The organism is Pantoea brenneri (assembly GCF_038594305.1).
GTDB classification, from domain to species: Bacteria; Pseudomonadota; Gammaproteobacteria; order Enterobacterales; family Enterobacteriaceae; genus Pantoea; species Pantoea brenneri.
This window is the reverse complement of sequence record NZ_JBCGBG010000001.1, coordinates 755565-986250: the sequence shown is the minus strand read 5'-3', so window position 1 is coordinate 986250 and position 230686 is coordinate 755565. Positions and strand designations below refer to the sequence as shown.

Here is a 230686-nt window from a genome sequence, read left to right as displayed (position 1 = left end):
TAGTATGTTGTAACTATTAAACAGGTTGGCAGCGCACTGTAAGGCGCGGTAATTACTGGCCGTCAAGGCCCCGAATCGGCTTAACCGATGACCAGGTGCGGCACGATGGGCAATGCCAGTAGAGTGCATGGGCAGTAAAGCCACACTTCTGGCAGCGATAGCGCGGTTTAGTACGAATCTGTTCGCCGACCATGTCGCGCAGTACCATCAGACTCTCTTTGGCGCGGCCATCTTCCGCTTCGTGCAGGTGGAAATCCATCAGGCGATGGAATACCCGCATGGTCGGGTGGCGCTGGAGTTGGCGGTTAATGTAGTTCTGCGCCGCTTCCGGCCCCTGCTGCTGTTCAAGAATATCTGACAGATAGAGTTCGGCTGCGGCACCGGTATTCTCTTCGACGCAGCGTTGCAGGAACTCTGCCCAGGCTTCAGGTTGATTGAGCCGCTGGAAGCAGGTTTCGAGCATCGACAGCGTCTCACTCACCAGCTCTTTGTCCTGATCCAGTACCCGCTGCAGGTGACCGACGGCTTTGGCGTAGTCGCCTTTCTCCATCAGAATACGGCCCATCATAATCGAGACGCGCGCGCTCTGACGGTCGGCCGCCTCCCCTTTCTTCAGCAGGCTCATGGCGCGATCCAGGTCGTCGCTGCTCATCGCCTGAAGCGCCAGTTCGCAATAAAAATGAGCGATTTCGCCTTTCTGCTTATCTTTGCCCAGCTTGACCAGCCGCTCTGCCACTTCAATCGCCTGCTGCCAGTCGCTGGTCGCCTGATGGATCAGCAACAGCTGCTGCAGCGCGCCGATGCGGAAATCGGTTTCATCCGTCAGCTGCTTAAACATATCCTCTGCGCGGTCATACAGCCCGGCCGCCATGTAGTCGCGTCCCAGCTGCTGGATCGCCAGCAGTCGCTGTTCATAACTGAGGGAGGCACTTTCCATTAACGCCTGATGGATGCGGATGGCGCGATCGACTTCACCACGCGAGCGAAACAGGTTGCCCAGCGTCAGGTGCGCCTCGACGGTGCCGCTGTCCTCTTTCAGCATATCGAGAAACAGGTCGACCGCTTTATCCTGCTGATTGGAGAGCAGGAAGTTTACGCCAGCGACATATTCGCGTGACAGACGGTTAGCTTCCTGTTGCTTGTCCTGTTGCGCACTGCGGCGGCCCATATACCAGCCATACGCAGCCGCAACCGGCAGTAACAGAAACAGCAGCTCAAGCATCGATGTTTATTCCCGGCCAGCCGGTGAAGATGGCGTTGTCGCTACCACGGTGCTCTGCTCAAGCTGCGTCTGCATACGCTTAATTTTTCGATTGGCATTGGCCAGCGAAACGCGGGTGCGTAACCAGAACAGACCGCAGATCACCCAGCCGAGCACGAAACCTGCACCAAACAGGGTTGCCAGTAAGGTCGAAATGCTGAACTCACCCTGCGCCAGCAGGTAGTTGAAGGTAATAACCTGGTCGTTATGCGCGCCTAGCGTGACGGAGATGATGAAAATGACCAATACCACTAAAAAAATCAGCAAATATTTCACAGTGCATCCTGTTGTGAGGTTGTCAGGTAGAATTATGCCAAAACTCCAGCAAAAATGCTGCTCCCAGCAGCATCGGACGGCCCGCTTTTACGCCAGCCCGATCAATAATATGGGGACTTTATGGCGAATTACAATCAGGGTTCCCGCTGCGCCACCTCTTTTTGCTCCGCCGGCGGCAGGCTGAGTGGACCACAGACGCGCTGGGCCAGCCAGGTCGCGACGGTAACCAGCAGCCACGACAGCACGGTAGCCATCGCCAGATCGCGCGGCCAGTGCATGCCAAGCAGCAGACGACTGGCCATAACGCCCATCGCCCAGAGAAAAACAATCACTACCGTTTTGTAATGGCGACGCGGCCACAGCAACCCGATCGCCAGCAAGGCCCAGCTGGCGGCAAACATGGTATGACCCGAAGGAAAGGCGAAACCGGTTTCGAAGGCCCAGTGGCGCTTCAGCCAGCCGGGTATCCGGGTCTCATCCGCAATTAACGCGGTGACCATTTCGCCGCGCTGCTTGCGCTTCAGTTGATAAAACGCTTTGTCGTCAAGACCGTGGTGCTGTTCCAGCCAGATCACATACGGACGCGGCTCCTGCACCTGTTCTTTAATGAAAGATTTGGTGTACTGTCCGGCCAGGATGGTGGCGTTCATGATCAACAACAACAGGATGGCCGGTTTGAGGCGAAAACGCAGGCACCATAACACCCATGCGCTCAACAGCACGCTGGTCACAATTCCCCACGGATTGGTCACCGTTTCGGTCATCCAGAACAGGCCTTTCAACATCGCGTTGCTTTCACCCGGTTGCCATTGCCAGCCTGATAACCAGACACCGATCGGCATAATTAACAGCAGTAACATCCCGAAGGTGGTACGACGCGAAATTTTATACATCCTTTTCCCTTATATCGACGACAAACAGCGAAACCAGCATAACTTTAGCTTAAAAAAGAATAACATAACCGCTTTTGATTAGATAATTGTGCTTTATCACACCAATTGTTCTGACAGATTACCAGCGCGCCGCTGGGTTGTGGCACAATATTGCACGTTTGTCAGGCCACACTGGCCTGTGCGCTATCATGATGATAGTGCATCCTCTGAAGGTTCTGGAGAGTCACATGCAGCTTAAACGGGTGGCAGAAGCCAAACTGCCCACGCCATGGGGAGATTTCCTGATGGTCGGTTTCGAAGAATTGGCAACCGGACATGACCACGTTGCTCTGGTCTTTGGCGATATTAATGACAACGAGCCGGTGCTGGCGCGCGTTCATTCCGAATGCCTGACCGGTGATGCGCTATTCAGCCTGCGCTGCGACTGTGGCTTCCAGCTGGAAGCGGCGTTGAATGCCATCGCTGAAGAGGGTCGCGGCGCGTTGCTCTATCACCGCCAGGAAGGACGCAACATCGGCCTGCTGAATAAGATCCGCGCCTATGCGTTGCAGGATAAGGGCTACGACACGGTTGAAGCCAACCATCAACTCGGTTTTGCCGCCGATGAACGCGACTTCACGCTGTGCGCTGATATGTTTAAATTGCTCGGCGTAAATGAAGTGCGTCTGCTGACGAATAATCCACGTAAAGTGGAGATCCTCAGCGAGGCGGGGATTAACATTGTTGAGCGGGTGCCGCTGGTAGTGGGTCGCAATCCCAAGAACGCGCACTATCTGGACACTAAAGCGGAAAAGATGGGGCATATACTGCCGAAGTCTTAAATTAAAAAGCCGGGTTTCCCCGGCTTTTTTGTTAGTCCAGCATGTTACGGATCACGTAGTGCAGGATGCCGTCGTTACGGTAATAGGTCAGCTCGTTGCCGGTATCGATGCGGCAGCGGGTATCCAGCTCCTCTTTACTGCCATCAGCGCGGGTTAGCGTCACTTTCACCGTACAGCCTGGCGTCAGCGCGCTCAGGTTCTCTACGTCAATGCGCTCTTCCCCGGTCAGCCCCAGCGTTTTACGGCTTACGCCCTGCGGGAACTCCAGTGGCAGTATCCCCATGCCAATCAGATTCGAACGGTGAATACGTTCAAATGATTCGGCAACCACCACCCGCACGCCCTGCAGGCGTGGTCCCTTCGCCGCCCAGTCGCGACTCGATCCCGATCCATACTCTTTACCGGCGATGACCGCCAGCGGCACGCCTTCCGCCTGATACTTCATCGCCGCGTCGTAAATAGCCAGTTGCTCGCCGCTCGGATAGTGACGGGTATACCCGCCTTCTACGCCGGGTACCATCTCATTGCGAATACGGATATTGGCAAAGGTACCGCGCATCATCACTTCATGGTTACCGCGACGGGAACCGTAAGAGTTGAAGTCGTTGCGCTCTACCCCGTGCGCCAGCAGATAACGCCCCGCCGGGCTTTCAGCCTTGATACTGCCGGCCGGGGAGATGTGGTCGGTGGTGACCGAGTCGCCCAGCATCGCCAGCACCCGCGCGCCACGAATATCCTGCACCGGCTTAGGTTCTTTCTCCATGTCATCAAAGAACGGCGACAGCCGGATGTAGGTTGAGCCTTCGTCCCAGTCGTAGGTCGCGGCTTCACTCACCTTGATCTGCTGCCATTCTGGCGTGCCGTCAAACACCTCGGCGTACTCTTTGTGGAACATGTCGCTGGTGACCTGCTGCACCGCAGTGGAGATCTCTTCTGGCGATGGCCAGATATCCTTCAGATAGACCGGCTGGCCGCTACGATCGTGCCCAAGTGGATCGGTCTGGAGGTTGATCTTCATATTACCCGCCAGCGCATAAGCGACCACCAGCGGCGGCGATGCCAGCCAGTTGGTTTTGATCAGCGGATGGATACGGCCTTCAAAATTTCGGTTACCTGAAAGCACGGCGCCGACCGTCAGATCGCCCTGCTTAATCGCCGATTCAATCTCATCTTTCAGCGGCCCGGAGTTGCCGATACAGGTGGTGCAGCCGTAGCCGACCAGATTAAAGCCCAATTGGTCGAGATATGAGGTCAGCTGCGCCACGGCCAGATAATCAGACACCACCTTTGATCCCGGTGCCAGCGAAGCTTTCACCCAGGGCTGTCGTTTCAGGCCCCGCTCAACTGCTTTTTTCGCCAGTAACCCGGCGGCCATCAGTACGCTGGGGTTGGAGGTATTAGTACAAGAGGTAATGGCGCTGATCACCACTGCGCCATCGGTCAGCGTGTGGGTCAGTCCGGTATTGCTGTCGGTATAGTCGACCGCTTTATGGGGTTTCTGAGCGTGGTTGACCTCCAGTTCATTACTGGCGTCAAAGGCGGCGGGGACGTCACCGAGTGATACCCGGTCCTGCGGACGTTTAGGCCCGGCCAGGCTCGACTCCACATCGTTCATATCCAGCGCCAGAGTACTGGTAAAACGTGGCTCATCGCCCGGATTGCGCCACAGGCCTTGCGCTTTGGCGTAGGCCTCAACCAGCGCCACCTGTTCAGCTTCACGCCCGGTGAGCGTCATATAACTCAGGGTCACTTCATCAACCGGGAAGAAGCCACAGGTTGCGCCATATTCAGGCGCCATATTCGCAATGGTTGCCCGGTCAGCCAGCGGGAGATCGGCCAGTCCGTCGCCATAGAACTCCACGAATTTCCCTACCACGCCGTGCTTACGCAGCATCTGGGTAACCGTCAGCACCAGATCGGTGGCGGTGATGCCCGGGCGTAATTTGCCGGTGAGTTTAAAGCCCACGACATCCGGAATCAGCATTGATACCGGCTGGCCGAGCATCGCCGCTTCCGCTTCAATGCCGCCCACGCCCCACCCCAACACGCCGAGCGCATTAATCATGGTGGTATGTGAATCGGTGCCGACCAGCGTGTCGGGCCAGGCATACTCTTCCCCGTTCAGGGTTTCGTGCCAGATCGCTTTGCCAAGATACTCCAGGTTGACCTGGTGGCAGATACCGGTGCCAGGCGGAACCACGCGGAATTTATCGAAGGCTTTCTGGCCCCAGCGCAAAAAGACGTAACGTTCGTGGTTACGTTCCATCTCCAGCCGGACGTTCTCTTCAAACGCGTCATCATCACCGAAATGGTCAACGGTGACCGAGTGGTCAATCACCAGATCAACCGGCGACAAGGGATTTACCTTCGCGACATCGCCGCCCAGCCGGTTGACGGCTTCACGCATTGCCGCCAGATCGACCACCGCCGGCACACCGGTAAAGTCCTGCATTAATACTCGTGCAGGACGGTAGGCGATTTCCCGATCGGCATGCGCATCTTTTTGCCAGTCAACCAGCGCCTGGATATCTTCCGCGGTCACGGAATCGCCATCCTGCCAGCGCAGCAGATTTTCCAGCAAAACTTTCAGGGATTTGGGTAAGCGATCAATGTTACCGAGGTGTTGAGCAGCGTGGGGAAGACTGAAGATGTGATAATTTTTATTGTCGACCTGCAGTATTTCCTGACTCTGCTCGCGTAGGGTAGACGACATAGCTCCTCCTTTATAATCGTGGTCTTTAAACCTCAGAGAGTTAAAGGTTTATGTTAAAGATAGACCACAAATTCGTTAACGTTTTGATTACAACACAAATTGCTACAATCGGCCGAAACGAAAATGCCCCGTCCGGAGACGAGGCATCAGAAAGAGGTGATTTAATTCAAATCAGAGCGTGATCCACACCGCCGCAGACCAGAACGCAAAGCAAAAGGCATATGCGCTAAGCCAGGACATTTTTATGATATTCATTTTAGTTCACTCCTTCGCCTGAATTTGGCGTACAAAGGCCTGCGATCATCCACTAAGGATGAAACCCGTTTGTGTTACTGAGTGTGGAGTTGGGCTTTTAACGTGCCCGCCGGAGAAACCGGAAAGAAGAGCAAAGAGCAGTAAGAATAATAAACGGTACAGCAAACAGCGTTATTTAGTTTTAGGGTCCAGGAACGACTCGATAAAGTGTCGCTGGTTATCACTCAAATCCCAGGAATCGGGGATAGACACTTTTTCGTCCTTTGCAAGCGGCTCTTTTCCTTTACAGGAAGCGGGCTTGTGCTGACGCGCAGTCAAAGAACGTTTATGGCTGAGTGTGTTTGCCCACATGGCTTTAGCCCCAGATACGCCAGATCATTAATGCAACAACTACCCAGAACAGCGCTGAGGCAGCGAATACGGTCAGCCAGGCTTTGCGGCGGGTGTTGCCAGTGCGCTCAACCTTGGTGCTTTTTGCCGGGAAGCCCGGTTGTACAGTCAGTCGTGTATTCATAGTTTTTGATAATCACTCTCAACAAAATGATTGATAACAACGATTAAGATTTAGGACGAATCCTAAACGCGTTAAGGCCAAAAATCCAGTTATTTTTATTGAGTAAAACGATTAACGCTATTAATCAATAAGGCCTAATCACGTAAGAAATCATTAACCGCGGAACAAACTTTTAATTAAACGATCACATTGTAAATTTGAGTTAATTTACGTTTAGGACCATTCAAAACTAAAGAGCGGATTAAAGAACCTGATATCAGCGGGCTTTTCATCAGGTCTTAACTGGAGTATGGGAATATTCCTGGCGTCCCGCAAAGCGGCAAGGTAAAAAATGTGTAGTAATTCGCATTTAAGAAAGACCAAACCGAAAACATGTGATCGATGTTTCATTTACAAAAAAATAATAAAAACTTTTGAGTCTCATCTGGCGCTAACATCTGGCAATAAAAAAGGCCGCCAGCGGCAGCCTTTAAAATCATTAATGAGTATCAGACTCATTTAAACGGCAGTTTGATGTCCTTAAACATTGCCTCAATATCTTCGTTCGAACGCAATGCCACGGCGGTATCAACCACATCACGCGTCAGGTGCGGCGCAAAACGTTGGATAAAATCATACATATAGCTGCGCAGGAAGGTGCTGCGACGGAAGCCGATCTTGGTGGTACTGTTGGTGAAAATGTCCGCCGCTTCGATACGAATCAGGTCAGGATCTGAGACCGGATCGACCGCCATGCTGGCAATAACCCCGACGCCAAGACCTAATCTTACGTAAGTTTTGATAACGTCAGCGTCGGTGGCGGTGAAAACAATGCGTGGCGTTAAGCCGGCACGGTTAAATGCGGTATCAAGCTCTGACCGCCCGGTAAAGCCAAAGGTGTAGGTCACCAGCGGGTATTCAGCCAGCTCTTCTATCGTCACCTGCCCTTTTCCGGCCAGCGGATGGTCAGCCGTCACTACAATCGCCCGGTTCCAGTGGTAGCACGGCAACATGATCAAATCGTCGTACAGATGCAGTGCTTCGGTTGCAATCGCGAAGTCCGCATTGCCTTTGGATACCGCTTCGGCAATCTGCGTCGGCGATCCCTGATGCATATGCAGCGATACCCGCGGATAGCGCTCAATGAAGCCTTTAATTACGCCTGGCAGTGCATAGCGCGCCTGAGTATGGGTGGTTGCCACATACAGCGACCCTTTGTCCGGCCAGGTGTGTTCACCGGCGACGGATTTAATCGCATCTACTTTGGAAAGCACTTCACGCGCAATGCGGATAATCTCTTCACCGGCTGGCGTCACCTGAGTCAGGTGTTTACCGCTGCGGGCAAAAATCTGTACCCCCAGCTCATCTTCCAGCATCCGGACCTGTTTACTGATGCCAGGCTGCGAGGTGTAAAGTCCTTCCGCCGTCGAAGAGACATTAAGGTTGTGATTAACCACTTCGACGATATAGCGCAACTGCTGTAATTTCATATCTATTCCATCCCGGTAAGTTACAGAGTCGCATCCCCGGTTGACGTATTGTCGCCTTAACAGGGTGAAGAAAAGCCATGCATCAGGAAAGGTCGGAAATGCTATAACCACTATATCATTTTAAGTGTGATTGTAGAACGGATTGATATAAGGCTCAGAAAAAGGCCAGCGAGTGCTGGCCTGATAGGATTACTTCTTCGCTTCCTGCCATTTGCCATCAATGTAGAAGGCGGACCAGCCGGTCGCTTTGCCCTCTTTTTCAGAGGAGACGTACTGCTGTTTGGTTTTGCGGCTGAAACGGACCAGCGTCTTATTGCCTTCCGGATCGGTAGCCGGTGCCTCGGCCAGGTACTTCAGCTTCTCTGGCAGACGGTCACTGAAGCGCTGTAACTCTTCCACCAGCGGCGCACGGGTTTCGCGCGATTTCGGGAAGGTATTAGCCGCCAGGAAGACCCCGGCAGCGCCGTCGCGCAGCACGAAATAGGCATCCGACTTCTCGCACGCCAGTTCAGGCAGCGGGACCGGATCTTCTTTCGGCGGTGCCACTTCACCGTTACGCAGAATCTTACGGGTGTTTTTACACTCTTCGTTGGTACAGGCCATGTACTTGCCGAAGCGACCCATTTTCAGGTGCATCTCGGAACCACATTTCTCGCACTCAACCACCGGGCCGTCATAGCCTTTGATGCGGAACTCACCCTGTTCGATTTCGTAGCCGTCGCATTCCGGGTTGTTACCACAGACGTGCAGCTTACGTTCGTTATCGATCAGATAGCTGTCCATCGCGGTGCCACACTTCTGGCAACGACGACGGGCGCGCAGAGCGTTGGTTTCAGCATCATCCCCTTCCAGAATATTCAGAACTTCATTTTCCGGAATCAGGTTGATGGTCTGTTTGCAACGCTCTTTTGGCGGTAACGCATAGCCAGAACAACCGAGGAAAACCCCGGTACTGGCGGTACGAATCCCCATTTTGCGGCCACAGGTCGGGCAGTCAATCGAGGTCAGCACCATCTGGTTAGGCTGCATGCCGCCCTCTTCAGGATCTTTCTCTGCCCGCTCAAGCTGCTGAGTAAAGTCACTGAAGAAGTTATCCAGCACCGCTTTCCACTGCGCCTGGTTGTTAGCCACCTGATCGAGGCTGTTTTCCATATGCGCGGTAAAATCGTAGTTCATCAGCTCACGGAAGTTCTCTTCCAGCCGATCGGTAACAATTTCACCCATTTTTTCCGCATAGAAACGGCGGTTCTCAACCCGCACATAACCGCGATCCTGAATGGTCGAGGTAATAGCAGCGTAGGTCGATGGACGGCCAATACCGCGTTTTTCCAGCTCACGCACCAGTGAAGCTTCGCTGAAGCGCGCCGGTGGCTTGGTGAAGTGCTGGCCGGGCAGCAGCTGTTGCAGATCCAGCACATCACCTACGCTGACCGCAGGTAAGGTACGATCTTCATCATTCTTACGCAGCGCCGGCATCACTTTAGTCCAGCCGTCGAAGCGCAGCGTACGGCCTTTCGCCTTGAGCTTAAATTCACCTGCAGTGGCGGTAATGGTGCTGGAGTCGTACTGCGCTGGCATCATCTGACAGGCGACAAACTGGCGCCAGATCAGCTGATAAAGTTTCTGCGCATCCGCTTCCATATCTTTTAACTGTTCCGCCACCACTTCCACATCAGAAGGACGAATCGCTTCGTGCGCTTCCTGCGAATTTTCTTTGCTGGCGTAAGTGTTGGCCGATTCAGGCAGGTATTTTTTACCGAATTGACTTTCGATATAGCCACGTGCCATGGCGACCGCATCCTGACTCAGGTTGGTCGAGTCGGTACGCATATAGGTAATGTGGCCGGCTTCGTACAAGCGCTGCGCCATCATCATGGTTTTCTTCACGCCAAAGCCGAGACGGGTACTGGCGGCCTGCTGCAACGTCGAGGTGATATAAGGCGCGCCCGGCTTGCTGCTGGTCGGCTTATCTTCGCGATCGACAATCTCGTAGCGCGCTTTTTCCAGCAGTGCAACGGCGGCATAGGTCTCGTCACGATTGACCGGCCGGAACGCCTTATCCCCTTTGTGGGTGACGTCCATCGACAGTTCGTCGCCTTTCGGCGTGGTCAGCGCGGCGTTAACTTCCCAGTATTCTTCCGGCACGAACGCTTTAATCTCGCGCTCACGCTCCACCACCAGCCGCACGGCAACCGACTGCACGCGTCCGGCGGAAAGGCCACGGGCGATTTTTTTCCACAGCAGCGGTGACACCATGTAGCCCACCACGCGGTCCATAAAGCGGCGCGCCTGCTGAGCATTAACCCGATCGATATTCAGTTCGCCCGGCTTTTCAAACGCCTGACGAATCGCATTTTTGGTGATTTCGTTAAACACCACCCGGCTGAAACGCTTATCGTCGCCACCGATCACTTCCCGCAGGTGCCAGGCAATGGCTTCCCCTTCGCGGTCAAGGTCGGTTGCGAGATAGATGTGGTCAGCGCTGGCGGCTAACGCCTTAAGTTCGGCAACCACTTTTTCTTTGCCAGGCAGAATTTGATAGTCCGCTTCCCAGCCGTGATAAGGGTCAACGCCCATCCGGCTGACAAGTGCTGCTTTCTCATCTTTTTTGACTTTTTTGACTTTTTTATCTGTCGAGGCGTCAGCACTTTTCTTGGCGGTTGAACCACTGGTCGGCAGATCCCGGATATGACCGACGCTGGATTTAACCACGTAGTCACTGCCGAGGTATTTATTGATTGTTTTGGCCTTTGCCGGGGACTCAACAATAACGAGTGCTTTACCCATATTTACCTTTACCTAATGAAAACATCCTGCTTAACGGGAGAGGATTGGATGCCCAAAAACCCATCGGGTTCAATATTGCTGCGCCTGTTTAACATTTCAAGGCGGAGGGGTCAATCTCAGATCAGACGACGTGGCGATATGCAACTGCATGATAAAAAGCGCTTTTTCCATCTGAAATAATCACACATCCCGGTGCAAAATCCCTGAAATCGGAATCGCCCACACTCTACCTGATAAAATCTGTTACGCAACTTAATTAGCACTCAGGTTAAATTTCCGCCAATTTTTCCGCCGTTACGCCGATTTGTCACACAATGCGACACGCAAGTAATATAGAAAGGATTATGGTGCTGTCAAAAAAGGAGCAAACAATGAAGACATTAACCCAACCTATTTCACGCCAGGAATTGCTGGAAAAAGCCAATGCGTTAATCAAACAACATGACGATTATTTTGCCGGTATGCAGGCGGATGAGGTGATTCAGCAAGGTGACGTGCTGGTGTTTCGCGGACCGTTTTTCCTTGATGCAGATGAGTTGCCCACCGCCAGAACCACCACGGTGTTCAACGTGTTCAAACATCTTGCCGTGGTGTTGTCACCGCTTTACCACCTGGAATAAAAAAACCCGGCACAGGGCCGGGTCGGGTCATGTTGTGTCAGCGATTAAAGCAGCGGCTTTTCGCCGCGCTGCCAGAGCTTAAGCAGCAGGCGCTCGGCAACCGACCCGGCACTGTGTGTCATACGGTCAATCATCTTACGACGACGGGCGTAATGCACGCCCAGCACGTTGAACCGATCCATCTGACGGATAATCAGATCGTCGCTGGTGCCGACTTCATCAATCAGTCCGAGATCCAGCGCCTGGCGACCATACCAGTGTTCGCCAGTCGCCACTTTATCAATGTCGAGAGAAGGACGCATCTGATGAACGAACTGCTTAAACAGCAGATGGGTTTCATTCAGATCTTCCTGAAACTTTTCCCGTCCCTCATCGGTGTTTTCGCCAAACAGGGTCAGGGTACGCTTGTACTGGCCGGCAGTATGTAATTCCACGTCGATATCGTTGCGCTTCAGCAGGCGATTAAAGTTGGGGATCTGCGCCACCACCCCAATCGAGCCGATAATCGAAAACGGTGCCGCCACGATACGATCGGCCACGCACGCCATCATATAGCCGCCGCTGGCCGCCACTTTATCCACCGCAGCGGTGATCTGCAGACCGTGATCGCGCAGGCGCTGCAACTGCGATGCGGCCAGGCCGTAGCCATGTACCACGCCGCCAGGACTTTCAAGCCGTAACAGCACTTCATCGCCCGGCTGGGTTACGGCCAGCACCGCCGACACTTCTTCACGCAGCGAGGTGACTTCACTGGCATCCATGCTGCCTTTAAAGTCCAGCACGTAAAGCGTCGGTTTATTCACTTCGCTTTCGCCCTGCTTCGCGGCCCGCTTTTCCGCCTTCGCTTTGAGCTTCTCCGATTTTTTATGATTCTTCAGCCACACTTTTTGCGCCTGCGGTTTCATCTTCGCCAGCTGCAGGTCCTCTTTCATCTGTTGATAGTCATCACCCAGATGCGTCAGTCGCAGCTGACCGCTCTGACCTCGTTTGCGCAACGCGGCATTCATCACAATCAGCACAATTGCAGCAATCGCCACCACCAGCGTCACCACTTTTGCTAAAAACAGTCCATAACTCGAAAGAAGATCCATTGTGTCGCCTTAGTAAACAGAGAATTAGAGACAATGGGCTAGTTTAGCCGTTTTGCCCCCATGCGTCGCCTGAAATGCCAGCAGCTGGCACAGAATGCGCCGGTTGACGATTGCGCCGATTCGCAATTTCAGGCATAAAGCGGAATCATGCTGTTTTCGCTGGAGGATCCCACCGTGCATTATCAACCGAAAAGCGATCTGCTTAATCATCGCATCATCCTGGTCACCGGCGCGTCAGAGGGGATTGGGCGTGAAGCGGCGCTGACCTACGCCCGCTATGGCGCCGAAGTGATCCTGCTGGGACGGAATGCTGACAAGCTGCAACAGGTCGGACAGACCATTAATCAACTTAACAAACGCCCTGCCCACCCGCTGGTGTTTGACCTGGCCGAGGCCACGCCTGAACGCTGTCAACAGCTGGCACACCAACTGGCGCAGCAGTTTTCTCACCTGGATGGTGTGCTGCACAACGCCGGCATTCTCGGTGAGATTGTGCCGCTGGCGGAACTGGATCCGCAGATCTGGCAGCAGGTGATGAAAATCAATCTCGATGCCACTTTTTATCTGACGCAGGCGCTGTTACCGCTGCTGCTGAAGTCGGAATCGGGTTCGCTGGTGTTTACCACCTCGAGCGTCGGCCGCACGGGCCGTGCCGGCTGGGGAGCTTATGCGGTCTCCAAGTTTGCCACTGAAGGCATGATGCAGGTGCTGGCTGACGAGTACAAAAATCATGCGCTGCGGGTTAACTGCATCAACCCTGGCGGCACCCGCACTAAAATGCGTGCCAGCGCGTTTCCGCAGGAAGATGCGAATAAACTGAAAACCCCCGCTGATTTGATGCCGCTCTACCTCTATTTAATGGGCGACGACAGCCGACGTAAAACCGGTATCAGTTTCGATGCTCAGCCAGGCAGGAAACCGGGAGCGGCAGAATAATGGCCGACGATCGCCATCAACAACGCCAGCAACGGTTAAAAGAGCAGGTCGATGCGCGCATCGCCGCGGCCAACGAGGTACGCGGCATCCTGATGGTGTTTACCGGCAACGGCAAAGGCAAAACAACCGCCGCCTTTGGCACCGCCCTGCGCGCCTGTGGTCACGGTAAACGTGCGGGCGCTATTCAGTTTATTAAAGGCGACTGGCCGAACGGCGAGCGTAACCTGCTCGAACAACACGGCGTTGAGTTTCAGGTGATGGCCACCGGTTTCACCTGGGAGACGCAGAACCGGGAAACGGATACCGCGGCCTGTCTGGCGGTCTGGCAGCACGCCAGACGGATGCTGGCTGATGAGACGCTGGATTTGGTGGTGCTGGATGAGATCACTTACATGATCAGCATGGATTATCTGCCGCTGGAGGAGCTGGTTGACGCTCTGCGTCAGCGTCCGGCCCGGCAAAGCGTGATCGTCACCGGTCGTGGTTGTCACCGCAGCTTGCTGGAGATGGCTGATACTGTTACCGAGATGCGGCCGGTGAAGCATGCGTTTGATGCCGGCATTCAGGCACAGCAGGGAATTGACTGGTAGGCAAAAAAAAACGCAGCCCGGGGCTGCGTTTTTAGCGAGGGTAGCGTGATTAGCCGGAGTTGCGTTTGCTGCCCGGATTACGACGTGGGGTGCTGCTCACTTTACTGTGGCGCTTCACCGCACGACGGATCTGGTTCGCTTTGGTACGGCGGCGATCTTTCTCCACCACCAGTTTGGTCACCGTCTCGTCATCCATGCCGACCAGGTTGCGCAGGTAGTTAACCGCCGGCAGATCCAGTTCGGTCCAGCCACCGCGAGGCAGCCCTTTCGGCAGGGTAATATCACCGTAGCGCACGCGCATCAGACGACTCACCTGTACACCGACAGCTTCCCATAAACGACGCACTTCACGGTTACGGCCTTCGGTCAGGGTCACGTTGTACCACTGGTTGATCCCTTCACCGCCGCCGAAACGCAGGGTTTTAAAGGCGGCCGGGCCATCCTCCAGCTGCACGCCCTTGCTCAGTTGACGAATTTTGTCATCGTCAACCTGACCAAATACGCGCACTGCATATTCACGTTCTACTTCACGGCTCGGATGCATTAAACGGTTCGCCAGTTCACCGTCGGTGGTGAACAGCATCAGGCCGCAGGTATTTACATCCAGACGACCCACCGCAATCCAGCGCGATCCACGCAGGCGTGGCAGTCGGTCAAATACCGTTGGGCGTCCTTCCGGGTCGCTACGCGTACACAGCTCGCCTTCCGGTTTGTAATAGGCCAGCACCCGGCAGACCTCCGCCGCTGACTCAGCGATGGAGACCAGATGGCCATCAATACGGATTTTCAGGGATTTGCTGCTTTCGACGCGGTCGCCGAGGGTGGCAATTTTGCCATCGACGCTGACACGACCGGCGGCAATCATAGATTCGATTTCACGACGCGAGCCATGACCGGCACGCGCTAAGACTTTCTGTAACTTCTCGCTCATTGAGCTTCCTCTTTGTCGCCTTCCCAGGCGTCACGGTAGGGTGGGAAATCTTTTTAAATCAATAGGTTAACTTAAAAAGTTTGGCCCATTATACAGACATTTACCCCTGATGTAACGCGCTTTGTGGTTAACAGAGTCAATTTAAGGATAGCCGGTCTGGCTGACTTTTTCCGCCGTTAAGTCGGGCAAACTGGCGAGTGCATCGTGGGCGATATAATTAATAAAGATGCTGAATAAAACGCGATTTCCAAAAACTTTATAGTCAGCGGAATTTAAATTTTCTGAACTGTGCCCTCCGCCGAAGCAATCTGTCAGCCGGAAAAATATTCACGGTATCTTACACTTCCGCTGCTTTCATCCTGCCGTATTTCATCTACCTTTACGTTCCAGCCCAGAATAAAGTTCTGATGAGTTGATTTTATCCACCATAAGCCATGTGTTAAATAAAAATTTGTAGCGTAACCCCATCGCAGATTTGTTTATCACCTTATTTTTCAGGATATTTTCTTAATATTAGTTTTAATTAATTGTGCATAACAATGATGGGTGTAAACTCTGACGCTGAAGTACCAATAAACGCAGTGCCCGCAGTTAAAATGGGCGCGCGTAGAAAAATAAAACTTTAAAGATTCATTAACAAAAATAGTGTTTTTACATTAATCCAATAAACCGGCGCATCCGGAGTTGTTGCGTTAATACGGTTCAGTGATGAACCTTGATTGCATGTCAGAAGTCTTCACCAGGGATTTTCACGACATGCCTGAAAAAGAATACCAACATGAGAAACCGCTTTCTGTGCCCAGCGCTTGCCGCGCTGGCGTTGACCGGGTGTTCCGTGGGCCATACCGAGTACAGTCGTACCGCAATGCAGCACGTTGATATGAGCGTGACCGGCATTCCGACGATCCTCGGTCTCGGTACCCTCGGCACCAGTATCCCTCTGACGCCTGAATACAGTCTGACCGCCGCCCACGTCGCGAAAACCGCCGTGCAACGTGTGAAGTCTTATCATCCTTATTGCGATCTGGCGATTATCTACCATAAGAATGATGCCAAAACATTAGCCCAATTCCGCAGTAGCGATATTGGCGATCCGGTTAAAATGTACGGCTACAGTTTTATTTCCGCGCTGCCGGTTGAATCCTCTGGGGTTAATTTAGCCCGCACCACTATTCGTAATGGCTGGAATAAAAGTCCCTGCATGGCAATGGCATCTAATGCTGGCGTAGTGCAGGGAATGTCGGGCGGCGGAGTGTATAACAGCGATGAAACGCTGGGTGGCGTTATTGTTGGCTATTCTGACGCAATTAAAAATGGCCGTAATGGAAAAGTGATTCTGAAAGACGTTTCACTTTATATTCCCTACGGCCAGTTTAAGAACTGGTTGCAGGCAAATCTGGCGCAGACACCGACACGCGGTGCCTGATCCGCTCTGGTTACAGGAACGGGCGGGTATCGCCCACGCCTTCGCGCACAATTTCCGGCGAATCGGTGGTCAAATCGACCACCGTGGTCGGCTGTTGCCCCAGCGTCCCGCCGTCAATAATCAGATCAACCAGCTTACCAATGCTGTGCTGGATCTCTTCCGGATCGGACTCGGTGAAGTCGTTACCCGGCAGGATCAGCGAGGTCGACATCATCGGCTGATTCAGCGCCTCCAGCAGTGCCAGCGCCACCGGATTAGACGGCACGCGCAGCCCGATGGTTTTCCGCTTGTCATTCATCAGACGACGCGGAACCTCTTTGGTCGCCTTGAGAATAAAAGTGTAGTTACCCGGGGTGTTATTTTTCAGCAAACGAAAGGCTGAATTTCCTACCTGAGAATAGACGGATAGCTCAGAGAGATCCCGACACATCAGGGTGAAGTTATGGTGCCCATCCAGCTGACGAATGCGGCAGATACGCTCCATCGCGCCCTTCTCTTCCAGCCGGCAGCCCAGCGCATAGCCGGAATCGGTCGGATAGACGATCACGCTGCCTTTATTAAGGTAATCCACCGCCTGGTTAATCAGACGGGGTTGCGGGTTATCCGGGTGGATGTGAAACAATTGACTCATAGAAACCTCGTGTCACCTTTCCGTGCCTGAATCGCCGGGAGCCAGTTCCGGGAAGCGTTCCCATACCGGCTCAACCGCCGCGGGCAGCCACAGTTTGCGGCCCAGTTCAATCCACGGGCAGGGTTGATGAAAATCAGAACCTTGTGATGCGGCCAGCGCATTGTCTCTGGCGTATTGCGCCAGCTGCGTGCGCTCATTCGGCGCCTGCTGGCACTGTGCAACCTCCATGGCATCACCGCCGACTTCGCGGAAATGGGCCACCAGCCGCTTTAGCCACTTCGCTGATAAGCCGTAGCGTCCGGGATGCGCCAGCACCGCGCAACCGCCAGAATGATGAATCGCATCAATAGCTTGTTCAATTGTACACCATTGTGGCGGGACGTAGCCGGTTTTGCCACGCGCCAGATAATTTTTGAATACCTGCGCCATATTATCCGCCTTGCCCTGCTCCATCAGGAAGCGGGCAAAGTGGCCCCGGGTGATCACTCCGCCATCGGCCAGCCGCATCGCACCCGCCAGCGCACCCGGGATACGGGCTTTCTCCAGCCGCTCGGCGATCTGTTCCGCCCGCGCCTGCCGACAGGCATGCTGTCCGGCGAGAAAACTGACCAGGGTCGGATGGCGGATATCGATATTTAATCCCACGATATGAATTTCATGGTTTTCCCACAGGGTGGAAACCTCAACGCCCGCCAGCACTTTGATCGGCAAAGCCTGATCGATAGCCGTTTGCCGGGCTTCATCCACGCCAGCGACGCTATCGTGATCGGTAATCGCCAGTACGCCTACGCGCATCTCAACCGCACGCTGTACCAGCGCGGCCGGCGTCAGAAAGCCATCCGAGGCCCGCGTGTGGCTGTGTAAATCATAAACCGGGAAACGGGCGATATCGCTCAAGAGAACTCCTGCTGGAAACTAAACCGGCCAGCATGATAACGATTTTAGCCGCCGGTGAAAAAGTGTATTGACATTTCCGCCCTGAACCCGTTAACTAGTACACAAGTTCACACGTAACGGGTATTCAATCATGGCTGTTGTAATCACGCATTTTAACGGTTGGTGGCGCGATGTTCCCGAACACGGGCGACGTGGTCGTGCACATCTTGCGTAAACGCTGTGCAGATACCTGAGCCCGCCACCGAGCGGGCTTTTTTTTGAGCGAAATTCAGAGAAATCATCATGCCAAATGCGAAACCTACAGTGAAGTTGATTACCGGCAACGCACCTTATCGCGAAGATCCGGCCGCAGTGTTTCATCAGTTATGCGGCGCACGCCCGGCAACCCTGCTGCTTGAATCTGCCGATATCGACAGCAAAAAGAACCTCAAAAGCCTGCTGATTGTCGACAGCGCACTGCGTATCAGCGCGCTGGATAATCGGGTGACCATTCAGGCGCTGTCAGAAAATGGCCGCGCGCTGCTGCCGCTGCTGGACGCGGCTTTGCCCGGCTCCGTCGATAATCAGGTGCGTCCCGATGGCCGCGAGCTGACTTTCCCGCAGAGCAGCGGCCCGCAGGATGAAGATTCACGTCTGCAGGCGCTGTCGGTGTTTGACGCGCTGCGTCTGATTCCCCAGTTGGTCAATTCGCCAGCCGATGAGCGTGAAGCCGTGCTGTTAGGCGGCCTGTTTGCTTACGATCTGGTGGCGGGCTTCGAAACCCTGCCGCCGCTGGAGAATCAGCAGCGCTGCCCGGACTACTGTTTTTATCTGGCGGAAACGCTGCTGGTGATCGATCACCAGACCCGCAGCGCGCGGCTGCAGGCCAGCCTGTTCTGCCCGTCGACCAATGAATTCCAGCGTCTGCAACGCCGGATTGAGCAACTGCATGGCCAGATGCTGCAGCCGGCTCCGGCGCTGCCGGTTCAGACGGTTGAGCAGATGACGCTGACCACCAGCCAGAGCGATGAAGAATATTGCGAGGTGGTGCGCACCATGCAGCAGGCGATTCGCATCGGCGAAATCTTCCAGGTGGTGCCTTCACGGCGTTTTTCACTGCCATGCCCTTCGCCGCTGGCCGCCTACGACACGCTGAAAAACAGCAATCCCAGCCCGTATATGTTTTTTATGCAGGACCAGGATTTCGCGCTGTTTGGTGCCTCACCAGAAAGTTCGCTGAAGTATGACGCCAGCTCACGTCAGATTGAGATCTACCCGATTGCTGGCACCCGTCCACGCGGTCGTAAAGCGGACGGTTCGCTGGACCGCGATCTGGACAGCCGGATCGAACTGGAGATGCGCACTGATCATAAAGAGCTGGCGGAGCATCTGATGCTGGTCGATCTGGCGCGTAACGATCTGGCACGTATCTGCGTGCCGGGCAGCCGCTACGTCGCCGATCTGACCAAGGTTGATCGCTACTCGTTTGTGATGCATCTGGTGTCTCGCGTAGTCGGCACCCTGCGCGCCGATCTTGATGTGCTGCACGCCTATCGCGCCTGCATGAACATGGGCACCCTGAGCGGAGCACCGAAAGTACGCGCCATGCAGCTAATCGCCGGAGCGGAAGGTACCCGCCGCGGCAGCTACGGCGGTGCGGTCGGCTATTTCACCGCCAATGGCGATCTGGATACCTGCATCGTCATCCGCTCTGCTTATGTTGAAGACGGGGTAGCAACCGTTCAGGCGGGTGCCGGTGTGGTACTGGACTCGAATCCGCAGGCGGAAGCCGATGAGAGCCGCAATAAAGCCCGCGCCGTGCTGCGCGCCATTGCAACCGCACATCACTGCAAGGAGATCTTCTGATGGCCGATATTCTGCTGCTCGATAACATCGACTCATTTACCTATAACCTGGTCGACCAACTGCGGACCTTTGGTCACAACGTGGTGATCTACCGCAACAACCTGCCGGCGGCGCTGTTAATTGAACACCTGCAGCAGATGGAAAATCCGGTGCTGATGCTGTCGCCAGGTCCGGGCGCGCCGAAAGAGGCTGGCTGCATGCCTGAACTGCTGCGGACGCTGCGCGGCCGTTTACCGATTATCGGGATCTGCCTCGGCCATCAGGCAATTGTTGAAGAATATGGCGGTCATGTCGGTCAGGCTGGCGAGATCCTGCACGGGAAAGCCTCCGCGGTGGTTCACGATGGCGAGGCGATGTTTGCCGGCCTGAGCAACCCGCTGCCGGTGGCACGCTATCACTCACTGGTCGGCAGTAATACGCCGGATGAACTCACCGTCAATGCCAGCTACAACGGCATGGTGATGGCGGTTCGCCACGAAACTGACCGGGTATGCGGATTCCAGTTCCATCCTGAATCCATCCTGACTACTCAGGGCGCGCGACTGCTTGAGCAGACGCTGGCCTGGGCGCTGGCGAAGTAACAGGGAGAATGACTATGCAACAGACACTGGAAAAACTTTACCAGGCGCAGACGCTGAATCAGGCTGAGAGTCATCAGCTGTTCAGCGCGATTATTACCGGTCAGCTGGAGCCGACTCAACTGGCGGCAGCCCTGATTGCGATGAAAGTCCGGGGCGAAACGCCAGAAGAGATCGCCGGTGCGGCAACCGCGCTGCTGGAAGATGCCAAACCCTTCCCGCGCCCCGACTACGCTTTTGCCGATATCGTCGGAACCGGCGGTGACGGCAGCAACAGCATTAATATTTCAACCGCCAGTGCGTTTGTCGCGGCGACCTGCGGCCTGAAAGTGGCGAAGCACGGCAACCGCAGCGTCTCCAGCAAGTCCGGTTCATCCGATCTGCTGGCGGCGTTTGGCATCAATCTGGATATGCCGGCTCAGCAAGCACGCCAGGCGCTGGACGATCTCAACGTCTGCTTCCTGTTTGCACCGCAGTATCACACCGGATTTCGCCACGCGATGCCGGTGCGCCAGCAGCTCAAAACGCGGACGCTGTTTAACGTCCTGGGCCCGCTGATTAACCCGGCACGTCCACCGCTGGCGGTGATTGGCGTTTACAGCCCGGAGCTGGTGATGCCGATTGCGCAGACCCTGAAAGTGCTGGGCTATCAGCGTGCAGCGGTGGTGCATGGCGGCGGGATGGATGAAGTGGCGCTGCACGACGTGACCCATGTGGCGGAGCTGCGTGACGGGGAAATCACCCGCTATCAGCTGTCGCCGGAAGACTTCGGTTTTGGCTTCCATCCTAAGGAAGCGCTGGCTGGCGGCACGCCGGAAGAAAATCGTGACATTCTCACGGCTTTACTCCAGGGTAATGGCCAGCAGGCCCATGAGGAAGCGGTCGCCGTCAATGTGGCGATGCTGCTTAAAGTATTCGGTCATGAAGATCTGCGTGAAAATGCACAGCGTGCGCTCAACGCTATCCGCAGTGGACAGGCTTACGAGCGCGTGGTCGCTCTGGCAGCAAGAGGATAACCATGCAAGGTACCGTGTTAGAAAAAATTGTGCAGGACAAAGCGATTTGGGTTGAAGCGCGTCAGCAGCAGCAGCCTCTTTCTACCTTTCAGAACAGCATTGAGCCTGCCAGCCGTCATTTTTATGATGCGCTCCAGGGTGCGCGAACCGCGTTTATCCTCGAGTGTAAAAAAGCGTCGCCCTCTAAAGGGATTATCCGCGCCGATTTTGATCCGGCCGCGATTGCCGGTGTTTACCGGCACTACGCTTCGGCAGTGTCGGTGCTGACCGATGAAAAATACTTTCAGGGCGACTTCGCTTTTCTGCCGATCGTCAGCGCCGCTATCACCCAGCCGGTGCTGTGCAAAGACTTTATCATCGACCCGTATCAGATCTATCTGGCGCGTTACTATCAGGCAGACGCCATTCTGCTGATGCTGTCAGTGCTGGATGATGAGCAGTATCGTCAGCTGGCCGCCGTCGCCCACAGCCTGAAAATGGGCATCCTGACCGAAGTCAGTAATGAGCAGGAGCTGGAGCGCGCCATTGCGCTGCAGGCCAAAGTGGTCGGGATTAATAACCGCGATCTGCGCGATCTGTCGATCGATCTTAACCGCACCCGCCAGTTGGCCCCGCGCCTGTCGCACGGCGTCACGGTAATCAGCGAATCGGGCATCAACAGCTACGCAGATATTCGTGAGCTCAGCCACTTTGCCAATGGCTTCCTGATCGGTTCCGCCCTGATGGAAGAACCCGACCTGACCGCGGCGGTGCGCCGGGTGACGCTGGGTGCCAATAAAGTCTGTGGCCTGACCCGCGCGGAAGACGCGCGTGCCGCCTATGAAGCCGGTGCCCTCTACGGCGGCCTGATTTTTGCTGAAGGTTCGCCGCGTCACATCGAAACTGAGGCCGCCCGTACGGTGATCAACGCCGCGCCATTGCGCTACGTTGGCGTGTTCCGCAATAACGCCATTAGTGACGTTGTCACCAAAGCCACCGCGCTTTCGCTGGCCGCCGTCCAGCTGCACGGCAATGAAGACCCGGATTTCGTCAGCGAACTGCGCGCGGCCCTGCCCGCCAGCATTGAGATCTGGAAAGCGCTGCGCGTTGAAGGTGCCTTACCGGCGCGCAACTGGCCGCACATTGATCGTTACGTGTTTGATAATGGCGACGGCGGAACCGGTCAGCGCTTTGACTGGTCACTGTTACAGGGCCAGACGCTGAACGACGTGTTGCTGGCCGGTGGCCTGAGCGCGGATAACTGTGTTGAAGCGGCGCAGCTGGGCTGTGCCGGTCTCGATTTCAACTCAGGGGTGGAAAGCGCGCCCGGTATCAAAGATGCCCGTAAAATCGCGGCGGTGTTCCAGACACTGCGCGCCTACTGATTTGCCTGGCCTGCTCTACGGCGGGCCCGAAAAAGGAAGCTAAAAATGACGTTACTCAACCCCTACTTTGGCGAATTTGGCGGAATGTATGTTCCGCAGATCCTGATGCCAGCGCTGCGCCAGCTGGAAGAGGCGTTTGTCGACGCGCAGAAAGATCCTGAGTTTCAGGCGGAATTCATGGACCTGCTGAAGAACTATGCCGGCCGTCCTACCGCCCTGACGCTGTGTAAGAACCTGACGAAAGGCAGCAAAACCCGGCTCTACCTGAAGCGCGAAGATCTGCTGCACGGCGGCGCGCACAAAACGAACCAGGTGCTGGGCCAGGCGCTGCTTGCCAAACGTATGGGCAAGAATGAAATCATCGCAGAAACCGGTGCCGGCCAGCACGGTGTCGCCTCCGCGCTGGCCTGCGCGCTGCTGGGAATGAAGTGCCGCATCTATATGGGGGCTAAAGACGTTGAGCGTCAGTCTCCTAACGTATTCCGTATGCGTCTGATGGGTGCTGAAGTGATCCCGGTACACAGTGGTTCAGCCACGCTGAAGGATGCCTGTAATGAGGCGCTGCGCGACTGGTCAGGCAGCTATGAAACCGCTCACTATATGCTGGGTACCGCCGCTGGCCCGCATCCATTCCCGACCATCGTACGTGAGTTCCAGCGGATGATCGGTGAAGAGACCAAAAAGCAGATTCTGGAAAAAGAGGGTCGCCTGCCGGACGCCATTATCGCCTGCGTCGGCGGAGGATCTAACGCCATCGGCATGTTCGCGGACTTTATTGATGAAAGCAGCGTTAAGCTGATTGGCGTTGAGCCAGCGGGACACGGCATTGAAACCGGTGAGCATGGCGCGCCGCTGAAGCATGGCCGCGTTGGTATCTACTTCGGTATGAAAGCCCCGATGATGCAGACCGAAGAGGGTCAGATTGAAGAGTCTTACTCGATCTCTGCTGGCCTCGATTTCCCGTCAGTCGGACCGCAGCATGCGCATCTGAACAGCATTGGCCGCGCCGAGTATGTTTCGATTACTGATAACGAAGCACTGGCAGCCTTCAAACAACTGTGCCGCGCTGAAGGTATTATTCCGGCACTGGAATCATCACATGCACTGGCGTACGCCCTGAAGATGATTCAGGCCGAGCCGGACAAAGAGCAACTGGTGGTGGTTAACCTTTCTGGCCGGGGCGATAAAGATATTTTCACCGTTCACGACATTCTGACTGCGCAGGGAGAAATCTGATGGAACGTTACGATCAACTGTTTAAACGTCTCTCTGCCCGTAACGAAGGCGCTTTTGTCCCTTTTGTGACGCTGGGTGATCCATCGCCGGAACTTTCATTACAGGTGATTGACGCTCTGGTGGAAGGCGGCGCCGATGCGCTGGAGTTAGGTATCCCCTTCTCCGATCCGCTGGCCGACGGCCCGACCATTCAGAACGCGACGCTGCGCGCCTTTGCGGCGGGCACCAACATCAGCCAGTGCTTTGAGATGCTGGCGACCATCCGGCGTAAATACCCGGATTTGCCGATCGGTTTACTGATGTATGCCAATCTGGTGTTCACCAACGGCGTGGATGCGTTTTACGCGCGTTGCGCCGAAGCCGGTGTCGATTCAGTGCTGGTGGCAGATGTGCCGGTGGAAGAGTCAGCACCGTTCCGTCAGGCGGCGCTGCGTCACGGTATCGCGCCGATTTTCATCTGCCCGCCAAATGCCAGTGATACCCTGCTGCGGGAGATTGCCTCACACGGACGCGGTTATACCTACCTGCTCTCCCGTGCCGGCGTTACCGGCGCTGAAAACCGTGCCAGCCTGCCGCTGCAGCATCTGATTGAAAAGCTACGTGAATACAACGCAGCCCCGCCGCTGCAGGGATTCGGTATTTCTGAAGCGTCGCAGGTGAAGGAAGCAATCGCCGCCGGTGCCGCCGGCGCTATCTCTGGCTCCGCCATTGTGCGAATCATTGAAAAAAATCACGCCGAACCGGACGTGATGCTGCGCGAACTGAAAAACTTCGTCAGCAGCCTCAAAGCCGCCAGCCGTTAATTCTGTCAGCATGCCTTATCAGGTGATAAGGCATGATTTCTTTCCATTTTTTACATCCCGCCATTTGCCCTTTTTGCAAAATCTGCACCACAATGTCAGAGCGCCGTTACGGTAACGTCGCATCTAATTTGTGACAGGGAGAGAAAGCAATGAAATTATTTAAACTGCTGGCGGGTGCGTTGATGGCGGGTGTGGTTGCGCTGACACTGAGCGCCTGTGCGCCAACCGCGACTAAAGAAGGAACCGGTGGCTATATCGACGACACAGTGGTGACCACCAAAGTGAAAGGTGAACTGCTGAAAGATGACTCGCTGAAATCGACTGAAATCAACGTAGAAACCTTTAAAGGTAAAGTTCAGCTGAGCGGTTTTGTCTCATCACCACAGATGGCTAATCGCGCGGTGCAGGTTACGCGCAGCGTGCCAGGCGTGAAATCCGTTGTGAACAATATGCAGATCAAGTAATCGCTGCTCTGCTTAGCAAAAAGGCCGCTTAAACAGCGGCCTTTTTCTCATCAGAAGCGGTAACCCGCGCCGAAGAAGAAAACCCAGGGATCGATGCGCATATTGATGTTCTGCTGCTCGCCTGCTGCCTTGAACTTCACTTCAGTATCAATATCCATGTACCACACTGACGCATTCAGCATCCAGTCGCGGTTAATCTGGTAATCCAGACCGACCTGTCCCGCTACGCCCCAGGAATCTTTTACGCTCAGATCGCTGAGACCTGCATCACGGCCGGTCTGGTTGAAGTCAGCGTCGTAAAAGGTGGTGTAGTTGATACCGACCCCGATATACGGGCGCGCTTTGCTTTTGCTGTCAAAGAAATAGTATTGCGCCATCAGCGTTGGCGGCAGCTGACGTACCGTTGCCAGCGTGCCGGTTGGACCCAGCCCCACTTTGTGCCGGAACGGCGTGGCGGCCAGCAGTTCAACCCCGATATTATCCGTCGCCATATAGGTAAAGGTCAGGCCAAGCTGGGTATCGTTACTGGCGCTGAACTCGCCCATGCCGAGCACGTTGTCGGAACCTTCCGTCGGCCGTACCGTGGCGCTGCCTGCGCGCATAAAAAAATCGCCCGCCTCATGAGCCATCGCCAGTTGGGGTAAAGCCAGAGCCAGTAACATTGCGCATTTTGCCAGTTTCATCGTCACTCCTTTGCTAAAGGGAAAAACACTCAGGTCATCAATTTTTTGTTAGCAAAGATTTAACGTGATTTACATAAAATTGCACTCCGGCCGGCTGAAATAATTTAATTAAAAAACAATGGGTTGATGTAGATCAATTTTGGCCGGTGCTGGCGCTAAGAAATACCCCTTGCCGAAATATTTTGCCCGGCTTATTTTGCTGATCCAGATTGTTGATTTTGGTTCGATGCCTCAGGAGTGGCGGGTGATCAAATGAGCGAAACTTCAAATCCTTGTGTCAGCTGTGGCGCCTGCTGCGCCCATTTCCGTGTCTCTTTCTACTGGGCTGAAGCCGATGATGCTGGCGGTCCGGTGCCGACTGAATTAACCGAGCCGCTAAGCCTGCTGATGCGCAATATGCGCGGCACTAACGATCGCGCACCCCGCTGTGTTGCCCTGCAGGGCGAGATTGGCGGCTGTGTCTCGTGTGGAATTTATGAACAACGCCCGACGCCCTGTCGGGAGTTTGCGATGTCGGGTGAAGAAGGCATCGCCAATGAAGCCTGCGATCGCGCCCGCGCCCGTTACGGTCTTCCCGCCCTTTTTCACCCATCTTTACCTGTAATGACAGAAAGTTATGCCGCGGCGGGTGCCCGCGAGCTGCCAGAACATGTACAATCGCCGGGTTAATTAACCCGGTTCCTCCAAGGAGTGTACATGTCTATCACGGCAAGCTCGTTATACCGTGACACTGGAAATTTTGCCCGCCATCAGCTGGTTACTTTACTGTTGATGTCGCTGTTGACCGCTTTCATCACCGTAATGCTGGTACATGTGCTGACCCCAGGCGCCGATCAGATGGCGATCCTGCAGCAGGGCGACGACAGTGCCAGTTCATTATTTGAGATGGTGCAGAATATGTCACCTGAACAGCAGCAGGTGTTGCTGCGCGCCTCTGCGGCGGGCACCTTCGCGGCGCTGGTGGGCAATACGCTGTTGCTCGGCGGGATGTTGTGTCTGATACCGATGGTCTCTTCTGGCCAGCGGGTCAGTGCGCTGCGTGCCATTGGTACGGCAGCACCGTTACTGCCGAAGCTGTTACTGCTGACCTTCCTGATTACGCTGGTAGCGCAGCTCGGCTTTATGATTCTGGTGGTGCCCGGTATTCTGCTGACTATTCTGCTGTCACTGGCGCCGGTGATGCTGGCTAGCGAGAAGATCGGCGTGTTCGCTGCGATGCGCGCCAGCATGCGGATGGCCTGGAAGAACGTGAAACTGATCGCGCCAGCCATTATTCTCTGGCTGCTGGCGAAAGTAGTGGTGATGCTGTTTTTCTCCTCGCTAACCGTCCTGCCGATGAATGTCTCCTCGGTGATTTTTACCGCTGCAGGTAATCTGGTTTCGGCCATGTTAATTATCTATCTGTACCGGCTGTATATGCTGTTACGTTGATGGCTGATGCGCCTTCGGGCGCATCCGTCCCCCACTTCAGCTCTGACTGGAATGACTATGAAGCAGTTACTCGACTTTCTCCCTTTGGTGGTGTTTTTCATCTTCTACAAGCTGTACGACATCTTTGTTGCCTCTGGCGCGTTGATTGTCGCAACCGGTCTGGCCTTAGTCGTCAGCTGGGTGCTCTACCGTAAACTGGAAAAGATGACGATTTTCACCTTTGTGCTGGTGGCGGTATTTGGCACGCTGACGCTGGTATTCCACAACGATGAGTTCATTAAGTGGAAAGTGACGGTGATTTACAGCCTGTTTGCCGTGGCGCTGCTCTACAGCCAGTGGTTTATGAAACAAACGCTGATCCAGAGCATGCTGGGCAAAGAGTTACAGCTGCCGGACCCGGTCTGGCGTCGGCTGAACACCGCATGGGCGATCTTTTTCCTGATCTGCGGCCTGGTAAATATCTATGTTGCCTTTTGGTTATCCCAGGCATTCTGGGTTAACTTTAAGGTGTTTGGTCTGACTGGTCTCACCTTACTGTTTACCCTGATCAGCGGGCTCTATATCTGGCGACAGATGCCGCAACAACAACAAAAATAATCACTCTGCCCGCTATGCCGGGCATTTTTTTAGCGATCACCTGCAGAAGAATGAAAGCAATGGGCGAAAAACATAAGTTGCCGCAAGGCGAAATGGTGTTACGTACGTTAGCCATGCCAGCAGACACCAACGCCAACGGCGATATTTTTGGCGGCTGGCTGATGTCTCAGATGGATATGGGCGGTGCGATCCTGGCCAAAGAAATTGCCGAAGGCCGGGTGGTTACGGTGCGGGTTGATGGCATGTCATTTATGAAACCGGTGGCGGTGGGCGATGTGGTCAGTTGTCATGCACGCTGCATCCGTACCGGCAACAGTTCGATGACCATCAATGTCGAAGTGTGGATCAAGAAGGTGTCGTCAGAGCCGATTGGGCAGACGTACTGTGCCACCGAAGCGGTATTTATCTACGTCGCGGTCGACAATGACGGTAATTCACGTCCGCTGCCTGCCGGACGGGCCAATCAGCAACCCAGCGATTAACCGGTCGCCTGGCGGTCAGGCAAGCTTGTTACCTGACCGCCAGCTTTCTATTCGATACTGGCTCCGCCACTGATCTTAAACACAATGTTCATGGTCAGGCCCTGCCCCGGACGCCCACTCTGGTAACGCCACTGCTTCATCGCCTGTTTAACTGAGCGTTCAAACATATTACGCGGCTCAGCGGAAAGTATCTGGATGTTATCCACCCGCCCTTCGCTGTCGACATCAAATTTGACTCTCACCCGGCCTTCTACACGTAGCGCCAGTGCACGCGGTGGATAGCCTGGCTTGCTGACGCTCAGTGCTTTCGGCCCATTAGAGACCGTCTGACTCGGTGCTGGCGTCGACTTCGGCGCGGCGGTCGGCTTGTTCTGAGTAGCGGGCGCCTCCTGCTTAAACGGATTAGCCTGCGGCTTGCTCTCCTGACGCGGTTTGACTTCGCGTTTAGGCTGCTCACGCTTATGTTCCGGCTTCGGTTTAGGTTTGGGCTTCGGTTCCGGCTTAGGAATCGGCACCGGCTCGGCCTTTGGGGGTTCCGGGGCCGGCTGAGGTTCTGGTACTGGTTCAGGTTCCGGCTGCGGTTCAGGCTGTGGGGCAGGCGGCTCAACCACTGCCGGCGCCGGCTCAGGCTGAATTTCAGGGGCGACCATGGTTACGCTGATAGGCTGCGACGCTTTAGGGACTTCGAGCACCTGATGGAATGAGGCATAAAGAATGCCGGCAATTACGGCACCATGTAAAGCAACAGACAATAACATGGAGACAGGCGTGCGTTTTGGTAATGGCATAGTCAGCGTGGTCATAACAGTCGCAGTCATTGAATGAAGAGCCGATTTTAAATGCAAATAGCAATCAGTTTCAATAACTCCCGCCATCCGGCCGAAAGAAAAGCGCTTTTTAGCCCTTTATGCTGAGCATTGCAGTGGTCAGAGGTTTCATTTGCACTCTGATCGGCAATCCCTTAACGTGTTGCGAAATTCTGAAGAGTTAATGGGAGCTCCCAAGTGCTTTACGTCATTTATGCAGAAGACAACGCAGATTCACTGGAAAAACGTAACGCGGTGCGCCCTGCTCATCTGGCTCGCCTGAAACTACTGCATGAAGAAGGACGCCTGATCATTGCGGGTCCGATGCCTGCTGTCGACAGCAACGATCCGGGCGTGGCGGGCTTCACCGGTTCTACCGTGATTGCCGAGTTCCCGTCATTAGAAGCAGCGCAGTCGTGGGCAGAAGATGACCCCTATATTGCCGCTGGCGTCTATAAACAGGTCGCCGTGAAACCGTTTAAACGCGTTTTCTGATCGCGCGGACCAGGTAAAAAAATGGCTTCGGTGCGGCGCACAGAAGCCATTTTTGTTTTTCGGATGAAGCAACAATGCAAATGATGATTCTGGCGCTGCTGGTGCCGATCGTGGCGCTGATTGGGACCGCGCTCTATTTATGGCGGGTCCACGGCTGGCGTAAGAATAAACCGCTGATTGTGATGTGCGTTGTGCTGGCAGCGGCGCTGCAGTTGGTGAACGTAACCCTGCTGCTGACTGCGCAGGCGCGACTGGCCGGTTAAACCCTTTGCCGGCCGAATTCAAAATAAATAACTGCACCCTGCCCGGTTGGGTGTCCAGCTTTTGGGGCGCAGTTCAGTCCGGCAGTTTTTTTCGATTCGTGTCGCCCGCTTAGCTTAATCGAAGACGTTATTGATGATCGCCGTCACCACCGCAGTACTGAGCGCAATCAGCACCAGGTTATCCCCGACAATTTTCCATTGATAACCAGGATAATCCGGCAGGTTGTCCAGCATTGAAGGCGGCACCGATCGTTTGGCGATCCCGGGCGGCAAAGGTTTACCCCGCGCAAGATTTTTCGCAATACCCGGTGGCAGCGATGAATAACCGGTCAGCCCATACTGTCTGGCCAGATCGCGTGCGAACGCATAGCTGATCTCTGACTCGGCCCGGTGAGGATCGCCGCCCTTGTTCTTTTTGCTCTTAGACGAATGATCTTTGCCGTTTTTGCCTTCGCCTTTGCCACCATGATCGGCGGAATGTCCATGACCATTGCCGTTACCATTGCCGTTACCCGGATTGGCCAGTAACGCGGGCGAGGTGAACAGTAGACAGCAGGCTAAGGCGATAACGCCACGGTTTGATTTCTTCTTCATCGACTGACTCCCAAAGGTATTTCTTATCAATTTATCGCCGGATCTGAAAAACAGCAATCCGAGGTGCTGTTAAAAACTGCATGCACCGCTCCCCGATCCGCAGTGATTCTTACCGGTTTAGCGCAGCGTAAATTTTCACGCCTGCTGACAGGCGTCTGAACAATCCGCTGGCGTAGTGTGTCCCACCCAGCAACACTTAGCATCGCTAAACAATAACCGCAGCGACAAGTGTCAGGAAGAGTTAATTTTCAGCGGATTAATTAAGAAAGCTGGCATCACCACCGCATACTGGTCGGTAAAAATGTAAATTTTTTTGACCAATCAGCCAGCCTGTTCTTGACTGAAAGGACCGTTAAACACAACAGGAGAGGCCGTCATGACCGAATTGCTGCATATCATGTCTGTCAGCGCGATTGTTGCGGGCATCTATTTACTGGATTGATCATGAGCGGATTGACGTGGGGAAAAACAAAAGCCCTGCCGGTCTGGCAGGGCTTCGATCTTCCGTGAGAGATGAATGATTGGACAACGAAAAACGATCACGAAAGATGGCTAATTTCTACAAAAACGCTGACGCCTTGTCAATATGTTCCACCCGCTTGCGCGGTATCTGAAGCCTGGCTTGCTCGCCAGACATCAGAAGGTGGCAGGCTGCATTTTCCCTGGCAATTGCTGCGATGCAGAGTGCGGTAGCGCGCGGGCAACGCCAGCTATAGCGCACATGCACTCACCAGCGAATTAATTACGATCCAGCAGTAAGCCAATCAGCGCATGGTAATGCTGTTCTTCTTCCGCACTGGTGACATCCTGCAAGCGGCTAATCAATCGGGTACAGATCGCCTTACGATTGAGACTGCGTCCGGAACGCATAATCTCGGTTACCACTGAACCCAGAATCGCCTGCTGCGACGGCAGAGCGGCACTGTTGAGATAGGCAGAAATATCAGCAATGGAGGCCGGAATTCGTACGTTGGTTTGCATGGTTAACCCTCATAGAGTTCGTTTAATTTTTACAACCGATGCAGTAAAGCTATACAACCCAAGGATGGTTGTACAGGTATTTACGCTGTTATTTGCATTGAAACAGCAATCAAAGAAATAAATGGCCATCAAACAGTCACTTGCGTGATTGTAAAGTTGTACAGAATTAACCGTAATCGCCGCGAGAGGCTTCGCCAGCCCGCCATTAGCGCCTGACGGGACTCGCGTGAGACGTCGCCGACAGTGATAAAAGCGCGTGCTGAAAGATTTTTTTTTAGCCTGAACAGGAATTATTGCGCATCGCTGTCTACATTTATGACTTCTTTATTACACTCTGACACGCAGAATGGACGCTACAGCACAGTCGCAGGCTCAATATGCATAAAACTTATAATATTCAGGGCGCCTCAACTTTCTTCGATCAGCTGTTATACCGGGTGCAGGGAATTGCCGATCCGAAAACAGAAGTGCTGAGCGGCTACCCGGCAAACTGCTCTGCCTGGTTAACCATTTATTACCATCGCAAAACAGATAAGTGGTCTTTTGAATGGTATGACCGCGCCGGTTACCGACGTCCGATGGGCGTGGGCAGCCCAACCGATTGCCTGATGTGTGAAGTGAAGGATCGCGGCGCGTCGCAACAGGAGCATCTGCAGGCGCGCCACTTTCTGGCGGAGATGGGCTTTTTCGAAGCCTGAGCCGGCATCGGACTGGCGGGAAGGTGCCGGGGATTCTCCCCAGCCGGCTGCCCGGTTGCCCGCCTGAACCGTCAGCACCGGCGACGGCGATTACAACTGTTGCGTAATAAACAGAATGGAGCGACGCTGCTGCTGCGCCAGCTGATGGCGAATACTGTGGATACGCTTATAACGGCGTGACTGCCCTTCCAGCCAGCGTGAACGGCGGCGGTGCACCTGACGTAACATTCTCCAGCGCGCCACTTCATTTCTGCTTCGTCTCATCACTTCCTCTCTGACATCGAATTCACGCGCACGTATTATAAAGATCTTATCGCCAATGCCAAATCGGATCTGAACAGATGGCTCAGGTCAGGGGGTTTCGCTGACCCGCAACAGCACGTAAACTTGCCAGACGAAAGCGCGAACGGGATGTCCACTTAATGACCACTTTTTACACCCTGATCAGTTGGATGCTGCTGTTTGGCTACTGGCTGCTGATCGCCGGTGTCACCCTGCGAATACTGATGAAGCGCCGCGCCGTCACCTCGGCGATGGCCTGGCTACTGATTATCTATATTCTGCCGCTGGTGGGTATTATCGCCTACCTCTCCTTTGGCGAACTGCACCTGGGTAAACGGCGTGCCGAACGCGCTCGCACCATGTGGCCCTCGACGGCCCGCTGGCTGAACGATCTGAAGCAGTGCCGTGAAATCTTTGCCACCGAACACAGCGACGTTGCGCGCTCGCTGTTCGAGCTTTGTCATCACCGTCAGGGCATTGCTGGCGTCAAAGGCAACCAGCTGCAACTGCTCACCAGCTCGGATGATGTGATGCAGGCGCTGATCCGTGACATCCAGCTGGCGCGTCACAATATCGAAATGGTGTTCTATATCTGGCACCCTGGCGGTCTGGCAGATGAAGTGGCGGAGTCGCTGATGGCGGCGTCACGTCGCGGCGTACATTGCCGTTTGCTGCTCGACTCGGCTGGCAGCGTCACCTTTTTCCGCAGTCCGTGGGTGGGCATGATGCGCAATGCCGGCATCGATGTGGTGGAAGCTTTACAGGTCAGCCTGCTGCGCGTATTCCTGCGCCGGATGGATCTGCGTCAGCACCGCAAAATTGTGTTAATCGATAACTATATTGCCTACACCGGCAGCATGAATCTGGTGGATCCGCGCTTCTTCAAGCAGAACGCGGGCGTCGGGCAGTGGATCGATCTGATGGCGCGGATGGAAGGCCCGGTGGCCACCGCAATGGGGATTGTCTTCAGCTGCGACTGGGAGATTGAAACCGGTAAACGGATCCTGCCGCCACCGCCCGACCGCAATATCATGCCGTTTGAGCAGGAGAGCGGGCACACGGTGCAGGTTATCGCCTCAGGTCCCGGCTTCCCGGAGGATATGATCCATCAGGCGCTGCTGACGGCGGTCTATTCCGCTCGCGAACAGCTGATCATGACCACGCCCTACTTCGTGCCAAGCGACGATCTGCTGCATGCCATCTGCACCGCGGCGCAGCGCGGCGTGAATGTCAGCATTATTGTCCCTCGGCATAACGATTCCCTGCTGGTGGGCTGGGCCAGCCGGGCGTTCTTCAGTGAACTACTGGAGGCGGGCGTTAAAATTTATCAGTTTGAAGATGGTCTGCTGCATACCAAAAGCGTTCTGGTTGATGGACAGCTCAGCCTGGTCGGCACGGTAAATCTTGATATGCGCAGCCTGTGGCTCAATTTTGAGATTACACTGGTGGTAGACGATGCCGGATTTGGCAGCGATCTGTCCTGCGTGCAGGATGACTATATTGCCCGCTCACGCCTGCTGGACGGTAAGCGCTGGTCAAAACGTGCCTGGTGGCAACGCATCGTCGAACGACTGTTTTACTTCTTTAGCCCTTTACTGTAAAACGAGCCAAATTGTGTAAACGCCCGCAGGGCAGACAGGACAGACCATGGATTTAAATAATCGCCTTACTGAAGACGAAACGCTGGAACAGGCTTACGATATTTTTCTTGAGCTGGCAGGCGATAATCTCGATCCGGCAGACATCATCCTTTTTAATCTGCAGTTCGAAGAACGTGGCGGCGCTGAGCTGTTCGATCCTTCTGATGACTGGCAGGAACATGTTGATTTCGATCTGAATCCTGACTTTTTCGCGGAAGTGGTGATTGGACTGGGTGAAGCGGATGGTGAACCGATTACCGACGTCTTTGCACGCGTACTGCTGTGCCGTGAAAAAGACCACAAGCTGTGTCATATCCTGTGGCGTGAATAGCCGTCGCAGCGATATAAAACGCCGGGCCACTGCCCGGCGTTTTGCATTATAACGGGTCGACCTTGAGGCAGGAGACCGCGTGGCGGAAACTGCCTTCCAGCAGCGGCCGGGTTTTAGCGCACTCCGGTCCGGCAATCGGGCAGCGGGTGCGAAACACGCAGCCTGACGGCGGATTGATCGGAGACGGCAACTCCCCTTCCAGCAGCTGAATCTGCTTGTTCTTTTCCAGATCCGGATCGGGAATCGGCACCGCTGACATCAGCGCTTTGGTGTAAGGATGCTGCGGATTGCTGTAGACCTCGCTGTAGGTGCCGAGTTCGACCGCATGACCGAGATACATCACCAGCACCCGATCGGAGATGTGTTTCACTACCGCCAGATCGTGCGCGATAAAGATCAGCGACAGCCCCATTTCGCGCTGCAACTGCTGCAGCAGATTCACCACCTGCGCCTGGATCGATACGTCGAGAGCTGATACCGGCTCATCACAGATAATCAGCTTAGGCTCGAGGATCAGCGCACGCGCGATACCGATACGCTGGCACTGGCCGCCGGAAAACTCATGCGGATAGCGGTTGATCAGGTTCGGTAGCAGACCGACCTTCATCATCATATTTTTGACGCGATCTTTGACTTCCTGACGCGCCATTTTCGGATGATAGGTGCGCAACGGCTCTGCAATGATATCGCCGATGGTCATACGCGGATTGAGCGAAGCCAGCGGGTCCTGGAAGATCATCTGGATGTCACTGCGCGCCTTGCGCCACTCCTCTTCGCTCTGCCCCAGCAGATCGCGTCCCAGCCACGCCACCCGACCGTCGGTGGCTTTAACCAGGCCGATAATCGCCCGCGCCAGCGTCGATTTACCGCAGCCCGATTCACCGACCACGCCCAGCGTCTCCCCTTCGTACAGGCGCAGGCTGACGCCATCCACCGCTTTCAGGGTCTTTGACGGCTGCCAGAACCACTGCTTGCCATCTTTGATATCAAAATGCACCTTGAGGTCGGCGATTTCCAGTAACACTCTTTTTTCGACTATGGCGCTCATATTAATTCCTCCACCGGCTTAAAGCAGGCACGTAAACGCCCATCCCCGAACGGTTCCAGCGGCGGCGCTTTGGCACAGATATCCATCGCATGTGGACAACGCGGCTGGAACGGGCAGCCCGGCGGCAGACGCAGCAGGTTAGGCGGATTGCCGGGAATGGTGGTCAGACTCTCGCCTTCAGCATCCAGACGCGGCACCGCATTCAGCAGGCCGATTGAATACGGGTGCGCCGGCTGATAGAAAACGTCACGAGCGCGGCCATATTCCATGGTACGTCCGGCGTACATCACCAGCACTTTGTCGCAGATCCCGGCGACGACGCCGAGATCGTGAGTGATCATGATAATGGCGGTGTTGAACTCGCGTTTGAGATCGTTGAGCAGCGTCATAATCTGCGCCTGCACCGTCACGTCGAGCGCCGTGGTCGGCTCATCAGCAATCAGCAGTTTTGGCCGGCACAGCAGCGCCATGGCAATCATCACACGCTGACGCATCCCGCCGGAGAACTCATGCGGATACATTCTCATCCGCTTGCGTGCCTCTGGCATTTTCACCGCGTCCAGCATTCTGACCGACTCTTCGAAGGCCTGGGCGCTGTTCATGCCCTTGTGCAGCTTCAGCACTTCCATTAACTGCTCACCGACCCGCATGTAGGGGTTGAGCGAGGTCATCGGGTCCTGGAAGATCATGGCAATCTGCTCGGCGCGCAGCCGGTTAAGCTGGTGCTCGGGCAGGTTGAGGATCTCCTTGCCGTTGAACAGCGCCGAGCCGCCGATACGGCCGTTTTTAGCCAGCAGCCCCATCAGGGCGAAGGCGGTCTGTGATTTGCCGGAACCGGATTCGCCGACAATACCCAGCGTCTCACCGGCGCGCAGCGAAAAGTTAAGATCGTTGACGGCGGTCACATCGCCGTCGTGAGTGCCGAAGGTGACGCGCAAATCCTTCACCTGCAGTAACTGTTCGCTTCCCGCGCGGGCCGCCATTGCTGGCTGGAATTCATGAATGGTCATCGGGAAACTCCTTAACGATCTTTCGGGTCGAGGGCATCACGCAGGCCATCGCCGATAAAGTTGAAACAGAACAGCGTTACCACCAGAAAGCCCGCCGGATAGAGCAGCAACCACGGCGACACTTCCATTGAGTTAGCCCCATCGCTGAGCAACGCGCCCCAGCTGCTGAGCGGTTCCTGCGTTCCCAGCCCAAGGAAGCTCAGGAAGGATTCAAACAGAATCATGCTGGGTACCAGCAACGAGGCGTAAACCACCACCACGCCCAGCACGTTCGGCACGATGTGGCGCACCACGATTTTCCAGGTGGAGACGCCGCCAACGTGGGCGGCTTCAATAAACTCTTTGCGCTTCAGGCTCAGGGTTTGTCCACGCACGATACGCGCCATATCCAGCCACGACACCATGCCGATGGCGGCAAAGATCAGCAGGATATTACGGCCAAAGAAGGTCACCAGCAGAATGACGAAGAACATAAACGGAAAAGAGTTGAGGATTTCCAGAATACGCATCATCACCGAGTCGGTTTTGCCGCCGAGGTAACCGGCAACGGAACCGTACAGGGTCCCCACGATTACCGCGATCAAGGCGGATGCCACACCCACCATCAGTGAAATCCGGCCGCCAATTGCCACCCTCACCAGCAGATCGCGTCCCGACGAGTCGGTACCAAACCAGTGGCCGGAGGTGGTATCCGGTGGAGAGGACATCATGCCCCAGTCGGTATCGTCATAGGTGAACTGCGACAGCATCGGCGCAACGATCACAAACAGCGTAATCAGCAGCAGTACCAGCAGGCTGATTGAAGCCGCGCGGTTATGAATAAAACGACGGCGGGCGTCCTGCCACAGACTGCGCCCTTCCACTTCCAGCTTCTCACTGAACGCATCCAGAGCTTCGCTGTTTTTCTTACTTAACATCATGGCGAACTCCGCAATCAGTAACGAATTTTCGGATCGATAACGGCATACAGCACGTCAACAATCGCGTTAAACAGAATGGTTAACAAACCCACCAGAATGGTCAGGCTCATTACCAGCGAGTAGTCACGGTTCAGTGCGCCGTTAACAAACAGCTGACCGATGCCCGGCAGGCCGTAGATCGACTCAATCACCATTGAGCCGGTGATGATGCCGACAAAGGCCGGCCCCATATAGGAGATTACCGGCAGCAGCGCCGGCTTCAGCGCGTGGCGCAGCACGATGCGGCGCAGCGGCAGCCCTTTGGCACGGGCGGTACGGATAAAGTTGGAGTGCATTACTTCAATCATCGATCCGCGGGTGATACGTGCGATGCTGGCGATATAGGCCAGCGAGAGCGCCACCATCGGCAGCAGCATGTAGTTCCACTGTCCGCCATTCCAGCCACCGCCGGGTAGCCATTTCAGCGTGATGGCAAACACCAGAACCAGCAACGGTGCCACCACGAAACTCGGAATCACCACGCCGGTCATTGCCACCCCCATCACCGCGAAATCCCACAGACTGTTCTGTTTAAGCGCGGCGATGACCCCGGCAGCAACGCCCAGTACCACCGCCAGCACGAAGGCAGCCAGACCGAGTTTGGCTGAAACCGGGAACGCATGGCCAACCAGATAGTTAACCGAATAATCTTTATATTTAAATGAGGGGCCGAAATCGCCGTGCGCCAGCTGCACCAGGTAATCGACATACTGCTTACCAATCGGATCGTTGAGGTGATATTTCGCCTCAATGTTGGCCATGACTTCCGGCGCCAGGGTGCGCTCACCGGTAAAGGGACTGCCGGGTGCCAGTCGCATCATAAAGAAGGAGATGGTAATCAGGACGAACAGCGTCGGGAGCGCTTCAAGCAAGCGACGCAGGATGAATTTTAACATTGCCGTACCTACCAGGCTGTTGCTTCACAACAAATAAATAAAACGTAAAGGCGGCGCAGACGCGCCGCCGCTGTCGATAGCCTGTGTGCTATTAGTGTTTAATGATGTAGAAGTTCTTATCCTGCGATTTATCCAGCGGATCTTTGCCGGTGTAACCGCCGACGTACGGTTTCACCAGACGCGCGTTAACGTAGTAGTAGACCGGAACGATGGTGCTGTCTTTATCCAGAATCTGCTCGGCACGCTGGTAGTCGGCGGCACGGGCTTTGTCATCCGGCGCTTTGATTGCATCACGCAGTACCTGATCGAATGCCTCGCTCTTATAGTGCGAGGTGTTACTGCTGCTGTTCGACAGCATGATGTTCAGGAAAGACGTCGGTTCGTTATAGTCAGCACACCAGGCGGCACGCGAAACGTCGAAGTTGCCCTGATGACGCGTATCAAGGAAGGTTTTCCACTCCTGGTTTTCCAGCTTGATGTTCACCCCGATATTTTTCTTCCAGATCGATGAGGCGGCAATAGCCAGCTTCTTGTGCAGGTCGGAAGTGTTATACAGCAGGTTAAAAGTCAGCGGTTTATCGGCGGTATAACCGGCTTCAGCCAGCAATTTCTTCGCCTCTTCATTACGTTTTTCCTGCGTCCATTTGAACCAGTCTGGCGGCAGAATCTCCATACCGTCGGTTGATGGCGGCGTGAAGCTGTAGGCTGGCATCTGACCCTGGGCCAGCACTTTGTTTACCATAATGTCGCGATCCAGGCCGAGCTTCAGCGCGGCGCGCACGCGGGGATCGGTGAATGGCGCTTTCTGGTTATTGATTTCGTAGTAATAGGTGCAGAGATAGGGATCAACGTGCAGTTCTTTGCCGTTATCGCGCTGCAGCTTTTTGAACAGCTCAATCGGCATGTTGTTGTAGGTCATGTCGCTGCCGTTCTCAGAGAAATAACGGTTAACGTCACTGACTTCTGAATTGATCGGCAGGAAGGTCACTTTGTTCAGGATGGTGTTGGCGTTATCCCAGTACTGCGGGTTACGCACCAGCGTGATACGTTCGTTGATCACGTGCGCATCCAGTTTAAACGCGCCGTTACCGACCCAGTTCTGTGGCTGAGTCCACTGATCGCCGAACTTCTCAATCGCAGGCTTATATACCGGCGACATCACGGAGTTGATCATCAGCTTGTCGAAATAAGGAACCGGCTCGCTCAGCGTCACTTCCAGCGTATGGTCATCAATCGCCTTCACGCCCAGATCGCTGGTCGGTCTTTTGCCCGCGATGATCTCATCAACATTCAGGATATGGCCATACTGCGGATAGCTGGCGTAAGGTGAAGCGGTTTTCGGATCCACCAGACGCTGCCAGCTGTAGACGAAGTCCTGTGCGGTGACCGGCTCGCCGTTCGACCATTTGGCATTCTTACGTAAGTGGAAAGTCCACACTTTGAAATCTTTGTTTTCGTAACTTTCCGCTACGCCCGGCACCGGGTGGCCATTGCTGTCACTGACCAGCAGACCTTCGTAGAGATCGCGCGCCACGTTATCTTCCGGCACGCCTTCAATTTTGTGCGGATCGAGCGACTGTACTTCATCGCCATTACCGCGTACCAGTTCCTGTTTTGCTGCCAGCTCAACGCCAGCTGGCACTGTAGCCGCCAGAACTGCATTCCCTGCCAGGGCACTGACTGCAGCAAACACGCCCGCTGCAATCAGGCTTTTCTTCGTGATGTTGTTCATTATTACACTCCAGTTTTATTATCGTCGCCGGGGCGATTGACTGCCCCGGCGTCCCCCGTCTCGGGATCCCCGGCTGGTTAACCTGAGGATAGTGACCACATACTGTGGTCTGCACGGACGCGCGCTCCCCGACTGTCTCGCCAGGTAAGCGCGCGGCTCAGTGTTGTTTGATGAAATAGTATTTCAGGTCTGTCATGTCCTGCGGGTCTTTGCCCGTAAAGCCGCCAACCCAGGGCTTCACCAGGCGCACACTCACGCGGTAGTAAACTGGCACAATTGGTGAGTCTTTGTCGAGTTGTGTTTCAGCCTGCTGATAGAGGCTGGCGCGTTGTGCTTCACTGCTGGCGGTCAGGGTCTCCGACATCAGGCGATCAAACGTCGGGCTGCGGTAAAAGGCGGTATTGATTGAGGCGTTACCGATCAGCATGTTGAGAAAGGTCGACGGCTCGTTGTAATCCGCGCACCAGGTGGCGCGAACCACGTCATACTGCGCCTGATGACGGGTCTCCAGCAGAGTTTTCCACTCCTGATTCTGTAACGTCACCTTCGCGCCAAGGTTTTTCTGCCACATTGAGGCAGCAGCGATCGCCTGGCGTTTATTCTGATCGGAGGTGTTGTAGAGCAGCGTGAAGGTCAGCGGATGGCTGTCATCAAACCCGGCCTCTGCCAGTAACTTTTTCGCCGCCTGATTGCGCTGCGCCTGTGTCTGTCTGAACCACGCCGGTGGGGTTAAATTGATCCCGGCGGTAAACGGTGGCGTCAGGCTGTAGGCCGGAATCTGACCCTGCCCCATGATCTTGTTAGCAATGACTTCACGGTCGAGGGTCATCTTGATCGCAGCACGAACGCGCGCATCGGTAAATGGCGGCTTTTTATTATTAATTTCATAATAGAAAGTGCAAAGCAGCGGACTGACTTTGACCTGCTCGCCCAACTCCTGACGCAGTTTGCCGAACATTTCTGGCGGGATTGCGCTGTTGGTAATGTCCGTACCGCCGCTGCGATAGCGATTAATATCGCTGTTTTCCGAGGCGATCGGCAGGAAAGTGCCCTGCTCAATCACCGTATGGCTGTTATCCCAGTAGTGTGGATTGCGCTGCAGTACGATTTTTTCATTGACCACCCAGTCGCTCAGCGTATACGCGCCGTTGCCCACATAGTGACCCGGCCGGGTCCAGGCCTCGCCCCACTGCTTGATCGCCGGGGCATAGACCGGCTTCATCGCGGTATGCGCCAGCATGGCGACCAGATAAGGCACCGGTTCACTCAGGGTAATTTGCAGATGATGGGCATCCAGCGCCTTCACACCGAGCTGATCGGGTGACATTTTACCGGCCAGAATGGCATCAATGTTGGCGAAATGCGCCGCCTGCAGATAGCTGGAATAAGGAGAAGCCGTCGTGGGATCGGCCAGTCGACGCCAGCTATAGACGAAATCATCGGCGGTTACCGGTTCGCCGTTGCTCCATTTTGCGTCATTCCGCAGGGTAAAGGTCCACTGAGTCCCTTGCTGGTTTTGCCAGCTCTCCGCCACGCCAGGCACCACCCTGCCGCTGTTATCGGTGTTAACCAGCCCATCAAGCAGATTAAGAATAATATTCGATTCTGGCACGCCTTCGACTTTATGTGGGTCGAGCGACGCCACCTCTGAGCCGTTATTAATAACAATTTGCTGCTGCGGCGCCAGCGTCGTCCCGGCTGGCACCGTGGCACCATAGGCCGGTGAAAAAGCGATTAACAGACATAACGCAATTTTACACCGTTGTTGCTGCAAGTTTTTCATCCCAGTCATGCGAAAGCGCCAACCTTTTATTAAGTATCCCGATAGGCTTAAGCAAAAAGCGTTCTCACTTTGGGCTGTCGGAGAAAAAATTTTACGTTGCGCCAAAAATTATCAGAAGCAGCGGAAGGGTGCCAAAGCAAAATAGCTAAAATGTTAACTAATTCTCTTTTATCATGAGAAGTCAGGCAGCGGAAGTGTTAATTTTTGTCCTGAAAATATCTTATCGATATGAAAAATAGAGATTTTAGATAAAAACAGACTTTCTGCAGCTCTGCCGAAGGGATAAAAACGCTTTTTTGGCAATTATACCGGGGATACGCCATCAGACGCGATGAATGCGCGCCGGCTGGGAGCAGAGGCGCGATTTGTCAGGCTAAGCGAGAATTAGAAAGCAGATTATCATGTGAAAATTGTGACATTGCTGCGGCCAACAAGCGGCAAATTCCGGCCAGCAGTAATGAAAGTGATAATCTGCTGAATCTATTAAGCGGGATGAATAATTGCATGTTTATGGTGCAGGTTTTTCGGGCTTTGCACCATAATGATTCACGACTTCGCTTCGACCCCTGAATTAAGTGGGGAATTTAATTGAGTAAACCGGGGAAAATAGATTTCATTCCGGTCACCACGAACTCAATGCCCAGCGCCATCAGCAACAGCCCCATAATACGGGTGATCACGTTAATACCGGTCTGGCCTAACACCCGCACCATTAAAGGTGCAGCCCGAAACAACAGCCAGCAGCAGAAGGCAAAAAGCGCAATCGCCAGGCTGAATCCCAGCAGATTGACCCAGCTGTGATAGCGCGTGCTCCAGACAATGGTCGAACTGATGGCACCGGGTCCGGCCATCAGCGGCAGTGCCAGCGGTACCACCCCGACACTTTCACGAATCGCGGTCTCTGATTTTTCCTGTTTGTTCTGCTTATCTTCGCCCAGCTTACCGCTGATCATCGACATGGCGATGGTCACTACCAGAATTCCCCCGGCAATGCGGAAGGAGTCGATAGAGATACCGAAAATATGCAGAATCGCATCACCGAGAAACAGTGAGGTCCACAGAATGATGGCGACCGCGAGGTTGGCCGTCAGGTTGGTTTTATTACGCTCAGCAGCCCCCTGATAGCGGGTCATGCTGATAAACACCGGAATAATGCCTACCGGATTGACCAGCGCAAAAAGCCCGACAAAAAATTTTATATAACCTGATAAATCTAACAGCGCAGGGTTCACGACAGACTCCGTACCACAGGGGAGGAAAACGCGCCTAATGTAAGGGAAAAAGCGCCCTGACGCCAGATGCGCGGACAGCTATTTATTCTGCCGATCAGCGCCCGATTTAGCGCATTTCGCCAGACATTAAAATGCAGCTGGTTTTAGCCGCTATGAGCCTGGCCTTAAGAGGCGTAAGCGGTTTCGACAAGCGGGTGCCGAAAAGTGCGGCTGAAAGGAGTCAGCTTGCGTTCAAATTGATCTGTATCAAAATTGCCCTACCTCAAACCAGGTAATCTTTTCGCAACGGAAGTATTAGCAGCATCAGGGTACATAACGCTGATGCCAGAACAGACTAGTTTAGTAAACATTTGAAAATCCGGGCGTTCTGGCCCAATCCAACGCGCCAGCCAGGCGGGACTATACTCAGGACGCAGGATTGTTTACTAAAAAAGTTTAACTTCCTTCAGGAGAACACCATGGCCGTTACTAATGTCGCTGAACTTAATGCACTGGTCGAACGTGTAAAAAAAGCCCAGCGTGAATACGCCAACTTTTCCCAACAACAGGTTGACGCTATTTTCCGTGCTGCCGCGCTTGCCGCCGCAGATGCCCGAATTCCTCTCGCTAAGATGGCCGTTGCTGAATCCGGCATGGGCATCGTCGAAGATAAAGTGATCAAAAATCATTTTGCTTCTGAATATATCTACAACGCTTACAAAGATGAAAAGACCTGCGGTGTGCTGGCAACCGACGACACCTTCGGTACTATCACTATCGCTGAACCGATTGGCCTGATTTGCGGCATCGTGCCGACCACCAACCCAACCTCTACCGCCATCTTCAAAGCTCTGATCAGTCTTAAAACCCGTAACGGAATTATCTTCTCTCCACACCCACGTGCTAAAGACGCCACCAACAAAGCGGCAGATATCGTGCTGCAGGCAGCGATTGCAGCCGGTGCGCCGAAAGATATTATCGGCTGGATTGACGCGCCTTCGGTTGAGCTGTCTAACCAGTTAATGCATCACCCTGACATCAACCTGATTCTGGCAACCGGCGGACCAGGCATGGTGAAAGCCGCTTACAGCTCAGGTAAACCTGCTATCGGTGTGGGTGCCGGTAATACGCCGGTAGTGATTGATGAAACGGCTGACGTTAAACGCGCCGTAGCGTCTATCCTGATGTCAAAAACCTTCGATAACGGCGTGATTTGTGCCTCTGAGCAGTCAGTGATTGTGGTGGATTCTGCTTATGACGCAGTGCGCGAACGCTTTGCCAGCCATGGCGGTTATATGCTGCAGGGCGCTGAGCTGAACGCGGTACAGAATATCATTCTGAAAAATGGTGGCCTGAATGCGGCGATTGTTGGTCAGCCAGCGTTTAAAATTGCTGAGATGGCGGGCATCACCGTTCCTCCGAGCACCAAAATTCTGATTGGTGAAGTGCAGCTGGTGGATGAGTCTGAGCCGTTCGCTCACGAAAAACTCTCCCCGACTCTCGCGATGTATCGGGCAAAAGATTTCCAGGATGCCGTCGATAAAGCGGAAAAACTGGTGGCGATGGGCGGTATCGGACACACCTCCTGCCTGTATACCGACCAGGATAACCAGACCGAGCGCGTTCACTACTTCGGCGACAAAATGAAAACCGCGCGTATTCTGATCAATACCCCGGCTTCACAGGGCGGTATCGGTGACCTCTACAACTTTAAACTGGCGCCTTCTCTGACGCTGGGTTGTGGTTCATGGGGGGGTAACTCCATCTCTGAAAACGTTGGCCCGAAACACCTGATCAATACCAAAACTGTCGCCAAGCGAGCTGAAAATATGTTGTGGCATAAACTTCCTAAATCCATCTACTTCCGTCGCGGTTCTCTGCCAATTGCACTGGAAGAAGTGGCTTCGGATGGCGCCAAACGTGCGTTCATCGTCACTGACCGCTTCCTGTTTAACAACGGTTATGCTGACCAGGTGACCCGCGTGCTGAAAGCACACGGCGTTGAAACAGAGGTGTTCTTTGAAGTTGAAGCTGACCCTACGCTGAGCATCGTGCGTAAAGGCGCTGAGCAGATGAACAGCTTCAAACCTGACGTGATTATCGCCCTCGGCGGTGGTTCACCGATGGATGCCGCGAAAATCATGTGGGTGATGTACGAACATCCTGAAACCCATTTTGAAGAGCTGGCGTTACGCTTTATGGATATCCGTAAACGTATCTACAAATTCCCGAAAATGGGCGTCAAAGCTCGCATGGTGGCAATCACCACCACTTCCGGTACCGGTTCAGAAGTGACGCCGTTTGCGGTGGTTACTGACGATGCCACCGGCCAGAAATACCCACTGGCAGACTATGCGTTAACCCCGGATATGGCGATTGTCGATGCTAACCTGGTGATGGATATGCCGCGCTCCCTGTGCGCCTTTGGCGGCCTGGATGCGGTGACCCATGCGCTGGAAGCTTATGTGTCAGTGCTGGCTAACGAATACTCTGACGGTCAGGCGCTGCAGGCACTTAAACTGCTGAAAGAGAACCTGCCAGCCAGCTACGCGGAAGGTGCGAAAAATCCGGTGGCGCGTGAACGCGTGCACAATGCGGCAACCATCGCCGGTATCGCCTTTGCCAACGCCTTCCTTGGGGTTTGTCACTCAATGGCGCACAAACTGGGTTCGGAATTCCATATCCCACACGGCCTGGCTAACTCACTGTTAATCGCCAACGTCATTCGTTATAACGCGAACGACAACCCGACTAAACAGACCGCGTTCAGCCAGTATGACCGTCCACAGGCACGTCGTCGCTACGCAGAAGTCGCAGACCACTTAGGCCTGACGGCGCCGGGCGACCGCACCGCGCAGAAAATTGAAAAACTGCTGGCGTGGCTGGAAGAGATTAAAACTCAACTGGGTATCCCAACCTCTATCCGCGAAGCGGGTGTGGCAGAAGCTGACTTCCTGGCGAAAGTCGATAAGCTGGCAGATGATGCATTTGATGACCAGTGTACCGGCGCTAACCCACGTTATCCGCTGATTGCTGAGCTGAAACAAATCATGCTGGACACCTACTATGGCCGCGAATTTGTTGAACCCTTCTCCAGCGTCGCTGAAGCCGTGGCTGAACAACCGGTAAAAGGTGTTAAGGTCGAGAAGAAAGCGAAAAACGTCTAATCGGCTGACAAACAAAAAACCCGCCTCGGCGGGTTTTTTTATTTCTGTTACAGCACTGTCAGTTCAGCGGCGTTTGCGCGCCGTAAATCGCCTGCAGCGATCCCTGCTCTATTGCCTGCTTGTAATGCTTGCGGCACACGGAGATATAGCGTTCATTGCCACCGATCACCACCTGCTCACCTTCACTGAACGGTTTTCCCTCGCTGTCGAGACGCAGCACCATACTGGCTTTGCGGCCACAGTGGCAGATGGTCTTCAGCTCTACCAGCTTGTCAGCCCACGCCAGCAGATACTGACTGCCGGTAAACAGCTCACCACGGAAGTCGGTTCTCAGGCCATAGCAAAGCACCGGGATATCAAGATTGTCCACCACGTCTGACAGGGCCTTCACCTGCTCACGGGTCAGGAACTGACTCTCATCGACCAGCACGCAGTGAATCGGCTGAGCCGCGTGCTCTGCGGCGATATCGCGGTAAAGCGCAGTCTCAGCGTTATACAGTAAGGCGGGCGAAGAGAGGCCAATACGCGAGCTGACGGTGCCTGCGCCAAAGCGATCGTCAATTTCAGCGGTGTAGACCAGGGTTCGCATTCCCCGTTCCTGGTAGTTATAGGAGGACTGCAGTAAGGCGGTGGATTTACCCGCATTCATCGCAGAGTAGTAAAAATAGAGTTGGGCCATAGCAGCGGGTTCTTCATCAGGACTTAACGGAATGGCGCGCATATTAGCACAAAGCGCTGCTAAAACTGAGCGGGTAGCCGCGGAATAATGATCGCCATGGGCCGCTCTGGGTGAGCTAAAATTCAGGCCGATCCTTTGCCTGCCTGAGCGGGTAGCCGGGATATTACCCCCAACAACATCCTGCCTTTTTCACTGCTGTAATTAATGTATTAAATTTACGTCTTTTAAAGCTGACATAAAAATAGCCCTTAAACGGCGAAAAAGTAAATCTTTCTGAAGAATGATTTTTACTCTCTTTTATTTTGCCGTCGCGCTTTAATATTAATTTGTGTTGAAGTTATTTATTACCACCTCTACTATTGTCGGGCAAAACAACTTTTTTATTATTCAGAGACCAGGACAATGAGCGAAGCACTAAAAGTTCTTAATAATATCCGTACGCTGCGTGCTCAGGCCAGAGAGTATCCGATTGACTCGCTGGAAGAGATGCTGGAAAAACTTGAAGTGGTGGTAAAAGAACGCCGCGAAGAGGAGTCACTGACCCAGGCAGAGAATGCCGAGCGTGCACGTAAACTGGAACAGTATCGTGAAATGCTGCTGGCGGACGGCATCGATCCGAATGAATTGCTGAGCTCCCTGTCAGACACCAAAGTCGCCGGGAAAGGTAACCGTTCAGTTCGTCCGGCAAAATATAAGTATGTCGATGAAAAAGGCGAAACCAGAACCTGGACTGGTCAGGGTCGCACACCGGCAGTGATTAAAAAAGCACTGGAAGAGCAAGGTAAGCAGTTAGACGACTTTCTACTCTGATAACGGGTCGGGTTTCGCTACTGAATACTGATTGCCCTTAGAGATAACAAAAAAAAGGAAGCCTGCGCTTCCTTTTTTATTTTATTAATCAGACCTGATAGAAGTCCCGATACCAGTCAACAAAGCGCTTAACGCCCTCTTCCACACTGGTTTGCGGTTTAAAACCGATCGCCTTAAACAGGGCTTCGGTGTCAGCGCTGGTTTCCAGCACGTCACCCGGTTGCATTGGCATCAGATTCTTAACCGCCGTAATACCCAGTGCTTTCTCGATGGCTTCGATATAGTTGATCAGCGTGACCGGCTGACTGTTACCAATATTATAAATCCGATAAGGCGCAGAACTGGTGGCTGGCGATCCCGCCTCTACCGTCCAGTTTTCATCCGCCTGCGGAATAACATCCTGCAAACGAACAATCGCTTCCGCAATGTCATCAATATAGGTGAAGTCGCGTTTCATCTGGCCCTGGTTATAAACATCAATCGCTTCACCTGCAATCATCGCACGGGTGAATTTGAATAATGCCATATCCGGCCGGCCCCACGGACCATAAACGGTAAAGAACCGCAGTCCGGTGGTCGGCAGCTGGTAAAGATGCGAGTAAGTATGTGACATTAACTCGTTAGCTTTCTTGGTCGCCGCATATAACGAAACCGGATGGTCAACGCTATCTTCGGTGGAGAAAGGCATTTTACGATTCAGGCCATAAACCGAACTGGAAGATGCATAAAGCAGATGTTCGATTTTATGATGACGGCAGCCCTCAAGAATGTTGAGGTGACCAATCAGATTAGCGTCGGCGTAGGCGTGGGGATTCTCTATTGAATAGCGAACACCCGCCTGGGCGCCTAAATGAATCACGCGCTGGAACTGCTGTTGCTTAAACAGTGACGCGATTGCGTCACGGTCAGCCAGATCCATCTCAATAAAGGTAAAAGCCGGATCGGGTTTAATCAGGTTCAGACGGGCATGCTTAAGATTTACGTCATAATAATCATTCAGGTTGTCGATACCGACAACCTGGTGACCGGCGGCCAGCAGACGTTGGCTAACATGAAAACCAATAAAGCCTGCGGCGCCGGTGACCAGAAAGTTCATAAATCCCTCGTTAATTATGCAATTTGAATAGACGCTCCGCGGCCGATTGCATAATAAACGAATCCGCGTTTGCTGGTACGCTCTGGATCATACAGGTTACGACCATCAAAAATCACGGGTTCTTTCAGTGCATTTTTGATGACGTCAAAGTCAGGTGCACGGAAGTTTTGCCATTCCGTACAAATGACCAGGCCATCAGCGCCCTGCAGTGCCGCCTCTTTGGTTCCCATCAGCTTGAGATCGCTGCGGTGACCATAGATGCGCTGCGCTTCATCCATCGCTTCAGGGTCAAACGCCTGGACAGTAGCACCGGCTTCCCACAACGTTTCCATCAGCACGCGGCTGGAGGCTTCACGCATATCGTCGGTATTCGGCTTGAATGACAGACCCCAAAGGGCAAAGGTCTTACCGCTCAGATCGTCGCCGAAATGACGCTTAATGAAGGTCGGCAGCTTGGTCTTCTGGCTGTCATTGACATCTTCCACTGCCTGTAACAGGCGAGGCTTATAGCCAATAGACTCCGCGGTACGGATCAGCGCCTGCACATCTTTCGGGAAGCAGGAACCACCATAGCCACAGCCTGGATAGATGAAGTGGTAGCCAATGCGGGGATCGGAGCCGATACCCTGGCGTACTTTTTCAATATCCGCGCCTAAGCGCTCAGCCAGATTGGAGATCTCGTTCATAAAGCTGATTTTGGTCGCCAGCATGCAGTTTGCGGCATACTTGGTCAGCTCTGCGCTGCGGATATCCATCATGATCATACGATCGTGGTTACGGTTAAACGGCTCATAGAGCTCGCGTAACAGTTCAACCACTTCGTCGTTATCGGTGCCGACAACGATGCGCTCTGGACGCATGCAGTCGTTAACCGCCGCGCCTTCCTTGAGGAATTCAGGGTTAGAGACCACATCGAAAGTGATGTTAGCGTCACGCGCTTTAAGCGCTTCCGTCATCACTGCACGCACTTTGTCTGCTGTGCCAACCGGAACGGTTGATTTGTCGATAACCACTTTGTGATCGTTCATGTATTGCGCAATGGTGCGCGCTACAGCGGTCACATATTTCAGATCGGCAGAGCCGTCTTCATCCGGGGGGGTACCGACTGCAATAAACTGCATAACACCATGGTTTACGCCCAGCTCAGCATCGGTGCTGAACTTCAGACGACCCGCTTCGTAATTAGACATTACCAGCGGCGTTAAACCTGGTTCGAAAATAGGAATGATGCCTTTTTTCAGATTTTCGACTTTCTTTTCGTCGACATCAATGCAGAGAACGTCATGTCCGACTTCGGCCAACACCGCAGCCTGAACCAGACCGACATAGCCGATACCAAATACAGTGACTTTCATCGAGTTATCCTGTGTTTATGAATTACTTTTTGTTGCCAACTGCGCCATCGAGCCATTCAGAAAAATCTTTGCCCAATACCGGATGACGAACACCGTACTCAACGAAAGCCTGCATGTAGCCCAGTTTGTTACCGCAGTCATGGCTCACACCTTTCAGGTGATAAGCTTCAACGGTCTCTTTTTCCATCAGCATAGCGATAGAGTCAGTTAACTGAACTTCGCCGCCTGCACCTGGAGGCGTTTTCGCCAGCAGTGGCCAGATATCAGCAGAAAGAACATAACGACCAACAACGGCCAGGTTAGATGGCGCTTCTGCCGCTTTTGGCTTCTCAACCACACCAACCATTGGTGCGCTGTCGCCTGGGTTCAGTTCTGCGCCCTGGCAATCTACAACACCGTACGCAGTCACATCAGCAACCGGCTCAACCATGATCTGGCTGCGGCCAGACTCTTCGTAACGGCTCAGCATTTCTGCCAGGTTATCTTTGGTTGGGTTAGATTCGTATTCGTCGATGATCACGTCTGGCAGGATCACGGCAACTGGCTCATCACCCACTAATGGATGTGCACACATAACCGCGTGGCCCAGGCCTTTAGCGATGCCCTGACGAACCTGCATGATGGTGACGTGTGGCGGGCAGATTGACTGGATTTCATCCAGCAGCTGACGCTTAACACGTTTTTCCAGCATAGATTCCAGTTCGAAGCTGGTATCGAAGTGGTTTTCGATGGCGTTTTTAGAAGAGTGAGTCACCAGCACAATTTCGTTGATGCCGGCAGCAATACACTCGTTAACGACATACTGGATTAACGGCTTATCAACCAGCGGTAACATCTCTTTCGGAATCGCTTTAGTGGCTGGGAGCATGCGCGTACCCAGACCCGCTACCGGGATTACCGCTTTTTTTACTTTGGACTTATAGGCAGACATTAAGATACCTCTCTTATAGGCCGTTCAAGTTAATACTTGATATGTCGGTTTAAATTCGGAAATGAGTATATCAGTTAGTATCGAACGGATTTATCCTGGAAGAACTGAAACCGTCGAAATTAAGACTATTACCCAAGTGTAAAGCTAACTTCTGGCCCTGTCTCCAGCGCCAGATCAAATTAATTTTTGCTGTTTATTCTTCAGCCGATAGCATCAGACGAATGCGTCCGCCTGCGCCCCAGACGTGGCATTGCCAGTTTTCGGCACGCTGACTGATCTGATTAAGATGGGTGCTTCCCATGGTGCCCAGAGGCACGCCGTTGCTGAGTTGAATCTGATTGGCATGAACGTGAAGCGTGGCGTTTAAACCGGCTGAAACCAGGATGAGATTTTTTAAACCGCGGTGATAATAACCAACCAGTAACGGGAACTGACCGCTCAGGTTGGCCTGCCGTAACAGCAAATTGACCTGTCTGAGCAGGCCATTGAGTTCCGGCAGGCGCTGTTTCTGTCCCGACAACTGCTCCTGCAGCAAGCCGTTGAACAGCGCACGCAGCAGCAACGCGGCCAGTACTCCGTTGTCGCCCGCCCGGGTGACGTCCAGACAGTAGAAAGCCAGGTCTTTATCTGAGAGGGCTGCAATATCCAGAACCAGGCCAGGCTGCTCGGCCATGGTGAGCTGGCGGTAGTTGACCCGACAGTTGGCGATGGTTTGTTGCACTGGCGGCTGAAGCTGCTTAAGCAACTTGGCGGCCGCTTTCGGATCGCGCACCAGCGCATCCCAGTCCTGGAACAGCTGTTCATCCTCCTCCACTTTAGAGGTGAACATTGAGGGATAGAGACACTCATAGACCGCTTCACGGAAGCGCTCAAAGTTCTTCAGCGGTTTCAGCAGCACATCCTGCACCCCGAGGCGCAGCACGTGGGCGATATCCGACATGTTTTCGGTTGCCGAGATGATCAAAATCGGCACCGCATTGCCACGGGTACGAATATGTTCAACGAACTGGATACCGCTCATGCGCGGCATCTCCAGATCGCAAATTATCAGGTCGACAGTATGCTGTTGTAATTGTGCAATTGCTTCCAGACCATCTTCCGCTTGTAACGTCACAGCACCCATCGATAACAAAAATTGGTCCAGCAACGAACGGAAAACAGCCTCATCTTCGACAATGAGTATCTTTTTGCCGATTAGTGGTTTTTCCATTCTTTCCCCCTGCGTACCAGATATTTCAATAGTGGTTCATAAAACGCAGTTGCGCCTTTCAGAATTGCCCGAAGTAACATCTGTGAATGAACAACCTGATTATCTGCCACGGACCAGTGGTAACAGTTCATCCATTTTCTTCTCAACGGCGGCCTTGCCTGCCTCGATAGCCTCTTCAGCGCGGTGAAAGTCCAGCGTCGAAATTTGCGGACAAACGGGCTGAATCAGGACATCGGGCGGATCGCCTGCCATACGATTTCGCTTCAGGCGATTTTCCAGCACCTGGATAGAGGTGGTCATGATCTCCATCGCTCCCGGTGTCTGGGACGCACGACGCTGGCTAAAATTCACCAGTCGCTGTCGCAGCTTCCCGCTCCAGCTCAATGCCACCGCGGCGGCTTCTTCTTCACTGTTCTGGGGTGTCACGGAAAACAGGTCCTGCTGCATCAGATGTGCGTCGTGCTGCAGGTCTACGGCGATAACAATGTCAGCGCCCAGGGCACGCGTTAATGAAATCGGCACCGGATTGACCACGGCACCATCCACCAGCCAATACCCATTGTAGCCCACGGGCGGTAATAAACCTGGCATACTGCAGGATGCCCGCACCGCCTGATGCAAATCGCCCTCGGTCAGCCACAGTTCACGGCCGGTACTGAGGTTGGTCGCGACCACGCCAAAGGGTTTACCGCAGGTCTCAATGGTGTCATTGGGGATTAACTGCCGGACGTGATTGAATACCCGCTCGCCGCGCAATAACCCCCCGCGCTGCCACGAAACATCCATCAGGCGAATCACATCCCAGTAACGAAACGCGCTGACCCACTTTTCCATCAGCGGCAGGCGGTTATTAACATAGGCCGAGCCGACCAGCGCGCCGACTGAACATCCCGCCACCACATCGACTTCAATTCCGGCGTGCTCAAGCGCCTTAATTACGCCGATATGCGCCCATCCTTTGGCCGCTCCAGAACCCAGAGCCAATCCAATTTTTACCTTTCTCATCTGTGTCTGGTCCTGCCGTCAATACATAGCGTCACAACGTAGGGTCAGCTAACATAGCGCGCTGGTTTATATCGACTCATCACCTTCAGGAGATCACGTGTCAGACATCTGCCCATGTTGTAGCGGAGAGCAGTATAGCGTATGTTGCGAGCCCTTTCTTAAGGGTACCCAAATTCCTGTTACAGCTGAACAACTTATGCGTTCACGTTATTGCGCCTATGTTCAGCAGAACGCAGATTATCTGGTTTCTACCTGGCATCCTGCCAAACGTCAGCCCGCGCTGGCAGGGCTTTTATCTGAAAGTTTTCAGGGCACTGAATGGCTAAGCCTGAATGTAACTCGTTGTAATCATGGAAGCCATGAGAATGAAGCTTTCGTCACCTTTTTTGCGCGATACCGCGAGAAAATGACCATTCAGGCCATTCATGAGTGTTCACGCTTTCTTCGTGAGGATCAACGCTGGTACTATGTCGACGGAACGGCGCCCCAGATTGGCCGTAACGATCGGTGCCCCTGCGGCTCCGACAAAAAATACAAAAAATGTTGTGGCTAAGCCAAAGGCAACCGCAACGGTTCTACCCCTAATGCTTTGACAGGACTCTGATTGAGATGCAAGCGCAAACCATGCAAAGAAAAGTTTTACGTACCATTTGTCCCGATGCAAAAGGTCTGATCGCCAAAATCACCAATATTTGCTACAAGCACGAGCTGAATATTGTGCAAAACAATGAGTTTGTTGATCATCGCACCGGGCGTTTTTTTATGCGCACAGAGCTGGAAGGGATCTTTAACGACAACACCCTGCTTGCAGATCTCGATAGCGCCCTGCCTCAGGGTTCAGTCCGTGAACTGCACAGCGCCGGCCGCCGCCGCGTGGTTATCCTGGTGACCAAAGAGGCACACTGCCTCGGCGATCTGCTGATGAAGAGCGCCTTTGGCGGTCTGGATATGGAAATTGCCGCGGTGATCGGCAACCATGACACGCTGCGTTCGCTGGTTGAGCGTTTCGATATTCCTTTCGTGCTGGTCAGCCATGAAGGCCTGACGCGCGAAGAACACGATAGCCGGATGGTTGAAGAGATCGATCGTTACCAGCCTGACTATGTGGTGCTGGCGAAATATATGCGCGTGCTGACCCCGGCGTTCGTGCAGCGCTACCCTAACCAGATCATCAATATCCACCACTCGTTCCTGCCAGCCTTTATTGGCGCCCGTCCTTATCATCAGGCGTATGAACGCGGCGTGAAAATTATCGGCGCAACTGCGCACTACGTAAACGACAACCTCGACGAAGGTCCAATCATTATGCAGGACGTCATCAATGTCGATCACAGCTACACCGCTGAAGAGATGATGCGTGCCGGTCGTGACGTTGAAAAGAACGTGTTAAGCCGCGCACTGTACAAAGTGCTGGGCCAGCGCGTGTTTGTTTACGGTAACCGAACGATTATTCTTTAATCACGCCAGTGGCTGAATTGCCTGAGGATTCAGCGCTACGGGCAAAAAGTGGGCAAACAGATGCTGTTTTGCCGATGGGCGCTTTACACCCTTATCGCATTTGGTATGATGCGCCCCGCTTTAAGACATAAAGATTCAGGCCATGGTGGGATTCCCGAGCGGCCAAAGGGAGCAGACTGTAAATCTGCCGTCACAGACTTCGAAGGTTCGAATCCTTCTCCCACCACCATCTGAATCGTCTTTTTGCCAGCATACCGTAATCCCTGGTGGGATTCCCGAGCGGCCAAAGGGAGCAGACTGTAAATCTGCCGTCACAGACTTCGAAGGTTCGAATCCTTCTCCCACCACCATCTTGCATATCGCACACAATCCCAAACTAATATCCAGGCTTCCTGTTCTGCGGGGAGAGGGATGAGAACCTTCGATTAAGGTTCGGGTCGAGCTTTGCGAGACAACGCGCTTCAGCGCGGCCCGAAGGGTGAGGCGCAACGCGCCGAATAATCCTTCTCCCGCCGCCCTCTCCTGTTTTAACCTGCTGTTACTGCTTATCTCCCCCTACTCTGTTGGTCTGTCCCTGCCCTCTCGTATCATCTTCCACGCTTCGGTCATGACTTTTTCAGCAAAAATCGCTACCATCCCAGCCTATTACTCGCTGAACAATGGTCGATTCCATGAAATTTGTTTCATTTAACATCAATGGGTTGCGTGCCCGTCCGCATCAGCTCCAGGCACTGGTCGAACAACATAGTCCGGACGTCATCGGCCTGCAGGAAACCAAAGTCCATGACGACATGTTCCCGCTGGAAGACGTGGCGAAGCTCGGTTACAACGTCTTTTATCATGGTCAGAAAGGCCATTACGGCGTTGCGCTACTGACGAAGGTACAGCCGGTAGCAGTACGCCGTGGCTTTCCCGGTGATGATGACGATGCACAACGCCGCCTGATTATGGCCGAAATCCCCAGCCCGATTGGCGACATCACGGTGATTAACGGCTATTTTCCGCAGGGCGAAAGCCGTGACCATCCGACCAAGTTTCCGGCCAAAGAGAAATTTTATCGCGATCTGCAACGTTTTCTGACCGACGATCTGCCCGCCGACAAACCGGTGCTGATCATGGGCGACATGAATATCAGCAGCACCGATCTGGATATTGGGATTGGTGAAGAGAGCCGCAAGCGCTGGCTGCGTACCGGCAAATGTTCATTCCTGCCGGAAGAGCGTGAGTGGATGGATCGGCTGCTGGGCTGGGGACTGGTGGACACCTGGCGTGAACATAATCCTGAAACCGCCGATCGTTTTTCGTGGTTCGACTACCGCTCAAAGGGTTTCGATGATAACCGCGGTTTACGCATTGATCTGGTTCTGGCGAGTAAAAACCTGGCGGCCCACTGCGTAGAGAGCGGCATTGATTATGGTATCCGCAGCATGGAAAAGCCGTCGGATCACGCGCCAATCTGGTCCACCTTCCGCTTCTGATCGACGCGCTTTAACTGAAGGTCGCGTGGCCGACTGCCACGCGACGACTATTTGACTATTTTCCAGATCAGATTATTGGTGCCCAGCGAGTGTTCATCACGCGCGCACTGCAGTAACACTCCTTCCGATTTCACCACCGCCCCTTCGCTGTAGTTACGATTATCAAAAATACAGCAGCGCAGACAGTCCGGCTGACGCCGTTGTCCCTGGGTCCAGACTTCCGGCGGCAGGTCGACTACCACGTCAGTGTTGACACCATTGTCGCTGTCCGGCGGCGGCTGATGTCGGCTGTTGGCCTCTGCGGCACCGCCAGCCAGCGACAGGGCCAGCACCATTAATAATGAAAAACGTCTCATTCCGTCTCCTTGACTTTACGCTTTGTTTTGCGCACCGGACGTTTTTGTCCGGTGGACGGTAAGCCCCGAAAGGCATGCACCGCAGGCTGTTGCCGCGCCTGATGAATCAGTCCGGTCAGGGTCTGCACCAGCGGCTGCATGAACTCATCATAGCGGCAGGCCTTTTCACTGATCCGGGTCAGGGTGGATTCCCACTGCGCGGTCATATCCGGGCGTGCAGCCAGATCGGGTAACGAGTGGATCAGGGCACGTCCGGCCTCAGTTGAGTGGATATAGCGGCCCTTTTTCACCAGGAAGCCACGACGAAACAGCAGTTCGATAATGCCGGCGCGGGTCGCTTCCGTTCCTAAACCATCGGTCGCACGCAGCACTTTCTTTAATTCTTTATCCTGAACGAAGCGGGCAATTCCGGTCATCGCCGAAAGGATGGTGGCGTCCGTAAACGGACGCGGTGGCTGAGTCTGCTTCGCCAGCACCTCACCGCGCTCACACAACAGCTCATCGCCTTTGGCGACCACCGGCAGCGGCATACCATCATTCTCTTCATCCCGCTCTTTGTTACCGAGCAGTGCCCGCCAGCCCGCTTCTGCCAGGAAACGCGCTTTGGCGACGAATTTGCCGCCGGCGATCGCCAGTTCTATCACGCATTTGCGGAACACCGCATCCGGACAGAACTGCATCAGATACTGGCGCGCCACCAGCGCATAGATATTTTGCTCGTTCTCACTCAGTTTCACCGAACCGGCGCGGGCAGTCGGAATGATCGCATGGTGCGCATCGACCTTTTTGTCATCCCAGCAGCGGTTACGGCGATCGCCGTCAAAATCAGCCGGCGGCGTCAGCTGCGGCTGATGGGCCTGAATGGCATTGAGTACCGCATGGCGGCCGGCGAAATGCTCTTCCGGCAGATAACGGCTATCGGAACGTGGATAGGTGATCAGCTTATGGGTTTCATACAGCCGCTGGCAGGTATCCAGCACCGTTTGTGCACTCAGGCCGTAACGCTTCGCCGCCTCAATCTGCAGGCTGGATAAAGAGAACGGTAACGGTGCACCTTCGTTTTCCCGTTTATCGCTGTAGGCGGTAACCGCCGCTGGCTGGCCGGTGATACGCGCCACCACATGATCAGCCAGCGCCCGCTTCAGCAGACGCCCCTCCTCATCCTGCCACGGCTCACAGGCTTCGCTCGGCACCCAGCTGGCGACGAAGCGCACCTCATCCGGCGTAACGATGTGGGCTTTTACCTCGAAGTAATCTTTCGGCAGGAAATTCTCTATCTCTTCATCGCGCCGCACCACCAGCCCGAGCACCGGCGTCTGCACCCGACCCACTGACAGCACGCCATCGTAGCCGGCACTGCGCCCCAGCAGCGTCCAGGCACGGGTCATATTGATGCCGTACAGCCAGTCGGCACGGGCGCGAGCCAGCGCTGAAACACAGAGCGGAATAAATTCCCGGTTCTCCCGCAGGCGGTTCACCGCGCGATCCACCGCCTGTGGATTGAGATCGTTGATCAGGCAGCGCTGTACCCGACTGCGCTTTTCCGCTGGCAGGTTGAGATAGTCCAGCACCTCATCGACCAGCAACTGTCCTTCGCGATCGGGGTCACCGGCATGCACGATCTCACTGGCCTGGGCCAGCAATCCTTCTACCACTTTCAGCTGTTTGGCGACTGACGGGCGCGGCTTAAGCTGCCACTTTTGCGGAACGATCGGCAGGTCGGCTAACGACCAGCGCGCGTAACGGCTGTCGTAACTATCGGGTTGCGCCTGCTCCAGCAAATGCCCGACACACCAGGTCACCACCTGATCGTTGCCGCAGGCGATAAATCCATCGCCGCGTCGATGAGGTTTTGGCAGCACATCGGCAATGGCCCGCCCAAGACTGGGTTTTTCCGCAATAAACAAACGCATTGAATCAGGTAATCCTTAACATCAGGGAATAACAGTGATAACCGGTTGTTCGCTGTTGGCTGCAAATATGGCGGCTATGTTAGCCTGGCAAGGCGTCTGGCGTAAGCGTCACGGACCGGGATAGCGATCATTCGCACAGGAAGCGTTCAATAAGCAGGGCCAGAGGATGCCCTGCCGGCAGGTTCAGAATAAGGGTCAGAAGTAACTGACGAAAGGCGCGGTGTCGGGCGGCAACACGGTGGTGCTGGACTTCAGCTGCGGCGTGCCTAAATAGAGGAAGCCGACAATTGCATCCTGTTCCCGGCAGCCGAATGCCTGGCGCACCGTCTGATCGTCGGTCCACGGGCCGCTGCGCCAGATACCATTATAGCCCTGCGCTGCTGCCGCCATCTGCATCGCCATCACTGCGCAGCTGGCGGAAGCAATCTGCTCCCAGCGCGGCACTTTCGGGTGGGGTTCACAATATGCCACCACGGTAATGATCATTGGTGCGCGAAACGGCGACTGACTGGCCTTGTTGATCGCCTTCTCATCCAGTTGCTTATCACGTGCTGCCTGCTCCAGCAGCTGACTCAGCCGATCGCGGCCCTCATTTTCCACAATAATAAAGCGCCAGGGTTGCAGCGTGCCGTGATCCGGTGCGCGCATACCGGCACGCAGTATATTTTCCAGCGCCTCGCCGGCGGGCGCCGGGTCGGTCAGACGTGATGCCGAACGACGGTTAACCAGTAACTCCAGTGCATCCATGTTTTTTCTCCCGATCGCATTGATGTTGCAGTAATCCTGGCACAGTCAGATTTTTTGTAACAGTCGGCGGTGAATTCCTGCTGACTTTTAGCACGCTGCTCTTTAGGATGAGCTCGTCGGGGAAGCCTGGTACGCGCGGCGGCCACTTCCGGCTACATGAATATGGAGAGTCTGATGCGCACATTGTGGCGAATTATTGCAGGTCTGTTTCGCTGGACCTGGCGGGTATTAAATTTTATCAGGGAATTCATTCTGAATATTTTCCTGATTTTGTTGATTGTGGTAGGTGTCGGGATCTGGCTGCAGGTGAGCGGATCGGGCGGCAGTTCAGCGCCGATGCAGCAAGGTGCGCTGCGGGTCGATCTCAGCGGTGTGCTGGTCGATAAGCCTTCGGTCAGTAATCGGCTGAGCAAAATTGGCCGGCAGTTGCTGGGGGCCAGCAGCGATCGGCTGCAGGAAAATTCGTTGTTTGACGTAGTTGATGCGATTCGTCAGGCCAAAACGGACAATAACATTAAAGGCATGGTGCTGGATTTACGCGACTTTGCCGGCGGCGATCAGCCTTCGCTGCAGTACGTTGGTAAAGCACTGCGCGAATTCCGCGACAGCGGCAAGCCGATCTATGCGCTGGGCGACAGCTACAGCCAGGCGCAATATTATCTCGCCAGCTACGCCAGCAAAATCTACCTGTCGCCGCAGGGCACGGTCGATCTGCACGGGTTTGCCACCAACGGCCTGTATTACAAAACCCTGCTGGAAAAACTGAAAGTCACTTCCCATGTGTTCCGGGTCGGGACCTATAAATCTGCGGTAGAGCCGTTCCTGCGTGACGATATGTCACCTGCCGCCCGCGACGCCGATAGCCGCTGGGTGGGTCAGCTGTGGCAGAACTACCTGAATACCGTGTCAGCGAACCGTCAGATTACGCCAGAGCAGCTATTCCCGGGTGCAGCGGCGGTGATTGCCGGGCTGAATGCGGTTAAAGGCGATACTGCGCAGTACGCGCTGGATAACAAGCTGGTGGATGCGCTGGGTTCCCGTGCCGCCGCCGATCAGGAGCTGGTGAAAACCTTTGGCCTTGATAAGCAGAGTAATGATTATCGCAGCGTCAGCATCTACGACTACGCGGTTAAACCGGCCTCGGCGCAGGATGGCAACATTGCTGTGGTGCTCGCCAGCGGCGCGATCATGGACGGTGAAGAGACGCCAGGCAACGTCGGTGGCGATACCACCGCCGCACAGATTCGCGATGCGCGTCTCGATCCGAAAATTAAAGCCATTATCCTGCGGGTTAACAGCCCAGGCGGCAGCGTGACCGCCTCTGAAGCGATTCGCGAAGAGCTGGCGGCGGCGCATGCTGCCGGTAAGCCGATTGTGGTATCGATGGGCGGCATGGCGGCATCCGGCGGCTACTGGATTTCGACCCCAGCCAACTACATCGTGGCTAACCCAAGCACCCTGACCGGCTCTATCGGTATTTTTGGCGTGATCAATACGCTGGAAAACAGTCTGGATGCGATTGGTGTGCACACCGACGGTGTAGCCACCTCGCCGCTGGCTGATATCTCCACCACCAAAGCGCTGCCAACCGAAGTTCAGCAGCTGATGCAGCTGACCATCGAAAATGGTTATCACAACTTTGTGGGTCTGGTGGCGAAGTCACGCAACAAGACGCCGGAGCAGATTGACGCCATCGCGCAGGGCCACGTCTGGACCGGTAGCGATGCCAAAGCCAATGGGCTGGTCGATGCACTGGGTGACTTTGACGATGCGGTTAAGAAAGCCGGTGAGCTGGCAAAAGTCAACAAACCGCAGCTGAGCTGGTATCAGGATGACCCGAGCTTCCTCGATATGATGCTGAACCAGGTCAACGCCTCGGTACGCGCGGTGCTGCCGAATCCGCTCAAGGCCTGGCTGCCTGCGCCGATGCTGGATGTGATGAGCGCGATGAAAGCCCAACCCGGTCTGTTTGATCATCTTAACGATCCGCAAAACCGTTACGCCTTCTGCCTGAACTGCGGCGACGTGCGTTAAACTATGCGATAAACCTCGCAGCCCGGCCGATGGTCGGGCTGCTTTTCCCCGCCTTTCCCCTTATACTGCGCGTTTTACGGCAAGTCTGAGTTCTCTAATGCAAAAGAAAAACATCTACGTAGCCTACACTGGCGGTACCATTGGTATGCAGCGATCGGCACAGGGATACATTCCGGTTTCCGGCCATCTGCAGCAGCAGCTGGCTAACATGCCTGAATTCCACCGTCCCGAGATGCCCGATTTCACCATTCATGAGTATCAGCCGCTGATCGACTCGTCCGATATGACGCCGCAGGACTGGCAGTCAATCGCAGAGGATATCCGGCAGAATTATGATCACTATGATGGTTTTGTGATTCTGCATGGCACCGATACCATGGCGTTTACCGCGTCGGCCCTCTCCTTCATGCTGGAGAATCTGGCTAAACCGGTTATCGTCACCGGGTCGCAGATTCCGCTGGCGGAGCTACGTTCAGATGGGCAGCAAAACTTATTGAACTCGCTGTATGTCGCAGCCAATTATCCGATCAGCGAAGTGTCGCTGTTCTTCAACAATACGCTCTACCGCGGCAACCGGACCACCAAAGCGCATGCCGATGGCTTTAATGCTTTCGCTTCGCCTAACCTCTCCGCGCTGCTGGAAGCCGGTATTCATATTCGCCGCCTGAATACCCCGCCTGCACCGCAAGGCCAGGGTGCACTGATTGTGCACACTATTACGCCCCAGCCGATTGGCGTGGTGACCATCTATCCAGGCATCTCGGCCGATGTGGTACGCAACTTCCTGCGTCAGCCGGTAAAAGCGCTGATCCTGCGCTCTTACGGTGTCGGCAACGCGCCGCAGAATGCGGAGTTCCTGGCAGAACTCCAGCAGGCGAGCGAGCGCGGTATCGTGGTGGTCAATCTGACCCAATGCATTTCGGGCAAGGTCAATATGGGCGGCTACGCCACCGGCAACGCGCTGGAACATGCTGGCGTCATCAGCGGTTTTGATCTGACCGTTGAGGCAGCGCTGACTAAGCTGCACTTCTTACTCAGCCAGAACCTCTCCGCCGATGAAATACGCAGCAAAATGCAGCAAAATTTGCGCGGTGAACTGACAGAAGATTGAGACGGAGCGACTTGTAATGAAACGCGCACTGATCATTATTGATATCCAGAATGATTTTTGTCCGGGCGGCCCAATGGCCGTCCATGAAGGCGACCAGACTGTTGAGGTCGCCAACCGCTATGCGCGCACCTTCATCCAGAACGGTGAACCGGTGGTCGCGCTGCAGGACTGGCATCCGGCTGACCATGGCAGTTTCGCCTCGGTCTCCGGCGAACCGGTGTACACCCTCGGCGAATTAAACGGTCTGGCGCAGATCTGGTGGCCGGATCACGGCATTCAGGGAAGCCAGGGGGCCGATTTCCATCCTGGCCTCGAGCGTTCGCTGTTTGATGCGGTGTTCCATAAGGGTCAGGACCAGGATGTTGACAGCTACAGCGCCTTCTTCGATAACGGCCATCGCCGCAAAACCGAACTCGACAGCTGGTTACGCGAACGCGAGATCACGCATCTGGTGGTGCTGGGACTGGCGACCGACTACTGCGTGAAATACAGCGTGCTGGACGCGCTCGAGCTGGGCTATCACGTTGAGGTGGTCAAAGAAGGCTGTCGCGGCGTGAACCTGAATCCCGAGGACAGCGAGATCGCTTTCGCGCAAATGACCGCCCAGGGCGCGGTGCTGATATGAAAAAAGCTGGCGCTAAGCCAGCTTTTTTTTGCCGGTAAAGGCGGGTCAACCGTTGACGGTGAAGGTGGCTCACTCAGTGCAGGTTGAGGCGGGTCACGTCTGAGTCGATGCCGAACTCTTCTTTAAGCTGCTTTTTCGACTTCGTGACCATCTCACCGTCTTTGCCAATCGTCATGTGCTGCGGGCTGTCGTTATGCCGCGCCTGCCACAGCATCACCAACTGCAGGCAGTTGTCGCGCTGTTCCTGCGTTAGCGCTACGCCATCCGGCCATTTCCCAATCTCTACCGCCGTCGCCAGTCGCTGATAGACTTCCGGCGTCATTGCGGCGAGCATCGCTTCAAGTTGCTGCTTCATCGCCATTATCCTTTGGTCTGTTCGCCCTGCTCGTCAGTAAAATTCAGTGAGGCGGAGTTGACGCAATAGCGTTCTCCGGTCGGCTGCGGGCCATCAGGGAAGACGTGTCCCAGATGTGCGTCACATTGACCACAGCGAATCTCAATGCGCTGCATGCCGTGTGAATCATCTTCAATATAACGAATCGCGTCGTCGCTCACCGGCTGGTAAAAGCTCGGCCAGCCACAACCTGAATCATACTTGGTCTCAGACAGAAACAGCGGCGCGTTACAGACCAGACAGTGGTAAATGCCTTCCTGTTTGTTGTGCAGCAGTGCGCCACTGTAAGGCGGCTCCGTTCCGCGATGCTGGGTCACATAACGCTGCATTTCTGTCAGCTGCGCAATTTTTGCTTCGGGTGCGGTGTCTTTAGCCATTTTTAAGATTCCGGAAGGTGCCATTCTGAAAATTTCGACTACTATTCTAACAAATGATCAACATAAGGCGGGTCTTTTTTCGTGCTCACCCTTTCAGTCCGACGTCTGCAACCCGGATTTGTGACTTCGATCACCTTTTATCCGGGGCATCCCTATATATTCGGCGATTGATTAAACGAAGCGCGATATCATTGGCGGTCCGCAAGCGATTGCGCATCGAATAATTCCTTTCAGGCAAATTGACCTGTCGCAACAATTGACACGATTCCGCTTGACGCCTGGTAAGGTTTTTGTAATTTTACAGGCAACCTTTTATTCACTAACAAATAGCTGGTGGAATATATGACTATCAAAGTAGGTATCAACGGTTTTGGCCGTATCGGTCGCATCGTTTTCCGTGCTGCTCAACAGCGTTCTGACATCGAAATCGTTGCAATCAACGACCTGCTGGACGCCGATTACATGGCGTACATGCTGAAGTATGACTCTACTCACGGTCGTTTCGACGGCACCGTAGAAGTTCAGGACGGCGCGCTGGTTGTTAACGGCAAGAAAATCCGTGTTACCTCTGAGAAAGATCCGGCTAACCTGAAGTGGGACGAAGTCGGCGTTGACGTTGTTGCTGAAGCAACCGGTATTTTCCTGACCGATGAAACTGCACGTAAACACATCACTGCAGGCGCGAAGAAAGTTGTTCTGACTGGTCCATCGAAAGATGACACCCCAATGTTTGTTCGTGGTGCAAACTTCGACAAATACCAGGGTCAGGATATCGTTTCTAACGCATCGTGCACCACTAACTGCCTGGCTCCACTGGCAAAAGTGATCAACGACAAGTTTGGTATCGTTGAAGGTCTGATGACCACTGTTCACGCAACTACCGCTACCCAGAAAACCGTTGATGGCCCGTCTCACAAAGACTGGCGCGGCGGCCGCGGCGCATCTCAGAACATCATCCCTTCATCAACTGGCGCAGCGAAAGCAGTGGGTAAAGTTCTGCCAGAGCTGAACGGCAAACTGACCGGTATGGCTTTCCGCGTACCAACCCCTAACGTCTCCGTCGTTGACCTGACTGTACGTCTGGAAAAAGCGGCTTCTTACAAAGAAATCTGTGCTGCTATCAAAGCCGCTGCAGAAGGCGAGATGAAAGACGTGCTGGGCTATGTTGAAGATGACGTGGTTTCTACTGACTTCAACGGCGAAATCCTGACTTCAGTGTTTGACGCTAAAGCCGGTATCGCGCTGAACGACAACTTTGTGAAACTGGTTTCCTGGTATGACAACGAAACTGGCTACTCAAACAAAGTTCTCGACCTGATTGCGCTGGTTTCTGCTAAATAAGGCAGCCAGACATCATTGAGAATAAGGGCGACTTCGGTCGCCCTTTTTTTGATCCGCTCAGGAAGGAATCGAACATGCAAGATAAACTGTTTTCTCTGCCGGTGGTGACGCAGATCTCCCCTTACCTCTCGCAGCGTCAGGTCGGAGAACTGCCGGCGATTATCGTCAGTCATCCCAAAGTACGTGCGGCTCTGACACTGCAGGGCGCCCATCTGATTGCCTGGCAGCCCAGCGGTGAGCAACCGGTACTGTGGCTCAGTGACAAGAGCCAGTTTGCGGCCGGTAAAGCGATTCGCGGCGGCGTGCCGATCTGCTGGCCCTGGTTTGGCCCGGCAGGCGAACCGGCGCACGGCTTTGCTCGCAATCAGCCGTGGACGCTGTCAGCGCATGATGAAAATGAAGATGGCGTGATGCTGACGCTGGTGCTGGAAAGCAATGCTCAGACGCTGAAGCTGTGGCCGCATGAGTTCACCTTAATTGCCCGCTTCCGGCTCGGCCAGCATTGCGAGATCGAACTGGAAGCGCACGGTGACTTTGAAGCAACCGCCGCGCTGCACAGTTATTTCACCGTCAGCGATATCAGCAGCGTTGAAGTGTCAGGGCTGGGAAACAGCTATATCGACAAGGTAAATCAGGGTGAGATCGGCAGCAGTGACGGTAAGCAGCGCTATCCGGGCCGGATTGACCGCATCTTTACCGCAGCCGAAGACTGCTCAGTGATCAACGATCCGGCTGCTCAGCGGCAGATTGAAGTCTATCATCACCATCACAGTGACGTTGTTACGTGGAATCCAGGGGTTGAGCTCTCCTGCAGCATGGCCGATATGCCGAATGAGGGCTACAAGACCATGGTTTGCGTCGAGACGGCCCGTATCAACAAGCCACTGCGCAGTGCAGGCGAAAAGCCGGCCCGTCTGGCCACCACCTTCCGCCTGAAGAAAAAAGTCAGCGGCGAGGCGGTTAAGGCTTAAACCACGTCGAGCGGCAACTTGTGCTGCGGTGCCGGATAGCGCTGGTTGATCAGGCTGAGATCGTCCTCTGACAGAACCACCTCCAGCGCCGCAGCATTTTCCTGCACATGGGCAACAGAACTGGCTTTGGGAATGGCGATAACCCCCGGCTGACGGATTACCCACGCCAGCAGTAGCTGCGCCACGCTGATGCCCTTTTGCTGTGCAAGCCGGGTCAGTTGTGGATCGCTGAACAGGCTATCGCGTAGTCGTCCGGCCTGTGCCAGCGGACAATAAGCCATGATCGGCAGGTTTCGCTGCTGGCAGGCTGGCAACAGATCATATTCAATGCCGCGTGAGCCAAGATGGTACAGTACCTGATTGGTCGCGCACTGCGTCCCGCCCGCTTCATCCCACAGCTCAGCCATATCATCGGTATCGAAATTAGAGACGCCCCAGTAGCGGATTTTACCCTGCTGCTGCAGACGTTCCATCGCCCGTATCGTCTCTTCCAGCGGAACGTTACCGCGCCAGTGCAGCAGGTAAAGATCGAGGTAATCGGTTCTCAGGCGGCGCAGGCTGCGCTCGCAGGCCCCGATAGCATCCTGCTCACCGGCATTCCACGGATAGACTTTAGACACCACCAGCGCCTGGTCACGACGCCCCTGCAGCGCTTCACCCACTACCTGTTCGGCAGCGCCGTCAGCGTACATTTCCGCCGTGTCGATCAGGCGCAGACCGCATGCCAGTCCGGCCTGCAGCGCAGCGACTTCGGTTGCACGCTGCGCCGGATTTTCGCCCATATACCAGCTGCCCTGGCCGATCACCGGCAGAGAGTGATGGCCGGCAAAATTGATGAGGTTACGCATTCCGCTCTCCCGCCCCATTATGAGGCCCCATAAAAGAACAGAGGGCATAAAATGCCCTCGTTTAGTGCGTTATCAGAAGGTGTAACTGACGCCGGTCCAGAGTGTCGCCTGGCCGCTTTTATCAATCATCGGGCTGTCTTTGATTTCGCTGTCGAAGCGGGTATAGCGACCGACGACGCCAACGTTCCACTCCGGCGAAATCTGATAGCTGGCGCTCAGCTCGACATAAGGTGACCAGCTGTCATCCGGATTGTAGCGGCTGATGCCGGTACGGGCGCTTTCATGGCCGGAAACACCGTAGTAATAACGGTTTTGATTGGCACTGTTCCACATCGCACCAATACCCGGCGTCAGGCTGAAATCACCCATTTCGAAACGGTAAAGGTAGGTTAAGTCCCAGATCATACCGTTGCTGTTGTTCAGCACGTCACCCAGTAAGGCGGTGCGGACAATACCCCAGTCGGCAGTATGACGGTAGGTGGCACCCGCCATCAGGGTCATGCGACGTTTATCCAGCCCTTTCATATCGCCCAGATCGTTGTCGCTGGGTTTGTACTCCTGCGGGGAACCGAGCACCGTCAGTGACAGCTGGTTCTGCGGATCTTTCCACAGGTAGTAACCGCCCTGCAGGCTGCGGAACCAGAAGTCTTCACCTTCGTAATTGATCACCGGAACCGGCAGATAACGGTCCTGACCACCACGATAAGGGGACTCGGCATAAATCACTGAAGCACCAACAGAAAGCGGTGCGGCGTTAACGCCGCCAGAGAGCAAATAACAAGGTAAAAGTGCGACAAGCGCCTTAAATTTGAATTGGTTCACAATTTATTCATTCCATAAATATAACAATCAAACATGAAGTCTAACGTTTTTTTGCGACTGGATTAACTTATATCGAATTCCTTTAAGCGACCAGCCGCTGAAAGTGGCATTAAAGGTTAAAATCACGTTAAGTTAAGTCAACAGAGGCGCATACCGGCCTTACATCAAACCGATTATGTTGTTGATCTCACCCTCACCTATCCACAGCCATGGAGGAAATTTCTTAGAAGCCATCTACAGTTAGAAGTAAGACCAGACATATTGTACGAGCAGAGTAACCATAAAAGTTGTGTATCCCGATAAAAACGATCAGGTTGGCATAAGGGTTGCTGTACTCAATAGAGAATATCTTCCGGGAGCTGCATGAGCCTCTAATTACGCTCCTTACCTGTGCTAAAAACGAAAGGACGGGCATCGCTATGAATATATTCGATCACTATCGTCAGCGTTATGAAGCTGCCAAGGACGAAGAGTTCACACTGCAGGAATTTCTTGCTATCTGTAAGCAGGATCGCAGTGCATACGCCAACGCTGCAGAGCGACTGTTAATGGCTATTGGTGAGCCAGTAATGGTTGACACTGCTCAGGAGCCACGCCTTTCCAGAATATTCTCCAACCGTGTGATGGGACGCTATCCGGCGTTCGAGGAGTTTTACGGCATGGAGGAAGCGATTGAACAAATCGTCTCCTACCTGAAACATGCCGCTCAGGGACTTGAAGAGAAGAAACAGATCCTCTATCTGCTGGGTCCGGTCGGCGGTGGTAAATCCTCGCTGGCTGAGCGGCTTAAATCGCTGATGCAGCGCGTACCGATCTACGTGCTGAGCGCCGATGGCGAACGCAGCCCGGTCAATGACCATCCGCTCTGCCTGTTCAACCCGCAGGAAGATGCCCATATCCTTGAAAAAGAGTACGGCGTGCCGCGTCGCTACCTCGGTACCATTATGTCGCCGTGGGCGGCCAAACGTCTGCACGATTTCGGTGGCGATATCTCACGCTTTAAAGTGGTTAAGGTCTGGCCATCGATTCTTGAACAACTGGCGATTGCCAAAACCGAACCTGGCGATGAGAACAACCAGGATATCTCGGCGCTGGTGGGTAAAGTGGACATCCGTAAACTGGAAAATCACGCGCAAAACGATCCTGATGCCTACGGCTACTCCGGCGCATTGTGCCGCGCTAACCAGGGCATCATGGAATTCGTCGAGATGTTTAAGGCGCCGATTAAGGTACTGCATCCCTTACTGACCGCTACCCAGGAAGGTAACTATAACGGTACCGAGGGTATTTCGGCCCTGCCGTTTAACGGCATCATTCTGGCGCACTCTAACGAATCAGAATGGGTCACCTTCCGTAATAACAAAAACAATGAGGCGTTCCTTGACCGTGTTTACATCGTCAAAGTGCCTTATTGCCTGCGGGTCTCGGAAGAGATCAAAATTTATGAAAAACTGCTGAATCACAGTGAGCTGGCCACCTCGCCTTGTGCACCCGGCACGCTGGAAACCCTGGCTCGCTTCTCAATTCTGTCGCGGCTGAAAGATCCGGAAAACTCAAGCATCTACTCCAAAATGCGGGTTTATGACGGCGAAAGCCTGAAAGATACCGATCCTAAAGCCAAATCGTGGCAGGAGTATCATGACTACGCTGGCGTGGATGAAGGGATGAACGGTCTGTCGACCCGTTTTGCCTTTAAGATCCTGTCGCGCGTCTTCAACTTTGACCATGCCGAAGTGGCGGCCAACCCGGTGCACCTGTTTTACGTGCTGGAGCAGCAGATTGAACGTGAGCAGTTCCCGCAGGACCAGGCGGAAAAATACCTGGAGCACCTGAAAGGTTATCTGATCCCGAAATACGCCGAGTTCATTGGCAAAGAGATTCAGACCGCTTACCTGGAATCCTATTCCGAGTATGGTCAGAACATCTTCGATCGCTACGTGACCTACGCCGACTTCTGGATTCAGGATCAGGAGTATCGCGATCCCGATACCGGTCAGCTGTTCGATCGTGAATCGCTGAATGCGGAGCTGGAGAAGATTGAGAAACCTGCTGGTATCAGTAACCCGAAAGATTTCCGTAACGAGATTGTCAACTTTGTGCTGCGCGCCCGGGCACACAATAACGGTCGCAATCCGAACTGGACCAGTTACGAGAAATTACGCACCGTGATCGAGAAGAAAATGTTCTCGAATACGGAAGAGTTGCTGCCGGTGATCTCCTTCAATACCAAGACCTCTACCGATGAGCAGAAGAAACATGATGATTTCGTCGATCGCATGATGGAAAAAGGCTATACCCGCAAACAGGTCCGCCTGCTGTGTGAATGGTATTTGCGTGTGCGTAAATCGTCCTGATTAAAGTAAGCAAACCGGTATTTCGATACCGGTCGTCTAAAGGTCGGGCTAGCCCGACCTGCTTGCAATGTAGTTTGGGGGAACACTATGGCCTATTTCATCGATCGCCGGCTGAACGGTAAAAACAAGAGCGCGGTTAACCGCCAGCGCTTCTTGCGCCGTTACAAGTCGCAAATCAAGCAGTCGATCTCCGAGGCCATCAATAAACGCTCGGTTACCGACGTCAGCAGCGGTGAATCTGTTTCGATACCTATTGATGACATCAATGAGCCGATTTTCCACCAGGGACGCGGCGGCAATCGCCATCGCGTGCATCCCGGAAACGACCATTTTGTGCAGAATGATCGCATTGAGCGACCGCAGGGCGGCGGTGGCGGCGGCAGTGGTCAGGGCAACGCCAGTCAGGATGGCGAAGGACAGGATGAATTCGTCTTTCAGATTTCCAAGGATGAATATCTCGATCTGCTGTTTGAAGATCTGGCGCTGCCCAACCTGCGTCGTAACCAGCATCGTCAGCTGAATGAATACAAAACGCACCGCGCCGGCTACACCTCTAACGGGGTGCCCGCCAACATCAGTGTGGTGCGCTCGTTGCAAAATTCACTGGCGCGCCGTACGGCGATGACCGCAGGGAAACGGCGGATGCTGCACGAGCTGGAAGAGACGCTCAGCATCGTTGAGAAATCGGAACCGGCCCAGCTGCTGGAAGAGGAGCGCCTGCGCAAGGATATCGCTGAACTGCGCGCACGCATCGAGCGGGTGCCGTTTATCGACACCTTTGACCTGCGCTACAAAAACTTTGAGAAGCGTCCGGAGCCCTCCAGCCAGGCGGTGATGTTCTGCTTAATGGATGTTTCGGGTTCAATGGATCAGGCCACTAAAGATATGGCCAAGCGTTTCTACATTTTGCTCTATCTGTTCCTGAGCCGGACCTACAAGAATGTCGATGTGGTCTATATCCGTCACCACACTCAGGCTAAAGAGGTTGATGAACAGGAGTTCTTCTACTCGCAGGAGACCGGTGGCACCATCGTTTCCAGCGCGCTGAAGCTGATGGATGAGGTGGTCAAGGATCGCTATGACCCGGCGCAGTGGAATATCTACGCTGCGCAGGCGTCCGATGGCGATAACTGGGCCGATGATTCACCGCTTTGTCACGAAATTCTGGCGAAGAATATCCTGCCCGTGGTGCGTTACTACAGTTATATCGAAATCACCCGTCGCGCCCACCAGACCTTGTGGCGCGAGTATGAGCATCTGCAGGCGATGTTCGACAACTTCGCGATAGAGCATATTCGCGAACCGGAAGATATCTATCCGGTGTTCCGTTCTCTGTTTCATAAACAGGCGGCCGAAGCCTGATCATCCAAGCCGGCTTATCACCGGCTTGTTTTTTATCTGCTGAATAACCTGATAAAACAGTCGTTTTTCTCCCCCTTGCCTGCCAACTCCCTCATTCTTCACATTAATCTGATTCCATAAGCCAATAAGCAATTCGTATAATTTTCATTTTGACCATGACAACTCCTTGATAAAACATTATCTTTTAGACATAGCATGGACATTTGTCATGATTTGATGCAACTCAACGCCATATCTCAGGAGCCCGGGTTTGAACCACACCATAGTTTACAGTCTGTTTATCATCGGTTCCGTGCTGGTCGCCTCGAGCATTTTGCTCAGCTCTTTCTCCTCGCGCCTCGGCATTCCTATCCTGGTTATCTTCCTGGCACTCGGCATGCTGACCGGGATTGATGGCATCGGCGGTATCGCCTTTGATAACTATCCCGCCGCTTATCTGATCTCCAACCTGGCGCTGGCTATCATCCTGCTGGATGGTGGCATGCGAACCAAAGCCAGCTCGTTTAAGGTGGCGCTGGGGCCCGCCCTGTCGCTGGCGACCATCGGCGTAATGATTACCGCCGGCTTAACCGGCGTGGTGGCGGCCTGGCTGTTTAATCTGGATATGATGCAGGGTTTTCTGATTGGCGCGATTATCGGTTCAACCGATGCGGCGGCGGTGTTCTCGCTGCTGGGCGATAAGGGGCTCAATGAGCGCGTCAGCTCCACCCTTGAGATTGAGTCCGGCAGTAACGACCCGATGGCGGTGTTTCTGACCATTACCCTGATTGAGATGATTGAGCAGGGTCAGACCGGGCTCGACTGGATGTTCCTGGTGCATCTGGTGCAGCAGTTCGGGCTGGGTATTGTACTAGGTTTGGGCGGCGGCTGGGCGCTGCAACAGTTGATCAACCGCATCAGCCTGGCTGGCGGGCTCTATCCGCTGCTGGCGTTGAGTGGCGGCATTCTGGTTTTCGCCCTGACCACGGTATTAGAAGGCAGCGGCATTCTCGCGGTCTACCTGTGCGGCTTTCTACTGGGCAACAGCCCAATCCGTAACCGTCACGGTATTTTGCAGACCTTCGACGGCATGGCCTGGCTGAGTCAGATCGGGATGTTCATCGTGCTTGGTCTGCTGGTTACCCCGTCTGACCTGTGGCATATCGCCGTGCCGGCGATGATCCTGTCGCTGTGGCTGATTCTGGTGGCACGTCCGTTGTCGGTGTTTATTGGCCTGCTGCCGTTCCGCAGTTTCACTACCCGCGAACGTTTCTTTATCAGCTGGGTGGGCTTACGCGGTGCGGTGCCGATTATCCTGGCGGTATTCCCGATGATGGCGGGATTGGAAAACGCCTCGCTCTATTTCAATATTGCCTTCTTCGTGGTGCTGGTGTCGCTGATGCTACAGGGCACCTCGCTGGGCTTTGCCGCCAAAAAAGCCAAAGTGGTGGTGCCGCCGACCGCCTCGCCGATCAGCCGGGTGGGTCTGGATATTCACCCGGAGAATCCGTGGGAGCAGTTTGTTTATCAGCTCAGCGCCGATAAATGGTGTGTCGGTGCCGCGCTGCGTGATTTGCAGATGCCGCGTGAGACCCGGATTGCGGCGCTGTTCCGCGACAATGTGCTGATGCACCCCAATGGCGGGACGCGCCTGAAAGAGAACGATGTAATCTGCGTGATTGGCCGCGAACGCGATCTGCCGGCGCTCGGCAAGATGTTCAGTCAGTCGCCGCCGGTCTCTCTCGATCAGCGCTTCTTTGGTGACTTCATCCTCGATGCAGAAGCCCGTCTGCGGGATGTGGCGCAAATCTACGGCCTCGAACTGGACGAGGCGACCAATGACCAGCAATCGCTGGGACAACTGATGCTCAGCATGCTGGGTGGCGCGCCGGTGGTGGGCGACCAGGTGGAATGGAATCAGCTGACCTGGACCGTCGCCGAGAAAGAAGATAACCGGATCGTGAAGATTGGTGTGCGTCCAGCTGAAGAGAAGGAATAATCTTAATCATTCAGCCACGTTAATTTCTGCTGATGCACTAAGCTAATAGTTCAAGCCAGCATAAACGGGAGAAATGAATGGGACACGTGGTTAAAATTGGACGTTATGAGATTGTGGATGCCGATCTTGACAGTGAGAACTCCGACACCGTCAGTATCCCCTGTGACACTAATCCCGGCTTAATTACGCAACTGGATGGCTGGGATCGTGATACCAGCGTTCCGGCCTGGATCGACGGCGAACCGGTTAATCTGCAAATCGGGCATTACGATAAACAGCAGGACCGCTGGATTTTGAAGAAGCCAGCCTGAGTTGCCTGCCTTACCGCCAGTCGGACAATCTGGCGGTAATTCCTAAAAATAGTCTTAAACAGTTTGGTTATAACCGCCCCTTCTCTTATTTTATCCTGCCAGAACAATCAGTTACCCTTTTAAAACTTTAATCAATTTTGATGTTTTCAGATTTTTTCCGTATTAACTCTGTCAAATAACTCCTGCATACTCTTTCTCAACGCTGCAATATTTCGTGAGTGACATCACGCTTTGTCAGTCACTCTTTTCGCAGCTTCGTTTGGCTGTACTGACTGCAACAGACTGAAAATTATTTTTTAATTTTATCAGTAGCCCACTCCTGAACGCGTACTTGATTCTGGTCAGGCCATCTTTTACTTAAGAAAGAGAGCAGGTTTTATGGCAAGTACATTGATAATGAATAACCCGAGCCGCTCGTGGAGCGGAACGCGTAAAAATATCATCGTAAAGTTCGCCCTGAGTTTTTCTGATTTGATTGCACTTAATCTGGCGTTGTTTTTATCGGCCGCCACTATTCAGGGTATTTGGGGAGAGCTGGATACTTTTATTCCCCCGCAACAAATTGAATACCGTTTTGTCGCGCAGTTTATTATGTCCGTCATGTGTACCGGCTGGTTCTGGGTACGCCTGCGTCACTACACCTATCGCAAACCCTTTTGGTTCGAGCTGAAAGAAATCGTTAAGACGCTTTTCGTTTTCTCCCTGCTCGATCTCGCCCTGATTGCTTTCTCTAAGTGGGATTTTTCCCGCATGGTGTGGGTGTTCAGCTGGACGTACGCACTGCTGCTGCTGCCGTTAATGCGCGCGTTGGTTAAGCGCGCCATTAATAAAGCCGGTCAGTGGCAGAAAGAGACCATTATTATTGGTTCCGGCCGTAACGCCACCGAAGCCTACGCCGCGCTGCAGAGCGAGGAGATCCTCGGCTATAACGTGCAGGCATTTATCTCGGTAGATGACGTACCGGCGCAGCAAACGGTTAATGGCGTGCCGGTGATCACCTGGAAAGATATCAACTGGCAAACTATCGACCGCGACAACGTGCAGTTTATTGTGGCGATGGAATATGAGCAGCAACCGATGCGCGACCGCTGGCTGAAGTTCCTGTCGAAGATGAACTGTCGCTCTGTCTCAGTGATCCCGACCCTGCGCGGTGTGCCGCTCTACGGTACCGACATGTCGTTTATCTTCAGCCATGAAGTGATGATCCTGCGGGTCAGCAACAACCTGGCCAAATACTCGTCGCGGTTCCTGAAGCGCGCCTTTGACCTGATTGTCGCTTCGATGCTGCTGCTGTTTCTCGGTCCGATTTTCGCCCTGCTCTGCTACATGGTGAAACGCGACGGCGGCAACGCGATTTACGGCCATGAGCGCGTCGGCCAGGATGGTAAGAAGTTTAAATGCCTTAAGTTCCGTTCAATGGTCACCAACTCGAAGGAAGTGCTGGAGAATCTGCTGGCCACCAGCGAAGCGGCGCGCATTGAGTGGGATAAGGACTTTAAACTGAAGAACGATCCGCGCATTACAAAGATCGGTGGCTTCCTGCGTAAAACCAGTCTGGATGAGCTGCCGCAGCTGTGGAACGTGATCCGTGGCGAGATGAGTCTGGTCGGGCCGCGTCCGGTGATTGAAGCGGAGCTGGAACGTTATGCTGGCGATGTCGATTACTATCTGATGGCGAAGCCCGGAATGACCGGCTTGTGGCAGGTCAGCGGACGTAATGACATTGATTATGATACCCGCGTCTACTTTGACTCCTGGTATGTCAAAAACTGGGCGCTGTGGACCGATATCGCCATTCTGTTCAAAACCGCCGGGGTGGTACTGCGCCGTGACGGTGCTTACTAAACCTGTTATGCGATGCCTGTTTACAGCAGGCATCGCAACTTCCGCACGTTCCCCTCTATCTTTTTTCGCCCTGAATCATTACCCTCTGCGGCTCGTTTTTTAACAGAACGTTTACCCTCTGGTCGTTATGCAAAAATTTACTCTACTGTTATTGAGCCTGGTGCTGCTGGCACCTTTAGGCATCGATCTCTATTTGCCCACACTGCCGCAGATTGCGGAAGGGCTGAATACCCCGGTCAATCTGGTGCAGACCACCATTCCCCTGTTTCTGCTGGTGATGGGACTGGGACAACTGGTGACCGGTCCGCTGGTGGATAACTACGGTCGCAAGCCGATCGCCCTGCTGGGGCTGGCGCTTTACATCGCAGGCAGCGTCATCGCCGCCACGGCCACCTCGTTTCCGCTGTTCCTGATTGCCCGTCTGGTGCAGGGCTGTGGCGTCTGTTGTAGTGCGGTGGTCGCCTTCAGCGGCGTACGTGACCGTCTGAGCGGTGATGATGCGGCACGCGCCTACGGCTTTCTGAATGGCGCGTTAAACATCGTGCCGGCCCTGGCACCGCTGCTGGGTGGCCTGCTGGCCAGCGCCTTTGACTGGCGCGCGCCCTTCTGGTTCCTGTGCGGCTACGGCGCGCTGATCATGCTGCTGGTGATTATCTGGCTGCCGGAAACGCGTCCGGCCGATACTCTGCGGGTCAAAGGCCTGCCGATTGCGCAGTATGCCGCCATTCTGCGTCAGCCACGCTTCCTCGCCTTTGCCTTTGCCAATGCGGGCGCTCTGGGCATGGTGCTGACCTATGTCTCGCTGGCTCCGCAGGTTTTGATGACCGAGGGTGGCTTATCGCCGATTCAGTTCTCCTTTGCCTTTGGCGCTAACGGCTTCTGGATTATGTTCGTCAGTGTGTTCGTCAATAAAACCATCCGCAAAGCGGGACGGCCTTTCTGTCTGGCGATGGGGTTTGTCACTATGCTGCTGGGCGCGCTGCTTTTGCTGGCAGGAATGATGCTGTTCCCGGCGTCAATGCAGACTCACTGGGCGCTGTATATGTTCCCGGTGGCGGTATCAGTCGCGGGACTGGCGTTTACCGTCGGTCCGGCCACCAGCTATGCACTGGAGCCGTATCAGCAACAGGCTGGGGTGGCATCCGCCTTACAGGGATTTATTCAGATGGCGGGCGGTGCGGCAGGCAGCCTGGTTATCGTGGCGCTGCCGGTGGCTGAGAAGCTGTCACTGAGCCTGATGATGTTGCTGGGTGCCATACTGGCGTTGATCGCCTGGCGCTGCAGCAGGAAGATGCGCGGCCGGGTGACCGCGCTGACCTGAATTTAACTTAGCTGAACCGGAACGCGGGGAGCCAGTGCGCACATCAGTTCGTACCCTACCGTTCCGGCCGCTTTTGCCACCTGATCGATTTTCACCTGTTCGCCCCACAATTCCACCCGCGAGCCGATTCCGGCCTGCGGACAGGGAGTCAGATCGACGGTGATCATGTCCATTGATACCGCACCCACTACCTGAGTCATGATCCCATCAACGCTGACCGGCGTTCCGGTAGGCGCATGGCGCGGATAGCCATCCGCATAGCCACAGGCCACTACGCCAATCCGCTGCGCCTGGGTGGCATGATAACGGTAGCCATAGCCGACGCCATCACCCGCCTGCAGCTGCTGAATGCCGATAATCTCACTGCTCAGCGTCATCACCGGTTCCAGACCGCTGCTGGCAATATCCTGCCAGTCGCCGCTCGGTGACGCGCCATACAAAATAATGCCGGGCCGCACCCAGTCATAATGCGCTTCAGGGTGCCACAGGGTACAGGCAGAGTTGGACAGCGATCGCGGGCAGTTAAGCCCCTCGGCCGCTTGTTCAATCCGCTGCAGCGGAACGATAATGCCGTCGGGATTCTCCGCATCCGCGAAGTGGGCCATCAGCGTCATTTCAGCGACGTTGTTAAGTGCGCGCAGTTTCTGCCACGCTGCATTCACCTGTTCGGGCCGGAAACCGAGCCGGTTCATCCCGCTGTTGACCTTAAGATAGATATCAACCGGTGCCGACAGCGTCGCGTTAGCCAGCGCTTTAATCTGCCAGTTACTGTGCACGCTGGTGGTCAGGCGATAGCGATCGATCAGCTGCAGATCCTCTGGCTGAAAAAATCCCTCCAGCAGCAGGATCGGTTTTTTCCAGCCCTGCTCGCGCAGCAGAATCGCCTCTTCCAGATTAAGCAGGGCAAAACCGTCGGTGGTGGCCAGACTTTCCCAGACGCGGGCAAGACCATGACCGTAAGCGTTAGCCTTAACCACCGACCAGACGCGGGACGCAGGCGCGGCCTGGCGAACCACCGCCAGGTTATGCCGCAATGCCTGCTGATTGATGGTAGCGACAATCGGACGTGACATCCTTCCTCTCCCTGAGAGCTTAACGAGTAGCGTTGGCGTTACGCAGTGGCGAAGCACTCGCCACGAAACCGGGTAAATAGCGAAACACCGATAAGTCATCCGCGGCGATCGACGGTTTTTTGCCGGAAATCAGATCGGCCAGCAGCTGACCTGAACCGCAGGCCATCGTCCAGCCCAGTGTCCCGTGACCGGTGTTGAGCCAGAGGTTAGCCACCGGGGTCGCACCGACAATTGGCGTACCGTCAGGCGTCATGGGACGCAATCCGGTCCAGAAGCTGGCCTGCGCCAGATGACCGCCTTCAGGATAGAGATCACTGACCACCATCTCCAGCGTTTCCCGCCGTGCTTCGGTCAGTCTGGTGTTAAAACCAACGATTTCCGCCATGCCGCCAACCCGGATACGATCGTCAAAGCGGGTTACCGCGACTTTGTAGGTTTCGTCGAGAATGGTGGAGACCGGGGCGGCATCCGGATTTTTAATCGGGATGGTGAGCGAATAGCCTTTCAGCGGATAGACCGGGATGTCGACCACGTTGCGCAGCAGCGCGGTGGAGTAGGAACCCAGCGCTACCACATACTGATCCGCTTTGATGATCTCCTCGCCGCACTTCACGCCGTAGATGCGGTTACCGTCGCGCAGCAGGTGATCGATGGGGGTATTGAAGCGGAACACCACGCCGGCCTGTTCTGCCATCTTTGCCAGCCGCTGGGTAAACAGCTGGCAGTCGCCAGTTTCATCATTCGGCAGGCGTAAACCGCCGGTCAGTTTATGCTGGGTGGCCGCCAGCGCCGGTTCAACCCGCGCCAGCTGATGCGCTTCCAGCAATTCGTAGGGCACGCCCGCTTCGCGTAGCACCGCGATATCTTTGCTGGCGCTGTCGTACTGCTGTTGGGTGCGGAACAGTTGCAGGGTGCCGCCCTGCCGACCTTCATAGGCGATACCGGTTTCGGCGCGCAGCGCTTTCAGGCAATCGCGGCTGTATTCCGCAATCCGCACCATCCGGCTTTTATTCTGCTGATAGTGGTTGATATCGCAGTTACGTAACATCTGCCACATCCATTCCAGCTGGAAGCTGCTGCCATCCAGCCGCACCGCCAGCGGTGCATGCCGCTGAAACATCCATTTAACCGCTTTCAGCGGCACGCCCGGCGCCGCCCAGGGCGCCGCATAGCCTGGCGAAATCTGCCCGGCATTGCCCGCGCTGGTCTCCAGCGCCGCGGCAGGCTGACGATCAATCACCGTCACCTGATGTCCGGCCCGCGCCAGATACCACGCGCTGGCTACACCTACCACACCACTTCCCAGAATCACAACGTGCATATGTCCCCCACCCGGCATGTAAAAGCATAATTCACTGTTCATCAGGCGACATTCAGCGGATTCACTCAGCAGATATCACCCCGAAATTTCAGCAACTATTTCACATCTTTTTTACTTAACAGGTAACTAAAATCATATCGCCGCGCAAAATACAGAGATTTATCCGCCTTATCGGGCCAATTCAGAAATAAATGACAACGAAGCCAGTTAAATCTGCTTTTGGCAGGAGAATCATTCAACCCCATACAAACCGCTTATAAACAGGATTATATTCCAGATTTTAAATTTATGGTCGAGTTAAAGGCTATTAAATTCCACATCAATCCACTCTGAATGATTTTCTGCCAAAGAATTCATTTGAGTTCGCATTTCGGATAAGCGACAGTGGGCTATCATTGTTGTGTTCGCTCAGTTTTTTTCGGGTTCCCTTTCTCAGGATGAAGCCTTAAATAACCGGAACGGGTTGCCTTTCGGGTCAGCCAGTTTGCAAAAAAAGAGGTGCGCTATGACGACAATCTTTGACGATCCCATCAAGGACAGCAAACGACTCAATGACGGACCAGACTGGACATTTGAACTCCTCGATGTCTACTTAGCCGAGATCGACCGCGTGGCGAAACTCTACCGGCTCGATACCTATCCGCACCAAATCGAAGTGATCACCTCTGAGCAGATGATGGACGCTTATTCCAGCGTCGGTATGCCGATCAATTATTCACACTGGTCATTCGGTAAGAAGTTCATTGAAACCGAACAGCGCTACAAGCATGGTCAGCAGGGTCTGGCCTACGAGATTGTAATCAACTCCAATCCCTGCATCGCTTATCTGATGGAAGAGAACACCATGACCATGCAGGCGCTGGTGATGGCGCACGCCTGTTACGGTCATAACTCTTTCTTCAAAAATAACTACCTGTTCCGCAGCTGGACCGACGCTGGTTCGATAGTTGATTACCTGCTATTTGCCAAAAATTACATCAGTGATTGCGAGGAGCGCTACGGCGTTGAGGAAGTCGAACGACTGCTCGACTCCTGTCACGCGCTGATGAACTACGGCGTTGACCGTTATAAACGGCCGCAGAAGATCTCGCTGCAGGAGGAGAAAGCGCGACAGAAGAGCCGCGAAGAGTATCTGCAAAGCCAGGTAAATACCCTGTGGCGTACTCTGCCACGGCGTGAAAAAGAGACGGTGCAGGTTGAAGCAGCGCGTTATCCGTCTGAACCGCAGGAGAACCTGCTCTACTTTATGGAAAAGAACGCGCCGTTGCTGGAGCCGTGGCAGCGTGAAATCCTGCGCATCGTGCGTAAGGTGAGCCAGTATTTCTATCCGCAAAAGCAGACGCAGGTGATGAACGAAGGCTGGGCCACCTTCTGGCACTACACCATCCTTAACCATCTGTATGACGAAGGCAAAGTGTCGGAACGCTTCATGATGGAGTTCCTGCACAGCCACACTAACGTGGTGTTTCAGCCGCCGTACAATAGCCAGTGGTACAACGGCATCAACCCTTACGCCTTAGGGTTTGCGATGTTCCAGGACATCAAACGTATCTGTCAGTCACCGACCGAAGAGGATCGCTACTGGTTCCCGGATATCGCCGGTTCGGACTGGCTGGAAACCCTGCACTTCGCGATGCGTGAATTCAAGGATGAGAGCTTCATCAGCCAGTTCCTGTCGCCGAAAGTGATGCGTGACTTCCGGCTGTTTACCGTGCTGGATGATGACCGCAATAATTACCTTGAGATTGCGGCTATCCACGATGAAGCGGGCTACCGGGCGATTCGCCAGCAGCTGTCGGCCCAGTACAACCTGAGCAATCTGGAGCCTAACATTCAGGTTTATAACGTGGACTTACGTGGCGATCGATCGCTGACGTTGCGCTATGTGCCGCAGAGTCGCACCCCGCTGGATAAAAGCCGGCGCGAAGTGCTGAAGCATGTCCATCGTCTGTGGGGATTTGATGTGATTCTGGAGCAGCAGAATGAAGATGGCAGCGTTGAGCTGCTGGATCGCAATCCCCCACGCGGTTCACCACTGTAACCTGAGAATAAAAACCGGACGTGATGTCCGGTTTTTTTTAGCGTTTACTGCCGAGGTCATCCGGCATGCTTTTTTGCATGCTGTGCCAGATTTCACCGCTGCGACGGCCGTAGTTGCGCACCGCATCCACGATCTCATCCTGGCTCGGTTCTTTATCGCACAGCGCCAGCAGCGAGAGGTAGAAATCACGCGCCACCTGACGCGCTTCCGGGTTGGAGAAGTAGTGACGTCCTACCCGGGTATAGAGCCCTTTCAGCCCATTCAGGATCAAGCCGTAGATGGGGTTGCCGGAGGCAAACGCCAGACCGCGGAATATCCGGTAGTCGAGTTCGGTATAGGCATCCGCCTGGTCGTCGGCACTGGCGACGGTTTCCAGCACTTCACGCGCTTTTTCCGGATGATGACGCAGGGCACGACTGATAAAAATTGACGATATATTGGTGCGAACCGACAGCAGGTTATCGATCAACACCGGCACGCTGTCGTGATCGAGACGCGCCAGGGTTTCCAGAATATTCAGTCCGGAGGTTTCCCAGAAGTCATTGACCCGGGTCGGTTTACCGTGCTGAATGGTCAGCCAGCCATCACGCGCCAGGCGCTGTAGCACTTCACGCAGGGTGGTACGTGTTACCCCAATCAATTCAGAAAGCTCACGTTCAGCAGGAAGAATCGACCCTGGCGGAAAGCGGCTGTTCCAGATGCTTTCAATAATATACTCTTCAGCAAATCCCGCTGGGCTCTGAGCCTTAATTACCATAGCAGTGTGTTCTCGTTGCTTTCTTAATTGTGATGGGCACTCATCATACCAGACGCCCTATAGCGGATATAGCCTGCGCAACTATTTAAACCGGACGCAGAGCCAATTTTCAGGGCTGACTCACGGTGGAACCGTGCTAATTTGCGCCAGGCCCCGCTAAGGATTATTCTTTGCGGCAGAAATCCATACACAACAACAGGATACTTATTCCGATGGATATGACATATGGGCAGGCGTTAAAACGGAATTTTCTCGGCCAGTCGCCCGACTGGTATAAAGCATTAATGCTGGTTTTCCTGATCGTGAATCCGTTGATTTATGCGTTTGTCAGCCCGTTTGCCGCCGGCTGGTTGCTGGTAGCGGAATTTATTTTTACCCTCGGCATGGCGCTTAAATGCCATCCGCTGTTGCCAGGCGGCCTGCTGGCGGTTGAGGCGATAATTATCGGCATGGCCAGCGCTGATCAGGTCAAAACCGAGCTGGCAAATAATCTGGAAGTGCTGTTGCTGCTGATCTTTATGGTGGCGGGCATCTTCTTTATGAAGCAGCTGCTGCTGTTTGTCTTTACCCACCTGCTGCTGTCCATCCGCTCAAAAGTGCTGCTCGGCGTGACGTTCTGTCTGGCCGCCGCCTTTCTTTCCGCCTTCCTTGACGCACTGACGGTACTGGCCGTGGTGATCAGCGTGGCCGTCAGCTTTTATGAGATCTATCACCGTGTCGCCTCGGATCCGCAATATCAGCATCATCCGCTGGCGCAGCGTGAGACGCTGGAACAGTTCCGGGCCTTTCTGCGCAGCCTGATGATGCAGGCGGGCGTCGGTACCGCACTGGGTGGCGTGATGACCATGGTGGGAGAACCGCAAAACCTGATTATTGCCCATGCCGCCAGCTGGGACTTCGTCCAGTTCTTTCTGCGGATGGCGCCGGTAACGGTCCCGGTACTGATCTTCGGCATCGTCACCAGCGTGCTGGTCGAAAAATTCCGCTGGTTTGGCTATGGTGCCACCCTGCCCGCCAGCGTGCGTCAACTGCTGGAAGAGAGTGAACAGCAGAACGCTGCACAGCGTACCCGCCAGGAGAAGCTGAAACTGTGGATTCAGGCGGTGATTGGCATCTGGTTAATTGTCGCGCTGGCGTTTCATCTGGCAGAGGTCGGTCTGATTGGGCTATCGGTGATTATTATGGCGACGGCGCTGTGCGGCATCACCGATGAGCATGCGATTGGTCAGGCGTTCACCGAAGCGCTGCCCTTTACCGCATTGCTGACGGTGTTTTTTGCTATCGTGGCGGTGATCATTGAGCAGCAACTGTTTGCACCGCTGGTCACCTTTGTGCTCAGCACGGAGCCCGACGCCCAGCTTAAGTGGTTCTACGTCTTCAACGGCCTGCTCTCGTCCATTTCAGATAACGTCTTCGTCGGATCGGTTTATATCAATGAGGCGCGTCATGCCTTTGATCGTGGCGCGATTGACGCCCGGCAGTTTGAGTTGCTGGCGGTGGCGATCAACACCGGTACCAATCTGCCGTCAGTCGCCACACCGAATGGCCAGGCGGCGTTCCTGTTCCTGCTGACCTCGGCCCTGGCACCACTGATTCGTCTCTCATACGGACGGATGGTTTGGATGGCACTGCCGTTTACCGTGGTACTGTCGCTGATCGGCTATCTGGCAATCCACTTTCTGCTGGTGCCGTATACCGACAGCCTGCTCAGTCTGGGATGGCTTTTACCGCCGCACCTGTAAACCTTTTAGCCGGTCTGGATCAGGTTCAGGTCATATTTGAACATGATTTTTCCCTGCGCCAGGCTGGTTTGGCGGCGCTTTTGGTTTACACTGCGAGGCATTAACGTTTACAGGGAATGCAATATGTTACGATATCTGAATCAATGTTCTCGTGGTCGCGGAGCCTGGTTATTACTGGCCCTGACAGCGCTGGCGCTGGAACTTACGGCGTTATGGTTCCAGCATGTCATGGGTCTCAAGCCCTGCGTAATGTGTATCTATGAACGCAATGCCTTATTCGGCGTAATGGGTGCGGGTCTGATCGGTGCCATTGCGCCAAAAACGCCGTTACGGCTGGTGGCGCTGGCGTTGTGGTTATATAGCGCCTGGCAAGGTTTGCGCCTCTCCTATGAACACACCATGATTCAGCTGCATCCCAATCCTTTTACCACCTGTGACTTTGCGGCACGTTTCCCCAGTGGCTTACCGCTGGATAAATGGCTGCCGTCGGTGTTTCTCGCCAGCGGCGATTGTGCAGAGCGCAGCTGGACCTTCCTGACCTTCAGCATGCCGCAGTGGATGATCGTGGTGTTCGCTGCTTACCTGCTGGTCGCGCTGCTGGTACTGATTGCCCAGCCGTTTAAAGCGAAACGCCGCGATCTGTTTAGTCGCTGATAACAAACTGGTTAGTCGCAGATAGCAAAAAGGCTGCCACTGGCAGCCTTTTTTAATGATGATCCCGGCAGTTAGCCGTTGCGGTCAGGTCGATCGATAATGTGATCTTCCCAGTCGCGCACTTCACTCTCCCGCACCGCAATGTAACGTACTGAAATCCGCTGGGCGTGCATCTCTTTTTTTGAGCCAGCACGCAGCGGATGCCAGGCTGGCAGCGGCTTGCCCTCACCCAACAGGCGATAGGCGCAGGTGCGCGGCAGCCAGTCGAAGGTGGTGAGGTTCTCGCGCGTCAGCTTGATGCAATCCTCTTCAAGTTCGAAGCGACGTTCATAATTGCGGCACTGGCAGGTTTTGATATTCAGCTGATTACAGGCGACGTTGGTGAAGTAGATCTCATCGGTGTCGGCATCCTGCAGCTTATTCAGACAACACTGCCCACAACCATCACACAAGGATTCCCATTCCTCATCGCTCATTTGTGCCAGGCGTTTGTGTTGCCAGAAAGGGGTGTCAGTCATGATGATTGTCCGGGTTTAGCGTAAACCGCACCTTATAAAGCCTCTGGTGCGGCGATGCAAGTTTTACAGTACGCGCGTGCTGATGCCGTGTCCGGCCAGTGACACTTCCAGCGTGTCGCCAGAGCGCATCGGGCCGACCCCTTCCGGGGTTCCGGTCAGGATCACATCACCGGCGCGCAGGGTGAAATACTGGCTCATGTGGGCAATCAGCGGCAGGATTTTATGGATCATATCCGCGGTGGAACCGTGCTGACGCACCTCACCATTCACCCGCAGCTTAAGTTCGGTATTCTGCGGGTCATCACTGAATTCAGCGGCCGGGATAAAACCGGAAATCGGACAGGAATTATCGAAACCTTTCGATTTTTCCCACGGCTGGCCCGCTTTCTTCAGCCCTGCCTGCAGGTCACGCAGCGTTAAATCAAGCGCCACGCCGTAGCCGGCAATCGCCTGCGCCACATGCGCTTCTGTCGCCTGCTTAAGGGTTGCGCCAATCAGGACAGCCAGCTCAACCTCGTGATGAACTTCGCCAAACGCATCCGGAATCGACAGCGGCTGACGCAAATCACACAGTGAAGTTTCCGGCTTGATAAAAATGACCGGTTCGGTGGGTTTGGCGCTGCCCATTTCCTTAATGTGTTTCGCATAGTTGCTGCCAACGCAAACCACTTTGCTGACCGGAAAATCCAACAGAGCGCCTTGCCAGTTACGATGCTGATACATGCTTATCCCCTGCGTAGGTTAGGTGTGATGCCAGCGTGGCTGGCGGGTCGATGTTTGCGGCTGTGTTGATCGAAATGCCAACCTCATCGCCTGATAATAAGACGCTTTTACCGGTCCGGGGTGGAGAATTTGTCAAAAAGCGTGAATCAGCACGCTGAAGTGATGAATAAACGTACAAATGACGTTAAATATCAGGCAGGCGATTTAAAAATGACTGGATAGATAAGCAGTACAGTTAATTTTAGCGGGGCCAGAAAAATATTAATCCTGACGGCATCAGAGCGACAGGATTAATATTTACAGATGAATCTGAATTAAACTTTTTTATCTGTCTGCAGATGAACGGTAAGCAGACTTTCTATCGGCGGCGGGAGTTGTAAATAATAGCCCTGCTCACTCAATCCCTGCTTTACTTTATTGATATCCGCATTAGCCAGCCTGTCACGGCCCGCCAGCTTTAGCACCATCGCCAGTTGCGGCTTGCCAAACCCTTTCAGCAACTCTGGCGGAACGCGAGAGAAATCGTCTTTTTTTTCAACATAGAGATAAGTCTGGTCGCGCAACGGGCTTCTGTAGATCACACAAAACATATTTTTTACTCGAATTAACCAGCGTTGAGGCTTGTCTGAATATAGCTGTAACTATAACATGCTTGCAGAACTTCGAATATTCACCGTTGGCGCTTTAATGATGATTTTATCATCGCTTAGCCAGCGGTAGTGAAAACAGGACTGAGTCGGGACAGATGTCGCAAACGCCAATCGAATTCAAAGGTAGCAGTTTCACCCTATCTGTCGTCCATCTGCATCACCACGATCCCGCGGTGATTCGTAAGGCACTTCAGGACAAGATTGACCAGGCTCCGGATTTTCTGAAAAACGCCCCGGTGGTGCTGAACGTTGCGGCTTTAAGTGCCGATATTAACTGGAAGCAGCTACAGCAGGCGATTATCGCCACCGGTTTGCGGATTGTCGGCGTCAGCGGCTGCAAAGATGACGCGCTGAAACGCATGATCGCCCGCGCTGGCTTGCCGGTTCTGGCGGAAGGTAAAGAGGCGAAAACGCGCAGTGACGTCCCGGCCGCCGTGCCGGAACCTCAGCCGGTCGCCGCTGAGCCGGTGATGGCAGCAAAAACCCGCATCGTGAATACCCCGGTGCGTTCGGGTCAGCAAATTTATGCCCGTGACGCTGATTTAATCATCACCAGCAGCGTCAGTGCCGGCGCCGAACTGGTTGCCGACGGCAACATTCATATTTACGGCATGATGCGCGGTCGCGCGCTCGCCGGTGCCAGCGGAGACCGCAACTGTCAGATTTTCTGTACCAATCTGGCAGCAGAGCTGGTCTCGATAGCGGGCGAATACTGGATCATGGATCAGATCCCCGAAGCGTATTTTGGTAAAGCGGCGCGCCTTTGCCTGCAGGATGGCGCGCTCACCATCCAGACACTTAATTAGGCCCCTTTTCTTTTGTTAAGGAAATCAACATTTATGGCACGCATTATTGTAGTTACATCCGGTAAAGGGGGCGTTGGTAAGACCACGTCAAGCGCGGCCATCGCCACCGGTTTAGCGCAGAAAGGCAAAAAAACGGTCGTTATCGATTTCGATATCGGCCTGCGTAACCTCGATTTGATCATGGGTTGTGAACGACGCGTGGTCTACGACTTCGTCAACGTGATTCAGGGCGATGCGTCGCTGAATCAGGCGTTGATTCGCGATAAACGTACCGAGCAGCTCTATATTCTGCCTGCGTCACAGACCCGCGACAAAGATGCACTGACCCGTGAAGGCGTCGAAAAAGTACTGAACGATTTAGCGGCGATGGAGTTCGATTTCATCGTCTGCGACTCGCCAGCAGGGATTGAAACCGGTGCACTGATGGCGCTTTACTTCGCTGATGAAGCGATCATCACCACTAACCCGGAAGTCTCATCGGTACGTGACTCAGACCGTATTCTCGGCATCATCTCGTCAAAATCCCGTCGCGCTGAAAACAGCCAGGAGCCGGTTAAGGAGCATCTGCTGCTGACCCGATACAACCCGGGCCGTGTTAATCGTGGCGATATGCTGAGCATGGAAGATGTGCTGGAAATTTTACGCATTCCTCTGGTCGGCGTGATCCCGGAAGATCAATCGGTGTTACGTGCCTCTAACCAGGGCGAGCCGGTGATCCTTGATGGTGAATCAGATGCTGGCAAAGCCTATGCCGATACCGTTGAACGGTTGCTCGGTGAAGTTCGCCCCTTCCGCTTTATTGAAGAAGAGAAGAAGGGTTTCCTGAAACGCCTGTTCGGGGGATAAACCATGGCATTACTTGATTTCTTTTTATCCCGGAAGAAGAACACTGCCAATATAGCCAAGGAAAGGCTGCAGATTATCGTGGCAGAACGCAGAAGGGGCGACAGTGAGCCCCACTATCTTCCGCAACTTAAGCGCGACATTCTGGAAGTGATTTGCAAATATGTGAAAATCGATCCGGAAATGGTCACGGTTCAGCTCGATCAGAAAGGTGACGATATCTCCATTCTGGAGCTGAACGTTACGCTACCGGAAACGGAAGAAGTGACTAAATGACGCTGACCGTTTCCTGAATTTCCCCTGCGCTGTTGCAGGGGAAATTTTATCGGTCACACCTCGGCCAGAATCTTCTCTATGCCGGGTTTAAGCAATTCGCCGCGCCATCCAGTCAGTAACTCCGGCTGACGTCCCTGTGGCTTCAATCCCCAGTGCTGGCTCAGAACCTGGTTGATCTGACGCCGTGACGCCAGTAATTCCTGACTGAATCCGCTCTGCTCACTCACCTGCTGCACCAGCGCTTTCATCGCCTTGAACACCTGCTTGTAATGCGGATGGTCGATCAGATTGCCGAGCGCCGCAGGCAGTTCACTCTCATCCAGCGCCTGGGCTTCTGCCACCAGCGCCACCAGCGTTTTACCGTGGAAACGGATCTCATGACCGGACAGGCCGAGATGGTCCAGTTCGCCCAGCGAACCTGGCATGAAGCGCGCCACTTTCCACAGATGCTCTTCGCGCACCACAAAGTTAACCGCCATATCCTTTTCACGCGCCAGCTTCAGACGCCATGCGGCCAGTCGTTGCAGGGCTGCCAGCTGACGCGGACGCAGTTGCCAGGCGTTGGTGATATCACGCCACGCTTCTTCAGGCGCTAAGCTGTCGAGGCGACGCTGGCACAAATTGTCACACTCACTCAGTGCAGCCGCCATGTTGCCTGCCGCCTCGGTCTGCACCATCAGCTGATGGGCAATCGGCAGCAGATAGTGCACATCCGCCGCGGCATACTGACATTGACGCTCGGTCAGCGGACGCGCTAACCAGTCGGTACGCGACTCGCTCTTATCCAGTTCGACCTGGGTAAAATGCGCCACCATTGAGGCAAAGCCCCACGACAGCGGCTGGCCGGAGAACGCCGCCAGAATCTGAGTATCGATCATCGGCTGTGGCAGGACGCCAAAGCGGTGCAGGAAGACTTCCAGATCTTCGCCGCCGGCGTGCAGGAATTTGGTCACTGCGGTGTCGGTCAGCAACGCGATAAACGGTGACCAGTCACGGATCGCAAGGGGATCGATCAGCACTAACTGGTGATCGTCGAACAGCTGGATCAAACCGAGCTGCGGGTAGTAAGTCCGGGTGCGGACGAATTCAGTATCCAGTGCCACTGCCGTATGCTGGCGCGCTTTCTGGCAGACTTCAGCCAGTTGTTCATCCTGGTCAATCAGAGAATAATTCACGTCTAGTTTTTCACCGCAGCCAACAACGTGCGGTGCTCCATGTTAAAAACAATAAAAACGCCGGACATGCCGGCGTCTAACCTGAATCCTTGCCAGGGCTTAGCTTGCGCTGGCTTTTACTTCGTCGCGCAATTCGCGTCGCAGAATCTTGCCGACGTTGGTTTTTGGCAGCTCATCACGAAACTCAATAATTTTCGGCACTTTGTATCCGGTCAGCTGACGGCGACAGTGGTCTAGCAACTCTTCTTTAGTCAGTGAGGCATCTTTTTTCACCACGCAGACTTTCACCGCCTCGCCGGAAAGATCGCTGGGCACGCCGATCGCGGCCGCTTCACGTACTTTCGGATGTTGCATCAGCACATCTTCGATCTCGTTGGGATAAACATTGAAGCCGGATACCAGAATCATATCCTTCTTACGATCGACGATGCGAATAAAGCCTTCCTGATCAACGGTAACAATATCGCCGCTATGGAGCCAGCCATTTTTCAGCACTTCCTCCGTGGCATCCGGGCGCTGCCAGTAGCCGAGCATCACCTGTGGGCCGCTGATACACAGTTCACCCGGTTCGCCTGGTGAAACCTCATTGCCGTTATCATCCAGAATCAACACATCGGTTGAGGGAACCGGTAAGCCAATGCTGCCGGTGTGGCAACTGATATCGTAAGGATTGACCGACACCAGCGGCGAGCATTCCGTCAGCCCGTAGCCTTCCAGCAGATAGTGACCGGTCAGTTTTTCCCAGCGTTCCGCCACCGCTTTCTGCACCGCCATCCCGCCCCCGGCTGACAGCCGCAGCGTACTGAAGTCGAGCTTATTGAACTGTTCATCATTCAGCAGCGCGTTGAACAGCGTGTTGACGCCGGTGATGGCGGTAAACGGAAACTTCGACAGCTCTTTAACAAAGCCAGGGATGTCGCGCGGATTGGTAATCAACAGATTCTGACCGCCCAGCTCCAGGAACAGCAGGCCATTCACCGTTAAGGCAAAGATGTGATAGAGCGGCAGCGCCGTGACCACACACTCTTTGCCGTCGCGCAGAACTTTACCGTAGGTAGCTTTGGTCTGTTCCAGATTGGCCTGCATATTGCGATGAGTCAGCATCGCGCCTTTGGCGATGCCGGTAGTGCCGCCGGTATATTGCAGGAAAGCGAGATCGTCATTGCTGACCGTCGGACGCTGATACGTGAGCGTGGCACCCTGCTCCATTACCTGACGAAACGAGATTGCGCCGGGCAAATGGTATTTCGGTACCAGTCGCTTGACGTATTTGACCACGAAATTAACCAGCGTCGCCTTGACCGGTGCCAGCTGATCGCCCATTCGGGTCAGAATCACGTGGCGCACAGCGGTCTCCGCCACTACCTTTTCCAGCGTATGGGCAAAGTTGGAGACAATAACGATGGCGCTGGCACCGCTGTCATTCAGCTGGTGCTTGAGTTCGCGCGGCGTATAGAGCGGATTCACATTCACAACCACCATGCCGGCGCGGAGTACGCCGAACAGCGCCACCGGATACTGCAGCAGGTTAGGCATCATCAGCGCGACCCGATCGCCGGCTTTCAAACCAAGCTGCTGTTGCAGATAAGCCGCAAACGCGCGGCTTTTCTCTTCCAGTTGGCGATAGGTCATCTTCTGACCCATGTTCCAGAATGCAGGTTGATCGGCGTAGCGTTTGGCGGCCTGCTCAAACAGATCCACCAGCGAAGTATAACGATCTGCACTTATTTCGGCTGGCACATCAGCCGGGTAGCGTTTAAGCCAAACCTTATTCAAGGATCCACCCCGATAATCATGTTGTATTTCCATCGCTGCCTCAGCCAATCTGGTTTGTTAACAATATTTTAACTGATTGTACCAGTTTGCCTGTTTCGGCATGTTGAGGTTGCGAAGTCCATCACTAAATTTCGTGCTGTTAAAACAGACAAATAAAAAGCCCGGCGGCGACCAGCGCTACCGGGCCAGAAAAGTGTGACTGCCCTATCACTCAGTCAGAATGGTTTCGACCTGTGCCGGACCGCTGCTGTACATTCCCCAGTAGGGATTCGGTCCCCAATAGCCGGGACGATGACGCGTCGGTCCATACCAGATCCACGGATCGATCGGCTGCGGCGGCGACATCACCTGTCGGGTCAGATGCCAGCGCTGATAGCCGCGCACATCAATCACCACAAATTTGTAGTTCGCCTCGCCAATTTTACCGGGCTCAGTGCCTTTGATGTTGCCCAGCACCGTTACAAACTGATCTCTCACATCCACCGGATCGACGAAACCGTGGATATCGGCATAGATGCGACCCACCGAAGCCGCTCCCAGCCGTGGACGGGCACTCTCATCCAGCGGTTGCGTGGCGATCTCCAGCCGGGTTTTACCGTTAAGGTTAGTGACATTCACCACCTTACCGCCAAAACGTGACTCCTGGCCGGTATAGATGGCCGGATCGTTCATGACCCGCAACAAATCCTGTTGCGGCTGCGGTGAACTGCCCTGCAGGCTGTCCGGAATTGAGACACAACCTGTTAAAACCAGCGTACAGGTCAGCAACAGACCTGTTAGCCCTTTAGCGCACATTGACATAGGCGTCCTCCCGTTACGTAATGATTTAGACTGGACGCATAACAATAAGTTGCGTGCGATCTAGCGGCCTGGCAACTTTTTCCATGCCACCTCATTACGCAGATAGGTTGGCTCGGCATTTTCCGGTTGCAGGGTATTACCCTGGCCTAAAGCAACGACCGCCAGCGGTAACATATCTTCGGCGGCAGGTAAACTCACGTCACTGGCGTGCAGCGTCAGGGAATGGCCCTGCTGCAGTTCGGGATAAGCCTGCCAGCCGGTGCCGGCAGTCATCCACTCGCCCGACAGCGCCTGCATCCGTGCCAGCGCGGCCGCGGGTGACAGCACGCTTTCGCTGGCTTCACCCTGCCAGACGCCCCGTTCGTCGCGCTGGTATTCGGCCCAGTAGACCTCGCCCATCCGCGCATCAATGGCGGTTAACACGCGGGTGGCGCGCTGCAAGCGCCAGGCGCCCTCTGCCAGCGTGGCCAGCGTCGAGATACCGATCATCGGCAGTGCCGCACCGAGTGCCAGGCCCTGGGCAATACCAATTCCGATACGCACGCCGGTAAAACTGCCGGGACCGCGACCAAAGGCCAGCGCGTCAAGATCGGTCAGGTCGAGCTGCTGCGCCAGCAGTAACTCTTCGATCAGCGGCAAAATGCGCTGAGTATGATCGCGCGGGGCAATCTCAAATCGGGCATCAATCTGTTGCTGATTCAGCAAGGCGGCTGAACAGGCTTCTGTCGCCGTATCCAGCGCTAAAATTCGGGCTGACATGACCACCTCAGGAGAATGAAAACGGCGCGCATTTTAGCATAAAATCAGGCGTCAGGTTGCTGCCGTATAAAGGCGATGGCGCGGGCGATATCGCGGGTACGCGGCGTTGGCGGCAGGCTGTTCAGAAACAGCGCGCCATAAGGACGCGAAACCAGCCGCTGATCGCAAATCACCAGCACACCCCGGTCGTCGGTATCCCGGATCAGACGCCCGACGCCCTGCTTCAGAGTGATCACCGCATCCGGCAGCTGCACATCGGTAAACGGATCGCCACCGCGGATACGGCAATCTTCCATCCGCGCCTTGAGTAAAGGATCTTCCGGTGAAGTAAACGGCAGCTTATCGATGATGACCAGCGAAAGCGCATCGCCGCGCACGTCGACCCCTTCCCAGAAACTACTGGTAGCGACCAGTAAGGCATTGCCTTTATCGATAAACTGTTTCAGCAACTGACCTTTGCTGGTTTCGCCCTGAACCAGCACCGGTAACGTCATTGAGGCACGGAATTCCGCCGCCAGCTCACGCATCATCAGGTGCGAGGTACAGAGGAAGAAACAGCGTCCTTTGTTGGCGTCAATCAGCGGCTTCATCATGGCGGCAAGCTGACGTGCGCCGCCGGGACGGTTCGGTTCAGGCAGGTTGCGCGGCACACATAACAGTGCCTGCTGGGCATAATCGAACGGACTGTTCAGAATTAAACTTTTTGCTGCGTTCACGCCCAGCCGCTCGGCAAAGTGCTCCATCTTCTCATCCACTGCCAGCGTGGCAGAGGTGAAAATCCAGGCCGCTTTGCGATTATCCATCACTTCGCGGAAGCGTTCCGCCACCGACAGCGGCGTCAGCGCCAGAATAAAGTGGCGTGAAGTGCATTCATACCAGTAGCTGTAGCCCGGCTCATTGATCGCCCGTAACCGCTTCAGTCGGCCACGGTAGAGCGCCGCGCGCTCAAACGCCGCATCCAGCAACGCTGAACGGCCCAGGGAGAGTTTGATGACGTCGTAACAGAGTTCAAGCGCATCATCCAGCAGCGTAAACATCCGCAGGATGTTGTTATCGCTCAGCAGTTCACGCAGATTACCGCGGTAGCCCGGGTCGCCTAGCGACAGGCGAAAATCCTGAGCACACTGCGCCAGGCGATCGGCGGACTTTTGCAGTTGCTGCACGTCGCGCACTTCGGTGCGGTAGGCAGTGATAATATCTTTGGCGAGGTCGAGCAGTTGCCGGCTGGAGAGCTGTTGTCCGAAATACTGACTGGCGATATCGGGAAGCTGATGGGCCTCATCGAAGATCATCACGTCCGCTTCCGGGATCAGTTCGCCGAACCCACCTTCTTTGACCACCAGGTCAGCCAGAAACAGGTGATGGTTCACCACCACCACATCCGCGTCCATGGCCCGCTTACGCGCTTTCACTACGAAGCACTCTTTATAACGCGGGCAGTCGGTGCCGAGGCAGTTATCGTTGGTGCTGGTGACCAGCGGCCAGACCGGGCTATCTTCAGTGACGCCGGCACAGCTGCTGATATCGCCATCTACCGTCTGCGAAGACCAGCTCCGCAGCGTCACCAGGTCAGTCAGCGCCTGTACGGCCAGATCGCCGCCCGCCATTGACTGCTGCTCCAGCCGCTCCAGGCAAAGATAGTTGGATCGCCCTTTCAGTAAGGCGGTCTTTCCTTTGTATTTTAGTGCGCCGATCATGGTGGGCAGATCGCGGCCATAAAGCTGATCCTGCAGCGCTTTCGATCCGGTCGAGACGATCACTTTCTTGCCGGCCCGCAGCGCGGGGGCCAGATAAGCATAGGTTTTCCCGGTGCCGGTACCGGCTTCTACCACCAGCTCACCTTGCTCTTTTACGGCTTCGGAAACCGCCTGCGCCATTTCACGCTGCGCTTCACGCGGCTTGAAGCCGGCTATTGCCTGCGCCAGCGCGCCATCAACTGCAAAATCGTCTGCCACATACCCTCTCAAAGAACGGCAAAAACACTGTAATTATGTCAGTATTAAATTCACAAAGCAAAATAGAGGATAATCAAAAAGTTAACCATAAAAAGGCTGTCAGGCCTGGCCTGACGATCTCCGAAGCGACGGGTAACAGGTGGGAAAATTGTGTCGCCAACGCGCGCATTTTGCCGGGCAAACCGGTCAGGTTACACCGCCCGGCGGAAGCCGGACGCGGCTCAGAAACAACAAAACCGCCTGAATGACGGTTTTGTTGGGATGACGCGTTGGTTGCGTCGCGTGATAACAGCAGGTGATTAAAAAATCCCGTTAGCTACCGAGGGTGAGGCTGGCATGAAAGATTAAATATCCTTTTCTAACGGATCCTGTCCAGGCTCTTCATCCTCTTCTTCATCTTCCGGATAGATTTCAGCGTCATCAGGCAGCGGTTCATCGTAATCAGGACGTTCAGACATAATTACCTCCGGTGATAAATAGCAGTGCTGCTATTTCATCTCAGCATAGTTAACCGCCACTTCCGCCCGCCCGCTTTTGGTTGAAAGTGTGAGTTAAGCGGTAATAATCCTGCTGTCGCTGCCGTGGCCGCTAGTGATGAATGTAAAAGGCCCCCGCCAGCATGATGACAAAGAGAACGGCAAAGGTGATATAACCCTGCTTCGCACCACGCGACAGACCGACAAACGCCGACACCACAATAAACAGCAGCGTCAGTGCGCCTGCCATTACCCAAAACAGATACTGCGTATTCGCCATGCTTTCATCCTCATCCTGTGGCGTCATTTATCGGCTGATTTATATCATTTTTTGCTGCGGGGTGCGTCACTTCTGTTGCCTGGCGCGCCGCTTAGCGCCCGGCTCCGCCTGATACTGTGTGATGCAGCTATCAAATGCGGTGGATAGCTGCGAGGAAATAAGCGCACGGATTATAATCATTACATCACCTTATCGTTGGGATGTGGCATCCGTAAGGTGACGCGCGGTCGGCACATTGGCGCAGACCGCCTCTATCGTACTGTCTGCCTCAGGCGGAGGAACGTTATGAATCATTCCCGCATCGGATCGCTTATCGGCGTGCTGCTGGTCTGTGGCTGCCAGGCACCTACTCCTGATCAGGCACGCCTCGGTCAGCCGGTATTTCAGGCCCAGAGCGCCCGCACCGCACCGCAGCTTAGTGACTGTATTTATCGTGGCTGGTCTACCACCGAGGTGATCGCCAGGGATAATACTACGCATACGCAACCGCGCGGTGAGCAAATCACCGTCCTGACGTGGGAAGATTCGATATTCGCCGACGTGACGCCACAGCAACGCGGTGCCGGGGTAAAATTCTTTACCACTTTTAATATGTGGCCGCAGGTGATGGCCGATCGTCAGGCTATCGTCAAACGCTGCCTGTGAGGGGGAAGAGATGACAGCGGCATAAGGAATGTGCCAGGCTAATGCCCATCAAACCAGGGAGAAAAAGATGAGTATTACCCGCATCGATCCGGAACATCGTATGTCCGAAGCCGTGATTCACAATGACACCATCTATTACACCAGCGTGCCAGAGAATCTGGATGAGGATGCTGAAGCGCAGACGGCCAATGCACTGGCGGTGATTGACAGATTGCTGACGCGACTCGGCAGTGATAAGAGCAAAATTCTTGATGCCACCCTGTTTCTGGTGGACAAAGCGGACCTGCCCGCAATGAACCGCGCCTGGGACGCCTGGGTTTCCCCGGATAACGCGCCAGTACGCTGCACGGTTCAGGCAGGTTTGATGAACCCGCAATACAAAATCGAAATCAAAATCATCGCAGCACGTTAAGCCTGCCGGGCGCTATTCTTCTTCATCCTCGTCGTCGAACAGCGCCCGGATTTGCTCGCCTTTATGATTCTGGCGAATTTCCTGCGCCACCTGGGCGATAGCTTCGCCACTCGACAGTCCACCCGCCATCAGTTCCTGAATACGCTCGACGGCCTGCTGTTGCTGCTCATGAGAGAGAGCCGGTAATCCTATAGCCATGTTTCACTCCTGCGTTGGGGGCAGCGATTATCACACGCCGAACAAACAGGTGCCAGTCAGGAAAAAATATGTCAGTCTGACGACCTCTTTGCTCTCTGATTTGTCTGCCTGATGATTGTTGAAACCCTCAGTCTTGATTATACCCCGGATGCGCTGATTCAGCGTTTCGCCCCGATTGCCAGCCTGCCGTGGGCAATGCTGCTCTCTTCCGCCAATGCCAACCATAGCGACAATCGTTTTGATATTCTGACCGCCGATCCGCGCGCCACGCTGGTGACCCGCGGTGACGTTACCCACATTACCGATGCCAGCGGCTGCAGCGAATCTGGCGCGGATCCGCTGCAACTGGTTCAGCAGCAGTGTGATGCGCTGGGCGTGACGCCGCTCAGTCATGACCATCTGCCGTTTCAGGGCGGCGCGCTTGGCCTGTTCGGGTACGATCTCGGTCGCCGGTTTGAGCAGTTGCCACAGCAGGCACAGGCTGATCTCACCACGCCGGATATGGCGGTCGGCATTTACGACTGGGCATTGATTGCCGATCATCATCGTCAGACCCTGACGTTGCTGGCATTGCAGGATGTTGAAGCCCGCGCCGCCTGGCTGGCGCAGTGGCCTGAACGTGAAGCCGTGCCGTTCAGCCTTACCAGCCAGTGGCAATCCAACCTCAATTACGCTGACTACGCGGCACGCTTTGCCGCCGTTCAGGCTTATATTCAGGCGGGTGACTGCTATCAGGTGAATCTGGCTCAGCGTTTTCAGGCCGGTTATCAGGGTGATGAGTGGCAGGCCTTTTGTGCCCTCAACCAAGCCAACCGCGCGCCGTTCAGCGCCTTTCTGCGCCTGCCGCACAGCGCGATCCTTAGCCTGTCGCCGGAGCGCTTTTTATCATTGAATGATAAACAGATCGAAACCCGCCCGATCAAAGGTACCCGTCCACGCTGTGCCGATCCGATTGCCGATCGGCAACAGGCAGATGATCTGCAAAATGCAGAAAAAGATCGCGCCGAAAATCTGATGATTGTCGATTTGCTGCGTAACGACATTGGCCGCGTGGCGGTGCCTGGCTCAGTCAGTGTGCCTGAGCTGTTTGTGGTCGAGCCCTTCCCTGCCGTTCACCATCTGGTCAGCACGGTGCGGGCGCAGCTTCCTGACGATCTGCAGGCCACCGATCTGCTGCGCGCCTGTTTCCCTGGCGGCTCAATTACCGGCGCGCCAAAAATCCGGGCGATGGAAATTATTGATCAGCTGGAACCGCAGCGCCGGAATGCCTGGTGCGGCAGCATTGGCTATCTCAGCCTGTGTGGCCGCATGGATACCAGCATCACCATCCGCACCCTGATTGCTGAAGGTCAGCAGCTTTACTGCGCGGCGGGTGGCGGCATTGTCGCCGACAGTGAGGTGCAGGCGGAATATCAGGAGACGCTGGATAAAGTCAGCCGCATTCTGCCGGCGCTGGAACAGGGGGTCTGAATGGCGCTCACGCTTGACGCCTTCCGCAGCCGGTTTCTGCTGCAGCCACCGCAACACAATACGCAACGTCTCGCCGGACGGCATGCCGCAGTGCTGGTACCGATTGTGGCGCGACCGGAACCGGGTCTGTTGCTGACCCAGCGCTCCCATGCGCTGCGTAAGCATGCCGGACAGGTCGCCTTCCCTGGCGGCATGCAGGATGATACCGATGCCTCGCTGATCGTGACCGCTCTGCGGGAAGCACAGGAGGAAGTGGGCATCGACCCACAGCAGGTTGAGGTGTTGGGCGTGCTGCCTGCCGTCACCAGCAGCACCGGCTTTCAGGTGACGCCGGTGCTGGCGATCATTCCGCCGGATCTGCCGCTACGAATCAACCCGGACGAAGTGCGCAGCGCCTTTGAGATGCCGCTGGCCGAAGCGTTACGGCTCAGCCGCTATAGCGCGCTGGAGGTGCACCGCGCTGGCGTGCGTCATCCGGTCTGGCTGTCGCGCTATCAGGATTACCTGGTCTGGGGCATGACCGCCGGCATTATCCGCTCACTCAGCGAGCAAATTGCGTTCTGACGCCCACTTTTGCCATTAACCTGTTGCTTTTCGGCCTGCTGAGCGGCGGGCCGCGCTATAATTTTTTCTATCGGTTTTAATAAGTTTATTTCATGCGAAAAGCTGCTCTTTTCTCCGGCATGACTATTACTATTAGCGCCATAAACTGCCCCGGCAGACTGAGAATAATTTGTGAGGAGTGTCACCTGTGATTAGTGTTTTCGACATGTTCAAAGTGGGCATAGGCCCATCAAGTTCGCACACTGTCGGCCCGATGAAAGCGGGTAAGCAGTTTGTGGATTTGTTATCCGAACAGGGAAAGCTACAGGAGGTGACCCGCATTGCGGTAGATGTCTACGGCTCACTGTCGCTGACCGGTAAAGGCCACCATACCGACATCGCTATTATTATGGGGCTGGCGGGCGAATCTCCCGACACGGTCGATATTGATGCCATCCCGGCCTTTATTAAAGATGTCGCCCAGCGTGAACGTTTACTGCTGGCCAAAGGGGCGCATGAGGTCGACTTCCCGCGTGAGGGCGGCATGGTGTTCCGCAGTGAAAACCTCTCGCTGCATGAAAACGGTCTGCGTCTGCTGGCGTTCGCCGGCGACCTGCTGATTCTGTCGAAAACCTACTACTCCGTCGGTGGCGGCTTTATCGTCGATGAAGAGCATTTCGGTCAGTCGGCGCTGGATGAAGTTTCAGTGCCGTGGTCGTTCCACTCCGCCAAAGATCTGCTGGCGCACTGCCGCGAAACCGGACTCTCCTTATCCGGTCTGGTGATGAAAAACGAACTGGCGCTGCACAGTCGCGATGAGATCCACGCCTATTTCGCCAACATCTGGCAGACTATGCAGGCCTGCATCGATCGCGGCCTGAATACCGAAGGCGTATTGCCGGGGCCGCTGCGGGTGCCGCGCCGCGCCGCCTCGCTGCGTCGTTTGCTAATCTCCTCATCCAAACACTCTAACGATCCGATGATCGTCATCGACTGGATCAATATGTTCGCGCTGGCGGTGAATGAGGAAAACGCGGCCGGCGGACGGGTTGTCACCGCGCCAACCAACGGCGCCTGTGGCATCGTGCCGGCGGTACTGGCCTATTACGATCACTTTATTGAGCCGGTAACGCCAGATATTTTCCTGCGCTACTTCCTCGCATCCGGTGCTATCGGCGTGCTGTATAAAATGAACGCGTCGATTTCGGGCGCAGAAGTGGGATGCCAGGGCGAAGTGGGTGTCGCCTGTTCGATGGCGGCAGCCGGTCTGGCAGAACTGCTGGGCGGCAGCCCGGAACAGGTTTGCGTCGCCGCCGAGATCGGCATGGAGCATAACCTCGGGCTGACCTGTGACCCGGTCGCCGGACAGGTTCAGGTGCCCTGCATTGAGCGAAATGCTATCGCCTCGGTCAAAGCGATCAATGCGGCGCGTATGGCCCTGCGTCGCACCAGTGAACCGCGCGTCTCACTGGATAAGGTGATCGAGACCATGTATGAAACCGGCAAAGACATGAACGCCAAATACCGTGAAACTTCACGCGGCGGTCTGGCGATTAAAGTACAGTGCGATTAATCGAAACGTTTGATTGTTTAATTAATGTGCAATCGTAGTGAAATCCACATCCTGCGCTATCTCAGCGCAGGGTAAACCGGTAGAGTGATTTCCGCGCGACTGTCCTGGTCGCGCAACTTTCCAGCACCGCTTTTCTGCATTCCGGCCTCAATGTTGATCGGGCCGTGCCGATAACAACCCCGTTATTTTTGGCTTTTTTCTGGTTTTTTGGGAAGGTGGTACTGATGCTCATGGCCCAGCAATTTGTTGGACAATTCAGACGCAAGCGTTTGCTGATTGCGCTGGCAATCGCCACCGTGGTACTGATTCTGACGCTGGCATTTCGTTATATTGAAGAGAAGTCGCGTATTGAACAGCAGGCGATGGATTTCGCCGATAAAGCGATTATGCGGTTTGACCGGATGTTTTCACCGCTGGATGTTTCCGCTAATAACACCCTCGGGCTGGTCGGCGTGCCCTGCCGCGACGTGCGTTTTCCGCTGATTGAGAAAATTTCCGCGCTGCAAACGGTGCGCGCCATTCTGCTGGTCGATAATGACGCGATCTACTGTTCCAGTATCTTTGGTCCGCGTGCGATCCCGTTTAGCGAGACCTATCCCGAACTGGCCTTTACCGGTCAGCGCATGACGCTTGCCACCGACAATTACCTGTTAAAAGGGTCGCCGGTATTATTACTCTGGACGCCAAGAAGCCCGGATAATCGCTCCGGTATTTTGCAGGTAATTAACATCGAAATGATGAGTAATTATCTGCTGGAACCGCAGTTGCCGTGGGTGGAACGGGCGGTCTTCAACGTCAACGGCGAGAGTCTGGAGTATGGCAATCCGCTGATTGAACCCACGCTGCCGTCGGAAGATGAGGTGAGTTACTATCAGGCCTCGCTGCGTTATCCCTACACCCTGACGCTGTACGGTCCCTCACCGACCCGGCTGGCACTGCACACGCTGCCATCGCAGCTGCCGCTGGCGCTGCTGCTCAGCCTGCTGATGGGGTATATCGTCTGGCTGGCGACCGCCAACCGCATGAGCCTGAGCTGGCAAATCAGCTACGGCATCACCGCCAATGAGTTTATGGTTTACTGCCAGCCGCTGATTAACGCCAGAAGCGGCCAGTGCGATGGCATTGAGTTGCTGCTGCGCTGGCATAATGCGCGTCAGGGCTGGGTGGCACCCGATGTGTTTATTCCGCTGGCCGAACGGCAGAATCTGATTAAGCCGCTGACCCGCTTCGTGCTGAACGAGGTGGTAAAACAGCTCCCTCACCTGCCTGCGTGTCCGGGTTTCCACATCGCTATTAACGTTGCCGCCAGCCATTTCCGCGACCGCGCTATCCTGCAGGATCTGCAAAACCTCTGGTGGCCCGCCAATCCGGTACCGAAGCTGGTGGTCGAGTTAACCGAACGCGATGCGCTGCCGGTGGTTGATCAATCGGTCATCGCCCAGCTGCATGAGATCGGCGTGCGGCTGGCGATTGATGATTTTGGTACCGGCCACAGCTCGCTCTCCTACCTGAAGGATTTAAAGCCCGACGTACTGAAGATCGACAAAATCTTTACCGCCGCCATCGGTACCGATGCGATTAACGCCACCGTCACCGACATGGTGATTTCACTGGCGCAGCGCCTGAATATCAGTCTGGTCGCTGAAGGGGTCGAAACGGCAGAACAGGCCGCCTATCTGCGGGCGCGCGGCGTCGATCATCTGCAGGGCTATTATTATGCCCGCCCGATGCCCATCGGTGATTTCCCCGGCTGGCTGGCAAAGCACAAGCCAGACGTTGACCCGGTACCCACCTGATCGCAGATGATGCTTCGGCGGTAACGTCAGGCAAAAAAAAAGCCGCTGCATCAGAGCAGCGGCGTTCAACAACCTCAGACAGTCAGTGGGCGACTCAGCAAACCTGCGGTCGCCGGTTATTTGCCTGCCCTGCCTTAGCGTTCTTCCTCTTCATCCTGCGGCTGATCTTTGGTAACCCGCACCAGATCGATACGGTAATCGGTCGCTTCGATAATCTGAAAGTGCAGCGGCGTGATATCAATCACCTCACCCGGCTGCGGCAACTGCCCTTTCTGAGCAATCAGCAGGCCCGCCAGCGAGGCGTGATCTTCATCCGGGTCAACCAGCTGATGGAAGTCGAGCAACTGTTGCAGCGAGTGCAAATCGGTGCCGCCTTTGACTAACCAGCCGTCGCCATCGGCGATGATATCCGGCGTTTCATCCTCATCCGGGAACTCACCGGCGATCGCTTCCAGCACGTCAAGTGGCGTAATCAAACCCTGCACCACACCAAATTCATTGGTGACGATAACAAAACTGCCTTTGGCACGACGCAGCACGCCGAGCAGATTGATCGGATCCAGCGTTTCCGGCACCACAATGGTCGGGGTATTGGCGGCAAAGGTCGCCACATCGACGCCGTGTTCCAGCGCCACCAGCAGCTCTTTCGCCCGTACTACGCCGACAATTTCGTCCAGCTCACCGCGACAGACCGGGAACAGGCTGTGCGGCGTATCCAGCAGCTGAATACGAATCTCATCGACCGGACGGTTGGCATCCACCCACGAGATTTCACCGCGCGGCGTCATAATGCTGCGAATCGAACGGGACGCCAGCGTCAGCACGCCGTTGATCATATAGCGCTCTTCATCTTTAAACGCTTCCTGCGGCATCGCTTCTGTTAACGCGGACTCTTCATTACTGCTGCTGTTAGCCGTCTGGGCGCGATTGCGGCCGCCCATCAGACGCAGAATCGCTTCGGCGGTACGTTCACGCATCGGTCGATGCGACTGATGTCGGATAAAGTTACGACGGGCAATCTGGTTAAACAGCTCAATCAGGATCGAGAAGCCGATCGCCGCGTAGAGATAACCTTTCGGAATATGGAAACCAAAGCCTTCGGCCACCAGTGACAGACCAATCATCAACAGGAAGCTCAGACAGAGCACCACCACCGTTGGATGCGCATTAACAAAGTTGGTTAATGGCTTAGAGGCCAGCAACATCACACCCATTGCAATCACCACGGCGGTCATCATCACCGGCAGATGGTTCACCATGCCGACTGCAGTAATCACCGCATCAAGCGAAAACACCGCATCCAGCACCACAATCTGCGTTACCACCGCCCAGAAACTGGCGTAACCGCGGTTGCCTGAGCCGTCCAGCTGGCGGTTCTCCAGCCTTTCATGCAGCTCCATGGTCGCCTTAAACAGCAGGAACAGACCACCCGCCAGCAGAATTAAATCCCGACCGGCAAAGCTGAAATCACCTACGCTGAATAGGGGCGTGGTGAGCGTCACCATCCACGAGATCAGCGACAGCAGGCCCAGACGCATCACCAGCGCCAGCGACAGGCCGATCAGACGCGCTTTATCACGCTGCTTCGGCGGCAGTTTGTCCGCCAGGATGGCGATGAAGACCAGGTTATCGATGCCCAGCACGATTTCCAGCACGACAAGCGTCAGTAAACCCGCCCAGATTGAGGGGTCGAATAGAAATTCCATTAATGACTCCTGAACGAGGAAAAGTGTGAACCGATGCGTGTCAGCGCGTTAAAGCGTGACAGAGTGACGATCGGGTAAGCAGTGAATACGCCGTCAGGCGAAAGATGACGCGCCAGCAGGCGCAAAGAACAGGTTAAGCGACGTCGGTGACGATCCATAAAGGTGGGCTGAGGCCCGTTACTCCTGAGTAATAAACAGATCGTTAATGTATCAGGTCGCGCTTTGGCGTCAAAAAATTTTCTTTTTTTTACAATCTGCCATTCAAATGACGGAGCGCATTAAATTGCACGTTCCGTTAATCAGGCTGCGAATAGCTGACAGCCATCACATAATTTATTTTTTCGATCACTAAAATAAATCGCGACTTTACGGCCTTATCGCAGTTACCCGATGATTTTCCGAGACTATCCGGATGATTCGGTAAACAGAATTTTCACAAAACCGAAGCGATAACTCATACGGTTCATTGACTCAGATGAGCTTCTCAAGCGAACGGAGGTAGCAAGTGACCATTGCGATAGTAATTGGTACACATGGCTGGGCAGCGGAACAACTGCTAAAGACAGCAGAAATGCTGTTGGGCGAGCAGGAAAATGTCGGATGGATCGACTTTGTGCCCGGCGAAAATGCAGAAACGCTGATTGAAAAGTACCAGGCGCGGCTGGCGGAACTCGATACCGCGCAGGGTGTGTTGTTCCTGGTGGATACCTGGGGAGGCAGTCCGTTTAACGCGGCCAGCCGCATCGTGGTGGATAAGCCAGATTATGACGTGGTGGCGGGCGTCAATATCCCGATGCTGGTCGAAACCCTGATGGCGCGCGACGACAACCCGGGTTTTGATGAACTGATTGCGGTGGCGGTTGAAACTGGCCGTGAAGGCGTGAAAGCGCTGAAAGCCAAAGAGGCCGCGCCGGTTGCGGCGGCAAAACCGGTCGCTGCTCCGGCGCAACCGGCGAAACCGATGGCACCCGGCGACCACATGAAAATCGGTCTGGCCCGTATCGATGACCGTCTGATTCATGGTCAGGTCGCGACACGCTGGACCAAGGAGACCAACGTTCAGCGCATTATCGTGGTCAGCGATGAGGTGGCTAACGATCACGTGCGTAAAACGCTGCTGACGCAGGTGGCGCCGCCGGGCGTAACCGCGCACGTGGTGGATGTCGATAAGATGGTGCGGGTGTGGAATAACCCGAAATATGGTCAGGATCGGGTGATGCTGCTGTTTACCAACCCGACCGATGTGCTGCGGGTAGTGGAACAGGGCGTCGATATTAAAACCGTCAATATCGGCGGCATGGCTTTCCGCCAGGGCAAAACTCAGGTGAACAATGCCGTCTCGGTCGATGAAAAAGATATTGCGGCGTTTCGCAAATTAAATGAGCGCAATATTGAACTGGAAGTCCGTAAAGTTTCCAGCGACCAGAAACTGAAAATGATGGACCTGATTGCGAAGGTTAATTCGTAACGGCGTGCCGTCTGCGCCTGCTTTGCCAGGCTCATTTTCGTTATCCTGCTGAGGACAAGAAGTATGATGGAAATAACCTCGCTACAAATCATTTTGATCTTTATTGTCGCCTGTATTGCCGGTATGGGGTCGATCCTGGATGAGTTCCAGTTTCACCGCCCGCTGGTCGCCTGTACCCTGATTGGTGCGGTGCTGGGTGATATGAAAACCGGGATTATCATCGGCGGTACGCTGGAGATGATCGCACTGGGCTGGATGAACATCGGTGCGGCTGTCGCCCCGGATGCGGCGCTCGCCTCAATCATCTCGACCATTCTGGTCATCGCTGGCGGTCAAAGCGTCGGTGCCGGTATTGCGCTGGCCATTCCGCTGGCGGCAGCCGGTCAGGTGCTGACCATTATCGTTCGTACCATTACCGTGGCGTTCCAGCACGCAGCTGATAAGGCGGCCGAGAAAGGCAACCTTACCGCGATCTCCTGGATTCACGTCTCTGCCCTGCTGCTGCAGGCGATGCGTATCGCCATTCCGGCGCTGATTGTGGCGATTTCGGTCGGCACCAGTGCGGTTCACGCCTTACTCAGTTCGATTCCCGATGTGGTCACCAACGGCCTCAACATCGCCGGCGGCATGATCGTGGTGGTCGGTTACGCGATGGTCATCAATATGATGCGCGCAGGCTACCTGATGCCGTTCTTCTATCTGGGCTTCGTCACCGCTGCCTTCACCAACTTCAACCTGGTCGCGCTTGGCGTGATCGGTGTGGTAATGGCGGTGCTCTACATCCAGCTCAGCCCGAAATACAACCGGGTCGCGGGTGCGCCTGCAGGTCCTGCCAGCGCTAACGATCTCGATAACGAACTCGATTAAGGAACAGGTGAGAACATGGTTGATATTACCAAAGTCGAAAAGAAACTAACGCCGGGCGACGTACGTGCTGTCTTTATGCGCTCCAACCTGTTTCAGGGATCGTGGAACTTTGAACGTATGCAGGCGCTTGGTTTCTGTTTCTCGATGGTGCCGGTGATCCGCCGTCTCTATCCGGAGAACAATGACGAACGCAAACAGGCGATCAAGCGTCACCTCGAGTTCTTCAACACCCACCCTTACGTGGCAGCGCCGGTGCTGGGCGTCACCATGGCGATGGAAGAGCAGCGTGCCAACGGTGCAGCCATTGATGATGGTGCGATTAACGGTATCAAAGTCGGTTTAATGGGCCCGCTGGCCGGTGTCGGTGACCCGATTTTCTGGGGCACGGTCCGTCCGGTGTTTGCCGCACTGGGTGCTGGCATCGCCATGAGCGGCAGCCTGCTGGGCCCGCTGCTGTTCTTCGTGCTGTTTAACCTGGCGCGTCTGCTGACCCGTTACTACGGTGTGGCATATGGCTATCGTAAAGGGATCGATATCGTTAGCGATATGGGTGGCGGCTTCCTGCAAAAACTGACGGAGGGCGCCTCAATACTGGGCCTGTTTGTCATGGGGGCACTGGTCAACAAGTGGACCCACGTCAACATCCCGCTGGTGGTGTCACGCATTACCGATTCAACCGGCAAAACCACCGTCACCACGGTACAGTCGATTCTCGATCAGCTGATGCCGGGTGTGGTCCCGCTGCTGCTGACCTTCGCCTGTATGTGGCTGCTGCGCCGTAAGGTCAATGCGCTGTGGATTATCGTTGGCTTCTTCGCCATCGGTATCTTCGGTTACTGGATTGGTCTGCTCGGACTGTAATACCCCGGGTCGGGAGCGCAGGCTCCCGACTTTTTTTACGCTGAGCGAGGTGAGCTGAGCCCTGGCGGCTGATCTCACCCTGTTTGAGGAGGTACCATGTCATTGACCGACATGCTAATTGCAGGCTGTATTGCCGCCCTGCTGTTGTTTGCGATTTACGATGAGGCAATTCTGCCGCGTCGTCATGGGCCGACCCGCCTGCGGGTGGCGCTGCAGCGGCGGCATAAAATTGACAGCCTGATTTTCATCGGTCTGCTGCTGATTCTGCTGTGGAATAACGTCACGCATCATGGCCCGCAGCTCACTACCTCGCTGCTGATGGTGCTGAGCTTTCTCGCCTTCTGGCTCTTCTGGTTGCGTCGGCCAAAGCTGCTGATGAAAAACAATGGGCTGTTTTATGCCGGCGTCTGGATTGATTACCGGCGGATTCAGGGGATGAACCTTTCTGAGGATGGCATTCTGGTGATTCAGCTTGAACAGCGCCGGCTGTTAATCGCGGTGCAGCAGCTTGACGATCTGGAACGCATCTATAACACCCTGGTAGAGGCGCGTTAGTCGCGCTGCCACAGCGTCAGGGTAAAATCGGCGTCGCAGTTGAACAGTTCGCTCTGCTGCAGGGTTTGCCAGACTTCGTCACGCGCCCGCCAGGCAAAAGGGGTCATCTGTAACAGCGTGACGGCCGCAGCCCCGGTCAGTGCCATCGGGTAACGCAGCGAATGCCGGGCAATCTGGTGAAAGTCGGGGTAGGTTTTTTGTTCCGCTGCGTGTAACTGCACCTCACGATAGATCAGCGCTTTAAACTGCTGCAGATGGTGCGGACCGGGCGTCACGGTGAGCACGATGCCACCGGGCTTGAGTACCCGCGCCAGCTCCGCTTCATTACAGGGGGCGTAAATCCGCACTATCGCATCCAGCGACTGGCTGGCAAAGGGTAAACGCTGGCTGGAGGCGACGCAGAACAGCACCTCAGCGTAGCGCTTCGCCGCCAGCCGGATCGCCATTCTGGCGACGTCCAGCCCATAAACCTGTCCCGTCTCGCTGTTGGCTGCGGCCAGCGCCGCCGTGTAGTAGCCTTCACCACAGCCAATATCAAGAATCTGACTGCCCGGCCGGCAGAGCGTCGCGTCCAGCAGGCTGACCACCCGATCGCGCAGTGGCTGATAATAGCCCGCCTCGAGGAATTCGCGCCGTGCCTGCATCATCTCCGCGCTGTCACCCGGCTCCCGTGAGCGTTTATGCTGAACGGGCAGCAAATTGACGTAGCCCTCTTTCGCCTGATCAAACTGATGACGATTTTCGCAGCACCAGCTGCGTGCAGTCAGGACGAGAGGAGTATGGCAAAGGGGGCAGATCAACGACATGAGGGGCTCCGGCAGCAGGTAACGCGGCGCAGTGTACCCTTAACGTTTGCGCATCGGAAGCATAAAGAAAGCCCCGGCTAATTAGCCAGGGCTTTAAGATTCCGTGTCGAGGTGCAGTGCACCGAGTCGGAGTCGAATCAGATTGCAGTAACGTTTACTGCAGCCGGGCCTTTCTGGCCGTCCTGAATTTCGAACTCAACGCTTTGGCCTTCGGCCAGGGTTTTGAAACCATTGCCCTGGATAGCGGAGAAGTGTACGAACACATCTTTGCTACCGTCAGCAGGAGTAATGAAGCCAAAACCTTTAGACTCGTTGAACCACTTAACCTGACCTTTAATCTTTGCCATTTTGCAAATTCCTTTGAATGTTTATTTAGCCCGAAGGCTGACTTACAGAGAAACCAGAGACGTTACTGAATGAGGCACTAATTAAGGTTCGGCAAGGAAGCGGTATTCAACGTCAACGTCTTTACTCGTAACTTCTTTACTGAAGATGCCATGCATAAACAGAACTGTACCTCGTTTAACCCACGAATTGTTATCACATATCCTTAAAATAATGGCAAGCCATTTTTAAACGCGGGGAGAAGCTTTGCACACAATTGCCAGAGTGCTCACAATGAATGTTCCGTCTGGTTCAGAAGTTGCCCTTTTCTGCCCGATAAAATAAAGCGTTTCGCTATTCCGCCCGCTGCGATCGCGGTCGCAGCAACCGACGTTACTGTACCCCGCCGCCATTAAACCAATGGATACCATAAGAAATTAATATTTCACAAATATGGCAAAAGCTAAAAGAATAAACGAAGCGGTAATCGGCTGAGGATGATTAACGCAGCGCCAATCCTGTACAAAAAGCTTTATTAAGTACAAATATAAAAGCACTTTGCACCAAAAACAGGAGCCCCCGGTCAGGGTTGCTCCAAATAAAAGCAGCGGTTAGGAATTTGCTTATTAAAAATTTTGCTTTTGAACTGAAAAATTGATGTCAGATAAAACAGAGTCTGATTTAAATCATTTCGCTCGCTTTAGGATTATTCCTGGTCGATATTATCCAGTCCCCGACTTTCCCCTATTCGCCAGGCAGAAAACCGTTGGTTATCCTGCCCTGCCCGCTGGAGCGCATGCTCAAGTTCGGCTGGCGGCGCGTCCAGTGACTCATCCGCCAGTTCAAACACGCCCCAGTGGATCGGTACCGTCAGCGGCCTGCCTGCCTCACGCCATAATTCGACCGCCTGATCCGGGTCCATATGCTGACTGGCCATGAACCATTTGGGTGCCCAGGCCCCAATCGGTAAGGCAGCAAGATTAAAGGGGCCGAGACGCGTCACCACCTCGCGTAAATTCTCGCTGAAGCCACTATCGCCCGAAAACCAGAAACGCAGGGTGGGCGATCGCACCACCCAGCCGCACCACAGTGAACGGTTTCGATCGCGCGGGGTTCGCATACTCCAGTGACGGGCCGGCACCGCATCGATACAGAGATCGTCGAACCGGAGCGACTGCCACCAGTCCAGTTGCTCCACCCGGGCGACGCCCTGACGGGTAAACCAGCTGGCCAGACCAAGCGGGACAATAAACGTCGCCTCGGGAAAGTGCCGCACAATCTGCCTGACCGTCGGCCTGTCAAGATGGTCGTAATGATTGTGCGATATCAGCACCAGATCGAGCCGCGGCAAATCGCGGATATTCAGTGGTGACGGGGTTTTACGCTGCGGGCCGGCAAAGGGTAACGGCGACGCGCGCGACGATAAGGCGGGATCGATCAGAATATAGCGCTGGTTAACCCGCAGTAGTAGAGCAGCATGTCCCAGCCACCAGACGCGGTCATCGCTGCCGCTCAGATCGGCCGGTTGCCACCACTGCGCGGTAAAGGCTGCATAACCCTCTCGGGGCGGCAACGGCAGCCCCTGCGCTTTACGCTCGCGGCGCCAGCGTTGCAGATCGCCAGGCCGACGGAGATCGGGTTCAGGATTGCGGAAGCCTTCAGGCGTGTGATGCGTTTTACTGCTGTCGTACCACGGGTTTTTCCAGGCCATCCAGCCTCCATGCGGGGATTAACGTTCCGGTATCAGGCGAATAAAATCGCGTTTGTCCTGATCTTCATCGTTCTTTTTGGTCTCTGCGCCAGGCTGCGCATCTACCAGACGACGTAACAGAATAGTCTGTTTTTTCTGCTCTTCCAGTAGCGATTCGAGTAACTGAATCTGTTCACCGGCCCGCACGCTGGCCCGGTTTACAAAGAACCAGACAATAAATGCCACAATCAAAATAATCACCAGCAGACCATAGCTGACCAGTGGTCCCGAATTTGCGGCTAACTCATTCATAACTGCCTCATAAACCTTAGTGGAATGTCCCAAACACTGTAACCGCTCATTCTACCCTTAGCCCTGGCAAAAGATAATGGGGTTAGCATCAATGCAGAATTTACCGTTTCAGTTATCTCTGATCGATCCCGCCGGAAAAGCGAGGCATGCTGGTACAATCATGGCCAGCAGCAATACGTGGAGCGCTGCGTTATCTGTCACAAGGAGACAAAATGAAACTGTTTATTCGGGCGATTGGGTTACTGGCGCTGATCTGGCTGGCAATGCTTTTTACCGGCTACGGCGTGTTAACCGGCAGCACCAAAAATGCCGCGGGGCTGGGTCTGCAGTGCAGTTACCTTACGGCACGTGGCCTTATCAGCGCACAATACCTGCATACTGACAGTGGCGTGGTCGGGGTGACCGATTGTCCGTTACTGAAGAAGAGCGGAGAAGTGATCGATAATTAATTCTCATCCAGCGGGCGCAGTGGCCCGCTGTTTTCAGAATTCGTAGTGATGAAAGCCCATTTCCGCTGACAGGGTACGCGCTGCGCGGTGCAGCATCGCCACATAATCCTGGCGGGCGTCTTCCGAGAATCGAATGGTCGGGAATGAGATGCTCAGTCCGGCGATCACCACGCCAAAGCGGTCAAATACCGGTACCGCGATGCAGCGTAATCCCTCTTCCTGCTCTTCGTTATCTTCGCCGTAACCCTGAATTTTGACCTGATCCAGCGCCTCCAGCAGCGCCTCTGCGCTGACCAGCGTATTGGCAGTACTGCGCTTAAATTCAACGTCCCGCAGGATCTCTTTCACTTCCTGACGATCGCGCCAGGCGAGCAGCACTTTACCAATGGCGGTGGTGTGCAGCGGGTTACGTCGCCCGATGCGGGAATACATGCGCAGGTTATAGAGCGAATCGATTTTATGGATGTAGACAATGCTGTCCTCTTCCAGCGCGCCGAGATGGATTGTCTCTTTGGTCAGACGCGACAGCTCCCGCATCTGCACATCCGCGCTGCGGATCAGATCGACGTTCTGCAACGCTTTCGCGCCAAGCTCAAACAGTTTCAGGGTCAGCGAATACTTTTCACTCTCCCCTTCCTGGGTAACGTAACCCAGCGACTTCATGGTTTGCAGAAAGCGGTAAACGGTACTTTTTGACATCATCACGCGCTGCGCGAGCTCAGTAATACCGTGATCGCGCTCTTCGCCCAGTGCCTGCAAAATACCGAACACTTTAAGGACCGAGGAGACTGAATCGGGCTGTTTGTCATTTTCAGCAGAGGACATCGCGCACCTTGTTAAACCTGTTTCAAAAAAAATGGAACGGACTGTCAGTATAGAGCGAGGCTGACGGCGGCGGCAATGCTTTACGTCGCGCTGTGCGGTTTATCCCGCTGAACCGTGACCGGGAATAGCGTGGAGCGGTGCACCTGCAGACCGGTCTGAGTGGCTGGCGCGCCGTCGCGCTGACGGCTAAGCAGACAACGCAGCGGCAGTCATGCGCCGTTTCGGGCGGACAGCCAGCGCAGGCGATTGCGGCTAAGACATATTTTAAGACAACTTTTTGTCATCGCCCGCGCTGCTTTTTGGCGGCAATTTCATTAGCATGATGATATTCACCCTCTTTAGCAAATACACCATGTCACTCTCTTCTCCGCAGGACGGACTGCCGGTCGCCCAGCGCTACTGGGCCATTCTGACTATCGCTCTCGGCATCACCATGGCGGTGCTGGATGGCGCAATTGCCAACGTGGCGCTGCCCACTATAGCGCGTGAACTGAATGCCAGCCCGGCAGAGTCAGTGTGGATCGTTAACGCCTACCAGATTGCTATTATCGTCTCGCTGCTGTCGCTGTCGTTTCTGGGCGATATGCTGGGTTATCGCCGCGTCTATCAGGCCGGTCTGGCGCTGTTTATCGCCACCTCGCTGTTTTGTGCCCTCTCCACCTCACTTAACATGCTGACCTTCGCCCGGGTATTACAGGGCTTTGGTGGCGCGGCGCTGATGAGCGTAAATACGGCGCTGATACGCATTATCTACCCGCAGCGTTATCTGGGCCGGGGTATGGCGATCAACTCGCTGATCGTGGCGGTATCAACCGCGGCAGGACCCACGGTGGCGGCGGCGATTCTGTCGGTGGCCAGCTGGAAATGGCTGTTCCTGATCAACGTCCCGCTGGGGGCGATTGCACTGTGGCTGGCGCTGCGAACCCTGCCGGACAACCCGCAAAAAGCGACCGCCCAGAAGTTCGATATTCCCAGCGCCATCATGAATGCGCTGTTTTTCGGCCTGCTGATTTCCGCCCTCAGCGGCTTTGCACAGGGTCAGAATAGCTGGCTGGTGCTGGCAGAGTTGCTGGCGTTGCTGGTGGTCGGCCTGTTCTTTATTCGCCGTCAGCTCAATATGGCGGTGCCGCTGCTACCGGTGGATCTGCTGCGCATTCCGATATTCAGCCTGTCGATGGGCACCTCGGTCTGCTCGTTCTGCGCGCAGATGCTGGCGATGGTGTCGCTGCCATTCTTCCTGCAGAACGTGCTGGGCCGCGATGAGGTCAACACCGGTCTGCTGCTGACGCCCTGGCCGCTGGCGACCATGGTATTCGCCCCGATTGCCGGCCGGTTAATTGAGCGGGTCCATGCCGGGCTGCTGGGCGGTATCGGTCTGGCGATGTTTGCTGCCGGGCTGTTTTTGCTGGCGCTGTTGCCGGCTCAGCCGGGCGATGGCGATATTATCTGGCGGATGATGCTGTGCGGCGCTGGCTTTGGTCTGTTCCAGTCGCCCAATAATCACACCATTATCACCTCTGCACCGCGTCACCGCAGCGGCGGAGCCAGTGGCATGCTGGGCACCGCCCGTCTGCTGGGCCAGAGCGTCGGTGCGGCGCTGGTGGCGCTGATGTTCAATCTGTTTGACCAGAGCGGCACCCACGCCTCGCTGCTGCTGGCGGGCGGCTTCTCGACGGTGGCCGCGATTGTCAGCCTGTCACGTATGACCCAGAGCCGCGCGGCGGCCTGATCGCAGACATAAAAAAGGCGACCCGGAGGTCGCCTTTCTGCTGTTATCTCGCTTACTTCAGATACTGACCGCTGCGCAGCGCTTCAATACGTTTGTCTAACGGCGGGTGCGACATAAACAGCTCGCTGAACGACTTGCCTTTACCGTTAATACAGAACGCCATCATGCTGCTCGGTTCCTGCGGTTCGTAGCTGGTTTTCAGCCGCTGTAACGCCGCAATCATCTTCTCACGACCTACCAGTTTCGCAGAGCCTGCGTCGGCATGGAATTCGCGGTGACGCGAGAACCACATGGTGATGATGCTGGCAAGAATACCAAACACCAGCTCCAGCACCATCGACACCGCAAAATAGACCAGCGGGTTGCCGTTGCTGCTCTCTTCACCATCACGGTTGCCGGACATAAAGCCCGCCGCGATTTGCGCCAGAATACGTGAAACAAAGATCACGAAGGTGTTCACGATACCCTGAATCAGCGTCATGGTGATCATGTCGCCGTTTGCGATGTGCGACACTTCGTGTGCCAGTACCGCTTCCGCTTCGTCACGGCTCATGTTCTGCAGTAAGCCGGTTGAAACGGCCACCAGCGAAGCATCACGCCGGGCACCGGTCGCAAAGGCGTTGATGTCGGGCGCGTGATAGATCGCAACCTGCGGCATGGCAATCCCGGCCTGCTGCGCCTGACGTCCAATGGTATCCACCAGCCAGCGCTCAGTTTCATTGCGTGGCTGTTCAATCACTTCACCGCCAACCGAGCGCAGTGCCATCCACTTCGACATCAGCAGTGAAACAAACGCACCGCCAAAGCCAAACAGACCCGCCATGATCATCAGGCCCTGAACACTGCTTGACTGGATCCCTGTCAGGCTGAGAATCAGCCCGAATACCAACATCACAGCCAGGTTGGTCATCAGGAAAAGAGCAATACGCATCATATTTGTTAATCTTCCTCAGTGGTTCACGCGCTTATGCGCGGATACATATCCTATGAGCATTGTGCGGCTTTTCAAGCGACCTTAACGTTTAAGTGCCTAAAAAGACATAACTTTACATTTTGTCACGCCCGCTGGCCTGCCCGGCCCGTCTGCGGGTTTACCGCGGCTTATTAATGCTCAACGCCGGTGCTTTTCTGGCAAAAAAAAAGCACCGCTGAACGGTGCTTTTTCATCGCGTCGGCGATCTATTTAGCCGCAGGGGTGTCCGGCTGAGACTTGTCGAGTTGCGCCAGATCGTTAGCAATCTTCACCGTCTCATCAAGATACGGGTCAGGCTCTTTATAATCTTTCGGCAGCTCATCCAGGTTCTTCAGCGGTTTTTTGCCTTCGGCCTGATAGCGGGCATTGATCCGCTCCAGACGCGACGCATCATCTTCGTGGTTCTCTTTCTCACGCTGGGCGAGGTTGAGCGACACGATGTTGCGCTTATCCTTCAGGGCATTGAAACGGGCAATGTCCTTCATGATGTACTGGAACTCACGGTCCTGCGCGATGCGATCGGCATGCTGACGGGTCAGCTGCGGCACCAGCGGTTTTACATCGCCGGATTTGACGTAGGTCGCCGCATTGATGCTGTCCCACGGCAGCGCATTGTCTTCGAACTTCTCACCGGTTTCAGCCGCTTCTACGCCGGTTGGCATCAGCAGATCTGGCGTGACGCCTTTACGCTGCGTACTGCCGCCGTTGATGCGATAGAACTTCTGAATGGTGTACTGTACCGACCCCAGCGCTGGCCATTCCGGGCGCAGCATCTGATCGTAGATACGGTTCAGAGAACGATATTGCTGCACGGTGCCTTTACCAAAGGTCGGCTCACCGACAATCACAGCGCGACCGTAATCCTGCATCGCCGCAGCGAAAATCTCAGAGGCGGACGCACTGAAGCGATCGACCAGCACCACCAGCGGACCTTTGTAATAGACCACGCCATCGTTATCGCTGTCCTGGCGTACCCGACCATTGTTGTCGCGTACCTGCACCACCGGGCCGCTCGGAATAAACAGTCCGGAGAGTGACACCGCTTCAGTCAGCGCGCCGCCGCCATTGGTACGCAGATCGATCACCACGCTATCCACGTTCTGCTTTTGCAGTTTCTGCAGCTGCACTTTAACGTCATCGGTCAGGCCAACATAGAAGCCCGGAATATCAAGTACGCCGACTTTCTGCTTACCGACATTTCTGACGCTCATTTTGACCGCCCGATCTTCCAGACGGATCTTCTCACGCGTCAGCGTTACGGTGCGGGTTTTGGTTCCCTTACCGGCTGGCAACACTTCGAGTCGGACTTTGCTGCCTTTCGGCCCTTTGATTTTTGCCACAACGTCATCCAGACGCCAGCCAATCACATCTTCCATTGGCTTGCCTGGCTGACCGACGCCGACGATGCGATCGCCAACGGTAATGGCTTTACTTTTCGCTGCCGGACCGCCTGCTACCATCGAATTGATCACGGTGTAATCGTCATCCATCTGCAGCACCGCGCCGATACCTTCCAGTGACAGGCTCATTTCGGTGTTGAACTGCTCGGTGTTGCGCGGCGACAGGTAGTTGGTATGCGGATCGATTTCGTGCGCAAAAGCGTTCATCGCCAGCTGGAACACATCTTCGCTGTTGCTCTGTGCCAGACGACGGATGGCGAAGTTGTAGCGCTTGGTCAGCACTTCGCGGATCTCTTTCTCATCTTTGCCGGCCAGTTTCAGGCTCAGCTGGTCATATTTGACCTTGGCATCCCACAGCGCGTTCAGTTCAGACTGATCTTTCGGCCACGGGGCTTTAGCCCGGTCAATGTCGATGGTGTCATTGCCGGTAAAATTCATCGGGCGATCCAGCACCGTCAGCGCATACTGATAGCGCTCAAAACGGCGCTTCTGCGCCAGATTGTAGAGATCGTAAAACAGGTCCAGCTTACCGCTGCGCAGCTCATCGCCGACGAGGTTTTTTTTGCTGGCAAACTGCGCCACATCCGAGGCCAGCAGCACGTTATGGCTGTAATCGAGCATGTTCAGGTAGCGATCAAAAATTTTCGCTGAAAAGTCCTGATTCAGGTCGAACTGGCGATAGTGGGAACGGGTAAAGCGTGAGGTGACACGTTCGCTGACCGTCGGGTCCTGCGGATCTTCGTGGAGCTGGGGAATCTGGTCGGCGCGGGTAATGTTCTCCGCGCCAAAGGAAGGGCCTGACAACAGCAGGCCCGCAATAAGTCCAATTTTAAAAAGGGTGTTCATGCCGGGGTCAGCCTCCGTTTCAGAACTGCAAGTGTTCTGCGCGCACAATCATTGCCATGCCGGAAGCGAGCTGGACCCGAACGCCGTCTTTAGATACTTCAAGAACGGTCGCGTCCATCGCACTTTTGCCTGCTTTAACTTTAATACTCTGGCCGGGCTGCAAAGTTGAGGTATCAGTGATGGGTCGGGCTTGCTGCTCCGGGCGTGGGGCCGGTTTGCGGTGCTGTGAGGCGGTCGGGCGTTCTGCTGCGGTCTGCGGACGCGGTTTACGCGCGGCATCGCCTTCGGCAGGTTTACGCGCAGCCGGCTTGCGTGGACGACGCGGTGCCGCGCCCTCTTCGCTTTCGCCTGCTTCACGACGGGCGGCACGCTGCTGATCACGCTGCGCCTGAACACGCGCTTTGGCGTCTTCCAGTTGCTTGCGTGCGTGCTCGACGTGCTGCTCGTCCAGCACGCCACAGGCGTTACCGTCGAGATCGACACGGGTCGCACCGGCTTTAATGCCGTACAGATAACGCCAGCTTGAGGTATAAAGGCGTAAGGCAGAACGCAACTGCGTTTTGCTCAGATTCATTTCGCCCTGAACACGCTCGACCAGATCCTGAAAGATACCGATCTTGAGCGGACGCGCTTCACCTTCAGCGCTAAAGCAGTGCGGAAAGCGCTCCGCCAGAAAGCTGATGACTTCTTTACTGCTATTCAACTTAGGTTGATTTTCCATGAAATTTCCTGATTACAACGGGTTTGCCGACCAGCGCAGGCATGAACAGGCGACATTATAATGACAACATCGCTAAATGCCATGTGATCCAGTCGATTAGCTGCGCGTCAGCTGCAGATATTTTTCTAAGTCGCTGTTCGCAAGCACTTCACAAAGCCCATCAGTAAGTGTGACCAGCCCCGATTCGTCGTCGCTGTCAAAGCGATTGTACTCTACGCTGTCGATGTCCAGCACCCCAACCACAGTGCCATTCACTTTCAGAGGAATCACAATCTCAGCATTACTGGCCGCGTCACAGGCGATGTGACCGGGGAAAGCATGCACATCATCAACGCGTTGCACTTTATCTTCTGCCAGCGCGGTACCGCACACCCCTTTACCGACCGGAATGCGCACACAGGCGATTTTGCCCTGGAACGGGCCCAGCACAAGCGTATCCGCTTCCGTCAGCAGGTAAAAACCTGCCCAGTTCACGCCTTCGAGACGTTCATACAACAGCGCGCTAAAGTTACCCATTGCGGCGAGGAACGCCGTTTCTCCCGCCAGTAAGGCGCGCATATCGCGATTCAAATCGGCGTAAAAGGCAGTTTTGTTCATTATTTAACCGTTACCAATGACATCTGAGCGGGGTTATTTCACCGCTTGTTAAAAATAAGCACTAAATATCCAGAGCCACAAGGTGAATCATAGCGTTAGTTACTATACCCTTAGCATTCTGTGGATCGAAGCGTGATGCCCGAGACAGGCACACAGGCGCTGTCTTAACGACCGATATGTGTTACTTACGATGAGCGAATATTGCATCACCCTATGAAAATTCACGCTATCAGCCAGACATTGCCTCACGCACGTTATCAGCGTTGCCCGCAATGCGATACCCTTTTTTCCTTACCGGATGTGAAATCGCATCAGTCGGCTCATTGCCCGCGCTGCAACGCACAAATTCTCAGCGGTCGTGACTGGCCGATGACCCGATTAATGGCGATGGCCGCCACCATGATGGTGTTAATGCCGTTTGCCTTTTCCCTGCCGCTGGTCGATATCCGGCTGCTTGGTATGCGCATCAATGCCAGCGTGCTGGAAGGCGTTGTCCAGATGACCCAACAGGGTGATGTACTGACCGCCTCAATGGTGGCGTTTTGCACCATTGGCGCGCCGGTCACGCTGGTCGCCGGCATCTGCTATCTGGGCATCGGCCATCGGCTGGGAATGAACTTACGCCCGGTGCTGTTGATGCTGGAAAAGCTCAAAGAGTGGGTGATGCTGGATATCTACCTGATCGGCATTGCCGTCGCCTCAATCAAGGTGCAGGACTACGCCTCGCTGGAACTCGGCTATGGACTGGTGGCCTATATCGCGCTGACGGTGCTGAGCGTGCTGACGCTGATCCATCTGAATATTGAGCAGCTGTGGGACCATTTCTATCCGCAAAGCCCCGGCAATATGGCGCGTGATGACCTGCAGGTCTGCCTGAACTGCCACAATACCGGCGTACCGGATGCGCGAGGCCGCTGTCCGCGCTGCCACACCCCGCTCGACTTCCGTCGCCGCCACAGCCTGCAAAAATCCTGGTCAGCGCTGATCGCCTCAATCGTGCTGTTAATCCCGGCCAATCTGATGCCGATCTCCATCGTCTATCTCAACGGATCGCGGCGCGAAGACACTATTTTCTCCGGCATTGTCTCGTTGGGTTCCGGCAATATTCCCATCGCCGCCATCGTGTTTATCGCCAGTATTCTGGTGCCGTTTACTAAAGTGCTGGTGATGCTGACGCTGCTGTTAAGCATCCATTTTCGCTGCGAACAGGGACTGAAAACCCGCATCCGCCTGTTGCGGGTGGTGACCTGGGTTGGCCGCTGGTCAATGCTCGATTTGTTCGTCATTTCGTTAACCATGTCGCTGGTCAACCGTGATCAGCTGCTGGCTTTTACCATGGGACCGGCAGCGCTGTTTTTTGGCGCCGCCGTGATCCTGACCATTATGTCTGTTGAGTGGCTGGACAGCCGCCTGCTCTGGGATGCACATGCAACAGGAAACGCCGACTACACCGACTAACGCCACGCTGCGCAATAAGCGCAAAATTTCGCCCTTCTGGCTGCTGCCGATCATCGCGATGCTGATCGCCTGTTGGCTGTTGTGGACTAATTATCAGGAGCGCGGCACCACCATCACCATCAATTTCCAGACGGCGGATGGTATCGTGCCGGGCCGCACGCCAATCCGCTATCAGGGCGTGGAAGTGGGCACCGTGCAGGGCATCAATCTGAGCGATGACTATCGCAGCATTCAGATTAAGGCCAGCATCAAGAGCGACATGCGTGATGCGCTGCGGGAAGATACCCAGTTCTGGCTGGTGACGCCTAAAGCTTCACTGGCGGGCGTATCGGGACTGGATGCGCTGGTCGGCGGTAACTACATCGGCATGATGCCAGGCAAAGGTAAACCGAGTGAAGCCTTTACCGCGCTCGATACCCAACCCAAATATCGGGTCAATACCGGTGAACTGTTGATCCATCTGTATGCGCCTGATTTAGGTTCGCTGAGCACCGGATCGCTGGTCTACTATCGCAAAATCCCGGTCGGTCGGGTCTATGACTACAGCATCAATAACAAAAACGATGGCGTGGCGATTGATGTGCTGATCGACCGTCGCTTTACCAACCTGGTGAAAACCAGCAGCCGCTTCTGGAACGTGTCGGGAGTGAATGCCGATGTCAGCCTGAGCGGAGCCAAAGTCCAGCTTGAGAGCCTTGCCGCGCTGGTCAACGGCGCAGTGGCGTTTGACTCGCCTGCCGAGGGCGAACCGGCTAAAGCTGAACAAAATTACCGGCTCTATCCCGATCTGGCGCACAGCCAGCGTGGCGTGCTGATTACGCTTGATCTGCCAGACGGTAAAAACCTCAAAGCGGGCAGCACGCCGCTGTTGTATCAGGGACTGGAAGTCGGCACCCTGACCAAACTTAATTTGCAGGATGGCGGCAAGGTGACCGGCGAACTGACGATCGATCCGTCGGTAGTCGGTCTGATGCGCAGCGGTACCCGCATTGAGATGCGCAGCCCGAAAATCAGCCTGACCGATACCAGCCTCAGTGCGTTGCTGACCGGCAATACCCTTGAACTGGTGCCTGGCGAAGGTCCGCCGCAGCAGCACTACACCGTGCTGGCATCCAATGAAACTCTGCTGCAGAAACCCAACGTGCTGACGGTGAAACTCAGCGCGCCTGAAAGCTATGGTATCGATCAGGGCCAGCCGCTGATGCTGCACGGCATGCAGATTGGTCAGGTGATGTCGCGTTCGCTGGATGAAAATGGCGTCAACTTTGTGGTGGCGGTTAATCCGGAACACCGCGAACTGGTGCACGGCGACAGCAAGTTTATCGTTAACAGCCGACTGGACGTGAAATTCGGTCTGGATGGTATGCAGGTGCTCGGGGCCAGCGCCCGTGAGTGGGTGGATGGCGGCATTCGCCTTGAACCGGGCAAAAAAGGTCAGCCGAAAAACAGCTATCCGCTGTTTGCCGATGCGGAAAAAGCGGAAGAAGGGATTGTTGGCGATGCACCGTCAACCACCCTCACCCTGACCGCCAGGAGCCTGCCCGATGTGCAGGCCGGCTCCATCGTGCTCTACCGTAAATATCAGGTCGGCGAGATCGTCAAAGTCACGCCACGCGCCGATGCGTTTGATATTGCGGTGCATATCCAGCCGGAATACCGCAAATTGCTGACCAGCGAAAGCGTGTTCTGGGCCGAAGGCGGCGCGCGGGTTCAGCTTAACGGCAGCGGCCTGACGGTGCAGGCATCCCCGCTCAACCGCGCGCTGAAAGGCGCTATCAGCTTCGACAATATGAGCGGCGCGCTGTCGGCTAAAGGTGATAAGCGCATTCTCTATCCGTCGGAAACCGCCGCCCGCGCCGTGGGTAGCCAGATCACGCTGCATACCTACGACGCCAGCAAACTGTCAGCCGGCATGCCGATCCGCTATCTGGGAATTAACGTCGGCCAGGTAGAATCGCTGTCGTTAAGCAGCGATAACAATCAGGTAGTGGCGAAAGCGGTGCTTTATCCGGAATACGTAGATGATTTCGCCCGTCTCGGCAGCCGTTTCTCGGTGGTGTCACCGGAAATCTCCGCCACCGGGGTGAATCACCTCGAAACCCTGTTGCAGCCTTACGTCAACGTCGATCCCGGCAAGGGACGCGCGGCGCGCATCTTTGAACTGCAGGAGAGCACCATCACCGATTCGCGCTACCTGAACGGCCTGAATATCTACGTTGATGCCGCCGAAGCCGGTTCGCTGTCGCTGGGAACGCCGGTGCTGTTCCGTGGGGTTGAAGTCGGTACCGTAACCGGCACCTCGCTGGGTAATATGGCCGACCGGGTGCAGATTGCGCTGCGCATCAGTAAAAAGTATCAGCATCTGGTGCGTAACAATTCGGTGTTCTGGCTGGCATCAGGCTACAACCTCGACTTTGGCCTGATTGGCGGCGTGGTGAAAACCGGGACCTTCCAGCAGTTTATTCGCGGTGGCATTCAGTTTGCGACCCCGCCAACCGTGCCGCTGGCGCCGCAGGCCAATCCGGATAAACATTTCCTGCTGCAGGATGAACCGCCGAAAGAGTGGCGCAACTGGGGCACGGCGATCCCGTCTCCGCGCTAAGCGAATGCCAACGGGCAGCCAGACTGCCCGCTTCAGACGGTGGCAATGGATAAAGCGATGGGCACATGTGGCTGTAGCAAAGCATCGCGGGCCACAGATGGCCCGCGCTGAGCTGTCAGGGATGGCGCTTTTTGCGTCTTTGCGCAAGCCGCATTTGCCCTGAGCCTGCAGGCTACAAACTCTCTCATCCGGGCAGCCAGGCTGCCCGTTTGCTTTCTGCATGTTACACTGCCGCCTTTGCCTTAACTGGAATGTACCTGTGTCAGACTCCTCTCTGTTTTTCCCCGCTGATTTTCTTGCCCTGATGCGCCAGGCCCTGCCGGATGATGCCAGCTTCGAAGCGTTTCTCGCCATCAACCAGCAACCGCTGCGCCGCAGCCTGCGCGTCAACACGCTGAAAATCAGCGTGGCCGATTTCCTCGCTCAGACCGCGCAGTATGGCTGGCAACTGACGCCGGTGCCGTGGTGTGACGAAGGATTCTGGATCAGCCGGGAAGATGAGAGCCTGCCGCTCGGCAGCGTAGCTGAGCACCTGAGTGGCCTGTTTTACATTCAGGAAGCCAGCTCGATGCTGCCGGTGACTGCGCTGTTTGATGCGCAGTCTGAGGTGACAGCGGTGATGGACATGGCCGCTGCGCCGGGCTCTAAAACCACCCAGATCGCGGCACGGATGAATAACCAGGGGATCATCCTGGCTAACGAGTTTTCCGCCAGCCGGGTCAAGGTGCTGCATGCCAATATCAGCCGCTGTGGCGTCAGCAACAGCGCCCTGACCCACTTTGATGCCCGGGTTTTTGGCCCGGCACTGCCGGAGCAGTTCGATGCGATACTGCTGGATGCGCCCTGTTCAGGCGAAGGGGTGATCCGTAAGGATGCCGACGCCATGAAAAACTGGACGCTGGAAACCACCGCAGCGATCGCCGCCACCCAGCGCGACCTGATTGACAGTGCCTTCCACGCGCTGAAGCCTGGCGGGACGCTGGTCTATTCGACCTGTACCCTGAATCAGATCGAGAATCAGCAGGTGATTGACTGGCTGCTGCAGCGCTATCCCGGCGCGGCTGAAGTGGAGCCACTCGATCGGTTATTTGACGGGGCTGCCCAGGCCGCAACACCAGAAGGTTATCTGCACGTCTTCCCGCAGCTATTCGATAGCGAGGGCTTCTTTGTTGCGCGGCTGCGTAAAACGGCGTCGGTTGAGCCGCTGCCAGTCCCGACGTACAAGGTGGGCAAGCTGCCGTTCTCGCACCTGAGCCGCAAGCTTGAGAGCGAAATCAGGCAGGCGGCGGCGGCCGTTTCACTGACGTGGGATGATTCACTGGAGCTGTGGCAGCGCGATAAAGAGATCTGGCTGTTCCCGGCCGCCGTCACGCCGCTGTTAGGCAAAGTGCGCTTCTCACGAATTGGCCTGAAACTGGCGGAGACCTTTGCCAAAGGCTATCGCTGGCAGCATGAAGCGGTGATCGCGCTGGCCCGGCCAACGCCGGAACAGATATTTGAACTCAGCGCCGTTGAGGCGGAAGAGTGGTATCGCGGCCGGGATATCTATCCTGAAACGGCTCCGACGCGTGATGAGATGATTGTCACCTGGCAACATCAGCCGCTGGGGCTGGCGAAGAAGGTCGGCAGCCGGATTAAAAACAGTTATCCGCGCGAACTGGTACGTGACGGACGCCTGTTCCGCTGAGTCACTGCAGTTGTCGCAGCGTCAGGTGATTACCAAACACGGCGCCGGTATCAATGTAATGCAGGTTCTCCACCTCCAGCGGCTGCTGGAGTGGCGTATGACCAAAATAGAACGCGTCTGCGCCCTGGATCGCACTGCGCTGCCCCGACTGAATCGCCTGCAGTCGGCGGCGGCTCCACACCACATCCTGCCAGTTAAGCGATTTTTCCCAGCTATAGCCAGCCGCCGGATAATCAGCATGCGCCACTACCACAATCCGCTGGTCGAGCTGCAGATGCAGAATCAGCGGCAGTTCCTGGCAGCGTTGCAGCGCATGCCGGGCGCCGATCAGCGCGGCACCGCGCAGTTGCCAGAACCAGTCTCCCCCGTTCATCTGCCAGAGATCCATTTCGTGACCCTGTAACGCCGCCAGCGCCATCTCTTCATGGTTGCCACGCACACAGCGAAACCAGGGCTCATCCATCAGCGCCAGGCAGCCGGGACTATCTGGTCCACGATCGATTAAATCACCGGTTGAAATCAGTAAATCCTGCTGAGGATTGAACCGGTGCTGCAGTAACAGCGCATCGAGTTCGCGACGACAGCCGTGCAGATCCCCGACAATCCAGATCCGGTCCCAGTTTTCACCGTTGAGATAGTGATAGTGCATGGTGTGGCCTTCAGCGTGTTGAGGCGGTAGCTGAAGTATAGATCGAATAGCCGGCTGTTCAGCCCAGACCGGCTGGGCAGGCCCATGGCAGGGTTCGACCGTGATCAACGCGATGTCGTCTGGCGCTGGGTGTCATACCGGCAGGCTGATCGGGCTAATGCACCTGTTCCGGCCACGTCTGTTGATGAGGTTTGCACCGTTCACCCGCGCAACCCTTTTGTCTTACGCCGATCAGGCGCGGCGTTTCGCCGGGTAGTTAATCAGTTTTTCAGCCGGCCGAATCGGTCGCCGTACCAGCTCACCGCCACAGTTCGGGCAAAGATGCTGAAGATGCTGCTCTGCGCAGTCAGCGCAAAAGGTGCATTCGAATGAACAGATGCGTGCTTCGGTTGAGGCGGGCGGTAGATCGGTATCGCAGTACTCACAGTTGGGGCGAAGTTCCAGCATGGCGGTCGTCCTGAAGAGAAGGTGTGCCCCAGCTTCGCCTGAGCTGGCCGGATTGTCGAGACGTCAATCAGACAAGAGAGAGCCAGATCCGGCCAGGTTGCTATGGCAGCGCATGCGCCAGTTCGTGCGGCAGCTTAAGCGGCGGCATGAACTGGCGCCCACCGCTCGCGTTAGTGTGGCGACCGGTTGTCCGTCGGTTCCGGTTGCTGCCGATCGTCGTCTGGCTGTAAATCGTCAGGATCCGGTTCAGGCTCCGGCTCGCCGCTGCCCATCGATGCCTGAATCACCTCTTCTTCCAGCGTGGGAATCAACGCAGCACCCAGCGGTGACGTGGCAAGACTGTCCGGCATTACCACGTGCGGCAACGGCACTTCGGTGGTCGGCAGCGGCCCCGGCGCTTTAACGTAACTCAGTCCGGCAATCATCAGTGCGCAGAGGGTAAAGAACAGGTAGAGCATATTGCTGCCCAGCGGCTGTATCAGCGCCCCGACCACCAGCGGCCCGATACTGGCCCCAATCCCAAACGCCATCAGCAGACAGGCGGTTAACGACACCCGCCGTTCAGGAGCCACCTGATCGTTTGCCAGCGCCACCTGCAACGGATAGAGCGAGAACTGCATCATGCTGGCAACAAAGGCGATGCCAATCATCCAGTTGAACGTCAGATGCGGCAGCAGCACCAGCGGCACGCAGGCCACGGCAAACAGCAGCGCCATGATAAACAACAACCGCTGGCGGTCGTAACGATCCGACAGCCAGCTCAGCGGAAACTGCGATACCAGCCCGGCAAAGATGGTCAGACTCATAAAGTAGCCGGTCTGGCTGGTGGTAAAGCCTTTGCTGCTGCCGTAGACCGGCGCCAGACCGTAAAATGCACCAATCACCATTCCGGTCACCAGAGTGGTGCCGAGCAGTTTCGGAATGGTGCGAATGAAGTAGCTCAGCTCCATCGGTGCTGGCGACATCGGCTGCACGTGGGTGCGGGTGGTGAGCGCGATCGGCACCAGACAGAGGGCGAAGCAGAGCGCCACGATTAGCAGTGTGCTGACGTCAAAGCCGCTTTGCAGGCTGAGCACCACCTGGCCGCCGCTCAGGCCCAGGTACGTCGCGACCATATAGAAGCCAAAAATCACTCCGCGCTGCGACGACTCCGCCTGATCGTTGAGCCAGCTCTCCAGCACCATGTACTGACACATCATGCACAGCCCGATAATCAGGCGCAGAAAAACCCACAGCGGAATAAAATCGGTCAGGCCGTGGCCAATCACCGAAGCGGTGATAATCCCGGCGCAGGCGACGTAGGCGCGGATATGGCCGACCCGGGCAATCAGGTTGTGCCCGACCTTGCCGCCAATCACCAGCCCGATATAGTTCGCGGCAATAATTGCGCCGATCAGCGCGCCATTGACCTGCTCGCTGGCCAGCCGCAGCGAAACATAGGTGGTTAACAAGCCCGACCCCAGCAGCATCAGCAGTGTGGTGGTATACAGCGGCAGAAAAGTACTGAATATTTTACGCATACGACTCCCTGTCTACACCTGGCAGGCATCAGGCCAGTAACGCCCTAAAGATAGTCGAATTAATCGCGCTACGGTGCCGGATTATCGTCGTCAGCCACAGCGGGAATAAAACAGCCCGTAAACATCTGCATGTTTACGGGCCGGTTGTTACACGCTCGGGAAGGTAATGTTGCTGCCCGGCGCTTCACGATTGAGATGGATAAAGTTCAGGTGGCGCTCATACTGATCGAGTATGTCGATAATCACCTGCTCTTTGCTGTAATCCATTAAATCGTTGCCCTGACTGCCTTCCAGCAGGAAGGTTTCCAGCCGGTAATAGGTCGATTTACCGCTGCGGGCGCGATAGGTAAAGCCCGGAACAGAGTATTGCTGTGGCCAGACCTGATAGACAAAGTCCTGCTCTTCGCCGAGGTGGACGCGCAGATCCAGATAACCGATGGGATTGGCCTCATCCGGTGCAACGCTTTCCAGCGTCACCCCGCCGCCGCGCAGCTCCAGCTCTTTCGCCACTTCCTGCATCGCCGGATAGATGGTGTTCTCCATCATCTGTTGGGTATAACGCGAGCCAGGATAGTTCATCAGGCGCGACAGCCGTTTTTTCCAGGTCAGACGGTCGGTAGCATGCGCCAGATACGGTGCGGTATCACGGGTGGCGCTGGCGCGGCGATAGTCTTCTATCTTCAGCGATTTATACAGTCCCGCCATCACAAAGAAGATCACGAAACTGAACGGCAGACCCATGATCACCGTGGTGTTCTGCAGGGCAGAAATACCGTTGGTCATCAGCATACTCAGCGTCAGGACGCCAATCGCAATCGACCAGAAGATGCGCAGCCAGTTAGGCGCATCGCTGTTGATATCCTTCAGCTTCGAAGTGAAGTTACCCAGCACCAGCGAACCGGAATCGGCTGACGTCACGTAGAACAGCATACCGGTGATGGTGGCGACCGAGGCACTGAGTTTAAACGCCGGATACTGCGCCAGCAGGCTGTAGAAACCGCGTTCCGCATGGGCCATCACTTCCTGGGCGAAACCGGCATTGCCGTGAATAATCTGGTAAAGCGCGGCGTTACCAAACACCGACAGCCACAGCAGCGTAAAGGTGAACGGAATGATCAGCGTACCGAGCACGAACTCACGGATAGTACGGCCACGGGAGATACGCGCCAGGAACAGCCCGACGAACGGTGACCAGGCAACCCACCACGCCCAGAAGAATAGCGTCCAGCTATTCATCCATTGGGTCGGACGATCAAAAGCGAAGGTATTCAGCGTCATGCCCATGAAACGGTTAATGTAATCGCCGACGTTCAGCACCAGCGCATTCAGCAGGAATTCGGTATTGCCGAAGAACAGCACAAACAGGATCAGTCCCAGCGCCAGCACCACGTTCAGCTCCGACAGGATACGGATCCCCTTATCGACGCCGGAAGTAACGGAGATGGTTGCGATCACCACCGACAGCACAATCAACGCGGTCTGGGCGGTCAGGCCTTCCGGAATATCAAACAGCACCTTCAGACCGTAATTGAGCTGCACCACCCCTATCCCCAGCGTGGTGGCGATACCAAAAATGGTGCCGACCACCGCAGCGATATCGACGGTATGACCAATCGGACCGTAAATACGTTTACCAAAAATCGGGTAGAGCGCGGAACGGATGGTCAAAGGCAGGTTGTAGCGATAGCTGAAGTAGCCGAGCGCAATCCCCATCAGTGCGTACATCGACCAGCCGGTCAGACCGTAGTGGAACAGCGTCCAGACCATCGCCTGACGGGCGGCTTCCAGCGTCTGCCCCGCCCCTTCCGGCGGCTGCATGTACTGCGTCACCGGCTCGGCGACCGAGAAGAACATCAGGTCGATGCCAATCCCGGCGGCAAACAGCATCGCCGACCAGCTCAGTACGCTGAATTCAGGTTTGGACTGCTCCGGTCCCAGCTTGATCGAGCCAAAGCGTGAGCAGGCCATGTAGAGCACGAACACGATGTAGAGCGTGGCAGCCAGCATGTAGTACCAGCCGAAGGTAGCGGAGACCCAGTTGACCGCCGCGAGGATCCAGCCGGCGGCCAGATCGCTGTAGAGAATCGTCACGAGTGAAAACGTCAGAATCAATCCGGCAGAGGTGTAGAACACAACGGGATTGAGTCTGTCTTTTTCACCGGCAGGTGGATTATTCATCGATTACCTCTGGTTAGTTTTCCTGAAAATACGCAATGGATAAATATCGCCGTCTGCGGCTGACGCGCCGCGCGGCCTGATGTTGTTATTTCTCTTCCTGATTTGTCGCTTCGGCAATCCGGTCTGTTTTAGCACTCAATACCGTTTCGCTTTCGCTACATTTAAAGAACAGCATCCTAACAACTTTTCTTTTTATATTGAACGTGCAATCAAAAAAAGTTTTAATAGTCCCTCGATTTGAGGGTGGAGCTGGAGCTATGCCAAAGGTGGGGATGCAGCCGATACGACGTCGGCAACTGATTGATGCGACCCTGAGCACGATTAACGAAGTGGGGATTAACGATGCCACCATCGCCCAGATTGCCCGCCGGGCGGGTGTCTCGACCGGCATCATCAGTCACTACTTCAAAGACAAGAACGGCCTGCTGGAAGCGACGATGCGTGATGTGACGCGTCAGCTGCGTGATGCGGTTTCAAGCCGGCTACAGCCGCTGGCCAATGCCTCAGCAGAAGAACGTCTGCGGGCGATTGTCGACGGTAATTTTGATGAAACTCAGGTGCATAGCGCCGCGATGAAAGCCTGGCTCGATTTCTGGGCCAGCAGCATGCACCAGCCCCAACTGAATCGCCTTGAGCGGGTCAGCAGTCGACGTCTTTTCTCGACGCTGGTCGCTGAATTTCGCCGCGAGCTGCCACTGGAACAGGCACGCCTCGCCGCACACGGGCTGGCCGCCCTGATTGATGGCTTATGGCTGCGCGCCGCGCTGAGCGGTGAGCCGTTTAAGCCGGTGGTGGCCCGCACACTGACGACCCAATTCATCCGTCAGCAACTGGCTGGCGAGCACGAATAACGGAAGGAGAAACCATGTCCCGATTCACCGAGCAGAAACTCTACATTGATGGCGCTTACGTTGCCGCGGCGTCTGGCGAGACGTTCCAGACGATCAACCCGGTCAACGGCGAAGTGCTGGCAGAGGTCCACGCTGCCGGCCAGCAGGATGTCGATCGCGCCGTTGTCGCCGCCCGTAAAGGCCAGAAAGTCTGGGCCGCGATGACCGCAATGGAGCGTTCACGCATTCTGCGCCGCGCCGTCGATATTCTGCGTGAGCGCAACGATGAACTGGCTGAGCTGGAGATGCTGGATACCGGTAAACCGCTGAGCGAAACCGCCAGCGTCGACATTGTTACCGGTGCTGACGTGCTGGAGTACTACGCCGGGCTGGTGCCGGCCCTTGAAGGCCAGCAGATCCCGCTGCGCGATACCGCTTTCGTCTACACCCGCCGCGAACCGCTGGGCGTGGTGGCCGGTATCGGTGCCTGGAACTACCCGATTCAGATTGCGCTGTGGAAATCAGCACCGGCGCTGGCGGCCGGTAACGCGATGATTTTCAAACCCAGCGAAATCACGCCGCTTACCGCCCTGAAACTGGCGGAAATTTACACCGAAGCGGGCCTGCCGGACGGCGTGTTCAACGTGCTGCCAGGCATCGGTTCGGTCACCGGCCAGTTGCTGACCGAACATCCCGGCATCGACAAAGTGTCGTTCACCGGTGGTGTTGTCAGCGGCAAAAAAGTGATGGCCAACGCAGCCGGTTCAACCCTGAAAGAGGTCACCATGGAGCTGGGCGGCAAATCACCGCTGATCATCTTTGATGACGCCGATCTCGATCTGGCGGCTGACATCGCCATGATGGCCAACTTCTACAGCTCGGGCCAGGTCTGCACCAACGGTACCCGGGTATTTATCCCGACCAGACTGCAGGCGGCGTTCGAAGCCAAAATCAGCGAGCGCGTGGCCCGCATCCGGGCGGGCGATCTGCGTAAGCCAGAGACCAACTTTGGCCCGATGGTCAGCTTCAGTCATCGCGATAACGTGATGCGCTACATCGAATCAGGCATTGCCGAAGGTGCACGCCTGCTGTGCGGCGGAAAACGTCTGACCGGTGGCGAGTTCGATCAGGGCGCCTGGGTGGCACCCACGGTGTTCACCGACTGCCGCGATGAGATGAAGATCGTCCGTGAAGAGATCTTCGGACCGGTGATGTCGATTCTGAGCTACGACAGCGAAGAAGAAGTGATCCGCCGCGCTAACGACACCGACTTTGGTCTGGCTGCCGGTCTGGTCACCCAGGACCTGAACCGGGCGCACCGCGTGATTCATCAGATTGAAGCCGGCATTTGCTGGATCAACACCTGGGGTGAATCGGCAGCGGAAATGCCGGTTGGCGGCTACAAGCACTCCGGGATTGGACGCGAAAATGGCCTGATGACGCTGCAGAGCTACACCCAGGTGAAGTCAGTGCAGGTTGAGCTGTCGCGTTTTCAGTCGGTATTTTAATCAATAAAACCTGAGGAACGATGAATGGAATTTGATTACATCATTATTGGAGCCGGATCCGCAGGGAACGTTTTGGCCACCCGTCTGACCGAGGACAGCAACGTCAATGTACTGCTGCTGGAAGCGGGCGGCCCGGATTATCGATTTGATTTCAGGACCCAGATGCCTGCGGCACTGGCCTATCCATTGCAGGGAAAACGCTATAACTGGGCCTACGAAACTGAGCCAGAGCCTTACATGAACAATCGCCGCATGGAGTGTGGTCGCGGCAAAGGCCTGGGCGGTTCGTCACTGATTAATGGCATGTGCTACATCCGCGGCAACGCCATGGATCTGGATAACTGGGCCACCGCGCCTGGGCTGGAGCACTGGAGCTATCTTGACTGCCTGCCCTACTATCGCAAAGCGGAAACCCGCGATATCGGTCCGAATGACTTCCACGGCGGTGACGGCCCGGTATGCGTAGCGACGCCGAAAGCCGGCAATAACGTGCTGTTTGAAGCGATGATCGAAGCGGGTGTTCAGGCCGGTTATCCGCGCACTGACGACCTCAACGGTTTCCAGCAGGAAGGTTTTGGTCCGATGGACCGCACCGTGACGCCGCAGGGACGCCGTTCCAGCACCGCCCGTGGCTATCTTGACCAGGCAAAAGGCCGGCCGAACCTGAAGATCATTACCCATGCCACTACCGACCGCATCGTGTTTGACGGTAAGCGTGCCGTCGGCGTGGAGTATCTGCAGGGTGACAGCAATAGCATCCATAAAGTCACGGCCCGCCGCGAAGTGCTGCTGTGCGCCGGTGCTATCGCCTCTCCGCAAATCCTGCAACGTTCCGGTGTCGGCTCACCGGAACTGCTGAAGCAGTTTGATATTCCGCTGGTACACGACCTGCCGGGCGTCGGAGAGAACCTGCAGGACCATCTGGAGATGTATCTGCAGTACGAATGTAAAGAACCGGTGTCGCTCTACCCGGCGCTGAAATGGTGGAACCAGCCGAAAATCGGTGCCGAGTGGATGTTCAACGGCAGCGGGATTGGTGCCAGCAACCAGTTCGAAGCAGGCGGCTTTATCCGCAGCCGTGAAGAGTTCAGCTGGCCGAATATTCAGTACCACTTTCTGCCGGTGGCGATTAACTACAACGGTTCAAACGCGGTCGATGCGCACGGCTTCCAGTGTCACGTCGGCTCAATGCGCTCACCGAGCCGCGGCCATGTCCGGCTGAAGTCACGCGATCCACGTCGTCATCCGGCGATTCTGTTTAACTACATGTCACACGAGCAGGACTGGCATGAGTTCCGCGATGCGATTCGTATTACGCGCGAGATTATTAATCAGCCCGCGCTGGATAAATATCGCGGCCGTGAGATCAGCCCAGGGCTGGAGTGCCAGACCGACGAACAGCTGGATGAGTTTGTGCGTAACCATGGCGAAACCGCTTATCACCCGTGCGGCACCTGTAAAATGGGTAACGACGAGATGTCGGTGGTCGACGGTGAAGGCCGGGTGCATGGCCTGCAAGGGTTACGTGTGGTCGATGCGTCGATCATGCCACTGATCATCACCGGCAACCTCAACGCCACCACCATCATGATTGGCGAGAAGATTGCCGATCTGATCCGTGGCCGCGATCCGCTGCCGCGCAGCACCGCCCGCTATTACGTTGCCGGCGATGCCCCGGTGCGTAAGGTCGCGCAGCGCGCTGACTAATCGGTGACGTTGTCACATAACCACAGCCGGGCACGTTGTTGCCCGGCTGTTTTTTATATTCACCTCTCATTAACACATTCATCCTGATTACGCTGTTGTTGCCTTGCGATAGACCTAAATGAAGCCGAAACGAAGCATAATCTGCTATTGATCTTCAGTCAGGCGAAATGCTATAAATCTGGCGTGTTTATAACCGGAGGCACTATTCGTCCACTGATGAGAAGCAACAATGTGGATGCGTCGTTAATATTATGAGCAGAATGTTCATTTCAATCCCTGTCACTTTTACCACTTCCCTCTCTGGCTGGAACGCCGCCGATCAACACTGGCGTAGCGCCCTGTAGTCCCTTTTCCGCTTCGACATCTCTTTTGAATCTGCTGACACGTTGTGTGATGCAGGCACTGTTATCGTTGCTGGAGAAAAACCATGCGTGCATGGATCTTATTATCACTCGCTATTGTTACTGAAATTATCGGCACCCTGTTTATGAAATGGTCCAGCCTCAACGGCAGCCAGTCGGGCTACCTGATGATGCTGGGCATGATTGCCTGTTCTTATATATTCCTGAGTTTTGCGATTAAACGTATCGCGCTAGGCGTGGCGTACGCGCTGTGGGAAGGGATTGGCATCATGCTGATTACCCTGTTCAGCGTGCAGCTGTTTGGCGAAAGCCTGTCAGTACTGAAACTCTGTGGCCTGATGACGCTGGTGGTCGGCATCGTGCTGATTAAAACCGGCACCCGCGCAACGCCGGAGGTGAATCATGGTCATCGCTGATCTGATTCACGCCGCATGGCTGGCGCTGGCTATCGTGCTGGAGATTGCCGCCAACATCTTCCTCAAATACTCCAATGGTTTTAAGAAACCGCTGTACGGCGTGCTCTCGCTGGCCAGTGTGCTGCTGGCCTTTAGTGCGCTGGCGCAAGCGGTAAAAGGTATCGATTTATCGGTGGCCTATGCGGTCTGGGGTGGTTTTGGGATTATCGCCACTGTCGCCGCTGGCTGGGTGTTATTTGGCCAGCGTCTGAACAAAAAAGGCTGGGCCGGATTAACCCTGCTGCTGGCCGGTATGATCCTGTTAAAGCTGGCCTGATCGGCCATCTCAATCAGTGATATTTATTAAGGGTGTGCCATGGCACGCCCTTAACTTCCTGTGCTTACCCGCCCTGTTTCGGTTGCTTTTTCCCTCTTACCTGTGCTCGGAATCTTCTTACTTTTGTAAAGGCCCGTTTACATATTTGTTGCCTTAAGGCTTAGTGAGCGCCGAAGGTCGGATAAAAACGAGGAATAGTTATGTCTGCAACACGAGGTTGGTCTACGGAGCTGGAGGGATTACGCGGCATCGCTTCTCTCTGGGTATTAGTTGGCCATATCAGCTTACTGGTTCATTGCCATATCACGCTTATTTCATCCCCTGGCATTGGGGTCGATCTGTTTATTCTGTTATCGGGTTATCTGATGGCGAAAAACTACGTCGAGCGTCAGCAGAAAGAGCCGTGGCAGAGCACAGAGACCATTAAGAAGTTCTGGATCCGACGCTTCTTCCGCATCGCGCCGCTCTACTATCTGCTGTTAATCATCACCCTGTTTTACGGCCCGTGGTTTGGCGAAATGCGTGACACCATTGCCCATTTCTACTCCGGCACCGCGACTGAGTCATCGCGTTACACCGACCAGTCCCTGACCAATATTCTCACCCACTTCAGTTTCCTGTTTGGCCTGTTGCCGGAGTATGGCTTCAATACCGTGCTGCCAGACTGGAGTATTGGGCTGGAGATGCAGTTCTACCTGCTGTTCCCGTTCATCATGCTGGTGACGCTGCGCTTTGGCTATGCAGCTTCGCTGATTGGCATTATGGCGCTGTGCTGCGCCGGACGTTATCTGCTGGCGGATTATTATGAAGCCTTCGAGATGCCGTCGATGATCCTGATTAAGCTCAACATGTTCCTCTCGGGTATGTTGCTGGCCGAAGCGATTCGCCGTAAATCCCTGCTCTACGTGGCTTATGCGCTACTGGGCCCGGTCGCCAGCGTGGCGATAGGACTGGAAGCGATTAAGCTGCAGGTGATTATGGAAGCGCTGATGATCGTCGGGATGACCGCCATCCTGTGGCAATATCAGGAAAACAGCCTGATGGCACGACTGATTATGCTGCCGCGTAAGCTGCTGAATAACCGTCTGAGCACCTGGCTGGGCGACGTGTCGTTTTCGGTTTACCTGCTGCATCTGCTGATTGTTATCCCGCTGATCGCCCTGCTGCTCACCCATACCGACATCGAATTCAAAAGCGATCTGGTGCGTTTCCTGACCGTTTGCGTTACTGCTATTCCGGTGACCTACGCGCTGGCGTCGCTGCTGTATAAATATGTTGAGAAGCCCGGTATTCAGATCGGCAAACGCGTTCTGAAACCTAAGCTGGCGAACCAGGCAGGCTAATCGCTATTGAATCGCATCTGCATCGAGCCCCCTCTGCGGGGCTTTTTTTTTGCCTGAAGCCCGGCCCGCGTCTGCACTCGCCGCACCCTGGCAGCCTTGCGCTACACTTTTCCCGATACCCCATGACAGATCAACAAAGGAGAGACTATGAGCGTTCAGCACCTGCTGCTTTCCAGCGACGGTGGTCATCTGATTATCGAGGCTGATGAGTTGGAAACTGAGCTGGTGATCCCACCGCACCTGCGCACCGCTAGCGGCGGTGAAGCGGACGGTGATACCGGTCATCGGGTTGCCGTAACCCGGCACTACTGTAAAGGGCGCTATTACGCTGTAGCGCTGGATCGCCATGCGGCCAGCAATGAAATCGATGATGTGATCGATCTGCTGCATCCGGCGCCCATCGATTAGCGGGCTGCAGCTGTGTGCAGTCCAGCTGGAATAAGTGGCACATTTTAATCTTGAGACAGAGGACGATTATGCAGAATAAGAAGTGGTTCGTTTCATATGTGATTAAGCCAAAAGGTGAGGATCACGTAACCGCGCATGCTTTCATTGAGGGCAATGAGGTTGAAGAGGCGCTGGAGGCGTATATGTTTGAGATTAAGAAGAACATGGAGCTGCAAATCGAAGAGATTACCCTGCTCTCCGTCAGCCTGGTGTAAACCGGCCTGATGAATTAACCTCGCTGCTGCGGGGTTTTTTCTGGCTGACGGGCAGCTGCAGTGCTGCCGATCGGATTTGGTACCCTTGTTAATGAGTAAGCCCTGCTGCTAACACCTTGCTGATTATTTTGTGTTCTGACAGTGTGCCTCACAACGGGCATTTTATTGATTATATTTATCAGAAGACGAGTTTCCCTGGTGCAAAGCTCTGTTACTTAGTTGGATATGGCCATGAGTGATCGAATCCGGTCGATGATAAAACACCAGTGACCGCAAGGTATGCCAGCACCAGCATCAACAGCACAATTGCTGTTATTTCAATGGTTTTTATCCAATGATGTTTCGCCATAAATATCCCTCTTTGTGTTGTGTGTATTAGTTACTTCCCCTTCACATTATAATGTTACCGGTAAAGTGCAAGTCAGAGACACATCAGGAAACATAAAGCAGAACTTATTAATTATTGAAGGATACTGATGAGGCTGATGAGGCTGATGAGGTTTGATGGATGACTGCCCGGCCCTGCGTTATCACGCTCCAGGCGTAAAAAAGCCCGCACTGCGCGGGCTTAAATTCGGGATTGCTGGTGCTGATCAGGCGGACTGATTGGTAAAGTCGATCACCATTCTTCCGCGGATTGTTCCCTGAATCATCTCATCAAAGATGGTATTGATCTCGCCGATCTTCCTTTTGGTGACTTTAGGCACCACTTTCCCTTCAGCAGCAAACTGGAAAGCTTCTGCCAGATCGTTACGCGTTCCGACCAGCGAGCCGACCACCTGAATGCCATCAAGCACCAGTCGCGGAATATTCAGGCTCATCTCTTCAGGCGGCAGCCCGACAGCCACCACCCGACCACCGGCTCTGACCGCGTCCACGGCCGAGTTAAATGCCGCTTTGGCAACGGCAGTGACTACCGCTGCATGTGCGCCACCGGTTTTGTCCTGGATGATTGCGGCCGCATCTTCAGTAGCGGAGTTAACCACCAGATCGGCACCCATCTGTTTCGCCAGTTCAAGCTGACCATCGCTGATATCGATGGCGATCACTTTGGCGTTAAAAACATTCTTCGCGTACTGTAATGCGAGGTTGCCCAATCCGCCGAGGCCGTAGATCGCAATCCACTGACCCGGTTTAACCTCTGATACTTTCACTGCCTTATAGGTGGTGACGCCAGCGCAGGTAACACTGCTGGCGGCGTAAGGGTCAAGACCTTCAGGCACTTTAACCGAATAATCCGCTACCACAATGCACTCTTCAGCCATGCCGCCGTCAACGGTATAGCCGGCATTCACCACATCGCGACAGAGTGTTTCATTTCCTGAATTACAGTATTCGCAGTGGCCGCAGCCTTTGAAGAACCACGCCACGCTGGCGCGATCGCCCGGCTTAAGCGAGGTGACATCGGGCGCCACTTCCTCAACGATACCAATACCCTCATGCCCGAGCGTCACGCCCGTTTTATCGCCAAAATCACCGTTTTTGACGTGCAGATCGGTATGGCAAACTCCGCAGCACTCCATCCGCAACCGTGCCTCGCCATTCTTCAGCGGGCGCAGAGTTTTCTCTACAACATCAACCTGGTGCTCACGCGTAGCAATTGCAGCCTTCATAAACATACCTCCCTTTGATTAAGCCTTAAGGATAAGCCAAACCGCGGTGATGACAAGGTGACAGGTAAGCTTTGGGTGCGAGGCTGCCGGGTTGTGTCTGCTTTTGTGAATGGGGTGGTTTTTTGGGGTGAAGACTAACTCAAGGGAATGATAGGGATACTAAAGAGCCGGTGGATCGCACACTGCAAAGAAGATGAGTTGAAAATAGCACTGCTCATGATTAGTGACATGACAGGTACAATCGACACAGGTATTTTCGAAGCCGCCATATATTGCCAGGCAGAATGATCAAGACTTCCTTCCCTAACCTACATTAGCCACCTTTCAGATGACCAAATTCAGTGTGCCACTACAGGTATTCCGACAGGCCCTACAGCTCCTGATTGATGTCAGGCTCCAGCAGGTGAAACACGCTTCCCGCTGAAAGCTCATCCAGCTCCATCCCGTCTTTTACAAACCAGTAGACGCTTTCCTTAACGCCCCTATGGGTAAATTTTGCTGGGGTAGTTTTAAGGCGCAGCAGCGAGTCCAGGCCATTGCGGCACAGCTCAGAAAAAGCGTTACCGAACACCAGATAGTCTACGGCGAACTTGCTCAATTACTGTTGGTTCAGCATGGGATGGAGGATAAAGGTTGAAGCCAAAATGTTGCGATTCAAATCAATAGACGAACTTTGATGTACGTCTGCCCCTGGGGTTTTTTGCCAATCAGTGAACGCTGACCGGCGACTCATCTGCACTCATTTTTGATCAGAACCACAATCAAAAATAAACCTTCAGCCTTGCTTACCGGGCCATTCAATCATCTCATCAAGCCTGGAAAGGATGTCGGAAAAATAGCTTTCATCGATAGCGAATCCCCCTTTTACCTGCACACTATCCGCATGTGCCTCAGGACGAAGAACATACTCAATGACCACAACGTCATCACCCTTTACCTTCCTGAGCAGCATATTTAGCTGATTTAGGTCACTACGAAACTCAAAAGGTTCGATTTCCAGTTGGCCAATAACAGCCTGATAGTGGGCAGCAAACTGCTCCTTTAGTTGTTTAAGTTTTCCAATAGTAAATTCAGTCTGATACTGTATTTTCACACCAGTGACAGAAAACTCAACAAAGGACTTAATCCAGTCCCAATTATGATTAACCGGATCGACTTCGTTATCGACAACCCGTTCAAAAGGCGACACCGCAAAAACGAATTCTTCATCTCTGATATCAAACATATGTACGTTCCTGTCGGTTAATCAAAAATACTTAAAATGAGTTATCGTCCAATCTGATACCCTTACCACAACCTCAAGAGTGTACTTCTTATACTCAGTGATATTTTTCTTACGGTGTAATTTATACATATCCGTTTCATAACGTTACATACCCTCTCCGTTGCGAGGATCGGCCACGCGTCTGCCATAGCGGATAGCTCTTTCCTGAATATGTAACGGAACATAGCGACCCGGCTCATACATGTGCCTCGCCGCTGTTTCGGTCATTTTCAGGTTACACGCCGATAAACCCGTTTTTAACCTGGCACGCAGGAACATTATTGTTGCCTGGCTGAGTCTGGCATTTATAGCAGCTCGTGTACCAGCCTCCAATAATGCGCGGCCAGCGCGGAAAATTCGAAATACACCAAACGCAAGAAGCGCTATGTCTGTAGGATCAATCAGTGGCGTTTCGAGAGGTGCCTCTTCAAGTCGAACAAAATGCCCCTGCACATCGTATATCTGCCACAGACCGGGAGCCTGAGCCACAGAATAACCAATGCACATGCCGCTGGACTCATCCAGCACCGGCTGTGCGTTTCGTGGCAGCACACGTGGTCTCAATTCAAAAAATACGTTGCCCGATAGTGGTGACTGAAATGTGTAATATCTGCCTGGTTCTGTGATTGCATTCCCTGCATTCATTATCGTTCCCTCATTTTCATATGACTTAATAGAGTGCCACAGGATAGTAGAGCGGTCATTACCGAGTACTGCAACGCCGTTCACTCAGCAAACTTCTCTCGCACGGGCTGTACAGCCTATACCTGATGCTCCTGGCAGGGCTTCAACCATGAGTAAAACAGGTGGCAAATTATCGCCACGGTGTCCCTTTCATAGAGAGGTAATAAAGCAGGGTTGTAACTTATATGAATAGGAAAAATGGCAATGACATAATGGAATGGCGTCTTGCAGAAGAGTGGAGAAGAACACAACGGAAAAAGACTAAGTTATTGATTGAAAATCATTAACTGATGGGCGGCACCAGACAAAAAAAGACCGAATACGATTCCTATATTCGGTCCAGGGAAATGGCTCTCAGGGAGCCGTGCGCTAAAAGTTGGCATTCTTGCAGGCGGTTTCGCCTTGCAAGTTAAGATTAGAACAGCGCAGAGGTTTTGCCAGTCAACGCGAGGCTGAGGGCCGGAAACTGAAACAGTTTGTGATCGCAACGGCAGAAAACAGCAGAATTCGGGTACAGCGCAGCACTGCACCCGGCGGGTTTATTTACCGCACAGCGCCTGGGTACGCTCAATGATCGGCTGCAGGCTCATCATATGGCCTGGATTGGCTTTATCTTCGCTCTGAATCACGCTGATCGGTTGTGCCTTCACCTGTTTGGTTTTGAACAGCTGATCCGCTTTATCATTCAACGGATACTGCATCAGGGTGCTGGGGTTGATGGCAAACAGTGAACCGTCTTTCTCACAGGTCAGCATCACTTCTTCGCGGTTAAACGGCCACTTGTCTTTGCCGATTTCAAAGCGGCTGACGGTAATGATCTGCGCCGCCAGCGCCTGGCCGCATACGGATAACAACAGGACTGCGGGAATCACTTTCTTCAGCAACATAACTTACCTTTACGCATTTCTTAATAATATTCAGGCTGGCGACAGCGTGGCAAAAACGCTGACCAGCCCAACCACTCCACATGCCAGCAGCAGTTCAAGCTGGGTCATGCGGATAAATTTTTGCTGCGTCCCACTGCCCGCCAGACGGAAGCGTGGCACCAGCCAGTAACGGTTAATCAGCGCCACCAGCACCATCAATGCCACCAGCAATACTTTCCACAGCAATAAAGCTACGTAACGTGAATCGGGCCACGCCAGCGGCCAGCCGAGGATCAGCAGGCTGTTGATCATCCCGGTCAGCAGGGTTAACGCCACGGCCAGATGACCATAACGGGAAAAACGCATCATGGTGCGGATAGCGTCTGTACGGCGATCGATCTGGCGAGCTTCACGCATCAACAGCAGCAGCGGTAATAAACCACCAGCCCAGAACGCCGCGCCCGTCAGATGTAACGCCTGACTGATCTGCTGCAGTGCGCCGGGCCCGCCTTCGCGCATCGCCGCGTGTCCGGTTAAGGCCAGAGCGGCCAGTTGCAGCCCCCCCGCCAGCAGCAGTGTCTGCGCTCGTAACCGTCCCTTCAGCCATAGCCCTGCGACAGCAAAGACGCCGAACAGCATCTCCCACTGCCACACCGCGCCAAAGCGGGTGCCGAGTACCGCCAGCCAGACCGCGCTATCGGCCAGATTGGCACTGTCGCCGCTCATTAATACGTTCTGGCAGGCCAGCATCGCCAGTGCACTCAGCAGTGCCAGCCACGCGCTCCATTGCAATAACGGATTTAAGCAGATCGTCAGCCGTGGACGATAGCGCGCCGGTGCCAGCAGCGCGCAATAACATGCGCTGGCGGTCAGCAGCATCAGGGCGGCAAAATGCAACCCGCGCAGCATCACCCAGACGGAGTCCACCACGATTATTTCACGCTGAAGCGGTAGCTTCCTGAGGTTTTATGCCCATCGACCGACAGCACATGCCAGTTAACCTGGTAACTGCCAGCGTTAAGCGGCTGAGGCAGATCGACAATCAGACGACTGGCGTGCTTTGACTCAACGTGCGCTTTGCCGGTTGCTACCGGCTGTTGGGCCGCATCCAGCAACGTGACGCCGCTGAATGCCGCCTCGATATCTTCGCTAAAATTGAGCGTCAGTGCAGCCGTTGAATAGGTCACCTGAGCGTCAGCCGCCGGGTTTGATGACTGAAGATGCGCATGTGCCAGCGCAGACTGACTGAAGGCAAGGCCTGCGGCCGCCACCAGCGCAATCATCATGCGGGAAACCGGTTTTTTCTGCATAAGATCATCCTTTTAACAACCGTTGACGCGACAAACGTGGCGAAAGGATACGCTGCTCTATTTGTGGTGTCGAGGCCAGCGATGCGATCCTTAACCCTTGATTCAGACCGGCGAAAACATTACTTTTGCCCCACATCATCAGGAGAACACTATGAGCCATAACCTTGCCCAGCTATCCCGTGAAGAGAAAGACAAAATCAATGTCGATCTGGCGGCAGCGGGCGTGGCGTTTAAAGAGCGCTATAACATGCCGGTGGTCGCAGAGATGGTCGCACAGGAACAGCCAGAAGCCCTGCGCGACTGGTTTCGCCAGCGTCTGATGCACTATCGCCAGGCCTCACTCAGCCTGTCGCGTCTGCCTTATGAACCGAAGATGAAATAATGATATTACGCGTAATTGATACCGAAACCTGCGGCCTGCAGGGCGGCGTGGTAGAAGTGGCCTCGGTCGACGTGATTAACGGTCAGATAGTCAATCCGATGAGCGACCTGATCCTGCCCGACCGCCCTATCAGCCGTCAGGCGATGGCGGTGCATCGCATTACCGAAGCGATGGTGGCCGACAAGCCGACCATCGAACAGGCGATCTCGCGCTACCACGGCAGTGCTTTCTACGTGGCGCATAACGCCAGCTTTGACCGTCGCATGCTGCCGGAGATGTACGGAGAGTGGATCTGCACCATGCAGCTGGCGCGTCAGTTGTGGCCGGGGATTAAATATGGCAACCAGGCGCTGCGGCACTCGCTGAAGCTGGACGTGACGCCACCTGCGGATTTGCATGCGCACCGCGCGCTGTATGACTGTTATGTCACTGCCGCGCTGTTGATTCGCATCATGGAGACCTCGGGCTGGAGCGCCTCCGAAATGATTGTGCGTTCGCAACCGGCGGCCCAGCGCGACGATATTCTGCCGTTCGGCAAATACCGCGGCCAGGCGATTGCGGTGATCGCCCGTAAAGATCCGGGCTACCTGAAATGGATGCTGGATAACGTGACCGATTTGCGCCCGCCATTGCGGCAGGCGCTGCGTAAATATCTTAGTGAGTCTCAGTAATCTTCGGCCGGGGGTAGCGTGCCCTGCGCCAGTCCGAGAATAAAGGTGTACTCCATCGCCACCCCTTCATAGGCTTTATAGCGGCCGGACTTGCCGCCGTGGCCGGCATCCATGTCGGTACACAGCAGCAGCAGGTTGTTATCGGTTTTCAGCGATCTCAGCTTCGCCACCCATTTGGCCGGTTCCCAGTACTGCACCTGCGAGTCGTGCAGACCGGTGGTCACCAGCAGATGTGGATAGGCTTTGGCTTCAATGTTGTCGTAGGGGCTGTACTGGCGGATGTAGTGATAATATTCCGCCTGTTCAGGATTGCCCCACTCGTCATATTCACCGGTGGTCAGCGGTATCGACTCATCCAGCATGGTCGTCACCACATCGACAAACGGTACCTGTGCCACCACGCCATGGAACCGCTGCGGTGCCATGTTGATCACCGCGCCCATCAGCAGACCACCGGCGCTGCCGCCCATTGCGTAGAGTCGTTCAGGATGACCGAATCCACGCGCCACCAGCGCGTTAGTCACGTCGATAAAATCGGTAAAGCTGTTCATCTTATTCAGCAGGCGACCCGCGTCGTACCATTGCTGGCCTAACTCGCCGCCGCCGCGTACCTGGACCAGCGCATAGACAAAGCCGCGATCCAGCAGGCTGAGGCGGCTGACGCTGAAATCGGCGTCCATGCTGCTGCCGTAGGCCCCGTAGCCATATACCAGCATCGGGTTCTGACCAGGCTGATAATATTTGCGGTTATAGACCAGCGAGACCGGCACTTCCGTACCATCAGTGACTTTAATCCAGTGATGCTCACTTTTATAATCGTCCGCATTGAAGCCTTTGACCGCGCTCTGCTTGAGGATGCGGCGCTCGCCGGTATCCATATCCAGCTCAAACAGCGTGGTCGGAGTGGTCATTGAGGAGTAGCCGTAGCGCAGTTTACTGGTGCGTGGCGTCGGGTTGTAGGCCAGCCAGGTGACATAGGTCGGATCGTCAAAGGCAATGCCGCTGTTTTCGCCGCTGGCCCAGTTGATCTGCCGCAGGCTGGTCAGCCCGCGCTGTCGCTCCTCCACCACCAGCCAGTCGCGGAACAGCTGGAAATCTTCCATTACCACATGATCGCGCGCCGGGATCAGCGTCTCCCAGCGGGATTCTGCCAGATAACGGGTGCGATAAAGCCCGAAGTTCTTGCCGTCACGGTTCGACCGGATAAAGAACTGATGATCGTAGTGATCGAGGCTGTATTCATGATCGCGGCGACGCGGCAGGAACACATGCGGCTGCGCGTCCGGGAAGTTAGCGTCAATCAGCTGGATTTCGCTGGTGGTGGTGCTGAACAGCGCAATCAGGATGAACTGCTTAGAGGTGGTTTTATGCACGCTGAGGTGAAAGGTATCATCCCGCTCTTCATACACCAGCTGGTCGTCGGACTGCGGCGTACCCAGCTCATGCCGCCAAACCTGATAAGAGAGCAGCGTCTGCGGATGTTTCTGGACATAGTAGACGGTGCGGGAGTCGTTGCCCCAGGCGAAGCTGGATGAGGCGTTACTCAGCACTTCGGGATACCAGCTACCGCTCTGCAGATTGCGGAAGCGGATGCCATATTGTCGCCGTGACAGGAAATCTTCGGCCAGCGCCATTACCTGATTATCCGGGCTGATGTGCAGTGCGCCCATGGTATAGAACTCACTGTGGGAGGCACGCTGATTGGCATCAAGCAGCAGCGTCCACTCATCAGTCACCTCGCTGGCAGCGGGCTGGCGATAATAAGCCGGATATTCATTGCCGCTCTGATAGCGACTCTGATAACGATACCCGTTCTTCACATAGGGCACCGAATGGTCTTCCGGCGGCAGACGGTCAATGATCTCCTTCAGCACCCGTTCCTGCAGCGGTTGCTGAGTCGACATAATTTTGCGGCCATAGTTATTTTCAGCCCGCAGGTAATCAAGTACTTCGTTATCTTCACGTTTGTCGTCGCGTAGCCAGTAGTAGTTATCGACGCGCGTTTCACCATGCAGCGTCATCTCATGCGGTATTTTTTTTGCGATGGGTGCTTTCATGACATCCGTCTCCGTGAAAGTAATGATCTGTAAGCGTGGCACCAAAGGCGCAGGAAGCCAAGCATCAGCTGGTACGGAAACAACAAGCTGGCCACCGGAAGTGGCCAGTGAGGATTAACTGGCGGGCAAGCGGGCCTTCTCCGCCACGATATCCTGCTGGATGCCGTCACGGACATCCTGCGGGATTTTAAGCGCGTCGCCGAGCGCCGACAGGTAGCTGCGTTCCATAAAATGGTCGACGTCAATCGCGGCGCAGCTCAGGAAGTAGAGTTCCAGCGCCTCTTCTTCATTCTTGACGCCAGCCGCCAGCCACTGCGGATCGAGCGGGCGGCTCATCGCTTTCTGAATCAGCTGTTCGGCATCTTTGCCATAGCCGGACTGCTGAATATTCTGCTCAATCGCCGCACGTTCCTGATCGTCGATATGACCGTCGCTCTTTGCAGCAAACACCAGCGCAGTCACCAGACGCTCCGCCCGCAAGTCGACCGGCGTCTGCGCCACGCCAAAGTCAGGCTCATCCTGGTGGGTTTCACGCACCCGCTGTTTGTATTTATTCCACAGCAGCGCGCCGGCGGCGGCACCACCGCCAATAATCAGCGCTTTGCCGCCATACTGGGTTAACAGTTTGCGCGACGATTTACTGGAAATCAGCATACCCGCCAGCCCACCTAAGGCACCCGGCGCCAGCATATCGCTTAAGCCGCCCCCGGACTGACTATTACCGCCCTTCTTTGCCAGTACCGACTGAATCTGTTGTAACCAGTTATTCATCTTCCACTCCTGTTTTAGATGGTAGTCAGCCATCCTGACGAAAAAGATGTCAGGAAACGTCAGAGCGGGAAAAGTACGGCAAAACAGCCGCCAGCGGGCAGGAAAGATGAGAACGCAAACGTTTTCGTTTATACTGCGCGCGCATTTTGACTGCTTAGGTGAATTTATGACGACTCTCGGAACAGCGCTGCGCCCTGCGGCCACGCGCGTGATGTTATTAGGTTCAGGTGAACTGGGTAAAGAAGTGGCACTGGAGTGTCAGCGTCTGGGTGTGGAAGTGATTGCTGTCGATCGCTATGCCGATGCCCCGGCGATGCACGTGGCGCATCGCAGCCATGTGATCAACATGCTGGATGGCGACGCGCTGGCCGCGCTGATCGCCCAGGAGAAGCCTGACTTCGTGGTGCCGGAAATCGAAGCCATCGCCACCGATAAACTGGTTGAGCTGGAACAGCAAGGCCAGCGTGTGGTGCCAACCGCACGCGCCGCGCAGCTGACCATGAACCGCGAAGGCATTCGCCGTCTGGCAGCCGAAGAGCTGTCGCTGCCGACCTCCCGTTACCGCTTCGCCGACAGTAAAGCGCGTTTCGATCAGGCTGCCGCAGAGATCGGTTTTCCCTGCATCGTAAAACCGGTGATGAGTTCATCCGGCAAAGGCCAGAGCTTTATCCGCGATGCCAGTCAGCTGGACCGTGCATGGGAATATGCGCAGCAAGGCGGTCGTGCCGGTGCCGGTCGGGTCATCGTCGAAGGGGTGGTGGCGTTTGATTTTGAAATTACCCTGCTGACCATCAGTGCAGTCGATGGCATTCATTTCTGCGCGCCGATTGGTCATCGTCAGGAAGACGGCGATTACCGTGAATCCTGGCAGCCGCAGCAGATGAGCGATCTGGCACTGCAGCGGGCGCAGGCCATTGCGGCTCAGGTGGTGAAGGCGCTGGGCGGCTACGGTCTGTTTGGTGTTGAGCTGTTCATCTGTGGCGATGAGGTGGTGTTCAGCGAAGTGTCGCCGCGTCCGCATGATACCGGTATGGTCACCCTGATTTCGCAGGATCTGTCGGAGTTTGCGCTGCACGTGCGCGCTTTCCTTGGCTTACCGATTGGCGGCATCCGCCAGTATGGCCCTGCTGCATCGGCAGTGATCCTGCCGCAGCTTACCAGCCAGAATGTGCAATTCGTGAATGTCGATGCGGCGCTGGGGGCTGGTCTGCAACTGCGCCTGTTCGGCAAACCGGAGATCAGCGGTCAGCGTCGGTTAGGCGTGGCGCTGGCCAGCGGTGAGACCACCGATCAGGCGATTGCGCGCGCCGTTGCCAGCGCAGCTGCGGTGACGGTCGAGGGATAAAATCACGGCGGTGAGCCCGTGCTCACCGCCTGCTATTACTTCGTCCCTTCCACCGCCTCACGCGCCAGTCGGGTAATCCGATCCCAGTCGCCGGTTTCCAGCGCATCGTTTGGCACCAGCCAAGACCCGCCAATACACAGCACGCTTTTCAGCGCCAGATAGTCACGGTAGTTGGCCGGAGAAATGCCACCGGTCGGACAGAAACGTACCTGCGGGAAAGGTCCGCCAATCGCCTGCAGCGCTTTCACGCCACCGTTGGCTTCCGCCGGGAAGAATTTGAATTCACGCAGGCCGTAATCCATGCCGGTCATCAGTTCAGAAACGGTGCTGATGCCAGGAATTAACGGAACCGGCCCTTCCACGGCGGCTTTCAGTAATGATTCGGTGACGCCGGGGCTGATGATAAACTGCGCGCCCGCATCGGTCACTTCCTGCAACTGCTGTGGATTGATCACCGTACCGGCACCCACAATCGCCTCCGGCACCTCTTTGATCATCGCACGCAGTGCATCCATCGCCACCGGGGTTCGCAGCGTCACTTCCAGCACCCTGACGCCGCCCGCGACCAGCGCTTTGGCCATCGGCACCGCGTGTTCCAGCTTGTTTACTACGATCACCGGCACGACCGGTCCGGTGGTCAGAATCTGTTCGGCACTCGTTTTCCAGTTTTTCATCACTTCCCCTTGCTTGATAACACCGGGATTAGCGGCCCGGTCATGGAGCATCGGCTCCTGCCCTGTAATTGCGCCACTACCATACATGATCCGGTTCCTGAGCGTCTATCGCCTCAAACGATTTTTGAAACGCCAGTTCACTTTTCCAGAATCGCGCCGGACAAAAAAAGGCCCGCACGGTGCGGGCCTTAAACGTTCAGTTATTCAAACTCGTTCCACGAACGACCATCGCGGGTGATCATCGCCACCGAGGCAACCGGGCCCCAGGTGCCGGCCTGATACGGTTTGGAGGAATCGCCATCCGCCGCCCACGCTTCAATGATCGAATCGACATAGGTCCAGGCCGCTTCGACTTCATCACGACGGACAAACAGCGCCTGAATACCGCGCATGCTTTCCAGCAGCAGGCGTTCATACGCATCGGCCAGATGTGACTGGTTGAAGGTTTCGGAGTAGCTCAGATCGAGTTTGGTGGTCTGCAGCTTATGCTTGTGGTCGAGGCCTGGCACTTTGTTCAGGATTTCGATATCCACCCCTTCGTCCGGCTGCAGACGAATGGTCAGCTTGTTCTGTGGCAGTTCTGAGTAGGAATCTTTGAACAGGTTCATCTCAGGGTTTTTGAAGTAGACCACCACTTCAGAACATTTGGTCGGTAAGCGCTTACCGGTACGCAGATAGAACGGCACGCCTGCCCAGCGCCAGTTGTCGATATCCACGCGGATGGCGACGAAAGTTTCAGTGGCGCTCGATTTATTCGCGCCCTCTTCTTCCAGGTAGCCCGGCACTTTTTTGCCCTGCACGAAGCCGGCGGTGTACTGGCCACGTACGGTTTTCTCACGCACGTTGGTCTGATCGATACGGCGCAGTGAACGCAAAACCTTCACTTTCTCATCACGGATGCTGTCAGCGCTGAGATCGGAAGGTGGTGACATGGCGATCATGGTCAGAATCTGCAGCAGGTGGTTCTGGATCATGTCACGCATCTGGCCCGCTTTGTCGAAGTAACCCCAGCGACCTTCAATGCCCACCTCTTCCGCCACGGTGATCTGTACGTGGTCGATGGTGCGGTTATCCCAGTTATTGACGAAAATCGAGTTGGCAAAGCGCAGCGCCAGCAGATTCAGTACCGTCTCTTTGCCCAGATAGTGGTCAATACGGAACACCTGGCTCTCATCGAAATATTCGCCGACGCTGTCGTTAATTTCCTGTGAGGTTTCCAGTGAGGTGCCGAGCGGCTTCTCCATTACCACGCGCGCCGGTTTGGCATTCAGCTTCGCAGTACCTAAACCCTGACAGATGGCGCCGAAGGTGCTGGGTGGCATAGCAAAATAGTTGATGGTGGTGCGTTTTTTCTGATCCAGCATCTTGCCCAGTTTCGGGAAATGCGTGGTGTCGTTGACATCGAGGTTGCAGAAGTCGAGACGGCCGCTGAGCTTATCCCACAGCGCTTCGTCAATCTTCTCCTTCATGAAGGTTTCCAGCGCTTCACGTACCACTTTGGTGTATTCCGCTTTGTCCCACTCGGCACGGCCTACGCCAATGATACGGGTCTCTTCGTGGATCTGACCCGCTTTTTCTAACTGATACAGTGAAGGCAACAGTTTACGGCGTGCAAGATCGCCTTTGGCACCGAAAATCACCAGATCGCATGCCTGGGCTGTTTGTGTAACCGCCATTTTCCTCTCCTCGTTGCAGGATAATCCGATGGTGATGCATCCTCTGCCACCGGGTCCAGGTTGTTATTTTCTTTCAGCACAATGTACTTTTTTCCCCGCGCCAGGTAAACCGACTCGCCGGGTCAACCGCATTAACTCTGTACCGGATAGCCTCAGCGCGTGTGATGACACGTGCGCATTCCAGCTTTTTTTCTGTGTCTGATGTTGTCAGCGAAAATCCGGCCGCCGTCAAAGTATGCCAAAAAAAGCCGCACCCGACTTATCCGGCCTTGCGCCCGACCGGCGCTAACGCGATATAGTCTCTGTTAATGGCTGCCGACGACAGCAATAATTGAAATTGATAAAAGTGATAATGGTCATCCACTTATGAATATGCTGGAAAAGATTGAGGCGCAGCAGGCTGCGCTGAGTAAAGCGGAACAAAAAGTCGCCGCGCAGATTCTCGCTGCGCCACAGGCCGCTATGCATTCCAGCATCGCCACCCTCGCGCGCGCGGCAGGCGTGAGCGAACCCACGGTCAACCGCTTCTGTCACCGGCTGGGGGCACGCGGCTTTCCCGACTTCAAACTGCAACTGGCGCAGAGTCTGGTAAAAGGCAGCAACTGGGTCAGCCGTGGCGTGGAGCAGCACGACAACGTTGAGAACTACAGCCACAAAATCTTCGATTCGGCGCTGGCTGGTTTGCAGCAGGTACGCGACCAGCTGGATACCGAACGCCTGCATCAGGCGGTGACGCTGCTGACCGGTGCCAGTAAACTGGCGTTTTTTGGCCTTGGAGCCTCGGCGGTGGTGGCGCATGATGCCTTCACCAAATTTCTGCGCTTTGATTTACCGGTCATCTGGTCAGACGATATTGTGATCCAGCGCATGAGTTGTATAAATAGTCGAGCCGGTGACGTTTTTGTTCTCATTTCACATACTGGCCGCACAAAAAATATGGTAGAACTGGCTCGCCTGGCCCGTGTAAACGGTTCCACCGTTATTGCCATCACCTCTCCCGATTCGCCCCTTGCCGAAGAAGCCGCGCTGGCTTTAGTGCTTGATGTGCCGGAAGACACTGATGTCTATCTACCGATGGTGTCGCGCCTGGCGCAGTTGACCGTGATCGATGTGTTGGCGACCGGTTTTACCCTGGAACGCGGGACGCCTTTCCGGGAAAACCTCAAACGCGTTAAACAGGCGTTGAAAGCGTCGCGTTACGAAAAGCACGCCATTCGGGAACAAGATACACAACAAAATAATTAACATCACATTTACAATGTGAGTCGTATCACAGCCCATCGATCATATAGAATAGCTAACCATGCCGTGTCCGCCGACCAGGACCGGCTTATTTGTTAACGGAGTCCTTCATGTCAAGACGTCTCAGAAGAACCAAGATCGTAACAACCCTCGGCCCGGCTACCGATCGTGATAATAACCTCGAAAAAATCATCGCGGCCGGCGCAAACGTTGTGCGACTCAACTTCTCCCACGGCACGCCAGAAGATCACCAGATTCGTGCAGATAAAGTCCGTGAGATCGCGGCAAAACTGGGCCGCCATGTGGCGATCCTCGGCGACCTGCAGGGTCCAAAAATTCGCGTTTCTACCTTTAAAGAAGGCAAAGTTTTCCTCAATATCGGCGACCGCTTTCTGCTGGATGCCAGCCTCGGTAAAGGCGAAGGCGATAAAGAGCGCGTCGGTATCGACTATAAAGGCCTGCCGGCAGATGTGGTGCCGGGCGACATCCTGCTGCTGGATGATGGTCGCGTGCAGCTGAAAGTGCTGGAAGTTCAGGAGATGAAAGTGTTCACCGAAGTTACCGTCGGTGGCCCGCTGTCGAACAATAAAGGAATTAACAAGCTGGGCGGCGGCCTGTCGGCTGAAGCGCTGACGGAAAAAGACAAAGCGGACATTATCACCGCGGCGAAAATTAAGGTCGACTATCTGGCGGTCTCCTTCCCACGCTGTGGCGAAGACATGAACTATGCCCGCCGTCTGGCCCGTGAAGCGGGTTGCGATGCCAAACTGGTAGCGAAAGTTGAACGTGCCGAAGCGGTTGCCAGTCAGGAAGCGATGGATGACATTATTCTCGCCTCTGATGTGGTGATGGTAGCGCGTGGCGATCTCGGCGTAGAGATTGGCGATCCGGAACTGGTCGGCATTCAGAAAGCGTTAATTCGTCGCGCCCGCCAGCTCAACCGCACCATTATCACCGCCACCCAGATGATGGAATCGATGATTACCAACCCGATGCCGACCCGCGCGGAAGTTATGGACGTGGCGAACGCGGTGCTGGACGGGACCGATGCGGTAATGCTGTCGGCAGAAACCGCCGCCGGTCAGTATCCGGCAGAAACCGTCTCGGCGATGGCCAAAGTTTGCCTCGGCGCGGAGAAGATCCCCAGCGTTAACGTCTCTAAACACCGTCTGGACGTGCAGTTCGACAACGTCGAAGAGGCGATTGCGATGTCGTCGATGTATGCCGCTAACCACCTGCAGGGTGTAACCGCCATCATCACCATGACCGAATCAGGCCGCACCCCGCTGATGACCTCACGTATCACGTCGGGGCTGCCGATTTTTGCCATGTCGCGTCATGAGCGCACCCTCAACCTGACTGCGCTGTATCGCGGTGTGACGCCGGTGTTCTTTGACAGCAACAATGACGGCGTGGCCGCCGCACACGATGCGGTTAACCTGCTGCGCGATAAGGGTTTCCTGGTATCAGGTGACCTGGTTATCGTTACTCAGGGCGACGTAATGGGCGCCACCGGCACCACCAATACCACTCGCGTGCTGCGCGTGGATTAATTGCCCCCCGGGTTGACATTGCCGGTGTAGAATAAAAGACGCGACTGCCTGCCAGTCGCGTTTTTCTTTTCTGACAAGGAGGCCAGATGGCCCGTTTTCACCCCATCAGCCAGCTTACCGGCCGAATTTTGTTGTTTCCTCTGGCGTTAGTCCTGTTCGAATTCGCAACCTATATTGCCCACGACATGATCCAGCCCGGCATGCTGATCGTCACCACGGAATTTGACGTCGGCCCGGAGTGGGTATCGACCTCGCTGACCGCCTACCTGATTGGTGGCGTAGTGCTGCAGTGGTTGCTCGGTCCGCTCTCTGATAAGTTTGGCCGCCGGCCGGTGATGCTTTCCGGCATCCTGTTTTTTGCCGCCGCCTGCATTCTCACCCACTGGGTCAGCTCGATTGAGGAGTTTGTCAGCCTGCGCTTTGTGCAGGGCATCAGCCTGTGCTTTATCGGTGCGGTCGGCTATGCCGCGATTCAGGAGGCGTTTGATGAAGCGCTGGCGGTAAGGATGATGGCGCTGATGGCTAACGTTGCGCTGCTGGCCCCGCTGGCCGGTCCGCTGGCGGGCGCGGCGTGGCTGACCGTTGGCAGCTGGCGCAGTATGTTCTGGCTGTTCGCCGGCTGTAGCCTGCTGGCCTTTGTCGTGCTGTGGCGGGTGATGCCGGAAACTGCCGGCGAACGCAGTCATTCCATCGCCCTGCCGAATCTGGCGCGTAACTACCGGCGACTGATGAAAGATCGGCTGGTGATGTCTGGGTCGTTCGCCATCGGGCTGGTGTTTATCCCGATCCTGACCTGGGTAGCGCTGTCGCCGGTGATCCTGATGCATGACGAAGGGCTGTCGCGCATGCAGTACGCGCTGCTGCAGCTGCCGGTATTCCTGGCGATGATTGCCGGTAATCTGACACTGAGTAAGCTGGCGGGACGGGTGCCGATTGAACAGCCGGTGAAGTTTGCTGCCTGGCCGATTCTGATCGGGTTGAGCCTGGCGCTGCTGGCCAGTTTGCTCAACAGTCACGGCTACCTGCTGATTACCGCCGGTCTCAGCCTGTACGCTTTTGGTGCGGGCATGGTGAATGCCGGACTCTACCGCCTGACGCTCTACGCCAGTGATGAAGGCAAAGGCAGCGTGGCGGCGATGCTGGGGATGATCAGCATTCTGACGCTGGCAATCGGCATTGAACTGGCGAAAAGCGGCTATTTCAGTGGTGGTACGCTGTGGTTCTGTCTGATCAACTTTATCAGCGGCGTGCTGTGGTTTGGTCTGGTGATAGTGTTTATGCGGGAACGCAAACGGCGCAGCAGGCTGGAAGCGTTATAACAAGGCCGCAACCACGGGTTTGCCTTACGCAGCCAGCAGAGAAACGCTAAGCGACCGGAGCAGACGCCCGGGAAGCATAGCGGGCGATGGACAACAATGCCGGGAGCGTTTTTGAACAATGCAAAGCGTGGGCCCGCTGCGGGCGCACCTCAGGGACCAGGTACGTCATTGCCCGCGCTGAGCCTGCCATGGCTGGCGGGTTTTGCGTCTTAGCGGGGCGTATACTCCCTGAGCCTGCTCTGTACGATCTGACCGTGTTCCCTGAGCATTCTCGATCTCACCGCTATCCACGCCAGACGTCACAAAAAAGGCCGCTTTCGCGGCCTTGTTGCTATTTGCGTGGGTAGAGCTCTTTACGTGAATAGGGCTCCATATCCCCATCTTTGCGCGTTTTCAGCAGTTTCAGGATCCAGGTGTACTGTTCCGGATGCGGGCGCACGAAAATTTCTACTTCTTCATTCATCCGGCGCGCCAGCTGATGGTCATCCGCGTCCAGCAGATCGTCCATTGGCGGCCGCACATAGATTTCCAGCTTATGCGTGTCGCTGTTATAGACCGGAAACAGCGGCACAACGCGGGCGCGGCACAGCTTCATCAAACGACCCAGCGCCGGCAGCGTCGCTTTATAAGTAGCGAAGAAGTCGACAAACTCGCTGTGCTCGGCACCATGATCCTGATCGGGCAGATAGTAGCCCCAGTAGCCCTGACGAATTGAGCTGATAAACGGTTTGATGCCGTCATTGCGGGCGTGTAACCGGCCGCCATAACGGCGACGCGCGGTGTTCCAGGCATAGTCCAGCAGCGGATCGCTTTGGTTGTGAAACATCGCCGCCATCTTCTGTCCTTCCGACGCCAGCAGCATGGCGGGAATATCCACCGCCCAGCCGTGGGGCACCAGGAAAATGACATTCTGCTGCTCCGCCTGCATCTGGTCGATTATTTCACGACCGTGCCACTCTACACGCTGGCGAATTCGCGCCGGATCGCGCAGCACTAATTCGGTCATCATCGCCATCGCCTGCGGTGCCGTGGCAAACATCTCATCAACCAGCGTGGCACGCTGGGATTCACTCAGTTCCGGCAGGCAATAGTAAAGGTTAATCAGGGCGCGTCGACGGGCACCTTTCGCCAGTTTGCCGGCAAAGCGGCCTAACCGACCCAGCAGCGGATCGCGCACTTTCGGCGGTAACATCGCCATACCGGCCAGGCCACCAATTGCCAGCCAGCTTCCCCAGTATTTAGGTTTGAGAAATGAACGTTCAAAAACGGGAATAAATTCAGCGTTATTTTTTTTTCGGGTTTCCATGCACTCGCCTCAAACAATGACCGGCTAATGATAGTGACGACGGGCAAATTTGCAATCATCGTGCGCCAGATATAAAAAAACCGACGGGATTGCCGTCGGTTTCTGCGCGATTTGGCGAAATTCGCTTATTTCAGGCCCAGCTGAGGCAGCCAGGATTTCACCTGCGCCATATACTCGCTGCGTTCTTTGCCGGTCAGTCCTTCCATCCGCGGCAGCTTGGCCGTTAACGGGTTGACCGCCTGATTGTTGATCCAGATTTCAAAGTGCAGATGCGGCCCGGTTGAACGTCCGGTATTACCAGACAGCCCGATGCGGTCGCCACGCTTCACTTTCTGGCCCGGCTTCACCAGCACTTTTTTCATGTGCATGTAGCGCGTCATGTACTGACGTCCGTGACGGATCGCCACGTAGTTACCGGCCGCCCCGCCGTTCTTCGCTACCACGATTTCACCGTCGCCCACCGCCAGTACCGGCGTGCCGATCGGCAGCGCAAAGTCGACGCCTTTATGCGGCGCAATGCGTCCGGTTACCGGGTTCAGACGGCGCGGATTGAAGTTAGAGGAGACGCGATACTGCTTCACCGTCGGGAAGCGCATAAAGCCGCGCGCCAGGCCGGAGCCGTTGCGATCGTAGAACTTACCGTCTTCGGCGCGGAAGGCGTAATAGTCTTTGCCGCCGCTGCGCAGGCGCACCCCGAGCAGCTGGCTCTGGGCACTTTTACCGTCGAGCATTTCACGCGACATTAAGACGCTGAACTGGTCGCCGGCCCGCAGCTTACGGAAATCCATCTGCCACTGTAGCGCCTTAATCACGCCGCTGGCTTCCGCACTGGTTAACCCGGCCCGCTGGGCGCTGGCGGCAAAACTGCCGCGCACTTCGCCCTGCAGAACGCTGTTACGCCATTCGCCCTTCTGCATCTCCGCTGCCATTTTAAAGCCACCTTTATCGGTGCGCTCATAGGTGCGGGTTTCGCGACGGGAAATCTCCCAGCTCAGGGTTTTCAGGCTGCCATCATCGGCCAGCGTCCAGCTCAGCTGCTGTCCGACCTGCAGGTTACGTAAATCCCGATCGCTGACCACCAGCGAATTGATGTCACTGATGTCGATGCCATACTGATTCAGCGCACTGCTCAGCGTATCACCAGAAGAGACGGTATATTCGTGGACGCCCGGCGTGTCAGGCACGCCAGTATCATCCTCATCTGCCGGCAGCTCTTCATCCGGTTCCGGTGTGCTCTGATCAATCGGCTCACTGGCTTCCGGCAGCAGGGTGCGGAGTTCATTTTTATCCAGCTCGATAGTTTTGACGATAGGCGTCACATCATCGGTGGGGTGGTAGACGTAAGGCCGCCAGACGGCGACGGCCAGAGTAATAACAGTTAACGATCCCAGCATAACGCGGTGGGGGCGCGGCAAATTATTAAATGCGAGGGCGACAGAGCGGGCTATCTGCTGCACTTTTACCTATTCCTCATGCTCCATTCAGGCAGCTTGCATACTGGCTCGACAGCTGTGAGAGGAATTTCACATAGCTATCTTTAGCTAAGCTGATGTCTGTTCCCAGCGGATCGAGCGTGCCTTTACGCACCTGCGTTCCGCGGGCGACAGCATCGATGACTGCTGGCCTGAATTGTGGCTCAGCAAAGACGCATACCGCCTTCTGCTCAACCAACTGTGTTCGTATCTGGTGTAAACGCTGGGCGCCCGGCTGAATCTCAGGATTGACGGTAAAATGCCCGGTGGGCGAGAGACCGTAGTGTTTTTCAAAGTACGTGTAAGCGTCGTGAAAAACGAAATATCCTTGATTTCTGACCGGTGCGAGTTGTGCGTTAACGCGTTTGTCCGTGTCCGCCAAAGTTACCTCAAACTGCTGGAGGTTGGCGTCAAGTTTGGCTTTATCTTGCGGCATAAGTTCCAATAATTTTTCATGGATTGCAACCGCGGTTTTGCGTGCGATCTCCGGCGACATCCACAGGTGCATATTAAACTCGCCGTGATGATGATGATGGGCATCGGCGTCCGGCTGTTCGGATTTTTCCGCTGTGTGTTCATCTTCATCTTCACCACCGCTAATCAATAGCGGTTTCACCCCATTGATATCGACGATTGCCAGATTTTTTTTCGCCGGCAGCTCAGCCGCAGACTTCGCCATAAAGGCTTCCATTTCAGGCCCGACCCATACCACTAAGTCCGCGTTTTTTAAGCGTTTTGCATCGGATGGACGCAGGGCGTAATCGTGCTCTGAGGCGCCGTCTGGCAACAGTACATCAACCGGTGTCACCCCATCGGCAATCGCTGCCGCGATAAAACCCACCGGCTTGAGTGAAGCGACCACATTTGCCTGCGCAGAAAAGGTTAAAGAAGCTGTAACGGAGAAAGCAGTTAAGGCGAAAAGTGCGCCCTTTTTAATATGTAACATTATGCGTCATTCCATCGTGACCTGGGTGTGGGATGTGATATTATAACATTCGAAATTCTGTGCAACCTGTAAATACTATGACCTCACTTGTTACACTCGAAAACGTTTCGATCAAATTTGACCAGCGCAACGTGCTGTCTGGCGTCAGTCTGGCGCTGCAGCCGGGGCGCATTCTGACGTTGCTGGGACCAAACGGTGCGGGTAAGTCGACCCTGGTGCGTGTGGTGCTGGGTCTGCTCGCGCCGACCAGCGGCACGCTCAGGCGTGATCCGGCCCTGCGTATCGGCTATGTGCCGCAGAAACTGCACATCGACCCGACGCTGCCGGTCACGGTGGAACGCTTTATGCGCCTGTCGCGTGGCAGTAAAAGCGCAGAGATCCTGCCAGCCCTGAAACGTGTTCAGGCCGGTCACCTGCTCAATGCGCCACTGCAAAAACTCTCCGGTGGTGAAACCCAGCGGGTGTTACTGGCGCGCGCCCTGCTCAACCAGCCCCAGTTACTGGTGCTCGACGAGCCGACTCAGGGGGTTGACGTCAATGGCCAGGTGGCGCTGTACGATCTCATCGACCAGCTGCGTCATGAACTGAACTGTGGCGTGTTGATGGTCTCCCACGATCTGCACCTGGTGATGGCCAAAACCGATGAGGTGCTGTGCCTTAATCACCACATCTGCTGCTCCGGGACCCCGGAAGCGGTATCGCAACATCCCGAATTTATCGCGATGTTCGGTCCGCGCGGCGCACAACAACTGGCCATTTATCGTCATCATCATAATCACCGTCACGACCTGCAGGGACGAATCGTTTTACGCAAAGGACAGGGTTCATCATGATTGAGTTGTTATTACCGGGCTGGATAGGCGGCGTGATGTTAGCGCTGGCTGCGGGCCCGCTGGGGTCGTTTGTCGTCTGGCGCAAAATGTCCTACTTCGGCGATACGCTGGCCCATGCCTCGCTGCTCGGCGTCGCGTTTGGCCTGCTGTTCAACGTTAATCCCTATTACGCCGTGATCCTGGTGACGGTCTGTCTGGCTCTCGGGCTGGTATGGCTGGAACGACGTCCACATCTGGCGATCGATACCCTGCTCGGCATCATGGCGCACAGCGCGCTGTCGCTGGGTCTGGTGGTGGTCAGCCTGATGAAGAACGTGCGCGTCGACCTGATGGCCTATCTGTTTGGTGATTTGCTGGCGGTGACGCCGGACGATCTGTGGATGATGGGCGGCGGCGTGGTGGTGGTATTACTGGTGATGGCGTGGCAGTGGCGTTCGCTGCTGTCGATGACCATTAGCCCGGAACTGGCGCAGGTGGATGGCGTCAATATTCAGCGAACCCGCCTGATTCTGATGCTGGTGACCGCGCTGACTATCGGGGTGGCAATGAAGTTTGTCGGCGCGCTGATTATTACCTCGCTGCTGATCATCCCGGCCGCCACCGCCCGACGTTTTGTCCGTTCACCCGAGGGGATGGCTGGCGTGGCGGTGATTATCGGCGTGCTGGCCGTCACCGGCGGCCTGACCTTCTCCGCCTTCTACGACACGCCCGCCGGTCCGTCGGTGGTACTGAGCGCCGCGATCCTGTTTATTATCAGCATGGTGCGCAAACCGGCGGTCTGATCAGACCTCGCGGGTAATGCCAAAATGACGATAAGCATGCTGCGTGGCCATCCGGCCGCGCGGTGTGCGCTGAATGAATCCCTGCTGGATCAAAAACGGCTCGATCACATCTTCAATCGTTTCACGCTCTTCGCCAATTGCGGCAGCCAGGTTATCCAGTCCGACCGGCCCGCCCATGAACTTATCGATAATCGCCAGCAGCAGCTTGCGGTCCATATAATCGAACCCTTCGCTGTCGACGTTCAGCATATCGAGTGCGCTGGAGGAAACCTCGCCGCTCAGCTCACCGTTAGCCCGCACTTCGGCAAAATCCCGCACCCGGCGCAGCAGACGGTTGGCGATACGCGGCGTACCGCGTGCGCGACGGGCGATCTCTAACGCGCCCTCGTCGCTCAGCGCCAGCCCCAGACAGGCGGCACTGCGGCCAACAATGTGCTGCAGATCTTTCACCTGATAGAACTCCAGCCGCTGCACAATGCCGAAGCGATCGCGTAACGGCGAAGTGAGTGAACCGGCGCGGGTGGTGGCACCAATCAGGGTAAACGGCGGCAGATCGAGCTTAATTGAACGGGCAGCCGGACCTTCACCAATCATGATATCCAACTGATAATCTTCCATCGCCGGGTAGAGAACTTCCTCTACCACCGGCGACAGGCGGTGAATTTCATCGATAAACAGGACGTCATGCGGTTCAAGGTTGGTCAGCATCGCCGCCAGGTCACCGGCTTTCTCCAGCACCGGGCCAGAGGTGGTGCGCAGATTAACCCCCATTTCATTGGCGACGATGTTCGCCAGGGTGGTTTTGCCAAGCCCCGGCGGACCAAAAATCAGCAGATGATCGAGTGCATCGCCGCGCAGCTGCGCTGCCTTGATGAAAATCTCCATCTGCTCACGCACCTGCGGCTGGCCGACATACTCGGTCAGCATTTTCGGGCGAATGGCGCGATCGAGACTCTCTTCTTCGTTAACGCTTACAGCAGAGACCAGGCGGTCGGCTTCTATCATGACTTACCTCAAATGGCGGCGCGTAGCGCTTCGCGGATCAGCGTTTCGCAATCCGCATCCGGTCGACCGACTTTACTGATCATACGACTGGCTTCCTGCGGTTTATAACCCAGCGACACCAGCGCTGCAACCGCTTCGGCTTCGGCATCGTTGGTTTCCGGTTCGGCATTCGGCGTGGTAAGCGTAAAGGCGGAATCGCCGCCAAACAGATCGCCGTGCATCCCCTTGAAGCGGTCCTTCATCTCGACCACCAGACGCTCAGCGGTCTTCTTGCCTACGCCCGGCAGTTTCACCAGCGAGGCAATCTCCTCTTTCTCGACCGCAGTAACGAACTGCTGCGCCGACATGCCAGAGAGGATCGCTAACGCCAGTTTCGGGCCGACGCCATTCACCTTAATCAACTCACGAAACAGCGCACGTTCCTGCTTGCTGTTGAAGCCGAACAGCAGCTGCGCATCTTCGCGCACCACGAAGTGGGTAAAAATCACCGCTTCGTGATTCAGTTCAGGCAGTTCATAAAAACAGGTCATTGGCATATGGACTTCATACCCTACGCCGTGTGCCTCAAGCAGCACCAGCGGCGGCTGCTTTTCCAGAATATTGCCCCGTAAACGACCTATCACCTGAATGCTTCCTTAACCAACCAATGTGGCGGATTTTATAACATAAAAAAGGCTGGATGAATATCCAGCCTGTGCGTGTGCCGGCAACCGCGCGGCTAACCTGAACGTAAACGCCCGCGGGTCAGCACCAGCTTGCTGTCGCTCATCCGTGCGGCATTCTGCGACACGTGGCAATGTGTAATGGCGATTGCCAGCGCATCGGCAGCATCGGCCTGCGGGTTGGCGGGCAGCTTCAGCAGGGTGCGCACCATGTGCTGCACCTGGCTTTTTTCGGCGCTGCCAATCCCGACTACCGTCTGTTTAACCTGACGCGCGGCGTACTCAAACACCGGCAGATCGTGATTGACCGCGGCGACAATGGCCGCGCCACGTGCCTGGCCCAGTTTCAGCGCAGAATCCGCGTTCTTCGCCATGAACACCTGTTCGATGGCGAAGTAATCGGGCGAAAACTGGGTGATGATCTCGCAGACGCCCGCATAAATTAACTTCAGACGGGCGGGCAACTCAGTGGTATTAGTGCGGATACAGCCGCTGCCCAGATAGGTGAGCTGGCGGCCGGTCTGACGAATGACACCATAACCGGTGATGCGCGAACCGGGATCGATACCCAGAATAATCGACATTAAGCCTCTCCGGTTAAGGAGGTGCGGGTCAGCGCCATTACAGCGTTTCCGCCACCTCGTCGGAGATCTCACCGTTGTGATAAACCTCCTGCACATCGTCGCAATCTTCCAGCATGTCGATCAGACGCAGCAGTTTCGGTGCCGTTTCCGCATCCATTTCCGCTTTAGTAGACGGGATCATCGACACTTCAGCGGTATCCGCTTTCAGGCCGACCGCTTCCAGCGCATCACGCACCGCGCCCATCTCTTCCCAGGCGGTGAAAACGTCAATCGCGCCATCGTCGTAGCTGACCACATCTTCAGCTCCGGCTTCCAGCGCAGCTTCCATCACCGCATCTTCATCCTGACCCGGCGCATAGGAGATCACCCCTTTTTTGCTGAACAGGTAGGCAACAGAGCCGTCAGTACCGAGGTTACCGCCGGTTTTGGTGAAGGCGTGACGCACTTCGCCCACGGTACGGTTGCGGTTGTCGCTCAGGCACTCGATCATGATGGCAGAGCCGCCCGGACCGTAGCCTTCATAGATGATGGTTTCCATGTTGGCGTTGTCATCACCGCCGACGCCGCGCGCGATGGCGCGATCCATGGTTTCACGCGTCATGTTGTTGGAGAGCGCTTTGTCCATTGCGGCACGCAGGCGTGGGTTCGAGCCCGGATCGCCGCCGCCCAGTTTGGCCGCCGTCACCAGTTCACGAATGATCTTGGTGAAAATTTTGCCCCGCTTCGCGTCCTGTGCCGCTTTACGGTGCTTGGTATTTGCCCACTTACTATGTCCTGCCATGTTACTTTTTCTCCGAACTTAGCATGGTGCAGGCTATCCTGCCGCCGGGCTTGTCCCGCTGGCCGGCTCGCAACTCACGTACACAGTACGCTGGCTACGTCGCGCTGGCGGTGAACAACCTCACGGCACCGGGTACGCCTGACTGTTCAATACGTTGGTGTAGTCCTGTTAAAACTCACCAGATTCATAAATTTAATCGATTCGCCGCCGGAAAAATGCGCGGCAGCAGCGATTCAGGTAAATTCTTCAATCGCCTGGCGATTACTCCAGGACTTGGTGAGCGCAGCCGCTTCTGCCGGTGCCAGCCAGCGAAACGCCAGATGCTCGGTCAGTGCAATTGCCCGCTCTGCTGGCAACCGCAGCCGGAACCAGTGTTCGTGATTATGGGTGACACCGGGTGCGTAGCGATGGCGATAGTGCGGAAAGATTTCAAAGTCGATCTGACGCTGACAATCTTCCACCTCCAGCCGTTCCGCCAGCACGTCAATGCCCAACTCCTCGCCCACTTCACGCCGGGCAGCGGCCAGCGGCGTTTCATCCGCCTCCAGGCTGCCGGTTACCGACTGCCAGAAGGCCGGATCGTCCTGCCGCTGCAGCATTAACACCCGGCCAGTGTCGCGCGCCACAATGACCACCAGCACTGAAACCGGATGTTTATAGCCCATTATTTAGTCTCAGGCTTTTCTTTTTTTACCACCTGAATGCCCAGCTCCAGCAGCGAGGCGGGATTCGCTTCGCTTGGGGCTTCGGTCATCAGGCAGGCCGCAGCGGTGGTTTTCGGGAACGCAATCACGTCACGAATGTTATCGGTACCGGTCAGCAGCATGGTCAGACGATCCAGACCAAATGCCAGGCCCGCGTGTGGCGGCGTACCGAACTTCAGCGCATCCAGCAGGAAGCCAAACTTCTCGCGCTGCTCATGCTCTTCAATACCCAGAATGCTGAACACCGTCTGTTGCATTTTGCCGTTGTGGATACGCACCGAGCCGCCGCCGACTTCATAGCCGTTGATCACCATGTCATAGGCGTTAGCCACTGCACGGGTCGGATCGGCGGCCAGCTCATCGGCGCTCATCTCTTTCGGCGCGGTGAACGGATGGTGCATCGCCGCCAGGCCGCCCTCTTCGTCCTCTTCAAACATCGGGAAGTCGATCACCCACAGCGGAGCCCAGGCTTTCTCATCGGTGATGCTCAGATCGCGGCCCACTTTGAGACGCAGTGCACCCAGCGCATCGGCCACCACTTTGGCGCGATCGGCACCAAAGAAGATGATGTCGCCATCCTGCGCGCCGGTGCGGCTCAGAATGCCTTCGACGATCTCTGCGTTGAGGAACTTCGCGACCGGACTCTGCACCCCCTCCAGTCCATCAGCACGCACGTTGACTTTCATCCACGCCAGACCTTTGGCGCCATAAATCTCAACGAATTTGCCGTATTCATCAATCTGCTTACGGCTCAGCTGCGCGCCAGCTGGCACACGCAGTGCCGCCACGCGGCCTTTGGCATCGTTCGCCGGACCCGCGAAGACCTGGAATTCGACATTTTTCAGCAGGTCGCCAACGTCCACCAGCTCCATCGGGTTACGCAGGTCGGGCTTATCGGAGCCGTACCGGTGCATCGCTTCGGCAAAGGTCATCTGCGGGAACTCACCGAGATCCACACCCTGTACCGCCTGCCACAGATTACGGATTAAACGCTCCATCACCTCACGCACCTGCGGCGCGGTCATGAAGGAGGTTTCAACGTCGATCTGGGTAAATTCCGGCTGACGGTCGGCGCGCAAATCTTCGTCACGGAAGCATTTAACAATCTGGTAGTAGCGATCGAAGCCCGACATCATCAGCAGCTGTTTGAACAGCTGTGGCGACTGGGGCAGCGCATAGAACTTGCCTTTATGAACCCGGCTTGGCACCAGATAGTCGCGCGCGCCTTCCGGCGTGGCTTTGGTCAGCATCGGGGTTTCGATATCGAGGAAGCCTTCATCGTCCATAAAACGGCGCACGAAGCTGGTGATTTTCGCGCGGGTTTTTAGGCGGGTCACCATCTCAGGACGACGCAGGTCCAGATAGCGGTACTTCAGGCGCGCTTCTTCGCTGTTGTTCTGGTTAGCATCCAGCGGCAGCGGCTCAGAACGGTTGATGATGTTCAGCGCATGGGCAAACACTTCGACTTCGCCGGTCGCCATCTCGCTGTTTTTATTCTTATCGTCACGGGCACGCACGGTACCGGTAATCTGGATACAGAATTCGTTACGCAGTTCAGAAGCCAGCTTAAACGCGTCCTGACGATCGGGATCAAAAAATACCTGCACGATGCCTTCACGGTCGCGCATATCGATAAAAATCAGGCTTCCCAGATCGCGACGGCGGTTTACCCAGCCGCAAAGAGTGACTTGCTGACCCACATGAGACAGATTGAGCTGTCCGCAATATTCTGTACGCATAACACTATCCTTTTAACTTCGCCGCTGCAGCTGACAGCATCCGGCCGCGTAACCTGATGCGATGCTGTCGCAAAAATGGCGGTCATTATAATGGAAAAAGGCAAACAGGATAAGTAGAGCCGCGCCAAAGCGGCGATTTCATCCGCAGCGGGCCTGTTTGCACCGGGGCGTGACCTTAGAGGATAATCGCAAATCTTAACTCAGAGCCAGGAGAGAGGGTGTGACACTTCGTATTGGCCTGCCCCAGTGGCAGCATTCGCACTGGAAACGCTGGGGCATTGAGAGCCTCGCGGATTATGCCCGCTATTTTCACTGTGTCGAAGGCAATACCACGCTGTACGCGCTGCCGACAGCCGATACCGTGCTGCGCTGGCGTGAGATGACCCACGACGACTTTCGCTTCTGCTTTAAGTTTCCCAATACCATCAGCCATCAGGCGGCGCTGCAACACAGCGACGATCTGCTGACCGACTTTCTGCGCCTGATGGAGCCGCTGGCCGATCGTATCGGTCAGTACTGGCTGCAACTGCCCGCCACCTTTTCGCCAGCGCAGCTTAACGATCTCTGGCGCTTTCTGGACAGCCTGCCCGCGCGTTTTGAATACGGGGTCGAAGTGCGTCACGCGGCGTTCTTTGCCAAAGGTGAAGCTGAGCGGGCGCTGAATCGCGGTCTGCTGGCGCGCGGCATTAACCGGGTGGTGCTGGACAGCCGCCCGGTCCACGCCTCAACCTCGCAAAACCCGGCGGCGCTGGCGGCGCGCGCGCAGAAGCCCCGCGTGCCGCCGCATGCTGTACGCACCGGCTCGCAGCCGATGGTGCGGTTTATCGGCAGCGACAGCGTCGAAGAGAGCGTGCCGCTGTTTCAGATCTGGCGGCCAAAGTTAACCGAATGGCTGCAACAGGGCGACGCGATGCTGTTTCTGCACACCCCGGATATGGGCCAGGTATTTCCACTGGTGCAGTCGTTATGGCCGCAGTTGCAACAGATTGATCCGCGGATTGGCAGCGGTCCCGACTGGCCGCAACAGGATTCACTGTTTTAATCAGTGGACAGGACAGCGCCCTCCGCGCTGGTTAGAATAGCCGCCTTACTGATGCTGATGGAGTCACAATGGTTAGCGCGTTATACGTGGTGTGGGGTGCGTTGCTGGTCATGAAGTTTACGCTGGATGTGGTGCGTTACCGCCGCTTCTATCGGGTGGCGTATGGCGATGGGGGTTATCATGATTTAAAAATGGCGATACGCATTCACGGCAACGCCATTGAAACCATCCCGCTGGCGCTGCTGTTGCTGGTGATGATGGAGATGAACGGTGCCGATATCTGGATGGTGCACCTCACCGCCCTGCTGTTTTTTATCAGCCGCCTGCTGCACGCCTGGGGTCTGCGCCACAGCGCCATGCCGGGCCGCAAATATGGCATGCTGCTGACGCTGTTTTCGTTGTGCGGCATGGTGATTTTTAACCTGATCTACCTGCCATGGGAACTGGTGGTGACGCTACACTGAGTGTTGCCGGGTTAAGGGGTGCAGCCCGCCCTACTTTCTGCCAGAATAGCGCCCTTTCCGTCGTCTCTTCGGATTTTCGATATGTCTGACCGCGATCAACTCTTCTCAGCGCCCATTGCAAAACTGGGCGACTGGACTTTTGACGAGCGCGTAGCTGAAGTCTTTCCCGACATGATTCAGCGCTCGGTGCCGGGCTATTCCAACATCATCTCGATGATTGGCATGCTGGCAGAACGTTTTGTGACGCCCGACAGCCAGGTTTATGACCTCGGCTGCTCGCTCGGCGCGGCCACCCTGTCGGTGCGCCGCAATATTCAGGTGCCCGGTTGCCAGATCATTGCGGTGGATAACTCCCCGGCCATGGTTGAGCGCTGCCGTCGTCACATTGATGCCTTTCGCGCTGACACGCCGGTAACGGTGCTGGAAGCGGATATCCGCGATATTGCGATTGAAAACGCCTCGCTGGTGGTGCTCAACTTCACGCTGCAATTTCTTGAGCCACCGGCGCGGTTAGCGCTGCTGGAGAAAATCTGGCACGGGCTGAAGCCTGGCGGTGCGCTGGTACTGTCAGAGAAATTCAGCTTTGAAGATGCCGAAGTCGGTGAACTGTTGTTTAACATGCACCATGACTTCAAGCGCGCCAATGGCTACAGCGAGCTGGAGATCAGCCAGAAGCGCAGCATGCTGGAAAATGTGATGCTGACCGATAGCGTAGAAGCGCACAAAGCCCGCCTGAAACAGGCCGGTTTCTCGCACGCCGAACTCTGGTTCCAGTGCTTTAACTTTGGTTCTCTGGTGGCATTGAAATGATCGACTTTGGCCGTTTTTATCAGCAAATTGCCGTCGGTCCGCTGGCGAAGTGGCTGGAAGTGTTGCCGGCGCAAATCAGCGAATGGCAACGGGAAAACCTGCATGGACACTTCCGCGACTGGTATAAGTCGCTGGAATATCTGCCGTTGCTCGAACCGCAGCGGCTTGACCTGTTACACAGCGTCAGTGCTGACCGCGATGACATCAGCGATCGCCACCGTCAGGGCATTGAGAAACTGCTGCGCAATCTGATGCCGTGGCGCAAAGGGCCTTACTCACTCTACGGCACCGAAATCAATACTGAATGGCGCTCCGACTGGAAATGGGATCGCGTATTGCCGCATATCTCCTCGCTGGCGGGCCGGACGGTGCTGGATGTGGGCTGCGGCAGCGGTTACCACATGTGGCGGATGATTGGCGCCGGTGCCCATCTGGTGGTTGGTATCGATCCGATGCAGCTGTTTCTCTGCCAGTTTGAGGCAGTACGTAAGCTGCTGAATGACGATCGCCGCGCCCATCTGTTGCCGCTGGGCATTGAGCAGTTACCGGCGCTGCAGGCGTTCGATACGGTGTTTTCAATGGGCGTGCTCTATCATCGCCGTTCCCCGCTCGACCATCTGCTGCAGCTGAAAAATCAGCTGGTGAGCGGCGGCGAACTGGTGCTGGAAACGCTGGTGATCGAAGGTGATGTGAATCAGGTGCTGGTGCCCGGTGAACGCTATGCGCAGATGCGCAACGTGTTCTTTATTCCGTCGGCCGAGGCGCTGAAAAGCTGGCTGGAGAAGAGCGGTTTTGTCGATGTGCGCATCGTTGATTTCGCCCGCACCACCACCGAAGAGCAGCGTCGTACCGACTGGATGACCAGCGAATCGCTGGCCGAGTTCCTCGATCCTGACGACGCCAGCAAAACGGTCGAGGGTTATCCTGCCCCGCTGCGCGCGGTGCTGGTTGCCACCAAACCTTAAAGCCCTTCCCTGAAGCTTAGCGGCGGGACAAAGCCAGTTTCGCCGCGAAGCCAATGAACACACAGCCGGTCAGGCGATCCATCACTTTCAGCACCCGTGGCTGGCGCAGATGGCGGGCGAAATAGTGGCTGCCACCAATCAGCACCGCATTCCACACCAGTCCCAGCAGCATGTGCGTCAGCGCCATCAGGCTACACCACAGCGCCACCGATGCCCCGGCAGGAATAAACTGCGGCAGAAAACTGACATAAAAGATCCCCACTTTTGGATTCAGCAGGTTGCCCAGCAAACCGCGGCTGAAGCAGGCAAGATAGCCCTGTTTCAGCAGCGGTTGCCCGCTCTGAATCATCGGCTGCTGGCGCGGTTTCAGCAGCAGTTTCAGTCCCAGGTAGAGTAACCACGCCGCGCCCAGCCACTTCAGCAGGTTGTAGGCCATTTCAGACGCCAGCAGCAGCGCGCCTAATCCTAATCCCACCGCGACGCCCCACACCAGACAACCGAGCGTCACGCCCAGCGCCGTTACGCTGGCGCGCTTCGCGCCCTGGGCCACCGCCGAGCGCAACACCAGCGCGGTATCAAAGCCCGGCGTCAGGGTCAGAACAGTAATCGCAAACAGAAAAGAAAACAGCGTGGTGCTCATCAGGATCTCCTGGAAGATGGCGGGCTGGCCGTAGCTTAACAGGGTTCCGGCGACATCTCATTGGTGATTCCCCCGCCCGTTTGCCGACTTTGTGCCAGGCTAACAGCGGTTTATCTTCATATTAAGGAGTTGTGATTATGAGTAAATTTATCTTCTCTTCACCCCGCAAATATGTGCAGGGCGCTGGCGTACTGGATGAGCTGGGGCCTTACATCGCCGAACTGGGTGACAACGCTTTCCTGGTGGCGGATGAAATCGTCTGGAAACTGATTGGCGAGCGCACGCAGCAGGCACTGCAAAAGGCGGGCGTTAATTTTAACTGGCAGCAGTTTAATGGCGAAGCCTCCAGTAATGAGATTACCCGACTGAGCCAGCTGGCGAAAAACCAGGGCTGTAATGTGGTGGTCGGGCTGGGCGGCGGTAAAACGCTGGATACGGTGAAGGCGGTGGCGGATGAGCTGAAGCAGCCGGTGGCGATCGTGCCAACTATTGCCTCAACGGATGCGCCCTGCAGCGCGCTGTCGGTGATCTACACCGACAGCGGCGTGTTTGAGAGCTACCGGTTCTACAGTAAAAATCCAGACCTGGTGCTGGTGGATACCGCGGTGTGCGCCAGCGCGCCGGCGCGGCTGTTTGCATCCGGTATCGCCGATGGCCTGGCAACCTGGGTCGAGGCGCAGGCGGTGGCCCGTTCGCACGCCAAATCGATGGTGAACGGTGATCCTACCCTCGCCGGTCTGGCGATTGCCCGCGCCTGTGAAGAGACGCTACTGACCTGGGGCTACAGCGCCTTCGTGGCGGTAAGCGAAAAACGGGTAACGCCAGCGGTCGAGGCAGTGGTTGAGGCAAACACCCTGCTCTCTGGTCTGGGCTTCGAAAATGGCGGCCTGGCGGCGGCTCATGCCATCCACAATGGCTTTACCGCGATTGATGGCGATATCCATCACCTGACGCACGGTGAAAAAGTCGCTTACGGTACGCTGACCCAGATGGTGCTGGAGCGGCGTCCGGACGATGAGATTGCGCGCTACATTCGTTTCTATCGCGCCATCAACATGCCGACCACGCTGAAGGAGTTGCATCTGGAGAATGAGAGCTGGGAAAATCTGGTCAAAATAGGGGCGCTAGCCAACAGCGAGGGGGATACGCTGAAGAACCTGAACCCGAACCTGTCGCCGGAAGATATTGCCCACGCGCTGCTGGCGCTGGATGCGTTCAGTAAGACGGTGGAATAACGCCTCGCGGGCGATGGATAGTGCGATCGCCCGCTACTCTTCTGCCGCAGGCTGGCCCCAGTACTCATATTTATAGGCGGAGCTGAGATGACGTTCGATGGTGCCGCGGGTAAACACTTCGGTTTCGTGCAGGTAGCTCAGGGTACAATTCCCGACCTGATCCCACGACTGACACTCATCGACGGTGCGGATGGTACTCAGCGGCGTGGTCGCGGTGCCGTTCAGGCGCAGCTCCCGCCACTGGTTATCGTAGGTGTAGCTATCGGTGCTGCGGGTTGAGGTGGTGCGGGTCACCAGCCCCTGCGGATTCCAGCGGTAGTGATACTCTCCGTTGGTCAGCTGATCGCTGCCACGCGCCACGCTTTTTTGCAGCCGGAACTGCGGATCGTAACGATAGGTGGTGTCCGTAAAGCCACTGGTGCCCATGCTGGTAAATTTATCCGAGGCGCTGGTGATGTTGCCGTTTTTCCCCTTCTGCCAGTTGATCGTCCCCTGCCGGTTATCGACCACCACCTCTTTTCCCTCTTTCAGCACCTTCACCAGATAGGCATACTCCGCCACCCAGCCACCCTGCACCCGGGCGATGTGCTGCTCCATACTGAGGATCACGTTGCGTTCATTCTTGTCGTAAGTGACATCGGCCACCAGCAGATCGCCGCAGGCATCGAACTGACCCAGCACGCGCTTTTGCGAATTCACATCTTTGCCAAATTCTCCGGCAATCACCTGCTTAACGGCACCCTTTGCGCTGCCGCCCAGCAGGATCCAGTTATTACTGCTGGCAATAGCACCACTGTGCGGGCCGCACTGGCTGGCCGCAACCAGCGGAGTGCTCAGACCAGCCAGTAACAGGCTTACAGCAACAATCGGTTCGCATTTCATAAGGTAAGTTCCAGACAACGTTGGGTTAAGTGTAAACGCTGCGGCGGCGAATGGCGGCCTAAGGCAAAAATTTCAGTTGGCCGCCCGCGCCGGTTATTTCGCTATAAAGCAGTCTCTGCTGTGGGTGCAGAGCGCTGAAGACACCGGGCTTTTTGAGGCTTAAGCCAGACGGCACAAGGGCTGCAGGCCGGTTGACCGTGCGGCAGAATAGATTTCACACGATATACTTTTTCACTCTGCTATTCGTCAATAGGGGTACGGTGAGTCATGAAGCAGGATGAAATCGTGTTGTCCGATATTGCACGTCTGGTTTTTGGTCAGAATCCTCCCACGTTTCTGCTGGAGGTGATTGGGCGCGCAGTGATCTGCTTTGTCCTGATTATTATCGCATTGCGTCTGCTGGGTCGTCGCGTCGCCTCGCAATATACGCTGTTCGAACTGTCAGCGGTGGTCACCCTGGCGGGGACCATGGGCGTCCCGTTGCTGGATGACAAGCGCGGGCTGTTGCCGCCATTGGTGATCATTGCCAGCCTGCTGGCGTTGCAGCATCTTGCCGGCCATCTCAGCATGCGCTCCCGCCGGTTCGATCGTCTGCTGGCGGGTAGCGAACGGGTGGTGCTGGATGAAGGTCGACTGAAGCTGGAGACGCTGCGCGCCACCGTGCTGTCGCGCGAAAAACTGTTCTCACTGCTGCGCGGTCGTGGCGTTCAGCATCTGGGGCAACTCAGCCGGGTATACATTGAGCCTTCCGGTGCATTAACCCTGGTGTGGAGCGATATCCCGCGTCCCGGTCTGGCGATTGCGCCCCGCGGCGATGACGCCCTGATTGCGGCGATGGAAACCGATGAGCATCAGGTCTGCTTTTCCTGCGGTAACCTGGCGGACCGCAATACGCCCGCCGATAGCGCCTGCCACTGTTGCCACGCGCACCACTGGCTCCCCGCCTCAACCTCGCTGGAGGACTAACAATGCGTGACCTTATGCACCGCTGGCTAATCGGTGAAGCGCCCTGGACCTTTGCCGGTGAGGTGCTGCTGCGTTTTTTGTTCATCTATCTGGTTTTACTGCTGGTGCTGCGGCTGATGGGCCGTCGCTTTGCCGGTCAGTTAAGCATTATCGATCTGGCGATAATGATCATGTTGGGTGCCGCGATTGGTGCGCCCTTGCAGACGCCTGAAAAGGGCATTCTGACCACCATCGTGTTGCTGATTACGCTGCTTGGCTGTTTTCGCCTGCTCTCCTGGAGCACCTTTTTCTCGCATCGGCTCGAAGTGCTGACCCAGGGCGATGCCACGTTGCTGGTGATGGATGGACGACTGGCGCTGGAGCATCTGCACCACGCTGAATTTTCGCGCGATCGGGCATTCTCGGAACTGCGTTCAATGGGCGTTCAGCATTTGGGTGAGGTCCGGCGCGCCTGGCTGGAACCGTCTGGCCGGGTCAGCCTGTTGCTCTATCAAAAGCCGCGTAGCGGACTGTGGCTGCTGCCTGAACAGAATGAGACCTTCAACCAGCATATAGCGGTGGATGGCTGTTTCGCCTGTGGTCACTGCGGTTACGTGGTGCAGAGTGAGCAGCAGCCTGACCAGCAGTGCGACTACTGCGGCCAGCGGGCGTGGCGTCAGGCCGTGAAGCGGCTCGGGGTGGAGAAAATCTACCACCCGCATCAGAAGGAGCATCCGCGCGAAGCCGGTGAATAGAAGCCGGTGAATAAAGGAAAAAAGAGGAACTGCAGGCAAAAAGAACCCCAGCAAGCATACTGGGGTTTGGTACTTGCAAACATCACGTCAATGATCGGCGTGCTGCGCGGCAAAATCGGAAGTGATTCAGGCCACCCGGACGGTGCTCATCTGCATCACGCTTTTCATCGCCTCCACCACATCGCCATCAACGCAATAGCGGCTGAACTCATCGGTTTCGGCTTCAGAACACATGGAAACACCCGCTTTGCGGTAGCGCATCGGCGAAGCGATCAATCGGCTTGCCGAGCTATGGACTTCACGTATTCCCATGTCGAGGAACTTTTGCAGGTTACTCAGACGAACACCGGCACCTGCCATAATGATAGGACCCGTGCTCACTTCATTAAGTTCCTTCAGCAGTGCAATTCCATTCTCCGCGCTCTGCTGCTGCCCTGAAGTCAGAATGCGGGCTACGCCAAGATCGGTCAACTCCTCCAGCGTGCGTTTCGGACTATGGCAGAGGTCAAAGGCACGGTGGAAGGTCACCGCCAGGCCATCGCACAGCGCCATGATTTGCCGCATCTGCCCACGATGGACGTGCGCATCTTCGTCGAGCATGCCGATCACCAGGCCCGGAAAGCCGAGTTCGCGAATCAGGGCTACGTCAGATTTCATCGCCTCGAATTCACGTGCGGTATAGCAAAAGTCGCCGCCGCGCGGCCGGACGATGGGATGAACCGGAATTGAAACTTCACGCCGGGCAGCATTCAGCATGCCGGCGGACGGGGTTAAGCCCCCTTCACGTGGCGCGGCACAGAGTTCAACCCGATCGGCGCCGGCCTGCTGCGCGGTCACTGCGCAATCCACGCCATAGCAGCAAATTTCCAGTGTGGTCATTCTCTTCTCCTTTACATGACTCTGGTTCAAGGCAGATTCATCAGTTAGTCTGGCTGCTGGAATGAGTTTACCGGGAAAGTTAACTATGGCATTCAATTTCGACCAACGGATAGACCGTCGTCACAGCGATAGCCTTAAATGGAACAAATATGCGGACCAGGACATTCTGCCGTTGTGGGTGGCAGATACCGATTTTCGATCGCCAGATTGTGTCATCGAAGCGATAAAAGCCCGTGCCGAACATGGCATTTTTGGTTATGGCGATAAGCCCACTGGTTTTATCGACAGCGCCGTTGAGTGGCTGGCCTCGCGCTATAACTGGCACGTTAATCCCGAGTGGATTGTGGTACTGCCGGGCGTGGTGTGCGGGTTAAATCTGGCAGTACGGGCATTCACCGCGCCGGATCAACTGACCATCGCCCCCACGCCAATCTATCCGCCCTTCCGTAGCGCGGCAAAACTGGCGGAGCGCGGGCAACTGAATCTGCCGCTGAGCCTGCAACAGGGACGCTGGCTGCTGGATCTGGCGGCGGCCGACGGTCAGATGACCGGTAAAGAGCGGCTGCTGATGCTGTGTAACCCACAGAATCCGGGCGGAACGGTCTACCGCCATGACGAACTGCAGGCGCAGCTGGAATTTGCCCGGCAGCATGACCTGATTGTCTGTTCCGATGAAATCCACAGTGATTTGCTGCTGGAGCCCGGCGTGCAGCATATTCCGTTTGCCAGCCTGAGCGAAGAGGCCGCCCAGCGCTCTGTTACGCTGATGTCGCCATCCAAGAGCTTTAACATCGCCGGTCTGGGTGCCTCGATGGCGATCATCCCCAACGCTGAACTGCGCGCCCGCTTTAATAAGATGAGACGGGGCATTGTGCCCGATGTCGATATTCTGGCCTTAGCGGCGGCAGAAGCCGCCTGGCGCGACGGCAGCGCCTGGCTCAGCGCGCAGAATGCCTACCTGCGCAGCAACCGTGACTGGCTGGTGTCGCAGGTCAACAAGCTGCCCGGCTTATCCCTGATCGCACCGGAGGCGAGCTACCTCGCCTGGATCGATGCGCGCGGTCTCGGGGTAGCCAGTCCGGCGCTCTACTTTGAAAAACATGGGCTGGGACTGTCAGCAGGACGCGAATTTGGCGATGACCAGTTTGTCCGTCTTAACTTTGGCTGTACCCGCGCCCTGCTGGATGAAGCGGTCGCCCGACTGCAGCGCGCCGTTGCCGCCCGGCCTTAATCCTGCTCGCTGGCGACAATCTCTTCCAGTCGCCATGGATGAAATTTAATCGTTGTCTGCCCATCCGTCACCGCCAGGGTCGGATTGGGCAGACGCTCATTTTCGCCCTGTGGCGAGCTGGTCTTGAACGAAATCCCCGGCTGCGTCAGCGCCTCATCCGATAATAACGCCATGGCACGCACGCCCAGCGTCTGATGATCGCCGCGCAACACCACCTCGACATGCTCCCATCCCTCATGACGGTAACGCTTCTCGCCCGGCCACGGCAGTTCGACCACATCCAGCGCCCAGCCCGCCACCTGCAACGGTTGATGCAGTTTAAACAGGCAAATTGGCCGGCCATTAATCATCGCCTGAGAAAACTGGGTGCCAATCTGCTGCAGCCCTTGCTGCCAGCGCACTGCGGTCGCGTCCTGATGACAACGCACTGCAATGTGATCGGCTTCAAGATCGTTAAGGCATAAACCCAGTCGCTGGGCAAAATTTTGCAACGATTCTTCAAAACGTTGCAAATCTGTCTTTAAATCGTCCAATTCAGCGGGAAAAGGTCTGGTCACAACGGTAAATCCTCTCGATTTGTTTAATCTTTTTTAACATTAGAACCTGTTGCCTGCTCTGCCCTGAGCGCCACAAAATGATCAGATTCATCTTATTTAGCCCATTATTTCCGGCAAAAGCGTATAAGAACAGCTTTCAATTCGGATTAATCCCCTCTTTAGGTCCATGAGTTAATTGATGAAAGTGACCTAAACTTATGATTTTAATCACCTTCTTTAATACAATAAGATAACTCTTATTTGACAGTGAAACAATTGCAGCCACCCCCTGTTTCTTATAAATTTGACCTAACACAACCAAAAGGAATGGCTCTATGTCTATGCTCATCGTTGTCGCTGTCCTGATCGCACTGATGGGATTTGCAATTTCCCGCCATTGGAAGGTGCGTGAAGATAAAAGCGTCAAGAACCCTCGCCGTCACCTGCGACGTCGTTAACGCCACAGGGAAACATCTTCGGCTCTGTTTCCCCGCTTCATCCAACTGCTGACGCCCACTGACATTTCACGTATACTTTTCCCCTCATTTTTTTCCATTTTGTCTGCGCCCTCCACTGCTGTCACGCCATTGCGCAGTGCTGCCAGGCAAGATGATGACGGCTCGGATCCAGTGATTCGGGCGTTGTTCAGCACATGAAGGTAACCCGGTGAATATTCAGTCTCTTCTTTCCGCAAAAGTCAGTCAGGCAATGGTTTTAGCCGGCGCTCCCGCCGATTGCGAACCGCAGGTTCGTCAGTCCGCCAGGGTCCAGTTTGGTGATTATCAGGCCAACGGTATTATGGCCGTGGCGAAAAAGCTGGGGCAAGCACCGCGACAATTAGCGGAAGCAGTGATCCAGCATCTCGACCTGACCGGCATCGCCAGTAAAGTTGAAATTGCCGGACCGGGCTTCATTAACATTTTCCTCGATCACCAGTGGCTGGCGACCCATGCGCGTGAAGCGCTGAGCCTGCCGCGCCTCGGTGTACAGCAGGTTGAACCGCAGACCATCGTGGTCGATTACTCTGCACCCAACGTGGCCAAAGAGATGCACGTCGGCCACGTGCGCTCCACCATTATTGGCGATGCCGCGGTCCGGACGCTGGAGTTTCTCGGCCATCGGGTGATTCGCGCCAACCACGTCGGCGACTGGGGCACACAGTTTGGTATGCTGATCGCCTTCCTTGAGAAGCAGCAGAACGAGCATCACGCTGAAATGGCGCTGGCCGATCTGGAAGCGTTCTACCGCGAAGCCAAGCGTACCTACGATGAAGACCCGGCGTTTGCCGAGCGCGCACGCAGCTACGTGGTCAAACTGCAGGGCGGCGACGAATATTGCCGTCAGATGTGGAAAAAGCTGGTCGACATCACCATGAGTCAGAACCAGAAAATTTATGACCGCATGAATGTCACCCTGACGCGTAAAGATGTGATGGGTGAAAGCCTCTACAACGATATGCTGCCAGGCATTGTCGCTGACCTGAAGCAAAAAGGGTTAGCGGTAGAAAGTGAAGGCGCTACCGTGGTGTTCCTGGATGAGTTCCAGAACAAAGAAGGCGAACCGATGGGCGTGATCATCCAGAAAAAGGATGGCGGCTATCTCTATACCACCACCGACATCGCCTGTGCCAAATACCGCTATGAAACCCTGAAAGCCGATCGGGTGCTCTACTACATCGATTCACGTCAGCATCAGCATCTGATGCAGGCCTGGACCATCGTGCGCAAAGCCGGTTATGTTCCGGAGTCAGTACCGCTGGAGCACCACGCCTTCGGCATGATGCTGGGCAAAGATGGTCGTCCTTTCAAAACCCGCAGCGGCGGCACCATCAAGCTGGCCGATCTGCTTGATGAAGCCTATCAGCGCGCCTATAACCTGGTTCGTGAAAAGAACCCGGAGATGAGTGAAGAGGAAGTGAAAACGCTGGCGGAAGTCGTCGGCATCAGTGCCGTGAAGTACGCTGACCTGTCAAAAAGCCGCACCACCGATTACATCTTTGACTGGGATAACATGCTGGCATTTGAAGGCAATACCGCGCCTTACATGCAGTACGCTTACACCCGTGTACTGTCGGTATTCCGTAAAGCGGGCATTGATGCCGCAGCGCTGGACGCAGAGATTGTGATCAGCGAAGAGCGTGAAGCGCAACTGGCAACCCGCCTGTTGCAGTTCGAAGAGGTGATCACCCAGGTTGCGCGTGACGGCACGCCACACGTGATGTGCGCCTATCTGTACGATCTGGCGGGTCTGTTCTCCGGTTTCTACGAGCACTGCCCGATCCTGACCGCCGAATCGGACGCTACCCGCCTGAGCCGACTGCAGCTGGCGGCGCTGACCGCGAAGACGCTGAAACAGGGTCTGGATACGCTGGGTATCGATACCGTCGAACGCATGTAAACCGCCTGCGGCGCTGCGGCAGACGATAACCGTTGCCTCAGCGCCGTGCGCCAGCCTGACAGCGTCCTTTCCCGGCGATTCAGGACGCTGCCGCCGATCGGCAGGATGACGCAATGAGTATGCCCGCGCACCTTATCAACACCCATCTCCCCAGCATTAAGCAACTGCAATGTTTCCTCGCGGTGGCCCATGAACTTAACTTTCGCCGGGCGGCAGAACGCCTGCGGATGACCCAGCCGCCATTAACCCGGCAGATCCAGTGTCTCGAAGCGGTGCTGGAACAGCAGTTATTTCACCGAACCACCCACGATGTCAGCCTGACCGATGCCGGACGTAACCTTATGGTGAAGGCTGACGCTATCCTCAGACAACTCAGCGAACTGAAAACCGAGGCCGCCATGACGCCGGGCCGTTTACGCATTGGCCTGACGCGGACGCTTAATTTCGACTTTATCGAGGCAGTCAGGGCTCAGCTCAGCCAACTGAAGATTGAGGATGAGATCGAAACGCCCGATCTGAGCTCGGCGCAACTGCTGCAGTGCCTGGCAAAAAACCGGCTGGATCTGATTATCACCGGCGAGAAAGGGCCGGATGCAGACCAGTCGGCAAACTATGGGTGGATCTGTCGCGAACCGCTGCGGGTGGCGCTGCCAGCGCTGCACCCGGCCAGCCTGCAATCACAGGTTGCGCTGGACGATCTGGCTGACCTGCCGCTATTCTGGTTCCCGCGTAGTGCCAATCCGCTGTTTTACGATAAGTGTGAACGCTACTTTTCGCAGTTGCGGGTCACGTTTAAACGGGTCAAAGAGCCTGACGATTCGCTGGTGATGCTGTCACACATCGCCCGGGGCAAAGGCTTCGCGTTGCTGCCCCAGTCAAAATGCACCTTCAATCAGCAAGGCCTCTGTTATCGGGAACTGACCGATTCTGCCGCCCAGCAGTTAAATATCGATCTGTATGCAGTAATCCGCGCGGATGAAACGCGCCAGGCCGTGCGGGACGCCCAGGCCTTATTGTGTCGCCCGCTGCAACCGGAATAAGTCATCGCTGGCTGCCATAAAGCATCACTGCGGCCGATAAACCTGGCCAGAATGATGCCGCTTTCGCTTACTTTTCAAACTATTACGCTACGTAAATCTGCCCTGCTACGCAATCAATCCCACCTGTCCCTAACGCTGTTGCCAGCTGGATGATACCTTTACTGAATAACCAAAATGCGAATTCATTAACGGAAAGCGCGGTGGAATAATCGGGTCAACTTATCAGGAGGCATGATGAAAACCCGAACTCTCACGCAGGATTTGAACGTCAGTGCAATTGGCTATGGTGCAATGGGACTGAGTGAATTTTATGGCAAGACCGACGACAGCAGCGCGCTGCAACTGCTTAATTCTCTGATCGATCTGGATATCAATTTTATCGACACCGCAGACCTGTATGGCCGCGGCCACAATGAGCAGCTAATCGGCGAGTTTCTTGCCCGGCTGGATACGCGCAGCCGGCAGCAGATAAAGGTCGCCACCAAATGCGGTATTGAGCGTGCTGCCGATCAGGCCTATGCCCGCGTCATCAATAATCAGCCCGATTACCTCATTCAGTGCTGCAACGCTTCGCTGAAAAGGCTGGGCGTCGAGCAGATCGATCTGTTTTACCTTCATCGCGTCAGCGAGTCCACGCCCATCGAGCACAGCATGGACTGTCTCAGCCAGCTGGTTAAGCAAGGGAAGATTCGACATGTCGGTCTGTGTGAAGTGTCAGCAGCCACCCTACAGCGAGCACATGCGGTTCATCCGGTCGCCGTGTTGCAGACAGAATATTCTTTATGGACCCGGGATATTGAAGCGGAGATCCTGCCGATGGTGAAAAAACTCGACATCGGACTGGTGCCCTACTCTCCGCTCGGCCGCGGTTTTCTGACCGGCAAATACCTTAACAACAGCGACTTTGCCGCAGACGACTTCCGTAAAAATAATGACCGCTTCCAGCAGGCCAGCCTCGATCATAACGCGCAGTTGCTGGAGGTTGTGCGGCCGCTAAGCCAGAAGTATCAATGTACGGTGGGTCAGATTGCGCTGGCGTGGCTGCTGGCGCAGTATCAAAGAATTGTGCCGATTCCTGGCACCAAACGGCTGGCTTATCTGACGGAAAATGCGCAGGCCAGTGAAGTGGTACTGGAGGCGGCTGATGTCGCGTTACTGAACCAGATTCATCAGCAGGTGGAGATTAAAGGCGGCAGGTATTCGGCCGAAGGGATGAAAGGCGTCAATGCCTGATACGCCTCATCCCGCCGCTACTGGTAATTCACCATCACTTCGCTGCTGACGACCCGCAAGCCCGGCGGCAGCGCGCCGCTGCCGGCAAAACCAAACACCATATGCAGCGTTTCATCGGCGCTGAGATGTGCCAGGCCACGAGTGGTGCCGCTGGCGCCTTCCAGCGTAGTACAGCGTTGCGCGCCGCACAGCCGCACTTCCAGCCCGGACGGGGCCGGTTTGCTCAGTTGATAACGCCAGTTAACCACGCTGATCTCGCCGCTAAGGTTAGCCGGTGCCGCCAGCGGCTGGCTGCGCTGCCAGCTGCCGCGGTTGGCCAGCAGCGGACCACTGGCGCTGGCCTGCCACGCACCACCGGCCGCCTGAGCCAGCAGCGGCAGCATTAATCCCAACGCCATCATCCAGCGCATTATTTGCCTCCGATGGTGGCGGTCATGCGAATCTGACGGTTGTCGCTCAGTTCGAGGTTAGACAGCACCACCAGCTGCGGCAGATTGCGACGCAGGAAGCGGGCCAGCAAGGCGCGTAGCGGATGATTGACCAGCAGCACCGGCGGTGCGCCGAGCATTTCCTGACGCTGCAACGCCGCCTGCGCCTGGCTTAACAGCCGATCGGCCAGACCTGGCTCCAGTCCACCACCGCCCTGCAACGCCTGCAGCAGCAAGCGTTCCAGCGTGGCATCCAGTCCGATCACCTGCACTTCATCATTGCCCGGGAACCACTGCTGAGTAATGGCGCGACCCAGCGCCACGCGCACCACGCTGGTCAGCTCCTGCGGATCGCTTTGTACCGGCGCATGCTCGGCCAGAGTTTCGATGATGGTGCGCATATCGCGAATCGACACCCGCTCCACCAGCAGGTTTTGCAGCACCTTGTGCAGCGTGGTCAGGCTGATCACGCCCGGCACCAGATCTTCGGTCAGCTTCGGCATCTCCTGGGTCACGCGATCCAGCAATTGCTGCGCTTCCTGACGGCCAAACAGCTCGCTGGCGTATTGTCCAATCAGGTGATTCAGGTGCGTTGCCACCACGGTACTGGCTTCAACCACGGTAAAGCCCTGGATTTGCGCCTGCTCTTTGAGCGCGCTGTCAATCCAGACGGCCGCCAGCCCGAACGCCGGATCGACGGTTGCTTCACCCGGCAGACTGCCCGCTGCGGTGCCCGGGTTAATCGCCATCCAGCGGCCCGGGTAGGCATCGCCGCTGCCGATTTCGACTCCTTTCATCAGAATACGGTAGCGCGCCGGCGGCAGTTCCATGTTGTCACGGATATGCACCACCGGCGGCAGGAAGCCGACATCCTGCGCCACCTTTTTACGGATACTGCGGATACGGCCCAGCAGCTCACCATTTTGCAGATGATCGACCATCGGAATCAGGCGGTAACCTACTTCCATCCCCAGCGTATCTTCCAGTTGCACATCGGTCCAGGAGGCTTCTGCGCTAGCCGGTGTTTCCGGGGTTTTAGTCAGGCTGCCCGGCGTCGCTTCCATCTTCTTGTTCGGCTGCATTTCCCGACCGCGCAGCCACCAGGCCAGGCCGAGTAAGGCGGCGGTAAACAGCAGGAAGACGAAGTTTGGCATGCCGGGTACCAGCCCGAGCAGGCCGATGACGCCGGCACTCAGCATCAGCACTCGCGGATCTTTGAACAGCTGGGTTACCATCTGCTCGCCCACGTCCTGATCGGTCGCCACACGCGTAACGATTACGCCCGCGGCGGTGGAGATCACCAGCGCCGGGATCTGCGCCACCAGACCATCACCGATGGTCAGCAGGGTATAGGTTTCCGCCGCGTGCCCCACGTCCATACCGTGCTGCACCACGCCGACCAGCAGGCCGCCGATGACGTTGATCACCATGATCATGATACCGGCGATGGCATCGCCGCGGACGAACTTACTGGCACCGTCCATTGAGCCGTAGAAGTCCGCTTCCTGGGTCACTTCTGAACGGCGACGTTTGGCTTCATCTTCGCCGATTAAACCGGCGTTAAGGTCGGCGTCGATCGCCATCTGCTTGCCGGGCATCCCGTCAAGCACAAAGCGCGCGCCCACTTCGGCGATACGGCCAGCACCCTTGGTGATAACCATAAAGTTGATGATGACCAGGATGATGAACACCACGATACCGATAGCGAAGTTGCCGCCGACCAGGAAGTGGCCAAAGGCCTCAACCACCTGACCTGCTGCTGCCGCGCCGGTATGCCCTTCCATCAGAATAATACGGGTCGAGGCGACGTTCAGCGCCAGACGCAGCAAGGTGGAGAACAGCAGAATGGTCGGGAATGCCGCAAACTCCAGGGTACGCTGGGTGAACATCGCCACCAGCAGCACCATGATCGACAGCGCAATGTTAAAGGTGAACAGCAGATCGAGGATGAACGGCGGTAACGGCAGCACCATCATCGACAGGATCATCAGGATCAGTACCGGACCCGCCAGCACCTGCCACTGCATATCTTTAAAGTTGCCCGGTAAACGTAGTTTTGCGGCCAGGTTATTAGCCATCGTTTTTGCTCTCTCCTGCAAAGTCCATCTCTGCCGGGACCGGCAGGTTTTTCGGTTTGGCTGGGATCAGGCCGCCTTCGCGCTTCCAGCGGCGCGACTGCCAGACCCAGGCCAGCACTTCCGCCACGGCCGCATAGAGCGCGCCCGGAATGTGCTGTCCAATTTCAGTGTGTCGGTATAGCGCACGCGCCAGCGGCGGTGCTTCCAGAACCGGAATGCGGTGTTCCGCACCCAGTTCACGAATTCTCAGGGCGATTTCGCCCGCGCCCTTGGCAATCACCTTCGGTGCGCTCATCTTCTTCTCGTTGTACTGCAGCGCCACTGAATAGTGCGTCGGGTTAGTGACGATCACGTCGGCTTTGGGCACATCGGCCATCATCCGGCGGCGGGCCGCGGCGCGCATCTGCTGGCGGATACGCCCTTTGACGTGCGGGTCGCCCTCCTGCTGTTTGTGTTCGTCGCGGATTTCCTGACGCGACATGCGCAGTTTTTTGTAATAGCTGTAGAGCTGCCAGAAAACGTCGTAACCGACCATCGGCACCAGCCCCAGCATCACCAGGGTGCAGCAGATGGCAATCATATCCATGCCGTGCACCAGCGCGTTGATCGGAGATTCGCTGATCAACCGCAGCATCTCCGGCCAGTGGATCCAGATGTACCAGCAGGCAACGCAGCCCACCAGCACGGTCTTGAGGATGCCTTTGAACAGCTCCGTCCAGGCCTGGGCGGCAAACATTCGCTTGAAACCGGCCAGCGGGCTGAGCTTGGTAAAATCGACTTTGATCGATTTGCCGCTGATCACAATACCGCCCAGCAGCATCGGCGCAGCAATCGCCACCAGCACCAGTCCGCCCATCAGCGGCAGCAGCGCCATTAACGCCTGGCCGATCAGGCTGCCGATATGGCTGATGATGATTTTATCGTCGGTCACCATGCCGTGATCGAAACGCAGACCGGTGGCCACCATGCCCGCCAGACGGTGCGCCATCATGGTGCCGCCCATCCACAGAATCATGATACCGGCCAGCAGCATCAGTAATGAGGTCAGTTCGCGCGAACGCGGGATCTGCCCATCTTCCCGCGCCTTTTCAAGTCGGTGCGCGGTGGGCGATTCTGTTTTGTCCTCGTCGCTTTCTTCAGCCACGACAAACCTCGGTTGGCAGGAATTCTGAGCATAGAATGCCAAAACTGGCTGGGGTTAAAGCGCAGATAAGACGGGAAAAACAGGCGTTCTTTGGCGGATGAGTTTAATAAAGCAGAGCGGGCCCACCGTCTGGTGGCCCGGTGAGAGAAAGGGACGGCAACGCAGCCCGCCAGCCCGCGGGCTGACGGTCGCGATTAAAACCCTAAGCTATCCAGCAGGTCATCAACCTGATCCTGGTTCGCTACCACGCCCGGTGCATCGGTGTGGATCTGCGGACCGTTCAGCAGGCTGGTGCCTTCCTGACGCTTCTCGGCACTGACTTCCGGCATGTTTTCCAGCAGCACCATTAACAGCTGGCGCTCAATTTCCTGGATAACATCCATCATGCGTTTGATCACCTGACCGGTCAGGTCCTGGAAATCCTGCGCCATCATGATTTCAAGCAACTGCTTGTTGGTAAAGGACGTATGATCCGGCACGGCAGCAAGGTATTCGCGAGTATCCGTCACCAACTCACGCGCATCGGCCAGTTCAATTGGGTTTTCAAACCATTGGTCCCAACGCCCTTTCAGCTGGGTTGCCCCGGCTTCCATCTTATCCTGATGCGGTTGTGCCGCTTCAACGCAGTTCAACGCACGGTCGGCGGCCTGCGCCGTCATCTGCACCACATAATCCAGACGATCGCGGGCATCGGGAATGGCTTCAGCCGCATCGGCAATGGCTTTATCCAGCCCCAGCTCACGCAGGCTATCGCGCAGCATACGCGTCAGAGAGCCGATGCGGGTAATGATGTCGTGTGCCGAGGCATCCTCAGTTGGTTTCGGAAGGTCGCTCATCACATCTCCTTACATGCCCAGTTTTTCGAAAATTTTGCCCAGTTTTTCTTCCAGCGTGGCGGCAGTAAATGGCTTCACTACGTATCCACTGGCGCCGGCCTGAGCGGCAGCAATAATGTTTTCTTTTTTCGCTTCCGCGGTCACCATCAATACCGGCAGGCTGCTCATCGCAGCATCGGCACGGATGGTTTGCAGCAGCTGCAGGCCATCCATGTTCGGCATGTTCCAGTCGGAAATGACGAAGTCAAAACCACCTGCTTTCAGCTTTGACAGCGCGTCCACGCCGTCTTCTGCTTCTTCTACGTTATTGAAGCCCAGCTCTTTCAGCAGGTTACGTACAATACGACGCATCGTATTGAAGTCGTCTACTACCAAAAAGCGCATGTTTTTATCAGCCATATCTACTCCTGTGTTATCTCGCCCGGCAGGACGGGCCTGTTAAATACGCAATGCCTGTCCGGCGCTAATTTTCGCCAGCATGTGCTGGCTGATGTTGCTTAAATCCACCACTTCGCTCACGCCGCCTGTGGCAATCGCCTCACGCGGCATGCCAAATACCACACAGCTGGCTTCGTTCTGGGCAATCGTCCAGGCGCCGGCCCGATGCATTTCCAGCATCCCGGCCGCGCCGTCGTTGCCCATGCCGGTGAGGATCACACCGACCGCATTTCGTCCGGCGTTGATCGCTACCGATTTGAACAGCACATCCACTGAAGGCTTATGCCGGTTAACCGGTGGCCCTTCATTCAGTTTCACCACATAGTTGGCCCCGCTACGGCCCAGCTCCATGTGCATGGCACCTGGCGCGATGTAAGCGTGTCCCGGCAGAATACGTTCACCGTCTTCCGCTTCTTTCACCGTGATCTGACACAGTTTGTTCAGACGCTCGGCGAAGGAGCGGGTAAAACCTGGCGGCATATGCTGGGTAATCAGCAGCGCCGGACTGGTGGCAGGCAGCGGCTGCAGCACATGGCGAATCGCCTCGGTGCCGCCGGTAGAGGAGCCAATCGCAATCAACTTCTCGCTACTCAGCAGCGGACCCGCCTTCAGCGCGACCGGCACCGGCATCGCCGCCCGGTTGTGCAGTCGGGCGCGCGCCGCCGCACGAATTTTGTCGCCAATCATCTGGCTGTACGCCAGCATCCCTTCACGGATGCCGAGCTGCGGCTTGGTGACGAAGTCCACCGCCCCCAGCTCCAGCGCCCGCAGGGTAATTTCCGAGCCTTTGCCGGTCAGCGAAGAGACCATCACTACCGGCATCGGCCGTAAACGCATCAGTTTTTCGAGGAAGTCGAGGCCATCCATGCGCGGCATTTCCACATCCAGCGTCAGCACCTGCGGATTAAACTGCTTAATCAGATCGCGGGCGACTAACGGATCGGGCGCCGTAGCGACCATCTCCATATCCGGATGGCTATTGATGATTTCCGTCATCAGTTGCCGCATCAGCGCAGAGTCATCTACGCACATCACGGTGATTTTGCTCATCATCTTTCCTTCGTCAGTCCATAGACGGTTTGTCCGCGCAGCCAGAACTCTTTACTGATCTGACTGAAGTTCTCTGAGTGACCGGCAAACAGGATGCCGCCGGGCTTGAGCAGCGGAACAAACCGACGCAGAATTTTCTCCTGCGTCTCTTTATCGAAATAGATCATCACATTGCGGCAGAAAATGGCGTCGAACTGGCCCGGCAGCGCCCAGTCATTGGCCAGCAGATTGAGCTGGGCAAAGCTGACCATGCTGGCCAGTTCAGAACGCACCCGCACCATCCCGGCGTGAGGACCGGTGCCGCGCAGGAAGAAGCGTTGCAGCTGCGCCGGTGACAGCGTGCGCAATTCCTCCTGGCGATAGACGCCGGCCACCGCTTTCTCCAGCACCTGGGTATCGATATCGCTGGCGTGGACCTGGAACTTACCCGGTCCGGTACCCAGCGTTTCGGCCAGCGTCATGGCAATCGAGTAAGGCTCTTCACCGGTTGACGCGGCGGTACTCCAGACGCTGAAATTTCCCTGACGCTTACGGGCATGCTCCGCGAGGATTGGAAAGTGATGCGCCTCGCGGAAAAACGCCGTCAGGTTGGTGGTCAGGGCATTGATAAACGCCTGCCACTCTGCGCTGTTAGGATCGTGTTCCAGCAGCGCCAGGTAACGACCGAAATCATCAATATTCAGCGTACGCAGACGACGAACCAGACGGTTGTAAACCATCTCGCGCTTGTGATCGGCCAGCACGATACCGGCACGCTGATAGATCAGCTGGCTGATGCGACGGAAATGCGTATCCGAGAGCGGTAAGCGCTGCACCATTTGCGACAGCAGCGTTGTCGTCTCATTTTGCTCGAATGTCGATTTTTTCATTTCTGCACCTGGCCTGAACTAAAACACATTAATTTTCTGCTGCGATGCCCGACTGCCACAGGGTAGTCGGGCCTTCCAGGCGATTAAAAGGTTTCCCAGTTGTCGTCGCCGCGAGAGGCAGACTGACGGGCAACGGTTAACGGCGCATCCAGCTGGAGGCTTTTTGTCGCCGTTGTCTTGTTAACGGCCTGGACGACAAATTCTTTACCAATATTGAACACTGAGACCGCTTGTTTTAAGTGGCTGGCCTGATCTTCCAGTGCCGCCGCAGCCGCAGCCGACTCTTCCACCAGTGAGGCGTTCTGTTGCGTAACCCGATCCATCTCGGTTACGGCCAGACCGACCTGATCGATCCCGCGGCTCTGCTCATCCGACGCCGAGGCGATTTCGCCCATGATGTCGGTAACGCGCGTCACCGCACTGACGATGTTGCTCATGGTGTCGCCGGCGCTCTCTACCAGCACCGAGCCGGTATTGACGCGGCTGACCGAATCTTCAATCAGACCTTTGATCTCTTTAGCGGCCTGCGCGCTGCGCTGTGCCAGGCTGCGCACCTCGCCCGCCACCACCGCAAAACCGCGACCCTGTTCACCGGCACGGGCAGCTTCCACCGCGGCGTTGAGCGCCAGGATGTTGGTCTGGAAGGCGATGCCGTCGATCACGCTGGTGATATCAGCAATCTTCTTCGAGCTACCGGCAATCTCTTTCATGGTGGTCACGACGCCATCCACCACTTTGCCACCCTGCTGGGCCGTTTCTGAGGCGTTGAGCGCCAGCTGCGACGCCTGACGGGCGTTTTCGGCGTTCTGCTTCACGGTTGCGGTCAGCTGCTCCATGCTGGCAGCGGTCTGCTCCAGCGAGGCGGCCTGCTGTTCGGTACGCGATGAGAGATCGTTATTGCCGATGGCGATTTCGCTGGCACCGGTATAAATGGCGTCAGACCCGTCGCGCACGGTACGCACGGTGCGCACCAGCTCCTGCTGCATGTACTGTAATGAGGTCAGCAACTCGCCAATTTCGTTACGCACTGAAAGATCAATCGGCTGAGTCAAATCGCCGCGCGCAATATGCTGGATATGCTCAATGCTCTGACGCAGAGGACGGATCAGTACGCTGCGCATTACGTTCCACACCAGGATAATCATCAGCAGAGTGACAGCCAGCGTCGCGATCACGATGGTGATTGAGCGGCTGTAGGCCTGTTCATTGGCCTGAACGCCCTGCTTCGACAGCACCAGGTTGTACTCCAGCCAGGCGTTGTAATCTTTCTGGAATTTGTCCTGATAACTCTGGGTCGGCTGATCGACAAAGCCCTTGAAGTTGCCGCTGTTGAAAAAGACCATCAGCTCTGCCAGCGCGTCGTGGTACGCCTGGTAGTTGGCCTGCAGCGCCTTGACGTTATCGGCATTTTTGCCTTTTTCCGACAGGTTGGCATTGAACTGTTGATAGCCCAGTTCGGCCTGTTTCAGCTCCTCACCCGCCAGCGCCACCAGCTCTTTGACCGTGGCACCCGATCCCGACATCTGCGCATCCTGCAGGAAGCGAATACCGGCGCGGTTAAGGGTGTTACGCGCCTGAACCAGCGAAACCCATGAGGTGCCCATCGCCTGCTGCAGCGTGTTCAAACGCTGGTTATAAGCAAAATTTTCTTTATCTGAACTAACGGTTTTGAAAAACATTCCGCCGGAAAACAGCTGCAGCAGCGCAAACAGCGCCAGCACGCACAGCAGACCGGTCACAACACGTACACGACTAAACATACACACCTCATTGGTTGGCGATTCGCTTCTATTTATCGGCGCATCGGAGGGGAACTTTATGCACGGCGGCGGCTTTACCGCAGCCGCCGTGAGGAGAGGAGAGAAATTACGCGCGGGAGACTTTAAATACGGAGACGGCCTGGGTCAGCACGCTGGCCTGCTGCTCCAGTGCAGCAGCAGCAGCGGCGGATTGTTCAACCAGTGAGGCGTTCTGCTGGGTGACGCGATCCATCTCGGTAACCGCCTGGCCGACCTGCTCAATGCCACGGCTCTGCTCATCAGACGCCGAGGCGATCTCGCCCATGATGTCGGTCACGCGGGTTACCGCCCCGACGATATCGTTCATGGTGCTGCCGGCGCTTTCAACCTGCAATGAGCCGCTGTTGACGCGCGCCACCGAATCTTCGATCAACCCTTTGATCTCTTTAGCTGCCTGAGCACTGCGCTGCGCCAGGTTACGCACTTCACCGGCCACCACCGCAAAACCGCGACCCTGCTCACCGGCCCGGGCGGCTTCCACCGCGGCGTTGAGCGCCAGGATGTTGGTCTGGAAGGCGATGCCGTCAATCACGCTGATGATGTCGGCAATCTTCTTCGAACTGCCGGCGATCTCTTTCATGGTGCTGACCACGCCATCAACCACTTTGCCACCCTGCTGAGCGGTTTCTGACGCGGTCAGCGCCAGCTGTGATGCCTGACGTGCATTGTCTGCGTTCTGTTTCACCGTGGCGGTCAGCTGCTCCATGCTGGCGGCGGTCTGCTCCAGTGAGGCGGCCTGCTCTTCGGTACGGGCGGAGAGATCGTTATTGCCGGCGGCGATCTCACTGGCACCGGTAAAGATGGCGTCAGATCCGTCACGCACGTTGCTGACGGTCATCACCAGAGACTGCTGCATTTCCTGAATGCCGGCCGCCAGCTGGCTCATTTCATTGCGTCCTTCCACGACGATCGGCTGCGTCAAATCGCCAGAAGCGATCGCGCGGATCTGCGCCAGCAGCTGTTGCAGCGGCTGAATCAGCACCTGACGCAGGCCAAACCAGCAGGCGACGATCACCACCAGCACCGATACGGCAATTACGCCCAGCAGCCACATCATCTGGGTAAAGGCCTGCTGGTTCTGTTCGATTCCCTGCTCAGCCAGTGCGGTCTGACGGGCGCGCCACTCACCGTAGCTGCCCTGCATCGCTACCTGTTTCTGTTCAATATTCTGTTTGAACATCCCTTCCAGATCGCGCGCCTGCAGACTTTTAATCATCTCTTTCAGGCCGCTGTCGTAGCGGGCGTAATCAGCTTCCAGCCGGTCACGCAGCGACACCTCCATGCCTGCGGTGCCCGGCAGATTGTAATAAACCTGGAAGTGACGATCGGCTTCGGCTAACTGTGCGTTAGCTTTGTTCATCAGATCGTCGAGCTGACCGCCGTTCATCTGTGAAGCCATGCTGGTTTGCAGTCGCAGCATGGCGCGGTTCAGCGTGGTCCGGCTGTTGTTCAACGAAATATAGGCGTCGGTCATCGCCGTGACGTTACGATTGGCGACTTGCGACAGGGCAAACGCCGCTTTGTCGGTGTTCAGCGCTGACCAGAACAGGCTGCCAGACAGCAGCTGGAGCGCGCCAAAAATCACCAGTACCGCGATCAGACTGGTCACCACTTTTATTCTTTTTAACATCTTGTTCCCCTGCAGGTTGATTAAGGTGCAGCGGCTATATCGGCGGCCAGTCGCGATGTGTTAACGCTTTTCACCGCTTTTCAGCGACAATCGGCTTTTGTAATTAATAATATCGCGGCAGGACGGTGGGTTTGGCTTTAGTCAGGCTGGCGAGAGAAAAAGCGCAGGTGCGCACCCCGGCTATGCAGACGGGGCGCGCGATAGATCAGAAGGTTTCCCAGTGGGTATCGCTGACCGGTGCGGTCAACGCTTTACGCGGCGTCAGCGCCGTCGCTGGTGCGGCAATCGGCAGATGTTTAGTCAACGCCTGGCCCACGGCTGCACGCTTAATCTTAAACACCGCAACCGACTGGCTGAGGCGACTGGCCTGATCTTCCAGTGAGGCCGCCGCAGCAGCGGACTCTTCCACCAGCGAGGCGTTCTGCTGAGTCACGCGATCCATTTCGGTAACCGCCTGGCCGACCTGGTCGATACCGCGACTCTGCTCATCCGACGCCGAGGCAATCTCACCCATGATGTCGGTTACGCGGGTCACCGCATTGACGATATCGCTCATGGTTTCACCGGCGGTGCCGACCAGCTGAGAACCGGTGTTCACCCGGTTAACCGAATCTTCAATCAGCCCTTTAATCTCTTTGGCTGCCTGCGCGCTGCGCTGGGCCAGATTACGCACTTCCCCGGCCACCACCGCAAAACCACGGCCCTGTTCACCGGCGCGAGCGGCTTCCACCGCGGCGTTGAGCGCCAGGATGTTGGTCTGGAAGGCGATGCCGTCAATCACGCTGGTGATATCGGCAATCTTTTTCGAGCTGCCGGCGATGTCGCGCATGGTTTTCACCACGCCATCGACCACATTGCCGCCTTTCTGCGCCGTTTCTGAGGCGCTTAACGCCAGCTGCGACGCCTGACGCGCGTTCTCGGCGTTCTGTTTCACCGTGGCGGTCAGCTGTTCCATGCTGGCAGCGGTCTGCTCCAGCGAAGCCGCCTGCTGTTCAGTACGGGCCGAGAGGTCATTGTTACCGGCAGAAATTTCGCTGGCTCCGGTGAAAATGGCATCTGAACCTTCACGCACGTTGCTCACGGTGCGCACCAGCGACTGCTGCATATCATGCAGGCTGGCCGCCAGCTGGGTCATCTCATTACGGCCTTCAACCGCGATCGGCTGGGTCAGGTCGCCCTGAGCGATGTGCTGAATATGAGTAATGTTGGTGTTCAGCGGAGTAATTAATACCTTACGCAGACCGAACCAGCACAGCACGATCACTGCTGCCACCACCGCCATGATGGTACCCAGTATCCACAGCATCCGGCTGTAGGCAGAACTGTTCTCGTCAACACCGATGGTGGTCAGGCGGTTCTGATCGGTACGCCAGTCGGTATACAGCTTCAGAAACGCACTCTGGCTGGGCGCCACCGGGGCTTTGCCGGCCGCTACCAGATCGTCAGACTGCAACGCGACCTGCAGCGCATTCAGCGCATCGGCGTAGGCGCTGTAGCGCTGATCCAGCTGCTCGTTAAGCTGCAGATTTTGTCCCGGCGTATCGGGCGTCTCTTTGAACACTTTGTAAAAACCGGCCGCCGCCTGCTGAAAGCCTTTGCTGTCGTCAAACAGGCCGGCTACGTCCGCCGGTTTCCCTTCCAGTTTACTGGTGGCGAAACGCAGCTGAATGCGGGTCAGTAACACCCGGCTCTGGTTAAGACTCATATAGGCATCATTGAGCGCCTGGGTGTTCTGCATCGCCAGCTGCGAAACGGCAAAACTTTGCTTGTCGTGGCTGAGGGCGGAATAAAAAACGGAGCCGGAAAAGGCCTGTAACAGCCCAAACATCAGCAATACCAGCAGCAAACTGGTAACTACGCGGATTTTCGTTAACATGATTAACCCTGAAAAATGTAAGTGATAAAGCAGCAAGATGATTATCGGCAGGCGATAGCGGGAAATTAGGCCAGAAAGAATTTTTATTAATTGAAAAATAAAGAAATTATTCAGCAGCAAAACTGTCACAGGCCGGGCATATCCGGCCTGTGACGGTGGGATTATGCGCTACGCAGATTATCCACCAGCGCCATTTCATCGCTGCTCAGCAGCTTCTCAATGTCCACCAGAATCAGCATCCGCTCGCCGAGTGCGCCCAGCCCGGTCAGGTACTCGGTCGACATAGTGACCGCGAACTCCGGTGAAGGACGGATCTGATCCTGAGTCAGCGACAGCACATCAGAGACGCCATCCACCACGATACCGACCACGCGGTTTTCGAGATTCAGCACGATCACCACGGTGTTGTCGTTGTATTCAACATCGGGCTGCGAAAACTTCACCCGCAGGTCGATAATCGGCACGATCACGCCACGCAGGTTGGTGACGCCGCGAATAAATTCAGGCGTATTGGCGATACGCGTTACCTGATCGTAACCGCGAATTTCCTGAACTTTGAGAATATCGATGCCGTACTCTTCGTCGCCCAGCGTGAAGACCAGAAACTCCTGACCCACAGTTTCGCCAGCGATTTTTGTCACGGTTGCCATTCCATTCATGTTATTTACCCTTTCGTTATCAATCAGGCGGCAGCGCCGGCCACACGTTTTTCACGGTTAAGTGATTGCAGTGCTGATACATCAACAATCAGCGCTACGCTACCATCGCCAAGAATGGTGGCGGCTGAGATGCCCGGCACTTTGCGATAGTTACTTTCCAGATTCTTCACCACCACCTGATGTTGACCAATCAGCTGATCGACCAGCAGCGCGTAACGCTTGCCCGCGCTTTGCAGAATGACGACGATGCCTTGCGTGGCCTCGGTTTTCGCCCCCTGCACATCAAAGACGTTCCACAGCTCGACCAGCGGCAGATATTCTCCGCGCACTTCCAGAACGCACTCGCCACCGGCCAGCGGTTTCAGCTCTTCGGCGCGCGGTTGCAGTGATTCCATCACCGCATTCAGCGGCAGGATAAACACTTCATCGGCAACGCGTACCGACATGCCGTCGAGGATCGCCAGCGTCAGTGGCAGCAGGATACGGATGGTCGTACCCTTGCCCTGCTTAGACGAAATTTCGACGTGACCGCCCATCTCCTGGATGTTTCGTTTCACCACGTCCATGCCAACGCCGCGTCCGGAGACATCGGTCACCTGCTCGGCGGTTGAGAAGCCAGGCGCGAAAATCAGCATGCCGACATCTTCGTCGCTCATGTTTTCGCTGACCGGCAGGCCGGATGACAGCGCTTTCGCCAGGATACGCTCACGGTTCAGGCCGGCACCGTCATCGGATACTTCGATGCAGATGTTGCCGCCCTGATGTTCCGCTGACAGCGTCAGGTTACCGGTCGCCACTTTACCGGCTGCCAGACGTTTATCCGGCGATTCGATACCGTGGTCGAGGCTGTTACGCACCAGGTGAGTTAACGGATCGATGATGCGTTCAATCAGGCTCTTATCGAGTTCGGTTGAGCTGCCCAGCAGGGTCAGTTCCACCTCTTTGCCGAGCTTGCTCGCCAGGTCACGCACCAGACGCGGGAAGCGGCTGAAGACATATTCCATTGGCATCATACGAATCGACATCACCGATTCCTGCAGATCGCGGGCGTTACGCTCCAGCTGACCCATGCTGTTAAGCAGGTCGCCGTGGGCTACCGGATCGAGTTCGCCGGAACGCTGGGCCAGCATCGACTGGGTGATCACCAGTTCGCCAACCAGGTTGATCAGCTGATCGACCTTTTCCACCGCGACGCGGATGCTGGTTGATTCGTTTGATTTGGCCGGGGCCGCCACGCGCTTGCTTTCGCGTTTCACGGCAGCAACCGGCAGTTCGGTAACGCTGGCCGTCTGCACTTCAGCAGCCACCGCTGCCGCTGGCACTTCTGGTGCCACAACCGCCGCGACCGGTGCGTTCTCTTCAGGCTGCGGGAAGCGAATCTGGGCTTCATCAATCACGAAGCAGAGCACCGCAACGATGTCATCTTTACCGACGCCATCAATGCAGACGTCCAGCATGTTGCTGCCCTTCTGCACGTTGGTCAGGGTGCCGAGATTGCCCATCTCTTCCAGCATCAGATCGACTTCTTTCTCTTTCAGGTCGATCAGCTGTACCCGCAGCGCACTGCTGCTGGTCGCGGGCGCGCTGGCAGATGGCGCAGCACTGGCTGGCGCTTCAACCGGCAGGCCTTTAGCCTCTAACGCCAGCTGACGCAGCGCTTCACAGATATATTTAAAGCTCTCCGCGTTCGGCTCTTGCGCGGTTTTATAAGCATCGAGCTGTTCCTGCATAATATCTTTGGTTTCCAAAAACAGGTTGATGATGTCGGTGCTGAGCTGCATCTCGCCGCGACGAGCACCATCCAGAATGTTTTCCAGGATGTGAGTGGTTTCCTGTAATACCGTAAAACCAAAGGTTCCGGCTCCACCTTTAATCGAGTGGGCGGCGCGGAAGATGGCGTTAAGCTGTTCAGAGTCTGGTTCCTGCGGGTCGAGACCCAACAGGTGTTGTTCCATATCCGCTAACAGCTCATCGGCTTCATCAAAAAACGTCTGGTAAAAATCGCTGATGTCCATACTCACGGGGATCACCTCGGCTGTGAGGGGGCTGCTGTATTCACCGCGCTGCCTGGTGATGCAGGTGCGGTAATCTGTTCAATCGCCGCCGGATCGCTGATCTGGACGGCATCACTTTCTGCGTTCTCTTTTTCTATTGCCGCTTCGGTGTCGTGGTTCAACACCAGCAGGCTGATACGGCGGTTAACCGCATCATTCCCGCCGCGATTTTTCAGGCGCATGGTGTCGGCCATGCCTAACACCCGCAAAATTTTGCCGCTGTCTAACCCGCCAATGACCAGTTCACGCCGCGAGGCGTTGGCACGATCGGCCGATAACTCCCAGTTGCTGTACCCTTTTTCACCGCTGGCATACTGGAAGTCATCGGTATGACCCGCCAGGCTGATGCGGTTAGGGATGTCATTCAGAATCGGCGCAATGGCGCGCAGAATGTCGCGCATATAAGGCTCGACTTCGGCTCTGCCGGTCTTAAACATCGGGCGATTCTGGCTGTCGATAATCTGGATACGCAGCCCCTCTTCCACCATGTTGATGATCAGATGCGGGCGCAGCGCTTTCAGACGCGGATCGGCTTCAATCAGCTGATCGAGCTTTTCCCGCAGCCGGTTAAGACGAATCTCGTCCAGCTTGCGTTTCTGCTCATCCATATCGACCACTTTCTTTACTTCACCAATCTTTTGCGTCGGATCGTCACCGCCGCCAGGGATCGGGCTTTCACTGTCGCTGCTGCGCTGTCCACCGGTTATCGCCACTTTAAGCGGCGTTTTGAAGTAGTCAGCGATCTGCACCAGCTGCTGCGGGTTAGCGATTGAGAGCAGCCACATCACCATAAAAAACGCCATCATCGCCGTCATAAAGTCGGCATAGGCGATTTTCCACGAGCCGTGGCTGCCTTCATGTCCTTTATGTTTGCGCTTTTTAATCAGCACAATTGGGCGATTGCCGTGCTTCATGAGGTCTCGTCCGAAGTCTGTTTAGCCGGGTTTTTCGCGTTACGTACGTGCTCTTCCAGTTCGCTGAAGGAAGGACGTTCAGCCGAGTAGAGCGTTTTACGACCAAATTCCACTGCAATCTGCGGTGCATAGCCATTGAGGCTGGAGAGCAACGTCACCTTGATGCACTGCATCATCTTGGTGGTTTCAGCACACTTCTGGCGCAGCACTGACGCCAGCGGTGAGATAAAGCCATACGCCAGCAGAATACCGAGGAAGGTACCGACCATCGCATGGGCGACCAGCGCACCCAGTTCCGCCGCCGGGCGATCGGCCGAGGCCAGTGCGTGCACCACCCCCATTACTGCCGCCACGATACCGAAAGCTGGCAGGCCATCACCCACCGCCGCTATACTTTGCGCCGGTACGTCACACTCGTGTTCGTAGGTCTCAATTTCTTCATCCATCAACGCTTCAATCTCGAAGGCGTTCATGTTGCCGCTGACCATCAGACGTAAATAATCGGTAATAAAATCCACTAACTGCTTATCGGCAAGAATACGCGGATAATTAGCAAAAATTTCGCTCTGGCTGGGATCTTCAATATCGCGTTCCAGCGATAACATCCCCTGCTGACGTGATTTGGCCATCAGGCGATAAAGCAGCGCCATTAAGTCCATGTAAACAGCTTTGTTATATTTTGATCCGCGAAATAACAAAGGTAACGCTTTCAGCGTTTTTTTAATCGACTTACCGTTGTTACCCACTAAAAATGCGCCGGCACCGGCCCCGCCGATCATTAATAATTCGGCTGGCTGATACAGCGCGCCAAGATGACCGCCCACCAGCGCATATCCGCCCAACACGGAGCCTAAAACAATCAAATAACCTACAATTATTAGCACAAGAAATCCTTACGTCCGTAACGTGTTGGTGGAAGTTAAGCCAGAGAGCCGCAGGTGTTATTCGTAAAACGGAAGCAAAAAAAAAGCAGCGGTATTAACCGCTGCTGGATGGCTTCCACAGTGCGAACAAACTTAAACGGCGCGTTTAACCTGTTCATCCAGCAGTTGTGGAAACATATCGGCAGAATCTGCAGAAAGTTTACGTCTTTTTACGGCACGTGATGGCGGCTGGCACAGGCTGCAGACAAAGCTGCCTACCGGCTGATGGGCATGATTAATAAAGCTGCCATTACAGCTTTTGCAATCGGCCAGTTCCAGCATGCCACTTTCAACGAATCGCACCAGGGTCCATGCACGCGTTAGCGCCAACAGCGGGCCCTCGTCCGATTGCGGACACTGTTCGAGATATAACCGGTAGGCTTTGATCACGGCCTCAACGCCGCTGCACAGTCCGGTTTTCAGTAAAAACTTCCAGGCGTTACAGAACATGGAAGCATGAATGTTCTGCTCCCAGGTCATAAACCAGTCGGTCGAAAAAGGCAGCATGCCTTTAGGTGGCGGGCTGCCACGCAACTCTTTATACAGCTTAATCAGACGGCCACGGCTCAGCTGGGTTTCGCTTTCTAACATCTGTAAGCGCGCGCCAAGGGTAATCAGCTCCATCGCGAGCTGAATATCACGCGCTTCCTGAACAATACTTTTCTCAGTCATCACATCGCCCTCTTTTTAGCAGGCGCGTCATCTTTAGACGCGTTACGCAGTAAACGGCTGGATAATAAAATGCCGGTGTGGATTTGTTGTAAATCATCCACGCGTGATTCCTGCGTCAGGCGATTAATTGTGCTGCTGTCGGTAAAACGAAACTGGCAAACCAATTGATTGGTTTCCGCCATTTTTACCATTTCAGGCAGAGTTAATTCAGATAATGCATCCGCCATTTTCTCGTCAATACCGAGGCGAAACATTGCAGATGCTTTTTCCTGGTTAATTAATCGCTGCGCAAGCAGTAAATATGACAAATTGAGATCGTAAATATGTTTTAGTAATTCAGATGTACCCATTTTTCCATCCTGAGAGATGCGACGTAACTTCACCACAGATTATTTTCTGCGTATCGAGCTGCTGATTGGTAAATCTAAAGATGGCAAAAAAAAATTTTTTGTCGTGCAAATGTCACTGCTCTTCGCCTTCATCTTATGTGCGGGTTTCAGGTCCGCCGAAAGTCAAAAATCCAGGCCATTTTATTTTCGAGTTGTAACCATCTTCCGTGACGTCTTCTTACATTTTTTAAGACTAATCCGAAAACAACGCAAATCTATATCGTCTGATTTCCACATACAACGACAGTAATGTGAAATTTTAGATAAAGTGTGACGCAGATCACACTTTTAACGCAAATTTCTTCAGCAACCCTTTACGATCCTTTGTCTGTTGCTCGTTTTTTAAGCAAAAAAAGGCGATTTTAAGTCGAATTGGTCCTGAGAAAGGTTTAATAGGGGGTAAAACAGGCTCTATTCCACGGTTTGACAGCAGGCTGATCTAATGTTGGTGTTAATCGATTTAACACCCTATTTAGAACCATTTAAAACAGACATAACAGAATATTATGCTGTTCAACGGGGTGATCAATCGCTTTCAAATTAATAACTTAGGGTAAGTATCGCAGGGAGTGAGTAATGAAAGCGTTAAGGTTTTTACGGCAGTATTGGCACTGACTGGCAACTTAACGTTAACAGTTGCAGTCGTGTGTTTAGTATACGACACCAGATGTAACAATGGGTTACATAAGCAAGGTGAATGAATCGAGGGGAGTTTTAATCAGGCCTGATAAGTATCGGCAGCCAGCGGAAAAACTTGAGTTAAGAAGTTAAAGAAAGCGGGCTGAGCCTCTTATCAGTCGTTTTTTCGCGCATTTGATTTTTTTTGGCCGATCTGCCCACAGTTGTGGCATCAGGCCAACCCCGCGTGGGGTAACGGTAACGGCAGGGAACGTGTCGGAATGTAACAGGAGGATACAGCGCGCGCTGGTTGTAAAAAAGGCCACGACATCCGCAGATATCGTGGCCCGTCAGCGCCTAATCAGGCCAGTTTTGGAAAGGTCGCGACTTTATTTACCGTGCCGTGGTCGGCACTGCGCGGCGCAATGCGTTCCAGGTCTTTCAGGAAGTTCTCGCGCCAGGCGGTGATGTCGTTTTTACGCAGAACCGCCATCATGTCGTTGTAGCGTGAAATCCTTTCGGTACGCGGCATGGTGATCGCTTTATCGAGCGCCGCCGCAACTTCGTCGCGGTCATACGGGTTAACGATCAGCGCCGAGGTCAGCTCATTGGCCGCACCGGCAAAGCGCGACAGCACCAGTACACCTGGATCGTCCGGGTCCTGCGCCGCCACGTACTCTTTCGCCACCAGGTTCATCCCGTCGCGCAGCGGCGTCACCAGACCGACGTCGGTCAGGCGGAAGATTTTCATCAGCAGCCGGCGATCAAAATGCTGGTTAAGGTAGTAGAGCGGCGTCCAGCCCAGCGTGCCGTATTTACCGTTGATGCGCCCTGCTTCGGTTTCCAGCTGGTGACGGATATCCTGATAGGCCTGCACATCGCTACGTGAGGTCGGGGCAATCTGCGAATAGCGGATTTTACCGCGGTGCTGCGGGAAGTTCTCCAGCAGCGCCTCGTAGGCCAGGAAACGTTCCGGCAGCCCTTTAGAATAGTCGAGACGCTCACAGGCAATAATATTGCGCGCGTCACCCAGTTCTTTCTTCATCGCCGCCATCTTCGGTGGCAACGGACCTTCCGCCATCTCTTTAATGCTGTCAGGTTCAATCCCGATAGGGTAAACCTCAGTCATAAAGGTATTGCCGAAGGCGCGGTGTTTTTTATCACCTTTATTCTGCAACTGCGTAAGCTGGCTGACGCTGTCGAGGAAGGCGACCCGATCCGACTCGGTCTGGAAGCCCAGCAGGTCATATTCACACAGCATTTCCAGCAGTTCCTGATGCGGAGGCAAGGCGTTGAAGATTTCAGGCGTCGGGAACGGAATATGCAGGAAGAAACCAATGCGGTTATTAATGCCGGCGCGACGCAGTGCCGCCGCAAATGGCAGGAAGTGATAATCGTGGATCCACAGAATATCATCCGGCTTAATCAACGGTTTTAACCGCTGAGCCACCGCATCATTCACTTCGCAGTAACCTTCCCACGCTTCGCGCTGGAACTTCACCAGATCAAGACGATAATGGAAGGCGGGCCAGATAACCGTATTTGAGAACTGGCAGTAGTAGAGATCGTATTCGTTCTGGCTTAACGGGAAGGAGGCGTACTCAATGCCCTCATGCTGCTGGACCGACACATCATCCTCTTCTTCACCGGAGAACTCGCTGATTTCACCGTTCCAGCCAAACCACAATCCGCCAGTGCTTTTCAACGCGTCCAGAATGCCGACGGCCAGGCCGCCTGCGCTGGTTTTAGCCCCATTTGGAATGGCGATACGGTTAGATACAACCACTAAACGACTCATAACCTAAACTCCTTACCGACGTTGTCTTGCTTTAATCGTAATAATGTTCGTTCCAGCCAGCTATACACTGCATCGACATCATTCAGCCGAAACGGTGCCTGACTGGAACCTTCGCCGACCTTAATCGAAATGCCCTGCATGGCGTTGACCACGGCAAAACCTTTCTCGTCTGTCAGGTCGTCTCCAATAAATACCGGAATGCGTCCGGCAAAAGGCGCTTGTTGCATAAAATCGCGAATGGCGGCGCCCTTATCAATACCTAAGGGTTTAATCTCCACCACACATTTGCCCGGCTGAAGCGCCAGCCCCGGAAATCGTTTCACCGACTGTTCAGCCAGTCGTAATACATCCTGTTCATGCTGCATTGCCTGACGATAGTGAAGCGCAAAGGCCATGCCTTTGATCTCCAGCTGAGTGCCAGGCCATAACGCCATCGCGTTTTGCAGTTCCGTCCTGAGTTGCTGTTCAACCTCGACCGGCAGGCTGATGCGCTGCATCTCCCCGTCGGCATCACGACGCTCTGCACCGTGAACACCGGCGGCAGGACCGCGCCACGGCGCAGCCAGTGCGTCGAGCTGCTCAATCGGCCGGCCGGAAACCAGTGCCAGCGCGCCCTGACTGAGCGCAGAGAGTTGTTGCAGCTGCGTGACAACCTGTTCAGGAATAAACACCGCTTCGGGACGGGACTGTATCGCTGCCAGCGTGCCATCGACATCAAAAAAGAAGGCGTAACGTCCGCCCTCCAGTGTCGGGAACGTGTCAGAGGTATTTACCGCTTGGGTCACGTCACTTCTCCTGAATTTGGAAATTTGAGTTCAAATCGAGGATGTCCTGACGCAGTAGGGTCAGCAAGAGGGAAATTCTGATAACGCGGTGATTGAGGGGTAAAACAGGGCGATTTGATAGGTCACTCTCCTCAAACTTACAAGCTCATTACTGACAATACTGGCTGATTGAGAACATCTACCGATTAAGTGTAGACGGAAACAGGGGTTATGCCAGAAAGATGCATGTTTCATGCCAGCCGCTGCGGTTAACTAAGCACAAGCTGCCCAATCGGCCGGGGTTGCCTTTGCAGTGGCTGCGCTGATTTCGCACCAGCAGCGGCTGGAGCCAGGCGAGGTCATCTCGACTGAACCGGTAAAACCGGAGAAAGCTTAAGCTTCTTAAGGTATTCCTAATATTGAAAGTGCAATCTCAGCACACTTTTGATATTCGGACTTTTTTGATCATGGCATTTTCACTGAACAGGCCGGTCATCAGCCGCCTTACTCTGCTGATCCTTGCTGCGGTTTATATCGCGGTTTTCCTTAATCTGGCCTATTACCGTCAGGTGCTGGCCCTGATGCCGCTGACCAGCCTGCACGCTACGCTGGTCTTCCTGTCGATGCCGCTGGTGGCGTTCAGCGTGATCAACATTGTGATCACCCTCGCCTCGTTTCTCTGGCTCGATCGGGTACTGATGGCGCTGTTTATTCTGCTCTCAGCCACCGCTCAGTTTTTTATCCAGACCTATAACATCGTGGTCGATCGCTCGATGATCACCAATATGATGGACACCACCGCCTCTGAATCGTTTGCCCTGATCACGCCGCAGCTGCTGTTTACCCTGCTGACCTCCGGCATTCTGATGGCGCTGCTGGTATTCTGGCCACGGCTGAAAAAGCAAAACTGGCGCGGTGTGGTGCAGCGTTTGCTCAGCATTCTGATCTCAGCGGCAATCATCCTGTTGGTCGCCCTGCTGTTTTATAAAGATTACGCCTCGCTGTTCCGCAATAACCGCGAACTGGTGAAGGCGCTTAGCCCGTCCAACAGCATCGCCGCCAGCCTGTCGTGGTATAAGCATCAGCAGCTGGAGAACCTGCCGCTGGTGCGGATCGGCGAAGATGCGCATCAGCAGCCTGACCGGCTTAACGGCGGTAAACAGAATCTGACTATCCTGATCGTCGGCGAAACGTCGCGGGCGCAGAATTTCTCGCTGGGCGGCTATGCGCGTCAGACCAATCCGCTGCTGGCCAAAGATAATGTGATCTATTTCCCGCATACTGTCTCGTGCGGCACGGCGACGGCAGTGTCAGTCCCCTGCATGTTTTCGAATATGCCGCGCGCCCATTACGACGACGTGCTGGCCGCCCATCAGGAAGGTTTGCTGGATATTATTCAGCGCGCCGGCATCAGCGTGTTATGGAATGAAAATGATGGCGGCTGTAAGGGTGCCTGCGACCGCGTGCCGCACCAGGATATGACCAGCCTGAACCTGCCCGGCATGTGCATTAACGGTGAGTGTTACGACGATGTGCTGTTTCACGGCCTGGATGACTACATTAACCAGCTCAAGGGCAACGCGGTGATCGTGCTGCACACCATCGGCAGCCACGGTCCGACCTACAGTCACCGCTATCCGCCGCAGCTGCGCCAGTTCGTCCCGACCTGCGATACCAATCAGATCCAGGATTGTTCACAGCAGCAGCTGGTCAACACCTACGACAACACGCTATTAAATGTTGATCACATCGTCGACAAGGCAATTGGCGTGCTGCGTGCCCATCAGGATCGTTTTACCACCAGCCTGGTCTATCTGTCCGATCATGGCGAATCGCTGGGCGAAAATGGCGAATACCTGCACGGTCTGCCCTACGCTATCGCCCCCGATACCCAGAAACATGTGCCTATGCTGATCTGGCTGTCCGATGATTATCAGCAGCGTTATGCGGTGAATCGTGGTTGTCTGACTAAACTGGCGGCGACAGACGATTTCTCACAGGATAATCTGTTTTCCACCATGCTGGGTTTAACCGGCACCGCGACCCACGAATATCTACCCGCGGATGACATTTTGACGATGTGTCGGAGCCGACCACAATGAAAATTCTGATCGTAGAAGATGATGCGCTGTTATTGCAGGGCCTGATGCTGGCGCTGGAGGGCGAAGGATACGTCTGTGATGGCGTCACCACGGTGCGGGATGCCGAAGCGCATTTTTCCACTGGCCTGTATAGCCTGGTGGTGCTGGACCTGGGGTTGCCGGATGAAGACGGGCTGCATTTTCTGCTGCGCCTGCGGCGGCAGAAGAAAATGACGCCGGTGCTGATCCTTACCGCACGCGATACCATCAGCGAACGTATCGCCGGGCTGGACGCCGGTGCCGACGATTACCTGATCAAGCCCTTCTCGCTGGATGAACTGCTGGCACGCATTCGCGCCCTGATTCGCCGTCACGTGAACCAGGGCGACAGCCAGCTGATGGTCGGCGCGCTGGCGCTGGACATGACGCATCGCCAGATAACGCTCGGCGGCACGCTGCTGGATCTGACGCCGAAAGAGTATGCCATCCTCTCCCGTCTGATGCTGAAAGCGGGCAATCCGGTTCACCGCGAAATCCTCTATCAGGATATCTATAACTGGGAAACCGAGCCGTCTACTAATACGCTGGAGGTTCATATTCACAACCTGCGTGACAAAATTGGCAAAAGCGCCATCCGCACGGTGCGCGGTTTTGGCTACGCGCTGGTGACGGCTGACGTGATTCGCGAGGCACCATGAAACCCCGGATTGACCATCGCAGTATGCGCTTTCGCCTGATCCTGACCATTGGCCTGATTCTGCTGGTTTTCCAGGTGATCAGCGTCGCCTGGCTGTGGCATGAGAGCAAAGAGCAGATTCAGTTTCTGGTCGAAGCGCAGCTGCAAAAGCGCAACATGGATCGGCACGTCGAACGCGAGGTGCATGAAGCCGTTGCCAGCCTGGCGGTGCCCAGTCTGGTGATGATCAGCCTGACGCTGCTGCTCTGCTATCAGGCGGTAAAATGGATTACCCGGCCGCTGTATCAGCTGCAGCGTGAGCTGGAAAACCGCAGCGAAGAAAATCTCGACCCCATCGCCTGCCACAGTCCGGTGCAGGAGATTGATGCAGTGACCCAGGCGATTAACCAGCTGGTGGCGCGGCTGAATAACAGTCTGGAGCGCGAACGGCTGTTTACCGCCGATGTGGCGCATGAACTGCGTACGCCGCTGGCGGGCCTGCGGCTGCATCTGGAACTGATTGAACGCAACAGCGACGTTAACGTGCAGCCGTTACTGCAGCGGCTCGATCAGATGACCAACAGCGTGTCGCAGCTGCTACAGCTGGCGCGCGCCGGTCAGTCTTTTACCTCTGGTACTTACCAGAACGTGGCGCTGATTGAAGATGTGATTCTGCCGATGGAGGCGGAGCTGAGCACCATGCTGGATGCGCACCAGCAGACCCTGACGCTCGATCTGCCGCAGGATATCTTTGTGCGCGGCGACGCGACGCTGCTAAAAATGTTGCTGCGTAACCTGGTCGAGAACGCCCATCGTTACAGCCCCAAAAAAAGCGCAATCACTCTGCGGCTGGCATCGGGCGAACAGCCGACCCTGACGGTGGAAGATGAGGGACCGGGGATTGACGAAAGTAAAAGTGGTGAACTGAGTAAAGCATTTATCCGGATGGACAGTCGTTATGGCGGGATTGGGCTGGGGTTAAGCATTGTCAGCCGCATTGTGCAGCTGCATCGCTTTCAGTTCTTTTTAGAGAACCGCCGCGACCGTAGTGGCTGTCGTGCGGTCATTAAATTCTGATGGCTGCCGACTCAGGCGCTAAACCATGCCGCCAGAAACAGGATCACCGTGGTTGCGGCGATCAGCAGCGCGGCATATTCACTGAAAGGTCGGGCGGGTGCAGCAATTACCGCAGTGGTAGCAGATTTCATGGCATTCTCCTCATGTTGTACCCGGAGTATCCTCGCGCCACATTAAGGAAACCTTAAGCTCGCCTTGATCGCATCAGATAAACGCCCTCTCCCCGGCTATTTATGAGCAGCGCTCATAAACCCATCTCTTTTTAACCCCCTAATCAGCCCGCCCGCCGTGCTCTATTCTCAGGCATTCCCCGCAACGTTTTCAGAGGAGAGTAACAGTGCAAACCCGCAAATTAGGTCAGTCCGGTCTTGAGGTTTCCAGCCTGGGTCTCGGCTGCATGGGACTGAGCCACGGTTATGGTCCGGCAACCGATAAACAGCAGGCGATTGCGCTCATCCGCGCCGCCGTCGATCAGGGGGTTACTTTTTTCGATACCGCTGAGGTTTATGGACCGTGGCTGAATGAAGAGGTGGTCGGCGAGGCGCTGGCTCCGGTTCGCGATCGGGTGGTCATCGCCACTAAGTTTGGCTTCACCTTTGGCGAGGATAACAGACAGCAGATCCTTAACAGCCGGCCAGAGCAGATTCGCCGGGCAATTGAAGGATCGTTACGCCGATTGAAAACCGAGGTGATCGATCTCTATTATCAGCACCGGGTTGATCCTGAGGTGCCGATTGAAGATGTCGCTGGCACCATCCGGGATCTGATCGCTGAAGGCAAGGTCAAACATTTTGGCTTATCCGAAGCCGGTGTGCAGACCGTGCGACGTGCTCATGCGGTCCAGCCGGTTACCGCGTTACAAAGCGAATATTCGATGTGGTGGCGTGAGCCGGAAGCAGAGATGATCCCGACGCTGGAGTCGTTGGGTATCGGCTTTGTGCCGTTCAGCCCGCTGGGAAAAGGCTACCTGACCGGCGCGATTCAGCCTGACAGTACCTTTGGCAGTGACGATTTCCGCAGCCAGGTTCCGCGCTTTTCTCCTGAGGCGCTGGCCGCCAATCAGGCTCTGATCGATCTGCTCGGCACTATCGCTCAGGATAAAGCCGTCACCCCGGCACAGATCGCGCTCGCCTGGCTGCTGGCGCAAAAACCGTGGATTGTCCCGATTCCCGGCACCACCAAACTGCACCGCCTGAAGGAAAACCTGCAGGCTGCGGAGCTGCACCTTAGCACCGAAGACCTGCAGCGCATTAATCAGGCGCTGGCTGCTGTTGAGGTACAAGGCGACCGCTATCCTGCGGCACTACAGGCTCGGGTTGGCCGCTAAGACCGGACGTTGCCGGGTGCTGAATGGTGCCCGGCCGCACTTTTGCTGATTCTGCGGGCTGACGCCAGCGCTGCGCTGGCGTGGTGCTCTACACTTAATGGCTATGTTCCGTTCAGGGAGTTCCGCCATGAGTCAACGCATGCACAAATACGCTTTTCCGGTCAGCAAAGCGCGTAAATATCTCGAGCCGGGTCCGGTGCTGTTGCTCAGCTCGCAGTTTGAGGATCAGCACGACATCATGACCCTCGGCTGGCACACCGTACTTGAATTCTCCCCTTCACTGGTCGGCTGTATGATTGCCGGCATGAACTACAGTCACGAACTGATCCGCAACAGCGGACAGTGCGTGCTGAATGTGCCTTCGGCGTCGCTGATTGATCAGGTGGTGGCGATTGGTAACAGTCACGGTGACCAGTTGGATAAGTTCGACGCCTTTGGCCTGACGGCTGAGCCGGCGCAGGTGGTCCGCGCACCGATGATCGCCGAATGTTTTGCCAGTTTCGAATGTCAGCTGTATGACGATTCGATGGTTGATAACTACAACCTGTTTATCTTTGAAATTGTTAAAGCGCACGTCGCCGAACAGCCGGAATATCCCACTACGCTGCACTACACCGGTGAAGGCCGCTTCAGCGTGATGAGCGATAAGCTGCTGGATAAAAGCAAAGATTTTAAACCAGAGATGCTGATTTAGTTGAAAGTGGATCCTCTCGTCCCCATTCTCCTCTTTCGACCTGACAGGAGTAAATCATTATGGCAATCGAATATGCAGTGATCGCGGGTGGCTGTTTCTGGTGCACCGAGGCGGTATTTAAGGATGTGATCGGCGTGGAGTCGGTAGAGAGCGGTTATACCGGCGGTGCCCGTCCCAATCCAACCTACGAACAGGTCTGCAGCGGTGCCACCGGCCACGCAGAAGCGATCCGCATCGGCTTTGATCCGGAGAAAGTCAGCTATGGCGATTTACTGGATATCAGCTTTGTGACCCACGATCCGACCCAGCTTAATCGTCAGGGCAACGATATTGGCACCCAGTATCGCTCAGCGATTTTCCCGGCTAATGCCGAACAGGAAGCAGAAGCCCGTGCGGCGATTGAACGTGCCCAGGCCGATCACGACGTGCCGGTAGTAACAACTATCGAGCCGCTGAAAGAGTGGTATCCGGCCGAAGCCTATCATCAGGATTACTGGGACGGTGCCGGTCAGCGTAACGGTTACTGCCTGGCGGTGATCCCACCGAAGTTGCAGAAGCTGCGCAAAAGCTTCGCTAATAAAGTGAAGAGCTAAGGTTGGATGCGGGGTGGCGTAAACCGCCCCGCATCGGCTTTTACTGGCCAGGCAGCTTCAGCCCCATTGCATTTCCTAAGGTATAGAACAGATCGGTTTGATCGGTCAGCCCCACCACGTTACCCGCATGCGGGCCATAGGCCGCAATCCGCAACTGCGATCCGGTATGTTCCTGCGAATCCTCTTCTGAATTGCCGTAACTGATGGTCATAACCGCACCGTCTTTGGTGTTCAGCGCCTGGGTCAGTCCCGGTGCTTTAGTGCCGTTCTCAACGATCTGACTGCTGTGGGCATGATCCGCCGTCACCACCACCAGGGTATTGCCTTCTTCACGGGCAAATGCCAGCGCCTGCTGGACCGCTTCATCCAGGTCCACCGTTTCACCAATCTGACCACAAGGATTGGCCGCGTGGTCCTGCTTATCAATCGATGCGCCTTCAACCTGCAGGAAGAAACCATTCGGATTGTTACGCAGCAGGTCGATCGCTTTGGCGGTCATCTGCGCCAGCGTAGGCGTTGACAGCGGGCGGTCCTTATTGACTTCACAGGTCACCACCGGCTTATCAATATTGCCGTGATAGCTGGCTTTCGGCCCCTGCCAGCGCACCGGCATATTGCCTGCAGAGAACAGACCCAGCAGCGGTTTTTGCTGATCGGCTACGGTGACGGCGTTAAGCCCTTGCCAGTCGCTGACCAGCTGATAACCCAGTGCCTGCGCCTGCTCATTCAGCGTTTTACCCTGATATTCGCCGGCTTTCGCTACCTCGGCGAACGATTTTGCCCCGCCTCCTAAGGTTACGTCGGGACGGGTTTTCAGTAACTGTTCGCTAATCGATCCCTTACCGCCCTGCTCTGCGGCGTTGGTCGGACAGAGTTCGCTGGTCTTCTCCGGTCCGTAACATTTACGTGAGGTCACGTGCGAGAACAGCACCGCGGGCGTCGCATCCTGCAGTTCGGCGGTCGAGACATCGCCGGTGGCTTTGCCCGCTGCTTTCGCCAGCTCCAGCAGCGTCATCTGATCCTGACCATTAACATCGACGCTGATGGCACCGTTATAACTTTTGGTGCCGGTTGCCCAGGCCGTGGCTGACGCGGCCGAGTCGGTGACGTAATTAGGTTTGTGGGTTTTCTTATCTAACGAATAATGGGTGTACTGGCCGGTCAGCGGCAGCGCATCGATACCTTTAAAAAAGCCGCCTGCGCCTTCTGCCAGATTACGCGCCGCGGTGATTTCAGAGTCACCCATGCCATCGCCAATCAGCAGGATGACATTTTTGGCGGTGCTATTGCGTAGCGAGGCTTTTAACGCCTCAGTCTGGTCACCGGTCAGCCGACGAGCCCCACCATGCTGGCTGAGATCGCCCTGCGCCGCACGGGAAACGAGGTCGGTATCCGCTATGGCCGAAGTCGCGATCGCTGAAGCGAGCAGAGAGAGGGTAAACAGAGGAAGCTTTTTCATTATTCGATCCTTGTAAGCAAAAAATACCAATGATTTCAGGCAGTAATTTTGCGACGATCGGGTGATATTTTTGTGTCACTGGGATTTCAATTTGATGACAAAACCGGCGGAGTGCGTAACGCTAAATCGATTCGTTCAGAGCTTAAGCGAATAGAACAAAAGAGAAAAATAGTGCTTGACCCTTTTCAGCCGACTCCCTATAGTAGCGCCCCGTTGACCCGGCGCGGTCAATGGAAAAAATGTGGTGAGGTGTCCGAGTGGCTGAAGGAGCACGCCTGGAAAGTGTGTATACGGCAACGTATCGGGGGTTCGAATCCCCCTCTCACCGCCACATTCAAAGAAGAGCCTGAACGAAAGTTCAGGCTTTTTTTTATGCGCAATTCTATGCGCTGTTCAGCGACGGTAAGAAGCCCCGCCCCACCATAAGAAAACCCGGCCGAAGCCGGGTTTGGGCGCTACACTGCTACTCAATCAAACGCTAGCTATACGCGTGCAGGGTGCGCTGACACAGCGCAGAACGCACACAATCCTCTTTGCCGAAACGTACGATGCCAACCATCTCGTCCTCTTCGAAACGCGCCAGCGCGTCTGCGAGACCGGAAGGCACCCCAGCGGGCAAGTCGCACTGGGTAATATCACCATTCACAATGACCGTGACGTTTTCGCCCAGGCGGGTCAGGAACATTTTCATCTGGGCGGCGGTCACGTTTTGCGCCTCATCCAGAATAACCACGGCATTTTCAAAAGTCCGGCCGCGCATATAGGCGAACGGGGCAATCTCGACCTTAGCGATTTCCGGACGCAGACAGTACTGCATAAAGGATGCGCCAAGACGTTTAACCAGAATGTCGTACACCGGTCGGAAATAAGGGGCGAATTTCTCGGAGATATCGCCGGGCAGGAATCCCAGATCCTCATCGGCCTGTAATACCGGGCGCGTAACGATAATCCTGTCAATATCCTTATGAATCAGGGCCTCTGCCGCTTTCGCAGCGCTGATCCAGGTTTTGCCGCAACCGGCTTCACCGGTAGCGAAGATCAGCTGTTTCGTTTCTATGGCGTTGAGATAGTGTGCCTGAGCTTCATTACGGGCTTCTATCGGTCCCCGGTCGCGCACATCGCGCGCCATGCCAATTGAGTCCAGCCCACCCATTTGCACCAGCGAAGTGACCGATTCTTCTTCACGCTGACGATGACTCCGGGAGTCATTGCGAAGCACTCGTCTTGCTTCCCGACGCGCTTTGATCACTGCTTTCTGTCTTCCCATAGTGGCACCTTACAGTTGGTTTCATTTCCCGCGTCAGGCCAGTAGCCCGTTGCGATTACGTGAACGCTTTAGAGGTTTCAGTTGGCTTCCTTTAGAGCCGTGACAGGCCATGAATTCAGGCATGCAGCAGCAGTACAGCGTTGCTGTATACCGGTAAAAAAAGGATGCGAAATGACAAGAGAGAACGTTGGAGAGAGGAGGATGTTACGAGGCAGAATAGCCCTCGCGGTCAAGCGCAATCTAATTACTGATACAGACTTTCCATAAAAGAATCGACCCATGCGCGAACTCCAGTGTGATACATCAACACGTCTGATTACGCTTACTGAATAAAGTGCACCATTTTATTGGCGCTTTGCAACAGTAATTTTACTTCATGGCAAAGTAATTGCGAATCGGGTGTTAACACTTTAGCAGTCAAATACAGCATATTCTTTTATTTTCAATGCTTTATTTTATTTTGTCACACTCAAAATCGCGTTAAAATTTCAGCTAAAACTGAGCAAAAAAAGCGTCTGAGCGGGTTATCAGACAAAAAAATGCTCCGCCGGTGGCCAGGCAGAGCAGGATGGATGAAATTTAATCAGGCTTCAAGTAACGGCTGGGCTAAATAATGGCTGGCATCGGCGACGCCGGGCAGAACAAAAAAGTATCCACCGCCAAACGGTCGGATATATTCTTCCAGCGCTTCGCCATTCAGACGCTGCTGGACGGTAATAAAGCCCTTTTCCAGATCGTGCTGATAACAGACAAACAGCAGCCCCATCTCCAGCTGCCCTGAAGCGGAAATCCCTGCCGAATAGCTGTAGCCGCGACGCAGCATCAGGCTGCTGGCGGTTTCCGGGGTTCGCGGGTTGGCGAGACGAATGTGCGAATCCAGCGCAATCACCTCACCATCCGGATCGTTGTGGTAATCCGGAATGTCGCGTTCATGCTGCATCCCCAGCGGCGCCCCGCTCAGCTTATCGCGGCCAAAAATGGTTTGCTGCTCGCCCAGCGGCGTGCGGTCCCACATCTCAACGCGAAAACGGATCAGGCGCACCGCCTGATAGCTGCCGTTACGTGCCCAGACCGGTTCATCCTGATCGTCCGTCACCCATAACAGCTGATTCATCAGGGCACGATCGTGAGTATCGGGATTGGCCGTCCCATCTTTGAATCCCAGCAGGTTGATCGGCGTCTCCGCCCCCTGACTGCGCGCCGCGTGATCGGAAATAAACCCTTCTCGCCGCCAGCGTACGCCCAGCAGATCGGGCGTATGCTTGATGATGTCACGCAGGGCATGAATCACCGTATCCTGGGTGTTGGCGCACAGCTGCAACAGCAAGTCACCATGGCACTCGGCAGCATCCAGTGAATCGTTGGGAAAACGGGTCATCCGCTGCAGTTTTTTCGGCTTATGTGGTGCCAGACCAAAACGTTCATCGAACAGCGAATCCCCCACTGACACGGTAATTGTCAGGTTATCCGGGGCGATAGTGGCACCCAGAATGCCGGAGTCCATCGGCGGCAGACGCGGATTGGTCACCTGCGGCGCAGGACCGCCAGCGGTCAGAAAAGCGATGCGCTGGGTCAGCAGACGAAACAGCCGCTCCAGCTCTGCTTTGTCACTGCTCAGCAGATCAAGCGCCACCAGCATCATTGATGCCTGCTGTGGCGTCACGATGCCCGCCTGATGCGGACCATAAAATGGCTGCGCCTGTTGCCGCGCCTGCGGCGTTACCGTGCCCGGTGAAAAGCTGTCGGCGGCGGCCGCGTGAAACGGACAACCGCCACCCAGTGCGGCCGCCCCACCCAGCAGGCCCAGACCTTTTAATAAACGACGACGCGCGGGCTGCGCGTCATCTTCCTGACGACTCATGATTAATCCAGACCCAGGGTGCCACGCAGTAATGAAAGATCTTCCGCCAGGGCGGTAATCGGTCCTTTCAGCGCATTACGATCGGCGCTGGTCAGTTTCTCATACGATTCGAAACCGGTTTTGGTGCGATATTTGCTCAGGATCGCATCCACTTTCTTAAAGTTGCCGTCGATTTTTGCCAGTAACTGCGGGTTAGCCTGACTGACCATCGGCCGCAGCAGTTCAACAATTTTCTGGGCACCATCAACGTTGGCCTGGAAGTCCCACAGGTCGGTACGGCTGTAGCGATCTTCTTCACCTGAAATTTTGCTGGAGGCGACCTCTTCAATCAGCCCTGCCGCACCACCGACCACTTTGGCTGGCGGGAAAGCCAGTTCGCTGATGCGGGTCTGCAAATCTTTAACGTCTTTGTTCAGCTGATCCGCGTAACCCGCCATCCCTTCGGTGCTGTGATCGGCAAACAGCGCTTTTTCCAGCCGGTGGAAACCGGTGAATTTTGGATCTTCCGCTTTCTTCTCATAATCATCTTCGCGGGCGTCAATGCTGCCGTCGAGATCGGAGAACAGCTCAGCAATCGGCTCAATACGCTCATAATACTGACGCGTCGGGGCAAACAGCGCTTTGGCTTTTTCAACATCGCCAGCTTTAACCGCATCGGTAAAGGCCTGAGTTCCACTCACCAGCTGATTCACCTGCTCAGTGACATAGGCTTTGTAGGCGCTGATCGGGCCGACCAGCTGCATCCGCTCGGACGGCGCGCTTTTCGCTGCGGCGTCACCGGCCTCAACCACCAGCTTGCCTTTCGGATTACTCAGCAGGCCACAGGTCATCTCATATTCGCCTGGCTGCAGATTGGCGGTCAGCTTCTGGCTGAATCCGGGTGCGATGTTCTCGCGCTCTTCAACCACCATCACCCCTTTCAGGATCTCCCACTCCAGCGCTTTCTGACTGTTGTTCTTGATCAGGAACTGAGTTTTACCGGCCTTAACGGTTAAGGTCATCGGTTCACACTGCTTGTCGTTAACGCTGACGGTCACCTGAGGCACCGCGGCGGCAGCGGAGGCGGAGATTGCCAGCAAAGGAACCAGCAGTGCCTTGCGGCGGAAACGCATTGTCATGTTTATTTCCCTATCACGTTGTTGAGCGCGGCAGGCGCACCCGATAAATGGCTTAGCGCACAGTGGCCGACGCGGCAGGACGCGCGGGCATAAAAAACAGAATCAGAGCGGGGATCAGATAGAGGCCCCAGACCACCACTTCGCTGACGCTGGGGGCTTCCTGATAGCCAAGTACCCCTTCCAGCAGCGTACCGAACAGCGAATGGGTCGATAAGGTGTTGCTGAGATCAAACGCCACATCCTGAAAGCGATTCCATAGCCCTGCTTCATGGAAAGCCCGAATCGCCCCGGCCGCCAGCCCCGCCGCGACAAACAGGATAAAGATGCTGGTCCAGCGGAAAAAATGGGCCATGTTAAGGCGAATACCGCCCCAGTAAAGCAGCATGCCCAGTACCACCGCGGTCGCCAGCCCCAGCACCGCACCAATCGGCGGCGCGTAGCCAACATCCTGGGTAAAGGCCGCCAGCAGGAAGAACACCGACTCCAGCCCTTCGCGCGCCACCGCCAGGAACACCATCAGCACCAGTGCCAGTCCGCCGCGGCCTGAGCGTTGCAGCGCCTGGTCCACCGCCTGCTCCAGCTCCACTTTGATATTGCGCGCCACTTTGCGCATCCAGAACACCATCGAGGTGAGGATAACCACGGCGACCAGCGCAACCAGCCCTTCAAACAGTTCCTGCTGTTTCTGCGGAAACTCGCCGGTGGTGGCGTTGATGAACAGCCCGAGCCCGAGGCAGAGCGCCGCAGCGATTACTACCCCAGCCCACATGGCAGGAAACCATTGGGTGCGCTGGGTGCGCTTCAGGTAGCTGGCTATCAGGCTGACAATCAGTGCGGCTTCTAAGCCTTCGCGCAGCATGATGAGAAACGGAACAAACATCGCCAACCTCTTGAATGTTAAGCAGCGTCAATAAAAGTAAAATCAGGTAAAATGTAAACGATACCGATTATCATTATCGCCACGAAAAAAACAAGTTGCCGGATGAGATAATTTCGCATTTGAGTGGTTTATCTTTGTAACAAAAAAAAGCCCGCCACGATTAACCGGCGGGCTTTTTTACGCTCTGCGCGCGTTATTTAGTCTGGAACTCCGCTTCCGCGGCGGCAAAACGCTGCTGTGCTTCGGCTGAAGGTTCACGTCCCATCAGGCTGAACACCACGATGGCGATGCTGGCGAACAGGAAGCCCGGGATGATTTCATACAGGCCGAGCCAGCCATATTGCTTCCACACCAGCACGGTTAACGCGCCGATGATCATGCCCGCCAGCGCGCCGTTGCGGTTCATGCGCTTCCAGCACACCCCGAACAGCACCACCGGACCAAACGCTGCCCCGAAGCCCGCCCAGGCGTAGCTTACCAGGCCCAGCACCCGGTTCTCCGGATTAGACGCCAGCGCGATAGCGATTAACGCCACCAGCAGCACCATCAGACGTCCGACCCACACCAGCTCTTTCTGGCTGGCGTTTTTTCGCAGCAAACCTTTATACAGATCTTCAGTCAGGGCGCTGGAGCAGACCAGCAGTTGGCAGCTCAGGGTCGACATCACCGCCGCCAGAATCGCTGACAGCAGAATACCGGCCACCCACGGGTTAAACAGGATACGCGCCAGTTCGATAAACACCCGCTCCGCGTTGTCATTGACGCCCGCCGCCAGGGTCGGGTTGTTCTGGAAATAAGCGATACCGAAGAAGCCCACGCCGACCGCACCGGCCAGGCAGAGGATCATCCAGGTCATACCGATACGGCGTGCGGTGCGGATTGAACGGTGGGAGTCGGCCGCCATAAAGCGCGCCAGGATATGCGGCTGACCAAAATAGCCCAGTCCCCAGCCAAGCAGTGAAATCACCGCGACAAAGTTCAGACCTTTCAGCATGTCGAGGTTTTCGAGGCTTTTCGCTTCAATCACGGCCATGGAGTCAGACCAGCCGCCGACCGCGATGATGACAAACACCGGCGTCAGAATCAGCGCAAAAATCATCAGGCTGGCCTGCACCGTGTCAGTCCAGCTCACCGCGAGGAAACCGCCAACCAGGGTGTAGAGGATGGTCGCGGCTGCGCCCGCCCACAGCGCCGTCTGGTAACTCATCCCAAAGGTGCTTTCGAACAAACGTGCGCCAGCCACCACGCCAGAAGCACAATAGATGGTGAAGAACACCAGGATCACGATGGCAGAAATGATGCGCAGGATTTTACTGTGATCTTCAAAGCGGCTGGTGAAAAAGTCCGGCAGCGTCAGCGCGTTATTGTGATGCTCAGTCTGTACCCGCAGGCGACCGGCAACAATTTTCCAGTTCAGCCAGGCACCAATCGTCAGGCCGATGGCAATCCAGCTCTCGGAGATGCCGGAGATGAAAATGGCACCGGGTAATCCCATCAGCAGCCAGCCGCTCATGTCTGACGCACCGGCAGACAGCGCCGTAACCACGCTGCCGAGACTGCGGCCGCCGAGGATATAGTCATCAAAGTTTTTGGTTGAGCGGTATGCCACAAAACCAATCAGCACCATCCCAAGAATATAAACTACAAAGGTCACCAGCATCGGTGTACTTAGACTCATCTGTCTCTCCACTTATTATTTGATATCCCAGAGAAATCGCCAGCTGCCTGCTTGCCGGAACGGGGCAAAACGGACCGATTATCCTCGTCAGGGCGTTAGCCATTTCCCTGCGGCGCGGTATCCTGCCGGAAAGGCGTTCGGCGCACAATGGATTTAACACAGGCGTTACAGCGATTTCACTAACCGATTGCGAAAAAGTGTTCAGAGGTTGCACTCGCTCACATAACGTCGGTTGCAACCCGGCGCAACCTCACATAAACCGCGCGTTGCCAGGCCCGTCAGGTTGGCGAGGATCTTGCAGCAATATCCGTGCCGCATTGCAAAAATTAACAATTGACGGCGTTAAAAGGGTGTTAACTGGCTCACATTTAACACGGTTGCACAAAGTTGCAACTTAAGTGATAGTGCAGCCACGCCGTATCGAACCACTATAAGGAGCACTGGAGTCATGGGTACAACCACCATGGGGGTAAAACTGGATGACGCGACACGTGAGCGCATCAAACTGGCTGCGCAGCGTATCGATCGCACGCCACACTGGCTGATTAAACAGGCGATCTTTAACTACCTCGGCCAGCTTGAGTCGGGCGATTCGCTGCCTGAAATCCCGTTATCCAGCCTGGCGACAGTGGAGGCTGATGAGGCGCTGACCGACGAGACGCATCAGCCGTTCCTTGACTTCGCAGAGCAGATTTTGCCGCAGTCGGTGACCCGTTCGACCGTGACCGCCGCCTGGCGTCGCCCGGAGACCGACGCGGTGCCGATGCTGCTGGAGCAGGCTCGCCTGCCTGCGGCGCTGGCGGAGAAAACCCATCAGCTGGCTTACCAGCTGGCCGACAAGCTGCGGCACCAAAAAGGAGCAACCGGACGCGCTGGCATGGTGCAAAGCCTTCTGCAGGAGTTCTCTTTATCCTCGCAGGAAGGTGTGGCGCTGATGTGCCTCGCCGAAGCGTTATTGCGTATCCCTGACAAGCCGACCCGCGATGCGCTGATCCGCGATAAGATCAGCAACGGCAACTGGCAGTCGCATCTCGGTCGCAGCCCGTCGCTGTTCGTTAACGCCGCCACCTGGGGCCTGCTGTTCACCGGCCGTCTGGTCTCAACCCATAACGAAGCCAATCTGTCGCGATCGCTGAACCGCATTATTGGCAAGAGCGGCGAGCCGCTGATCCGTAAAGGCGTGGATATGGCGATGCGTCTGATGGGTGAGCAGTTCGTCACCGGCGAAACCATTGCTGAAGCGCTGGCTAACGCCCGCAAGCTGGAAGAGAAAGGGTTCCGTTACTCTTACGACATGCTGGGTGAAGCGGCGCTGACCGCCAGCGATGCCAAAGCCTATCTGGTCTCCTACCAGCAGGCGATTCACGCCATTGGCAAAGCGTCCAATGGCCGCGGCATTTATGAAGGTCCGGGCATCTCGATCAAGCTGTCGGCGCTGCATCCGCGCTACAGCCGCGCTCAGTATGAGCGGGTGATGGAGGAGCTCTACCCTATTCTGAAATCGCTGACGCTACTGGCTCGCTCCTATGACATCGGCATCAATATTGATGCGGAAGAAGCTGACCGGCTGGAGCTGTCGCTCGACCTGCTGGAAAAACTCTGTTTCGAGCCGGAACTGGAAGGCTGGAACGGCATCGGCTTTGTCATCCAGGCCTACATGAAGCGCTGTCCGTTCGTGATTGACGAGCTGATCGACCTGGCACAACGGAGCCGCCGTCGCCTGATGATCCGTCTGGTTAAAGGTGCCTACTGGGACAGCGAAATCAAACGCGCCCAGATGGAGGGGCTGGAGGGCTATCCGGTCTATACCCGCAAGGTCTACACCGACATCTCTTATCTGGCCTGCGCCCGTAAACTGCTGGCGGTGCCGAACCTGATCTACCCGCAGTTTGCCACCCACAATGCCCATACGCTGGCGGCGATTTATCAGCTGGCTGGCAACAACTACTATCCGGGTCAGTATGAGTTCCAGTGCCTGCACGGCATGGGCGAACCGCTGTATGAGCAGGTGGTAGGCAAAGTGGCGGACGGCAAACTTAACCGTCCCTGCCGTATTTATGCGCCGGTCGGTACGCACGAAACGCTGCTGGCTTATCTGGTGCGTCGCCTGCTGGAAAACGGTGCCAACACCTCCTTCGTTAACCGTATCGCCGATACCTCACTGCCGATTGATGAGCTGGTCGCCGATCCGGTGACGGCGGTGGAGAAGCTGGGTGCCAGCGAAGGGGCGATTGGCCTGCCGCATCCGAAGATTCCTCTGCCGCGCGATTTGTATGGGGCTAACCGCGTCAATTCGGCCGGTCTGGATATGGCCAATGAACACCGTCTGGCCTCACTGTCCAGCGCCCTGCTGAGCAGTGCCGCGCAGCCGTGGCTGGCTCAGCCGATGATTGAAGGTGAGCTGAGTGAAGGTGAAAGCCGCACTATTGTTAATCCCGCTGCGCCGAACGATATTGTCGGACAGGTACGTGAAGCGACTGAGCAGGAAGTCTCTCAGGCGCTGGACGCGGCGGTCAACAGCGGCCCGATCTGGTTCGCCACTCCGCCTCAGGAGCGTGCTGCAATTCTGGAACGCGCGGCACAGATCATGGAAGGCCAGATGCAGCAGCTGATTGGCATTCTGGTGCGTGAAGCCGGTAAGACCTACAACAACGCCATCGCTGAAGTGCGCGAAGCGGTCGATTTCCTCTATTACTATGCCGGTATGGTGCGGGATGATTTCGATAACGAAACCCATCGCCCACTGGGTCCGGTGGTCTGTATCAGCCCGTGGAACTTCCCGCTGGCGATCTTTACCGGTCAGATTGCTGCGGCGCTGGCTGCGGGTAACAGCGTGCTGGCCAAACCGGCGGAGCAGACACCGCTGATTGCGGCGCAGGCGGTACAGATTCTGCTGGATGCGGGCGTGCCAGCTGGCGTGCTGCAACTGCTGCCGGGTCTGGGTGAAACGGTTGGCGCGCAGCTGACCGGCGACGATCGGGTTCGCGGCGTCATGTTCACCGGTTCAACCGCGGTTGCGACGCTGCTGCAACGTAATCTGGCCGGTCGTCTCGATCCGCAGGGTCGCCCGACGCCGCTGATTGCTGAAACCGGCGGAATGAATGCGATGATCGTCGACTCGTCCGCGCTGACTGAGCAGGTGGTGATTGATATCGTCGCATCTGCCTTCGACAGCGCCGGTCAACGTTGTTCTGCCCTGCGTCTGCTGTGCATTCAGGAAGATGTTGCCGACCACACCCTGAAGATGTTGCGCGGTGCGATGGCGGAATGCCGGATGGGTAATCCGGAGCGCCTGTCGACCGATATTGGTCCGGTGATCGATGCTGAAGCCAAAGCCAATATTGAGCGTCACATTCAGGCGATGCGCAATAAAGGCTTCACGGTCTATCAGGCGGTGCAGGAGAATCCACACGATAGCAAAGAGTGGAGCAGCGGCACCTTCATCAAGCCGACCCTGATTGAACTGGATCAGGTTAAAGATCTGGATAAAGAGGTGTTCGGCCCGGTACTGCACGTGGTGCGTTTCACCCGCAATAATCTGCCGCAGTTAATTGAACAGATTAACGCCTCGGGTTATGGCCTGACGCTGGGTGTACATACCCGCATCGACGAGACTATTGCTCAGGTGACGGCGAATGCCAGAGTCGGCAACCTCTACGTCAACCGGAATATGGTGGGCGCGGTGGTTGGCGTGCAGCCGTTTGGTGGCGAAGGATTATCCGGTACCGGCCCGAAAGCCGGCGGACCGCTCTATCTCTATCGTCTGCTGGCGCATCGTCCGGACGGCGCGCTGCGACTGACGTTTGATCGTCAGGATGCCGAGCGCCCTGCCGACAGCACCCTGCGTCAGGCGTTGCTGGCACCTCATCAGGCGCTGACGGGTTGGGCTAAAGAGAAGCCTGAACTGGCGGCGTTGTGCCAGCACTATGCCGATCTGGCGCAGGCGGGCGTAGTACGGTTACTGCCCGGTCCGACCGGCGAGCGCAACACGTTCTCGCTGTTGCCGCGTGATCAGGTGCTCTGCCTTGCCGACAACGAGCAGGATGCGTTAGTGCAACTGGCCGCCGTCACCAGCGTGGGCAGCAAGGCGCTGTGGCAGGATGATGAGTTGCATCGTCGCCTGCTGAATTCTCTGCCAGACGCGGTGAAAGCGCGTATTACCCTGGCGCGTGATCCGTTAGCGGCAGAATTTGATGCGGTGATTTATCACGGTGATGCCGATCAGCTGCGCACCCTGTGTGAGCAAATTGCCGCACGCGAAGGCGCGATTGTTTCGGTGCAGGGCTTCGCCCGCGGTGAGACCAATCTGCTGCTGGAACGGTTGCTGATTGAGCGTTCGCTGAGTGTGAATACCGCCGCAGCCGGCGGGAATGCCAGTCTGATGACAATCGGGTAAGGAGCTGCGTGTTCGCTGTGCGAACGGGGCTGAGAGGGTTTCGTTCACATGGTGGCCACGGGCTGGGGTTCGCTGCGCGAACGGGGCTGAGAGGGTTTCGTTCGCCAGCCGGTGAGGTTTGGCGGTTCGCTGCGCGAACGGGGCTGAGAGGGTTTCGTTCGCCGGCCGGCTGTGGCAGTTTCAGCTTCGCCGCTGCCGGCGACCGACAAGGGGCCGCCAGTCGCCGCGCCCCCTTGACCCCGGGCTCCGGCCTGCTTCACCGCCGCTTCGCGGTCCCTTCGCCTCTTCCGGATTTCTCACGGACCGGCGGGACGCGCCATCCCTGGCACGATCCCGACTCTTCGCGACCTCCCTGTCGCTCGTCCTGAAATCCCTCATCGGCTCAGCGCTTCAGATGGCCTCCCAACCCCTCGCTGTTATTTCTTTTTTTATGACGGGTACTTTATCGCTGTCGGTTTTTGGGATTGCCTCTGGCTTTCGGCTCAGCAGACAAAATGTTATTCAACCCACCCGCTGTTATCTCTTTTTTTATGTTAGGTATTTTATCGCTGTGGGTTTTTGGAATTGTCTTTTCTATCGGGTCGGCAGACAGCGCGGCTTTGTAAATTGCAGCGGTTGTTTCGTCTTTTTCAAGTTGGGTTCGTCATCCCGGTAAATATTGAGGTTTGTCTTTGCAACGGGCCATCAGACAGCACGGCAACAGCGAAATGAAAAAATAATTACAGGCGGAGGTTTGTGAGAGGCGTCCGCAGCGCTGAGGAACAACCGGAGGCCAGGAGAGCCGACAGGAGGTCGGCGAAAGGACGGATCGCGCCACGGATGGCGCGTCCGGCCGGTCCGTCGGCCACAAGAAAGAGAGATTACAGACGAGGATTTTACCAGAGGCGTCCGCAGCGCTGAGAAGTGAACGGAGGCCAGGAGAGCCGACAGGAAGTCGGCGAAAGGACGGATCGTGCCACGGATGGCGCGTCCGGCCGGTCCGTCGGCCGCAGGGAGTGACGAAGGAACCGCGCGCAGCGTGGCGCGCAGGCCGCCGGACGCCGGGATTGTGAAGGGGCGGGCGTCCGCCCCTTGACGCGACCGCCTGCTCAGGCAATCTGAAACTCCCCATCGCCTGGCGGGCGTAAGCTCACTCAATGTCAGTCCGCAGCAAGCGCAACATTACTCAATGTCAGTCCGCAGCAAGCGCAACATTACTCAATGTCAGTCCGCAGCAAGCGCAACATTACTCTATGTCAGCCCGCAGCAAACGTAACCCGCCCATACCGAGGGCGACTACCCTGCCCCGGCAGCCCGCGGCTAAGCGCATTCACGAAACCTCACTGGCTCGCTCCCGCTTCATCAGCGTCGGGAATATAAACAGCGACTGTCCCAATCCGCGGTTGGTCAACGACCAGAGCGCCACCGAGCAGAGCGAACAGATCCCGACAATCGCCACCGGATAGAAACAGGCCCAGAGGAACGAAAACCACGCCTGATTAAACAGATGGTGACGCTGGGCAAACAGAATCGCTGACATGCCGAAAAACTCAATGAAAATGCGGTGTATCACATAAATCTGCAACGTATTGCGGCCGATCCAGTTCATATAGCGCATGCTGAAATGCTGATTCAGCCAGCGACAGGCCGCGATACTGAACAGCACCGCCAGAATGCACATGAACAGGCTCTTATCCAGCCCGAAAATAACGTGAATGCCCGCCAGCGCCGCCAGTACGGCCCACGGCATCAGGTTTTCACGCCGCCATTCGCTGAGGCGCAGCATAGTCTGACTCCAGAAAGCGCCCAGCAGGAAGAACAGGAAATATTGCGCCAGGCTTTGTGGTCCCCAGTAGGGAATAATTTTCTCCACCGCCAGATAGTTCAGCACAATCGCCGCCACCATCAGCACCAGTTTATATTGGCGAAAAACTTTGGCGCAGAGGAAATAGAGACCAAGCCCGTACAGATACCATGAGGTGCTCATGGCCATAAACGTTAGCTTAAGAAATTCTAATAGCGAACCCGCATAGGCTGCATTCAGATTCTGGGAAATACGCTGACCGGTAATTTCGGTGGAGATGCCGAGAATCGACCACCACTGAATAAAGCCCCATAAAATATAGAGATAAAAGAGATTGGTGATCCGGCTGGTAAATACCTGCTTCCACGGTCGATTAATAATACCGTTGGTCGCCAGCAGGCCTGAAACAAAGAAAAACGCCGGCATACGTAACGGTGACAGGACCGTATTAAACTGCACCCATATTTCAGCGGGTAGCCATCCGGCAGAAAGATATTTCAGCGTCCCTTCAAAACCCGGCAGCACCGTGTGGTACAGGACCACCAGTAAAATACAGCCCCCTTTCAGGGTATTCACCCACATTATTTGCTCTGGCTTGGTGTTGTTCATTCAATGACTCCTGCTGTGTAGGTCAGAATGCTGAAAAGTAAAAGCGAGGAAATCAGTATTGCTTTTATGGTTATCCAGCGATTATTCGTCATTGAACCGGTGGTGAATGTAGCGAAAGTCTTAAAAAATGCGGCGTGGTCCTGATGCTACAGTTATTTACCGAGTTGAACGTTTCCTTACACTTATCAATAAATAGCCAGGCAGCGGCTTTATTTACCCTTATTGCGGTGAAAAAGATAATATTACTGGAGAGTCACCACGGTTTAAATAAGAGAAAGTGGCAACTCTAAAAGCCATGTAATAAACAATGAACAGAAAAGTTTTGTCAGATGTGGCAAAAGGTTTAACGGAGATTTAAAAATATATGATAGCGATGACTTTCAGCGCGAATAACCCCTTAGCAGCAGGGTTATTTTACGGAAAAACAGCGTTATTTAAACGGGTTAACGCAGCCTTCCCGAAGGAAGGCTGCGGCGTTACTGACTCAGAAATTTGTCGAGGAACTGACGGGTTCGCGGTTGTTGCGGGTTACTGAACAACGCTTTCGCCTCGCCCTGCTCCACAATGCGGCCCTGGTCCATAAAAATAGCGCGGTCAGCCACGTCGCGAGCAAAGCTCATCTCATGCGTGACGATAACCATGGTGCGTTTCTCTTCGGCCAGGGCGCGGATGGTGTTAAGCACCTCGCCAACCAGTTCCGGATCCAGCGCCGAGGTCGGTTCATCAAAAAGAATCACCTCCGGCCGCATCGCCAGCGCCCGGGCGATGGCCACCCGCTGCTGCTGACCGCCTGACAAACGGCGCGGGTAACTCTGCTCTTTGCCATGCAGTCCGACTTTCTCCAGCAACTCACGGGCACGTGCCACCGCGTCCGCTTTGGCTTCGCGCTTGACGATTACCGGCCCTTCAATAATGTTCTCCATCACCGAACGGTGGGGAAACAGATTGAAGTTCTGGAAGACAAAGCCAACCTGCTGGCGCAGACGACGCACCTGCTCTTTCTGTTTACTCTGCGCCAGCGCCGCATCAACGGTAATATCCCCCACCCGGATGGTGCCGCTGTCCGGCACTTCCAGCAGGTTGATACTGCGCAGCAGCGTGGTTTTACCCGAACCGCTGGGACCGATAATCGCCACCACTTCGCCTGCCGCTACGTCGAGATCGATGCCATGCAGCACCGTCTGGCCATTGAAGGATTTCACCAGTTTTCTGACTTCGATGGCACTCATTTCGACTCCTGATCCTGACGATTAACATGCTGCTCCAGCCGGTTCTGCAGGGCGGACAGCACCGTCGCCATTACCCAGTAAATCAGCGAGGCAGCCAGATACATGGTGAACACTTCCAGCGTACGCGAGGTGATCAGCTGCGCCTGACGGAACAGCTCCGGCACCTGGATGGTCGCCGCCAGCGAGGTATCTTTTACCAGACTGATAAAGCTGTTACCCAGCGGCGGCAGCGCGGTCCGTGCCGCCTGCGGCAGTATCACCCGGCGCAGTGTTTGCCAGCGCGTCATGCCAATACTGGCCGCCGCTTCCCACTGGCCGCGCTCAATCGCAGAGATTGCGCCACGCAGTGATTCCGACGCATAAGCCGCGGTATTCAGCGACAGGCCAATCATGGCGGAGGGAATCGGATCCAGCTCGATACCAAACTGCGGTAAGCCGTAGTAGATCATAAACAGCTGGGCGATCAGCGGCGTACCGCGGAAGATCGAAACGTAGATCCGCGACAGCCAGCTAACCGGCCAGAAGCGTGACAACCGCATCAGTGCCAGAATGAACCCCAGCACCAGGCCGAAGAACATTCCGCCGATGCTGAGTTGCAGCGTAAACAGCGCGCCTTTTAATAAAAATGGTGCTGAATCCAGCACCAGTTGAAGACTTTCCTGCATTATTTAGTCACGTCCGCGCCAAACCATTTTTCAGACAGCTTGCTCAGTGAGCCATCTTTCTGCATCTCTGCAATAGCCTGATCAATCGCTTTCAGCAGATCGTCATTGCCTTTACGCACCGCCACGCCAGACTCCTGACGGGAGAAAGCGTTGCCTGCTACGGCCATGGTATCGCCGGTTTTCTTCACCAGATCCAGTGCTGCCAGGCGGTCCACCAGAATGGCGTTCAGACGGCCAGAACGCAGATCCTGATATTTGGTCGGGTCATCATCATAGGTACGGACATCAACGCCCTTCACGTTCTCACGCAACCACTGTTCGTAGTTGGTACCCAGACCGACGCCGACCTTTTTACCTGCCAGATCCTCAGGTTTGGTGATGCTACCGGCGTTGGCTTTCATGGTCAGCGCCTGAATGCCCGAGATGGTATACGGCGTAGAGAAGTCATACTTCTTCTTGCGCTCGTCAGAGATGGTGACCTGGTTAATCACCACATCAATCCGTTTCGCATCCAGCGAGGCCAGCATGCCGTCCCACTTGGTTGGTTTCAGGCTGGCCTTAACGCCCATGTGCTGCGCCAGTTGTTGCGCGAACTCCGCTTCAAAGCCGGTCAGCTTGCCGTTCTCATCCTGGAAGCTGAACGGCGGATAGGTACCTTCCAGTCCCACCAGCAGCGTGCCGCGCTCTTTAATTTTATTCAGCAGATTTTCAGCTGCGAAGGTTTTAACGTTGACGCCCGCGACCAGCGCCACGGCCATCACGCCCATCACCAACTGGCGACGTACAAGAGAAAAGGTCATATTCACCCCATTATTGATTGTGTTGTGTGTATTTTATAACGGCAACGCCGCTACATTGCTGCCGGTCCATCGTGATAACGGCAAGATTATAAACTGTTTTTTTTGCTTGTCTCAGACCGAAGGATGATAAGCAAATAACGCCGGCGCGCCGCCAGTATGAATAAACAGCAGCGGGCCTTCCCGGCGGAAACGGTTCTGGCTGATGCCATCCAGCAACCCCGCCATCGCCTTACCGGTATAGACCGGATCCAGCAGAATGCCTTCCAGCTGCGCCAGCAGTTTCACCGCCGCCATGCCCTCGTCGTTCGGTTCACCGTAGCGTGGTGCATAATACTCATCCCACAGCGTAATCGGCGCGGTAGCGGGCACTTCAAGCTGGGCTGCCAGTGGCTGGCGCAGACGCTCAACCAGCGGCAACTGAGCCTCAGCCTGACGGGAAACGGTCACCCCCACCAGCTCGGTATCCGGTAACAGCTGTTCAAGGCCAACCGCCAGCCCGGCATGGGTGCCGGCGCTGCCAGAGGCGACGATAACGGCGGCAAAATCCACCACCTCTTCGCTCTGATGGGCAATCTCCTGCGCGCAGCCGACATAGCCTAACGCACCCAGCGTATTCGAGCCGCCGACCGGCACGATATAAGGCCGGAAACCCTGCGCCTCAAGCCGTGTTGCCTGTTCCGCCAGCTGCTCCGCCGGACGATCCAACGCATCGACCATGATCACCTCGGCGTCCATCAGATCCAGCAGCAGCCGGTTACCGTTGCTCAGGTAGTTTTCTGCATGGGTGCCGATTGGGTTTTCCAGCAGGGCAACGCATTTCAGACCCAGACGGGCCGCGACGGCTGCGGTCTGGCGCACATGGTTGGACTGAATCGCTCCGGCAGTCAGCAGCACATCGGCCCCTTCGCGCAGCGCGTCGGCCGCCAGATACTCCAGCTTACGCAGCTTGTTGCCGCCCATCGCCACCGGCGTGACATCATCGCGCTTGATGAAAATATCGCGGCCGAGATAGTCGGAGAGTCGTGGCAGATGCTCTAACGGGGTTGGCGCGCCCAGCAGTTCAAGGCGGGGAAACTGGTGTAAAAGATGTAAAGACAATGCTGCCTCCATTCGGGCATTGGAAATTATCCTTACAGTGTTGCAGAAGATGCGAAAAGGATCACCCTGATTCAGGTGGCGGGAGATGCGGTGATGGGCAAAACAGGCGTGCTCCCCCGTCCCGCCCTTTTCAGCAGCGTGAAAATGGCGGGGACGTACCGGCGGTACGCGGGGGAGCAATGGGTGCACAGCGGAGCGTTAGCCCTGTTGCCACCCTAAGAACTGATCGTATTTGCGCAGCGCAATACGGTAATTATTATTGCCCGCATCCGGCAGGTCGCTTTCCAGACATTGATGCCAGCTATTGCCCTGCAGCCGATCGGCCGGGAAATTTTTCGCTTTCAGCATGTCGTCCAGCCGACGCAGCCGCACCACGTATTCCCGTATGGTGCTGGGGCTCATCTCTGTCTGTTCGAACAAATACTGTTTGAACGCCATAATGTCGAAGTAATTAGGATGGGTATTACAAAAAATATCGCTACAAAAGCGACAGAGCGCAGTCAGTTCTGGCTGAAGTTTCAGCCACAGTTGCTCATCAATCATCTGGTCCATCCGAGCGATGGCCTCTTTATTGATGATCTGGCCACGAAAAACGAGCGCCATTCGATCTAATACCTTGCCACAGTGTGAACAGTTGCTCTGGCTGTGTTTATAGTCTTTAAGATAACGACTTAACGGTCTGGCCTTGGTCTTGGCTCCCATTGCTGAGTCCCCGGTTTCTTATATTTTTGAATCGCCAGGAACTGATACTGCTAGCGCGCTCCCGTAAGTCGGGCCCGCAGACGTTTAATCGCCTGACTGTGCAGCTGGCTGACACGGGATTCCCCCACATCAAGCACCGCGCCAATCTCTTTCAGGTTCAGTTCTTCCTGGTAGTACAGTGTCAGCACCATCTTTTCACGATCGGGTAACGCTTCGATCGCTTCGATGACGCGCTCACGCAGACTCCCTTCCATCAACTGATGAAGCGGGTTGGCCTCTTCATGCCCTTCCGTCACCAGTTCCGCACTGTCGCCATGTTCTTCCCGATACTCGTCGTAGGAAAAGAGCTGACTATTGTTGGTGTCCAGCAGGATCTGCCGGTACTCCTCCATCGAAACATTCAACTGCTGCGCGACTTCCTGCTCGGAGGCAGCACGACCCAGCGTCTGTTCCACCTTATGCATTGCCCCGGCCACCTCGCGCGCGTTACGACGAACGCTGCGTGGTGCCCAGTCCCGGCTGCGAAGCTCATCCAGCATTGCGCCGCGAATACGCTGCACGGCATAGGTGGTAAAGGCTGTTCCCTGTAGCGCGTCATAGCGCTCCACGGCATTTAACAGACCGATACCTCCGGCTTGCAGCAAATCGTCCAGCTCAACGCTGGCTGGCAGACGAACCTGCAGGCGCAGCGCTTCATGGCGCACCAGCGGCACGTAGCGCTGCCAGAGCGAATGCTTGTCCATCACGCCTTCGGCGGTATAGAGATCGTTCACGTTGACTACCCTGCGTTAATGAAGTTATCGGCATGATTATCCAATTCTGTAGGGTTATTGATTGGGGGAATAGGCGGGGTAAAACGAGGTTATTTCATTTTTGTTATGTCAGGGGAGCCGATCCTTCGTTCCCCCTTCACATTGGCTAGCGTCGCGCCCGCAGCCGTTGGCGCGTCGCGGGTGGTACCGCCGACCACAGGCTGCAGATACGGCCATTTAGCTCCTGATAATAAGGGCTTATGTTGGTCTGCGCTTCTTCGCTGGGGTGTACCTGGATCTGTCCCGACTCACCATCAATGCTTATCAGTCGGTTGAGGAAAAGCCGTTGCAGATCGCTACGCAGGAATAAGCCGTTGTCGACGCTGTTATCCGCCAGTCCCCCTTCATCATTCTCCTGCGTATCGATATGACAGGCTTCTACCCACGGCCAGTTATGCCGATCGGTCAGCCGGGTTCCGGTCATCACGCAGGCGCCGTAGCGCGCTTTGACGCCCGCACTGAACTCGGCCTGGCTGGCGCGCTGCAGTACTCTTGCCTTCACCCGCCGCCCCACTTCGGTGCCCGGCATCACTGCGGCAGGCACCTTGTGCTGCGGCGTACTCAGCACCACGATGAACTGAATGCGGCGTGACTGAGGAAAACAGGGATTAGCCTGCGGGTTGAACAGCTGCCAGTAGGCTTCTTCCTCATCCTGGTGCATCAGCACCAGTTTGTAGCCGCGGCTGTTGAGCAGGTTCTGGGCGGTGGCAGAATGGGGATCGATCATCGCAAACACCTGACTGCTGCCCATCACCTTCCACAGATTGTCGCGTTTCTCTTTCTCGCTGCGGCGGAAATAGAGGAAAGAGAGGTTTTGCTTCAGGTAGTGCTCAAAGCGGCGCAGGTAATTTTTACGTTCATTATCGTTGGCGATGAACAGCAGATCCTCCAGCGGACTGTTGCTCTCTTCCTGCGCGAACACCGCACGGATTTTCAGGGTGCGAAAGCTGGTTGACGGGCTGAGCAGCGCGCGCGCCGTCAGCTCCTTCTCCTCAGGATATTGCTGGGCATAGCGCAGCGCGATCTCCTCAAAGGTCAGCCGCTCACCCGGTAACAAGTCATAATTGAAGCGCATAGACACTCCACAAAATAAGGAAAATGGATCAAAAGTGATGTTGTTCTGCAAGGAGTTATCGGCAGGCTGGAGGGGAACTGTAACCGGGGGGTGAATAAGCGCAGCGCAGAACGATAAATAGTGCCACGGCAGGGTTATTCAGGGGGCGTTCAGCGAGCCACGGCATGACTTTTTTGACCGAAGCGTTCACGCTGATTCATCGATGGCAGACAGATTGAAACTTTATCAGCCCTGTTAAGCGGCGAACCTGCTGTTGCACTTCAAGGAATACAGTAAAGGCCAGACCCAATGAAGCGGTGATGCAGCGTTAGCCGGGCACGCGATGGAATACGCCTAAAACAGGCAAAAAAAAACCCTGCCGAAGCAGGGTTTTGAATTGGGGTGTAAGGCGATTAGCCCTGCAGCAGAGACAGAACCTGCTGTGGAACCTGGTTAGCTTTAGACAATACTGAGTTACCCGCCTGCTGTACGATCTGCGCTTTAGACATGTTTGAAACTTCAGTTGCGTAGTCAGCATCCTGAATACGAGACTGTGCTGCAGACAGGTTAGTGGTGGTGTTGTTCAGGTTAGTTACCGCTGAGTTCAGACGGTTCTGGACCGCACCCAGGCTTGAACGGAAGGTATCAACAGATGCGATAGCCTTGTCCAGCAGTGCCAGTGGATCATTAGTTGCAGCACCAGAGAACTCAGGAGTAGCCTTAGTATTACCTTTGCTTGTCAATTCAAGAGCCGTGGTGCCACCTGTTGCAATGTTAGTCGGTGTAGCACTACCAGTGTTAGCTAAAACATCGTCACCATCACCAGTGTCACCTGCGATGTAATTTTTACCTTGAACAGTAACAAAACCAACAGCATTACCATCTTTGTCAGCAGATACTTTAACAAACTGACCACTTTGGCTTGCACCACTTACACCGTTCACAGCATCATTATAATTTACGGTCGTAGTGTTCAGCGTAACTTTGCCGCCGGTACCTGCAGTTTTGTCCACAGAAACGGCATAGTTATCGCTACCAGAACTGACAACATAGTTAGCAGTTGAAGCGCCATCCTTGTCCAGCACGTTGTGCAGCGACAGAGAGCTTGCATCAACACCCAGTTTACTAGCAACATCAGACAAGTCTACTGCAGCCATTTTGCCGCTGGTATCACCAATCTGAGTAATAGAATCGCTAACTTTCAGGGAGTTTTTGGAAACAGAAAACCCTGACAGACCCAGAGTTGAAGAGTCAATCTTCTTCAGATCAATATTGATGGTTTCGCCGTCGTTTGCGCCAACCTGAATTTTCATTGCGCCGTCTTTAGCCAGCACGTTCACGCCGTTGAACTGAGTCTGACCCGATACGCGGTCGATTTCGCCCAGACGTGATTTGATTTCGTCCTGGATTGAAGACAGGTCTGAATCAGAGTTGGTACCGTTCTGAGCCTGTACGGTCAATTCACGAACACGCTGTAAGTTGTTGTTAATTTCTGACAGTGCGCCTTCAGTAGTCTGCGCAGCAGAGATACCGTCGTTGGCGTTACGAGCAGCCTGAGTCAGGCCCTTGATGTTAGAGGTGAAACGGTTGGCAATTGCCTGACCAGCAGCGTCATCTTTCGCGCTGTTGATACGTAAACCAGAAGACAGACGCTCCATTGAAGTAGACAGAGCTGACTGGTTCTTGTTGATGTTATTCTGAGTGATCAGCGAGAGGCTGTTGGTATTAATGACTTGGGCCATGATAAATTTTCCTGTTAATCAAGTCTTTCGGTTAAGGTGTGGGCTTCAACCCGCCGGCTTCAGCGCCGTCAAAGTTGTTATCGTCTGCCGTTAAACAACCTTTAGAATTTTTTTAGTACCAGGCGAATTTTTTTGCTTCAACCTGTCACGTTTTTGGTTATCGCCACCCTGCCGAACTTCTTTAGACTTAATTGATTAATTTTCTAGTCGTTGAAATACCCTTCTCTATAGTGCTTATTTACCTCATTACCCTAAGGCAAATAATTTTAAACTTTAGTTAATCAAGGCCGATAACCCTGGTAATCATTCTCCTTGTCGACCTTATAAAGGAATTATCATGGCTAGCATTACCAACCTTGGCGTAGGTTCCGGCCTGCCACTCAGTACTATGCTTGACAGTTTGACCACCGCTGAAAAAGCCTCACTCAAACCTATTTCAACCCAGCAGACGGCTTATACCGCCAAGCTAAGTGCCTATGCCACCCTGAAAAGTTCACTGACGACCTTCCAGACTGCAAACACCAAGCTGAACAGTG

Annotated in this window: 213 protein-coding genes, 3 tRNA genes, 1 other RNA gene, 1 pseudogene and 1 other annotated feature (1 of these 219 running past the window's edge); of the genes and pseudogenes, 97 read left to right on the top strand and 121 right to left on the bottom strand. The window is 55.4% G+C overall.

The genetic code is table 11. The features are described 5' to 3' along the window. Positions 1-52: 52 nt before the first annotated feature. From lapB to pgpB, 3 genes are all read right to left on the bottom strand, one after another. Positions 53-1222 (bottom strand): lipopolysaccharide assembly protein LapB, encoded by a 1170-nt coding sequence (gene lapB, locus AABB92_RS04510; protein ID WP_031374549.1) that lies wholly within the window; start codon positions 1220-1222, stop codon positions 53-55. Positions 1223-1228: 6 nt separating this feature from the next. Further along, positions 1229-1537: a LapA family protein gene (locus tag AABB92_RS04505; protein ID WP_031374550.1), complete on the bottom strand. Its 309-nt coding sequence runs from the start codon at positions 1535-1537 to the stop codon at positions 1229-1231. A gap of 134 nt (positions 1538-1671) precedes the next feature. Next, entirely contained in the window at positions 1672-2430 is a 759-nt protein-coding gene (gene pgpB, locus AABB92_RS04500) for a phosphatidylglycerophosphatase B (RefSeq protein WP_031374551.1), read from the bottom strand. 227 nt (positions 2431-2657) lie between these two features. On the opposite strand from pgpB, the gene ribA reads away from it, so the two are divergent. Continuing rightward, the gene (ribA, locus tag AABB92_RS04495) at positions 2658-3251 is read left to right on the top strand and encodes a GTP cyclohydrolase II (protein ID WP_031374552.1); all 594 of its coding nucleotides are present in this window, start codon (positions 2658-2660) and stop codon (positions 3249-3251) included. Positions 3252-3282: 31 nt separating this feature from the next. Here the strand turns inward: ribA and acnA are convergent, their stop codons facing one another. From acnA to topA, 4 genes are all read right to left on the bottom strand, one after another. Further along, positions 3283-5964, bottom strand: coding sequence for an aconitate hydratase AcnA (gene acnA / locus AABB92_RS04490; protein WP_342550263.1), 2682 nt, complete (start codon positions 5962-5964; stop codon positions 3283-3285). A 610-nt stretch (positions 5965-6574) separates the two neighbouring features. Further along, on the bottom strand, positions 6575-6733 hold the full coding sequence (locus tag AABB92_RS04485; protein ID WP_071778593.1) for a YmiA family putative membrane protein: 159 nt from the start codon (positions 6731-6733) through the stop codon (positions 6575-6577). Positions 6734-7227: 494 nt separating this feature from the next. Next, positions 7228-8202 carry an HTH-type transcriptional regulator CysB gene (gene cysB / locus AABB92_RS04480; protein WP_009089966.1) on the bottom strand — a complete coding sequence of 325 codons (975 nt, stop codon included), beginning with the start codon at positions 8200-8202 and terminating at the stop codon, positions 7228-7230. 189 nt (positions 8203-8391) lie between these two features. After that, positions 8392-10989: a type I DNA topoisomerase gene (gene topA / locus AABB92_RS04475; protein ID WP_031374553.1), complete on the bottom strand. Its 2598-nt coding sequence runs from the start codon at positions 10987-10989 to the stop codon at positions 8392-8394. 371 nt (positions 10990-11360) lie between these two features. Here topA and AABB92_RS04470 point away from each other — a divergent pair, with 371 nt between their 5' ends. Next, complete coding sequence (locus AABB92_RS04470; RefSeq protein WP_031374554.1) at positions 11361-11609, top strand: DUF2498 family protein; 249 nt, start codon at positions 11361-11363, stop codon at positions 11607-11609. Positions 11610-11653: 44 nt separating this feature from the next. Here the strand turns inward: AABB92_RS04470 and sohB are convergent, their stop codons facing one another. Continuing rightward, a complete protein-coding gene (gene sohB, locus AABB92_RS04465; RefSeq protein ID WP_031374555.1) occupies positions 11654-12700 on the bottom strand; it encodes a protease SohB in 1047 nt (348 codons plus the stop codon). 174 nt (positions 12701-12874) lie between these two features. Here sohB and AABB92_RS04460 point away from each other — a divergent pair, with 174 nt between their 5' ends. After that, positions 12875-13636: a YciK family oxidoreductase gene (locus AABB92_RS04460; RefSeq protein WP_031374556.1), complete on the top strand. Its 762-nt coding sequence runs from the start codon at positions 12875-12877 to the stop codon at positions 13634-13636. Continuing rightward, positions 13636-14226 carry a cob(I)yrinic acid a,c-diamide adenosyltransferase gene (gene cobO / locus AABB92_RS04455; RefSeq protein ID WP_031374557.1) on the top strand — a complete coding sequence of 197 codons (591 nt, stop codon included), beginning with the start codon at positions 13636-13638 and terminating at the stop codon, positions 14224-14226. The genes AABB92_RS04460 and cobO overlap by 1 nt, the downstream gene beginning before the upstream one ends. 49 nt (positions 14227-14275) lie before the next feature. Here cobO and rluB read toward each other — a convergent pair whose 3' ends face one another. After that, positions 14276-15157, bottom strand: a complete 882-nt coding sequence (rluB, locus tag AABB92_RS04450; RefSeq protein ID WP_031374558.1) for a 23S rRNA pseudouridine(2605) synthase RluB — start codon at positions 15155-15157, stop codon at positions 14276-14278. A 778-nt stretch (positions 15158-15935) separates the two neighbouring features. Between rluB and AABB92_RS04445 the strand changes: the two genes are divergently transcribed. Continuing rightward, on the top strand, positions 15936-16583 hold the full coding sequence (locus tag AABB92_RS04445; protein ID WP_031374559.1) for a serine protease: 648 nt from the start codon (positions 15936-15938) through the stop codon (positions 16581-16583). Between the two features lie 10 nt (positions 16584-16593). Here AABB92_RS04445 and AABB92_RS04440 read toward each other — a convergent pair whose 3' ends face one another. Continuing rightward, the gene (locus AABB92_RS04440) at positions 16594-17214 is read right to left on the bottom strand and encodes an L-threonylcarbamoyladenylate synthase (RefSeq protein WP_031374560.1); all 621 of its coding nucleotides are present in this window, start codon (positions 17212-17214) and stop codon (positions 16594-16596) included. A gap of 12 nt (positions 17215-17226) precedes the next feature. Next, a complete protein-coding gene (gene rnm / locus AABB92_RS04435) occupies positions 17227-18111 on the bottom strand; it encodes an RNase RNM (protein WP_031374561.1) in 885 nt (294 codons plus the stop codon). Positions 18112-18265: 154 nt separating this feature from the next. Next, positions 18266-18370 (top strand) — a sequence feature (Trp leader region). Positions 18371-18393: 23 nt separating this feature from the next. Here rnm and AABB92_RS04430 point away from each other — a divergent pair. The 6 genes and pseudogenes from AABB92_RS04430 to AABB92_RS04405 all read left to right on the top strand — a co-directional run bounded on the left by AABB92_RS04430 (position 18394) and on the right by AABB92_RS04405 (position 25417). Further along, positions 18394-19956 carry an anthranilate synthase component 1 gene (locus AABB92_RS04430; protein ID WP_031374562.1) on the top strand — a complete coding sequence of 521 codons (1563 nt, stop codon included), beginning with the start codon at positions 18394-18396 and terminating at the stop codon, positions 19954-19956. After that, positions 19956-21550: pseudogene (gene trpD / locus AABB92_RS04425) on the top strand (bifunctional anthranilate synthase glutamate amidotransferase component TrpG/anthranilate phosphoribosyltransferase TrpD). Before AABB92_RS04430 ends, trpD begins: the two are co-directional and overlap by 1 nt. 2 nt (positions 21551-21552) lie before the next feature. Further along, positions 21553-22914: a bifunctional indole-3-glycerol-phosphate synthase TrpC/phosphoribosylanthranilate isomerase TrpF gene (gene trpCF / locus AABB92_RS04420; protein WP_031374563.1), complete on the top strand. Its 1362-nt coding sequence runs from the start codon at positions 21553-21555 to the stop codon at positions 22912-22914. 45 nt (positions 22915-22959) lie between these two features. Further along, positions 22960-24150: a tryptophan synthase subunit beta gene (trpB, locus tag AABB92_RS04415; protein WP_031374564.1), complete on the top strand. Its 1191-nt coding sequence runs from the start codon at positions 22960-22962 to the stop codon at positions 24148-24150. Beyond that, positions 24150-24953 carry a tryptophan synthase subunit alpha gene (gene trpA / locus AABB92_RS04410; protein ID WP_031374565.1) on the top strand — a complete coding sequence of 268 codons (804 nt, stop codon included), beginning with the start codon at positions 24150-24152 and terminating at the stop codon, positions 24951-24953. Before trpB ends, trpA begins: the two co-directional genes overlap by 1 nt. A 149-nt stretch (positions 24954-25102) precedes the next feature. Next, positions 25103-25417: a BON domain-containing protein gene (locus AABB92_RS04405; protein ID WP_031374566.1), complete on the top strand. Its 315-nt coding sequence runs from the start codon at positions 25103-25105 to the stop codon at positions 25415-25417. 50 nt (positions 25418-25467) lie between these two features. Here AABB92_RS04405 and ompW read toward each other — a convergent pair whose 3' ends face one another. Further along, the gene (ompW, locus tag AABB92_RS04400) at positions 25468-26100 is read right to left on the bottom strand and encodes an outer membrane protein OmpW (RefSeq protein ID WP_031374567.1); all 633 of its coding nucleotides are present in this window, start codon (positions 26098-26100) and stop codon (positions 25468-25470) included. Between the two features lie 252 nt (positions 26101-26352). On the opposite strand from ompW, the gene AABB92_RS04395 reads away from it, so the two are divergent. From AABB92_RS04395 to yciA, 4 genes are read left to right on the top strand one after another with little or no spacing between them, the layout of a single operon-like run. After that, positions 26353-26769, top strand: coding sequence for a YkgJ family cysteine cluster protein (locus AABB92_RS04395; protein WP_031374568.1), 417 nt, complete (start codon positions 26353-26355; stop codon positions 26767-26769). 27 nt (positions 26770-26796) lie between these two features. After that, positions 26797-27531, top strand: coding sequence for a YciC family protein (locus tag AABB92_RS04390; RefSeq protein WP_031374569.1), 735 nt, complete (start codon positions 26797-26799; stop codon positions 27529-27531). A 57-nt stretch (positions 27532-27588) separates the two neighbouring features. After that, positions 27589-28128 (top strand): septation protein A, encoded by a 540-nt coding sequence (locus AABB92_RS04385; RefSeq protein WP_031374570.1) that lies wholly within the window; start codon positions 27589-27591, stop codon positions 28126-28128. A 59-nt stretch (positions 28129-28187) separates the two neighbouring features. After that, on the top strand, positions 28188-28610 hold the full coding sequence (yciA, locus tag AABB92_RS04380) for an acyl-CoA thioester hydrolase YciA (protein ID WP_031374571.1): 423 nt from the start codon (positions 28188-28190) through the stop codon (positions 28608-28610). Positions 28611-28657: 47 nt separating this feature from the next. Here yciA and tonB read toward each other — a convergent pair whose 3' ends face one another. Then, a complete protein-coding gene (gene tonB, locus AABB92_RS04375; RefSeq protein ID WP_046288286.1) occupies positions 28658-29413 on the bottom strand; it encodes a TonB system transport protein TonB in 756 nt (251 codons plus the stop codon). Positions 29414-29614: 201 nt separating this feature from the next. On the opposite strand from tonB, the gene AABB92_RS04370 reads away from it, so the two are divergent. Both AABB92_RS04370 and AABB92_RS04365 read left to right on the top strand, forming a co-directional pair. Further along, on the top strand, positions 29615-29911 hold the full coding sequence (locus AABB92_RS04370) for a YciI family protein (RefSeq protein ID WP_031374572.1): 297 nt from the start codon (positions 29615-29617) through the stop codon (positions 29909-29911). Positions 29912-29985: 74 nt separating this feature from the next. Then, positions 29986-30174: a hypothetical protein gene (locus AABB92_RS04365; RefSeq protein WP_031374573.1), complete on the top strand. Its 189-nt coding sequence runs from the start codon at positions 29986-29988 to the stop codon at positions 30172-30174. 114 nt (positions 30175-30288) lie between these two features. Here AABB92_RS04365 and AABB92_RS04360 read toward each other — a convergent pair whose 3' ends face one another. Together AABB92_RS04360 and ycgZ are read right to left on the bottom strand one after the other, a co-directional pair. Continuing rightward, complete coding sequence (locus tag AABB92_RS04360; RefSeq protein ID WP_031374574.1) at positions 30289-30768, bottom strand: anti-virulence regulator CigR family protein; 480 nt, start codon at positions 30766-30768, stop codon at positions 30289-30291. Between the two features lie 738 nt (positions 30769-31506). Further along, entirely contained in the window at positions 31507-31749 is a 243-nt protein-coding gene (gene ycgZ / locus AABB92_RS04355) for a regulatory protein YcgZ (protein ID WP_031374575.1), read from the bottom strand. Between the two features lie 377 nt (positions 31750-32126). On the opposite strand from ycgZ, the gene AABB92_RS04350 reads away from it, so the two are divergent. Further along, complete coding sequence (locus AABB92_RS04350; protein WP_031374576.1) at positions 32127-32447, top strand: hypothetical protein; 321 nt, start codon at positions 32127-32129, stop codon at positions 32445-32447. 90 nt (positions 32448-32537) lie between these two features. Here the strand turns inward: AABB92_RS04350 and AABB92_RS04345 are convergent, their stop codons facing one another. Continuing rightward, on the bottom strand, positions 32538-32711 hold the full coding sequence (locus AABB92_RS04345; protein WP_089561442.1) for a YciY family protein: 174 nt from the start codon (positions 32709-32711) through the stop codon (positions 32538-32540). A 158-nt stretch (positions 32712-32869) separates the two neighbouring features. On the opposite strand from AABB92_RS04345, the gene cls reads away from it, so the two are divergent. Both cls and AABB92_RS04335 read left to right on the top strand, forming a co-directional pair. Further along, entirely contained in the window at positions 32870-34330 is a 1461-nt protein-coding gene (gene cls / locus AABB92_RS04340) for a cardiolipin synthase (protein ID WP_031374577.1), read from the top strand. A gap of 46 nt (positions 34331-34376) precedes the next feature. After that, positions 34377-34700 (top strand): HI1450 family dsDNA-mimic protein, encoded by a 324-nt coding sequence (locus AABB92_RS04335; protein ID WP_031374578.1) that lies wholly within the window; start codon positions 34377-34379, stop codon positions 34698-34700. 46 nt (positions 34701-34746) lie between these two features. Here the strand turns inward: AABB92_RS04335 and oppF are convergent, their stop codons facing one another. From oppF to AABB92_RS04300, 7 genes are all read right to left on the bottom strand, one after another. After that, on the bottom strand, positions 34747-35748 hold the full coding sequence (oppF, locus tag AABB92_RS04330) for a murein tripeptide/oligopeptide ABC transporter ATP binding protein OppF (RefSeq protein ID WP_031374579.1): 1002 nt from the start codon (positions 35746-35748) through the stop codon (positions 34747-34749). After that, entirely contained in the window at positions 35745-36758 is a 1014-nt protein-coding gene (gene oppD, locus AABB92_RS04325; RefSeq protein WP_046288285.1) for an ABC transporter ATP-binding protein, read from the bottom strand. The genes oppF and oppD overlap by 4 nt, the downstream gene beginning before the upstream one ends. An 11-nt stretch (positions 36759-36769) precedes the next feature. Next, on the bottom strand, positions 36770-37678 hold the full coding sequence (gene oppC / locus AABB92_RS04320; protein WP_031374580.1) for an oligopeptide ABC transporter permease OppC: 909 nt from the start codon (positions 37676-37678) through the stop codon (positions 36770-36772). 14 nt (positions 37679-37692) lie between these two features. Then, positions 37693-38613, bottom strand: a complete 921-nt coding sequence (oppB, locus tag AABB92_RS04315) for an oligopeptide ABC transporter permease OppB (RefSeq protein ID WP_031374581.1) — start codon at positions 38611-38613, stop codon at positions 37693-37695. 91 nt (positions 38614-38704) lie between these two features. Continuing rightward, on the bottom strand, positions 38705-40345 hold the full coding sequence (oppA, locus tag AABB92_RS04310; protein ID WP_031374582.1) for an oligopeptide ABC transporter substrate-binding protein OppA: 1641 nt from the start codon (positions 40343-40345) through the stop codon (positions 38705-38707). Between the two features lie 157 nt (positions 40346-40502). Next, the gene (locus AABB92_RS04305) at positions 40503-42128 is read right to left on the bottom strand and encodes an ABC transporter substrate-binding protein (RefSeq protein ID WP_031374583.1); all 1626 of its coding nucleotides are present in this window, start codon (positions 42126-42128) and stop codon (positions 40503-40505) included. Between the two features lie 584 nt (positions 42129-42712). Then, on the bottom strand, positions 42713-43360 hold the full coding sequence (locus tag AABB92_RS04300) for a YchE family NAAT transporter (protein WP_031374584.1): 648 nt from the start codon (positions 43358-43360) through the stop codon (positions 42713-42715). A gap of 458 nt (positions 43361-43818) precedes the next feature. On the opposite strand from AABB92_RS04300, the gene adhE reads away from it, so the two are divergent. Continuing rightward, a complete protein-coding gene (adhE, locus tag AABB92_RS04295) occupies positions 43819-46506 on the top strand; it encodes a bifunctional acetaldehyde-CoA/alcohol dehydrogenase (RefSeq protein ID WP_031374585.1) in 2688 nt (895 codons plus the stop codon). Between the two features lie 58 nt (positions 46507-46564). Here adhE and tdk read toward each other — a convergent pair whose 3' ends face one another. After that, complete coding sequence (tdk, locus tag AABB92_RS04290; protein ID WP_031374586.1) at positions 46565-47185, bottom strand: thymidine kinase; 621 nt, start codon at positions 47183-47185, stop codon at positions 46565-46567. A gap of 402 nt (positions 47186-47587) precedes the next feature. On the opposite strand from tdk, the gene hns reads away from it, so the two are divergent. Next, positions 47588-47995 carry a histone-like nucleoid-structuring protein H-NS gene (gene hns, locus AABB92_RS04285; RefSeq protein ID WP_031374587.1) on the top strand — a complete coding sequence of 136 codons (408 nt, stop codon included), beginning with the start codon at positions 47588-47590 and terminating at the stop codon, positions 47993-47995. Between the two features lie 88 nt (positions 47996-48083). Here the strand turns inward: hns and AABB92_RS04280 are convergent, their stop codons facing one another. The 5 genes from AABB92_RS04280 to rssA form a co-directional block, all read right to left on the bottom strand. Continuing rightward, positions 48084-49091, bottom strand: coding sequence for an NAD-dependent epimerase (locus AABB92_RS04280; protein ID WP_031374588.1), 1008 nt, complete (start codon positions 49089-49091; stop codon positions 48084-48086). A gap of 14 nt (positions 49092-49105) precedes the next feature. Continuing rightward, complete coding sequence (locus AABB92_RS04275) at positions 49106-50446, bottom strand: UDP-glucose dehydrogenase family protein (RefSeq protein ID WP_031374589.1); 1341 nt, start codon at positions 50444-50446, stop codon at positions 49106-49108. Positions 50447-50468: 22 nt separating this feature from the next. Then, positions 50469-51377: a UTP--glucose-1-phosphate uridylyltransferase GalU gene (gene galU, locus AABB92_RS04270; RefSeq protein ID WP_031374590.1), complete on the bottom strand. Its 909-nt coding sequence runs from the start codon at positions 51375-51377 to the stop codon at positions 50469-50471. A gap of 193 nt (positions 51378-51570) precedes the next feature. After that, positions 51571-52587, bottom strand: coding sequence for a two-component system response regulator RssB (gene rssB / locus AABB92_RS04265; RefSeq protein ID WP_031374591.1), 1017 nt, complete (start codon positions 52585-52587; stop codon positions 51571-51573). A gap of 99 nt (positions 52588-52686) precedes the next feature. Further along, positions 52687-53592, bottom strand: coding sequence for a patatin-like phospholipase RssA (gene rssA, locus AABB92_RS04260; protein ID WP_031374592.1), 906 nt, complete (start codon positions 53590-53592; stop codon positions 52687-52689). 97 nt (positions 53593-53689) lie between these two features. Here rssA and AABB92_RS04255 point away from each other — a divergent pair, with 97 nt between their 5' ends. The 6 genes from AABB92_RS04255 to xthA all read left to right on the top strand — a co-directional run bounded on the left by AABB92_RS04255 (position 53690) and on the right by xthA (position 56528). Further along, complete coding sequence (locus tag AABB92_RS04255) at positions 53690-54145, top strand: YchJ family protein (protein WP_031374593.1); 456 nt, start codon at positions 53690-53692, stop codon at positions 54143-54145. 56 nt (positions 54146-54201) lie between these two features. Further along, positions 54202-55050, top strand: a complete 849-nt coding sequence (gene purU / locus AABB92_RS04250) for a formyltetrahydrofolate deformylase (protein ID WP_031374594.1) — start codon at positions 54202-54204, stop codon at positions 55048-55050. A gap of 144 nt (positions 55051-55194) precedes the next feature. Beyond that, positions 55195-55279: transfer RNA gene (locus tag AABB92_RS04245), tRNA-Tyr, on the top strand. Between the two features lie 36 nt (positions 55280-55315). After that, positions 55316-55400, top strand: a tRNA-Tyr gene (locus tag AABB92_RS04240). A gap of 40 nt (positions 55401-55440) precedes the next feature. Then, positions 55441-55568: non-coding RNA, RtT sRNA (locus AABB92_RS04235), on the top strand. A gap of 153 nt (positions 55569-55721) precedes the next feature. Further along, a complete protein-coding gene (gene xthA / locus AABB92_RS04230) occupies positions 55722-56528 on the top strand; it encodes an exodeoxyribonuclease III (protein WP_046288284.1) in 807 nt (268 codons plus the stop codon). 47 nt (positions 56529-56575) lie between these two features. Here xthA and AABB92_RS04225 read toward each other — a convergent pair whose 3' ends face one another. The 3 genes from AABB92_RS04225 to AABB92_RS04215 all read right to left on the bottom strand — a co-directional run bounded on the left by AABB92_RS04225 (position 56576) and on the right by AABB92_RS04215 (position 59544). Continuing rightward, entirely contained in the window at positions 56576-56884 is a 309-nt protein-coding gene (locus AABB92_RS04225) for a YnjH family protein (protein ID WP_031374595.1), read from the bottom strand. Beyond that, complete coding sequence (locus tag AABB92_RS04220; protein ID WP_046288283.1) at positions 56881-58797, bottom strand: DNA topoisomerase III; 1917 nt, start codon at positions 58795-58797, stop codon at positions 56881-56883. Before AABB92_RS04220 ends, AABB92_RS04225 begins: the two co-directional genes overlap by 4 nt. Positions 58798-58992: 195 nt before the next feature. Beyond that, entirely contained in the window at positions 58993-59544 is a 552-nt protein-coding gene (locus AABB92_RS04215; RefSeq protein ID WP_031374596.1) for an NAD(P)H nitroreductase, read from the bottom strand. A 174-nt stretch (positions 59545-59718) separates the two neighbouring features. On the opposite strand from AABB92_RS04215, the gene sppA reads away from it, so the two are divergent. From sppA to pncA, 3 genes are all read left to right on the top strand, one after another. Further along, positions 59719-61578, top strand: a complete 1860-nt coding sequence (sppA, locus tag AABB92_RS04210) for a signal peptide peptidase SppA (protein ID WP_031374597.1) — start codon at positions 59719-59721, stop codon at positions 61576-61578. 97 nt (positions 61579-61675) lie between these two features. Continuing rightward, positions 61676-62689, top strand: a complete 1014-nt coding sequence (ansA, locus tag AABB92_RS04205) for an asparaginase (protein WP_046288282.1) — start codon at positions 61676-61678, stop codon at positions 62687-62689. Positions 62690-62705: 16 nt separating this feature from the next. Continuing rightward, entirely contained in the window at positions 62706-63314 is a 609-nt protein-coding gene (gene pncA / locus AABB92_RS04200) for a bifunctional nicotinamidase/pyrazinamidase (RefSeq protein WP_031374598.1), read from the top strand. Positions 63315-63387: 73 nt separating this feature from the next. Here the strand turns inward: pncA and AABB92_RS04195 are convergent, their stop codons facing one another. Both AABB92_RS04195 and msrB read right to left on the bottom strand, forming a co-directional pair. Then, positions 63388-63669, bottom strand: a complete 282-nt coding sequence (locus AABB92_RS04195) for a YeaC family protein (protein WP_031374599.1) — start codon at positions 63667-63669, stop codon at positions 63388-63390. A 5-nt stretch (positions 63670-63674) separates the two neighbouring features. Beyond that, a complete protein-coding gene (gene msrB / locus AABB92_RS04190) occupies positions 63675-64085 on the bottom strand; it encodes a peptide-methionine (R)-S-oxide reductase MsrB (RefSeq protein WP_031374600.1) in 411 nt (136 codons plus the stop codon). Between the two features lie 342 nt (positions 64086-64427). Between msrB and gapA the strand changes: the two genes are divergently transcribed. Both gapA and AABB92_RS04180 read left to right on the top strand, forming a co-directional pair. Next, complete coding sequence (gene gapA / locus AABB92_RS04185; RefSeq protein WP_031374601.1) at positions 64428-65426, top strand: glyceraldehyde-3-phosphate dehydrogenase; 999 nt, start codon at positions 64428-64430, stop codon at positions 65424-65426. A gap of 74 nt (positions 65427-65500) precedes the next feature. Continuing rightward, on the top strand, positions 65501-66397 hold the full coding sequence (locus AABB92_RS04180; RefSeq protein WP_031374602.1) for a D-hexose-6-phosphate mutarotase: 897 nt from the start codon (positions 65501-65503) through the stop codon (positions 66395-66397). Here the strand turns inward: AABB92_RS04180 and AABB92_RS04175 are convergent. Both AABB92_RS04175 and AABB92_RS04170 read right to left on the bottom strand, forming a co-directional pair. Beyond that, complete coding sequence (locus tag AABB92_RS04175; RefSeq protein ID WP_031374603.1) at positions 66394-67245, bottom strand: aldo/keto reductase; 852 nt, start codon at positions 67243-67245, stop codon at positions 66394-66396. The two genes, AABB92_RS04180 and AABB92_RS04175, sit on opposite strands and share 4 nt — an antisense overlap. 72 nt (positions 67246-67317) lie before the next feature. Continuing rightward, complete coding sequence (locus AABB92_RS04170) at positions 67318-68067, bottom strand: MipA/OmpV family protein (RefSeq protein WP_031374604.1); 750 nt, start codon at positions 68065-68067, stop codon at positions 67318-67320. Between the two features lie 419 nt (positions 68068-68486). Between AABB92_RS04170 and yeaG the strand changes: the two genes are divergently transcribed. From yeaG to AABB92_RS04140, 6 genes are all read left to right on the top strand, one after another. Next, a complete protein-coding gene (gene yeaG, locus AABB92_RS04165) occupies positions 68487-70421 on the top strand; it encodes a protein kinase YeaG (protein ID WP_031374605.1) in 1935 nt (644 codons plus the stop codon). An 87-nt stretch (positions 70422-70508) separates the two neighbouring features. Next, positions 70509-71783 (top strand): YeaH/YhbH family protein, encoded by a 1275-nt coding sequence (locus tag AABB92_RS04160; protein ID WP_031374606.1) that lies wholly within the window; start codon positions 70509-70511, stop codon positions 71781-71783. Between the two features lie 250 nt (positions 71784-72033). Beyond that, the gene (locus tag AABB92_RS04155; protein WP_031374607.1) at positions 72034-73761 is read left to right on the top strand and encodes a potassium/proton antiporter; all 1728 of its coding nucleotides are present in this window, start codon (positions 72034-72036) and stop codon (positions 73759-73761) included. A 77-nt stretch (positions 73762-73838) separates the two neighbouring features. Beyond that, on the top strand, positions 73839-74072 hold the full coding sequence (locus AABB92_RS04150) for a DUF1480 family protein (RefSeq protein ID WP_031374608.1): 234 nt from the start codon (positions 73839-73841) through the stop codon (positions 74070-74072). 378 nt (positions 74073-74450) lie between these two features. Next, entirely contained in the window at positions 74451-75917 is a 1467-nt protein-coding gene (wbaP, locus tag AABB92_RS04145; RefSeq protein WP_031374609.1) for an undecaprenyl-phosphate galactose phosphotransferase WbaP, read from the top strand. Positions 75918-76044: 127 nt separating this feature from the next. Beyond that, positions 76045-77238, top strand: a complete 1194-nt coding sequence (locus AABB92_RS04140; RefSeq protein WP_031374610.1) for a multidrug effflux MFS transporter — start codon at positions 76045-76047, stop codon at positions 77236-77238. Positions 77239-77240: 2 nt separating this feature from the next. On the opposite strand, the gene dadX is transcribed toward AABB92_RS04140, so the two are convergent. After that, positions 77241-78311 carry a catabolic alanine racemase DadX gene (gene dadX / locus AABB92_RS04135; RefSeq protein WP_031374611.1) on the bottom strand — a complete coding sequence of 357 codons (1071 nt, stop codon included), beginning with the start codon at positions 78309-78311 and terminating at the stop codon, positions 77241-77243. 19 nt (positions 78312-78330) lie between these two features. Next, positions 78331-79650: a D-amino acid dehydrogenase gene (locus AABB92_RS04130; RefSeq protein WP_338137927.1), complete on the bottom strand. Its 1320-nt coding sequence runs from the start codon at positions 79648-79650 to the stop codon at positions 78331-78333. A 487-nt stretch (positions 79651-80137) separates the two neighbouring features. Here AABB92_RS04130 and AABB92_RS04125 point away from each other — a divergent pair, with 487 nt between their 5' ends. Further along, on the top strand, positions 80138-81673 hold the full coding sequence (locus AABB92_RS04125; protein ID WP_031374613.1) for a SpoVR family protein: 1536 nt from the start codon (positions 80138-80140) through the stop codon (positions 81671-81673). Between the two features lie 37 nt (positions 81674-81710). On the opposite strand, the gene fadR is transcribed toward AABB92_RS04125, so the two are convergent. After that, positions 81711-82430, bottom strand: coding sequence for a fatty acid metabolism transcriptional regulator FadR (gene fadR, locus AABB92_RS04120; protein ID WP_031374614.1), 720 nt, complete (start codon positions 82428-82430; stop codon positions 81711-81713). 212 nt (positions 82431-82642) lie between these two features. On the opposite strand from fadR, the gene nhaB reads away from it, so the two are divergent. Then, positions 82643-84172 carry a sodium/proton antiporter NhaB gene (gene nhaB, locus AABB92_RS04115; RefSeq protein WP_031374615.1) on the top strand — a complete coding sequence of 510 codons (1530 nt, stop codon included), beginning with the start codon at positions 82643-82645 and terminating at the stop codon, positions 84170-84172. A gap of 123 nt (positions 84173-84295) precedes the next feature. Next, complete coding sequence (dsbB, locus tag AABB92_RS04110) at positions 84296-84826, top strand: disulfide bond formation protein DsbB (RefSeq protein ID WP_031374616.1); 531 nt, start codon at positions 84296-84298, stop codon at positions 84824-84826. A 71-nt stretch (positions 84827-84897) separates the two neighbouring features. On the opposite strand, the gene AABB92_RS04105 is transcribed toward dsbB, so the two are convergent. From AABB92_RS04105 to AABB92_RS04095, 3 genes are all read right to left on the bottom strand, one after another. Continuing rightward, complete coding sequence (locus AABB92_RS04105; RefSeq protein ID WP_031374617.1) at positions 84898-85344, bottom strand: YcgN family cysteine cluster protein; 447 nt, start codon at positions 85342-85344, stop codon at positions 84898-84900. 63 nt (positions 85345-85407) lie between these two features. Beyond that, the gene (locus AABB92_RS04100; protein WP_031374618.1) at positions 85408-86067 is read right to left on the bottom strand and encodes a fumarylacetoacetate hydrolase family protein; all 660 of its coding nucleotides are present in this window, start codon (positions 86065-86067) and stop codon (positions 85408-85410) included. 314 nt (positions 86068-86381) lie between these two features. Continuing rightward, on the bottom strand, positions 86382-86657 hold the full coding sequence (locus AABB92_RS04095; protein ID WP_031374619.1) for a YcgL domain-containing protein: 276 nt from the start codon (positions 86655-86657) through the stop codon (positions 86382-86384). A 155-nt stretch (positions 86658-86812) separates the two neighbouring features. Between AABB92_RS04095 and minC the strand changes: the two genes are divergently transcribed. Genes minC through minE form a run of 3 tightly spaced genes read left to right on the top strand, consistent with a single transcriptional unit; the run spans position 86813 to position 88642 of the window. Further along, positions 86813-87523 (top strand): septum site-determining protein MinC, encoded by a 711-nt coding sequence (gene minC / locus AABB92_RS04090; protein ID WP_031374620.1) that lies wholly within the window; start codon positions 86813-86815, stop codon positions 87521-87523. Between the two features lie 33 nt (positions 87524-87556). Beyond that, positions 87557-88369, top strand: coding sequence for a septum site-determining protein MinD (minD, locus tag AABB92_RS04085; protein ID WP_031374621.1), 813 nt, complete (start codon positions 87557-87559; stop codon positions 88367-88369). Positions 88370-88372: 3 nt separating this feature from the next. Next, on the top strand, positions 88373-88642 hold the full coding sequence (minE, locus tag AABB92_RS04080) for a cell division topological specificity factor MinE (RefSeq protein ID WP_031374622.1): 270 nt from the start codon (positions 88373-88375) through the stop codon (positions 88640-88642). A 53-nt stretch (positions 88643-88695) separates the two neighbouring features. On the opposite strand, the gene rnd is transcribed toward minE, so the two are convergent. From rnd to AABB92_RS04050, 6 genes are all read right to left on the bottom strand, one after another. After that, positions 88696-89817 carry a ribonuclease D gene (gene rnd / locus AABB92_RS04075; protein ID WP_031374623.1) on the bottom strand — a complete coding sequence of 374 codons (1122 nt, stop codon included), beginning with the start codon at positions 89815-89817 and terminating at the stop codon, positions 88696-88698. Positions 89818-89916: 99 nt separating this feature from the next. Further along, complete coding sequence (fadD, locus tag AABB92_RS04070; protein ID WP_122983616.1) at positions 89917-91593, bottom strand: long-chain-fatty-acid--CoA ligase FadD; 1677 nt, start codon at positions 91591-91593, stop codon at positions 89917-89919. Between the two features lie 207 nt (positions 91594-91800). After that, positions 91801-92394 carry a Slp/YeaY family lipoprotein gene (locus AABB92_RS04065; RefSeq protein WP_031374624.1) on the bottom strand — a complete coding sequence of 198 codons (594 nt, stop codon included), beginning with the start codon at positions 92392-92394 and terminating at the stop codon, positions 91801-91803. A 60-nt stretch (positions 92395-92454) separates the two neighbouring features. Next, entirely contained in the window at positions 92455-93153 is a 699-nt protein-coding gene (tsaB, locus tag AABB92_RS04060) for a tRNA (adenosine(37)-N6)-threonylcarbamoyltransferase complex dimerization subunit type 1 TsaB (RefSeq protein WP_046288280.1), read from the bottom strand. Positions 93154-93197: 44 nt separating this feature from the next. Continuing rightward, on the bottom strand, positions 93198-95108 hold the full coding sequence (yoaA, locus tag AABB92_RS04055) for a DNA repair helicase YoaA (protein WP_031374625.1): 1911 nt from the start codon (positions 95106-95108) through the stop codon (positions 93198-93200). Between the two features lie 588 nt (positions 95109-95696). After that, positions 95697-95864 (bottom strand): hypothetical protein, encoded by a 168-nt coding sequence (locus tag AABB92_RS04050; RefSeq protein WP_162836815.1) that lies wholly within the window; start codon positions 95862-95864, stop codon positions 95697-95699. Between the two features lie 285 nt (positions 95865-96149). Here AABB92_RS04050 and AABB92_RS04045 point away from each other — a divergent pair, with 285 nt between their 5' ends. Beyond that, positions 96150-96509 carry a hypothetical protein gene (locus tag AABB92_RS04045; RefSeq protein WP_031374626.1) on the top strand — a complete coding sequence of 120 codons (360 nt, stop codon included), beginning with the start codon at positions 96150-96152 and terminating at the stop codon, positions 96507-96509. Between the two features lie 67 nt (positions 96510-96576). Then, positions 96577-96921, top strand: coding sequence for a RidA family protein (locus AABB92_RS04040; RefSeq protein WP_031374627.1), 345 nt, complete (start codon positions 96577-96579; stop codon positions 96919-96921). Between the two features lie 12 nt (positions 96922-96933). Here the strand turns inward: AABB92_RS04040 and AABB92_RS04035 are convergent, their stop codons facing one another. Then, on the bottom strand, positions 96934-97119 hold the full coding sequence (locus AABB92_RS04035; protein WP_031374628.1) for a YoaH family protein: 186 nt from the start codon (positions 97117-97119) through the stop codon (positions 96934-96936). A gap of 111 nt (positions 97120-97230) precedes the next feature. On the opposite strand from AABB92_RS04035, the gene pabB reads away from it, so the two are divergent. From pabB to AABB92_RS04015, 4 genes are all read left to right on the top strand, one after another. Next, entirely contained in the window at positions 97231-98589 is a 1359-nt protein-coding gene (gene pabB / locus AABB92_RS04030) for an aminodeoxychorismate synthase component 1 (RefSeq protein WP_031374629.1), read from the top strand. Beyond that, positions 98590-99153, top strand: coding sequence for a CoA pyrophosphatase (locus tag AABB92_RS04025; RefSeq protein WP_046288278.1), 564 nt, complete (start codon positions 98590-98592; stop codon positions 99151-99153). It abuts the gene before it with no gap. A gap of 187 nt (positions 99154-99340) precedes the next feature. Then, entirely contained in the window at positions 99341-100705 is a 1365-nt protein-coding gene (locus AABB92_RS04020; protein WP_031374630.1) for an L-serine ammonia-lyase, read from the top strand. A 224-nt stretch (positions 100706-100929) separates the two neighbouring features. Next, a complete protein-coding gene (locus tag AABB92_RS04015; RefSeq protein WP_031374631.1) occupies positions 100930-102501 on the top strand; it encodes an EAL domain-containing protein in 1572 nt (523 codons plus the stop codon). A gap of 134 nt (positions 102502-102635) precedes the next feature. Here the strand turns inward: AABB92_RS04015 and AABB92_RS04010 are convergent, their stop codons facing one another. After that, entirely contained in the window at positions 102636-104207 is a 1572-nt protein-coding gene (locus tag AABB92_RS04010; protein ID WP_031374632.1) for a TerC family protein, read from the bottom strand. Between the two features lie 505 nt (positions 104208-104712). Between AABB92_RS04010 and manX the strand changes: the two genes are divergently transcribed. From manX to AABB92_RS03990, 4 genes are all read left to right on the top strand, one after another. Beyond that, positions 104713-105675 carry a PTS mannose transporter subunit IIAB gene (gene manX, locus AABB92_RS04005; protein WP_031374633.1) on the top strand — a complete coding sequence of 321 codons (963 nt, stop codon included), beginning with the start codon at positions 104713-104715 and terminating at the stop codon, positions 105673-105675. A 66-nt stretch (positions 105676-105741) separates the two neighbouring features. Next, positions 105742-106542: a PTS mannose/fructose/sorbose transporter subunit IIC gene (locus AABB92_RS04000; RefSeq protein ID WP_031374634.1), complete on the top strand. Its 801-nt coding sequence runs from the start codon at positions 105742-105744 to the stop codon at positions 106540-106542. Positions 106543-106557: 15 nt separating this feature from the next. Next, entirely contained in the window at positions 106558-107403 is an 846-nt protein-coding gene (locus AABB92_RS03995) for a PTS mannose transporter subunit IID (RefSeq protein ID WP_031374635.1), read from the top strand. Positions 107404-107499: 96 nt separating this feature from the next. Next, on the top strand, positions 107500-107958 hold the full coding sequence (locus tag AABB92_RS03990) for a DUF986 family protein (protein WP_031374636.1): 459 nt from the start codon (positions 107500-107502) through the stop codon (positions 107956-107958). On the opposite strand, the gene rlmA is transcribed toward AABB92_RS03990, so the two are convergent. The 5 genes from rlmA to AABB92_RS03965 all read right to left on the bottom strand — a co-directional run bounded on the left by rlmA (position 107955) and on the right by AABB92_RS03965 (position 111090). Next, a complete protein-coding gene (gene rlmA, locus AABB92_RS03985) occupies positions 107955-108764 on the bottom strand; it encodes a 23S rRNA (guanine(745)-N(1))-methyltransferase (RefSeq protein ID WP_031374637.1) in 810 nt (269 codons plus the stop codon). The genes AABB92_RS03990 and rlmA overlap by 4 nt on opposite strands. A 137-nt stretch (positions 108765-108901) precedes the next feature. Then, entirely contained in the window at positions 108902-109111 is a 210-nt protein-coding gene (gene cspE / locus AABB92_RS03980; protein WP_003852684.1) for a transcription antiterminator/RNA stability regulator CspE, read from the bottom strand. A gap of 81 nt (positions 109112-109192) precedes the next feature. Beyond that, positions 109193-109267 (bottom strand): DUF2627 domain-containing protein, encoded by a 75-nt coding sequence (locus tag AABB92_RS03975; RefSeq protein ID WP_143811575.1) that lies wholly within the window; start codon positions 109265-109267, stop codon positions 109193-109195. A 527-nt stretch (positions 109268-109794) separates the two neighbouring features. Then, positions 109795-110799, bottom strand: a complete 1005-nt coding sequence (locus AABB92_RS03970; protein ID WP_031374638.1) for an MBL fold metallo-hydrolase — start codon at positions 110797-110799, stop codon at positions 109795-109797. An 18-nt stretch (positions 110800-110817) separates the two neighbouring features. After that, positions 110818-111090, bottom strand: a complete 273-nt coding sequence (locus AABB92_RS03965; protein WP_031374639.1) for a YebO family protein — start codon at positions 111088-111090, stop codon at positions 110818-110820. A 212-nt stretch (positions 111091-111302) separates the two neighbouring features. Between AABB92_RS03965 and AABB92_RS03960 the strand changes: the two genes are divergently transcribed. Further along, positions 111303-111539 carry a YobH family protein gene (locus tag AABB92_RS03960; RefSeq protein ID WP_031374640.1) on the top strand — a complete coding sequence of 79 codons (237 nt, stop codon included), beginning with the start codon at positions 111303-111305 and terminating at the stop codon, positions 111537-111539. Between the two features lie 33 nt (positions 111540-111572). Here the strand turns inward: AABB92_RS03960 and kdgR are convergent, their stop codons facing one another. Beyond that, positions 111573-112364 (bottom strand): DNA-binding transcriptional regulator KdgR, encoded by a 792-nt coding sequence (gene kdgR, locus AABB92_RS03955; protein WP_031374641.1) that lies wholly within the window; start codon positions 112362-112364, stop codon positions 111573-111575. A gap of 352 nt (positions 112365-112716) precedes the next feature. On the opposite strand from kdgR, the gene AABB92_RS03950 reads away from it, so the two are divergent. Then, on the top strand, positions 112717-114093 hold the full coding sequence (locus AABB92_RS03950) for an MFS transporter (protein WP_031374642.1): 1377 nt from the start codon (positions 112717-112719) through the stop codon (positions 114091-114093). A gap of 52 nt (positions 114094-114145) precedes the next feature. Here AABB92_RS03950 and htpX read toward each other — a convergent pair whose 3' ends face one another. From htpX to AABB92_RS03930, 4 genes are all read right to left on the bottom strand, one after another. Then, on the bottom strand, positions 114146-115027 hold the full coding sequence (gene htpX, locus AABB92_RS03945) for a protease HtpX (RefSeq protein ID WP_031374643.1): 882 nt from the start codon (positions 115025-115027) through the stop codon (positions 114146-114148). Between the two features lie 245 nt (positions 115028-115272). Continuing rightward, a complete protein-coding gene (prc, locus tag AABB92_RS03940) occupies positions 115273-117312 on the bottom strand; it encodes a carboxy terminal-processing peptidase (RefSeq protein WP_031374644.1) in 2040 nt (679 codons plus the stop codon). A gap of 19 nt (positions 117313-117331) precedes the next feature. Continuing rightward, complete coding sequence (gene proQ, locus AABB92_RS03935; protein ID WP_046288277.1) at positions 117332-118033, bottom strand: RNA chaperone ProQ; 702 nt, start codon at positions 118031-118033, stop codon at positions 117332-117334. Between the two features lie 96 nt (positions 118034-118129). Then, entirely contained in the window at positions 118130-118630 is a 501-nt protein-coding gene (locus AABB92_RS03930) for a GAF domain-containing protein (RefSeq protein WP_031377464.1), read from the bottom strand. Between the two features lie 213 nt (positions 118631-118843). Here AABB92_RS03930 and yebS point away from each other — a divergent pair, with 213 nt between their 5' ends. From yebS to rsmF, 3 genes are all read left to right on the top strand, one after another. Further along, on the top strand, positions 118844-120088 hold the full coding sequence (gene yebS, locus AABB92_RS03925) for a membrane integrity lipid transport subunit YebS (protein ID WP_031377465.1): 1245 nt from the start codon (positions 118844-118846) through the stop codon (positions 120086-120088). Then, complete coding sequence (locus AABB92_RS03920) at positions 120057-122690, top strand: PqiB family protein (RefSeq protein WP_031377466.1); 2634 nt, start codon at positions 120057-120059, stop codon at positions 122688-122690. The genes yebS and AABB92_RS03920 overlap by 32 nt, the downstream gene beginning before the upstream one ends. Before the next feature lie 259 nt (positions 122691-122949). Beyond that, positions 122950-124377 carry a 16S rRNA (cytosine(1407)-C(5))-methyltransferase RsmF gene (gene rsmF / locus AABB92_RS03915; protein WP_031377467.1) on the top strand — a complete coding sequence of 476 codons (1428 nt, stop codon included), beginning with the start codon at positions 122950-122952 and terminating at the stop codon, positions 124375-124377. A 1-nt stretch (position 124378) separates the two neighbouring features. Here the strand turns inward: rsmF and AABB92_RS03910 are convergent, their stop codons facing one another. The 4 genes from AABB92_RS03910 to AABB92_RS03895 form a co-directional block, all read right to left on the bottom strand. After that, positions 124379-125026, bottom strand: a complete 648-nt coding sequence (locus AABB92_RS03910) for a metallophosphoesterase (RefSeq protein WP_031377468.1) — start codon at positions 125024-125026, stop codon at positions 124379-124381. Between the two features lie 231 nt (positions 125027-125257). Next, positions 125258-125473 (bottom strand): DUF1272 domain-containing protein, encoded by a 216-nt coding sequence (locus AABB92_RS03905; RefSeq protein ID WP_031377469.1) that lies wholly within the window; start codon positions 125471-125473, stop codon positions 125258-125260. Between the two features lie 170 nt (positions 125474-125643). Continuing rightward, positions 125644-126993: an MFS transporter gene (locus tag AABB92_RS03900; RefSeq protein WP_031377470.1), complete on the bottom strand. Its 1350-nt coding sequence runs from the start codon at positions 126991-126993 to the stop codon at positions 125644-125646. Positions 126994-127140: 147 nt separating this feature from the next. Next, a complete protein-coding gene (locus AABB92_RS03895; RefSeq protein ID WP_031377471.1) occupies positions 127141-129171 on the bottom strand; it encodes a choline transporter in 2031 nt (676 codons plus the stop codon). Between the two features lie 257 nt (positions 129172-129428). Between AABB92_RS03895 and betI the strand changes: the two genes are divergently transcribed. The 8 genes from betI (at position 129429) to AABB92_RS03855 (ending at position 136315) form a co-directional block, all read left to right on the top strand. Continuing rightward, the gene (betI, locus tag AABB92_RS03890; RefSeq protein WP_031377472.1) at positions 129429-130022 is read left to right on the top strand and encodes a transcriptional regulator BetI; all 594 of its coding nucleotides are present in this window, start codon (positions 129429-129431) and stop codon (positions 130020-130022) included. Between the two features lie 14 nt (positions 130023-130036). Continuing rightward, positions 130037-131509: a betaine-aldehyde dehydrogenase gene (betB, locus tag AABB92_RS03885; protein ID WP_046288275.1), complete on the top strand. Its 1473-nt coding sequence runs from the start codon at positions 130037-130039 to the stop codon at positions 131507-131509. Positions 131510-131533: 24 nt separating this feature from the next. Next, the gene (gene betA, locus AABB92_RS03880) at positions 131534-133216 is read left to right on the top strand and encodes a choline dehydrogenase (protein WP_031377473.1); all 1683 of its coding nucleotides are present in this window, start codon (positions 131534-131536) and stop codon (positions 133214-133216) included. Between the two features lie 427 nt (positions 133217-133643). Next, positions 133644-133994 (top strand): multidrug/spermidine efflux SMR transporter subunit MdtJ, encoded by a 351-nt coding sequence (mdtJ, locus tag AABB92_RS03875; RefSeq protein WP_031377474.1) that lies wholly within the window; start codon positions 133644-133646, stop codon positions 133992-133994. Further along, positions 133981-134310 carry a multidrug/spermidine efflux SMR transporter subunit MdtI gene (gene mdtI, locus AABB92_RS03870; RefSeq protein WP_031377475.1) on the top strand — a complete coding sequence of 110 codons (330 nt, stop codon included), beginning with the start codon at positions 133981-133983 and terminating at the stop codon, positions 134308-134310. The genes mdtJ and mdtI overlap by 14 nt, the downstream gene beginning before the upstream one ends. A 200-nt stretch (positions 134311-134510) precedes the next feature. After that, positions 134511-135653, top strand: coding sequence for an acyltransferase family protein (locus AABB92_RS03865; RefSeq protein WP_031377476.1), 1143 nt, complete (start codon positions 134511-134513; stop codon positions 135651-135653). Between the two features lie 147 nt (positions 135654-135800). After that, a complete protein-coding gene (locus tag AABB92_RS03860; protein ID WP_031377477.1) occupies positions 135801-136061 on the top strand; it encodes a hypothetical protein in 261 nt (86 codons plus the stop codon). 68 nt (positions 136062-136129) lie between these two features. After that, positions 136130-136315, top strand: a complete 186-nt coding sequence (locus AABB92_RS03855) for a hypothetical protein (protein WP_031377478.1) — start codon at positions 136130-136132, stop codon at positions 136313-136315. Between the two features lie 593 nt (positions 136316-136908). Here AABB92_RS03855 and adhP read toward each other — a convergent pair. The 7 genes from adhP to copC all read right to left on the bottom strand — a co-directional run bounded on the left by adhP (position 136909) and on the right by copC (position 142052). After that, positions 136909-137928, bottom strand: a complete 1020-nt coding sequence (adhP, locus tag AABB92_RS03850) for an alcohol dehydrogenase AdhP (RefSeq protein ID WP_031377479.1) — start codon at positions 137926-137928, stop codon at positions 136909-136911. A 370-nt stretch (positions 137929-138298) separates the two neighbouring features. Further along, positions 138299-138526, bottom strand: coding sequence for a phage portal family protein (locus tag AABB92_RS03845; RefSeq protein WP_031377481.1), 228 nt, complete (start codon positions 138524-138526; stop codon positions 138299-138301). 177 nt (positions 138527-138703) lie between these two features. Then, complete coding sequence (locus AABB92_RS03840) at positions 138704-139153, bottom strand: hypothetical protein (RefSeq protein WP_031377482.1); 450 nt, start codon at positions 139151-139153, stop codon at positions 138704-138706. A 144-nt stretch (positions 139154-139297) separates the two neighbouring features. Next, the gene (locus AABB92_RS03835) at positions 139298-139837 is read right to left on the bottom strand and encodes a hypothetical protein (RefSeq protein ID WP_238585828.1); all 540 of its coding nucleotides are present in this window, start codon (positions 139835-139837) and stop codon (positions 139298-139300) included. A 578-nt stretch (positions 139838-140415) separates the two neighbouring features. Continuing rightward, positions 140416-140763, bottom strand: a complete 348-nt coding sequence (locus AABB92_RS03830; RefSeq protein ID WP_031377483.1) for a YebY family protein — start codon at positions 140761-140763, stop codon at positions 140416-140418. 30 nt (positions 140764-140793) lie between these two features. Further along, on the bottom strand, positions 140794-141669 hold the full coding sequence (gene copD / locus AABB92_RS03825; protein ID WP_342550273.1) for a copper homeostasis membrane protein CopD: 876 nt from the start codon (positions 141667-141669) through the stop codon (positions 140794-140796). Between the two features lie 5 nt (positions 141670-141674). Next, the gene (gene copC, locus AABB92_RS03820) at positions 141675-142052 is read right to left on the bottom strand and encodes a copper homeostasis periplasmic binding protein CopC (protein WP_031377484.1); all 378 of its coding nucleotides are present in this window, start codon (positions 142050-142052) and stop codon (positions 141675-141677) included. A 151-nt stretch (positions 142053-142203) separates the two neighbouring features. Between copC and AABB92_RS03815 the strand changes: the two genes are divergently transcribed. Then, on the top strand, positions 142204-142434 hold the full coding sequence (locus tag AABB92_RS03815) for a DNA polymerase III subunit theta (protein ID WP_031377485.1): 231 nt from the start codon (positions 142204-142206) through the stop codon (positions 142432-142434). Then, entirely contained in the window at positions 142434-143105 is a 672-nt protein-coding gene (exoX, locus tag AABB92_RS03810; RefSeq protein ID WP_031377486.1) for an exodeoxyribonuclease X, read from the top strand. Before AABB92_RS03815 ends, exoX begins: the two co-directional genes overlap by 1 nt. Here the strand turns inward: exoX and AABB92_RS03805 are convergent. Both AABB92_RS03805 and AABB92_RS03800 read right to left on the bottom strand, forming a co-directional pair. Further along, positions 143099-145162 carry a prolyl oligopeptidase family serine peptidase gene (locus AABB92_RS03805; RefSeq protein WP_031377487.1) on the bottom strand — a complete coding sequence of 688 codons (2064 nt, stop codon included), beginning with the start codon at positions 145160-145162 and terminating at the stop codon, positions 143099-143101. The two genes, exoX and AABB92_RS03805, sit on opposite strands and share 7 nt — an antisense overlap. Positions 145163-145276: 114 nt before the next feature. Beyond that, positions 145277-145933, bottom strand: a complete 657-nt coding sequence (locus AABB92_RS03800) for a tellurite resistance TerB family protein (protein WP_031377488.1) — start codon at positions 145931-145933, stop codon at positions 145277-145279. A gap of 166 nt (positions 145934-146099) precedes the next feature. Here AABB92_RS03800 and purT point away from each other — a divergent pair, with 166 nt between their 5' ends. Beyond that, positions 146100-147278 carry a formate-dependent phosphoribosylglycinamide formyltransferase gene (gene purT, locus AABB92_RS03795; protein ID WP_031377489.1) on the top strand — a complete coding sequence of 393 codons (1179 nt, stop codon included), beginning with the start codon at positions 146100-146102 and terminating at the stop codon, positions 147276-147278. Between the two features lie 35 nt (positions 147279-147313). Here purT and AABB92_RS03790 read toward each other — a convergent pair whose 3' ends face one another. After that, positions 147314-147952 (bottom strand): bifunctional 4-hydroxy-2-oxoglutarate aldolase/2-dehydro-3-deoxy-phosphogluconate aldolase, encoded by a 639-nt coding sequence (locus AABB92_RS03790; RefSeq protein ID WP_031377490.1) that lies wholly within the window; start codon positions 147950-147952, stop codon positions 147314-147316. Between the two features lie 200 nt (positions 147953-148152). Further along, positions 148153-149628, bottom strand: a complete 1476-nt coding sequence (gene zwf / locus AABB92_RS03785) for a glucose-6-phosphate dehydrogenase (RefSeq protein ID WP_031377491.1) — start codon at positions 149626-149628, stop codon at positions 148153-148155. Between the two features lie 366 nt (positions 149629-149994). Here zwf and AABB92_RS03780 point away from each other — a divergent pair, with 366 nt between their 5' ends. The 3 genes from AABB92_RS03780 (at position 149995) to AABB92_RS03770 (ending at position 153742) form a co-directional block, all read left to right on the top strand. Continuing rightward, positions 149995-150873, top strand: coding sequence for a MurR/RpiR family transcriptional regulator (locus AABB92_RS03780; protein ID WP_031377492.1), 879 nt, complete (start codon positions 149995-149997; stop codon positions 150871-150873). A gap of 107 nt (positions 150874-150980) precedes the next feature. Then, entirely contained in the window at positions 150981-152423 is a 1443-nt protein-coding gene (gene pyk, locus AABB92_RS03775; protein ID WP_031377493.1) for a pyruvate kinase, read from the top strand. An 86-nt stretch (positions 152424-152509) separates the two neighbouring features. After that, positions 152510-153742 carry an MFS transporter gene (locus tag AABB92_RS03770; RefSeq protein WP_046288274.1) on the top strand — a complete coding sequence of 411 codons (1233 nt, stop codon included), beginning with the start codon at positions 152510-152512 and terminating at the stop codon, positions 153740-153742. 331 nt (positions 153743-154073) lie between these two features. On the opposite strand, the gene lpxM is transcribed toward AABB92_RS03770, so the two are convergent. The 3 genes from lpxM to znuA all read right to left on the bottom strand — a co-directional run bounded on the left by lpxM (position 154074) and on the right by znuA (position 157466). Further along, positions 154074-155048 (bottom strand): lauroyl-Kdo(2)-lipid IV(A) myristoyltransferase, encoded by a 975-nt coding sequence (gene lpxM / locus AABB92_RS03765; RefSeq protein WP_031377440.1) that lies wholly within the window; start codon positions 155046-155048, stop codon positions 154074-154076. Between the two features lie 125 nt (positions 155049-155173). Then, complete coding sequence (gene mepM, locus AABB92_RS03760) at positions 155174-156505, bottom strand: murein DD-endopeptidase MepM (protein ID WP_031377441.1); 1332 nt, start codon at positions 156503-156505, stop codon at positions 155174-155176. Between the two features lie 13 nt (positions 156506-156518). Continuing rightward, entirely contained in the window at positions 156519-157466 is a 948-nt protein-coding gene (znuA, locus tag AABB92_RS03755; RefSeq protein WP_031377442.1) for a zinc ABC transporter substrate-binding protein ZnuA, read from the bottom strand. Between the two features lie 77 nt (positions 157467-157543). Between znuA and znuC the strand changes: the two genes are divergently transcribed. Together znuC and znuB are read left to right on the top strand one after the other, a co-directional pair. Continuing rightward, positions 157544-158299, top strand: coding sequence for a zinc ABC transporter ATP-binding protein ZnuC (gene znuC, locus AABB92_RS03750; protein ID WP_031377443.1), 756 nt, complete (start codon positions 157544-157546; stop codon positions 158297-158299). Then, positions 158296-159081 (top strand): zinc ABC transporter permease subunit ZnuB, encoded by a 786-nt coding sequence (gene znuB, locus AABB92_RS03745; protein WP_046288272.1) that lies wholly within the window; start codon positions 158296-158298, stop codon positions 159079-159081. Before znuC ends, znuB begins: the two co-directional genes overlap by 4 nt. Here the strand turns inward: znuB and ruvB are convergent, their stop codons facing one another. From ruvB to aspS, 6 genes are all read right to left on the bottom strand, one after another. Continuing rightward, on the bottom strand, positions 159082-160086 hold the full coding sequence (ruvB, locus tag AABB92_RS03740) for a Holliday junction branch migration DNA helicase RuvB (protein ID WP_031377444.1): 1005 nt from the start codon (positions 160084-160086) through the stop codon (positions 159082-159084). It abuts the gene before it with no gap. 8 nt (positions 160087-160094) lie between these two features. Further along, the gene (ruvA, locus tag AABB92_RS03735; RefSeq protein ID WP_031377445.1) at positions 160095-160709 is read right to left on the bottom strand and encodes a Holliday junction branch migration protein RuvA; all 615 of its coding nucleotides are present in this window, start codon (positions 160707-160709) and stop codon (positions 160095-160097) included. A gap of 95 nt (positions 160710-160804) precedes the next feature. Next, the gene (ruvC, locus tag AABB92_RS03730) at positions 160805-161332 is read right to left on the bottom strand and encodes a crossover junction endodeoxyribonuclease RuvC (RefSeq protein ID WP_031377446.1); all 528 of its coding nucleotides are present in this window, start codon (positions 161330-161332) and stop codon (positions 160805-160807) included. A gap of 37 nt (positions 161333-161369) precedes the next feature. Then, positions 161370-162113 (bottom strand): YebC/PmpR family DNA-binding transcriptional regulator, encoded by a 744-nt coding sequence (locus AABB92_RS03725; RefSeq protein ID WP_031377447.1) that lies wholly within the window; start codon positions 162111-162113, stop codon positions 161370-161372. Positions 162114-162346: 233 nt separating this feature from the next. Beyond that, on the bottom strand, positions 162347-162778 hold the full coding sequence (gene nudB, locus AABB92_RS03720) for a dihydroneopterin triphosphate diphosphatase (RefSeq protein ID WP_031377448.1): 432 nt from the start codon (positions 162776-162778) through the stop codon (positions 162347-162349). Next, positions 162778-164556, bottom strand: a complete 1779-nt coding sequence (gene aspS, locus AABB92_RS03715; RefSeq protein ID WP_046288271.1) for an aspartate--tRNA ligase — start codon at positions 164554-164556, stop codon at positions 162778-162780. The genes nudB and aspS overlap by 1 nt, the downstream gene beginning before the upstream one ends. 220 nt (positions 164557-164776) lie before the next feature. Here aspS and AABB92_RS03710 point away from each other — a divergent pair, with 220 nt between their 5' ends. From AABB92_RS03710 to cmoB, 4 genes are all read left to right on the top strand, one after another. Beyond that, complete coding sequence (locus AABB92_RS03710; protein WP_046288270.1) at positions 164777-165598, top strand: DUF72 domain-containing protein; 822 nt, start codon at positions 164777-164779, stop codon at positions 165596-165598. Between the two features lie 68 nt (positions 165599-165666). Continuing rightward, the gene (locus AABB92_RS03705) at positions 165667-166062 is read left to right on the top strand and encodes an MAPEG family protein (protein WP_031376661.1); all 396 of its coding nucleotides are present in this window, start codon (positions 165667-165669) and stop codon (positions 166060-166062) included. Between the two features lie 81 nt (positions 166063-166143). Next, positions 166144-166872 (top strand): carboxy-S-adenosyl-L-methionine synthase CmoA, encoded by a 729-nt coding sequence (gene cmoA / locus AABB92_RS03700; RefSeq protein WP_031376660.1) that lies wholly within the window; start codon positions 166144-166146, stop codon positions 166870-166872. Next, positions 166869-167837: a tRNA 5-methoxyuridine(34)/uridine 5-oxyacetic acid(34) synthase CmoB gene (gene cmoB / locus AABB92_RS03695; RefSeq protein ID WP_031376659.1), complete on the top strand. Its 969-nt coding sequence runs from the start codon at positions 166869-166871 to the stop codon at positions 167835-167837. The genes cmoA and cmoB overlap by 4 nt, the downstream gene beginning before the upstream one ends. Positions 167838-167853: 16 nt before the next feature. Here cmoB and AABB92_RS03690 read toward each other — a convergent pair whose 3' ends face one another. Next, the gene (locus AABB92_RS03690) at positions 167854-168477 is read right to left on the bottom strand and encodes a LysE family translocator (protein WP_031376658.1); all 624 of its coding nucleotides are present in this window, start codon (positions 168475-168477) and stop codon (positions 167854-167856) included. Positions 168478-168614: 137 nt separating this feature from the next. Between AABB92_RS03690 and AABB92_RS03685 the strand changes: the two genes are divergently transcribed. Beyond that, positions 168615-169712, top strand: coding sequence for a glycerol dehydrogenase (locus AABB92_RS03685; RefSeq protein ID WP_031376657.1), 1098 nt, complete (start codon positions 168615-168617; stop codon positions 169710-169712). A gap of 33 nt (positions 169713-169745) precedes the next feature. Here the strand turns inward: AABB92_RS03685 and AABB92_RS03680 are convergent, their stop codons facing one another. Then, entirely contained in the window at positions 169746-170594 is an 849-nt protein-coding gene (locus AABB92_RS03680) for a hypothetical protein (protein WP_046288269.1), read from the bottom strand. Positions 170595-170861: 267 nt separating this feature from the next. Here AABB92_RS03680 and AABB92_RS03675 point away from each other — a divergent pair, with 267 nt between their 5' ends. Both AABB92_RS03675 and AABB92_RS03670 read left to right on the top strand, forming a co-directional pair. Continuing rightward, positions 170862-171560: a DUF421 domain-containing protein gene (locus AABB92_RS03675; RefSeq protein ID WP_052720595.1), complete on the top strand. Its 699-nt coding sequence runs from the start codon at positions 170862-170864 to the stop codon at positions 171558-171560. A gap of 2 nt (positions 171561-171562) precedes the next feature. Beyond that, positions 171563-172294, top strand: coding sequence for a DUF421 domain-containing protein (locus AABB92_RS03670; protein WP_052720594.1), 732 nt, complete (start codon positions 171563-171565; stop codon positions 172292-172294). Positions 172295-172420: 126 nt separating this feature from the next. On the opposite strand, the gene cutC is transcribed toward AABB92_RS03670, so the two are convergent. Next, positions 172421-173173, bottom strand: a complete 753-nt coding sequence (gene cutC / locus AABB92_RS03665) for a copper homeostasis protein CutC (RefSeq protein WP_046288268.1) — start codon at positions 173171-173173, stop codon at positions 172421-172423. 85 nt (positions 173174-173258) lie between these two features. Here cutC and AABB92_RS03660 point away from each other — a divergent pair, with 85 nt between their 5' ends. Beyond that, complete coding sequence (locus AABB92_RS03660; protein ID WP_046288267.1) at positions 173259-174404, top strand: MalY/PatB family protein; 1146 nt, start codon at positions 173259-173261, stop codon at positions 174402-174404. Here the strand turns inward: AABB92_RS03660 and AABB92_RS03655 are convergent. Continuing rightward, positions 174401-174961 (bottom strand): VOC family protein, encoded by a 561-nt coding sequence (locus AABB92_RS03655; protein WP_046288266.1) that lies wholly within the window; start codon positions 174959-174961, stop codon positions 174401-174403. The two genes, AABB92_RS03660 and AABB92_RS03655, sit on opposite strands and share 4 nt — an antisense overlap. Before the next feature lie 314 nt (positions 174962-175275). On the opposite strand from AABB92_RS03655, the gene AABB92_RS03650 reads away from it, so the two are divergent. The 4 genes from AABB92_RS03650 to AABB92_RS03635 all read left to right on the top strand — a co-directional run bounded on the left by AABB92_RS03650 (position 175276) and on the right by AABB92_RS03635 (position 179610). Continuing rightward, complete coding sequence (locus AABB92_RS03650) at positions 175276-175398, top strand: hypothetical protein (protein ID WP_009089698.1); 123 nt, start codon at positions 175276-175278, stop codon at positions 175396-175398. Positions 175399-175606: 208 nt separating this feature from the next. Beyond that, a complete protein-coding gene (gene argS / locus AABB92_RS03645) occupies positions 175607-177337 on the top strand; it encodes an arginine--tRNA ligase (RefSeq protein ID WP_031376653.1) in 1731 nt (576 codons plus the stop codon). 113 nt (positions 177338-177450) lie between these two features. Beyond that, positions 177451-178377: a LysR family transcriptional regulator gene (locus AABB92_RS03640; protein WP_046288265.1), complete on the top strand. Its 927-nt coding sequence runs from the start codon at positions 177451-177453 to the stop codon at positions 178375-178377. Positions 178378-178611: 234 nt separating this feature from the next. After that, entirely contained in the window at positions 178612-179610 is a 999-nt protein-coding gene (locus AABB92_RS03635) for an aldo/keto reductase (protein WP_031376652.1), read from the top strand. 17 nt (positions 179611-179627) lie between these two features. On the opposite strand, the gene flhE is transcribed toward AABB92_RS03635, so the two are convergent. The 18 genes from flhE to otsB form a co-directional block, all read right to left on the bottom strand. Then, positions 179628-180020 (bottom strand): flagellar protein FlhE, encoded by a 393-nt coding sequence (gene flhE, locus AABB92_RS03630; protein WP_046288264.1) that lies wholly within the window; start codon positions 180018-180020, stop codon positions 179628-179630. After that, the gene (flhA, locus tag AABB92_RS03625) at positions 180020-182116 is read right to left on the bottom strand and encodes a flagellar biosynthesis protein FlhA (RefSeq protein ID WP_031376444.1); all 2097 of its coding nucleotides are present in this window, start codon (positions 182114-182116) and stop codon (positions 180020-180022) included. Before flhA ends, flhE begins: the two co-directional genes overlap by 1 nt. After that, complete coding sequence (gene flhB / locus AABB92_RS03620) at positions 182109-183260, bottom strand: flagellar biosynthesis protein FlhB (RefSeq protein ID WP_031376443.1); 1152 nt, start codon at positions 183258-183260, stop codon at positions 182109-182111. The genes flhA and flhB overlap by 8 nt, the downstream gene beginning before the upstream one ends. Before the next feature lie 194 nt (positions 183261-183454). Further along, positions 183455-184096 (bottom strand): protein phosphatase CheZ, encoded by a 642-nt coding sequence (cheZ, locus tag AABB92_RS03615; RefSeq protein ID WP_031376442.1) that lies wholly within the window; start codon positions 184094-184096, stop codon positions 183455-183457. A 9-nt stretch (positions 184097-184105) separates the two neighbouring features. Then, positions 184106-184495: a chemotaxis response regulator CheY gene (cheY, locus tag AABB92_RS03610; RefSeq protein WP_046288263.1), complete on the bottom strand. Its 390-nt coding sequence runs from the start codon at positions 184493-184495 to the stop codon at positions 184106-184108. Between the two features lie 39 nt (positions 184496-184534). Further along, on the bottom strand, positions 184535-185584 hold the full coding sequence (locus AABB92_RS03605) for a protein-glutamate methylesterase/protein-glutamine glutaminase (RefSeq protein ID WP_031376440.1): 1050 nt from the start codon (positions 185582-185584) through the stop codon (positions 184535-184537). Next, the gene (cheR, locus tag AABB92_RS03600) at positions 185584-186453 is read right to left on the bottom strand and encodes a protein-glutamate O-methyltransferase CheR (RefSeq protein WP_031376439.1); all 870 of its coding nucleotides are present in this window, start codon (positions 186451-186453) and stop codon (positions 185584-185586) included. The genes AABB92_RS03605 and cheR overlap by 1 nt, the downstream gene beginning before the upstream one ends. Positions 186454-186536: 83 nt before the next feature. Next, positions 186537-188213 carry a methyl-accepting chemotaxis protein gene (locus tag AABB92_RS03595; RefSeq protein WP_031376438.1) on the bottom strand — a complete coding sequence of 559 codons (1677 nt, stop codon included), beginning with the start codon at positions 188211-188213 and terminating at the stop codon, positions 186537-186539. Between the two features lie 106 nt (positions 188214-188319). After that, complete coding sequence (locus tag AABB92_RS03590; protein ID WP_046288262.1) at positions 188320-189882, bottom strand: methyl-accepting chemotaxis protein; 1563 nt, start codon at positions 189880-189882, stop codon at positions 188320-188322. 205 nt (positions 189883-190087) lie between these two features. Further along, a complete protein-coding gene (locus AABB92_RS03585; RefSeq protein WP_046288261.1) occupies positions 190088-191758 on the bottom strand; it encodes a methyl-accepting chemotaxis protein in 1671 nt (556 codons plus the stop codon). Between the two features lie 161 nt (positions 191759-191919). After that, positions 191920-192417, bottom strand: a complete 498-nt coding sequence (cheW, locus tag AABB92_RS03580) for a chemotaxis protein CheW (protein ID WP_031376437.1) — start codon at positions 192415-192417, stop codon at positions 191920-191922. A 23-nt stretch (positions 192418-192440) separates the two neighbouring features. Further along, positions 192441-194432: a chemotaxis protein CheA gene (gene cheA / locus AABB92_RS03575; RefSeq protein ID WP_031376436.1), complete on the bottom strand. Its 1992-nt coding sequence runs from the start codon at positions 194430-194432 to the stop codon at positions 192441-192443. A gap of 11 nt (positions 194433-194443) precedes the next feature. Further along, complete coding sequence (motB, locus tag AABB92_RS03570) at positions 194444-195385, bottom strand: flagellar motor protein MotB (RefSeq protein ID WP_031376435.1); 942 nt, start codon at positions 195383-195385, stop codon at positions 194444-194446. Continuing rightward, positions 195382-196269: a flagellar motor stator protein MotA gene (gene motA, locus AABB92_RS03565; RefSeq protein WP_031376434.1), complete on the bottom strand. Its 888-nt coding sequence runs from the start codon at positions 196267-196269 to the stop codon at positions 195382-195384. Before motA ends, motB begins: the two co-directional genes overlap by 4 nt. A 132-nt stretch (positions 196270-196401) precedes the next feature. Then, positions 196402-196980 carry a flagellar transcriptional regulator FlhC gene (flhC, locus tag AABB92_RS03560; RefSeq protein ID WP_031376433.1) on the bottom strand — a complete coding sequence of 193 codons (579 nt, stop codon included), beginning with the start codon at positions 196978-196980 and terminating at the stop codon, positions 196402-196404. After that, a complete protein-coding gene (flhD, locus tag AABB92_RS03555; protein WP_031376432.1) occupies positions 196980-197330 on the bottom strand; it encodes a flagellar transcriptional regulator FlhD in 351 nt (116 codons plus the stop codon). Before flhD ends, flhC begins: the two co-directional genes overlap by 1 nt. A gap of 1018 nt (positions 197331-198348) precedes the next feature. After that, the gene (otsA, locus tag AABB92_RS03550) at positions 198349-199785 is read right to left on the bottom strand and encodes an alpha,alpha-trehalose-phosphate synthase (protein ID WP_031376431.1); all 1437 of its coding nucleotides are present in this window, start codon (positions 199783-199785) and stop codon (positions 198349-198351) included. Beyond that, positions 199782-200570: a trehalose-phosphatase gene (gene otsB, locus AABB92_RS03545; protein ID WP_031376430.1), complete on the bottom strand. Its 789-nt coding sequence runs from the start codon at positions 200568-200570 to the stop codon at positions 199782-199784. Before otsB ends, otsA begins: the two co-directional genes overlap by 4 nt. 446 nt (positions 200571-201016) lie before the next feature. Here otsB and eptA point away from each other — a divergent pair, with 446 nt between their 5' ends. The 6 genes from eptA (at position 201017) to msrA (ending at position 206997) form a co-directional block, all read left to right on the top strand. Further along, entirely contained in the window at positions 201017-202651 is a 1635-nt protein-coding gene (eptA, locus tag AABB92_RS03540) for a phosphoethanolamine transferase EptA (protein WP_031376429.1), read from the top strand. Then, complete coding sequence (gene pmrA / locus AABB92_RS03535) at positions 202648-203328, top strand: two-component system response regulator PmrA (RefSeq protein ID WP_031376428.1); 681 nt, start codon at positions 202648-202650, stop codon at positions 203326-203328. Before eptA ends, pmrA begins: the two co-directional genes overlap by 4 nt. Then, a complete protein-coding gene (gene pmrB, locus AABB92_RS03530) occupies positions 203325-204383 on the top strand; it encodes a two-component system sensor histidine kinase PmrB (RefSeq protein WP_031376427.1) in 1059 nt (352 codons plus the stop codon). The genes pmrA and pmrB overlap by 4 nt, the downstream gene beginning before the upstream one ends. A gap of 337 nt (positions 204384-204720) precedes the next feature. Further along, complete coding sequence (locus tag AABB92_RS03525) at positions 204721-205710, top strand: aldo/keto reductase (RefSeq protein WP_031376426.1); 990 nt, start codon at positions 204721-204723, stop codon at positions 205708-205710. A gap of 127 nt (positions 205711-205837) precedes the next feature. Beyond that, a complete protein-coding gene (locus tag AABB92_RS03520) occupies positions 205838-206404 on the top strand; it encodes a flavin reductase family protein (RefSeq protein ID WP_031376425.1) in 567 nt (188 codons plus the stop codon). A gap of 59 nt (positions 206405-206463) precedes the next feature. Then, positions 206464-206997, top strand: a complete 534-nt coding sequence (gene msrA / locus AABB92_RS03515) for a peptide-methionine (S)-S-oxide reductase MsrA (protein WP_031376424.1) — start codon at positions 206464-206466, stop codon at positions 206995-206997. A gap of 40 nt (positions 206998-207037) precedes the next feature. Here the strand turns inward: msrA and phoA are convergent, their stop codons facing one another. Further along, positions 207038-208456, bottom strand: a complete 1419-nt coding sequence (gene phoA / locus AABB92_RS03510; RefSeq protein ID WP_046288258.1) for an alkaline phosphatase — start codon at positions 208454-208456, stop codon at positions 207038-207040. Between the two features lie 243 nt (positions 208457-208699). On the opposite strand from phoA, the gene AABB92_RS03505 reads away from it, so the two are divergent. After that, positions 208700-208787 (top strand) — tRNA-Ser (locus tag AABB92_RS03505). A 147-nt stretch (positions 208788-208934) separates the two neighbouring features. Here the strand turns inward: AABB92_RS03505 and phoH are convergent. From phoH to putP, 5 genes are all read right to left on the bottom strand, one after another. Next, positions 208935-209723, bottom strand: coding sequence for a phosphate starvation-inducible protein PhoH (phoH, locus tag AABB92_RS03500; protein ID WP_031376423.1), 789 nt, complete (start codon positions 209721-209723; stop codon positions 208935-208937). 583 nt (positions 209724-210306) lie between these two features. Continuing rightward, positions 210307-211584, bottom strand: a complete 1278-nt coding sequence (gene efeB / locus AABB92_RS03495) for an iron uptake transporter deferrochelatase/peroxidase subunit (protein WP_046288257.1) — start codon at positions 211582-211584, stop codon at positions 210307-210309. A 2-nt stretch (positions 211585-211586) separates the two neighbouring features. Continuing rightward, positions 211587-212702 carry an iron uptake system protein EfeO gene (gene efeO / locus AABB92_RS03490; protein ID WP_046288256.1) on the bottom strand — a complete coding sequence of 372 codons (1116 nt, stop codon included), beginning with the start codon at positions 212700-212702 and terminating at the stop codon, positions 211587-211589. Positions 212703-212754: 52 nt separating this feature from the next. Next, positions 212755-213582 carry an iron uptake transporter permease EfeU gene (gene efeU, locus AABB92_RS03485; RefSeq protein ID WP_031378123.1) on the bottom strand — a complete coding sequence of 276 codons (828 nt, stop codon included), beginning with the start codon at positions 213580-213582 and terminating at the stop codon, positions 212755-212757. 193 nt (positions 213583-213775) lie between these two features. Continuing rightward, entirely contained in the window at positions 213776-215260 is a 1485-nt protein-coding gene (gene putP, locus AABB92_RS03480; RefSeq protein WP_031378122.1) for a sodium/proline symporter PutP, read from the bottom strand. A gap of 448 nt (positions 215261-215708) precedes the next feature. Here putP and putA point away from each other — a divergent pair, with 448 nt between their 5' ends. Beyond that, entirely contained in the window at positions 215709-219656 is a 3948-nt protein-coding gene (gene putA, locus AABB92_RS03475; RefSeq protein ID WP_046288255.1) for a trifunctional transcriptional regulator/proline dehydrogenase/L-glutamate gamma-semialdehyde dehydrogenase, read from the top strand. A 1309-nt stretch (positions 219657-220965) separates the two neighbouring features. On the opposite strand, the gene AABB92_RS03470 is transcribed toward putA, so the two are convergent. The 9 genes from AABB92_RS03470 to AABB92_RS03430 all read right to left on the bottom strand — a co-directional run bounded on the left by AABB92_RS03470 (position 220966) and on the right by AABB92_RS03430 (position 230150). After that, positions 220966-222048 (bottom strand): acyltransferase family protein, encoded by a 1083-nt coding sequence (locus tag AABB92_RS03470; protein WP_031375102.1) that lies wholly within the window; start codon positions 222046-222048, stop codon positions 220966-220968. Between the two features lie 476 nt (positions 222049-222524). Then, positions 222525-223277, bottom strand: coding sequence for an L-cystine ABC transporter ATP-binding protein TcyN (gene tcyN / locus AABB92_RS03465; RefSeq protein WP_031375101.1), 753 nt, complete (start codon positions 223275-223277; stop codon positions 222525-222527). Then, positions 223274-223942, bottom strand: a complete 669-nt coding sequence (gene tcyL, locus AABB92_RS03460) for a cystine ABC transporter permease (RefSeq protein WP_031375100.1) — start codon at positions 223940-223942, stop codon at positions 223274-223276. The genes tcyN and tcyL overlap by 4 nt, the downstream gene beginning before the upstream one ends. Beyond that, positions 223942-224742: a cystine ABC transporter substrate-binding protein gene (gene tcyJ, locus AABB92_RS03455; protein WP_031375099.1), complete on the bottom strand. Its 801-nt coding sequence runs from the start codon at positions 224740-224742 to the stop codon at positions 223942-223944. The genes tcyL and tcyJ overlap by 1 nt, the downstream gene beginning before the upstream one ends. A 111-nt stretch (positions 224743-224853) precedes the next feature. Then, positions 224854-225840, bottom strand: coding sequence for a D-cysteine desulfhydrase (locus AABB92_RS03450; RefSeq protein ID WP_031375098.1), 987 nt, complete (start codon positions 225838-225840; stop codon positions 224854-224856). 198 nt (positions 225841-226038) lie between these two features. Next, positions 226039-226542, bottom strand: a complete 504-nt coding sequence (gene fliZ, locus AABB92_RS03445) for a flagella biosynthesis regulatory protein FliZ (RefSeq protein ID WP_031375097.1) — start codon at positions 226540-226542, stop codon at positions 226039-226041. A 50-nt stretch (positions 226543-226592) separates the two neighbouring features. Further along, positions 226593-227315 (bottom strand): RNA polymerase sigma factor FliA, encoded by a 723-nt coding sequence (locus tag AABB92_RS03440; RefSeq protein WP_031375096.1) that lies wholly within the window; start codon positions 227313-227315, stop codon positions 226593-226595. Between the two features lie 145 nt (positions 227316-227460). Continuing rightward, positions 227461-228429 carry an HNH endonuclease signature motif containing protein gene (locus AABB92_RS03435; RefSeq protein ID WP_031375095.1) on the bottom strand — a complete coding sequence of 323 codons (969 nt, stop codon included), beginning with the start codon at positions 228427-228429 and terminating at the stop codon, positions 227461-227463. 392 nt (positions 228430-228821) lie between these two features. After that, positions 228822-230150 carry a FliC/FljB family flagellin gene (locus AABB92_RS03430; protein ID WP_031375094.1) on the bottom strand — a complete coding sequence of 443 codons (1329 nt, stop codon included), beginning with the start codon at positions 230148-230150 and terminating at the stop codon, positions 228822-228824. 337 nt (positions 230151-230487) lie between these two features. On the opposite strand from AABB92_RS03430, the gene fliD reads away from it, so the two are divergent. Then, positions 230488-230686, top strand: the beginning of a protein-coding gene (gene fliD, locus AABB92_RS03425) for a flagellar filament capping protein FliD (protein WP_031375093.1). 1220 nt of this gene lie beyond the right edge of the window; the window shows 199 of its 1419 coding nt (coding positions 1-199); its start codon is at positions 230488-230490; its stop codon lies beyond the right edge, outside the window.

Bases quoted from the DNA above. Each gene is read 5' to 3' on its own strand.
- lapB (WP_031374549.1), bottom strand. From the start codon at position 1,222: ATGCTTGAGCTGCTGTTTCTGTTACTGCCGGTTGCGGCTGCGTATGGC.
- pgpB (WP_031374551.1), bottom strand. From the start codon at position 2,430: ATGTATAAAATTTCGCGTCGTACCACCTTCGGGATGTTACTGCTGTTA.
- ribA (WP_031374552.1), top strand. From the start codon at position 2,658: ATGCAGCTTAAACGGGTGGCAGAAGCCAAACTGCCCACGCCATGGGGA.
- acnA (WP_342550263.1), bottom strand. From the start codon at position 5,964: ATGTCGTCTACCCTACGCGAGCAGAGTCAGGAAATACTGCAGGTCGAC.
- AABB92_RS04485 (WP_071778593.1), bottom strand. From the start codon at position 6,733: ATGAATACACGACTGACTGTACAACCGGGCTTCCCGGCAAAAAGCACC.
- cysB (WP_009089966.1), bottom strand. From the start codon at position 8,202: ATGAAATTACAGCAGTTGCGCTATATCGTCGAAGTGGTTAATCACAAC.
- topA (WP_031374553.1), bottom strand. From the start codon at position 10,989: ATGGGTAAAGCACTCGTTATTGTTGAGTCCCCGGCAAAGGCCAAAACA.
- AABB92_RS04470 (WP_031374554.1), top strand. From the start codon at position 11,361: ATGAAGACATTAACCCAACCTATTTCACGCCAGGAATTGCTGGAAAAA.
- sohB (WP_031374555.1), bottom strand. From the start codon at position 12,700: ATGGATCTTCTTTCGAGTTATGGACTGTTTTTAGCAAAAGTGGTGACG.
- cobO (WP_031374557.1), top strand. From the start codon at position 13,636: ATGGCCGACGATCGCCATCAACAACGCCAGCAACGGTTAAAAGAGCAG.
- rluB (WP_031374558.1), bottom strand. From the start codon at position 15,157: ATGAGCGAGAAGTTACAGAAAGTCTTAGCGCGTGCCGGTCATGGCTCG.
- AABB92_RS04445 (WP_031374559.1), top strand. From the start codon at position 15,936: ATGAGAAACCGCTTTCTGTGCCCAGCGCTTGCCGCGCTGGCGTTGACC.
- AABB92_RS04440 (WP_031374560.1), bottom strand. From the start codon at position 17,214: ATGAGTCAATTGTTTCACATCCACCCGGATAACCCGCAACCCCGTCTG.
- AABB92_RS04430 (WP_031374562.1), top strand. From the start codon at position 18,394: ATGCCAAATGCGAAACCTACAGTGAAGTTGATTACCGGCAACGCACCT.
- trpCF (WP_031374563.1), top strand. From the start codon at position 21,553: ATGCAAGGTACCGTGTTAGAAAAAATTGTGCAGGACAAAGCGATTTGG.
- trpB (WP_031374564.1), top strand. From the start codon at position 22,960: ATGACGTTACTCAACCCCTACTTTGGCGAATTTGGCGGAATGTATGTT.
- trpA (WP_031374565.1), top strand. From the start codon at position 24,150: ATGGAACGTTACGATCAACTGTTTAAACGTCTCTCTGCCCGTAACGAA.
- AABB92_RS04405 (WP_031374566.1), top strand. From the start codon at position 25,103: ATGAAATTATTTAAACTGCTGGCGGGTGCGTTGATGGCGGGTGTGGTT.
- ompW (WP_031374567.1), bottom strand. From the start codon at position 26,100: ATGAAACTGGCAAAATGCGCAATGTTACTGGCTCTGGCTTTACCCCAA.
- AABB92_RS04395 (WP_031374568.1), top strand. From the start codon at position 26,353: ATGAGCGAAACTTCAAATCCTTGTGTCAGCTGTGGCGCCTGCTGCGCC.
- AABB92_RS04390 (WP_031374569.1), top strand. From the start codon at position 26,797: ATGTCTATCACGGCAAGCTCGTTATACCGTGACACTGGAAATTTTGCC.
- AABB92_RS04385 (WP_031374570.1), top strand. From the start codon at position 27,589: ATGAAGCAGTTACTCGACTTTCTCCCTTTGGTGGTGTTTTTCATCTTC.
- yciA (WP_031374571.1), top strand. From the start codon at position 28,188: ATGGGCGAAAAACATAAGTTGCCGCAAGGCGAAATGGTGTTACGTACG.
- tonB (WP_046288286.1), bottom strand. From the start codon at position 29,413: ATGACCACGCTGACTATGCCATTACCAAAACGCACGCCTGTCTCCATG.
- AABB92_RS04365 (WP_031374573.1), top strand. From the start codon at position 29,986: ATGCAAATGATGATTCTGGCGCTGCTGGTGCCGATCGTGGCGCTGATT.
- AABB92_RS04360 (WP_031374574.1), bottom strand. From the start codon at position 30,768: ATGAAGAAGAAATCAAACCGTGGCGTTATCGCCTTAGCCTGCTGTCTA.
- ycgZ (WP_031374575.1), bottom strand. From the start codon at position 31,749: ATGCAAACCAACGTACGAATTCCGGCCTCCATTGCTGATATTTCTGCC.
- AABB92_RS04350 (WP_031374576.1), top strand. From the start codon at position 32,127: ATGCATAAAACTTATAATATTCAGGGCGCCTCAACTTTCTTCGATCAG.
- AABB92_RS04345 (WP_089561442.1), bottom strand. From the start codon at position 32,711: ATGAGACGAAGCAGAAATGAAGTGGCGCGCTGGAGAATGTTACGTCAG.
- cls (WP_031374577.1), top strand. From the start codon at position 32,870: ATGACCACTTTTTACACCCTGATCAGTTGGATGCTGCTGTTTGGCTAC.
- AABB92_RS04335 (WP_031374578.1), top strand. From the start codon at position 34,377: ATGGATTTAAATAATCGCCTTACTGAAGACGAAACGCTGGAACAGGCT.
- oppF (WP_031374579.1), bottom strand. From the start codon at position 35,748: ATGAGCGCCATAGTCGAAAAAAGAGTGTTACTGGAAATCGCCGACCTC.
- oppD (WP_046288285.1), bottom strand. From the start codon at position 36,758: ATGACCATTCATGAATTCCAGCCAGCAATGGCGGCCCGCGCGGGAAGC.
- oppC (WP_031374580.1), bottom strand. From the start codon at position 37,678: ATGATGTTAAGTAAGAAAAACAGCGAAGCTCTGGATGCGTTCAGTGAG.
- oppB (WP_031374581.1), bottom strand. From the start codon at position 38,613: ATGTTAAAATTCATCCTGCGTCGCTTGCTTGAAGCGCTCCCGACGCTG.
- oppA (WP_031374582.1), bottom strand. From the start codon at position 40,345: ATGAACAACATCACGAAGAAAAGCCTGATTGCAGCGGGCGTGTTTGCT.
- AABB92_RS04305 (WP_031374583.1), bottom strand. From the start codon at position 42,128: ATGAAAAACTTGCAGCAACAACGGTGTAAAATTGCGTTATGTCTGTTA.
- adhE (WP_031374585.1), top strand. From the start codon at position 43,819: ATGGCCGTTACTAATGTCGCTGAACTTAATGCACTGGTCGAACGTGTA.
- tdk (WP_031374586.1), bottom strand. From the start codon at position 47,185: ATGGCCCAACTCTATTTTTACTACTCTGCGATGAATGCGGGTAAATCC.
- hns (WP_031374587.1), top strand. From the start codon at position 47,588: ATGAGCGAAGCACTAAAAGTTCTTAATAATATCCGTACGCTGCGTGCT.
- AABB92_RS04280 (WP_031374588.1), bottom strand. From the start codon at position 49,091: ATGAACTTTCTGGTCACCGGCGCCGCAGGCTTTATTGGTTTTCATGTT.
- AABB92_RS04275 (WP_031374589.1), bottom strand. From the start codon at position 50,446: ATGAAAGTCACTGTATTTGGTATCGGCTATGTCGGTCTGGTTCAGGCT.
- galU (WP_031374590.1), bottom strand. From the start codon at position 51,377: ATGTCTGCCTATAAGTCCAAAGTAAAAAAAGCGGTAATCCCGGTAGCG.
- rssB (WP_031374591.1), bottom strand. From the start codon at position 52,587: ATGGAAAAACCACTAATCGGCAAAAAGATACTCATTGTCGAAGATGAG.
- rssA (WP_031374592.1), bottom strand. From the start codon at position 53,592: ATGAGAAAGGTAAAAATTGGATTGGCTCTGGGTTCTGGAGCGGCCAAA.
- purU (WP_031374594.1), top strand. From the start codon at position 54,202: ATGCAAGCGCAAACCATGCAAAGAAAAGTTTTACGTACCATTTGTCCC.
- xthA (WP_046288284.1), top strand. From the start codon at position 55,722: ATGAAATTTGTTTCATTTAACATCAATGGGTTGCGTGCCCGTCCGCAT.
- AABB92_RS04225 (WP_031374595.1), bottom strand. From the start codon at position 56,884: ATGAGACGTTTTTCATTATTAATGGTGCTGGCCCTGTCGCTGGCTGGC.
- AABB92_RS04220 (WP_046288283.1), bottom strand. From the start codon at position 58,797: ATGCGTTTGTTTATTGCGGAAAAACCCAGTCTTGGGCGGGCCATTGCC.
- AABB92_RS04215 (WP_031374596.1), bottom strand. From the start codon at position 59,544: ATGGATGCACTGGAGTTACTGGTTAACCGTCGTTCGGCATCACGTCTG.
- sppA (WP_031374597.1), top strand. From the start codon at position 59,719: ATGCGCACATTGTGGCGAATTATTGCAGGTCTGTTTCGCTGGACCTGG.
- ansA (WP_046288282.1), top strand. From the start codon at position 61,676: ATGCAAAAGAAAAACATCTACGTAGCCTACACTGGCGGTACCATTGGT.
- pncA (WP_031374598.1), top strand. From the start codon at position 62,706: ATGAAACGCGCACTGATCATTATTGATATCCAGAATGATTTTTGTCCG.
- AABB92_RS04195 (WP_031374599.1), bottom strand. From the start codon at position 63,669: ATGAAGCAGCAACTTGAAGCGATGCTCGCCGCAATGACGCCGGAAGTC.
- msrB (WP_031374600.1), bottom strand. From the start codon at position 64,085: ATGGCTAAAGACACCGCACCCGAAGCAAAAATTGCGCAGCTGACAGAA.
- gapA (WP_031374601.1), top strand. From the start codon at position 64,428: ATGACTATCAAAGTAGGTATCAACGGTTTTGGCCGTATCGGTCGCATC.
- AABB92_RS04180 (WP_031374602.1), top strand. From the start codon at position 65,501: ATGCAAGATAAACTGTTTTCTCTGCCGGTGGTGACGCAGATCTCCCCT.
- AABB92_RS04175 (WP_031374603.1), bottom strand. From the start codon at position 67,245: ATGCGTAACCTCATCAATTTTGCCGGCCATCACTCTCTGCCGGTGATC.
- yeaG (WP_031374605.1), top strand. From the start codon at position 68,487: ATGAATATATTCGATCACTATCGTCAGCGTTATGAAGCTGCCAAGGAC.
- AABB92_RS04160 (WP_031374606.1), top strand. From the start codon at position 70,509: ATGGCCTATTTCATCGATCGCCGGCTGAACGGTAAAAACAAGAGCGCG.
- AABB92_RS04150 (WP_031374608.1), top strand. From the start codon at position 73,839: ATGGGACACGTGGTTAAAATTGGACGTTATGAGATTGTGGATGCCGAT.
- wbaP (WP_031374609.1), top strand. From the start codon at position 74,451: ATGGCAAGTACATTGATAATGAATAACCCGAGCCGCTCGTGGAGCGGA.
- AABB92_RS04140 (WP_031374610.1), top strand. From the start codon at position 76,045: ATGCAAAAATTTACTCTACTGTTATTGAGCCTGGTGCTGCTGGCACCT.
- dadX (WP_031374611.1), bottom strand. From the start codon at position 78,311: ATGTCACGTCCGATTGTCGCTACCATCAATCAGCAGGCATTGCGGCAT.
- AABB92_RS04130 (WP_338137927.1), bottom strand. From the start codon at position 79,650: ATGCCGGGTGGGGGACATATGCACGTTGTGATTCTGGGAAGTGGTGTG.
- AABB92_RS04125 (WP_031374613.1), top strand. From the start codon at position 80,138: ATGACGACAATCTTTGACGATCCCATCAAGGACAGCAAACGACTCAAT.
- fadR (WP_031374614.1), bottom strand. From the start codon at position 82,430: ATGGTAATTAAGGCTCAGAGCCCAGCGGGATTTGCTGAAGAGTATATT.
- nhaB (WP_031374615.1), top strand. From the start codon at position 82,643: ATGGATATGACATATGGGCAGGCGTTAAAACGGAATTTTCTCGGCCAG.
- dsbB (WP_031374616.1), top strand. From the start codon at position 84,296: ATGTTACGATATCTGAATCAATGTTCTCGTGGTCGCGGAGCCTGGTTA.
- AABB92_RS04105 (WP_031374617.1), bottom strand. From the start codon at position 85,344: ATGACTGACACCCCTTTCTGGCAACACAAACGCCTGGCACAAATGAGC.
- AABB92_RS04100 (WP_031374618.1), bottom strand. From the start codon at position 86,067: ATGTATCAGCATCGTAACTGGCAAGGCGCTCTGTTGGATTTTCCGGTC.
- AABB92_RS04095 (WP_031374619.1), bottom strand. From the start codon at position 86,657: ATGTTTTGTGTGATCTACAGAAGCCCGTTGCGCGACCAGACTTATCTC.
- minC (WP_031374620.1), top strand. From the start codon at position 86,813: ATGTCGCAAACGCCAATCGAATTCAAAGGTAGCAGTTTCACCCTATCT.
- minD (WP_031374621.1), top strand. From the start codon at position 87,557: ATGGCACGCATTATTGTAGTTACATCCGGTAAAGGGGGCGTTGGTAAG.
- minE (WP_031374622.1), top strand. From the start codon at position 88,373: ATGGCATTACTTGATTTCTTTTTATCCCGGAAGAAGAACACTGCCAAT.
- AABB92_RS04065 (WP_031374624.1), bottom strand. From the start codon at position 92,394: ATGTCAATGTGCGCTAAAGGGCTAACAGGTCTGTTGCTGACCTGTACG.
- tsaB (WP_046288280.1), bottom strand. From the start codon at position 93,153: ATGTCAGCCCGAATTTTAGCGCTGGATACGGCGACAGAAGCCTGTTCA.
- AABB92_RS04050 (WP_162836815.1), bottom strand. From the start codon at position 95,864: ATGGCGAATACGCAGTATCTGTTTTGGGTAATGGCAGGCGCACTGACG.
- AABB92_RS04045 (WP_031374626.1), top strand. From the start codon at position 96,150: ATGAATCATTCCCGCATCGGATCGCTTATCGGCGTGCTGCTGGTCTGT.
- AABB92_RS04040 (WP_031374627.1), top strand. From the start codon at position 96,577: ATGAGTATTACCCGCATCGATCCGGAACATCGTATGTCCGAAGCCGTG.
- AABB92_RS04035 (WP_031374628.1), bottom strand. From the start codon at position 97,119: ATGGCTATAGGATTACCGGCTCTCTCTCATGAGCAGCAACAGCAGGCC.
- pabB (WP_031374629.1), top strand. From the start codon at position 97,231: ATGATTGTTGAAACCCTCAGTCTTGATTATACCCCGGATGCGCTGATT.
- AABB92_RS04025 (WP_046288278.1), top strand. From the start codon at position 98,590: ATGGCGCTCACGCTTGACGCCTTCCGCAGCCGGTTTCTGCTGCAGCCA.
- AABB92_RS04015 (WP_031374631.1), top strand. From the start codon at position 100,930: ATGCTCATGGCCCAGCAATTTGTTGGACAATTCAGACGCAAGCGTTTG.
- AABB92_RS04010 (WP_031374632.1), bottom strand. From the start codon at position 104,207: ATGGAATTTCTATTCGACCCCTCAATCTGGGCGGGTTTACTGACGCTT.
- AABB92_RS04000 (WP_031374634.1), top strand. From the start codon at position 105,742: ATGGAAATAACCTCGCTACAAATCATTTTGATCTTTATTGTCGCCTGT.
- AABB92_RS03995 (WP_031374635.1), top strand. From the start codon at position 106,558: ATGGTTGATATTACCAAAGTCGAAAAGAAACTAACGCCGGGCGACGTA.
- AABB92_RS03990 (WP_031374636.1), top strand. From the start codon at position 107,500: ATGTCATTGACCGACATGCTAATTGCAGGCTGTATTGCCGCCCTGCTG.
- rlmA (WP_031374637.1), bottom strand. From the start codon at position 108,764: ATGTCGTTGATCTGCCCCCTTTGCCATACTCCTCTCGTCCTGACTGCA.
- cspE (WP_003852684.1), bottom strand. From the start codon at position 109,111: ATGGCAAAGATTAAAGGTCAGGTTAAGTGGTTCAACGAGTCTAAAGGT.
- AABB92_RS03970 (WP_031374638.1), bottom strand. From the start codon at position 110,799: ATGGCCTGGAAAAACCCGTGGTACGACAGCAGTAAAACGCATCACACG.
- AABB92_RS03965 (WP_031374639.1), bottom strand. From the start codon at position 111,090: ATGAATGAGTTAGCCGCAAATTCGGGACCACTGGTCAGCTATGGTCTG.
- AABB92_RS03960 (WP_031374640.1), top strand. From the start codon at position 111,303: ATGAAACTGTTTATTCGGGCGATTGGGTTACTGGCGCTGATCTGGCTG.
- kdgR (WP_031374641.1), bottom strand. From the start codon at position 112,364: ATGTCCTCTGCTGAAAATGACAAACAGCCCGATTCAGTCTCCTCGGTC.
- AABB92_RS03950 (WP_031374642.1), top strand. From the start codon at position 112,717: ATGTCACTCTCTTCTCCGCAGGACGGACTGCCGGTCGCCCAGCGCTAC.
- htpX (WP_031374643.1), bottom strand. From the start codon at position 115,027: ATGATGCGTATTGCTCTTTTCCTGATGACCAACCTGGCTGTGATGTTG.
- prc (WP_031374644.1), bottom strand. From the start codon at position 117,312: ATGAACACCCTTTTTAAAATTGGACTTATTGCGGGCCTGCTGTTGTCA.
- proQ (WP_046288277.1), bottom strand. From the start codon at position 118,033: ATGGAAAATCAACCTAAGTTGAATAGCAGTAAAGAAGTCATCAGCTTT.
- AABB92_RS03930 (WP_031377464.1), bottom strand. From the start codon at position 118,630: ATGAACAAAACTGCCTTTTACGCCGATTTGAATCGCGATATGCGCGCC.
- yebS (WP_031377465.1), top strand. From the start codon at position 118,844: ATGAAAATTCACGCTATCAGCCAGACATTGCCTCACGCACGTTATCAG.
- AABB92_RS03920 (WP_031377466.1), top strand. From the start codon at position 120,057: ATGCAACAGGAAACGCCGACTACACCGACTAACGCCACGCTGCGCAAT.
- AABB92_RS03910 (WP_031377468.1), bottom strand. From the start codon at position 125,026: ATGCACTATCACTATCTCAACGGTGAAAACTGGGACCGGATCTGGATT.
- AABB92_RS03905 (WP_031377469.1), bottom strand. From the start codon at position 125,473: ATGCTGGAACTTCGCCCCAACTGTGAGTACTGCGATACCGATCTACCG.
- AABB92_RS03900 (WP_031377470.1), bottom strand. From the start codon at position 126,993: ATGCGTAAAATATTCAGTACTTTTCTGCCGCTGTATACCACCACACTG.
- AABB92_RS03895 (WP_031377471.1), bottom strand. From the start codon at position 129,171: ATGAATAATCCACCTGCCGGTGAAAAAGACAGACTCAATCCCGTTGTG.
- betI (WP_031377472.1), top strand. From the start codon at position 129,429: ATGCCAAAGGTGGGGATGCAGCCGATACGACGTCGGCAACTGATTGAT.
- betB (WP_046288275.1), top strand. From the start codon at position 130,037: ATGTCCCGATTCACCGAGCAGAAACTCTACATTGATGGCGCTTACGTT.
- betA (WP_031377473.1), top strand. From the start codon at position 131,534: ATGGAATTTGATTACATCATTATTGGAGCCGGATCCGCAGGGAACGTT.
- mdtJ (WP_031377474.1), top strand. From the start codon at position 133,644: ATGCGTGCATGGATCTTATTATCACTCGCTATTGTTACTGAAATTATC.
- mdtI (WP_031377475.1), top strand. From the start codon at position 133,981: ATGGTCATCGCTGATCTGATTCACGCCGCATGGCTGGCGCTGGCTATC.
- AABB92_RS03865 (WP_031377476.1), top strand. From the start codon at position 134,511: ATGTCTGCAACACGAGGTTGGTCTACGGAGCTGGAGGGATTACGCGGC.
- AABB92_RS03860 (WP_031377477.1), top strand. From the start codon at position 135,801: ATGAGCGTTCAGCACCTGCTGCTTTCCAGCGACGGTGGTCATCTGATT.
- AABB92_RS03855 (WP_031377478.1), top strand. From the start codon at position 136,130: ATGCAGAATAAGAAGTGGTTCGTTTCATATGTGATTAAGCCAAAAGGT.
- adhP (WP_031377479.1), bottom strand. From the start codon at position 137,928: ATGAAGGCTGCAATTGCTACGCGTGAGCACCAGGTTGATGTTGTAGAG.
- AABB92_RS03840 (WP_031377482.1), bottom strand. From the start codon at position 139,153: ATGTTTGATATCAGAGATGAAGAATTCGTTTTTGCGGTGTCGCCTTTT.
- AABB92_RS03835 (WP_238585828.1), bottom strand. From the start codon at position 139,837: ATGAATGCAGGGAATGCAATCACAGAACCAGGCAGATATTACACATTT.
- AABB92_RS03830 (WP_031377483.1), bottom strand. From the start codon at position 140,763: ATGTTGCTGAAGAAAGTGATTCCCGCAGTCCTGTTGTTATCCGTATGC.
- copC (WP_031377484.1), bottom strand. From the start codon at position 142,052: ATGCAGAAAAAACCGGTTTCCCGCATGATGATTGCGCTGGTGGCGGCC.
- AABB92_RS03815 (WP_031377485.1), top strand. From the start codon at position 142,204: ATGAGCCATAACCTTGCCCAGCTATCCCGTGAAGAGAAAGACAAAATC.
- exoX (WP_031377486.1), top strand. From the start codon at position 142,434: ATGATATTACGCGTAATTGATACCGAAACCTGCGGCCTGCAGGGCGGC.
- AABB92_RS03805 (WP_031377487.1), bottom strand. From the start codon at position 145,162: ATGAAAGCACCCATCGCAAAAAAAATACCGCATGAGATGACGCTGCAT.
- AABB92_RS03800 (WP_031377488.1), bottom strand. From the start codon at position 145,933: ATGAATAACTGGTTACAACAGATTCAGTCGGTACTGGCAAAGAAGGGC.
- purT (WP_031377489.1), top strand. From the start codon at position 146,100: ATGACGACTCTCGGAACAGCGCTGCGCCCTGCGGCCACGCGCGTGATG.
- AABB92_RS03790 (WP_031377490.1), bottom strand. From the start codon at position 147,952: ATGAAAAACTGGAAAACGAGTGCCGAACAGATTCTGACCACCGGACCG.
- zwf (WP_031377491.1), bottom strand. From the start codon at position 149,628: ATGGCGGTTACACAAACAGCCCAGGCATGCGATCTGGTGATTTTCGGT.
- AABB92_RS03780 (WP_031377492.1), top strand. From the start codon at position 149,995: ATGAATATGCTGGAAAAGATTGAGGCGCAGCAGGCTGCGCTGAGTAAA.
- pyk (WP_031377493.1), top strand. From the start codon at position 150,981: ATGTCAAGACGTCTCAGAAGAACCAAGATCGTAACAACCCTCGGCCCG.
- AABB92_RS03770 (WP_046288274.1), top strand. From the start codon at position 152,510: ATGGCCCGTTTTCACCCCATCAGCCAGCTTACCGGCCGAATTTTGTTG.
- lpxM (WP_031377440.1), bottom strand. From the start codon at position 155,048: ATGGAAACCCGAAAAAAAAATAACGCTGAATTTATTCCCGTTTTTGAA.
- znuA (WP_031377442.1), bottom strand. From the start codon at position 157,466: ATGTTACATATTAAAAAGGGCGCACTTTTCGCCTTAACTGCTTTCTCC.
- znuC (WP_031377443.1), top strand. From the start codon at position 157,544: ATGACCTCACTTGTTACACTCGAAAACGTTTCGATCAAATTTGACCAG.
- znuB (WP_046288272.1), top strand. From the start codon at position 158,296: ATGATTGAGTTGTTATTACCGGGCTGGATAGGCGGCGTGATGTTAGCG.
- ruvB (WP_031377444.1), bottom strand. From the start codon at position 160,086: ATGATAGAAGCCGACCGCCTGGTCTCTGCTGTAAGCGTTAACGAAGAA.
- ruvC (WP_031377446.1), bottom strand. From the start codon at position 161,332: ATGTCGATTATTCTGGGTATCGATCCCGGTTCGCGCATCACCGGTTAT.
- AABB92_RS03725 (WP_031377447.1), bottom strand. From the start codon at position 162,113: ATGGCAGGACATAGTAAGTGGGCAAATACCAAGCACCGTAAAGCGGCA.
- nudB (WP_031377448.1), bottom strand. From the start codon at position 162,778: ATGGGCTATAAACATCCGGTTTCAGTGCTGGTGGTCATTGTGGCGCGC.
- aspS (WP_046288271.1), bottom strand. From the start codon at position 164,556: ATGCGTACAGAATATTGCGGACAGCTCAATCTGTCTCATGTGGGTCAG.
- AABB92_RS03705 (WP_031376661.1), top strand. From the start codon at position 165,667: ATGGTTAGCGCGTTATACGTGGTGTGGGGTGCGTTGCTGGTCATGAAG.
- cmoA (WP_031376660.1), top strand. From the start codon at position 166,144: ATGTCTGACCGCGATCAACTCTTCTCAGCGCCCATTGCAAAACTGGGC.
- cmoB (WP_031376659.1), top strand. From the start codon at position 166,869: ATGATCGACTTTGGCCGTTTTTATCAGCAAATTGCCGTCGGTCCGCTG.
- AABB92_RS03690 (WP_031376658.1), bottom strand. From the start codon at position 168,477: ATGAGCACCACGCTGTTTTCTTTTCTGTTTGCGATTACTGTTCTGACC.
- AABB92_RS03685 (WP_031376657.1), top strand. From the start codon at position 168,615: ATGAGTAAATTTATCTTCTCTTCACCCCGCAAATATGTGCAGGGCGCT.
- AABB92_RS03680 (WP_046288269.1), bottom strand. From the start codon at position 170,594: ATGAAATGCGAACCGATTGTTGCTGTAAGCCTGTTACTGGCTGGTCTG.
- AABB92_RS03675 (WP_052720595.1), top strand. From the start codon at position 170,862: ATGAAGCAGGATGAAATCGTGTTGTCCGATATTGCACGTCTGGTTTTT.
- AABB92_RS03670 (WP_052720594.1), top strand. From the start codon at position 171,563: ATGCGTGACCTTATGCACCGCTGGCTAATCGGTGAAGCGCCCTGGACC.
- cutC (WP_046288268.1), bottom strand. From the start codon at position 173,173: ATGACCACACTGGAAATTTGCTGCTATGGCGTGGATTGCGCAGTGACC.
- AABB92_RS03660 (WP_046288267.1), top strand. From the start codon at position 173,259: ATGGCATTCAATTTCGACCAACGGATAGACCGTCGTCACAGCGATAGC.
- AABB92_RS03650 (WP_009089698.1), top strand. From the start codon at position 175,276: ATGTCTATGCTCATCGTTGTCGCTGTCCTGATCGCACTGATGGGATTT.
- AABB92_RS03640 (WP_046288265.1), top strand. From the start codon at position 177,451: ATGAGTATGCCCGCGCACCTTATCAACACCCATCTCCCCAGCATTAAG.
- AABB92_RS03635 (WP_031376652.1), top strand. From the start codon at position 178,612: ATGAAAACCCGAACTCTCACGCAGGATTTGAACGTCAGTGCAATTGGC.
- flhE (WP_046288264.1), bottom strand. From the start codon at position 180,020: ATGCGCTGGATGATGGCGTTGGGATTAATGCTGCCGCTGCTGGCTCAG.
- flhA (WP_031376444.1), bottom strand. From the start codon at position 182,116: ATGGCTAATAACCTGGCCGCAAAACTACGTTTACCGGGCAACTTTAAA.
- cheZ (WP_031376442.1), bottom strand. From the start codon at position 184,096: ATGAGCGACCTTCCGAAACCAACTGAGGATGCCTCGGCACACGACATC.
- cheY (WP_046288263.1), bottom strand. From the start codon at position 184,495: ATGGCTGATAAAAACATGCGCTTTTTGGTAGTAGACGACTTCAATACG.
- AABB92_RS03605 (WP_031376440.1), bottom strand. From the start codon at position 185,584: ATGAGCAAAATCACCGTGATGTGCGTAGATGACTCTGCGCTGATGCGG.
- cheR (WP_031376439.1), bottom strand. From the start codon at position 186,453: ATGAAAAAATCGACATTCGAGCAAAATGAGACGACAACGCTGCTGTCG.
- AABB92_RS03595 (WP_031376438.1), bottom strand. From the start codon at position 188,213: ATGTTTAGTCGTGTACGTGTTGTGACCGGTCTGCTGTGCGTGCTGGCG.
- AABB92_RS03590 (WP_046288262.1), bottom strand. From the start codon at position 189,882: ATGTTAAAAAGAATAAAAGTGGTGACCAGTCTGATCGCGGTACTGGTG.
- AABB92_RS03585 (WP_046288261.1), bottom strand. From the start codon at position 191,758: ATGTTAACGAAAATCCGCGTAGTTACCAGTTTGCTGCTGGTATTGCTG.
- cheW (WP_031376437.1), bottom strand. From the start codon at position 192,417: ATGAATGGAATGGCAACCGTGACAAAAATCGCTGGCGAAACTGTGGGT.
- cheA (WP_031376436.1), bottom strand. From the start codon at position 194,432: ATGGACATCAGCGATTTTTACCAGACGTTTTTTGATGAAGCCGATGAG.
- motB (WP_031376435.1), bottom strand. From the start codon at position 195,385: ATGAAGCACGGCAATCGCCCAATTGTGCTGATTAAAAAGCGCAAACAT.
- flhC (WP_031376433.1), bottom strand. From the start codon at position 196,980: ATGACTGAGAAAAGTATTGTTCAGGAAGCGCGTGATATTCAGCTCGCG.
- flhD (WP_031376432.1), bottom strand. From the start codon at position 197,330: ATGGGTACATCTGAATTACTAAAACATATTTACGATCTCAATTTGTCA.
- otsA (WP_031376431.1), bottom strand. From the start codon at position 199,785: ATGAGTCGTTTAGTGGTTGTATCTAACCGTATCGCCATTCCAAATGGG.
- eptA (WP_031376429.1), top strand. From the start codon at position 201,017: ATGGCATTTTCACTGAACAGGCCGGTCATCAGCCGCCTTACTCTGCTG.
- pmrA (WP_031376428.1), top strand. From the start codon at position 202,648: ATGAAAATTCTGATCGTAGAAGATGATGCGCTGTTATTGCAGGGCCTG.
- pmrB (WP_031376427.1), top strand. From the start codon at position 203,325: ATGAAACCCCGGATTGACCATCGCAGTATGCGCTTTCGCCTGATCCTG.
- AABB92_RS03520 (WP_031376425.1), top strand. From the start codon at position 205,838: ATGAGTCAACGCATGCACAAATACGCTTTTCCGGTCAGCAAAGCGCGT.
- msrA (WP_031376424.1), top strand. From the start codon at position 206,464: ATGGCAATCGAATATGCAGTGATCGCGGGTGGCTGTTTCTGGTGCACC.
- phoA (WP_046288258.1), bottom strand. From the start codon at position 208,456: ATGAAAAAGCTTCCTCTGTTTACCCTCTCTCTGCTCGCTTCAGCGATC.
- phoH (WP_031376423.1), bottom strand. From the start codon at position 209,723: ATGGGAAGACAGAAAGCAGTGATCAAAGCGCGTCGGGAAGCAAGACGA.
- efeB (WP_046288257.1), bottom strand. From the start codon at position 211,584: ATGAGTCGTCAGGAAGATGACGCGCAGCCCGCGCGTCGTCGTTTATTA.
- efeO (WP_046288256.1), bottom strand. From the start codon at position 212,702: ATGACAATGCGTTTCCGCCGCAAGGCACTGCTGGTTCCTTTGCTGGCA.
- efeU (WP_031378123.1), bottom strand. From the start codon at position 213,582: ATGTTTGTTCCGTTTCTCATCATGCTGCGCGAAGGCTTAGAAGCCGCA.
- putP (WP_031378122.1), bottom strand. From the start codon at position 215,260: ATGAGTCTAAGTACACCGATGCTGGTGACCTTTGTAGTTTATATTCTT.
- putA (WP_046288255.1), top strand. From the start codon at position 215,709: ATGGGTACAACCACCATGGGGGTAAAACTGGATGACGCGACACGTGAG.
- AABB92_RS03470 (WP_031375102.1), bottom strand. From the start codon at position 222,048: ATGAACAACACCAAGCCAGAGCAAATAATGTGGGTGAATACCCTGAAA.
- tcyN (WP_031375101.1), bottom strand. From the start codon at position 223,277: ATGAGTGCCATCGAAGTCAGAAAACTGGTGAAATCCTTCAATGGCCAG.
- tcyL (WP_031375100.1), bottom strand. From the start codon at position 223,942: ATGCAGGAAAGTCTTCAACTGGTGCTGGATTCAGCACCATTTTTATTA.
- tcyJ (WP_031375099.1), bottom strand. From the start codon at position 224,742: ATGACCTTTTCTCTTGTACGTCGCCAGTTGGTGATGGGCGTGATGGCC.
- fliZ (WP_031375097.1), bottom strand. From the start codon at position 226,542: ATGGGAGCCAAGACCAAGGCCAGACCGTTAAGTCGTTATCTTAAAGAC.
- AABB92_RS03435 (WP_031375095.1), bottom strand. From the start codon at position 228,429: ATGCGCTTCAATTATGACTTGTTACCGGGTGAGCGGCTGACCTTTGAG.
- AABB92_RS03430 (WP_031375094.1), bottom strand. From the start codon at position 230,150: ATGGCCCAAGTCATTAATACCAACAGCCTCTCGCTGATCACTCAGAAT.